Annotated in this window: 209 protein-coding genes and 2 tRNA genes (2 of these 211 only partly in view); 116 read left to right on the top strand and 95 right to left on the bottom strand. The window is 64.9% G+C overall.

What is annotated here, in order from left to right; translation table 11 throughout:
* Positions 1-110: the 3' portion of a heme ABC exporter ATP-binding protein CcmA gene (ccmA, locus tag M4J40_RS03210; protein WP_405030707.1), read on the top strand. The gene continues 532 nt to the left of window position 1, outside the view; 110 of the gene's 642 nt are visible here — the last part of the coding sequence; the start codon falls outside the window, past its left edge; it ends in the stop codon at positions 108-110.
* Positions 110-778 carry a heme exporter protein CcmB gene (gene ccmB, locus M4J40_RS03205; RefSeq protein WP_251752049.1) on the top strand — a complete coding sequence of 223 codons (669 nt, stop codon included), beginning with the start codon at positions 110-112 and terminating at the stop codon, positions 776-778. The genes ccmA and ccmB overlap by 1 nt, the downstream gene beginning before the upstream one ends.
* Positions 779-790: 12 nt before the next feature.
* Here ccmB and M4J40_RS03200 read toward each other — a convergent pair whose 3' ends face one another.
* Both M4J40_RS03200 and M4J40_RS03195 read right to left on the bottom strand, forming a co-directional pair.
* On the bottom strand, positions 791-2809 hold the full coding sequence (locus M4J40_RS03200; protein ID WP_251752048.1) for a methyl-accepting chemotaxis protein: 2019 nt from the start codon (positions 2807-2809) through the stop codon (positions 791-793).
* 218 nt (positions 2810-3027) lie between these two features.
* Positions 3028-3987: a 2-hydroxyacid dehydrogenase gene (locus M4J40_RS03195; RefSeq protein ID WP_251752047.1), complete on the bottom strand. Its 960-nt coding sequence runs from the start codon at positions 3985-3987 to the stop codon at positions 3028-3030.
* Between the two features lie 144 nt (positions 3988-4131).
* Here M4J40_RS03195 and M4J40_RS03190 point away from each other — a divergent pair, with 144 nt between their 5' ends.
* The 3 genes from M4J40_RS03190 to M4J40_RS03180 all read left to right on the top strand — a co-directional run bounded on the left by M4J40_RS03190 (position 4132) and on the right by M4J40_RS03180 (position 8912).
* Positions 4132-5043, top strand: coding sequence for an SMP-30/gluconolactonase/LRE family protein (locus tag M4J40_RS03190; protein WP_251752046.1), 912 nt, complete (start codon positions 4132-4134; stop codon positions 5041-5043).
* A gap of 180 nt (positions 5044-5223) precedes the next feature.
* A complete protein-coding gene (locus tag M4J40_RS03185; RefSeq protein WP_251752045.1) occupies positions 5224-6249 on the top strand; it encodes a substrate-binding domain-containing protein in 1026 nt (341 codons plus the stop codon).
* Between the two features lie 179 nt (positions 6250-6428).
* Positions 6429-8912, top strand: a complete 2484-nt coding sequence (locus M4J40_RS03180) for a glycoside hydrolase family 2 protein (RefSeq protein ID WP_251752044.1) — start codon at positions 6429-6431, stop codon at positions 8910-8912.
* A 103-nt stretch (positions 8913-9015) separates the two neighbouring features.
* On the opposite strand, the gene M4J40_RS03175 is transcribed toward M4J40_RS03180, so the two are convergent.
* From M4J40_RS03175 to M4J40_RS03160, 4 genes are all read right to left on the bottom strand, one after another.
* Positions 9016-9894, bottom strand: a complete 879-nt coding sequence (locus M4J40_RS03175; RefSeq protein ID WP_251752043.1) for a 3-hydroxybutyryl-CoA dehydrogenase — start codon at positions 9892-9894, stop codon at positions 9016-9018.
* 72 nt (positions 9895-9966) lie between these two features.
* The gene (locus tag M4J40_RS03170) at positions 9967-10905 is read right to left on the bottom strand and encodes an electron transfer flavoprotein subunit alpha/FixB family protein (RefSeq protein WP_251752042.1); all 939 of its coding nucleotides are present in this window, start codon (positions 10903-10905) and stop codon (positions 9967-9969) included.
* A 15-nt stretch (positions 10906-10920) separates the two neighbouring features.
* Complete coding sequence (locus M4J40_RS03165) at positions 10921-11670, bottom strand: electron transfer flavoprotein subunit beta/FixA family protein (RefSeq protein ID WP_251752040.1); 750 nt, start codon at positions 11668-11670, stop codon at positions 10921-10923.
* Between the two features lie 252 nt (positions 11671-11922).
* On the bottom strand, positions 11923-14340 hold the full coding sequence (locus M4J40_RS03160) for a TIGR02302 family protein (protein WP_251752038.1): 2418 nt from the start codon (positions 14338-14340) through the stop codon (positions 11923-11925).
* A 202-nt stretch (positions 14341-14542) separates the two neighbouring features.
* Here M4J40_RS03160 and M4J40_RS03155 point away from each other — a divergent pair, with 202 nt between their 5' ends.
* From M4J40_RS03155 to M4J40_RS03145, 3 genes are all read left to right on the top strand, one after another.
* Positions 14543-15652: a D-alanyl-D-alanine carboxypeptidase family protein gene (locus M4J40_RS03155; RefSeq protein WP_251752036.1), complete on the top strand. Its 1110-nt coding sequence runs from the start codon at positions 14543-14545 to the stop codon at positions 15650-15652.
* 24 nt (positions 15653-15676) lie between these two features.
* On the top strand, positions 15677-16876 hold the full coding sequence (locus M4J40_RS03150; RefSeq protein WP_251752035.1) for a GTP-binding protein: 1200 nt from the start codon (positions 15677-15679) through the stop codon (positions 16874-16876).
* A gap of 314 nt (positions 16877-17190) precedes the next feature.
* Positions 17191-17445 carry a hypothetical protein gene (locus M4J40_RS03145; protein WP_251752032.1) on the top strand — a complete coding sequence of 85 codons (255 nt, stop codon included), beginning with the start codon at positions 17191-17193 and terminating at the stop codon, positions 17443-17445.
* Here M4J40_RS03145 and tlpA read toward each other — a convergent pair.
* Positions 17442-18098 carry a thiol:disulfide interchange protein TlpA gene (tlpA, locus tag M4J40_RS03140; RefSeq protein ID WP_251752030.1) on the bottom strand — a complete coding sequence of 219 codons (657 nt, stop codon included), beginning with the start codon at positions 18096-18098 and terminating at the stop codon, positions 17442-17444. The genes M4J40_RS03145 and tlpA overlap by 4 nt on opposite strands.
* A gap of 30 nt (positions 18099-18128) precedes the next feature.
* Here tlpA and argH point away from each other — a divergent pair, with 30 nt between their 5' ends.
* The 7 genes from argH (at position 18129) to ureC (ending at position 24438) form a co-directional block, all read left to right on the top strand.
* Positions 18129-19508: an argininosuccinate lyase gene (gene argH / locus M4J40_RS03135; RefSeq protein WP_251752028.1), complete on the top strand. Its 1380-nt coding sequence runs from the start codon at positions 18129-18131 to the stop codon at positions 19506-19508.
* 43 nt (positions 19509-19551) lie between these two features.
* On the top strand, positions 19552-19746 hold the full coding sequence (locus M4J40_RS03130; RefSeq protein ID WP_251752027.1) for an LPS translocon maturation chaperone LptM: 195 nt from the start codon (positions 19552-19554) through the stop codon (positions 19744-19746).
* Positions 19747-19756: 10 nt separating this feature from the next.
* Complete coding sequence (lysA, locus tag M4J40_RS03125; protein ID WP_251752025.1) at positions 19757-21025, top strand: diaminopimelate decarboxylase; 1269 nt, start codon at positions 19757-19759, stop codon at positions 21023-21025.
* Positions 21026-21197: 172 nt separating this feature from the next.
* Complete coding sequence (locus M4J40_RS03120) at positions 21198-21992, top strand: urease accessory protein UreD (protein ID WP_251752024.1); 795 nt, start codon at positions 21198-21200, stop codon at positions 21990-21992.
* 15 nt (positions 21993-22007) lie between these two features.
* Positions 22008-22310, top strand: coding sequence for an urease subunit gamma (locus tag M4J40_RS03115; protein WP_251752023.1), 303 nt, complete (start codon positions 22008-22010; stop codon positions 22308-22310).
* A gap of 16 nt (positions 22311-22326) precedes the next feature.
* Positions 22327-22632 carry an urease subunit beta gene (locus M4J40_RS03110; RefSeq protein ID WP_251752022.1) on the top strand — a complete coding sequence of 102 codons (306 nt, stop codon included), beginning with the start codon at positions 22327-22329 and terminating at the stop codon, positions 22630-22632.
* A gap of 90 nt (positions 22633-22722) precedes the next feature.
* On the top strand, positions 22723-24438 hold the full coding sequence (gene ureC / locus M4J40_RS03105) for an urease subunit alpha (protein WP_251752021.1): 1716 nt from the start codon (positions 22723-22725) through the stop codon (positions 24436-24438).
* 5 nt (positions 24439-24443) lie between these two features.
* Here ureC and M4J40_RS03100 read toward each other — a convergent pair whose 3' ends face one another.
* Entirely contained in the window at positions 24444-24848 is a 405-nt protein-coding gene (locus tag M4J40_RS03100) for a VOC family protein (RefSeq protein WP_251752020.1), read from the bottom strand.
* A gap of 189 nt (positions 24849-25037) precedes the next feature.
* Here M4J40_RS03100 and M4J40_RS03095 point away from each other — a divergent pair, with 189 nt between their 5' ends.
* The 4 genes from M4J40_RS03095 (at position 25038) to M4J40_RS03080 (ending at position 28803) form a co-directional block, all read left to right on the top strand.
* Positions 25038-25670, top strand: a complete 633-nt coding sequence (locus M4J40_RS03095; RefSeq protein WP_251752019.1) for an urease accessory protein UreE — start codon at positions 25038-25040, stop codon at positions 25668-25670.
* Entirely contained in the window at positions 25663-26358 is a 696-nt protein-coding gene (locus M4J40_RS03090) for an urease accessory protein UreF (RefSeq protein ID WP_251752018.1), read from the top strand. The genes M4J40_RS03095 and M4J40_RS03090 overlap by 8 nt, the downstream gene beginning before the upstream one ends.
* On the top strand, positions 26355-26975 hold the full coding sequence (gene ureG / locus M4J40_RS03085) for an urease accessory protein UreG (protein ID WP_251752016.1): 621 nt from the start codon (positions 26355-26357) through the stop codon (positions 26973-26975). The genes M4J40_RS03090 and ureG overlap by 4 nt, the downstream gene beginning before the upstream one ends.
* Positions 26976-27114: 139 nt before the next feature.
* Positions 27115-28803 carry a methyl-accepting chemotaxis protein gene (locus tag M4J40_RS03080; RefSeq protein WP_251752014.1) on the top strand — a complete coding sequence of 563 codons (1689 nt, stop codon included), beginning with the start codon at positions 27115-27117 and terminating at the stop codon, positions 28801-28803.
* Between the two features lie 15 nt (positions 28804-28818).
* Here M4J40_RS03080 and M4J40_RS03075 read toward each other — a convergent pair whose 3' ends face one another.
* Positions 28819-29037, bottom strand: a complete 219-nt coding sequence (locus tag M4J40_RS03075; protein ID WP_251752012.1) for a SlyX family protein — start codon at positions 29035-29037, stop codon at positions 28819-28821.
* A gap of 13 nt (positions 29038-29050) precedes the next feature.
* Positions 29051-29467, bottom strand: coding sequence for a YbhB/YbcL family Raf kinase inhibitor-like protein (locus M4J40_RS03070; protein ID WP_251752011.1), 417 nt, complete (start codon positions 29465-29467; stop codon positions 29051-29053).
* Between the two features lie 218 nt (positions 29468-29685).
* Here M4J40_RS03070 and M4J40_RS03065 point away from each other — a divergent pair, with 218 nt between their 5' ends.
* The 3 genes from M4J40_RS03065 to M4J40_RS03055 all read left to right on the top strand — a co-directional run bounded on the left by M4J40_RS03065 (position 29686) and on the right by M4J40_RS03055 (position 32780).
* Complete coding sequence (locus tag M4J40_RS03065; protein ID WP_251752009.1) at positions 29686-30630, top strand: AEC family transporter; 945 nt, start codon at positions 29686-29688, stop codon at positions 30628-30630.
* 105 nt (positions 30631-30735) lie between these two features.
* Positions 30736-31842 (top strand): histidinol-phosphate transaminase, encoded by a 1107-nt coding sequence (gene hisC, locus M4J40_RS03060; protein ID WP_251752007.1) that lies wholly within the window; start codon positions 30736-30738, stop codon positions 31840-31842.
* Entirely contained in the window at positions 31839-32780 is a 942-nt protein-coding gene (locus M4J40_RS03055; protein WP_251752006.1) for a prephenate/arogenate dehydrogenase family protein, read from the top strand. The genes hisC and M4J40_RS03055 overlap by 4 nt, the downstream gene beginning before the upstream one ends.
* On the opposite strand, the gene M4J40_RS03050 is transcribed toward M4J40_RS03055, so the two are convergent.
* Positions 32772-33770, bottom strand: coding sequence for a DUF2125 domain-containing protein (locus M4J40_RS03050; protein ID WP_251752004.1), 999 nt, complete (start codon positions 33768-33770; stop codon positions 32772-32774). The genes M4J40_RS03055 and M4J40_RS03050 overlap by 9 nt on opposite strands.
* A gap of 237 nt (positions 33771-34007) precedes the next feature.
* On the opposite strand from M4J40_RS03050, the gene M4J40_RS03045 reads away from it, so the two are divergent.
* The gene (locus M4J40_RS03045; RefSeq protein WP_251752002.1) at positions 34008-34550 is read left to right on the top strand and encodes a gamma-glutamylcyclotransferase; all 543 of its coding nucleotides are present in this window, start codon (positions 34008-34010) and stop codon (positions 34548-34550) included.
* A gap of 17 nt (positions 34551-34567) precedes the next feature.
* Here M4J40_RS03045 and M4J40_RS03040 read toward each other — a convergent pair whose 3' ends face one another.
* From M4J40_RS03040 to ftsE, 4 genes are all read right to left on the bottom strand, one after another.
* Complete coding sequence (locus M4J40_RS03040) at positions 34568-35362, bottom strand: 1-acyl-sn-glycerol-3-phosphate acyltransferase (protein WP_251752000.1); 795 nt, start codon at positions 35360-35362, stop codon at positions 34568-34570.
* Positions 35363-35392: 30 nt separating this feature from the next.
* Complete coding sequence (locus M4J40_RS03035; protein ID WP_251751999.1) at positions 35393-36091, bottom strand: YdcF family protein; 699 nt, start codon at positions 36089-36091, stop codon at positions 35393-35395.
* Positions 36092-36152: 61 nt separating this feature from the next.
* Positions 36153-37118: an ABC transporter permease gene (locus M4J40_RS03030; protein ID WP_251751997.1), complete on the bottom strand. Its 966-nt coding sequence runs from the start codon at positions 37116-37118 to the stop codon at positions 36153-36155.
* Positions 37115-37774: a cell division ATP-binding protein FtsE gene (ftsE, locus tag M4J40_RS03025; protein ID WP_251751995.1), complete on the bottom strand. Its 660-nt coding sequence runs from the start codon at positions 37772-37774 to the stop codon at positions 37115-37117. The genes M4J40_RS03030 and ftsE overlap by 4 nt, the downstream gene beginning before the upstream one ends.
* Positions 37775-38201: 427 nt before the next feature.
* On the opposite strand from ftsE, the gene M4J40_RS03020 reads away from it, so the two are divergent.
* The 3 genes from M4J40_RS03020 to M4J40_RS03010 all read left to right on the top strand — a co-directional run bounded on the left by M4J40_RS03020 (position 38202) and on the right by M4J40_RS03010 (position 40330).
* Positions 38202-39209 carry an MJ0042-type zinc finger domain-containing protein gene (locus M4J40_RS03020; RefSeq protein WP_251751994.1) on the top strand — a complete coding sequence of 336 codons (1008 nt, stop codon included), beginning with the start codon at positions 38202-38204 and terminating at the stop codon, positions 39207-39209.
* 114 nt (positions 39210-39323) lie between these two features.
* On the top strand, positions 39324-39854 hold the full coding sequence (gene hpt, locus M4J40_RS03015) for a hypoxanthine phosphoribosyltransferase (RefSeq protein ID WP_251729136.1): 531 nt from the start codon (positions 39324-39326) through the stop codon (positions 39852-39854).
* A gap of 86 nt (positions 39855-39940) precedes the next feature.
* Positions 39941-40330: a response regulator gene (locus tag M4J40_RS03010; protein WP_251751992.1), complete on the top strand. Its 390-nt coding sequence runs from the start codon at positions 39941-39943 to the stop codon at positions 40328-40330.
* A 78-nt stretch (positions 40331-40408) separates the two neighbouring features.
* On the opposite strand, the gene M4J40_RS03005 is transcribed toward M4J40_RS03010, so the two are convergent.
* From M4J40_RS03005 to M4J40_RS02995, 3 genes are all read right to left on the bottom strand, one after another.
* On the bottom strand, positions 40409-40990 hold the full coding sequence (locus tag M4J40_RS03005; protein ID WP_251751991.1) for a cob(I)yrinic acid a,c-diamide adenosyltransferase: 582 nt from the start codon (positions 40988-40990) through the stop codon (positions 40409-40411).
* Positions 40991-41085: 95 nt separating this feature from the next.
* Complete coding sequence (locus M4J40_RS03000; protein ID WP_251751990.1) at positions 41086-41751, bottom strand: alpha/beta hydrolase; 666 nt, start codon at positions 41749-41751, stop codon at positions 41086-41088.
* A gap of 22 nt (positions 41752-41773) precedes the next feature.
* Positions 41774-42415: a DNA-3-methyladenine glycosylase gene (locus M4J40_RS02995; RefSeq protein ID WP_251751989.1), complete on the bottom strand. Its 642-nt coding sequence runs from the start codon at positions 42413-42415 to the stop codon at positions 41774-41776.
* 100 nt (positions 42416-42515) lie between these two features.
* Here M4J40_RS02995 and gluQRS point away from each other — a divergent pair, with 100 nt between their 5' ends.
* On the top strand, positions 42516-43394 hold the full coding sequence (gene gluQRS / locus M4J40_RS02990; RefSeq protein WP_251751988.1) for a tRNA glutamyl-Q(34) synthetase GluQRS: 879 nt from the start codon (positions 42516-42518) through the stop codon (positions 43392-43394).
* A gap of 90 nt (positions 43395-43484) precedes the next feature.
* Positions 43485-44597, top strand: coding sequence for a saccharopine dehydrogenase NADP-binding domain-containing protein (locus M4J40_RS02985; RefSeq protein ID WP_251751987.1), 1113 nt, complete (start codon positions 43485-43487; stop codon positions 44595-44597).
* 5 nt (positions 44598-44602) lie between these two features.
* Here M4J40_RS02985 and M4J40_RS02980 read toward each other — a convergent pair whose 3' ends face one another.
* Entirely contained in the window at positions 44603-45118 is a 516-nt protein-coding gene (locus M4J40_RS02980) for a hypothetical protein (RefSeq protein WP_251751986.1), read from the bottom strand.
* Between the two features lie 94 nt (positions 45119-45212).
* Here M4J40_RS02980 and M4J40_RS02975 point away from each other — a divergent pair, with 94 nt between their 5' ends.
* From M4J40_RS02975 to metW, 4 genes are all read left to right on the top strand, one after another.
* On the top strand, positions 45213-46049 hold the full coding sequence (locus M4J40_RS02975; protein WP_251751984.1) for an AraC family transcriptional regulator: 837 nt from the start codon (positions 45213-45215) through the stop codon (positions 46047-46049).
* A 60-nt stretch (positions 46050-46109) separates the two neighbouring features.
* On the top strand, positions 46110-46529 hold the full coding sequence (locus M4J40_RS02970; RefSeq protein WP_251751982.1) for a hypothetical protein: 420 nt from the start codon (positions 46110-46112) through the stop codon (positions 46527-46529).
* A gap of 124 nt (positions 46530-46653) precedes the next feature.
* Positions 46654-47865, top strand: coding sequence for a homoserine O-acetyltransferase (locus tag M4J40_RS02965; RefSeq protein ID WP_251752162.1), 1212 nt, complete (start codon positions 46654-46656; stop codon positions 47863-47865).
* On the top strand, positions 47862-48497 hold the full coding sequence (gene metW, locus M4J40_RS02960) for a methionine biosynthesis protein MetW (RefSeq protein ID WP_251751980.1): 636 nt from the start codon (positions 47862-47864) through the stop codon (positions 48495-48497). The genes M4J40_RS02965 and metW overlap by 4 nt, the downstream gene beginning before the upstream one ends.
* A gap of 7 nt (positions 48498-48504) precedes the next feature.
* Here metW and M4J40_RS02955 read toward each other — a convergent pair whose 3' ends face one another.
* On the bottom strand, positions 48505-49263 hold the full coding sequence (locus tag M4J40_RS02955) for a class I SAM-dependent methyltransferase (protein WP_251751979.1): 759 nt from the start codon (positions 49261-49263) through the stop codon (positions 48505-48507).
* Positions 49264-49370: 107 nt separating this feature from the next.
* Here M4J40_RS02955 and gloB point away from each other — a divergent pair, with 107 nt between their 5' ends.
* On the top strand, positions 49371-50141 hold the full coding sequence (gloB, locus tag M4J40_RS02950; protein WP_251751977.1) for a hydroxyacylglutathione hydrolase: 771 nt from the start codon (positions 49371-49373) through the stop codon (positions 50139-50141).
* Here gloB and M4J40_RS02945 read toward each other — a convergent pair.
* Positions 50134-51030 carry a DMT family transporter gene (locus M4J40_RS02945; RefSeq protein ID WP_251751975.1) on the bottom strand — a complete coding sequence of 299 codons (897 nt, stop codon included), beginning with the start codon at positions 51028-51030 and terminating at the stop codon, positions 50134-50136. The two genes, gloB and M4J40_RS02945, sit on opposite strands and share 8 nt — an antisense overlap.
* Before the next feature lie 147 nt (positions 51031-51177).
* Here M4J40_RS02945 and M4J40_RS02940 point away from each other — a divergent pair, with 147 nt between their 5' ends.
* Positions 51178-53316 carry a bifunctional diguanylate cyclase/phosphodiesterase gene (locus M4J40_RS02940; RefSeq protein ID WP_251751973.1) on the top strand — a complete coding sequence of 713 codons (2139 nt, stop codon included), beginning with the start codon at positions 51178-51180 and terminating at the stop codon, positions 53314-53316.
* A gap of 72 nt (positions 53317-53388) precedes the next feature.
* Here the strand turns inward: M4J40_RS02940 and M4J40_RS02935 are convergent, their stop codons facing one another.
* On the bottom strand, positions 53389-53946 hold the full coding sequence (locus M4J40_RS02935) for an HNH endonuclease (RefSeq protein WP_251751971.1): 558 nt from the start codon (positions 53944-53946) through the stop codon (positions 53389-53391).
* Positions 53947-54122: 176 nt separating this feature from the next.
* The gene (locus tag M4J40_RS02930; RefSeq protein ID WP_251751969.1) at positions 54123-54980 is read right to left on the bottom strand and encodes an SDR family NAD(P)-dependent oxidoreductase; all 858 of its coding nucleotides are present in this window, start codon (positions 54978-54980) and stop codon (positions 54123-54125) included.
* Between the two features lie 103 nt (positions 54981-55083).
* Here M4J40_RS02930 and M4J40_RS02925 point away from each other — a divergent pair, with 103 nt between their 5' ends.
* Positions 55084-55602, top strand: coding sequence for a Fur family transcriptional regulator (locus M4J40_RS02925; RefSeq protein WP_251751967.1), 519 nt, complete (start codon positions 55084-55086; stop codon positions 55600-55602).
* Between the two features lie 7 nt (positions 55603-55609).
* Positions 55610-56866, top strand: coding sequence for a flavodoxin-dependent (E)-4-hydroxy-3-methylbut-2-enyl-diphosphate synthase (gene ispG / locus M4J40_RS02920; RefSeq protein WP_251751965.1), 1257 nt, complete (start codon positions 55610-55612; stop codon positions 56864-56866).
* Positions 56867-56876: 10 nt separating this feature from the next.
* Here the strand turns inward: ispG and M4J40_RS02915 are convergent, their stop codons facing one another.
* Together M4J40_RS02915 and M4J40_RS02910 are read right to left on the bottom strand one after the other, a co-directional pair.
* A complete protein-coding gene (locus M4J40_RS02915; RefSeq protein WP_251751964.1) occupies positions 56877-57803 on the bottom strand; it encodes a polyprenyl synthetase family protein in 927 nt (308 codons plus the stop codon).
* Positions 57804-57879: 76 nt separating this feature from the next.
* Positions 57880-58383, bottom strand: a complete 504-nt coding sequence (locus M4J40_RS02910) for an Lrp/AsnC ligand binding domain-containing protein (protein ID WP_251751961.1) — start codon at positions 58381-58383, stop codon at positions 57880-57882.
* Positions 58384-58555: 172 nt separating this feature from the next.
* On the opposite strand from M4J40_RS02910, the gene putA reads away from it, so the two are divergent.
* The 3 genes from putA (at position 58556) to rpmF (ending at position 63158) form a co-directional block, all read left to right on the top strand.
* Positions 58556-61672: a bifunctional proline dehydrogenase/L-glutamate gamma-semialdehyde dehydrogenase PutA gene (gene putA, locus M4J40_RS02905; RefSeq protein WP_251751959.1), complete on the top strand. Its 3117-nt coding sequence runs from the start codon at positions 58556-58558 to the stop codon at positions 61670-61672.
* A gap of 390 nt (positions 61673-62062) precedes the next feature.
* Positions 62063-62806, top strand: a complete 744-nt coding sequence (mtgA, locus tag M4J40_RS02900) for a monofunctional biosynthetic peptidoglycan transglycosylase (RefSeq protein WP_251751958.1) — start codon at positions 62063-62065, stop codon at positions 62804-62806.
* 169 nt (positions 62807-62975) lie between these two features.
* Positions 62976-63158 (top strand): 50S ribosomal protein L32, encoded by a 183-nt coding sequence (gene rpmF, locus M4J40_RS02895; protein ID WP_251729113.1) that lies wholly within the window; start codon positions 62976-62978, stop codon positions 63156-63158.
* A gap of 94 nt (positions 63159-63252) precedes the next feature.
* Here rpmF and M4J40_RS02890 read toward each other — a convergent pair whose 3' ends face one another.
* The gene (locus tag M4J40_RS02890) at positions 63253-63642 is read right to left on the bottom strand and encodes a hypothetical protein (protein WP_251751956.1); all 390 of its coding nucleotides are present in this window, start codon (positions 63640-63642) and stop codon (positions 63253-63255) included.
* Between the two features lie 245 nt (positions 63643-63887).
* Between M4J40_RS02890 and M4J40_RS02885 the strand changes: the two genes are divergently transcribed.
* Complete coding sequence (locus M4J40_RS02885; protein ID WP_251751955.1) at positions 63888-65642, top strand: EAL domain-containing protein; 1755 nt, start codon at positions 63888-63890, stop codon at positions 65640-65642.
* 5 nt (positions 65643-65647) lie between these two features.
* Here M4J40_RS02885 and phaR read toward each other — a convergent pair whose 3' ends face one another.
* Positions 65648-66214 (bottom strand): polyhydroxyalkanoate synthesis repressor PhaR, encoded by a 567-nt coding sequence (phaR, locus tag M4J40_RS02880; RefSeq protein WP_251751954.1) that lies wholly within the window; start codon positions 66212-66214, stop codon positions 65648-65650.
* 244 nt (positions 66215-66458) lie between these two features.
* On the opposite strand from phaR, the gene M4J40_RS02875 reads away from it, so the two are divergent.
* Positions 66459-69371 carry an AsmA-like C-terminal region-containing protein gene (locus tag M4J40_RS02875; protein WP_251751953.1) on the top strand — a complete coding sequence of 971 codons (2913 nt, stop codon included), beginning with the start codon at positions 66459-66461 and terminating at the stop codon, positions 69369-69371.
* Positions 69372-69381: 10 nt separating this feature from the next.
* Here M4J40_RS02875 and glk read toward each other — a convergent pair whose 3' ends face one another.
* Both glk and M4J40_RS02865 read right to left on the bottom strand, forming a co-directional pair.
* A complete protein-coding gene (gene glk / locus M4J40_RS02870; protein WP_251751952.1) occupies positions 69382-70398 on the bottom strand; it encodes a glucokinase in 1017 nt (338 codons plus the stop codon).
* A gap of 12 nt (positions 70399-70410) precedes the next feature.
* The gene (locus tag M4J40_RS02865; RefSeq protein ID WP_251751951.1) at positions 70411-70836 is read right to left on the bottom strand and encodes a methylglyoxal synthase; all 426 of its coding nucleotides are present in this window, start codon (positions 70834-70836) and stop codon (positions 70411-70413) included.
* On the opposite strand from M4J40_RS02865, the gene M4J40_RS02860 reads away from it, so the two are divergent.
* From M4J40_RS02860 to upp, 11 genes are all read left to right on the top strand, one after another.
* A complete protein-coding gene (locus tag M4J40_RS02860; protein WP_251751950.1) occupies positions 70823-71170 on the top strand; it encodes a hypothetical protein in 348 nt (115 codons plus the stop codon). The two genes, M4J40_RS02865 and M4J40_RS02860, sit on opposite strands and share 14 nt — an antisense overlap.
* An 89-nt stretch (positions 71171-71259) precedes the next feature.
* The gene (locus tag M4J40_RS02855) at positions 71260-72255 is read left to right on the top strand and encodes a BMP family protein (protein ID WP_251751949.1); all 996 of its coding nucleotides are present in this window, start codon (positions 71260-71262) and stop codon (positions 72253-72255) included.
* 81 nt (positions 72256-72336) lie between these two features.
* Positions 72337-73860 carry an ABC transporter ATP-binding protein gene (locus tag M4J40_RS02850; protein ID WP_251751948.1) on the top strand — a complete coding sequence of 508 codons (1524 nt, stop codon included), beginning with the start codon at positions 72337-72339 and terminating at the stop codon, positions 73858-73860.
* A 7-nt stretch (positions 73861-73867) separates the two neighbouring features.
* A complete protein-coding gene (locus tag M4J40_RS02845; RefSeq protein WP_251751947.1) occupies positions 73868-74971 on the top strand; it encodes an ABC transporter permease in 1104 nt (367 codons plus the stop codon).
* 10 nt (positions 74972-74981) lie between these two features.
* Positions 74982-75950 (top strand): ABC transporter permease, encoded by a 969-nt coding sequence (locus tag M4J40_RS02840; protein WP_251751946.1) that lies wholly within the window; start codon positions 74982-74984, stop codon positions 75948-75950.
* A 1-nt stretch (position 75951) separates the two neighbouring features.
* The gene (locus tag M4J40_RS02835; protein WP_251751945.1) at positions 75952-76371 is read left to right on the top strand and encodes a cytidine deaminase; all 420 of its coding nucleotides are present in this window, start codon (positions 75952-75954) and stop codon (positions 76369-76371) included.
* A gap of 6 nt (positions 76372-76377) precedes the next feature.
* The gene (locus M4J40_RS02830; RefSeq protein WP_251751944.1) at positions 76378-77199 is read left to right on the top strand and encodes a purine-nucleoside phosphorylase; all 822 of its coding nucleotides are present in this window, start codon (positions 76378-76380) and stop codon (positions 77197-77199) included.
* Positions 77196-78512, top strand: coding sequence for a thymidine phosphorylase (deoA, locus tag M4J40_RS02825; protein WP_251751943.1), 1317 nt, complete (start codon positions 77196-77198; stop codon positions 78510-78512). The genes M4J40_RS02830 and deoA overlap by 4 nt, the downstream gene beginning before the upstream one ends.
* An 86-nt stretch (positions 78513-78598) precedes the next feature.
* Entirely contained in the window at positions 78599-79816 is a 1218-nt protein-coding gene (locus M4J40_RS02820) for a phosphopentomutase (RefSeq protein ID WP_251751942.1), read from the top strand.
* Positions 79817-79853: 37 nt separating this feature from the next.
* Positions 79854-80813 (top strand): adenosine deaminase, encoded by a 960-nt coding sequence (gene add, locus M4J40_RS02815; RefSeq protein ID WP_251752161.1) that lies wholly within the window; start codon positions 79854-79856, stop codon positions 80811-80813.
* 92 nt (positions 80814-80905) lie between these two features.
* Positions 80906-81532, top strand: a complete 627-nt coding sequence (gene upp, locus M4J40_RS02810) for a uracil phosphoribosyltransferase (protein WP_251751941.1) — start codon at positions 80906-80908, stop codon at positions 81530-81532.
* 65 nt (positions 81533-81597) lie between these two features.
* Here upp and M4J40_RS02805 read toward each other — a convergent pair whose 3' ends face one another.
* From M4J40_RS02805 to M4J40_RS02765, 9 genes are all read right to left on the bottom strand, one after another.
* Positions 81598-82569, bottom strand: a complete 972-nt coding sequence (locus M4J40_RS02805) for a type II secretion system F family protein (RefSeq protein WP_251751940.1) — start codon at positions 82567-82569, stop codon at positions 81598-81600.
* Positions 82570-82578: 9 nt separating this feature from the next.
* On the bottom strand, positions 82579-83577 hold the full coding sequence (locus M4J40_RS02800; RefSeq protein ID WP_251751938.1) for a type II secretion system F family protein: 999 nt from the start codon (positions 83575-83577) through the stop codon (positions 82579-82581).
* 28 nt (positions 83578-83605) lie between these two features.
* Entirely contained in the window at positions 83606-85078 is a 1473-nt protein-coding gene (locus M4J40_RS02795; RefSeq protein WP_251751936.1) for a CpaF family protein, read from the bottom strand.
* Between the two features lie 23 nt (positions 85079-85101).
* Complete coding sequence (locus M4J40_RS02790; RefSeq protein ID WP_251751934.1) at positions 85102-86373, bottom strand: CpaE family protein; 1272 nt, start codon at positions 86371-86373, stop codon at positions 85102-85104.
* Positions 86374-86386: 13 nt separating this feature from the next.
* Entirely contained in the window at positions 86387-87100 is a 714-nt protein-coding gene (locus M4J40_RS02785) for a CpaD family pilus assembly protein (RefSeq protein WP_251751932.1), read from the bottom strand.
* A gap of 22 nt (positions 87101-87122) precedes the next feature.
* On the bottom strand, positions 87123-88508 hold the full coding sequence (locus M4J40_RS02780; RefSeq protein WP_251751930.1) for a type II and III secretion system protein family protein: 1386 nt from the start codon (positions 88506-88508) through the stop codon (positions 87123-87125).
* Between the two features lie 41 nt (positions 88509-88549).
* Positions 88550-89344 carry a Flp pilus assembly protein CpaB gene (gene cpaB / locus M4J40_RS02775; RefSeq protein ID WP_251751928.1) on the bottom strand — a complete coding sequence of 265 codons (795 nt, stop codon included), beginning with the start codon at positions 89342-89344 and terminating at the stop codon, positions 88550-88552.
* A 147-nt stretch (positions 89345-89491) separates the two neighbouring features.
* On the bottom strand, positions 89492-90004 hold the full coding sequence (locus M4J40_RS02770) for a prepilin peptidase (protein ID WP_251751926.1): 513 nt from the start codon (positions 90002-90004) through the stop codon (positions 89492-89494).
* A 215-nt stretch (positions 90005-90219) separates the two neighbouring features.
* Positions 90220-90414 (bottom strand): Flp family type IVb pilin, encoded by a 195-nt coding sequence (locus M4J40_RS02765; RefSeq protein WP_251751924.1) that lies wholly within the window; start codon positions 90412-90414, stop codon positions 90220-90222.
* A 411-nt stretch (positions 90415-90825) separates the two neighbouring features.
* Between M4J40_RS02765 and M4J40_RS02760 the strand changes: the two genes are divergently transcribed.
* From M4J40_RS02760 to M4J40_RS02745, 4 genes are all read left to right on the top strand, one after another.
* Positions 90826-91356 (top strand): pilus assembly protein N-terminal domain-containing protein, encoded by a 531-nt coding sequence (locus tag M4J40_RS02760; protein WP_251751923.1) that lies wholly within the window; start codon positions 90826-90828, stop codon positions 91354-91356.
* 83 nt (positions 91357-91439) lie between these two features.
* Entirely contained in the window at positions 91440-92012 is a 573-nt protein-coding gene (locus M4J40_RS02755; RefSeq protein WP_251751921.1) for a TadE/TadG family type IV pilus assembly protein, read from the top strand.
* Positions 92006-92584, top strand: coding sequence for a TadE/TadG family type IV pilus assembly protein (locus M4J40_RS02750; RefSeq protein WP_251751919.1), 579 nt, complete (start codon positions 92006-92008; stop codon positions 92582-92584). The genes M4J40_RS02755 and M4J40_RS02750 overlap by 7 nt, the downstream gene beginning before the upstream one ends.
* 128 nt (positions 92585-92712) lie before the next feature.
* Entirely contained in the window at positions 92713-94341 is a 1629-nt protein-coding gene (locus M4J40_RS02745; RefSeq protein WP_251751917.1) for a hypothetical protein, read from the top strand.
* Between the two features lie 83 nt (positions 94342-94424).
* Here M4J40_RS02745 and M4J40_RS02740 read toward each other — a convergent pair whose 3' ends face one another.
* Both M4J40_RS02740 and M4J40_RS02735 read right to left on the bottom strand, forming a co-directional pair.
* Entirely contained in the window at positions 94425-94934 is a 510-nt protein-coding gene (locus tag M4J40_RS02740; RefSeq protein ID WP_251751916.1) for a TIGR02281 family clan AA aspartic protease, read from the bottom strand.
* Between the two features lie 80 nt (positions 94935-95014).
* Positions 95015-96181, bottom strand: coding sequence for an amidohydrolase (locus tag M4J40_RS02735; RefSeq protein ID WP_251751914.1), 1167 nt, complete (start codon positions 96179-96181; stop codon positions 95015-95017).
* Positions 96182-96367: 186 nt separating this feature from the next.
* On the opposite strand from M4J40_RS02735, the gene M4J40_RS02730 reads away from it, so the two are divergent.
* Positions 96368-96955 carry a CAP domain-containing protein gene (locus M4J40_RS02730; RefSeq protein ID WP_251751912.1) on the top strand — a complete coding sequence of 196 codons (588 nt, stop codon included), beginning with the start codon at positions 96368-96370 and terminating at the stop codon, positions 96953-96955.
* Between the two features lie 25 nt (positions 96956-96980).
* On the opposite strand, the gene M4J40_RS02725 is transcribed toward M4J40_RS02730, so the two are convergent.
* Positions 96981-97511, bottom strand: coding sequence for a response regulator (locus M4J40_RS02725; protein ID WP_251751911.1), 531 nt, complete (start codon positions 97509-97511; stop codon positions 96981-96983).
* Between the two features lie 154 nt (positions 97512-97665).
* Here M4J40_RS02725 and M4J40_RS02720 point away from each other — a divergent pair.
* The 7 genes from M4J40_RS02720 to M4J40_RS02690 all read left to right on the top strand — a co-directional run bounded on the left by M4J40_RS02720 (position 97666) and on the right by M4J40_RS02690 (position 104626).
* Positions 97666-97751: transfer RNA gene (locus M4J40_RS02720), tRNA-Leu, on the top strand.
* Between the two features lie 151 nt (positions 97752-97902).
* On the top strand, positions 97903-98670 hold the full coding sequence (locus M4J40_RS02715) for a GntR family transcriptional regulator (protein WP_251751910.1): 768 nt from the start codon (positions 97903-97905) through the stop codon (positions 98668-98670).
* A gap of 111 nt (positions 98671-98781) precedes the next feature.
* Positions 98782-100305, top strand: coding sequence for a putative N-acetylmannosamine-6-phosphate 2-epimerase (locus M4J40_RS02710; RefSeq protein ID WP_251751909.1), 1524 nt, complete (start codon positions 98782-98784; stop codon positions 100303-100305).
* An 18-nt stretch (positions 100306-100323) separates the two neighbouring features.
* Positions 100324-101643 carry an extracellular solute-binding protein gene (locus M4J40_RS02705; RefSeq protein ID WP_251751908.1) on the top strand — a complete coding sequence of 440 codons (1320 nt, stop codon included), beginning with the start codon at positions 100324-100326 and terminating at the stop codon, positions 101641-101643.
* Positions 101644-101812: 169 nt separating this feature from the next.
* On the top strand, positions 101813-102682 hold the full coding sequence (locus M4J40_RS02700; protein WP_251751907.1) for a carbohydrate ABC transporter permease: 870 nt from the start codon (positions 101813-101815) through the stop codon (positions 102680-102682).
* A complete protein-coding gene (locus M4J40_RS02695) occupies positions 102679-103512 on the top strand; it encodes a carbohydrate ABC transporter permease (protein ID WP_251751906.1) in 834 nt (277 codons plus the stop codon). Before M4J40_RS02700 ends, M4J40_RS02695 begins: the two co-directional genes overlap by 4 nt.
* A 40-nt stretch (positions 103513-103552) precedes the next feature.
* The gene (locus M4J40_RS02690) at positions 103553-104626 is read left to right on the top strand and encodes an ABC transporter ATP-binding protein (RefSeq protein WP_251751905.1); all 1074 of its coding nucleotides are present in this window, start codon (positions 103553-103555) and stop codon (positions 104624-104626) included.
* 13 nt (positions 104627-104639) lie between these two features.
* Here the strand turns inward: M4J40_RS02690 and M4J40_RS02685 are convergent, their stop codons facing one another.
* Positions 104640-105221, bottom strand: coding sequence for a cytochrome b (locus M4J40_RS02685; RefSeq protein WP_251751904.1), 582 nt, complete (start codon positions 105219-105221; stop codon positions 104640-104642).
* 264 nt (positions 105222-105485) lie between these two features.
* Between M4J40_RS02685 and M4J40_RS02680 the strand changes: the two genes are divergently transcribed.
* On the top strand, positions 105486-105758 hold the full coding sequence (locus tag M4J40_RS02680) for a DUF3329 domain-containing protein (protein WP_251751902.1): 273 nt from the start codon (positions 105486-105488) through the stop codon (positions 105756-105758).
* 71 nt (positions 105759-105829) lie between these two features.
* A complete protein-coding gene (msrB, locus tag M4J40_RS02675) occupies positions 105830-106234 on the top strand; it encodes a peptide-methionine (R)-S-oxide reductase MsrB (protein ID WP_251751901.1) in 405 nt (134 codons plus the stop codon).
* A 106-nt stretch (positions 106235-106340) separates the two neighbouring features.
* Here the strand turns inward: msrB and ppa are convergent, their stop codons facing one another.
* The 6 genes from ppa to M4J40_RS02645 form a co-directional block, all read right to left on the bottom strand.
* Positions 106341-106880, bottom strand: a complete 540-nt coding sequence (gene ppa, locus M4J40_RS02670) for an inorganic diphosphatase (RefSeq protein ID WP_251751900.1) — start codon at positions 106878-106880, stop codon at positions 106341-106343.
* 106 nt (positions 106881-106986) lie between these two features.
* A complete protein-coding gene (locus M4J40_RS02665; protein ID WP_251751899.1) occupies positions 106987-107508 on the bottom strand; it encodes a GNAT family N-acetyltransferase in 522 nt (173 codons plus the stop codon).
* Positions 107509-108182: 674 nt separating this feature from the next.
* Positions 108183-109721: a L,D-transpeptidase family protein gene (locus M4J40_RS02660; RefSeq protein WP_251751898.1), complete on the bottom strand. Its 1539-nt coding sequence runs from the start codon at positions 109719-109721 to the stop codon at positions 108183-108185.
* A 264-nt stretch (positions 109722-109985) separates the two neighbouring features.
* Positions 109986-110945, bottom strand: a complete 960-nt coding sequence (locus tag M4J40_RS02655; RefSeq protein WP_251751897.1) for an acetyl-CoA carboxylase carboxyltransferase subunit alpha — start codon at positions 110943-110945, stop codon at positions 109986-109988.
* 159 nt (positions 110946-111104) lie between these two features.
* Positions 111105-112040 carry a site-specific tyrosine recombinase XerD gene (locus tag M4J40_RS02650; RefSeq protein ID WP_251751896.1) on the bottom strand — a complete coding sequence of 312 codons (936 nt, stop codon included), beginning with the start codon at positions 112038-112040 and terminating at the stop codon, positions 111105-111107.
* The gene (locus M4J40_RS02645; RefSeq protein ID WP_251751895.1) at positions 112037-112279 is read right to left on the bottom strand and encodes a hypothetical protein; all 243 of its coding nucleotides are present in this window, start codon (positions 112277-112279) and stop codon (positions 112037-112039) included. The genes M4J40_RS02650 and M4J40_RS02645 overlap by 4 nt, the downstream gene beginning before the upstream one ends.
* A gap of 87 nt (positions 112280-112366) precedes the next feature.
* On the opposite strand from M4J40_RS02645, the gene M4J40_RS02640 reads away from it, so the two are divergent.
* Genes M4J40_RS02640 through M4J40_RS02630 form a run of 3 tightly spaced genes read left to right on the top strand, consistent with a single transcriptional unit; the run spans position 112367 to position 115468 of the window.
* Positions 112367-112999: a shikimate kinase gene (locus M4J40_RS02640; RefSeq protein ID WP_251751894.1), complete on the top strand. Its 633-nt coding sequence runs from the start codon at positions 112367-112369 to the stop codon at positions 112997-112999.
* A gap of 34 nt (positions 113000-113033) precedes the next feature.
* Complete coding sequence (gene aroB / locus M4J40_RS02635; RefSeq protein ID WP_405030711.1) at positions 113034-114173, top strand: 3-dehydroquinate synthase; 1140 nt, start codon at positions 113034-113036, stop codon at positions 114171-114173.
* Positions 114173-115468 (top strand): HlyC/CorC family transporter, encoded by a 1296-nt coding sequence (locus M4J40_RS02630; protein WP_251751890.1) that lies wholly within the window; start codon positions 114173-114175, stop codon positions 115466-115468. The genes aroB and M4J40_RS02630 overlap by 1 nt, the downstream gene beginning before the upstream one ends.
* Positions 115469-115484: 16 nt before the next feature.
* Here the strand turns inward: M4J40_RS02630 and M4J40_RS02625 are convergent, their stop codons facing one another.
* Positions 115485-115775: a BolA family protein gene (locus M4J40_RS02625; protein WP_311134058.1), complete on the bottom strand. Its 291-nt coding sequence runs from the start codon at positions 115773-115775 to the stop codon at positions 115485-115487.
* 111 nt (positions 115776-115886) lie between these two features.
* On the opposite strand from M4J40_RS02625, the gene M4J40_RS02620 reads away from it, so the two are divergent.
* The 6 genes from M4J40_RS02620 (at position 115887) to M4J40_RS02595 (ending at position 121862) form a co-directional block, all read left to right on the top strand.
* On the top strand, positions 115887-116510 hold the full coding sequence (locus M4J40_RS02620; RefSeq protein WP_251751888.1) for a J domain-containing protein: 624 nt from the start codon (positions 115887-115889) through the stop codon (positions 116508-116510).
* 66 nt (positions 116511-116576) lie between these two features.
* Positions 116577-117560 (top strand): cobaltochelatase subunit CobS, encoded by a 984-nt coding sequence (cobS, locus tag M4J40_RS02615; RefSeq protein WP_251751886.1) that lies wholly within the window; start codon positions 116577-116579, stop codon positions 117558-117560.
* Between the two features lie 7 nt (positions 117561-117567).
* Positions 117568-117927 (top strand): GFA family protein, encoded by a 360-nt coding sequence (locus M4J40_RS02610; RefSeq protein WP_251751884.1) that lies wholly within the window; start codon positions 117568-117570, stop codon positions 117925-117927.
* 10 nt (positions 117928-117937) lie between these two features.
* Positions 117938-119854, top strand: a complete 1917-nt coding sequence (gene cobT, locus M4J40_RS02605; RefSeq protein ID WP_251752159.1) for a cobaltochelatase subunit CobT — start codon at positions 117938-117940, stop codon at positions 119852-119854.
* Positions 119855-119880: 26 nt separating this feature from the next.
* Positions 119881-120870, top strand: coding sequence for an esterase-like activity of phytase family protein (locus tag M4J40_RS02600; RefSeq protein WP_251751883.1), 990 nt, complete (start codon positions 119881-119883; stop codon positions 120868-120870).
* Complete coding sequence (locus M4J40_RS02595) at positions 120867-121862, top strand: small ribosomal subunit Rsm22 family protein (protein ID WP_251751881.1); 996 nt, start codon at positions 120867-120869, stop codon at positions 121860-121862. The genes M4J40_RS02600 and M4J40_RS02595 overlap by 4 nt, the downstream gene beginning before the upstream one ends.
* A gap of 5 nt (positions 121863-121867) precedes the next feature.
* Here M4J40_RS02595 and M4J40_RS02590 read toward each other — a convergent pair whose 3' ends face one another.
* Together M4J40_RS02590 and rpmB are read right to left on the bottom strand one after the other, a co-directional pair.
* On the bottom strand, positions 121868-122413 hold the full coding sequence (locus M4J40_RS02590) for a queuosine precursor transporter (RefSeq protein WP_251751880.1): 546 nt from the start codon (positions 122411-122413) through the stop codon (positions 121868-121870).
* Positions 122414-122582: 169 nt separating this feature from the next.
* A complete protein-coding gene (gene rpmB, locus M4J40_RS02585) occupies positions 122583-122879 on the bottom strand; it encodes a 50S ribosomal protein L28 (RefSeq protein ID WP_251751878.1) in 297 nt (98 codons plus the stop codon).
* Positions 122880-123311: 432 nt separating this feature from the next.
* On the opposite strand from rpmB, the gene M4J40_RS02580 reads away from it, so the two are divergent.
* The 6 genes from M4J40_RS02580 (at position 123312) to M4J40_RS02555 (ending at position 130712) form a co-directional block, all read left to right on the top strand.
* Entirely contained in the window at positions 123312-124157 is an 846-nt protein-coding gene (locus M4J40_RS02580; RefSeq protein ID WP_251751875.1) for a DUF3108 domain-containing protein, read from the top strand.
* Positions 124158-124766: 609 nt separating this feature from the next.
* The gene (locus M4J40_RS02575) at positions 124767-127913 is read left to right on the top strand and encodes a helicase-related protein (protein ID WP_251751874.1); all 3147 of its coding nucleotides are present in this window, start codon (positions 124767-124769) and stop codon (positions 127911-127913) included.
* A gap of 14 nt (positions 127914-127927) precedes the next feature.
* Entirely contained in the window at positions 127928-128317 is a 390-nt protein-coding gene (locus tag M4J40_RS02570; RefSeq protein WP_251751872.1) for an RNA-binding S4 domain-containing protein, read from the top strand.
* A 73-nt stretch (positions 128318-128390) separates the two neighbouring features.
* The gene (gene fdxA, locus M4J40_RS02565; protein WP_251751870.1) at positions 128391-128729 is read left to right on the top strand and encodes a ferredoxin FdxA; all 339 of its coding nucleotides are present in this window, start codon (positions 128391-128393) and stop codon (positions 128727-128729) included.
* 394 nt (positions 128730-129123) lie between these two features.
* Positions 129124-129714, top strand: a complete 591-nt coding sequence (locus tag M4J40_RS02560; protein ID WP_251751868.1) for a CarD family transcriptional regulator — start codon at positions 129124-129126, stop codon at positions 129712-129714.
* Between the two features lie 113 nt (positions 129715-129827).
* Entirely contained in the window at positions 129828-130712 is an 885-nt protein-coding gene (locus M4J40_RS02555) for a hypothetical protein (RefSeq protein ID WP_251751865.1), read from the top strand.
* A gap of 36 nt (positions 130713-130748) precedes the next feature.
* Here M4J40_RS02555 and M4J40_RS02550 read toward each other — a convergent pair whose 3' ends face one another.
* The 3 genes from M4J40_RS02550 to M4J40_RS02540 all read right to left on the bottom strand — a co-directional run bounded on the left by M4J40_RS02550 (position 130749) and on the right by M4J40_RS02540 (position 133896).
* Positions 130749-131450: a pirin family protein gene (locus M4J40_RS02550; RefSeq protein WP_251751863.1), complete on the bottom strand. Its 702-nt coding sequence runs from the start codon at positions 131448-131450 to the stop codon at positions 130749-130751.
* Between the two features lie 130 nt (positions 131451-131580).
* Entirely contained in the window at positions 131581-133074 is a 1494-nt protein-coding gene (locus M4J40_RS02545) for a M48 family metalloprotease (protein ID WP_251751862.1), read from the bottom strand.
* 6 nt (positions 133075-133080) lie between these two features.
* Positions 133081-133896 (bottom strand): thermonuclease family protein, encoded by an 816-nt coding sequence (locus tag M4J40_RS02540; protein ID WP_251751860.1) that lies wholly within the window; start codon positions 133894-133896, stop codon positions 133081-133083.
* A 173-nt stretch (positions 133897-134069) separates the two neighbouring features.
* On the opposite strand from M4J40_RS02540, the gene M4J40_RS02535 reads away from it, so the two are divergent.
* Positions 134070-134146: transfer RNA gene (locus M4J40_RS02535), tRNA-Arg, on the top strand.
* Between the two features lie 8 nt (positions 134147-134154).
* On the opposite strand, the gene M4J40_RS02530 is transcribed toward M4J40_RS02535, so the two are convergent.
* From M4J40_RS02530 to deoC, 8 genes are all read right to left on the bottom strand, one after another.
* Complete coding sequence (locus M4J40_RS02530) at positions 134155-134406, bottom strand: GlsB/YeaQ/YmgE family stress response membrane protein (RefSeq protein WP_251751858.1); 252 nt, start codon at positions 134404-134406, stop codon at positions 134155-134157.
* A 244-nt stretch (positions 134407-134650) separates the two neighbouring features.
* The gene (rbsK, locus tag M4J40_RS02525) at positions 134651-135565 is read right to left on the bottom strand and encodes a ribokinase (protein ID WP_251751856.1); all 915 of its coding nucleotides are present in this window, start codon (positions 135563-135565) and stop codon (positions 134651-134653) included.
* Positions 135566-135628: 63 nt separating this feature from the next.
* Positions 135629-136705 (bottom strand): aldose 1-epimerase family protein, encoded by a 1077-nt coding sequence (locus M4J40_RS02520; RefSeq protein ID WP_251751854.1) that lies wholly within the window; start codon positions 136703-136705, stop codon positions 135629-135631.
* On the bottom strand, positions 136702-137700 hold the full coding sequence (locus tag M4J40_RS02515) for an ABC transporter permease (RefSeq protein ID WP_251751852.1): 999 nt from the start codon (positions 137698-137700) through the stop codon (positions 136702-136704). Before M4J40_RS02515 ends, M4J40_RS02520 begins: the two co-directional genes overlap by 4 nt.
* A gap of 11 nt (positions 137701-137711) precedes the next feature.
* The gene (locus M4J40_RS02510) at positions 137712-138683 is read right to left on the bottom strand and encodes an ABC transporter permease (protein WP_251751851.1); all 972 of its coding nucleotides are present in this window, start codon (positions 138681-138683) and stop codon (positions 137712-137714) included.
* Positions 138683-140176, bottom strand: coding sequence for a sugar ABC transporter ATP-binding protein (locus M4J40_RS02505; RefSeq protein WP_251751850.1), 1494 nt, complete (start codon positions 140174-140176; stop codon positions 138683-138685). The genes M4J40_RS02510 and M4J40_RS02505 overlap by 1 nt, the downstream gene beginning before the upstream one ends.
* Before the next feature lie 151 nt (positions 140177-140327).
* Positions 140328-141374: an autoinducer 2 ABC transporter substrate-binding protein gene (locus tag M4J40_RS02500; RefSeq protein ID WP_251751849.1), complete on the bottom strand. Its 1047-nt coding sequence runs from the start codon at positions 141372-141374 to the stop codon at positions 140328-140330.
* A gap of 40 nt (positions 141375-141414) precedes the next feature.
* Positions 141415-142068 carry a deoxyribose-phosphate aldolase gene (gene deoC / locus M4J40_RS02495; protein ID WP_251751848.1) on the bottom strand — a complete coding sequence of 218 codons (654 nt, stop codon included), beginning with the start codon at positions 142066-142068 and terminating at the stop codon, positions 141415-141417.
* A gap of 176 nt (positions 142069-142244) precedes the next feature.
* On the opposite strand from deoC, the gene M4J40_RS02490 reads away from it, so the two are divergent.
* On the top strand, positions 142245-142937 hold the full coding sequence (locus M4J40_RS02490; protein WP_251751847.1) for a DeoR family transcriptional regulator: 693 nt from the start codon (positions 142245-142247) through the stop codon (positions 142935-142937).
* 40 nt (positions 142938-142977) lie between these two features.
* Here the strand turns inward: M4J40_RS02490 and M4J40_RS02485 are convergent, their stop codons facing one another.
* The 6 genes from M4J40_RS02485 to M4J40_RS02460 form a co-directional block, all read right to left on the bottom strand.
* A complete protein-coding gene (locus M4J40_RS02485; RefSeq protein ID WP_251751846.1) occupies positions 142978-143373 on the bottom strand; it encodes a F0F1 ATP synthase subunit epsilon in 396 nt (131 codons plus the stop codon).
* A gap of 155 nt (positions 143374-143528) precedes the next feature.
* The gene (gene atpD / locus M4J40_RS02480; protein WP_251751845.1) at positions 143529-144968 is read right to left on the bottom strand and encodes a F0F1 ATP synthase subunit beta; all 1440 of its coding nucleotides are present in this window, start codon (positions 144966-144968) and stop codon (positions 143529-143531) included.
* Positions 144969-144994: 26 nt separating this feature from the next.
* A complete protein-coding gene (locus M4J40_RS02475) occupies positions 144995-145867 on the bottom strand; it encodes a F0F1 ATP synthase subunit gamma (RefSeq protein ID WP_251751844.1) in 873 nt (290 codons plus the stop codon).
* Positions 145868-145946: 79 nt separating this feature from the next.
* On the bottom strand, positions 145947-147476 hold the full coding sequence (atpA, locus tag M4J40_RS02470; RefSeq protein WP_251751842.1) for a F0F1 ATP synthase subunit alpha: 1530 nt from the start codon (positions 147474-147476) through the stop codon (positions 145947-145949).
* A complete protein-coding gene (locus M4J40_RS02465) occupies positions 147476-148051 on the bottom strand; it encodes a F0F1 ATP synthase subunit delta (RefSeq protein ID WP_311134057.1) in 576 nt (191 codons plus the stop codon). Before M4J40_RS02465 ends, atpA begins: the two co-directional genes overlap by 1 nt.
* Before the next feature lie 275 nt (positions 148052-148326).
* Positions 148327-150561, bottom strand: coding sequence for a primosomal protein N' (locus tag M4J40_RS02460; RefSeq protein ID WP_251751838.1), 2235 nt, complete (start codon positions 150559-150561; stop codon positions 148327-148329).
* A gap of 95 nt (positions 150562-150656) precedes the next feature.
* Between M4J40_RS02460 and pdxY the strand changes: the two genes are divergently transcribed.
* The 4 genes from pdxY (at position 150657) to leuC (ending at position 155460) form a co-directional block, all read left to right on the top strand.
* Entirely contained in the window at positions 150657-151556 is a 900-nt protein-coding gene (gene pdxY / locus M4J40_RS02455; protein WP_251751836.1) for a pyridoxal kinase, read from the top strand.
* 92 nt (positions 151557-151648) lie between these two features.
* Complete coding sequence (locus M4J40_RS02450) at positions 151649-152335, top strand: carbonic anhydrase (RefSeq protein WP_251751835.1); 687 nt, start codon at positions 151649-151651, stop codon at positions 152333-152335.
* A gap of 87 nt (positions 152336-152422) precedes the next feature.
* Positions 152423-153535 carry a 3-isopropylmalate dehydrogenase gene (leuB, locus tag M4J40_RS02445; RefSeq protein WP_251751833.1) on the top strand — a complete coding sequence of 371 codons (1113 nt, stop codon included), beginning with the start codon at positions 152423-152425 and terminating at the stop codon, positions 153533-153535.
* A 512-nt stretch (positions 153536-154047) separates the two neighbouring features.
* Entirely contained in the window at positions 154048-155460 is a 1413-nt protein-coding gene (gene leuC / locus M4J40_RS02440) for a 3-isopropylmalate dehydratase large subunit (protein WP_251751831.1), read from the top strand.
* A 58-nt stretch (positions 155461-155518) separates the two neighbouring features.
* On the opposite strand, the gene M4J40_RS02435 is transcribed toward leuC, so the two are convergent.
* Positions 155519-156547: a DUF2332 domain-containing protein gene (locus M4J40_RS02435; protein WP_251751830.1), complete on the bottom strand. Its 1029-nt coding sequence runs from the start codon at positions 156545-156547 to the stop codon at positions 155519-155521.
* Positions 156548-156766: 219 nt separating this feature from the next.
* On the opposite strand from M4J40_RS02435, the gene M4J40_RS02430 reads away from it, so the two are divergent.
* The 4 genes from M4J40_RS02430 (at position 156767) to M4J40_RS02415 (ending at position 164174) form a co-directional block, all read left to right on the top strand.
* Positions 156767-157249 carry a GNAT family N-acetyltransferase gene (locus tag M4J40_RS02430; RefSeq protein WP_251728940.1) on the top strand — a complete coding sequence of 161 codons (483 nt, stop codon included), beginning with the start codon at positions 156767-156769 and terminating at the stop codon, positions 157247-157249.
* Positions 157250-157355: 106 nt separating this feature from the next.
* Positions 157356-160670 carry a DUF2126 domain-containing protein gene (locus M4J40_RS02425; RefSeq protein WP_251751828.1) on the top strand — a complete coding sequence of 1105 codons (3315 nt, stop codon included), beginning with the start codon at positions 157356-157358 and terminating at the stop codon, positions 160668-160670.
* Positions 160671-160758: 88 nt separating this feature from the next.
* Positions 160759-163263, top strand: coding sequence for a circularly permuted type 2 ATP-grasp protein (locus M4J40_RS02420; protein ID WP_251751826.1), 2505 nt, complete (start codon positions 160759-160761; stop codon positions 163261-163263).
* Positions 163260-164174 carry a transglutaminase family protein gene (locus M4J40_RS02415; protein ID WP_251751824.1) on the top strand — a complete coding sequence of 305 codons (915 nt, stop codon included), beginning with the start codon at positions 163260-163262 and terminating at the stop codon, positions 164172-164174. The genes M4J40_RS02420 and M4J40_RS02415 overlap by 4 nt, the downstream gene beginning before the upstream one ends.
* A gap of 3 nt (positions 164175-164177) precedes the next feature.
* On the opposite strand, the gene hutG is transcribed toward M4J40_RS02415, so the two are convergent.
* The 3 genes from hutG to hutI are packed head-to-tail and all read right to left on the bottom strand — an operon-like array spanning position 164178 to position 167745.
* Positions 164178-164990 (bottom strand): N-formylglutamate deformylase, encoded by an 813-nt coding sequence (gene hutG, locus M4J40_RS02410; protein ID WP_251751823.1) that lies wholly within the window; start codon positions 164988-164990, stop codon positions 164178-164180.
* 5 nt (positions 164991-164995) lie between these two features.
* Positions 164996-166546: a histidine ammonia-lyase gene (gene hutH / locus M4J40_RS02405; RefSeq protein ID WP_251751821.1), complete on the bottom strand. Its 1551-nt coding sequence runs from the start codon at positions 166544-166546 to the stop codon at positions 164996-164998.
* Positions 166543-167745, bottom strand: a complete 1203-nt coding sequence (hutI, locus tag M4J40_RS02400) for an imidazolonepropionase (protein ID WP_251751819.1) — start codon at positions 167743-167745, stop codon at positions 166543-166545. Before hutI ends, hutH begins: the two co-directional genes overlap by 4 nt.
* 243 nt (positions 167746-167988) lie before the next feature.
* On the opposite strand from hutI, the gene M4J40_RS02395 reads away from it, so the two are divergent.
* The 7 genes from M4J40_RS02395 to M4J40_RS02365 all read left to right on the top strand — a co-directional run bounded on the left by M4J40_RS02395 (position 167989) and on the right by M4J40_RS02365 (position 175651).
* Entirely contained in the window at positions 167989-168762 is a 774-nt protein-coding gene (locus M4J40_RS02395; protein ID WP_251751817.1) for an SDR family NAD(P)-dependent oxidoreductase, read from the top strand.
* A 114-nt stretch (positions 168763-168876) separates the two neighbouring features.
* Complete coding sequence (locus M4J40_RS02390) at positions 168877-169995, top strand: ABC transporter ATP-binding protein (RefSeq protein WP_251751815.1); 1119 nt, start codon at positions 168877-168879, stop codon at positions 169993-169995.
* Positions 169996-170035: 40 nt separating this feature from the next.
* On the top strand, positions 170036-171148 hold the full coding sequence (locus M4J40_RS02385; protein ID WP_251751814.1) for a PotD/PotF family extracellular solute-binding protein: 1113 nt from the start codon (positions 170036-170038) through the stop codon (positions 171146-171148).
* 73 nt (positions 171149-171221) lie between these two features.
* Positions 171222-172163 (top strand): ABC transporter permease, encoded by a 942-nt coding sequence (locus tag M4J40_RS02380; RefSeq protein ID WP_251751813.1) that lies wholly within the window; start codon positions 171222-171224, stop codon positions 172161-172163.
* Positions 172160-172960, top strand: coding sequence for an ABC transporter permease (locus tag M4J40_RS02375; RefSeq protein ID WP_251751812.1), 801 nt, complete (start codon positions 172160-172162; stop codon positions 172958-172960). The genes M4J40_RS02380 and M4J40_RS02375 overlap by 4 nt, the downstream gene beginning before the upstream one ends.
* A gap of 37 nt (positions 172961-172997) precedes the next feature.
* Positions 172998-174320 (top strand): histidinol dehydrogenase, encoded by a 1323-nt coding sequence (gene hisD / locus M4J40_RS02370; RefSeq protein WP_251751811.1) that lies wholly within the window; start codon positions 172998-173000, stop codon positions 174318-174320.
* Between the two features lie 38 nt (positions 174321-174358).
* Positions 174359-175651, top strand: coding sequence for a hypothetical protein (locus M4J40_RS02365; protein ID WP_251751810.1), 1293 nt, complete (start codon positions 174359-174361; stop codon positions 175649-175651).
* Positions 175652-175774: 123 nt separating this feature from the next.
* Here the strand turns inward: M4J40_RS02365 and M4J40_RS02360 are convergent, their stop codons facing one another.
* The 7 genes from M4J40_RS02360 to M4J40_RS02330 form a co-directional block, all read right to left on the bottom strand.
* Complete coding sequence (locus M4J40_RS02360) at positions 175775-175972, bottom strand: 4Fe-4S dicluster domain-containing protein (protein ID WP_251728903.1); 198 nt, start codon at positions 175970-175972, stop codon at positions 175775-175777.
* Positions 175973-176132: 160 nt separating this feature from the next.
* Positions 176133-177233 (bottom strand): nickel-dependent hydrogenase large subunit, encoded by a 1101-nt coding sequence (locus M4J40_RS02355; RefSeq protein ID WP_251751809.1) that lies wholly within the window; start codon positions 177231-177233, stop codon positions 176133-176135.
* Positions 177230-177859 carry an NADH-quinone oxidoreductase subunit C gene (locus tag M4J40_RS02350; protein WP_251751808.1) on the bottom strand — a complete coding sequence of 210 codons (630 nt, stop codon included), beginning with the start codon at positions 177857-177859 and terminating at the stop codon, positions 177230-177232. Before M4J40_RS02350 ends, M4J40_RS02355 begins: the two co-directional genes overlap by 4 nt.
* The gene (locus M4J40_RS02345; RefSeq protein WP_251751806.1) at positions 177856-178359 is read right to left on the bottom strand and encodes a 4Fe-4S binding protein; all 504 of its coding nucleotides are present in this window, start codon (positions 178357-178359) and stop codon (positions 177856-177858) included. The genes M4J40_RS02350 and M4J40_RS02345 overlap by 4 nt, the downstream gene beginning before the upstream one ends.
* Positions 178360-178373: 14 nt before the next feature.
* A complete protein-coding gene (locus M4J40_RS02340; protein WP_251751804.1) occupies positions 178374-178811 on the bottom strand; it encodes an NADH-quinone oxidoreductase subunit B family protein in 438 nt (145 codons plus the stop codon).
* Positions 178812-178821: 10 nt separating this feature from the next.
* Positions 178822-179781 (bottom strand): respiratory chain complex I subunit 1 family protein, encoded by a 960-nt coding sequence (locus M4J40_RS02335; protein ID WP_251751803.1) that lies wholly within the window; start codon positions 179779-179781, stop codon positions 178822-178824.
* Positions 179782-179801: 20 nt separating this feature from the next.
* Positions 179802-183596, bottom strand: a complete 3795-nt coding sequence (locus tag M4J40_RS02330) for a proton-conducting transporter membrane subunit (protein WP_251751801.1) — start codon at positions 183594-183596, stop codon at positions 179802-179804.
* A 444-nt stretch (positions 183597-184040) separates the two neighbouring features.
* On the opposite strand from M4J40_RS02330, the gene hypA reads away from it, so the two are divergent.
* Positions 184041-184388, top strand: a complete 348-nt coding sequence (hypA, locus tag M4J40_RS02325) for a hydrogenase maturation nickel metallochaperone HypA (protein ID WP_251751800.1) — start codon at positions 184041-184043, stop codon at positions 184386-184388.
* Between the two features lie 3 nt (positions 184389-184391).
* Here hypA and hypB read toward each other — a convergent pair whose 3' ends face one another.
* The 6 genes from hypB to M4J40_RS02295 form a co-directional block, all read right to left on the bottom strand.
* A complete protein-coding gene (gene hypB, locus M4J40_RS02320) occupies positions 184392-185105 on the bottom strand; it encodes a hydrogenase nickel incorporation protein HypB (protein WP_251751798.1) in 714 nt (237 codons plus the stop codon).
* Positions 185106-185229: 124 nt separating this feature from the next.
* Positions 185230-185886: a Crp/Fnr family transcriptional regulator gene (locus tag M4J40_RS02315; RefSeq protein WP_251751796.1), complete on the bottom strand. Its 657-nt coding sequence runs from the start codon at positions 185884-185886 to the stop codon at positions 185230-185232.
* A gap of 203 nt (positions 185887-186089) precedes the next feature.
* Positions 186090-187181 carry an NnrS family protein gene (locus tag M4J40_RS02310; protein ID WP_251751794.1) on the bottom strand — a complete coding sequence of 364 codons (1092 nt, stop codon included), beginning with the start codon at positions 187179-187181 and terminating at the stop codon, positions 186090-186092.
* Entirely contained in the window at positions 187178-188104 is a 927-nt protein-coding gene (locus M4J40_RS02305) for a U32 family peptidase (RefSeq protein ID WP_251751793.1), read from the bottom strand. Before M4J40_RS02305 ends, M4J40_RS02310 begins: the two co-directional genes overlap by 4 nt.
* Positions 188104-189093 (bottom strand): peptidase U32 family protein, encoded by a 990-nt coding sequence (locus M4J40_RS02300; protein ID WP_251751791.1) that lies wholly within the window; start codon positions 189091-189093, stop codon positions 188104-188106. Before M4J40_RS02300 ends, M4J40_RS02305 begins: the two co-directional genes overlap by 1 nt.
* Entirely contained in the window at positions 189090-189629 is a 540-nt protein-coding gene (locus M4J40_RS02295; RefSeq protein ID WP_251751789.1) for an SCP2 domain-containing protein, read from the bottom strand. The genes M4J40_RS02300 and M4J40_RS02295 overlap by 4 nt, the downstream gene beginning before the upstream one ends.
* Before the next feature lie 186 nt (positions 189630-189815).
* Here M4J40_RS02295 and M4J40_RS02290 point away from each other — a divergent pair, with 186 nt between their 5' ends.
* The 5 genes from M4J40_RS02290 (at position 189816) to fabF (ending at position 195763) form a co-directional block, all read left to right on the top strand.
* On the top strand, positions 189816-191306 hold the full coding sequence (locus M4J40_RS02290) for a UbiD family decarboxylase (protein ID WP_251751787.1): 1491 nt from the start codon (positions 189816-189818) through the stop codon (positions 191304-191306).
* Positions 191303-191866, top strand: a complete 564-nt coding sequence (locus tag M4J40_RS02285; RefSeq protein ID WP_251751786.1) for a UbiX family flavin prenyltransferase — start codon at positions 191303-191305, stop codon at positions 191864-191866. Before M4J40_RS02290 ends, M4J40_RS02285 begins: the two co-directional genes overlap by 4 nt.
* A gap of 313 nt (positions 191867-192179) precedes the next feature.
* On the top strand, positions 192180-193901 hold the full coding sequence (gene leuA, locus M4J40_RS02280) for a 2-isopropylmalate synthase (RefSeq protein WP_251751784.1): 1722 nt from the start codon (positions 192180-192182) through the stop codon (positions 193899-193901).
* A gap of 106 nt (positions 193902-194007) precedes the next feature.
* Entirely contained in the window at positions 194008-194427 is a 420-nt protein-coding gene (locus tag M4J40_RS02275) for a MarR family winged helix-turn-helix transcriptional regulator (RefSeq protein ID WP_251751782.1), read from the top strand.
* Between the two features lie 70 nt (positions 194428-194497).
* On the top strand, positions 194498-195763 hold the full coding sequence (gene fabF / locus M4J40_RS02270; protein ID WP_251751780.1) for a beta-ketoacyl-ACP synthase II: 1266 nt from the start codon (positions 194498-194500) through the stop codon (positions 195761-195763).
* A gap of 69 nt (positions 195764-195832) precedes the next feature.
* Here the strand turns inward: fabF and M4J40_RS02265 are convergent, their stop codons facing one another.
* Positions 195833-197683 (bottom strand): [FeFe] hydrogenase, group A, encoded by a 1851-nt coding sequence (locus M4J40_RS02265; RefSeq protein ID WP_251751778.1) that lies wholly within the window; start codon positions 197681-197683, stop codon positions 195833-195835.
* A gap of 4 nt (positions 197684-197687) precedes the next feature.
* Positions 197688-199688 carry an FAD-dependent oxidoreductase gene (locus M4J40_RS02260; protein ID WP_251751777.1) on the bottom strand — a complete coding sequence of 667 codons (2001 nt, stop codon included), beginning with the start codon at positions 199686-199688 and terminating at the stop codon, positions 197688-197690.
* A 378-nt stretch (positions 199689-200066) separates the two neighbouring features.
* Here M4J40_RS02260 and M4J40_RS02255 point away from each other — a divergent pair, with 378 nt between their 5' ends.
* The 3 genes from M4J40_RS02255 to M4J40_RS02245 are packed head-to-tail and all read left to right on the top strand — an operon-like array spanning position 200067 to position 202630.
* On the top strand, positions 200067-201086 hold the full coding sequence (locus M4J40_RS02255) for an ABC transporter substrate-binding protein (protein ID WP_251751775.1): 1020 nt from the start codon (positions 200067-200069) through the stop codon (positions 201084-201086).
* Between the two features lie 3 nt (positions 201087-201089).
* Positions 201090-201884: an ABC transporter permease gene (locus M4J40_RS02250; RefSeq protein WP_251751773.1), complete on the top strand. Its 795-nt coding sequence runs from the start codon at positions 201090-201092 to the stop codon at positions 201882-201884.
* On the top strand, positions 201881-202630 hold the full coding sequence (locus M4J40_RS02245; protein ID WP_251751772.1) for an ABC transporter ATP-binding protein: 750 nt from the start codon (positions 201881-201883) through the stop codon (positions 202628-202630). Before M4J40_RS02250 ends, M4J40_RS02245 begins: the two co-directional genes overlap by 4 nt.
* A gap of 2 nt (positions 202631-202632) precedes the next feature.
* Here M4J40_RS02245 and M4J40_RS02240 read toward each other — a convergent pair whose 3' ends face one another.
* The 5 genes from M4J40_RS02240 to M4J40_RS02220 all read right to left on the bottom strand — a co-directional run bounded on the left by M4J40_RS02240 (position 202633) and on the right by M4J40_RS02220 (position 210909).
* Complete coding sequence (locus tag M4J40_RS02240) at positions 202633-205704, bottom strand: efflux RND transporter permease subunit (RefSeq protein ID WP_311134055.1); 3072 nt, start codon at positions 205702-205704, stop codon at positions 202633-202635.
* Positions 205701-206816 carry an efflux RND transporter periplasmic adaptor subunit gene (locus M4J40_RS02235; RefSeq protein WP_251751770.1) on the bottom strand — a complete coding sequence of 372 codons (1116 nt, stop codon included), beginning with the start codon at positions 206814-206816 and terminating at the stop codon, positions 205701-205703. Before M4J40_RS02235 ends, M4J40_RS02240 begins: the two co-directional genes overlap by 4 nt.
* Complete coding sequence (locus M4J40_RS02230) at positions 206813-207892, bottom strand: efflux RND transporter periplasmic adaptor subunit (protein ID WP_251751768.1); 1080 nt, start codon at positions 207890-207892, stop codon at positions 206813-206815. Before M4J40_RS02230 ends, M4J40_RS02235 begins: the two co-directional genes overlap by 4 nt.
* 172 nt (positions 207893-208064) lie before the next feature.
* On the bottom strand, positions 208065-210221 hold the full coding sequence (locus M4J40_RS02225; protein WP_251751767.1) for a Wzz/FepE/Etk N-terminal domain-containing protein: 2157 nt from the start codon (positions 210219-210221) through the stop codon (positions 208065-208067).
* A gap of 286 nt (positions 210222-210507) precedes the next feature.
* Positions 210508-210909: a hypothetical protein gene (locus M4J40_RS02220; RefSeq protein ID WP_251751765.1), complete on the bottom strand. Its 402-nt coding sequence runs from the start codon at positions 210907-210909 to the stop codon at positions 210508-210510.
* Between the two features lie 434 nt (positions 210910-211343).
* Between M4J40_RS02220 and M4J40_RS02215 the strand changes: the two genes are divergently transcribed.
* Positions 211344-211949 (top strand): transglutaminase-like cysteine peptidase, encoded by a 606-nt coding sequence (locus M4J40_RS02215; RefSeq protein ID WP_251751763.1) that lies wholly within the window; start codon positions 211344-211346, stop codon positions 211947-211949.
* Between the two features lie 84 nt (positions 211950-212033).
* On the opposite strand, the gene M4J40_RS02210 is transcribed toward M4J40_RS02215, so the two are convergent.
* A complete protein-coding gene (locus M4J40_RS02210; protein ID WP_405030710.1) occupies positions 212034-212711 on the bottom strand; it encodes a sugar transferase in 678 nt (225 codons plus the stop codon).
* A 552-nt stretch (positions 212712-213263) separates the two neighbouring features.
* Positions 213264-213776 carry a bifunctional adenosylcobinamide kinase/adenosylcobinamide-phosphate guanylyltransferase gene (gene cobU, locus M4J40_RS02205; protein ID WP_251751759.1) on the bottom strand — a complete coding sequence of 171 codons (513 nt, stop codon included), beginning with the start codon at positions 213774-213776 and terminating at the stop codon, positions 213264-213266.
* Positions 213777-213994: 218 nt separating this feature from the next.
* Here cobU and M4J40_RS02200 point away from each other — a divergent pair, with 218 nt between their 5' ends.
* From M4J40_RS02200 to M4J40_RS02165, 8 genes are all read left to right on the top strand, one after another.
* Entirely contained in the window at positions 213995-215512 is a 1518-nt protein-coding gene (locus M4J40_RS02200) for an amino acid permease (RefSeq protein ID WP_251751758.1), read from the top strand.
* A 153-nt stretch (positions 215513-215665) separates the two neighbouring features.
* Positions 215666-217069, top strand: a complete 1404-nt coding sequence (locus tag M4J40_RS02195; RefSeq protein ID WP_251751757.1) for an aldehyde dehydrogenase family protein — start codon at positions 215666-215668, stop codon at positions 217067-217069.
* Between the two features lie 124 nt (positions 217070-217193).
* Entirely contained in the window at positions 217194-218045 is an 852-nt protein-coding gene (pyrF, locus tag M4J40_RS02190) for an orotidine-5'-phosphate decarboxylase (protein ID WP_251751756.1), read from the top strand.
* A 17-nt stretch (positions 218046-218062) separates the two neighbouring features.
* Positions 218063-219871, top strand: coding sequence for an ABC-F family ATP-binding cassette domain-containing protein (locus M4J40_RS02185; RefSeq protein ID WP_251751755.1), 1809 nt, complete (start codon positions 218063-218065; stop codon positions 219869-219871).
* 72 nt (positions 219872-219943) lie between these two features.
* Positions 219944-222304, top strand: coding sequence for a mechanosensitive ion channel domain-containing protein (locus M4J40_RS02180; RefSeq protein ID WP_251751754.1), 2361 nt, complete (start codon positions 219944-219946; stop codon positions 222302-222304).
* A gap of 144 nt (positions 222305-222448) precedes the next feature.
* Positions 222449-223453, top strand: coding sequence for a hypothetical protein (locus M4J40_RS02175; RefSeq protein WP_251751753.1), 1005 nt, complete (start codon positions 222449-222451; stop codon positions 223451-223453).
* Positions 223454-223574: 121 nt separating this feature from the next.
* A complete protein-coding gene (locus M4J40_RS02170) occupies positions 223575-224795 on the top strand; it encodes an MFS transporter (protein WP_251751751.1) in 1221 nt (406 codons plus the stop codon).
* A gap of 53 nt (positions 224796-224848) precedes the next feature.
* On the top strand, positions 224849-225571 hold the full coding sequence (locus M4J40_RS02165) for an ROK family protein (protein ID WP_251751749.1): 723 nt from the start codon (positions 224849-224851) through the stop codon (positions 225569-225571).
* A 38-nt stretch (positions 225572-225609) separates the two neighbouring features.
* Here M4J40_RS02165 and M4J40_RS02160 read toward each other — a convergent pair whose 3' ends face one another.
* Positions 225610-226354: the 3' portion of a Gfo/Idh/MocA family protein gene (locus tag M4J40_RS02160; protein WP_251751748.1), read on the bottom strand. The gene runs 263 nt beyond the window's last position; the window shows 745 of its 1008 coding nt (coding positions 264-1008); its start codon lies off the right edge, out of view; the stop codon is at positions 225610-225612.

The raw sequence follows: 226354 nt of genomic DNA, 5'->3' as shown, positions 1-226354 counted from the left end.
TTATGGCTGGCCATCTGGAACGCGGTGGCGCCATCGTTGCGGCCACCCATCTCTCCATCGGCCTTGCCGGCGCTCGTGCGCTTCGCCTCGTTGCCGAGGAGATCGCCTGATGTCGCCGCTCGTTGCGCTTTATGTTCGCGAACTGCGCCTGTCCGTGCGTATCGGGGGCGGCGCCCTGATGGGCGTATTGTTCTATCTGATCGTGGTAACGATCTTCCCCTTCGCCATCGGGCCGGATCTCAATCTCCTGTCTCGCCTGGGTCCGGCCATCCTGTGGATCGGGGCGCTGCTCGCAACGTTGCTCGGTCTCGACCGGCTGTTTGAAGCCGACCGCGACGATGGTGCGCTCGACCTGATGGTCGCTTCGGGGCAATCGCTGGAACTTCTTGTGATCGTCAAGGTGGCGGCCCACTGGACGGCAACCGGCTTGCCGCTTGTCATTGCGGCGCCCTTCCTGTCGCTGCTCCTGGCCATGCCCGTCGACGTGACGCTGGCCTCACTGGCGACGCTTCTCGTCGGTACGCCGGCGCTGACGCTCCTCGGGGCGATCGGTGCAGGTCTGACGGTATCGCTCAGGCGTGGCGGCTTGCTGCTGCCGATCCTGGTGCTGCCGTTCACCGTGCCGGTGCTGATCTTCGGCGTAGCCGCGGCGACAGCCGTCGCCTTCGATCCCGCCGCCTTCCGAACGCCCTTCCTTCTCATCGTCGCCCTGACGTTGACGGCGGCGGCGATATCGCCGATCGCCACCGCCGCCGCGCTTAGAAACGGGCTTGATTGAGCCTGGCGGCGATCACGCCGCCCGGATGGTGGCGAGGAAGCGCCGGAGTTCGCCCTGCAGACGCTCGGCCTGAGCCGAGAGCGCGCCGGAGGCCTGCAGCACTTCCTGGGCGGCGGCCGAGGAATCGCCGGCGGCTTCGCCCACCTTGACGATGTTGCTCGCCACCGTGCTGGTGCCCTCGGCGGCCTTCTGCACCGAGTCGGCGATTTCCTGCGTGGCCATGCCCTGGTCGCGCACCGATCCGGCCACCGTGTTGGAGACCTTCGAGATATGACCGATGGTCTCGGTGATGCGCATGATGGCGTCGCTGGAATCGGCGGTCGACGCCTGGATCGCGGCGACCTGGGCGCCAATCTCGCTGGTTGCCTTGGCGGTCTGGTCGGCGAGCTGCTTGACCTCGGCGGCGACCACGGCAAAGCCCTTGCCGGCTTCGCCGGCGCGTGCCGCCTCGATGGTGGCGTTCAGCGCCAGAAGGTTGGTCTGGCCGGCGATGGTGTTGATGAGGTCGACGACGGCGCCGATCTTGCGCGCGGCTTCCGACAGTTCGCGCACCTTGCCGGCGGTCTCCGACGCGTCCTGCACGGCCTTCGAAGCGACTTCGGTGGACTCGTTCACCTGCCGACCGATCTCGGCGATCGACGACGCCAGCTCCTCGGCGGCGGCGGCTACGGTTCCAACGCCGGCCGAGGCCGCTTCGGAGGCGGCGGCCACGGTCGACGCCTTCTGCGTCACGTCGGTTGACGATTGGGACAGGGTCTGAGCCGAGCCGTTAAGCTGCCCGGCCGCGGCGGCCAGCGAGGACGCGATGCCGCCGACGGTCTGTTCGAACATGTCGGCGAGCTGGTGGACTTCGGCGCGCCTTACCTCGGCCTGCGCCGCCTCGTCGGCCTCGCGGGCGGCGCGTGCTTCGGCTGCCTGGGCGAGACTCGTCTTGAACACTTCCAGTGCGTCCGCCATGGCGCCGACTTCATCCTTGCGGCCGCGACCCGGGACCTCCGTCTGGAGGTCGCCGTCCGACACCTTCTCCATGGCGCGCGAGATGGCGACCACAGGCCGGGAGATCGAGCGGCCGATGACGAAGGCCAGCACCACGGCGCCGACCACGGAGACGCCGGCGACGACCAGCAGCATCCGTCGGATCGTGTCGATGAGGCCGGTCGTGGCGACGCCGATCGACGTCGACTCGACCGAGGCGGCGGCGCGAACGGCTGCAACCTTGTCGGCGATGGCGGTCGAGGCGTTGAGCAGGTCCTTTGATGTCAGATTGCGAAGATCGCCGGAAATCTGATTGGCCTGGCGATAGGCCTCCTGAAAGGTGGTCGCGGACTTCAGAACCTTGCCGAGCTGGGCGGCTTCCTGTCCGGCCCCGACGGCCTTGATCACCAGGTTGAGGCGCTGGACGAGACCGTTGAAGCCGGCGTCGGCGGCCTTGAGATCGTCGGCCGTGCCGTTGTTCAGCAGCTTGTAAACCGCGAGACGGCCGGCGTTGTATTGCTCCGTGGCCTTGGTGGCGATGGGAATGATGTCCGTCTTGCCGAGCCTGTCGACCTTGGAAGAGAAGAACAGCATGTCGTTCTTCAGCTTTTCGCCGAGTGGTTCAACGCTTTCACGGACAATCTTCTGCTGGCTGGCCTTGAGCTCGATGAGCTTGGTCAGCACCGCGTTGTACCCGTCGAACAGCGTGGCGATGGCGGTCATGTTGTCCTTGCGGACGCCGTCGTCGATCTTTCCAACGGCATTGGCAATGGAAGCTCGCGCCGTCTCCGCGGCGGTCTTTGTGTTTGACAGGGCCGTCTCGCTGCCGCGCGTCAGGTAGGCGTCGACCTGCGCCGTGAGATTGAGGAAGGCATAGTCGATGTCGCGCGTCAGCTCCACTTCATCGACACGGTCGCGGTGCTGGCCGAAGGAACGCTCGAACGAACTGAGCGAGAAGAGCGACAGGCCGGCGCAGGTGATGAGAAGTGCGATGACCAGCGCGAAGGCTACGAATACCTTGGAGCCGATGGACAGATTGTTGAATAGGCGCGCCATCGCTTTTTCCCCCAGCGTGCACGGACAATTCCGTTCGACCCGCGCCGGCCGGGATGCATGAAAGCATCCCCGGCCCGCACGCAGACGTGTTTGTCTGACAATGATAAAGGAGCGCCCTTAAAGTTTTCCAAACAATAGAGTAGTCGGATCGGTTGTCTTTACTTGTTAAAAGTGACAGCTGTTATATGCTGCAATGTCCGGATTGCTATCGACTGGGCCTATCGCCTGCGATCGATAACTGGTGTCGGCAGCGCCTCTCCAGCGAAGTGTGCGGCGAGGTTGGCGCGCACCAGCGCTCCCATCGCCTGACGCGTCGCCTGTGTGGCGCTGCCCTGATGGGGCGACAGCAGGACGTTATCCAGGCGGGAAAAGCGCGGGTCGATCGCGGGCTCGTTCAGGAAAACGTCGAGTCCGGCGCCGGCAATCGTTCCATTCTCCAGAGCGGCGATCAGAGCGGCCTCGTCGACGGTCGTGCCGCGCGAGATATTGATGAGAAGGCCGTCACGCCCCAGGGCGGCGATCGTGGAGCCATCCACGAGGCCCACGGTATCTCCGCCGCCGGCTACCGCTACCACCAGGATGTCGGACCAGGCAGCCAGAGTGGCCGGCGTGGGGAAAGCCCGCCAAGCGGACAGAGGTTTTGGCGAGCGATTCCAGTATCCGATTTCGGTGTCGAAGCCGGCGAAGCGGCGGCCGATTGCCTCGCCGATGCGGCCAAGCCCGACGATGCCGACCTTGCGCCCGGAAACGGTGCCGGTCAGCGGCATGGATTCGTTGATCCAGGTTCCCGAACGGACGAAGGCGTCGCCGTCGACAATGCGCCGTGCAAGCGCCAGGGTCAGGGCGAGCGCCATGTCGGCGACGTCGGCGGTGAGTACGTCGGGTGTGTTGGTCACCGCGACGTTGTGTTGACTGGCGGCGGCGAGGTCGACCTTGTCGTATCCGACGCCATAGACGGCGATCAGCTGCAGCGCCGGCAGCGCCTCGATCAGCGCCGCATCGGCACCACGCCCGCCGGACGTCACCACCGCCATGATCTCGGCGACAGGGCCAACGCCAGCCAGCCCGTTGGCTGGCAGGTCGATGAGGTCGTAGGCCTCGCGCATTGGCGCGATGTCCCACTCGGGCATCGGCGACACCATCAGGACCTTGGGGCGCGGCGACGAAACGGTGGGCATGAACTCACTCCGGGTTTTGGGGAAACGACAGCCGCCTCGGTGCGACGGGGCATTCTTGACGCTATTCATTCGTATGATGATAGTGCCTTCCCGCAAGGCGGGAAACGACCGAACTTGCAAGACGCCGATGCGCGGGAGGACAGCATGAGCGACTACGATACGTTCGATGGCCGTTTCGGGTCGCTGGTGATCGGCAGTGCCGCTGTCGAGCGCCTGTGGACAGGCGGGCGCTGGACGGAGGGGCCCGTCTATGTGCCGGCTGCCAAGGCCGTGGTCTGGTCGGACATTCCAGAAGATCGAATCATGCGCTACGACGAGACCAATGGCGCCGTCTCGGTGTTCGAGTATCCGTGCGGCTATCACAACGGCCATACGCTCGATGCCTGCGGACGCATCGTTGCCTGCGAGCATGGCGGTCGTCGCGTCTCCCGTCTCGGCTTCGACGGCCGTTGGGAGACCGTGGTCGATCGCTTCGACGGCAAGCGTCTCAACTCTCCCAACGACGTGGTGGTAAAGTCCGACGGCAGCATCTGGTTCTCCGACCCGAGCTACGGCATCGACAGCGATTATGAAGGGCACGCGGCGAAAAGCGAGATTGGCGCCTGCAACGTCTATCGTCATGATCCCCGGAGCGGAGAAACGACGGCGGTCGTGACAAGTCTCGATCGTCCCAACGGTCTTGCCTTCTCGCCGGACGAGCGCACTCTCTTCGTCTCAAACACGTCCTCGTCCAATCCCCCGGCCATTCACGCCTTTCGCGTTGCAGAGAGTGGATGCTCGGTCGACGCTGAGCGGATGCTTGTCACTTCGGATGCCGGAGTCTTTGATGGTTTCCGTCTCGATCAAGCCGGCAACCTGTGGACTTCCTGTGGAGATGGGGTTCGCGCCTACGCCGCCGACGGCACTTTGCTCGGCCGCATCAACATTCCCGAGACGGTCTCCAATCTGTGCTTTGGCGGTCGCAAGCGCAATCGGCTCTATATCACCGCCACCTCTTCCCTTTACGCGGTCTATGTGAACGCCCGGCCGGCCGTCGGCCTCCATAGTTTGCGCTAGCAACTTGCCTTTCGGCTGATGGGGAGCCGTGAGTATTAACACGTAAACAATGGTGTTCGCAGCGGTCTCTCGACCTTGGCTGGACGGTTGATTAGAGTTCATAACCAAGAAAACTATCGACAGGCCGGCAAGAATCGATATTGATCTGAGGTAATTGGCAGTTTCCGGAGTTGATCCAACGTGGGCGATGATCGTGCTCGGCTCAATCTGAAAAGTCTGGCCCGCCACCTTGATCTGTCGATTACAACCGTCAGTCGAGCGCTGCGCAACGGGCCTGAGGTTCGCAAGGAGACCATCGAGCGCGTTCAGAAGGCGGCCGCGGAGCTTGGCTATGTCCGCGACGTTGGCGGTCTGACGCTGAGGACCGGTCTCTCCTACTCCATTTGCGTTTTGATGTCGGCCGTGCCGCCGGACGATATCGCCGATACCGGTTCGGTCGGTCTACTTCAGGGCGTGCATGAAGTGGCCCAGGCAGCCGGTTACGCGGTGACCGCGGTGCCACTGGCCCCCGGCACGGACCCGATCGAGGCGTTGAAGACCATCATCGACGGTCGTCGTGCCGACGGGTTGATCTTCGACCATACCCTGCCGATGGATCCGCGGGTGCGCTTCCTGCTGGAGCGCGATTTTCCCTTCGTCAGCTTCGGCCGCACCGAGCTGTTCACGCCGCATGCTTGGTTCGACATCGATGACGAGGATGCCACCTATCGGGCAGTGCGGCATCTTCTGGCGAGCGGCTACCGCCGTATCTGCCTTATCAATCCGCCGACCGAGTTCATGTTCTCGCAGTATCGTCAGCGTGGGTATCGCAAGGCGCTGTCCGAGGCCGGCATGGAGATCGATCCGCGTCTCATGCTCGATCTCGATCTCACCGCCCGGAAGACGCGCGCCTCGGTGAAGGACCTGATGGTGCAGGAGAGCCCGCCCGATGCCTTCATCTGCGTCAACGACATAACCTCGCTCGGCATGATGACAGGCCTTCGCGACATCGGTCTCGATCCTGCCGATTTCGGCTTCTGCGCGTCGACCACCACCCGATTGATCGAGTATGTCGAGCCGACGCCGGTGAGCTTCTATTTCCCGCTGCAGGAGGCCGGCCGCCGGCTGACGCGGTTGATGTTGCGCCGCCTTGAGGGTGAAACCGACATCACGCAGCTCCAGGAACTGGCCGTCGCCGAGATGCATGTGCCGACGCGGCGGCGGTAGCCGCAGCGCCAGCGAAGGGCTCTGGCCGGCCCAATAGCGGGCCATCGGCGCAATCGTTTCGGTTGCCCGTCAGGGTACGGCGGGCTATGTTGCAGCGGTTCCCCCGCATTCACCGCTCTGCGGGGGACGGGACCTGCGTCCCGGAGGAGCAGCGGCTTCCGACATTTCTTGAGTTTTTCATGGCTGATCTCGTCAATCGCGCTTCCGCGAAGGACCTCGCGGGAAACTGGACGCTTCAAGCGGCAGATGAATCGATTTCCGTGCCGTTTGCGCTGCCAGGCGACGCGCTCTCGGCATTGATCGCCGCCGACATCCTGCCCGATCCCTATGTCGGCGAAAACGAACTCTTGGTGCGCTGGCCGGCCGAACGCGACTGGATCGCTCGCCGCACCTTCTCCATGGATGCCGAGGCGCTCGGTCATCCCTGGGCACTTTACGTGGACGCTCTCGATACCGTTGCCGAAGTGCGGATCAACGGCCAGATGGTGCTCGCTACCGCGAACATGTTCCGTCCGCATCGGGCCGAGGTGGGCACTGCGCTTCGCAGCGGCGAGAACGAGATCGAGATTGTCTTCCGTTCCAACGTTGCCGCTGCGATGGAGGCGGCCGCAAAACAGCCGTTCGAGCAGCCCTACAGCGCCCAGATGCAGGCCAGTCCGCACATCAACCTTCTGAGAAAGGTGCAATGTCACGCGGGCTGGGACTGGAACATCGCCATGATGCCTTTCGGCCTCTACGGCGACATCCGTCTGGAGCGTGCCGACCTGCCAACCATAACCTATGTCCAGCATCGCCAGCGCCACAACCAGGAAACCGGCGCCGTCGATGTCGATATCGAGGTTCGTATCCAGGCAAAAGCAGCCTGCGAAGAGCTGCTCACCATCGAGCTCGGGGACGAGAAGGCTAGCCTTCAGGTCACCTGTTCGCCCGGCACCAGCGTGGCCGAAGCGACGCTGCATATCGAGAACCCTCGTCTTTGGTGGCCGGTCGGCTCGGGCGAGCAGGCGCTCTACGATCTGGCCGTCACTTTGGGCGGCTCCACGCTTCGGCAGCGGATCGGCCTCCGCCGCATCGAGGTGGTCACCAAACGCGACGAGATCGGCGTACCGTTGACCGTCCGCATCAACGGGCTCGATCTGTTCTGCCGTGGCGCCAACTGGATTCCCGGCGACGCCCTGCCTTCTCGCATCACGCCGGAAGCGGTGCGCCCTCTCCTTGAGGACGCGGTTGCAGTTGGCATGAACATGCTGCGCATCTGGGGCGGCGGCCAGTATGAGCCGGAGTGGTTCTACGACCTCTGCGACGAGCTTGGCATCCTGATCTGGCAGGACATGATGTTTGCCTGCGCGCTCTATCCGGCCGACAATGCCTTCCTCGCCGAAGTCGATCGGGAGATCGAGCATCAGGTCCGGCGGCTGTCGCATCATGCGTCGATCGCCCTCTACTGCGGCGACAACGAGGTGATCGGCGCCCTCACCTGGTTCGAGGTGGCGCGCGCCAATCGCGATCGCTATCTCGTCGCCTACGACCGGCTCAACCGGACGATCGAGTTGGCGGTCGGACGCGCCGATCCGGATCGGCTGTTCTGGCCGTCGTCACCGTCAAAGGGGCCGATGGACTTCGGCGACGCCTGGAAGGCTGAAGGATCCGGCGACCAGCACATGTGGGACGTCTGGCACGCCGGTAAGTCGTTCGCGGCCTATCGTGGGGTGCGCCCGCGTTTCGCTTCGGAGTTCGGCTTCCAGTCCTTCGTGTCGCTGTCGACGCTTCGCCGCTACATCGATGAAGAAGACCTCGACATCGCTTCGCCGGCCATGGAGCTGCACCAGAAGAATGCCGGCGGCAACGCCCGCATCGTCGAGACCATCTCGCGCTATTTCCGCTTCCCGAAGAACTTCGAGAACGTCGTCTATCTGAGCCAGGTCCAGCAGGGTTTGGCGATGAAGACGGGCATCGATTTCTGGCGGTCGATCAAGCCGGAGTGCATGGGCGCGCTTTACTGGCAGCTCAACGACACCTATCCGGTGGCGTCCTGGTCTTCGATCGAATATGGCGGCCGCTGGAAGCTTCTGCACTCGATGGCCAAGCGCTTCTTCGCGCCCATCAACGTGGTGGCCATTCCGTCAGCCGACACGGCCACGGTGGACCTGTTCGCCGTCAACGATACGCCGTCCGAGGTGGTGGTGGCCGGCAATGCGTTCTGGCTTGGCGTCGATGGCGCTCGTCGGCCGGCTGGCGAGTTCATGAAGACGGTGCCGACCGATCGAGCGATCCTGCTCTTGTCGGTTCCCGCCGACGGCAGCCCTGACGAAGTGCTGGGCTTCACTTGGCGAGATCCGGCAGGTGAGCATTTCGACCATCACGCGGTTTCGCCCTACAAGGCGCTGCGCCTTCGCGATCCCGGACTCGTGGTCGAGGCGACAAAGCGTGGCGTCGGAGAGTGGGGCTTCAAGATCACCGCCAAGGCGCCGGCCTTCTATGTCTCGCTGGAGACGGATCCCTACGGCGTGTTTTCCGAGAATGCCGTTCTCGTGACGCCGGACGCACCGGTCGAGATCGTCTGGACATCTCGCTCGGGCGATGTCGATCCTGTCGAAAGCCTCGTGGTCCGCGATCTTCGCTCCAGCTATCGGCCAAGCGAGATCGTCGTCCGCAGGGCGTGACCGAGGATTAGTCTCGGGTCAGAAAAAGCCCGCTCGCCTTGCGTCCCGATTTGAACGGGAACAGGGCGAGCGGGCTTTGCATTTGAACCTGTCGATGTGCGCCTCAGCGCGTCGGCATGGGGGTCGGCCCACGGTAGTCGTAGAAACCGCGCTGCGTTTTGCGGCCGAGCCAGCCGGCCTCGACATATTTCACCAGAAGCGGGCAGGGGCGGTACTTGCTGTCGGCAAGGCCGTCGTGCAGCACCTGCATGATCGAGAGGCAGGTGTCGAGGCCGATGAAATCGGCGAGCTGGAGTGGACCCATGGGGTGATTGGCGCCGAGGCGCATGGCCGTATCGATGGAGTCCACCGTGCCGACGCCCTCGTAGAGCGTGTAGATCGCCTCGTTGATCATCGGCAACAGGATGCGGTTGACCATGAAGGCCGGGAAGTCCTCCGACACGGCGACCGTCTTGCCGAGCTTGGAAACGAAATTGCGAGCTGCCTCGAAGGTTTCGTCCTCGGTGGCGATGCCGCGCACCAGCTCGACGAGCTGCATCACCGGCACGGGGTTCATGAAGTGGATGCCGATGAAACGCTCCGGCCGGTCGGTCGACGCGGCGAGGCGGGTGATGGACACCGACGAGGTATTGGTGCCGATCATCGCTTCGGGCTTCAGCTCGGGACAGAGCTGCGAGAGCGCCTTGCGCTTGATGGTCTCGTTTTCCGTCACCGCCTCGATGACGAGGTCGGTATCGGAAAAGCCGTCGAGATCGTTGTAGAGCTTGATGCGGGAAAGCGCCTCGCGGCGCTGCTCCTCGGTGATCTTCTTGGAGGCGACCTGACGGCTGAGGTTGGCGGATACGACGTTGAGGCAAGCCTCGACTCGATCGCGCGCAATGTCGTAGAGCCCAACGTCGAGACCCGCGAGAGCGCAGACATGCGCGATGCCGGAGCCCATCTGACCCGCGCCCATGACGCCGACCGACCTGATTTCTACCATTGAAGTCCTCGAGCCTTCCGGGACGCGACTTGACCGCAGCGCGCCCTGTAACACGTTTCAGATCATTCTAGCTCAACCGAGGGCTTTCGTCAGCTCCGGCACGAGTTCGAACAAGTCGCCGATCAAGCCGTAGTCGGCGACCTGGAAGATCGGCGCCTCGGCGTCCTTGTTGATGGCGACGATCACCTTGGCGTCCTTCATGCCGGCAAGGTGCTGGATGGCGCCGGATATCCCGATGGCGAGGTAAAGCTCGGGCGACACCGCCTTGCCGGTCTGGCCAACCTGCCAGTCGTTGGGGGCGTAACCCGCGTCCACCGCCGCGCGGCTGGCGCCGACTGCCGCGCCGAGCTTGTCGGCCAGCGGCAACAGCACGGCTTGGAACTGTTCCTCCGAACCGAGCGCTCGGCCGCCGGACACGACGACCCGAGCAGAGGTCAGCTCCGGTCGCTCCGTCGACGAAAAGACGTCGCCGACAAAGGCGGATAGGCCTGAATCGGCGGGCGCGGCAACAGGCTCGACCGGCGCAGGTGTGCGATCCTCGGCCGGGGTTGCCCGGAAGGAGGCAGTGCGGACGGTGATGAGCTTGATCGGGTCGGCGGAGCGCACGGTCAGAAGGGCGTTGCCGGCATAGGTCGGCCGCTCGAAAGTGTTGGGCGCCAGCACAGCCGTGACGTCGGAGATCTGCATCACGTCGAGCAGGGCGGCGGCGCGGGGCAGGGCGTTCTTGAAGGTGGAGGTCGACGGCGCCAACACGGCCGAATAGGCGGGAGCCAGCGCCACGACGAGGGCGGCCAGCGGTTCCGCAAGGCCATGTTCGAGCTGAGCCGCCTCGGCGGTCAGAACGCGGCTGACGCCCTTGAGCTTGGCAGCCTCGCTGGCAGCCCCGGCGACGCCGTTGCCGGCCACCAGAACATGAATGTCATCGCCGATGGCCAGCGCCGCGGTGAGTGCCTTGAGGGTAGCGTCCTTGAGGGACACGCCATCGTGGGCGGCGAGGAGAAGAGTGGTCATGTTCGCAGGCCTTTCTCAGAGCACACCGGCTTCAGTCTTCAGGCAGTCGACCAGCTCGGCGACCGAGGCGAGGCGGCGACCGGCGGGCCGGACCGGTGGCTCGGCGGTTTTCAAGACCGTGAGGCGCGGCGTGAGATCGACGCCGTATTGCGCGGCCGGCCTCAAGTCGATCGGCTTCTTCTTGGCCTTCATGATATTCGGCAACGAGGCATAGCGTGGTTCGTTGAGGCGAAGGTCCGCGGTGACCACGGCGGGCAGCGCGAGGCGCACGGTCTGCAGGCCGCCGTCGACTTCGCGAGTGACTTCGATGCCGTCGTTACTCGGGACGAGCTTGGAGGCGAAGGTGCCTTGCGGCCAGCCGAGCAAGGCCGCCAGCATCTGGCCGGTCTGGTTGCTGTCGTCGTCGATGGCCTGCTTGCCGAGGATGACGAGGCCCGGAGCTTCTTCGGCAACGATCTCCTGCAGAAGTTTGGCGACGGCAAGCGGCTCGACCGTGCCGTCAGCTTCAAGAACGATGCCTCGGTCGGCGCCCATGGCAAGCGCGGTACGGACCGTATCCTGCGCCTCCTTCGGACCTATGGAGACGGCAACGATTTCGCTGGCAATGCCGGCTTCGCGAAGACGCAGAGCTTCCTCGACGGCGATCTCGTCGAAGGGATTCATCGACATCTTGACGTTGGCGAGATCGACGCCGGAGCCGTCGGCCTTGACGCGGATGTTGACGTTGTAGTCGACCACCCGTTTCACGGGCACGAGAATCTTCATCGGGACCATCTCTCCGGACCAATGGAACGAACGCCGAAACAGCCTGCAATCGGCGGATTCCGGGGCGCGAGGCGTGACCGTAGCGACCGTCCGCGCTGTCGTCAACGGCGGGGCAGACACCCGTTTCGGGTTGGCCCCAATCGCCGTCGGCCGCGTGGCAAGATTGGCTTTCGCCTTGCACGGACGCTGCTCGACGTCGGAAGCCTCTGGACGCGGTTTCAGGTGAATTTGGCGCGACCGATCGTGCGCCGATTAGAACGGCGCGATCAGCCGTCGGAGATAGTCGAGCTCGAGGGGCGGCCGGTCGGGATCGGCGTAGCGGCGGCGAAGCTCCTCCAGCAGGCGGCGAGCCCGTTGCACCTCGATTTCGCCCGGAACCTTGGTGCCGTCGCCGAAATCGGGACCACGTCGGCCAGTCGGCCGACCAAGCGGATCGGTGCCGCCGTCACGAACGCCGGCGGTGCCTTGTTCCTGGCCGCGCATCATCTCGCGCGCACCGCGCCGAAGGGCATCGAGAGCTGCCCCCTGGTTGCCGACCGCCGAGTCGGCGTCGCCGGAGCCGAGGTCGCGCCCGGCATCCCGCATGGCGCGGCCGGCTCCTTCGAGCCCATCCATGCCGCTCTGGGTGTCCTTGGACAGGCGGGACATCAACTCCCCCAGGCGGCGCGACAGAGCTGACTGCTCGCGTCCCAGGTCTTCCAGGGCCCGCTGGTCGCCGCTGTCGTCGCCGAACTCCTCTCCGGTGTAGCCGTCGGGTGTCAGCTTGTGCGTACGGTTCTGCAGCTCCTGCTGCCGGCGGATGATGTCGGCCAGTTCGTCGAGCGTCGGATCGCTGGAGCCGCCGGCCTTGGGAGTGGCGAACTGCAGCCCCGAGAGGATGTCGTCGAGCTGCGACAGGAGCTGGGCGGCGGCGTCTCGTTCTCCAAGCTCTCCGAGCTCCCGCATGCGGTCGATGAGCTTCTTGAGGTCTTCACTGGTGACCCGTTCTCCACCTTTCTGGCCGAGATCGCCAAGGCGCGAAGGGTTTGCGGCGGCCGCCTGGGCCATCGCCTTGATATACTCGTCGAGAGCGGCTTTGAGCTCCTCGGTGAGACGGGCGATCTCCTCGGGCGAGGCGCCGTTCTCCAGGGCGCTTTTCAGCGCCTCGCGGGCGGCGGCGAGGCGCTCCGCCGCGGGGGAGGAGTCGCCCGCCTCGATGGCGAGCGCCATCTGCCAGAGGTAGTCGAGGACCGGCTTGAGCTCGGCGTCGTCGCGCGCATGCAGGATGCGGTTGCGGGCAACACGAAGCCCGATGATCTCGCCGGGACGGTCGATGAAAGCGGCGCCGAGGTCGCCCATCGTCTCGAACGTGCTCGCCACCGTCTTCGCCTGCCGGGCGTCGGCTGCCAGCAAGCGTCTCTGCTCGACGATGGCCGCGGCCAGCGGATTTCGGAACGGGCGAGACGGCAGGTCTATGACGAGAGGGGGAGTCTCCGAGACCTGGCCTGCGTCATCACGCGCTTCGAGAACGAGATGGACACGGCTGCCTGCCAGCGGATGGCCGGTCAGGTCGGAAGTCGCAACGGCTCGGTCTTCGCCACGGCGAGGCAGGCCGAGCGTCACGTCGGGTAATGCCGCCAGTGGCCGAGCTCCCTCGTCCGCATCGACGGAGAGAATGGCGCGGGCGGCTGCGACCCGGTAGTCGTCGGTTACCGAGTAGGCGAGGCGAAGGGCGCCACGAGACGTGGCGGCTGGCTGCTCGATGAGGCGAATGGTCGGTGGCGCATCGGACCGGACGGCAATCGGCAGATCAAGGGCCGGAAGGCCGTCGCCGGCCAGCGACAAGGTGCCGGAGCTGGCGAGGCGATACTCGTAGGCGGTTTGTCCCTGCGCCGGGAAGCGTCCTTCGAGCGGCATCGGCGGCTGTCCCTTTCGGGCGAAGGTGACAGTCGGCGCGCCGACTCCGGCCAGTCGTGCGACGAGTGTCGTTCCTGCCGGCAGGGTCACGGAGGAGTTCTCAGGCGGAACGACGGCTCCGTTGGCGGTCGTCACCAAGGCTCGTGGCGACTGGCCGGTATAGGTTGGCGGGTTCGCCCAGACGTTGACACGGATGTCGGACGGCGCGGCGATCGGCAGCCGGAAGACGTTTGCCACCGATCCCAAATGATCCGGCGTGGCGAAAAAGCCAACAATCACCAGCAGGAAGACGGCTGACCTTATCGCGTATGGATCGGCGCGATCGAGGCGTGGGGACGGCCGATCTGCTCTCAGCCCCTCGAGGCTTGCTGCGAGACGGCGGCGGTGGGCCTGCCACAGGGCATCGGACAGCCTGTCGCCCGTGGTCGAGGGGTGGTCTAGGAAAGCGCTGAGCGGTCGATGCGGAACGCCGCGCTCGAGCCTGTCGGCCGCCTGCCGCCGGTCGGGCCACGGCGTTCGCAGGAGAGGGACCAGGCTTGCCAGAAAGGCCGCAACGAACAGGCCCGCAGCTGAGAGGCGAAGAGCGGTCGGAAGTCTCTCGAAGGCGCCAAGCCATGCGAGCGCCAGAAAGGCGCCGAGCAGCGAGAGCGTCAATGCAAGGCGTGGCCAAAGGCGCTCCCAGGCGAGTGACAGTCCGGCCAACCCGATGGCACGCGCGGTGGCGGGCGGAAGATCGCCTTCGCGGTCGTTGGGCCGGTGCGGTCCTTCTGTCATCGAGCCTTTCCCCGGCGGCATTGTCGTCCGTGTGGTTGAAGGCACTCTAGAAGGGAAATGGGTCGAAGATAAGAGTGTTGCCGCATTCTGGCCGCCTTCGGAGGCCATCCGGGGAGGGCCGGTCATCTCGCGCCTTTGCGGAGAACGCGACCTTCGGCTAAACTCATCCGTCCGTTGACGACTGTTTTCCGGGAAGAAAGCCTTGCCGACGATTTTCGACCCGTGTGGCCGCGCCCGCCGCATTTTTCGCCTCGCCACCGCGTTGCCGTTGTGTCTGAACCTGGTTGGCGGCGCGGTTGCCGCCCCCTATCTCGCCGTCGACCTCGCTTCTGGCGCGGTGCTGGCCGAGAATCAGAGCTTCGACCCGTGGTATCCCGCTTCCATAACCAAGCTGATGACCGTCTATGTCACGCTATCGGCCATCAAGGCCGGCGAGATTCGGGGCGATTCGGGTGTGGTGATGACGCCGGCTTCGACGCGCGAACAGCCGTCCAAGATGGGGTTCAAGCCGGGTACGGTGTTGACCGTCGACACCGCACTCCGGATCATCATGGTGAAGTCGGCCAATGACGTTTCCTATGCGCTGGCCGAACGGGTTGGCGGCAGCCTGCAAGGCTTCGTCGCCCGCATGAATGCCGCGGCGCGGTCGGTCGGCATGATCAACACGCGCTTTTCCAATGCCAACGGTCTGCCGGATCCCAACCAGTGGACCACTGCCCGCGATTATGCGCTGCTTGCCCGCGTTCTGCTCAAGGAGTTCTCGGGCTATCGCGAGCTGTACCGGACGACGGCGCTTTCGCTCGGCGGCAAGATCATCAAGAATCACAACAATCTGCTCGAGCGGTATCCCGGCGCTGACGGCATGAAGACCGGTTTCATCTGCTCGGCGGGGTTCAATGTGGTGGCGACGGCGACCCGCAATGGCCGACAGATCCTCGCCATCGTGCTTGGCGGCAAGACGGCGCGGGAGCGCGACGAACTGGCGGCGAGTCTGCTCGAGGCCTCGTTCCGGACACCGGCGACCGCCGCGTCGGTGACGCTTGATCGGCTTGCGCCACGCGGGCCTGTGGCGACGACGGTTGCCGATATTCGCGAGCTCGCCTGTCCCAAGCGAAAGAAGGGCTCGAAGGCGTCGGTCGGAGAGGATCTCGGCGATGGCGATGACCAGCCGGCGAGCTATCTCGTGCCTCGTTTCAAGGTGATGGATCCGATTCCCATCAGCCTCGGTGGCGCCAGCGATATGCCCGATCCTGTGGAACCGGCGGTCGCGACGGTCGATGTGCCCTTGCCGCTGCCCAAACCCGCTCGTTGACGCTTCAGAAAAGGAAATCACGCCGTGTCGGAAGCCGACAGTCAGCGCGGGCCAAAGCCCGTCATTCCCGTTACCGTCGTCACCGGCTTTCTCGGCGCTGGAAAGACTTCCCTTCTCAACCGGCTGGTTCGTGATCCGGCGCTGGCCGGTACCGGTTTCATCATCAACGAGTTCGGCGAAATCGGCATCGATCATCTCCTCGTCGAGGCGGCCGATGACGGTATCGTCGAACTGTCGTCGGGCTGCCTTTGCTGCACCGTGCGCGGCGAGCTGGTGACGACGCTCGAAAACTTCCTGCGCGGCGTCGACAACGGCCGCATCGAGACGCTGAGCCGTATCGTCATCGAGACGACCGGCCTTGCCGATCCGGTTCCTGTGCTCGCCACGTTGACCGCCCATCCTTACCTGTCGCTGCGTTACGCCATCGACGGCGTCATCACCGTGGTGGATGCGGTCAATGGCAGCCGAACGCTCGACGAGCACGAGGAGGCGGTGAAGCAGGTCGCCGTTGCCGACCGGTTGGTCATCGCCAAGGCGGATCTTCCCGAGGGTGCGGCGCGCCTTCCTGCCTTGAAACAGCGACTTGCGGCGCTCAACCCTGGTGCGCCGCTCGTGGACGCCACCACAGCCGCGCCGGCCGATGTACTCGGTTGTGGCCTTTACGATCCGACCACCAAGACGGCCGACGTTCGGCGCTGGCTCAACGCCGAGGCCTTTGACGGTGCCGGCGATCATCACCACCATCATGATCACGCGTGTTCCGGCGAGGACTGCGATCACCCGAGCCATCACCATCATCATGACGGGCATCACCATCACGAGGAGGGCAGCCGGCACGACGGCGTCTCAGCCTTTTCGCTGGTGTCTGACGATGCGCTTCCGGCCGGTGCGCTCGAGATGTTCCTCGAACTCCTGCGCGCCGCTCATGGCCCCAAGCTGTTGCGGCTCAAGGGCGTGGTGCGGCTTGCCGAGGATCCCGAGCGTCCACTGGTGGTCCATGCCGTTCAGGAGCTTTTCCACCAGCCGGTGCGCCTTCCGTCGTGGCCGGATGCCGATCGGCGCACGCGGCTCGTTTTCATCACCCGTGATCTTGCCGAGGAAGAGGTCAAGCGTCTGTTCGACGCCTTCGCCGGGATTCTCGCTCCCGATACGCCAGACCGCAAGGCGATGACGGATAACCCTCTGGCGCTGTCGGGCTTCACGCCGCCGTCGCGGCGCGCTTAGGTCGCGAGTTATTCGTGATTTTCCTTACCAAAGGTCGCGCCCCTGAAAACCGAGGGTTTCGCATTTCAAGCCGAGGCGCGCGTCGTTAACAATTTATCCACAATTTTCAAAAAGACGGTTTCCTGTTAAAATTAACCATGACGTTGGTGTAAATGCCTTTTTCCGTTATGTTTTTCGATGAGAATTAATAACGTCGGACTTGCAGTGAAACGATGTTAATGCTCCGTTAACCATATTGGTTCGATCCTCGGAACCGGAGTGGTCGGGTGCCCTAGGCCGCGCTACGAACTCCCGATCAAGACGGGATTGAAAACGTGCTGACAACCCTCGCTAAGCCGGAATCGTTCCTGTTTTCCTGGATGGATGGAGACCATGCCGTGGTCGTCCGCATCGTGGAAGCTTCGCATCAGCGAGCGGTGGCTCGCTTCCGGGCAATGAGCACAACCGAACGCCGCAAAGCCATCGTCAGCCGTGTCGAAGGACATGACGTCGACCACCTCGAGCGCTTCGCCGAGTGGTTCGAACGCTTTCTGCCGCGCCTCGGCCTTGCTGGCCGCAGCCACGCCTAAGGCGTATTGGACTGGCCTGCGTTCGTCTCCGCAACAGCATCGACCAGCGCCAGCGCAGCCGGTGAATCCCACTTGGCGGGACCGGCCAACGAGGCCAGCGCACACCCGTTTCGATCCACCACGAATGTGGTCGGCAGGCCCAGCACCAATCCTCTCGCCTTCAGGTCGTTGAAGGCCCGCATCTCCGGGTCGCGCAGATCGACGAGCGACGTGGCTCCGATGTCGTTCAAGAATCTCGTCGGCTTGTCCGGGCCGCCCACATCGACATTGAGCGCTAGCACCGAGAAGTCGGGGCCGCCTCTCTTCTCCTGCAGCGCCTGGAGATGTGGCATCTCCGTGCGGCAGGGCACGCACCAGGTCGCCCACATGTTGAGAACGAGCGTCTTGCCGGCGAAGTCGGTCAGGCGGCGCTCATCGTCATCTGGCGAGCGCAGGACGAGATTGGACAGGTCGGCCGGCGTATCGGCCGGTAGCAGGGCGGCAAGATCGCCAGTGGCAAGCGGCTTCAGCGCCGCCGCCTCGGGCGACGCAACCGCACAACGGCCGCCACTCTCGACAGCGCCCCTCTCCGTCACGTATACCGCAGCAAGGCCGGCGGCCACCGCGACGATCGCAATCACGGCGAAGACGGGGCGGGAAGGCTTGAGCGGCATCGACCGATCCTCGTTCCTGGAGTGTACCCAATGAGCAACCGCATGTGGGGCGGCCGGTTTTCGGCTGGACCGTCCGCGATCATGGAGGAGATCAACGCCTCCATCGACTTCGACCGGAAGCTCTACGCCCAGGACATCGCCGGCTCCAAGGCGCACGCCGAAATGCTCGCCGCCCGCAGCATCATTTCCAAGGACGACGCCGGCAAGATCGCCGAAGGTCTCGACGCGATCAAGGCGGAAATCGACGGCGGCACCTTCACCTTCTCGCGAGCCCTCGAGGACATCCACATGAACGTGGAATCGCGCCTCAAGGAGATGATCGGCGCGGCTGCTGGGCGTCTTCACACGGCTCGTTCGCGCAACGATCAGGTGGCGACTGATTTCCGCCTGTGGGTTCGCGACAGTCTCGATCATGTCGATGGCCAGCTCGCCGACCTTATGAAGGCGCTGGTCAAGCGGGCCGGCGAGCACGCCGACACCGTGATGCCAGGCTTTACGCATCTCCAGTCGGCTCAGCCGGTGACCTTCGGCCACCACCTGATGGCCTATGTCGAAATGCTGTCGCGCGATCGCGGCCGCATCCAGGATGCCCGGCGGCGCCTCAACGAGTGTCCGCTCGGCGCGGCCGCGCTGGCCGGAACCTCGTTCCCGATCGATCGCCACATGACGGCGGCGAGCCTCGGCTTCGATCGTCCGACCGCCAACTCGCTCGACAGCGTTTCCGACCGGGACTTCGCTCTTGAGGCCATGTCGGCGGCGTCGATCATCGCCGTCCACCTGTCGCGCCTCGCCGAGGAGATCGTCATCTGGTCGTCGGCTCAGTTCGGTTTCGTGCGCCTGTCGGACGCGTTTTCAACCGGCTCGTCGATCATGCCGCAGAAGCGCAATCCGGACGCTGCCGAACTGGTGCGCGCCAAGGCCGGGCGGATCATCGGCGACATGAACGCGCTGCTCATCATCATGAAGGGGCTGCCGCTCGCCTACCAGAAGGACATGCAGGAGGACAAAGAGCAGGCGTTCGACTGCTTCGAGAACCTGTCTCTCGTGCTCGCGGCCATGACCGGGATGGTCGATGACCTCGTGCCGAACGTCGCCCGCATGGCCGCCGCCGCCGGTTCCGGTTTTTCGACGGCGACCGATCTTGCCGACTGGCTGGTGCGCGTTCTCGGCCTACCGTTCCGCGATGCGCATCATGTGACCGGTCGCCTGGTGGCGGTCGCTGCCGAGCGCGGCATCGAACTGGCGGAGATCCCGCTCGCCGACATGAAAACGGTGCATGACGGCATCACGGAAGCGGTCTACGATGTGCTGACTGTCGAGAACTCCGTCCGTAGCCGCACGTCGCACGGCGGCACGGCGCCCGACAATGTGCGGGCGGAAGTGGAGCGCTGGACGGCACTCCTCGGCTGAGGGTGGCTTGAAACTGCGTCGGGGCAAACGGATCGAGGACAAGATGGTGCTGCGTCTCGGGATTGTATCGCTGATGATTGGGCTCGCGCTTGCAGGCTGTGGTCGAAAAGGGGCGTTGGACGCACCGAAAGCCACGGCCGAAGCGACGGTTTCCTCGACCAGCGATCCGGGGGCGGTTCAGCCCGTCGCGAAACCGACCCCGACCGACAAGCCTTTCGTACTCGACGGTCTCATCTGAGGGGGTCCGGTTGCATCATTTCAACTATCGCGGCGGCGTGCTCCATGCCGAGGACGTCGCAGTGCCCGCCATTGCCGCGGCGGTGGGGACGCCCGTCTATATCTATTCTTCGGCCACGATCACCCGCCACTTCCGGGTGTTCAAGGAGGCGCTCGGCGACGAGCGGGCGCTTGTCTGCTACGCGCTGAAGGCCAACTCCAACCAGGCGGTGATCGGCACTTTGGCTCGTCTCGGAGCCGGGGCCGACGTGGTCTCGGAGGGCGAGTTGCGCCGGGCGCGCGCTGCCGGCATCCCGGCCGACAAGATCGTCTTTTCCGGTGTTGCCAAGACGGTGCGCGAAATCGAGTACGCCCTTTCCGAGGGCATCAAGTGCTTCAACGTCGAGAGCGAGCCGGAGCTTGAGCGTCTTTCGGCCGTGGCGAGCCGTCTCGGTCGAACCGCGCCGGTGTCGCTTCGCATCAACCCGGATGTCGACGCTCGCACCCACGCCAAGATCTCGACCGGCAAGGCAGAAGACAAGTTCGGCATTCCCTGGAAGGAAGCCGTGGAGGTCTACGCCCGCGCCGCCGCGCTACCGGGCCTCGAAGTCGCCGGCATCGACATGCACATCGGCTCGCAGATCACCGATCTCGAGCCCTTCGACGCCGCCTTCGCCCGGCTGGGTGACCTGGTGGCCGCTCTGCGCGGCGCCGGTCATTCCATCCACCATGTCGACCTCGGCGGCGGTCTCGGCATTCCCTACAAGGCTGACAACACGCCTCCGCCGCATCCGGCGGCCTATGTCGAGGTGGTGCGCCGTCACACCAAGGCGCTCGATTGCGAGGTTTTGATCGAGCCGGGCCGCTTCATCGTCGGCAATGCCGGCATCCTCGTCACCGAGGTGCAGTATGTGAAGCGCGGCAAGGCCAAGACCTTCGTCATCGTCGATGCCGCCATGAACGACCTTGTGCGGCCGACCCTCTACGACGCCTATCACGAGATCAAGCCGGTTGACGAGCGGCCTGCCGGCGCCGAGCAGGAGAAGGTCGACGTGGTCGGGCCGGTTTGCGAGAGCGGCGACTATCTGGCGCGTGACCGCAACCTGCCGGTGGCGCGTCCCGGCGAACTCTTTTCCGTATTCTCGGCCGGCGCCTATGGTGCTGTCCAGTCGGGGACCTACAACTCCCGTCTTCTGGTGCCGGAGGTGTTGGTGGATGGCGATCGCTGGGCGGTCGTGCGCCCGCGTCCGTCCTATGACGACCTTATCGGTCTGGATCATCTGCCGGATTGGCTGATTTAGAGTCTCGTCTGCCCAAGTTTTAGGCTCGCCCGCTGGCGGGCCTTTTGCCACATTGCGGGCAATTGCCGCGCCTGTCGGCAAAGCTTGGGGAAAGAGTTTGCCAGATCTGTCGATCGTCGCGTCGCCTCGCGCAGAAATGCCCCGGCTCGAACGAGCCGAGGGGACGGCGCGCGTGGCCTTTTCGCTGCGACGGATCGGAGAGGGCGAGGAGACACGCCTCGCCGACCTCTTCCAGGATGGCTCGGCCAAGGTGCGGTTGCCGAAAGTCTATGACGGCTCGGGACCGACGGCGGTTTTTCTGAACAGCGCTGGCGGCGTGACTGGCGGCGATCGCCTTTCCTTTGAGGCCCGCTTCGGCAAAGGGACGACGGCGACCATCACCACCCAGGCCGCCGAGCGCATCTACCGCCGCTCGGATGGCGTCGGTCACATCGACAACCGGCTGATCGTCGAGGCCGGCGCCAATGCGCGATGGCTGCCGCAGGAGACCATCGTCTTCGATGGCGCAGGCCTTCGGCGCCGACTCGACGTGGATCTCGTGGGCGATGCCAGGCTTGTCGCGGTGGAAAGCGTCGTGCTCGGCCGCACCGCGATGGGCGAGGAGGTTACGACCGTCGAACTCGCCGATCATTGGCGTGTCAGGCGCGATGGTCGGCTCGTCTATGCCGACGCCTTGCGCCTTTCGGGCGATAGCCGCTCGATCCTGGGGGGTGGTGCAACAGGTGGCGGCGCCCGTGCCTTTGCCAGCATCCTGGTTGCGGCACCGGATGCGTCGTCCTGGCTCGATCGCTCGCGGGAGCTTGTCTCGTCGCTCGTTGGCGACGGCATTGAAGCGGGCGCTTCGGCTTTCGACGAACTCTTGTCCATACGTTGTCTTGCCCTTGACGGTCGCCGTCTGCGGGCCATTGTCGAACCCCTGATCGAAACCCTCACCGGCTGGCCGCTGCCGCGCGCCTGGTCGATTTGAGACGAGGAAAACCCGATGAATCTGACGCCGCGCGAAAAGGACAAGCTGCTCGTCAGCCTCGCCGCCATGGTGGCGCGCAATCGCCTCGAGCGGGGCGTCAAGCTGAACTATCCCGAGGCGGTGGCGCTGATCACCGACTATGTCGTGGAGGGCGCCCGCGACGGCCGCACGGTGGCCGAGCTGATGGCAGGCGGCGCCACGGTGCTCAGCCGCGAGCAGGTGATGGATGGCATCGCCGAGATGATCCACGACGTGCAGGTGGAAGCGACCTTCCCGGACGGCACCAAGCTCGTCACCGTCCACGAACCAATCCGCTGAGCGAGGGAGCAGAGAAATGATCCCAGGTGAAGTCATCCCCGCGACCGGCGATATCGAACTCAACGCCGGCAGGTCGATTCTGGTGCTGGAGGTTGCCAACTCTGGCGACAGGCCGGTGCAGGTCGGCAGCCACTACCATTTTGCCGAAACCAACCCGGCTCTGGTCTTCGACCGCGACAAGGCGCGCGGCTACAGGCTCGACATTCCCGCCGGCACGGCCGTGCGCTTCGAGCCGGGCCAGAGCCGCTCGGTGACGCTGGTGCCCTATGCCGGAAAGGGCGAGGTCTACGGTTTCCGTCAGGCGGTGATGGGGAAGCTCTGAGCGTTTGGCGCTCCCCGGTCCATTCTTCGTTCGACCGCCAGGCGGCCGGACACCAAAGTTTCAAGCTGCTCTCTTCGGGAGACTGACAAGATGCCCTACCGCATGTCCCGCGCCGCTTATGCCGACATGTTCGGTCCTACCGTCGGCGACAAAGTGCGCCTCGCCGATACCGAGCTGTTCGTCAAGGTGGAGAAGGATTTCACCATCTATGGCGAAGAGGTGAAGTTCGGGGGCGGCAAGGTGATCCGCGATGGCATGGGCCAGAGCCAGGCGAGCCGGGCCGAAGGGGCGGTCGACACCGTCATCACAAATGCGCTGATCATCGATCACTCGGGCATCTACAAGGCCGACGTCGGCATCACCGACGGTCGTATTTCCGGCATCGGCAAGGCCGGCAATCCGGATGTGCAGCCCGGCGTCACCATCATCGTCGGTCCGGGGACCGAAGCGATTGCTGGCGAAGGCAAGATCCTGACGGCCGGTGCGCTCGACACCCACATCCACTTCATCTGCCCGCAGCAGGTGGACGAGGCGCTCTATGCCGGCATCACCACCATGCTGGGCGGCGGCACAGGGCCGGCAACCGGCACGGCGGCCACCACCTGCACGCCCGGCCCCTGGCACATCGCGCGGATGATCGAGGCGGCCGAGGGGCTGCCGATGAACCTCGCCTTCTCCGGCAAGGGCAATGCGTCGCTGCCGGCAGCGCTGGTCGAACAGGTCAAGGCCGGCGCGTGCGGCCTGAAGCTGCATGAGGATTGGGGCACCACGCCGGCCACCATCGACAACTGCCTTTCTGTTGCCGACGATTACGACGTGCAGGTGATGATCCACACCGACACGCTCAACGAAAGCGGCTTCGTCGAGGACACAATTGCCGCCTTCAAGGGGCGCACCATCCACGCCTACCACACCGAGGGCGCCGGCGGTGGCCACGCTCCCGACATCATCAAGGTGGCCGGCCTTTCCAACGTGCTGCCGTCGTCGACCAATCCGACGCGACCCTATACGCGCAACACGCTCGACGAGCACCTGGACATGCTGATGGTCTGCCATCATCTCGATGGCTCGATTCCCGAGGATGTCGCCTTTGCCGAAAGCCGCATCCGCAAGGAGACCATCGCGGCGGAAGACATCCTGCACGACATGGGCGCCTTCTCGATCATCTCCTCCGACAGCCAGGCCATGGGCCGCATCGGCGAGGTGGTCATCCGCACCTTCCAGACGGCGCACAAGATGAAGGTGCAGCGCGGGGCGTTGCCCGAGGACGTCGGCACTGACGCCGACAACTTCCGCGTCAAGCGCTACATCGCCAAGGTGACCATCAACCCGGCCATCGCCCAGGGCCTCTCCAAGTATGTCGGTTCGGTGGAGGTGGGCAAGCTCGCCGATCTCGTGTTGTGGACGCCTGCCTTTTTTGGCGTGAAGCCGGATCTGGTACTGAAGATGGGCACCATCGCGGCGGCCGCCATGGGAGACCCCAACGCCTCCATCCCGACGCCGCAGCCGGTGCACTACCGGCCGATGTTCGGCGCCTTCGGCAAGGCGATGACCCGCTCGTCGGTCACCTTCGTCTCGCGCTATGCCTACGAGAACGGCATCAAGGAGCGGCTCGGTCTCGATCGCGTGGTGCTGCCGGTCGAGAATACGCGCGGCGGCATTTCCAAAGCCTCGCTGATCCACAACTCGGCGACGCCGAAGATCGAGGTCGATCCCGAAACCTATGAAGTGCGGGCCGACGGCGAGCTTCTCACATGCGAACCAGCCGACGTCTTGCCGATGGCGCAGCGATACTTTCTGTTCTGACGGGTCTAGTCGATGTCTTCGCAGAAGCGGAGGAGGTAGCCATCGGGATCGACGACGACGAATTGCCGCTGGCCTTCGTCGTGGTCGCCGACGCGGTACCACTTCTCTTCCAGGTCCAGAATGAAGCTGCAGCTGGCCTCGCGAAGGCGGTCGTGAAGGGCCCTAAGGCCGGTTATCTCGATCTGAAAGTTGATGCCGCGTCCGTAGGGATGCTCCAGGGGCGCCGGGTGCCAGCGGCGTCCTGGTCCGAAGGTTTCTTCCATCATCAGCTCGGCGCCATCGCGTTCAAGGTAGGCGAAGCGGTCTTCCGGGCGCTCGTAACGGATGCGAAAGCCGGCGAGATCGACGTAGAATGCCAGAGCGCGCTCGAGGTTATCGACATTGAGTTCCGGAACGAGTTTCGCCGTCATGTCCCTGCTTCTTCCACGGTTAGTTCGATGCCTTGATCGGCGTGCCCTGGAGGCCAACCGATTGGAGTTGAGATGCCGCACGCTGAGGAAGCACAAACCTGCGCCTGACGGCGCCCGCCCTTGTCTCGGCTGCGCTTTTGGCTAAGCTCGGCGCAACATCTCTTCCTCAGTCCGTAAGGACCTATCATCATGATCACCGCGACACGAATCCTTCCCGCCGGAACCTGGACCGGCACGCCGGCCGACACGCTCGCGCTCGAGCGCGACGATCGTCATCGCCGCCGCCTCGTCATGCGCTGCGTCGGCAAGACGGTGTTTCTCCTCGACCTCAAGGAGGCCGCCGTGATGAAGGATGGCGATGCCCTTGAGCTTGAAGATGGTCGTCTGATCCTGGTGCAGGCCGTTCCCGAGCGCCTTCTGGAGATCCGGGCCGCCAGCCCGGCCGAACTGGTCCGCGTTGCCTGGCATCTCGGCAACCGGCACCTGCCGGCCCAGTTTCTCGGCGATCGGCTGCGGATCCGCTACGATCATGTCATCGAGGACATGCTGAAGGGGCTGGGCGCCACTGTGGAGCCGGTACTGGCGGCGTTCGATCCCGAAGGCGGCGCCTACGGCCACGGCGACGTTCACGGGCACGATCATCACGATCACGGGGCGCATGAACACACCCACGAGCATGGACCGGAGCGCCATCATCACGACCACGGCGAGGCCTGTGCGCATCATCATCACGAGCATGCTCACGCCCATGACGACCACTGCGGCTGTGGCCACGATCACGCGCATGATCATGCCCATGGACACAGCCACAAGCATGAGTGAGCCCTCTGCCGGGGCGACTCTGTCCCGCTTGATGACGTGGTTGTCGCCGGCCTTTCCGGTCGGTTCCTTCACCTACAGCCACGGCTTGGAATGGGCGGTGGAAGACGGCACCGTCACCACGGCGGCAGCACTTACGGCGTGGCTGTCAGATATCCTGCGCCATGGCGCCGGCCGGAGCGACGCGATCCTGATGGCTTCAGCCTTCCGCTTTGCCTCCGAAGGCGGAGCGGAGGAGCTCGCCGAAGTGGCCGAACTCGCCTACGCTCTCCAGCCATCCAAGGAGCGTCGGCTTGAAAGCGGCGCGCAAGGGCGCGCCTTTGCAACTGCCATCGCAGACACCTGGGGCGCTCCATCGCTTATCGGGCTTGTCAGCCGCATGGCACCCAATCCTGTCGCCTATCCGGTGGCGGTGGCGGTGACCGCCGCCGACCATCGCCTGCCGCTCGCCGACACCGTCGAAGCCTATCTCACCGCCTTTGCCGCCAATCTCGTTTCGGCGGCTGTGCGCGCGGTCCCGCTCGGTCAGACCGAGGGGCAGCGGACGATCCGCGATCTCGCCCCTGTCGTCTCCGCCGTCGCGGCCGATGCGATGACGGCGTCGCTCGACGATATCGGGAGCGCCAGCTTGCGCGCCGACGTTGCCTCCATGGCCCACGAAACACAGTACACGAGGTTGTTCCGCTCATGACCAAGACTGCCAACGGTCCCCTGCGCGTCGGTGTCGGCGGTCCCGTCGGGTCCGGAAAGACCGCCCTGATGGATGCGCTCTGCAAGGCCCTGCGTGACCGTTACCAGATCGCCGCCATCACCAACGACATCTACACCCGCGAGGACGCGGAGTTCCTCACCCGCTCGGGAGCACTGCCACCCGATCGCATCGCCGGCGTCGAGACCGGAGGCTGCCCCCACACGGCGATCCGCGAAGATGCGTCGATCAACCTTGCCGCCATCGCCGACATGAACCAGAAATTCCCCGATCTCGATCTCATCCTGATCGAGTCCGGTGGTGACAATCTGGCGGCCACCTTCTCGCCGGAGCTCGCCGATCTCACCATCTACGTCATTGACGTTTCGGCCGGCGACAAGATTCCCCGCAAGGGTGGGCCGGGCATCACCCGTTCCGACCTCCTTGTGATCAACAAGATCGACCTTGCGCCACATGTCGGCGCCTCGCTCGAGGTGATGGATCGCGACGCCAAGCTGATGCGCAAGGGGCGTCCTTTTGTGTTCACGGACGTTCGTCGCAACCATAACGTGATGGACGTCGTGCGTTTCATCGAAGAGGAGGGTGGCCTCGTCGGCTAACTTTACTCGTAAAGCCGAGTTTACTTATTTCTGACAATAATTCTGCATGCTGAACGTGTTCTGTAAGCCAAAGTTAACGGCCGGAGCCTAAACGGAAAATATCCAGATCCGCGTGGTTATACCGCTGAGGCCCGCACACATGTTCAGCATTCACTCCGTATCCGCCAAGATCGCCGCCATCGTACTGTTGGCGATCGCCGGACTCGCAACGATCGGCTACCTCGGTTATACCGATCTTCGCTCGGAACTGCTGGGCCAGAAGAAGCTCGCGCTTCAGGATCAGGTCCAGACCGCCCAGTCGATGATCGAAGGGTTCAGAGACCGCGCAGCCAAGGGCGAGATGAGCCTGGCCGAGGCTCAGGAGGCCGCCAAGGCCGTGCTGCGGCCGGTGCGCTTCGGCCCGGACAAGAACTATTTCTTCATCTACGAAGAAGATGGCAAGAACGTCCTCCTGCCGGGCAAGCCGGAACTCGAGGGCAAGAGCCTTATCGACATGAAGGACGTCAACGGCAAGCCGCTTATCCGCGACATGCTGGCGATCGCCAAGGCCGGTGGCGGCAACTACGAGTATCTCTGGGTCAAGCCCGGTGACAAGGACCCGTCGTTGAAACTCGCCTATGCGACGACCATCGATGGCTGGAACTGGATGCTCGGTACCGGCTTCCACGTTGCCGATATCGAAGCGTCGCTCGCAGCGAGTACCCGCCGGATCGGTCTCATCACGCTCGTTTCGTTGCTCTTGCTCGGCGCCCTGTCCTTCGTCGTGGCGCGTGGCATCTCCGGGCCTCTATCCCGCCTTACCCGTTCGATGGATCGGCTTCAGGGGGGCGATCTCGATGCCGAAATTTCCGGCGCGACCCGCAAGGATGAGATCGGACTGATCGGCCGGGCCGTGGCTCGCTTCCGCGATTTGCAGCGCGAGCGGATTGCCGCGGAGGCAGAGGCCGAAGCTGCGCGGGCCGCTGCGATGGAACGATCGCGCCGCGATGCGTTGACCGGGCTCGCGGACGGCTTCGACCGCTCGTTCCGCGAGACGTCGGCCGGTATCGAAAGCACTGCGACCGGTTTCGAACGAGTCGCCTCGGATCTGCTGGCCGTGTCGGATCACACCCGCCGACAGGCAGAGGCCTCGGCCGAGGCCGGCAGGCAGGCGAAGGACAACGTGCAGGCGGTGTCGAGCGCCGCCGAGGAACTGTCGGCGTCGATCGCCGAGATCGTCACTCAGGTCGACAAGGCCGCCGAGATATCGAGCGGCGCCGTGCGCGAGACGGCTCGGGCCACCGAGGTCATTCGTGGTCTCGACGAGGCGTCGAGCGAGATCGGCAAGGTGGTGGCGCTGATCCAGGAGATCGCCGACCAGACCAACCTTCTGGCTCTCAATGCAACCATCGAAGCCGCACGGGCCGGCGAGGCGGGCAAGGGCTTTGCCGTCGTGGCATCCGAGGTCAAGCAGCTCGCCGCGCAGACGTCCAAGGCGACCGACGAGATCTCCCGGCGCATCGGCGTCATCCAGTCGGCAACGGGCGAAGCGGTGTCGGCCACCAGCACCGTCGAGCAATCGATCGAGCGGGTCAACGAAGTGGCGTCTTCGATCGCTGCGACGCTGGACCAGCAAAATGCCGCCGTTTCCGAAATCACCCGCGCGATTTCCTCGACGCTTACCGCCGTCGGCGGTCTCGCCTCGGACATGATGCGTCTGATGGAGAATGCCGAGGCGTCCGATTCAAAGTCGCAGGAAGTGGCGGCTCAGGCTCGTCGGATGCTCGGCGACACCAAGGCGCTGCAGGCCGAGGTCGATCGCCTGATGCATGAGATGCGGGCCGCCTGACGCGGCGACAACCGCTCAATAGTGTGGCGGCGGTGGTTCGCGGCCGGCCGTCGCCCGCGCCGCGAGTTCCATCTCCTTGACTTCGTCGAGGAGGCTCGCCACGAGGCGTTTCATCGTGTCGATTTCCCTCCACTGGTCGGTGACGGCCGTGTTGAGGTCATCGATCACCTGATCCTGGTAGGCGATCTTCTCCTCCAACGCATCAATGCGTGCGTCGGGATTATCCGCGATCATGGTCTTGCCTCGGTCAATCGGGGAACGAACGGGTGGCCGACGCCTCGCCGAGCGTTCGGCCGAACGTGGTGCCGCGGTCGCGCGCCTTCGCCGTCCACATGTAACGGTGCGATCCCATCGGTGGACAGGGCCCGAGGTAGCGGAATGCGCCGGCCGGCACAAGGTCTTCGCCAGCATAGGGCACCGTGCCGCCGCCATGGCGGAACCCCGGTGCATTGAGGTCGAGCATCTCGAAGGCGATGACGCGCGTGCCTGGCGGGACGTTGGAGAGTGTGAACTCCGGGCTGTCCACCACGGCCGGGCGGCCACTGTCGCAGGCGGGCGTTGCCCCCCAGCGGAACGACAGCTCGAAGGCGGCGGCGGGCAGGGTGAAGCCCGTGATCGCAGCGGCGGCAACAAGGCATTTCAGCATGGCGGTCTTCTCGAACATGACGCGGAGTGTGTCACCGCCGCTTCCGGGAGGCAAGCGAGGTCGGGCGGCCTTCGATCGGCGGCCCAAAGCTCAGCGCCGGTCGAACCAATCCGCACTGTTTCGCCCTTGCGGATGGGGCGCAAGGAAGGATAGGCAGAAAGTCTAACTCTCCGCCGATCTCCGACGCGCCGCAACGGCCGCCGGCCCTCACTCGGCTCCAGCGCCGGTTGCCGCCCGTGATCGCCATTGCCCTTGACGTTTTGCCCATCTTTCTGCTGATTTTGATCGGCTATCTCCTCGTTCGCTTCGGCGTGATGCGGGCGGATGTGGGCGATGGCCTGTCGGATTTCGTCTTCACCATCGCCATGCCGACGCTCTTGTTCAAGACGGTGGCGACAGCGCATGTCGAGGGCAGTTCGCCCTGGACGATCTGGGTGGCCTATTTCTCCGGCGTTGCCGTCACCTGGGCTGCCGGACACTACGCGGTGACGCGGCTGTTCGGTCGCGATGCCCGTATCGGCGTGCTGGCCGGCGTCAGCTCGGCCTTTGCCAACAACCTCTTCATCGGCCTGCCGCTCGTCCAGCGCATCGTCGGCGACGATGGCGTCGTGGCCTTGTCCATCCTGCTCTGCGCCCACCTGCCGGTGATGATGATCGCCGGTACCGTGTTGATGGAGCAGGCCGAGCGGCAAACCGGTGGCCGGCCGCCTCAGTCGGTCGGCGCCGTCCTGAGGCAAGTCGGCCGAAACCTGGTGCGCAATCCGCTGGTGGTCGGTCTCGCGCTCGGTTCTTTGTGGCAACTGTCGGGCTTGCCGCTGACGGGCGTGGTTGGCGTGGTGGTCAACGACATCGGCGATATCGCCGGCTCGGCGGCGCTGATTTCGCTCGGCATGGCATTGATGAAGTACGGCATCTCCGATGGGGTCCGCCCGGCGTTGGTCACGTCTCTCTTCAAGCTGTTCCTGTTGCCGGCGTCGGTCTATGCGGCCAGCCGTCTTCTCGGCCTCGATGCGACGTGGACGGCGGCTCTGGTCCTGACATCGTCCGTGCCGACCGGCATCAATGCCTGGCTGATCGCCAACCGCTTCGGCGTCGGCCATGGCCTCGCATCGTCCTCGATCACCATCACGACGGCAGTCGGCGTGGTGACGACAACCTTCTGGGCCTGGCTGCTGGGTTGAGGGGGGTAAATCACGGGGCTGGCCGCTTTGGCCTGGCCAGCTTTTTCTTTGCGCGGTCGCCATGCCTGCCGTATGACGGGCCCGGTATTTTTGAGGCGTTCTTCCATGTCCGACACTTCTCTCGTGCCCGTTCCGCGCAGCGGCATCCTTGACATCGACCTCTATGTTCCCGGTGGGTCGAAGGCGGCGCCGGGCAAGAAGCTCCACAAGCTTTCCTCCAACGAGACGCCGCTCGGGCCGAGCCCGAAGGCGGTGGAAGCCTATCAGCGGATAGCGAGCAAGCTCGAACTCTATCCCGACGGGTCGTCGACCGAACTCCGGCAGGCGATTGCCGAAACCCACGGTCTCAACGTCGATCGCGTCATTTGCGGCAACGGCTCGGACGAGCTCCTCCATCTTCTCGCCGAGTGCTATCTGTCGCCCGGCGACGAGGCGATCTATTCCGAGCACGGCTTCCTGGTCTATCGCATCTCCATCCTCGCGGCGGGCGCGACGCCGGTGGTGGCGAAGGAGACGGCCTACACCACGGACGTCGACGCCATTCTCGCCGCCGTGACGCCGCGGACGCGCATGGTTTTTCTCGCCAATCCCAACAATCCCACGGGGACCTACATTCCCATGGCGGAGGTGCGGCGGCTGCATGAGGGCTTGCCGGGCAACGTCCTCCTGGTGCTCGACGCTGCCTATGCCGAGTATGTCCGCCGCAACGATTACGAGAGCGGCGTCGAGCTGGTTGCTTCGGCCGGCAATGTGGTGATGACGCGCACCTTCTCGAAGATCCATGGACTTGCCGCGCTTCGCATCGGCTGGCTCTACGGCCCGAAGGCCGTCGTCGACGTTCTGGAGCGGGTGCGCGGGCCGTTCAATCTCAACGCCCCGGCAATCGCCGCCGGTGCCGCGGGCATGCGTGACCGGGCTTTCGTGGAGGCCGCGGTCGAGCACAATGTCCGCTGGAGCGCCTGGCTGACGGTCGAACTCGGCAAGCTGGGGCTGACGGTCACGCCGTCGGTCGCCAACTTCCTGCTCGTCCATTTCCCAGAGACGGGCAAGACGGCCGAGGCCGCCGACAAGGCGTTGCTCGCCGAGGGTGTCGTGGTGCGCAAGGTGGGCGGCTACGGACTGCCCAATGCGCTTCGCATGACGGTCGGGTCGGAGGAAGCCTGCCGCCGGCTCGTCGAGGTTCTGACGACTTTCATGAAGGGGCCCGCATGACCGACGCCGTGTTTCACCGTCTCGCCATCATCGGCATCGGCCTGATCGGTTCGTCGATTGCGCGGGCGGCTCGCCTCAACGGCCTCGTGGACGAGATCGTCATTTCCGACCAGTCACCCGTCATCCTGAAGCGGGCCGAGGAACTGTCGCTCGGCGACGGCTATCGAGCCAATGCCGGTGACGCTGTGGCAGATGCCGATCTGGTCATCGCCTGCGTGCCCGTGGGCGCGGCGGAAGCGGTGGCCAAGGCGATCGCCCCTCATCTCAAGCCCGGCGCCATCGTCTCCGACGTCGGTTCGGTGAAGGGATCGGTCGTCCGGCAGATGAAGCCCCACCTGCCGGACGGCGTCCACTTCATTCCTGCCCATCCGGTTGCCGGTACCGAGTATTCGGGGCCTGACGCCGGTTTTCCCGAGCTCTTCGTCAATCGTTGGTCGATCGTATGCCCGGATGAGGACACCGATCCCAAGGCGCTGGATCGGCTTGTTGCTTTCTGGGCCGGCATGGGCGCCAACGTAGAGTGCATGAGCGCGGAGCGGCACGATCTGGTGCTGGCCATCACCAGTCACCTGCCGCATCTCATCGCCTACAACATCGTCGGAACCGCCGCCGATCTCGAAAAGGTCACCGAGTCGGAAGTGATGAAGTTCTCGGCCGGTGGTTTTCGCGACTTCACGCGTATCGCGGCCTCCGATCCCACCATGTGGCGCGACGTGTTCCTGCACAACAAGGACGCGGTGCTGGAAGTGCTCGGGCGCTTTCAGGAGGATCTGTTCGCCTTGCAACGGCAAATTCGCTGGGGTGAGGGAGATCGCCTCTATGACCTGTTCAGCCGCACGCGCTCAATCCGGCGCGGCATTCTGACGCTGGGCCAGGACGCGCCGGAGGCCGACTTCGGTCGTTCGCACAAGGCGCAACCGAAGCCGCCGTCAGAATAACGGGGCGATCCGGCCGATTTGCCGGCCATTGGCCGAAACTATGCCGTCTTCGACCTTGAGTCCGATGGACCGGCCGCCGTCGTCTGCGGTCGTGCCCATGAAGACGAAGGCCATGACGAGGCCGGCGAGTTCCGGTGTCAGGCTGCCGCCGGCGGCCGTGGCCGAGGCCGCCAAGGTGTTCAGATTGCGGCCCGTTATCTTCCCCTCTGCGTCGACAAGGCCCGTCTCGGACACGGATCCCTCGCCGTCGAGGGTGAGGGTGGCGCCGCCGAGTTCGGCGGCGAGGCGATGGAGCTGCAGCTTGCCGCCAGCCGCCTTCCAGCCGGCCAGTGCCACCGGACCGGCCATCGCCATGTCGGCCTGGGCGAGCGTGGCCGCCAGCGTCAGGCGAACGGGCAGGGGCGTCAGCGCGGTGTTGCCGACCGTCACGCCGAGACCATCAATGGTGGCGGCGATGTCCGCGTTCTCGGGACTCTTGTCGGCGCGCGCCAGCATCACGTCGCCGCGCCCGATCGTGAGCTTGCCCTCGGTTCCCCCGGCCAGCGGGCCCGTCGCGGAGAAGTCTTCCGTTCGGAGGACAAGCCGATTGGCGCGTCCATTGGAAAAGCCGACGGTCGCGGCAAACTCGCTCGCGGACAAGTCGAGCCGCCGGCCGTCGGGGGCGACATAGGAGGTCGGCGCTTCGAAATGGAAGTCGAGCTGACGAGGATTGAAGACATAACCCTCGCCACGCGCCCCGGCGGTTTCGATCCTGCCTCCGTCGGGTAGTGCGACGGCCAGGCCGTCGTTGCAGGTAAGAACCAGCCGGAACGGCCATCCGCCGATCCTCTCGCCGGCACAGCTGACCATGATCCCGTTTCTTGCCGCGAGGTCGGCGACGGACTTGTGAACGGTTTCCCCGAGCCACCAACGAGCACCGAACCAGACGCCCGTCCACAAGATGGCGACCACGACGATCGTCCAGAGGGCCACCCGTACCGTTCGCTTCATGGCGCTTCCCCGCAAGGCACCGGCGCCCGTTCGGACGCACCGTTCGTCTTCCATCCACGCGCGCATTCGGTCGGCGCTGGGTTTGGCCTGCCGCGATGGCTCGCTTGCCGGCGGCTCGGACCAAGTGTTGGTCGCACAGCACTAGAGTAATATGGCGAAAGATGGAATCGTCCTGGCTGACGTTGCATTCGCCGGCCGGAATGCTACGCATTTCGTCAGGTCAAACGGAGAGCAGGGATGGACGCGAGCATCTGGGTGTTCGGCTACGGCTCGTTGATGTGGAATCCCGGCTTTCCGCATATGAGAGCGGTGCAGGCGCGGATGCATGGCGTCCGTCGCGCGCTCTGCATCCGTTCGACCCATTATCGCGGAACGCCTGAAAACCCCGGTCTGGTGTTCGGGCTCGACCGTGGCGGGTCCTGTCACGGCGTCGCCTTCGAGGTGGCCGAGGCGAATCGGGAGGCGGTGATCGCCTATCTCCGGGCGCGCGAGCAGATCTCCATGGTCTATCATGAAGTCGTCCGGCCAGCCCGCCTCCTGAGCGGAGAGACGGTTGGCGCTCTGGTCTACGTCGCCAATCAGGCGCACGAACAATATGCCGGTGGCCTAGCGTTCGAGCATATGCTCGATATCATCCGTCGAAGCTCCGGCGAGATGGGGCCGAATATCGACTACGTGACCGCCACGCTGAAGCGGCTGCAGGATATGGGTATCCGCGACCGGTCCCTCGAACGGGTGGTCGCCGCGCTCAAGGGGGCGGGCTCGTCCTTGTCGGATTGATCCTGGCGGATCGGCGTTCAGGCGTCAGCTCGGACGGAGCTCTCCGGCGCCGTGAGTTCGGCCACCCGCGCCCGCGCCGTTGCCGGCAGATCGTCGCCTCGCGCCGCCGCTTCGACCAGCAGTCGGTCGCAGGCAGCCTCGATGTCGCTTTCCAGCTTCTGGAACATCTCGCGCGGCTTGAGGCCGGGCGGAATGGGGTCGAGGAACTCGACCACGATGGTGCCGCGTCGATGCACGCGCGCCTTGCGTGGCCAAACGGTGCCGGCATTGTGGGCGACCGGCACGACCGGCACATCGAGCGATTTGTAGATCTGGGCGATGCCCTGCTTGTAGTCCGGCTTGGCGCCGGCCTCCGCTCGGGTTCCTTCCGGGAAGATGATCACCTGTCGGCCGGCGGTGACGGCGGCGCGTGTGCCTTCGATCACCTTCCTGAGTGCGGCCGTTGGGCTGCCGCGATCGATGGCGATGTTGCCGGCGAGCTTCAGCCACCAGCCGAATACCGGAATCCAGGTCAGCTCGCGCTTCAGGATGAAGGCGGGGTCGGCGAGCAATGGCACGAGAGCCAGTGTCTCGAAGGTCGACTGATGCTTGGACGCCAGGATGAAGCCGCCCGCCGGGATACGGTCGAGATGACGATACTCGTGGCGCGTGCCTGTGATCAGGCTGTGCAGACGGATCAGCGTCCACGTCCATGACTTGACGACGATCATCACCCCCCGATGGCCTCCGAGGGCGAAGGGCGCACCGAGAATGGCCATGATGGCGGTCACCGAGAAGAAGGCGAAGCTGTAGAGATAGGACCGGATCAGCATGAATCGTCTTCCAGGTCTTCTGGCGAATGCCTAGCCGAGAGCGCCGCCCATGACGTCGGCGAGGCCATCGATGCCGCCGAGCGACAGCCGGAGGCGCGTTGCCGTATACTTCAGGTATTCCTGCAGGAGAAGCACGATTACGCCGCGATCCTCCGACCAGTTGCCGAGCGTCAGGCCGGGGCGGGTGACTGGATAGGGGATGAGGCGGATGTCCGGCATGGCATGCGAGAGTTCCAGCATGGAACGCGGCATGTGGTAGGCCGAGGTGACGACGATCAGCGACAGGAAGCCATTGCGGTGCGCCCACTTGGCCGTTTCGAGCGCATTGCCGATGGTGTTGGCGGCACGCCTGTCGAGATCGACGCAGCAGGCCATCATGTCCGGTTCCGCTTCTACCATGCGACCGAGCCGCGAGGCCGAGGTGTCGGGGTGAACGCCGGAGATCAGAAGACGCCGCGCCTTGCCGGCCGTCATCAGTTCGACGGCGCCGGTGATGCGCTCGGCGCCACCGGTCAGCACGACGATTCCGTCGGCGGCGAGCGGTGATGGCGTCTGGTAGTTGACGATGGTGTCGACGAAGCGGAAGAAGCCGCCGAAGAAGAAGCCGCTGCCGATGAGCAGCGCGGCAACGATGATGACACCGATCGATCGCCGGGCGCGAGTGCGCTCACCGACGGCTTCCTCGGGCCGGTCTGCCGTCTCTCTCGTGGGAGCGGACGATTCCATCATGGGCTCATTTTAGGAAATCGGCCGATGAATGACAAATCCGGGTCACCTCCCGTTCGATCGCTCAATCGAGCGCCGATAGCGATCGCCGCACGGCCAGACGCGACGTGAGCGCCGTCAGAAGCGCCACGGCCACGACGAGAGACAGCACCAGGACGTAAGCGGTGCCGGGCAGCTCGAAGCGGCCGAACATAGCCTCGATCTGGTCGGCTCCCGGCCGCCCGGCCGAGCCGCCGATCGCCCATGCGGCAATTGCCATGGCCAGAAGCGCCAGAGCGCCGCCGATGGCGCCGCCCTCGATGCCGAACAGCAGGAAACGCTTCTGGAACTGTCCGGCGATGAAACGGTCCTCGGCCCCGCAGAAATGCAGAACCTCGATGACGTCGCGGTTTCCCGCCATGGCGGCGCGCGTTGCGAACACGACCGACAGGATAAGCGCGACGAGCATCAAACTCATCAGGCCGACACCGGCGAACACCATCGAGGATGCCATGGCCGAGAGACGGTCGACCCAGAGCGCGTGGTCGTCGACGCTTCCCCCCCGGATGTCGCGGTTCACCGCGTCGGCGAGCGCCTTGGTATCGAAGGCCCCCGCATCGTCGATCGAGACGACAACGAGGCGGGGCACGGGCAGGGCCGAAAGGTCCGTACCCGGCCCGAGCCAGGGTTCCAGCAGGCGCTGTGTCTCGGCATCGCTGATGGCTCGGGCGCCGCCAACGCCGGGAAACTCCTGTGCGAGCGCCACGGCCTTCTCCACTTCGGCGTCGATGGCGACACCGTCGAGCGGCCTGATCTCGATGGTGACCTCGCGGCCAATGTCGGACGCCCAGGCGTCGGCGGCCCGGTCGATCACCGAGACGACGGCGATGGTGAAGCCGGCCAGGAAGGTCATGATGGCGATGACCAGCACCAGCGTTCGTCCGGCGATGGCCTGCGGCGGCACGATCGGCGATGCGAGGACCGTATCGCCGCCTGGCTTCGCCTTGGGCGCCGTGGCAGCCCTCTTGGGTCGGGGGATCGGCGTCTTCATTCGTAGATCTCGAGGTGACCGTGCTCGATGACCATGCGCCGAACGTCGAGCTGGTCCATCAGGCCGATGTCGTGGGTGGCGATGAGCACGGCGGTGCCAAGGCGGTTGAGTTCCAGGAAGAGACGCAGCAGGCGACGGGCGAGCGGCGGATCGACGTTGCCGGTCGGTTCGTCGGCGAGAAGAAATTCCGGCTTGGTGATCAGGGCGCGGGCGATGGCGGCGCGCTGCTTCTCGCCGCCTGAAAGCACTGGCGGGTAGACGTGCTTCCGATCGCCGAGGCCGACCCAGTCCAAGAGGTCGACGACATCGGCGCGATAGCTCGCCTCGTCCTTGCCGAGCACCCGGTAGGGCAGCGCCACGTTCTCGTAGGTGGTGAGGTGGTCGAGCAAGCGGAAGTCCTGGAAGACGACGCCGATGCGGCGGCGCAATGCCGGCATGTCCGCGCGCTTCAGAAGGGCGGTGTCCTTGCCGAAAATGGAAATGAGGCCACGCGTCGGTTTGAGGTTGAGAAACAACAAGCGGATCAGTGTCGTCTTTCCCGCCCCGGAAGGGCCGGTCAGGAACTGGAAGGAGTGCGGAGCGATCGAGAACGTCAGATCGCTCAGCACCTCCCGTCCCGTTCCGTAGCGGAGGCCGACATTTTCGAACCTGATCATAACTCTTTCCGCCTCAGTCGCCGGCAGGCCTCCGGCCCACAGGCTTTCGCTCCGCTTTTGTCTTTCGGGGCTTCGCCACGAAATCCCCTCTCCGCGCGGCGCCGCTTGGCGCCGGAAGCCGCTTGCGGCTTCATGTTTTTTCCGCCTCAGTCGCCGGCGGACCTCCGACCCACAGGCTTTTGCTCCGCTTCTCATCCTTCGAGTCGTTGTCGCAAAAGGCCGTCAACGCACGCCGCCTTTGCCACGGGAAGCCGGTTGTGGTGTCTTGTCGGTGTCGCTGACCTCATAATTGATGTTGCAGCCCTTGTCCTTAACGTTTCATTAAGCATGTTGCCGTCATCCCTTGGATAAGCCGCCGTGGCGGCGCGGGAGGCGCGTCGCCCGCTTTCCGTGTGGATTCCGGCTGGCGGCCGATCGGGGGCCGAAGATGAGAATTGTCTGCCCCGCCTGCGAGACGGGGTACCAGATTGCCGACGGCACGCTCGGCGTTACCGGTCGAAAGGTGCGTTGCGCCCGTTGCGGTACCGTGTGGCACGCCACGCCCAACGATTATCCGGACGCCCCGATCGATACCGTGCCCACCCCGCGCCCGGCCAATGACGGTCCCGAGCCGAGCGAGGACGAGTGGCGGGATGCCATCGCCGGAACGGGGCCTGACAGCGCTTTTGACGCAGAAACGCAGCCTGAAGCGGCAAGTGAAGACAACGACCAGTCGGCCATCGACGACCTGTTTGCGTCGGGACCTGAAAGTGACGATGTGTCCGAGGAGACGCCCCCGGAGGAAGAGACAGGCGGCAACGACCAGTCGGCGGTCGATGACCTGTTCTCATCCGGCGGCGAAGAACCGGAGACGCCTGACAGCGAAGAGCCGCCATCGGAGGTTGCCGAGGCTTCGCCGACCATCGAGGCGCCACCGGCAGGTTTCGAGGAACCTCGTCGGAAGCCGCGTGGCAAGGCGAAACGGCGCGGCGCTTCGACCATGGTGATGCTCGATCGGCACTTGTCGACACCGGTCGCTTCGGTATTGCTGATCGGCTTCCTGGTGATGTTCTGCGTGGTCGGGGTGCTCGGTCGCCAACGGATTGTGGCGACCCTTCCGGATTTGGCGGGGATCTACGAGTTGCTCGGCCTCAAGGTCAACCTGCGCGGGCTCGATTTTCAGAACGTCACGGCCCGCCAGGAAATGGATGGGTCGACGCCCGTGTTGCTGGTGGAAGGCGACATCATCAACCTCGACAGCGAATCCAAGGGCTTGCCGGCGGTCCGGGTCACGCTCAAATCGTCGACCGGGCGCGATGTCTATGCCTGGAACTATGCCCTGCCGCAACTCAGCATCGATCAGATGGGCAAGGTGCACTTCAAGACCCGTCTTCTGGCGCCTCCTGAAGCATCGGTAACCGTGGAAGTGCGGTTTACAGACCAGCGTCAGCCGTAATATAGCTCCGCCCGAAAGCGGCCGGGGCTCTGCGACGGTTCCGGATGCGCGCCCTTTGCCGGTTTGCGCCGGATCTGAGCTCTTTGGCCGTCGCGACCTCATGAGGATACCGGGATGACGGGCAAGACCATCGACGTGCTGTTTTCGGAAGAGACGATCGCCGCGCGCGTCGACGCCATCGCCAAGGAGATCGCCGCGGCCCAGCCTGAAGATCTCATGGTGATCGCCATCCTCAAGGGCAGCTTCATGTTCGCCGCCGATCTTCTGCGCGCCTTGCACCGCGAAGGCCTCGCGCCGCAGGTCGAGTTCATGATGCTGTCGAGCTACGGCACCGGCACCACGTCATCCGGCATCGTCAAGATCATTCGCGACATCGATACGGACGTCGCCGGTCGCTCGGTGCTGATCATCGACGATATTCTCGAGTCGGGCCGGACGTTGGCATTCGCCCGACGTCTAACCGAGGATCGGGGCGCGAAGGAAGTCAAGGTCGCGGTCCTGCTCGACAAGCCCGGCAAGCGCAAGGCGGAGATCGAGGCCGACATCGTCGGTTTCTCGTGTGCCGACGTGTTCGTGGTCGGCTATGGCATGGATGCAGCTCACGCCTACCGAGAGTTGCCCTTTGTTGGCGTCGTCACCGAATAAGTGCAGGCATCTGGTGTAGATAGCCTAGTTGTGTAACAATCATATCGAATTGTCTTGATTCCAACGGGAGTGCCCTGGGGGCGACCATGGCGCGCATTCTGCTGACTGAAGACGACGAGTCGGTCCGGACCTTCGTCAAGAGGGCGCTGGAACTCGACGGTCATGAAGTCACCGAGGCTGAGGATGGCGGCATCGCGCTGGAGATCCTCACCGCGCAGCGAGGCGATTTCGAGCTGCTCCTGTCCGACATCATGATGCCGGTCATGGACGGCATCGCCTTGGCGCTGGCCGTTGCCCGGGATTACCCCGACCTCTCGATCCTGCTGATGACCGGTTTCGCCGACCAGCGGGAGCGGGCCTTCGGCCTCGACAGCCTGGTCAGCGACGTCGTGTCCAAGCCGTTCACGCTGAGCGAGATCCGCACTGCCGTGGCGCGGGCTCTGGTCGGGCGCTCCGCTGCCGAGAAGATCGCCTGAGGTTTCTCTCGCTCCCGCCGGTTCCACTGCCAAGGCAGCCTTGACGACGGGCACGTCCGCATATCGGAACAGGCGCGCTCAATCCCGGTTCTGGCCGGGCACCCACAGCACGTCACGACCACCGAGATCGTTGGCCCACCGGCTGGCCACGAACAGGAAGTCGGACAGGCGGTTGAGATAGCGAACCGCTTCCGGGTTGACCGGCTCGCCGTCCGTTCGGGCCAGTGTCACCGCCACTCGCTCGGCCCTTCGACAGACCGTGCGCGCCACGTGCAGATGGGCGGCGGCGGCGCTGCCGCCCGGTAGAACGAAGGTGGTCAGCGGCGCGAGGCTGCGATTCAGGTAGTCGATCTCCTTTTCCAGCCGCTCGACCTGAACGGGAAGGATACGCAACGGTTCGAAGGCCGGCGGCGTCTCTGTTTCCGGTGTCGCAAGATCGGCGCCGAGATCGAACAGATCATTCTGGATGGCGCCCAGCATCAAGTCGAGGTCGGGGTACTCGTCGACATGCAGGCGAGCAACTCCGATGGCTGCGTTTGTCTCGTCGACACTGCCGATCGCCTCGAAGCGCGGGTCGTTCTTCAGCCGGCGTTCACCGGTGGACAGACCGCTCGAACCGTCGTCGCCGGTGCGGGTGTAGATGCGATTGAGCCGAACCATGCTGCCTCCTGGCAAAACCATCCTCCGCATGTTCGCGTAGTTAGGGAGGAGGCTCAATCCGTCAATGGGTGGCGACCGTCGTGATGCACAGATCGTCAGCGGCCGTCGGGAAGATCGATGCCGAGCGCTTCTGCGATGGTCCTGAGACCGAGAACGAGACCCATGCGATCGATGCCGTGGCCGAGGCCGGGCGAAAGATGCAGCGATACGGGAAGTCCGGCGGCGGTCAGCGCGGCGGCGGCGGTGCGGCTGCTTTCGACGGGCAGGACCTGATCGGCCGTGCCGTGGACGAGCAGCACCTTCGGTTTCGCCGAAATCTCGTCGAGATGATCTGCGCCGGCAAGATAGCCCGAGTAGCCGACGATCAGTGCCGGCTCCAGTTTGCGCCTCAGACCGACGTGCAGCGCCATCATGGTGCCCTGGCTGAAACCGACCAGCACGAGTCGGTCCGGCGAAACGCCCCAGCGCTCGAGTTCGGCGCCCAGGAAACGGTCGAGAGCCGGGCCGGCCGCGAGAACGCCGGTCCAGCGTTCCGCGTCGTCGCGCATGGTGAGCGGGAACCACTGGCGTCCGCCCGGCACCATCGGACAGGCTTCCGGCGCATGAGGCGAGACAAATGCGACGCCGGGCAGGAAGGGCGCCCAGCTCTCGGCGATATCGTAGAGATCCTCGCCGTTGGCGCCGTAGCCGTGCAGCAGGACGACAAGGGCGTCGGCCTTGCCATCAGCGGGGTCGAGGCGCGGACCGTCGATTTCGGCCATGGAAGTATCCTCCGGGATCAGGTTAGACCGGGAGGACGTTCCTGCCCTGTCGCATTGCCTTGTAATAGGCCCAAAGCAGCTTTGCCGCAACGCCGCGCCAGGGCGACCAAAGCTCTGATATCGCCCGTAATTCCTTCTCGCTGGGGCGCCCGTCCAACGCCAGCGCCTCGGCGGCCGCCACCTGAAGCGCCAGATCTCCAGCGGGCAGCACGTCGGCGTTGCGTGCGCAGAACAGCAGGAATATCTCGGCCGTCCAGCGGCCAATGCCATGGATGGCCGTCAGTTTCTCGGTTGCCACTTCGGGTGGTTCGTCGGCAAGTCCTTCGAGATCCAGGCCGTCGGCCGCCGCTTCGGCGAGAGCGTGCAGCGTCTTGACTTTGCCCCGCGACAGTCCGGCGGCGCGCAGCGCCTCCTCGTCCTGGCGGAGGTAGGCTTCGGCCGTCGCCGCGCCGAGCAGCGTCTCGAACCTGCTCCAGATGGCATCGGCGCTGGAGACCGACAATTGCTGTGCCACGACAATGCGGGCGATGCCTTCGAAGCCGGGCGGTCGATAGCGGATGTCGACCGGGCCGGCCGTGACCCTCACCGGCGCAAGGCGCGGATCGACGCGTTCGAGATAGTCGAGGCCCTCGATCATGTCGGCTTCCGTCAGGATGAGACGCATCCGGTTTCTCCTTCGACACGAGACTTCAGCATTCAAGACGTATACTGTTCGGCCCGTCAAAAGCCGGCAGCAGCGCCGGCCGTCCGCCGACAGCTGAGAGATGACCGCCTCCGTTTTCCGCTTCGCGCCTTCGCCCAACGGACCGCTGCATTTGGGCCACGCCCTGTCGGCACTTCTCAATGCCGATATGGCCGCCCAGAGTGGCGGCCGCATGCTGGTCCGCATCGAGGACGTCGATATCACCCGTGCCCGGCCGGAGCATGAGCGCGCCATTCTGGACGATCTCGACTGGTTGGGCATCGTCTACGAACGGCCCGTTCGTCGCCAGTCGGAGCACGCGGACGATTATGCGGCCGCCCTCGACCGGTTGAAGGGGTTGGGGCTCGTCTATCGCTCGTTTCTCAGTCGCGCGGAGATAGCCGAGGCGATCCGTTCGGAGGAGGTGCGCAGCGGTGAGCCGTGGCCTCGCGACCCTGACTGTGCTCCGCTCTATCCCAGCATCGACCGCGACCGGCTGGTCCAGGACGTGGCCGCGTGCGTCGCGGCCGGCCAGCCGCATGCCTGGCGGCTCGACATGGCCAAGGCGATTCATCTTGCCGGTTATCTCTCCTGGCAGGAGTTTGGCGACAGTCTCGATGGTCCGGGCATGATGGTGCCCGCCGATCCCGCAGCCTGGGGCGATGTTATGCTTGCGGGCAAGTTCACGCCCGCTGCCTACCACCTCGCCGTCGTGGTGGACGATGCGCTGCAGGGGGTGACCGATGTGGTGCGCGGCCACGATCTCTATTTCGCCACGGCGGTTCACCGCCTGTTGCAGACGCTTCTCGGGTTCCCTGAGCCGCGCTATCACCATCATCGACTGATCGTCGACGCCGATGGTCGCAAGCTGTCGAAGTCGAAGAAGTCGGAGGGCTTGTCCGCCTTGCGGGCCGCAGGCGCGACCGTGGCCGATATCCGGCGTATGGTTGGGCTGGATTGAAGGCCGGTCTAAGTAGTCATCCGTCTCGATGGTTCGGCGTGACGCGCTCACACTTTCCGCGAGCGACGACAACCGTCGGTGGGGGATTTCATGGCAAGGGCGACCATCGCCATTCTGGGCGGCGCGGGCAACACGGGGCGGCGTCTGGCGCGTCTGCTCGCGCGGACGGGTGACTACGATCTTCGTCTGATGGGACGCACCAAGGCGTCGGTGGACGACGCTGCCGCCCGTATCGCCGCCGAGACGGGGGCGACGCTGGTTGGTGTCCGTGCCGACAGTTCCGACCGCGCCGGCCTTCTGACGGCCTTGTCGGGCGCCGATCTGGTGGTGTCCGCGACCTCCTCGGCCGGCAACGCGCCGGTCGTCGCCAGTGCGGCGCTGACGCTCGGCATCGACTATTTCGACACTCACCTGTCGTCGTCGAGCAAGTGGCAGGCACTCAGGGCGATCGAGCCGGACATCCTCCGGCATGGGCTGCAGTTCGTCAGTGACGGCGGCTTTCACCCAGGATTGCCGGCCGCGATGATCCGGCGTCTCGCATCCACCGTCGATCTCACCCACGCTCCAGTCTATGCGAGCTTCAATGTCGACTGGTCGCGCTTGAGCTTCGGTGCTGGCGCTGCCGAGGATTTCGTGTGCGAACTGCGGGAGATGGACCCCAGCGCCTTCGTCGAGGGACGTTGGGTCCGGTCCTGGCGCAACGCCCGCGACTTCGACTTTGGCTCTCCGGTTGGGCGGCAGGGAACGATCGCCATGGGGATCGAGGAACTGCGCAACCTGCCCGATCGATTTCCTCACCTGAAGGAGACGGGCTTCTACATCGGGGGCTTCGGACCTATCATCGACTATGCGGTCTTGCCGGCGGCCATGCTGGCGGCCCTGCTGCCACCCCTGCGCCCGCTGGCCGCTGCGGGTTTCTTCGCGGCCCTGAAGCGCTGGACGCGCCGCGAGGAATGGACGGTGCTGGTGTGCGACGGTCGGGGCGTTCGCGAGGGAACGCCGACCACGGTTCGTCTCCGGGTCAGCCATGACGATCCTTATGAACTGACGGCCATCGCGGCGGCGGCATGCGTGAGGGAGATGGTCGGGGCAGAACGCCGTCCCGGCCTTCTGCCCCAAGGCCTTTATGTCGACCCCGAGATTTTCTTCCGTCATCTCGAGGCGATGGGGGCAGGCGTCAATGAGAACGCCAGGCCGGCCTGACCGGATCAACGGTGTCTTGTTGCGACGAAATCCTGCGCGAGCCGCCAGTCATCGTTTTCCTTGCGGTTCTCCCAAGTGAAGCGATCGTCGGTGATGTCATGGAAGCTCCAACGCATCGGATCTCCCGTGAGCGTCTCCAGGAGGATGCCGTCGCCGGAGCGGCGGCCGATGAAAGGAATGACTACTCCGCTTCTTGGCCCGATCCAGGTCGAACGCCACGCGGCAATGCCCGGATCGTAAAAGCGGATCGAGGTGCCATACTCATATGGGTCTGTGCCCGCGGCCCGTTCGGACGGACCGGGAACGATCCAAACGTCCTGAATGCCGCGCCCATCCAGCACACGGGCGAAATGCCATTCGCCGGTTTCGCGGCGACTGATGGCGCCTGCATGGTCGTACCAGGTGACAACCAGATCCCAGCTTCCGATAAGTGGATCGAACAGGCGTTGCTCCTCCGGGATGTCGGAAGAGGTGGCTTCGGAGATAAGGCTATCGGCAAAGGGGTGATTGAGCGATGGCATGAGCTGTTCCTTGATCGCAAAGAAATCTGGGGCGCGACTTCTCTAGGCTCCCATACCGTCGCCATGCTTGGGGAAAGTTGATATCGTGGCGATCATGCTGATCGAAAAAGATAAACCGGCTCCCGGAGAGCGTCTGGCAGCGGCTGGCGACGGCTGGCGCGCGGTGGAGGTCACTTGCGACGCGGGGCCGGCGGATCGCCCGTTCGAGGAGGCGCACGAAGATCTGTCGGTGTCGGCGGTGCTTGATGGCGTCTTCGCCTATCGCTCCGGCTTGGGGCGGGCGCTGATGACGCCCGGCTCGCTGCTGCTCGGCAATCCCGGAGGCGCCTATCGCTGCTCGCACGAGGTTTGCCGAGGGGACCGTTGCCTGGCCTTTCAGTTCTCAGCCGAACTCGTGGAGGAAACGGTGGCCGATTTTGGCGGGCTTCGCCGACCCGTCTTCTCTCGGCCGCGCCTGCCGCCGGTCGCGGAAAGAGCCGGAAGGCTTCACGCGGCTCGCCGGCTGGCCGGTGGCAAGCTGCCGGGGCTGGCCAGCGAGGCGTTAGCCCTCGATCTGCTTGGGGCTGCCTTTTCCAGCGAGGAGGGCGTGGAGCCGGCGGTGACATCGCGCGACGAGCGACGCATCGCCGCCGTACTCGACTACATGCATGCGCACCATGACGAGCGGCTTGGTCTTGGCGATCTGGCGAAGCTGGTCGGCCTTGGCCGCCATCAGTTCCTGAGGGTGTTTCGGCGCGTCGTCGGTCAGTCGCCACATGCCTACCTCATAGGGTATCGTCTGGCTCGGGCGGCGGTGGCACTCGATGCCGGCAGTGGCAGGGTGATCGACATAGCGCTGGACAACGGCTTTTCGGATCTGTCCGAGTTTACCCGTCGCTTCCGCGATGCTTTCGGGCGTCCTCCTGCTGCCTACCGAAACAAGGCTGGCTGAAGGGCGGTCTTGCATCCTCGGCATGCTTCGCGAATACTTGGGGTGATACGAGAACCGCCCATGCGCCCGTTTCAGATTTCCCTTGTTCTGGCTTTCCTCGCTGCTCCGGCCTTCGCCGCCGACGGCGTACCCGAGTATGCCGATCTTCTCGCCAACTGTGCCACCGCGAACAATGCCGCCTGTCCCGGCCAGCAGACTGCGCTCGCGCCGCAATGGCCGAAGGCGCTCGCCGGTGACATTCCTTCGCTGAGGAACTTCGCCTTCTGTATCGGCGATGGTTGCTATGGCGCCTTCAAGGTGGACCCGGTGCGGGCCTGCGCCCTTCGTATCGTCGTCGCTGCGATCGGCGAGCGGCCGGTTCCCGCCGACGACCGCGACAACTTCGAGAAGGCCTGCAACATGCTCGGCGAGGGAGACCAGCAGAGCGCCAAGGTACAGGCCCGGGATCTGGTTCGCGCCATTCGCCGGGGCTTGCGGTAGGCGAGGCTTCCGTTTGCCCGGATGCCGATTTTCTTGACATTTGATCTTCCCGTTCCGATAGCTAACCACCTTCGTGACGGCGGGCATAGCGTGTGCCGCGCGAAAGCCGGATAGTGACGTGACGATGCTGGACGCTCCCCTGACCGAGACCGATGCGCAGGCAAGCCTGCGCCGCAGCGAGGCCGATAATCCTTCGAGCCTCGTCATGCGTTTCGGCACGGATGCGCCGCTGACGCTCGATGCCGGCCCGGCGATCGCGCCTTGGCAGATCGCCTACCAGACTTATGGCGAGCTCAACGCCGACCGCTCCAATGCCATCCTGATCTGCCACGCGCTGACCGGCGACCAGCATGTCGCCAGCACCAACCCGGTGACCGGCAAGCCGGGCTGGTGGACGCTGATGGTCGGTCCAGGTCGGCCGATCGATACGAACCGCTTCTTCGTCATCTGCTCCAACGTGCTCGGCGGTTGTCTCGGCACCACCGGGCCAGCCAGTACCAACCCCGACACAGGCCGTCCCTATGGCCTCGATCTGCCGGTGGTGACCATTGCCGACATGGTCCGGGCGCAGGCCATGCTGGTCACCGGGCTCGGCATCGATCAGTTGTTCGCCGTGGTGGGCGGTTCCATGGGCGGCATGCAGGCGCTGCAATGGGCGGCGAGCTATCCGGAACGGGTGTTCTCGGTGGTGGCGATCGCCACCAGCTACCGCCATTCCTCGCAGAATATCGCCTTCCACGAGGTGGGGCGGCAGGCGGTGATGGCCGATCCCGACTGGTGCGGTGGCCGCTATCTCGAGGAGGGTCGCAACCCCAAGAAGGGCCTCGCCGTCGCGCGCATGGCCGCTCACATCACCTATATGTCCGACCGGTCGCTGCATCAGAAGTTCGGCCGCAACCTGCAGGATCGCGACGCGTTGGCCTTTGGCTTCGATGCCGACTTCCAGATCGAAAGCTACCTTCGCCATCAAGGCATGACGTTCGTCGACCGCTTTGACGCCAACTCTTATCTCTACGTCACCCGTGCCACCGACTATTTCGATCTTGGCGCCGATCATGGCGGCGTTCTGGCCAACGTCTTCAAGGGAACGAAGACTCGCTTCTGCGTGCTGTCGTTCACGTCCGACTGGCTGTATCCGACCTCGGAAAGCCGCGCCGTGGTGCATGCGCTCAATGCGGCGGGCGCTCCCGTCAGCTTCGTGGAGATCGAAAGCGATCGGGGGCACGACAGCTTCCTTCTCGACATTCCCGAACAGTTCCGCATCGTGCGCGGCTTCCTGACAGGCGCGGCGCGGGCGCGGGGCATAGCCGGGCCGGCGGCGGAGGAAGCACAATGACCGATCTCGCCGATCTCGCCTCGGACGTTCGCGTCGACCTTCGCCTGATCGCCGGGCTGATCGAACCGGGCTCGCGCGTGCTCGACATCGGCTGCGGCGACGGTGCGCTGCTGGAACTGCTGGAGCGGACGCGAGGCGTCGACGCGCGCGGCATCGAGATCAGCCAAGAAGGCGTCAACGCCGCCGTTTCGCGCGGCCTTTCCGTGATCCAGGGTGACGCCGACAGCGACCTTGTGCAGTATCCCGACCAGTCCTTCGACTATGTGGTGCTCAGCCACACCATCCAGGCGACGCGCAATGCTCGACGGGTCCTTGATGAGATGCTCCGCATCGGTCGGCGGGTCGTGGTGTCGCTGCCGAACTTTGGTCATCTCGACGTGCGCTTCCGCCTGATGTTCCTCGGGCGCATGCCGGTCAGCAAGCGTCTGCCCTACTCCTGGTACGACACGCCCAACATCCACTTCTGCACCATTCGCGACTTCGTCGAGCTGGCCAGGGATGTGGGGGCCAAGGTCGACCAGGCGATCGTTCTCGACGGTACCGGCAAGCGTCTGCCGTTCAGCCTGCCATGGATCGTCTGGAACCTTCTCGGGGCGCAGGCGGTGTTCCTGCTGTCGCGCGAAGACCGCTAGCGAGTCGTCAGCCGGACGGACCGGTGCGGTGCGGGCTCGGCAAACCGGCGGGCGAGGGCAGCAATACGGGCCGGATGGCCGGCGAGCGGACGCGGCGGATTACCGGCACGCCCTGATGCAGGTGCTTGGCCGCCTCCACCAGGATGACACCGGCGAAGGCCGGCCACAGGCGCGCGCCGATCGCCTCCCAGCGGGCGCTGGCGTGCATGAAGTGGCGACGGGGCACCGGCATCACATAAAGCGCTTCGTCCCAAGCGGTGGGCGAAAAGGACGTTTCGCGCAATAGCTTGGTGATCTGGCCGCGCGAAAAGGGGCGGCCATACCCGAAGGGCGAGGTATCGACGCGGGCCCACAGGCCGCGCCGGTTGGGCACCACCGCCAGCACCCGGCCGCCGGGCGACAATACCCGCCAGGCTTCCTTGAGCAGTTCGGCCGGGTCGTTGGCCATTTCGAGCGCATGGACGATCAGCAGCCGATCGATTGACGCATCGGGGAGTGGCAGCATGTCATCACAGACCAGGGCCGAGGCGGAGGGGCCGCCGGCCGGCCAGTTGACCGCGCCCTGCGCGGCCGGCATCAGCGCCAGCGTGCGGTCGGCCTCCTCGCGAAAGGGCGCGAGATAGGGGGTCGCAAATCCGAGCCCGGCCAATCGGTCGCCGGAGACGCTCGGCCAGATTTTCCGGAAATGATCGGTGAGGATCGGCCGGATGACGTGGCCGAGATCGCTCGAATAGAAGTCCCTGAGGTCGACAACGTCCAGAAACATGCGTGGCTCCGGGGCGCCCTTGCCCTTTCCGCCATATTGATCGACTGTGGCCCTATCGCAATGGCAACCGCCGTCTTTTTTCGCGACGGTGGTAAGGGAGGCTCCCGATGGTTCCGAAGATCGACGTCATCGCCTGTCTCAGCGACAACTACGCCTATCTTCTCCGCGACGAGGAAAGCGGTGCCGCAGTGGTGATCGATGCCCCGGAGGCGGCGCCGATCCTCAAGGCCGTCGAAGCGTCGGGCGGCCGGCTCGACGCTCTTCTCCTAACCCACCATCATCACGACCATATCGAAGGCGTCGCTGCGATCGTCGAACGCACCGGCGCGCAGCTCGTTGGCGCGGTTGCCGATGTCCATCGCCTGCCGCCGCTCGACCGGGCGATGGCAGACGGCGAGATCTTCTCCATCGGTCCGCTCGATTTCCGGGTGATCGCCACCCCCGGACATACGCTCGGTCATATCGCCTACCATGCGCCCGAAGCGCGGGCGCTGTTTTCCGGCGATACGCTGTTTTCTCTCGGTTGCGGTCGCCTGTTCGAGGGCAGCGCGGCCGACATGTGGGACTCTCTTCTTCGTCTCGCGGCGCTGCCGACGGAAACGGCCATCTATCCTGGTCACGAGTACACGGCGTCGAACGGTCGTTTCGCGCTGGCGGTCGATCCCGACAACACGGCGCTTGTCGAACGGCTCGCTGACGTGGAAGCGCTTCGCGCCGCAGGCCGTCCGACGGTGCCCGTGACGCTCGGTCGGGAGCTTCTTACCAATCCATTCCTGAGAGCTGGCGATCCCCGGCTGGCAGAAAGACTGGGATTGTCCGGGCGGCCTGCCGTTGACGTGTTCGCCGAGTTGCGCAAGCGGAAGGATTCTTTCAGGTGACGGCTCGCTTGGCGACCCACTGCCGGAAGGGCAGCGAGTCCCAGGCCGCGACGATGGCGCCGAGAGTGACGAGAACGCAGGCAATCGCGGTCGTCAAACCCAGCATTCCGTAGCCGGTGAGCGTGAGAAGCAGGGTCGACAGCACCGGCGTCGCGTAGGCGGCGGTGCCGATGAGCTGGATGTTTCCATGCTTGACGCCATGGTCCCAGACGAAAAAGGCAAGGCCGACCGGGAAGGCGCCGAGCAGCGCCACCATCGACCACTCCATGGCTGACGACGGCAGGATCGTTTCCTCGAAAGCGGCGTGGCAGAGAAGGCTCAGGACGGCGGCGGCAAGGCAGAAGCCGGCGACGGCTTCCGAAGGGACGCTGGCGAAGCGGCGCGAGATGACCGAATAACTGGCCCAGACAACGGCGGCGAGGAACGCGGCGAGGTATCCGAAGGCGTATCCGCCGTCGAGTGCCAGGGAGTGGCCGGCCGTCACCAGAAGCGCCGCGCCGAGAAAGCCCAGGACCACGCCGGCGAAGTGATGGGGGCGGAGCCGCTCGCCAGGCAGAAGGCCCGAGAAGAGTACGATCAGGAGTGGCCAGAGATAGTTGATGAGACCCGCCTCGACCAGCGGCGCCGTACGCAGGGCCGTAAAGTAGAGGGCGTGGTAGCCGAAGAGCCCGAGGGTTCCCACGATCCAAACCCTGAGGGGTTGTTTCAAAACGACGGTGTGCCCCCTGGCAATCAGCCAAATGATGGCGATCGAGCCGGAAAGCCCCAAACAGAAGGCGTTCAGGAGGAAGGGCGGCACGGCTCCCGAACCGCCCGTAAAGACGCCGAGCGTCGACCACATGAGGATTGCGGTGAGGCCTACCATGGTCGCGCGGGTGCGGTTCGGCATTATTTCCCCGGCTTTCCCGGCATTTCCGCATCGCCTTCCGAAGGCGATCGAGCGGATCTGTGTTTTCCCTGAGGATGCCGGATCAGTTTGCGAGCCTTTAACGGTATCGCGCTAATCTTCGCAAGATAGAACCGACGGATCGTTGCCTTGTTTTTCGCCAATCGTCGCTGGATGGAGTTTGTCTTTGGCGTGGTCGTACCGACCGCGTTGACGGCGCTTGCCGCTGCCGCGGTGGTTTATCTCGCCATGGCGCGCATGGCGGCGGAGGTGAACGACATCGACCGGCGTGGCGTTGCGCGCGTGGTCGATGTTCTCAAGGACGATGCGCAGACCCGGATGGGCCTTGCCGCCACCGAGTTCGCCGTCTGGAACGCCGGTGCCCTGTCTGAAGGGAATCCCGGCCTTCTGAGCGACGACGCCGTTCTCCCCGTCATGGATGGTCGTGTTTTCGATACGTTGTCGATTGTCGATGCCGAGGGCATACCGGTACGCACCTATCATGCGGGACGAATGGTCGGGCCGGACGGGATCGGGATCAGCCGGGCCGATGTCGCCGCTCTGGTTGCCATCGCGAGCCAGAACGTGGGTCGGCCGACGTCCGGCTTCATCCAGTCGCGTCTTGGCCCGCTCGTGGTCGGGCTGCATGAAATCGAGGCTCGCGCCGGGGCTTCGTCGTCGGCCGCTTCTCCACACTACCTTCTCGTCGGTCGCTCAATGACCGAGGCCCAGTTCGTGGCCATGGCCGACGCGCTCGGCGTTCGACATCTGATTTTCGGCCCGGCGATTGTCGGGGAGGATGTCGTGCCCCTGGTCTCGGCGTCGGGGGTTGTCCTCGGATCAATCGGCTGGGAACCGCGCGTTTCCGGTACCGAGGCAATGGAACGCGCCCGCCTGCCGGTGCTTGCGGTGCTTTTCCTGTTGTTCGTGGTGATGGGCGTGCTGGTCGTAACCATCTGGAAGATGATGAGCGGCCTTCGCCAGGACGAAACGACGGCTCGTCACGCGGCGAGCCACGACCCTCTGTCCGGCTTGCCGAACCGCGCCTCCTTCAATCAGCGGCTCGCCGCCGCCTACGCGGGGCCGAGCCATCCGATCGCCGTCTTGTTCGCTGACCTGGACGGTTTCAAGGAGGTGAACGACACCTATGGCCACGACGTCGGTGACCGGCTGATCCGGGCGACAGCGGCGGGTTTCCGTACTCTGGTTGGCGACAACGGGGTACTGGCGCGGCTCGGCGGCGACGAGTTTGCCGTGGTTGTCGAAGGGGGGCAGGCAATCGAACGGGCGCGCGCCCTCGGCGACAGCTTTGTCGAATTTCTCGATGAGGCGTTCGATTTCGAGGGGCGCATGGTGAAGGTCGGCTGCTCGGTCGGCGTCGCCGCGGATATCGAAGGCGAGCTCACCCCTGGCGAGTTGGTGCGGCGGGCCGACGTTGCCATGTATGTCGCCAAGGCTGGTGGCAAGAACCGTGTCGACCTCTACAGCGCCGACATGGATGCCGATCGTCAGGCACGGGCGGCTCTGGCGGCCGAACTGCGCGAGGCGGTGGCGAACGATGGCCTCCAGGTGCATTATCAGCCGGTCGTCTCGGCGAAGACCGGCGGCATCTCCGCCGTCGAGGCGCTGGTTCGCTGGATCCGTCCTGCCGGCCCGGTCAGCCCGGTGGTGTTCCTTGCCGTCGCCGAGGAAGCGGGGATGAGCGACCTGATCGGCACTTATGTGTTGCGCCGAGTCGCCCGCGATGCCCGTGCCTTCGGCGACCTCAAGATGGTCGTCAACGTGTTTGCCGCTCAGTTCCGTGACCCCGGCTTCCCAGATGCTCTCGGAACCATTCTGAAGGCGGCGGGAATGTCTCCGGAACGGCTCGAGCTCGACATTACCGAAAGCTTCCTCGCCTCCGAGCCGGAGAGGGCGCGCCGGAGCGTCGAGGCCTTGCATGCGCTCGGCGTGTCAGTGGCGCTCGACGATTTCGGTACCGGCTTCTCGTCGGTGGCCTATCTGCGCCGGTTTGCCTTCGACAAGGTGAAGATCGATCGGTCCGTGGTGATCGACGTCATCCGCGATCCGGCGTCGCAGAGCCTCGTCCAGGCGGCGGTTGCCCTGGCGGAAACGCTGGGTGCCGAGGTGACGGCCGAAGGCATCGAGATGGCAGAGGAGGCCGAAGCTCTGAAGCAGGCCGGCTGCCACGAGTTGCAAGGATACTATTTTGGCGCGCCGACGGTCCGGTCGGAAATTCTGCGCCGAATCTCCCGGGAACGACAGGCCGTCGGGCAGTTGAGGGCCTAGAGCACCCGCCGATCAGGTAGAATCAACCTGATCGAAAAGCGGCTGCTCCAGCGAATGCTCTGGCCGCTTGTTTCAGGGGTCGAGTTCGACATCCCAGTAGAGAAAGTCCAGCCAGCTCTCATGAAGGTGGTTGGGCGGAAACAGTCGGCCGTTGTTGTGAAGGTCGTGCACGGTGGGGGCGAACGGCTTGCCGGAGAGCGTCATGCCCACTTCCGATACCGTCTTGTCGGCCTTCTTGAGGTTGCAGGGCGAGCAGGCGGCGACGACGTTTTCCCACGTGGTCTGGCCGCCCTTGGAGCGCGGGATCAGGTGGTCGAAGGTCAGGTCCTCGCGGCTGCCGCAGTACTGGCACTCGAAGCGGTCGCGCAGAAAGACGTTGAATCGAGTGAAAGCCGGCTGGCGCGACGGCTTGACAAATGTTTTCAGCGAAACGACCGATGGCAGGTGGAACTCGAAGCTCGGGCTGCGCACCAGCACGTCGTATTCGGAAACGATATTGACCCGGTCGAGGAAGACCGCCTTGATCGCATCCTGCCAGGACCAGAGCGACAAGGGGAAATAACTCAGCGGGCGGTAGTCCGCGTTCAACACCAGCGCCGGGTGTGCGTCCGGCGAGACGGCGATCGTCACCTCACGCTCTCCTTCACCGAGGCAGGCATCCAATCCCACCCCACGCAAGGGATACTCTACGCCGATGATGTCGCTGATGTGAAGCTGAAAGCCAAGGTTTTCCGCCCGTTTCGCAGGCAATGCCTCGCGCAGGTTTCGTCCGACCTATCGGCTTGCCAAATCTTTGCCTTCATTGATCAATTACCCGCCTTGGCGGCGCGGTGCAGTAAGCCGACGAACCAGGAAGCAGGAAGGAGATGTTTGGCGATGGCGGCGCCCTTGGTGAGCCAGGTCACCCGGTAGTAGGGGCGCGGCCGCTCTGATTCGCAGGCGTGGACGAGGCAATCCACCACGGCCTCGGGCGGTTTGCGGAAGAAGGATGCCTCGGGCGGGCGCTGCATGTCGGCGAGGCGCTGCCGGTAGCCTTCGGCATTGGCGGATCCCTCGACGTCGACGTTGTCGTGGAACTTTTTCATGGCCGTCGAGGAGAAGTTGGTGGCGATCGGTCCCGGCTGGATGGTTGCAACGTGGATGCCGGCATCGATCAGTTCCAGCCGCCAACTGTCGGCAAGCCCCTCGATGGCGTGCTTGGAAGCGTTGTAGGCGCCACGATAAGGCATCGACAGGAAACCGAGGATCGACGAGCACATGACGATGCGCCCGGCACCGGCCTGGCGCATGGCCGGGATGAGGCGGCGGGTGAGGTCGTGCCAGCCGAGCACGTTGACCTCGAAGACATGTCGCAGCACCTCGGTCGAGAGATCTTCGAGAGCGCCGGGCTGGCCATAGGCGCCATTGTTGTAGAGGGCGCCAAGCCGGCCGCCGGTCGCTTCGAGCACCGCGTCGGCGGTGGCGGCGATCGAGGCGGGATCGGCATAATCCATGAGAAGCGGCGTGACGCCGGCAATGTGGGCGAGCCTCTGCCGGTCCTCGTCGCGGCGCACCGTCGCAAACACCCGCCAGCCGCGCCCGGCCAGGATGGTCGCGGCGGCAAGGCCGATGCCCGAGGAGGCGCCGGTGATGAGGATGCTGCGGTCGACGGCTGGAAAGCGCATGGCTGGCCTCTGGCTGGCAAAGACGATCCGGTCAGAACGACAATCAGTCTTTCTCCGGAGGACGTGGCCGACTATATACTGTCCCTGACGCTTGGAGAGAACCTTGCTCGACGATTCCGACCACGACCATCAAGCCTGCCGCAGCCGCGCCGTCGCGCGCGCCGAGGAACGCTGCCGCGATGAGGGGTTGCGTCTCACCGAACAGCGTCGACAGGTGCTGGAGGCGATGCTGGAAAGCCACGCGCCGGTATCGGCCTACGAGATCATGGATCGCATCGCCGAGACGGCGCGGCGGCCGAGCCCGATTTCGGTTTATCGCGCCCTCGATTTCCTGGTGGCCCATCGGTTTGCCCATCGGATCGAGAGCCGCAATGCCTTCCTCGCCTGCATCGAGGAGCATGGGCATGCCACGTCCGCCCCTGAGGCGCCGCTGGTTTTCCTGCTCTGCGAGGGCTGCGGATCGGCGACCGAGGCGGAACCGGCCGAACTCGGCGGCTTGCTCTCCCGCATCGCGGCGGCCGAAGGCTTCGCGCCATCGGCGTCGGTCCTGGAAATTCGCGGCCTCTGTGCCGCCTGCCAGTCGGGCGAACGCCATCACGACCACTCGCACAGCCACAGTTGAGGATTGCATGCCCAGTTCGTTCGGTCCGGCGCCGCGCCGCCGCTCGGTTCCCGTCGTCGTCGGCAAGGTGACCATCGGTGGCGATGCGCCGGTGGTCGTGCAGTCCATGACCAACACCGACACCGCTGACGTCGACGCCACGGTGGCGCAGGTGATGGCGCTCGCGCGGGCCGGCTCCGAACTCGTGCGCATCACCGTCGACCGCGACGAGAGCGCCGCCGCCGTGCCGCGCATCCGCGAGCGGCTCGATCGCGTCGGTGTCGACGTCCCGCTGATCGGTGATTTCCACTTCATCGGTCATCGGCTCCTCGCCGATTTTCCGGCTTGTGCCGAGGCGCTTGCCAAATACCGCATCAACCCCGGCAACGTCGGTGTCCGCGCCAAGCGCGACCGGCACTTCAGCGACATCGTCGAGATCGCCGCCCGCAACGGCAAGGCGGTGCGGATCGGCGTCAACTGGGGCTCGCTCGACCAGGAGTTGGCGACGCGCCTGATGGACGAGAACAAGGCGAAGGGCTCGCCTATGACCGCGCAGGAAGTGATGCGCGAGGCCATGGTGCAATCGGCCCTGCTGTCGGCCGCCCGCGCCGAGGAGATCGGCCTGCCCCGTGATCGGATCGTTCTGTCGGCCAAGGTCAGCCAGGTACAGGACCTCATCGCCGTTTATGGAGAACTGGCCTCGCGCGGCGACTATGCGCTGCATCTCGGCCTCACCGAGGCCGGCATGGGCACCAAGGGCGTCGTGGCCTCGTCGGCCTCGATGGGCTACCTGCTGCAGCATGGCATCGGCGATACCATCCGCGTATCTCTGACGCCGGAACCCGGTGGCGATCGCACGCGCGAAGTGGTGGTCGCCCAGGAACTCCTTCAGGTCATGGGATTCCGTAGCTTCGTTCCGATCGTCGCCGCCTGTCCCGGATGCGGCCGCACCACGTCCACGGTGTTCCAGGAACTTGCCAAGACCATTCAAGACCAGATCCGCGACGCCATGCCGGAGTGGCGCCAGCGCTACCCCGGCGTCGAGGCGCTGCAGGTGGCGGTGATGGGCTGCATCGTCAATGGGCCGGGCGAATCCAAGCACGCCGACATCGGTATTTCCCTTCCGGGCACCGGTGAGAACCCGGCGGCGCCGGTGTTCATCGACGGGCAGAAAGCGGCAACGCTACGTGGCCCATCCATCGCCCGCGATTTTCAGTCTCTGGTGCTCGACTATATCGAGCAGCGGTTCGGCGACGGCGCCAATCGCAAGCCGGCGGCAGAGTAAGGCGCCAGGTCTAGCGCCGCCTCTCGGCGACGAAGCGAGCGGCGGCGGCCAGCGTTTCGGACCGCGCGCCCCATGGGGTGAGCAGGTCCGTCGCCTCGGCGACGAGACGCTCGAGCTCGGCGCGAACCGCATCGATGCCGAGACGGGCCACCAGCGTGCCCTTGCCGTGGGCGGCGTCCTTGGCGACGGCCTTGCCCATCTCGCTTTGTGTGGCGGTGACGTCGAGAAGATCGTCGGCGAGCTGGAAGGCGAGGCCGAGTATCTCGCCGAAGCGCGCGAAGCGGCGCACTTCGTCTTCCGTGGCACCGCCGAGCCGAGCCCCCATCACCGTCGCGGCGCGGATCAGCGCGCCGGTCTTCATGGCCTGCAGCTTGCGAATGTCGGCTTCGTCGGGGGTGGCCCCCTCCCCGAAGCGCCCTTCGGCTGCCAGATCCAGCATCTGGCCGCCGACCATCCCGCCGAGACCGCCGGCGCGGGCGAGATCGAGCACAAGGGCCGCGCGCACTGCCGGATTGGCATGGCAGGCGCTGTCGGCCAGCAGGTCGAAGGCCAGCGTCAGGAGAGCGTCGCCGGCGAGAATCGCCGTTGCTTCGTCATAGGCGACATGCACGGTTGGGCGGCCACGCCGCAGCGTATCGTCGTCCATGGCCGGCAGGTCGTCATGGACCAGGGAATAGCAGTGCAGGCACTCGACGGCCGCTGCCGCCGGCATCAGGGCCTCCACGGTCAGGTCGGGATTGAGAAGGCGGGCGATCTCGCTGAGCAGGAAGGGCCTGAGGCGTTTGCCGCCGGCAAGCACGGCGTGTCGCATGGCCGCAAGGAGACGGGCTGGCCGGGCGAGCTCGCCGGGCCAGGGAGCCGGTTCGAGACGTACCGCGAGACCGGCCTCCAGCTTGGAAGCGAAGTCGGAAAGGGCAGTTTCGAAGGCGACGGTCATCGGTGCTCCGATCGGTCAAGAGGCGGTCGCTGTGGTAGCGCCGGCCTCTCTCTCCGGTCAAGGCAGTGAAAACGTATCATATCGGCAGGACGGTGGTGTTCTTCACCTCTTCCATCACCGGGTAGGTGTGCGTTTCCCGCACGCCCGGTAGCGTCATCAGTACCTCGGACAGGAACTCGCGGTAGGCCTCCATGTCGCGGACACGGGCCTTGACAAGGTAATCGAAGCCGCCGGCGATCAGATGGCACTCGAGCACCTCCGGCGCTTTCTTGACGGCGGCGGCGAAGGTGGTGAACACCTCGGGATTCATGCGGTCGAGCTTGATCTCGACGAAGACCAGCAGGCCACGTTGAAGATGGAGGGGGTCGAGGCGTGCTGTATAGCCGAGAATGAATCCGTCGCGTGACAGTCGTTTGACGCGTTCGGCGGTGGCCGTCGCAGACATGCCTATCTTTTCGGCCAGTTCCAGGTTGGTGATCCGGCCGTCTTCCTGAAGCGCTGCGAGAATTCGGCGGTCGATACGGTCGAGCCCGGGAATATCCTGGCTACGATGAGAACGGTCAGCCCCTGCTGTCGCCATTGCAAGCCCCTAAGCCCGATCGATCCGCAAGTTTCACGGTAACAAACGGTTCATTCCGCGAATAGTCCGGATTCTATACCTCAATAAGGAGAGTGTCACCGAAAGCCTGCTGCTATCCTGCGGAATATAAACAAAAGCCGCCGTTTCAAGGTGGCAACCTTCCGGAGATCAGATGTCTGCAGTTCTTTCCGAGCCCCACCGGGCTCCGTGTTTCTCGTCGCCCTATGCGGAAGACGAAGCGGAGGTGGTCCGGCGTCTCCTGGCAGCGCGACCCGAGAGTCCCGAGGCGCGGGCGCGTGTTGATGCGCATGCCAGCCATCTCATCACCGCCATTCGCGATGGCAAGTCGGCGATCGGCGGTGTCGAGGACTTTCTGAAGGCCTACTCGCTGACGACGCGCGAGGGCCTCGCCATCATGGTAATGGCCGAAGCGCTGCTGCGTGTGCCCGATGGCGCCACCGCCGACAAGCTGATCGAGGACAAGCTGGCCTCGGCCGCCTTTGGCTTCCACGGCAAGGGCGAGGATCCCTGGCTGGTGGCCGCCTCCGGTTGGGCTCTCGGCGTCACGACGCGGGTGCTGCAGCCCGGCGAGACGCCGGAGAACGTCATCACCGGTCTCGTCAAGCGGCTGGGCATGCCGCCGGTGCGCGCTGCCACGCGGCAGGCGATGAAGATCATGGGGCATCAGTTCGTGCTGGGCACCTCGATCGAGGCGGCCCTGTCACGTGCTCGTGGTCTGGCCGGCAAAGGCTATCGCCATTCCTATGACATGCTGGGCGAGGGCGCCCGCACGGCAGCGGACGCGACCCGCTACTTTGCCGACTATAGCAAGGCGATCGAGGCGATCGGCCGCTCTGCCGGTTCCGAGGCGCTGCCGGCCCGGCCGGGCATTTCGGTGAAGCTGTCGGCGCTGCATCCGCGCTACGAGGCGCTGAACGCCGAGCGCGTGATGGCCGAACTGGTGCCGAAGCTTCTGGAGCTGTCGCGGGCGGCGAAGGCTCACGATCTCAACCTGACGGTCGATGCAGAGGAGGCGGATCGGCTGAAGCTGTCGCTCGACGTCATCGCCGCCGTTGCCGCCGATCCGTCTCTGGCCGGCTGGGACGGCTTCGGGCTTGCCGTGCAGGCCTACCAGAAGCGGGCGCCGGCGGTGATCGACTACATGATCGACCTCGCCGGGAGCCTGAACCGCCGGTTCATGGTGCGTCTCGTCAAGGGGGCCTATTGGGACACCGAGATGAAGCGGGGGCAGGAGCGGGGTCTTGACGACTATCCGCTCTTCACCCGCAAGGCTTCGACGGACCTTTCCTATCTCGTTTGCGCCGACAAGCTGCTGCGCGCCCGCCCGGGACTCTATCCGCAGTTCGCGACGCACAATGCCCTGACGGTGGCCGAGGTGTCGGAGATCGCCGGTGCCGATCGTCATTTCGAGTTCCAGCGCCTGCACGGCATGGGCGACACGCTCTACCGCGAAGTAACCGAGAAGGGCGGCCAGCCCTGCCGCATCTACGCGCCCGTCGGCGGCCACAAGGACCTTCTCGCCTATCTCGTTCGCCGACTCCTGGAGAACGGCGCCAACTCATCCTTCGTCGCTGCCGTCGGCGACACCAAAGTGGAGATCTCGACCTTGCTGAAGCGTCCCGCCGACGTGCTGGATGGCGGCGATCGCGCCCGTCACGCCCGCATTCCGCTGCCTGCCGATCTGTTCGGTGCCCGCCGCAACTCGCGCGGGGTGGAACTGGCCGACGAACAGGCGCTCGAGCCGTTGCTGGCGGCCATCGCGGCGGCAGGGAGCGACTTCGGCACCGCCGCCTCGATCATAGATGGCGCCGATGTTGCCGGTTCGCCGCGCGCCCTCCTGTCGCCGGTGGATGGCAAGACGGAGATTGGCAAAGCTCTCGATGCCGATGCCCAGATCGCCGCGAAGGCAGTTGCTTCGACTTCCGCCGGCTTCCGGCAGTGGTCCGAAACGCCTGTCGAGATCCGCGCCTCGGCGCTCGAACGGGTGGCCGATCTTCTCGAGGATCGGCTTCCCGCCTTCCTTGCCGTGCTCGGCCTCGAAGCCGGCAAGACGCTGGCCGATGGCATCGCCGAGGTGCGCGAGGCGGTCGATTTCTGCCGTTATTACGCGGCCGAGGCCCGACGACTGTTTGCCTCGCCCATTGCCATGCCCGGGCCGACCGGCGAGGAGAACCGACTGGCCTACCGTGGCCGGGGCGTGTTTGCGGCCATCGCGCCGTGGAACTTCCCGCTTGCCATCTTCATGGGGCAGACGGTCGCAGCGCTCGCCGCCGGTAATGCCGTGGTGGCGAAGCCCGCCGAGCAGACCCCGCTCACCGGAGCCATGGCAGTGCGGTTGCTGCACGAGGCGGGGGTGCCGGTTTCGGCGCTAGCCCTTCTGGTCGGCGACGGAACGGCCGGAGCCGCGCTGACCGCCGACCCGCGCATCGCCGGTGTCGCCTTCACCGGTTCGACCGATACCGCCTTCGCCATCAACAGGGCGCTGGCAGCCAAACGCGGGCCGATCGTACCGTTGATCGCCGAGACCGGTGGGCTCAATGCCATGATCGTCGACGCCACCGCGCTGGGTGAGCAAGTGACCGACGACGTCATCACCTCGGCCTTCCGCTCCGCTGGCCAGCGCTGCTCGGCGCTGCGGTTGCTTTTCGTCCAGGATGATGTCGCCGACCACATGATCGACCTCGTCAAGGGCGCTGCGGCCGAACTCAAGGTCGGCGATCCGCGACGGCCGGATACCGACGTTGGGCCGATCATCGATCGCGAGCAGGTGGAGAAGCTCGCCGTTCATGTGGCGGCATGGCAGGGCAAGGGCAGCGTGCTGTTGTCGGGTGACGTGCCGGACGGAGCGCTGGCCGGGGGAACCTACTTCGCGCCGACGATCATCGAACTGCCCGAAGCGGCGGCTCTGGATCGCGAGGTGTTCGGTCCGGTGTTGCATGTCGTCCGCTACAAGGCGAAGGACCTCGACAAGATCATCGAGGATATCGCGGCGAGCGGCTACGGCCTGACCTTGGGCATTCACTCGCGCATCGAGGCGACGGTGAAGCGCATCGTCGAGCGACTTCCGGTCGGCAACGTCTACGTCAACCGGAACATGATCGGCGCGGTGGTCGGCTCCCAGCCGTTCGGTGGCTCTGGTCTGTCGGGAACCGGCCCCAAGGCGGGGGGTCCCAACTACCTCACCCGGTTTGCCCTGGAACAGGTGGTGTCGATCAACACGGCGGCGGCTGGTGGCAATGCGACGCTGGTTGCCATGGGCGACGACTAATCACGGATAAAGCAGGGGGCGGGGGCCGGGGAGAGATCCCCGGCCTTTTCCATGTCCGCCGACCGAGCGGGATTTCGCAAAAAAAACAGGCCGGGGTTACCGGCCTGAGTTCTGGGAGGAAAGCTGGAGTGCCACGGTGGATCAGGAGGAAGATCCAGACGGAAGACCGACAAAGCAGCGCTCACAAGTCGAAGGTCTCATGTTGCCTTAAATCGCGCCATGTCAAATTTCGGGCATGTCTGTATAAAATGCGGGCATGTGCCGCTTTGGGTAGCTGTCTTGTGCGCCGTTTGCCGGGCATGGCCTGTCGGGCGGGCGGGAAACGGCGTTCCCTCGTTTGCCGGCCCGGCGCGGTTGGGTTATGAGGAAGCGGACAGGCGCGGGTGGGGCATGAGCGATCTCAGCGAGGCTGTGGCCGAGGGTGAGGCGGTAGCGGACGACGAGGGGGCGGCGGCTGTGAGGCGATCTGGTTGGCGGATCTGGCTCAAACGGCTGTCGGTCGCGGCGGCGGTGCTCGTCATCATGCCCTTTGTCATGACGCCACTCTACATTTTCGTTCGGCCGGTATCGACGCTGATGATCGGCGACCTCCTCACCTTTCAGGGCTACAGTCGCCAGTGGGTCGATCTCGACGACATCGCGCCGAGCATGAGGCAGGCCGTGGTGATGAGCGAGGACGGCCAGTTCTGCTTTCACGACGGTGTGGATTGGGAGCAGCTTCGTTCGGTGCTGAGCCGCAGTGGCGGTCCCAATCGCGGGGCGAGCACCATCACGATGCAGACGGTAAAGAACGTCTTCCTGTGGCCGTCGCGTTCCTATATTCGCAAGGGCCTCGAAATCCCGCTCGCCCTTTATGCCGATCTCATCTGGTCGAAGCGCCGGACCCTGGAGATCTACCTCAATATCGCCGAGCTCGGCCCCAATGTTTACGGTGTCGAGGCCGCGGCGCAATATTACTTCAAGAAGCCGGCGTCCAAGCTGAGCCGGCGAGAGGCGGCGCTGATCGCCGCAGCGCTTCCCAATCCGACCGTCCGCAACCCTCTGAAGCCCAGTCGGGCGCAGAAGACCCTGGCGCGGATCATCGAGCGCCGCGTCAGCCAGTCTGGCGCTTACGTCGACTGCCTGAAGTCGTGATCGCCGCCCATCGGGATTGCGACGGAGAGACGCACTTTTTTCCGGGCAGGCACTGGCAAAGTGGCGCGTCAGTCTGTATAAGGCCGCATCTTTAGGAACGAGCGCCCGCGCGCCCGAATGGTGGACCATTGCGGTTCTCTCTTCCGAGCGGGCGATGGAGTAGAAGACAATGGCAGTTCCCAAGCGAAAGACCTCGCCGTCCAGGCGTGGCATGCGTCGGTCCGCCGATGCCCTGAAGCAGCCGACCTACGTCGAGGACAAGACCTCGGGTGAGCTGCGTCGCCCCCATCACGTCGACCTCAAGACCGGCATGTACCGCGGTCGCCAGATCCTGGCCCCCAAGGAAGCCTGATGAGATAGACCTGCTCGGCCGTCGATGGCGGCCGGGGTCGACTTGAAAAGAGCCGGTGCATTGCGCCGGCCTTTTTGTTTTTGGGGATATCGGATCAGTACTCGGCGACGCCGAAGAAGCCTGGCTCGAGGTCGGTGACGCGGCGGTAGCCGTCGCGATAGAGCGCGTCGGCGCGGGCGACGACTTGCGAAGCGTCGCGGCGGACGCGGCGTTCGCCGGTGCTGGCATCGCCAAGGCCCAGGGCGGCGAGTTGGGCGACGAAGGGGGACGATGCGGCGTTGCTCGCCGACGTCGCGGTGGAGCGGTGACCGCCTTCGCTTCTGGTTTCGGCGTGAAGGTCGATGAGGGCGAGGTGCCGCTGGTTGTTGCTGTCGGCAGAGGCGCGCTCCGCCGCTTCGACGTAACGACCGGAAGCGCGGCGGGGCGCCCTTTCGAGGCTTTGACCGCCGGCGATTCCGCCGATGGAGCCTACCGATCCGATCATGGTCGCGGGCCTTTCAGAAGTTGTGCCGTTGCGGCACACGTCAACTCGACTCGAGGTATGCCGAGCAAACGGCGCGCCAGACCTTCAGAATGGTTAAGAAAGAATTAATACGCAAGATCGGTTTCGGAAAAAGAACCGATGGCGTCTTCATTTCCCGCGTGGATCGCTGACGGGCGAAACAAAAACGCGGTTCACGTGGCGGGAGTGTTGCGGTAGGTGTTCCAAAACGGCGAGGACGGCGGCAGATGGATGACGATCTCGTTTCATCGGACGGACAAAGGCCGGCCAGCGGCGGCGGCATCGGCGCGGCGATGGCGGCGGCTGGCATGGCCGCCTACGATCACGACTACGCCGAGGATCGCTTGCGCTGGTCGTCGAATGCCGGCGAGGTGCTGGATCTGCCTGCCTACGAGGTGCCGCTCTCGGGCCGTTCGCTCCACCGTCTGATCGGGCCGCAGGCGGAGACATTGCGGCTAGCGGCGACACCGCCTCCCGTGCTGCCGGAAGATCGCGTCGGCCCCGACTATCGGCTCGTCTACGATCTGATGCCGCGCGGCGGGAAGCCGCTGGGCATCCGCATAGAGGAGAGCGGCAGTTGGTATGGCCCGGCTGGGCAACCGGCCGTCGGAGCGCATGGCGTCGTCCGCGTCCTGCCGAGGGATACCGAAACGGCCGCGCCGGTTCGTCTCTACGGCCCGGACCGCCGGCTCGATCGCGACGAACTGCTGCAAAGCCTCGATGATCGGCTGAAGCTGCTGGAGACGGAAGGCGGTTCGGCGGTGTTCCTGATCATTGCCGTGCTCGATATTGGCCGTATCAACGCCAACTTCGGCTACGAGGCCGGCGATCGGGTGATCGATGTCGCTGGTGGACGCATCCTGCGCCGTATGCGACAGGGCGACGTGTTCGGTTCGTTTTCGGGCCACAAGTTCGGCGCTATCCTCAACGATTGCGACGAGCACGCGCTGATCATCGCCGCCGAACGCTTCCGCGATGCCGTCCGTGACGAGGCGATCGATTGCGACGGCGCCGCCGTTCGCGCCGACGTCGCCATTGGTGCGGTGATGCTGCCGCACCACGCCCTGTCCGGCGCCATGGCCGCCAACCGGGCGGAAGAGGCGCTCGGCGACGCCCGGCGCGATGTCGACCGCCATCTCACTCTTTATGAGCCCTCGGCTGCCCGCGACGCGCTGCGTCGTCGCAACGTCGAAGTCGCCGAGACCATCCAGCGGGGGCTTGCCGAGGACCGTTTCGTACTGGCCTACCAGCCGATCGCCTCGGCCGCAGACCGGACAATCATTTCCTACGAGGCGCTCAGTCGACTGGTCCTGCCATCGGAAGAGATCGTCTCCGGCGGCCCCTATGTGGAGGCGGCGGAAAAGCTCGGCTTCATCCGTCGGCTCGACATGCGGGCGCTGACGCTGGTGATGGCCGACCTCCAGGCCTCGCCAGAGCTGAGGCTCTCCGTCAACGTGTCGCCGGAAACGCTGGCGGACCCGGCCTGGCTCAGCATGCTGGTGGCCGGTGCCCGACGCGATGGCGACGCGCTCAGGCGTCTGACCATCGAGATAACGGAGACGGCGGCCTTGTCGCGCATGGACGACCTTCGGCACATGGTCGCCACGGTACGCGATATCGGCTGCCGCATCGCCATCGACGACTTCGGCTCGGGACATACCTCGCTTCGGATGCTGCGCGACATCAAGCCGGACTGGTTGAAGATCGACGGTGCCTTCATTCGCGATATCGGACACGACGCCGACGCCGTCGTGTTCGTCAGGGCGCTGACCACGCTGGCCGGGCACTTCGGCATCCGCACCGTCGCCGAGTTCGTGCAGGACGAAGCTTCGGCGACCCTGCTCGCCGAGCTGGGCATTACGGCCTTCCAGGGTCGGTTGATCGGGGAGCCGCGCCTGCGGGCCGGCCCGGGCACCACGGTGCTGGATGGTCTCGATGACGACGGCTGGCTTCGCGGTCCTGTTGTCGTCGCGCCGGCCTGACCGGTCTATTCGGTTTCCGGCGCCAGCCGGTCGAGCCGCCGGCGCATGGCTTCCAGCTCGTCGCGCAGTGCGTCGATGTCGGAGGCTCGGCTTTCGGCTGGGGGCGCCGGTTCATCGGGGCCTTCGCCGGGAAGGGCGGCGCGAACGGCTCTCTCGAAGGACTCGGCGTTGAGGCGGACCTGCTCGCCCAGCTTTTCGCTGAGGGCGGGGGCGCCCAGCGCCTCGCCGGCGATGCCGCGCATCTTGCCCTGTTCGCGGGCGAACTGGCCGATGGAATACTCGAGGAAGGCCGGCACCATGGCCTGCAACTCGTCGCCATAGAAGCGGATGAGCTGACGCAGGAAGTTGACGGGCAGAAGATGAGGCCCGCGCGTCTCCTCCTCGAGAATGATCTGGGTCAGCACCTCGTGGGTAATGTCCTGATCGCTTCGAGCGTCGATCACCACGAAGTCGACATTGGCGCGGACCATGGCGGCGAGGTCCTGCAAGGTGACGTAGCTGGACGTGCCCGTATCGTAGAGACGGCGGTTGGCGTATTTCCGGATGACGGTACCCTGCCTCGTCCTGGACATCGGAAGCCCCTTGCCGCGTCGCCGCGCTCCATCGCGGCTTAGCCAGCATATGGGCAATGACGCGGTGCAGCCAAGTCTTTTGCTCCGCACTTATTCGATTTTGCAGTGCGGCAGAACGCTTCACCCAACGGATAGCCGGAGAAAGGTGCCAAAGGCCGAAAGGACTGGTATTGTATAAACTTGTACCGGCTTCCGGAGCGGGAACGCGGTGCATGCCCAACGGGCATCGAGGGATCGGGGAGGCATGGTTCGCGTCATCTCGGCCTTGTCGGGACTGGTGCTGGTCGTCTTGGCGTTGCGCCTGGCGATGGCCCCTCTTTTCCCGCTCGACAAGTTCGTGGAGCCGACGATCGCCGCGTTTGAGGCGGACACCGGCACGGCTGTCAGGATCGGTCGGGCCGACTTGCAGCTTTTGCCGACGCCGCGCGTCGTGGCCTCCGACGTCGGGATCGAGTTGCCGGACGGGCTGGGCACCGTGCATGCCGACCGCCTTCTGCTCGCTCTCAGTCCGCTGCCCTTTCTGTCCGGTTCGGCTGAACTTCGCGAGGTGACGGTCGAGCGCCCGGTCCTTCGGCTTTCACTCGGTGAAGGCGATCGCGATCCGGTCAAGGCGATCGGGGCCTTGGCCGGCCTGGCCGATCGGGCATCCGCCCGGCATTTCCAGGCTTTGGACGGGCGGCTCGCGTTGTCGATGGGGGGCGTGGAAGCCAATCTTGATGGGGTGGTGGCGTCGGCGAGCCGTGCGGGAGACGCCGATCGCCTTTCCTTCAAGGCAACGCTGAATGGGACGCCACTGTCATTGACGGTGGAGGCGGGATCGGCGGGCGCAACGCGGGCCGAGCTTGTCGCCCCGGCGCTGAGCCTTGGTCTCGACGGGGGGCTGGCTGGAGGCGCCTTCGCTGGCCGTCTCGACCTGTCGGTGCCGGACGCCGCCGCGCTGGGTGGTCCCTCCGGAACGGTTGAGCTCGAGGGGGCCGTCACACTGTCATCCGATCGGGTCGAGATGGTCGACGCCACCGCCAACCTCTTTGGCAGCACAGGTCGGTTGTCCGCAGCGTGCGATCTTGGCGAACCGCGTGCCTCCGTCGATGTCCATGCCGATTTTGGGCGGCTGCCGGCGGGATCCCTAGTGGTACTGGCCACGCTTGCAACCCGCATGGGTTTCGACCCGATCGGCGGAGTGGCGCCCTTTGATGCCGGTCTCGATTTGAAGCTGGAAGAAGTGGCTCTTTCCGGTGGCGACCTTCGCAAGCTTCGCATCACCGCGGTGGATCGCGAGCGGCGTTTCGGTGCGCGTATCGACGGGGCGGCGGGCGATGGCATGGTGTCCGGGCGGCTCGATCTGGTGCCCGCGGACGAAGGCCGACGGCTTGCAGCGTCCCTGGTCGCCAAGAATGTCTCGGTCGCCGACGTCGCGGCGTTGGTGGGCGTTGCCGCGCCGCTCACTGGCCGCCTTGCAGCCGATCTCCGCATGTCGGCCCACGGGCGCTCTGCTGAAGAGCTGGCGACTACGCTTGCCATCGACGGCGCCGCTCAGCTTCGCAATGGGTATCTCCGGCCAGTGCCGTTTGTCGGCGAACTCGCATCGCCGGCCTTGAGCGGGGTTGCCGCCGATCTGTCGGTCACCGGCCTCGACAAGCCGGCGCGGCTGACCGGGCAAGGGAAGGTGTCGTCGGGTGTCGTCACCTTCGAGGCCGAGGCGATGCCGCGCCGATTGATCGAGGGGGGCGCTGCGCCGATCCTGGCCAAGCTCGACGGGCCGGTCTTGTCCGCCGTTTTCGACGGTACGGTTGATCCCTTGGCCGTTGCTGCGAATGGCAGTCTTGCACTGACGAGCCGCCGGCTTCAGACGCTTTTCGGAGGTGGCGACTTGCCGCCAAACGCCTCTCTGGATGGGCGCCTCGAAGCAGGCGTCGGTCACATGACGATGGCTGACGCGCGCCTGATGCTTGGGGATAGTGTCCTTGCCGGTGTGCTTGATCTGGTGACCTCAGGCGATCACGGCCGACTTAGCGGACGCCTCAGCGGCGACACCATCGACGTGGCCCTATTGGCCGGAGCCGTTGCCAATACCCTATCCAAAGCCGACCGACCGTTCGGGATCGACGCGGACTTGCGCATAGAGGCGGGGGGAATCTCGGCTGGTCCGCTGGTGGCGGCTGCCGGTCCGGTCGATCTCCGTCTTGATGGCAAGGGCGCCGAAATCGGACTCCCTCGGCTGTCGCTCGGCGGCGGCAGTGGCGAGGCGACGGTGACGGTCAGGGCGGCAGGCGGACGCCCGGTCTACGCCGCCAAAGGGAGCTTGGAGGGCGCGCGCCTGGCGAGTCTCGCGCCGCTCGTCGGCACGGCTGTCGACGGTGAGTTCGGCCTGGAGGCCGATGTCGTTGCCGAGGGGCGGACGCTGGCGGACCTCTTCAAATCGGTCATCGGCGCTGCCGACTTTTCGATTTCGCGCGGCGTTCTCGATGGCGTCGATCCCGTGGCGTTGCTCGGGCGGCTGGCTCGAGCGGTGCAGCTTGGCTATGGCTCGGATGAGGGGAGGGTCGGCTTCGATACTCTCTCTGGCCAGCTGAAATTGGCCAAAGGCGTGGCGAGGAGCGACGATCTCACGTTCGCCGCCGGGGATCTCCAGCTGTCGGGTTCCGGCAGCCTCCGCCTCGCCAGTGGCGCCATGGATCTGCGACTCAAGCCGAAACTGAGCGGATATCCCGATTTCGAGGTGCCGGTTGCCGTCGTCGGTCAGCTCGTCGCGCCCCGCCTTTATCCCGACCTGCCGGGTCTTCTGGCCGATCCAGCCTGGGGTTATGCTCGCCTGGCAACCATGGGAGGCGGCTTCGCCCGTCTGATCGAGGGCGATGCTCCCAAGCTCGAAGCCGTCAAGCCGGATGCGATGACGTCGATGATCGACCAGCTTGCCGAACCGGCCGCGCCGGTGAAAGCGCCTCCTCCGCAGGCCGCGACGCCGACAATCGTTCCGCCGCTTCCCTTGGACCGGCCGGTCGATGTCCAGCCCAAGTCACAGGGAGAGGGGGATGTCCGGCGTCCGCCCCTTCGTGCCGGCGGGCCGCTCGACCTCGGCGCGCTCGGGAGAGCGGGGAGTGTCGCTGCGCCGGCCTCCTCCTGCCGACCGGGGCGTGACGGCCGTTGTATCCCCTGACGAGGATGGCTCAGCCGCGCCAGTGCCGGCCGTCAAGGCGAAGGCCGAAGGTATCCGGGCGCCGGGCGAAATCGACGAGGCCGGCGAGAGCCGGGCGGTCGTGGACGATGATCGCCGTGGGCAGCGAGGCCATCAGTCCCTGATGCGGGTACTTGTCCTCGAAGGCGGCGCGGAAGCCGCCCTGCTGCAACACCTTGACGATGCGCGGCGCGATGCCGCCGGCCAGATAGACGCCGCCATGGGAGAGGAAGGTCAGGGCAAGGTTGCCGGCGATGCGGCCGAGGTGCTCGGCGAACAGCGCAACCGTTTCGACGGCCATCGGGTCGCCTGCCTCGGCGGCGGCGGTCACGGCGGCTGGCGTGTCGCAGGCCGGGAAGGCCTTGCTGGCGGCGGCGACCGCGCGATAAAGGCGCAGGAGACCGGAGCCGCAGATGATGGTTTCGCCGGTGACCCGGCCGCCGGCTCGCTCGATATGCGGCCAGATATCGTAGTCGCGGGCGGTCACCGGGGCGAGGTCGATGTGGCCGCCTTCGCCGGGCACCGGCACCCAGAGGCCGGCTGCGTCGACGAGGCCTGCTGCGCCGAGGCCGGTGCCGGGGCCGATCACCACCTTGGTACCGCGCTCTGGCGGCAGGGTGCCGCCGACGGCGACCAGATCCTTCGCCTTCAGACCGGGCAGGCAGAGGCCAAGCGCCTCGAAATCGTTGAACAGGATCACGTGATCGAGCTTGAAGCGCTCGACGAGGCGTTTCGGCGTGACCACCCAGGGACAGTTGGTCAGCTGCGTGCTCTCTTCGCCGATCGGCCCGGCCAACGCGAAGACCAGCGACTTCGGCACCGGCGCGCCGGCATCGATCACCGCGCCCTGGATGGCGTCTTCGATGGTCGGGAAGAGTCGCGTCTCGACGGTGTCGAAGTGGCGGATCTCACCCTCGGCATCGACAAGGAGGGCGAAGCGGGCGTTGGTGCCGCCGATGTCGGCGAACAGGACCGGAAAGGTGACGACGTTGGAAACGTTCTGGGACATCGTGATCTTCGCTCAGTCGGAGGAAACGGGGGAGAGGGGAGCAAAACCGTCGGCGCGGATCAGCAACTCCGCCGTCGCGCGGTTGAGGGCCATCGGAATATCGTAGACGACCGACAGGCGGGTGAGCGCCTTGACGTCGACGTCGTGCGGCATGGGTGACAGCGGATCGATGAAGAAGATGAGGCCGCTGAGGCGTCCCTCGGCGATCATGGCGCCAATCTGCTGGTCCCCGCCGAGCGGGCCGCTCTTGAGGCGGGTGACGTCGAGGGCGGGGCAGGCTTCCCGGATCCTGCCGCCAGTTGTGCCGGTGGCGAACAGGCGGAAGTCGGACAGCCGCCGCTCGTGAGTGCGGGCGAAGGTGACCATCTCGTCCTTTTTGGCGTCGTGGGCGACGAGCGCAATGGCCGGGGCGATGGAAGTTGCGATGGGCGCGGTCATCGTATCCTTCGGTGCAGTAGGGATTTCGCTGGGCACGCTCTTAGCGCCTTTCCCCCTGAAACGGTATCGGTTTTGCGCTTCGCCCGAGGGAAAATTCGGCTTCTGGGGGATCGTTATCCATCTTTTCTACGGACAAACACGCAATGTCGAAGCGGCGAGCGACGGGGCGGCTTGGCATGAGACGATGTCGGTAGACGGATCGGCGGCCGGTTTTGGCCAGCGTTGGCGCGTTATCTGGCAGCGTATGCCTCCACCGAAAGCGTTGTGCATCAATATTGTCCATTTGGTCAAAAACGCAAGAAAGACGATGCAAATGCGTAGAAAGCATGCTTAGGTAATCGCCACTCGGGGGAGGGGCATATTGGGGTTCCCTTCGCCGACCAGCCCGAACGGGGGCTCCTTCCAAAAGGGGTGAGGAACACGATGATCAACAAACTGATCGGCGCTACCTTTGTCGCAGCCATGCTGACGAGCACGGCCATGGCCGCGGACGTCAAGCCGGCGCTCGTCTATGGCACCGGTGGCAAGTTCGACAAGTCCTTCAACGAGGCGGCCTACGGCGGCGCGGAGAAGTTCAAGGCCGAGACCGGTATCGAATATCGCGACTTCGAGCCGACCGGCGACACCCAGGGTGAGCAGGCGATCCGCAACTTTGCCTCCAAGGGCTTCAACCCGGTGGTGGCTGTCTCGTTTGCCTGGACCTCGGCCATCGAGAAGGTCGCGACCGAGTTCCCCGACACCAAGTTCGTCATCGTCGACGCCGTCGTGGACAAGCCGAACGTTCGTTCGGTGGTCTACAAGGAAGAAGAGGGCTCCTACCTTGTCGGCACCGTTGCCGGCCTGTTCTCGAAGACCGGCAAGGTCGGCTTCGTCGGCGGCATGGACATTCCGCTGATCCGCAAGTTCGAGTGCGGTTACGAGCAGGGCGCCCGTGCGGCCAAGGCCGGCAATGACGTGCTCCAGAACTACGTCGGCACCACCGGCGCTGCCTGGAGCGATCCCGTGCGCGGCGGCGAGCTCGCCAAGGGCCAGATCGACCAGGGCGTGGACGTCATCTACGCGGCAGCCGGCGCTTCGGGCATCGGCGTGTTGCAGACCGCTGCCGACCAGGGCAAGTATTCCATCGGCGTCGACAGCAACCAGAACTACCTGCATCCGGGTTCGGTGCTGACCTCGATGGTCAAGCGTGTCGACCTCGCCGTTTACAACGCCTTCACTGACGCCAAGACCGACAAGTTCACGGCTGGCGTGCAGGCGCTGGGCATCAAGGAAGACGGCGTGGCCTGGGCCTATGACGACAACAACAAGCCTCTGATCACGCCGGAAATCCTGGCGGCGGTCGAGAAGGCCAAGACCGACATCGTCTCCGGCGCGGTCAAGGTGCACGACTACATGTCGGACAACTCCTGCCCGAAGTGATCTCACCGTCATGAGGGCGCAAGGCATGGCCGGTTCTTCGGGCGTGCCTTGCGCCTTTTTCGTATCCGGAGCCGTCAAGCCGTGAGCCCAACACCGACCGCAGCGCCCGCCATCGAACTGATCGGCATCGACAAGAAATTTGGCGCCGTCCACGCCAACAAGAACATCAACCTCACCGTTGCCAAGGGCTCGATCCACGGCATCATCGGCGAAAATGGCGCCGGCAAGTCGACACTGATGTCGATCCTCTACGGCTTCTACCATGCCGACGCCGGGTCAATCCGCATCAATGGCGAGACGACCGTGATCGATGACAGCCAGGCGGCCATTACCGCCGGCATCGGCATGGTCCACCAGCATTTCATGCTGGTCGAGAATTTCTCCGTGCTCGAGAACGTCATCCTCGGCGTCGAAGGTGGCGCGCTGCTCGGTGGCGGCGTTTCCGAGGCGCGGTCGGCGCTGAAGCGTCTTGAAGCCGACTACGGGCTCGAGGTCGATCCCGACGCGATCATCGAAGAGCTGCCGGTCGGTTTGCAGCAGCGTGTCGAGATCCTGAAGGCACTCTATCGCGGCGCCGAGATCCTGATCCTCGACGAGCCTACGGGCGTGCTGACGCCGGCCGAGGCGGACCACCTGTTCAAGATCCTCGGTGTGCTGCGCGATCAGGGCAAGACCATCGTTCTCATCACCCACAAGCTCCGCGAGATCATGGCCATTACCGACACCGTCTCGGTCATGCGACGCGGCGAGATGGTGGCGACCCGTCGCACCACCGAGACGACGGTCGAAGAGCTTGCCGAACTTATGGTCGGTCGCCGCGTCCTGCTGCACGTCGAGAAAGGGCCGGCGGCGCCGAGCGACATCGTGCTGTCGGTTCGCAACCTCACCGTGAAGGACGGTCGCGGCGTAACCATGGTCGACAACGTCTCCTTCGACGTCCGCGCCGGCGAGGTGGTCGGCATCGCGGGTGTTGCCGGCAACGGCCAGTCGGAGCTTCTCGAGGCGATCACCGGAATCCGCAAGCCAACCTCCGGCGAGATCCTGTTCCACGGCAAGCCGGTCACCGGTTTCGATTCCGCCCGCCTTAGGGCGCTCGGTCTCGGTCATATTCCCGAGGACCGTCATCACATGGGCCTCGTGCTGGGGTTCGAGGAAAGCGAGAACTCGGTTCTCGGCTATCATCGCGATGCCCGCTACGGCCGGGGTCCGCTGCTCGATCTCGACGCCTGTCGGGAGGATGCCAAGACCAAGATCGAGAAGTATGACATCCGCCCACCCAACTGCCGGCTCAAGACCGCCAATTTTTCCGGCGGCAACCAGCAGAAGATCGTCGTCGCCCGAGAAATCGAACGCGATCCGGCGCTTCTTGTGGTGGGACAGCCGACGCGTGGCGTCGACATCGGCGCCATCGAGTTCATCCATCGCCGGCTGATCGCCATGCGCGACGCCGGCAAGGCGGTGCTCCTGGTTTCGGTGGAACTCGACGAGATTCGCTCGCTTTCAGACCGCATCCTCGTGATGTTCGCCGGCCATGTGGTTGGCGAAAAGACGCCGGATACCGGTGAACAGACACTCGGCCTGATGATGGCCGGCATTGCCGCGTGAGGCCGAGATGAGCACCGCGTCCGTACCGCTTCCCAACTGGATCACCTACGGCCTGATGCCGTTCCTCAACCTCGTTGTCGCCTTCCTGATCTCAGGCGTCGTCGTCTGGTTCATCGGCGAAAGCCCGCTCGATGCCGTGACGCTGCTGTTGCAGGGCGCCCTCGGCAATGGCGAGGGCATAGGCTTCACGCTCTACTACGCCACCAACTTCATTTTCACCGGCCTGTCGGTGGCCGTCGCCTATCATGCCGGCCTGTTCAACATCGGCTCGGAAGGCCAGGCCTATGTCGGCGGCCTGGGCGCGGCGCTCGCCTCGCTGGCTCTCGATCACTATGTGCCCTGGTACGTGACAATGCCGTTCGCCGTGGTCGGCGCCGCGATCTTCGGCGCCGCCTGGGCGTTGATCCCGGCATGGCTGCAGGCCAAGCGCGGCAGCCATATCGTCATCACTACCATCATGTTCAACTTCATCGGCGCGGCGATGATGGTCTACGTGCTCGTCCACGTGCTGATCGTGCCGGGCAAGATGGCGCCGGAAACGCGCGTTTTCCTCGAAGGTGGCCAGCTGCCCAAGCTCGACTGGCTGATCGCGCTGTTCGGCGGCAAGATCGGGGCGGCGCCGTTCAACGTGTCGTTCCTCATCGCGCTGGTCATGTGCTTCGTGGTCTGGGTACTGATCTGGCGGACCAAGCTCGGCTATGAGATCCGCACCCTTGGCGCCAGCCCGACGGCCGCCATCTACGCCGGCATTCCCTATGTGAAGACGGTGATCATCACCATGCTGATCTCCGGCGGCCTCGCCGGCATGATGGCGCTCAACCCGGTGCTCGGCGCCTCGGCCCGCCTGCAGGTGGAGTTCGTCGGTGGCGCCGGCTTCGTTGGCATCGCAGTGTCGCTGATGGGGCGCAGCCATCCGATCGGCATCGTGCTCGCCGCCATCCTGTTCGGCGTGCTCTATCAGGGCGGCGATGCCCTGTCGTTCGACATGCCGAAGATCACCCGCGACATGATCGTCGTTATCCAGGGTCTGGTGATCCTGTTCGCCGGCGCCCTCGAATACCTGTTCCGACCGGCCATCGTCCGGGTCTGGCAGCGGTTCGGCAAGGCTTGAGGAGGGATCAATGGAAAACCTCGACCTCATCTCGATCCTCGGCTCGACCATTCGTCTGTCGATCCCGCTGATCTTCACCGCGCTGGCGGGTTTGTTCACCGAACGGGCCGGCGTGTTCGACATCGGCCTCGAAGGCAAGATGCTCTTTTCGGCCTTCGCGGCGGCCGTTGCCGCCTTCATGACCGGCTCGCCCTGGCTCGGTCTTCTCGCCGGCATCACCGTGTCGGTGTTGATCTCATTGGTTCACGGCTTCGCCTCGATCACCAATCGCGGCAACCAGATCGTGTCGGGCGTCGCCATCAACTTCCTGGCGTCGGGCCTTACCGCGGTTCTCGGGCAGGCCTGGTTCAGTCAGGGGGGGCGAACGCCGCCGCTGGCCGCCTCGGCCCGCTTTACCGAGATCGTCTTTCCCTATGCCGATCAGCTGCGGGATACGGGCTTTCTGGGCCGCTTCTATGCCAACGTCATTTCCGGCCACAACATCCTGACCTACCTCGCCTTCATCGCGGTGCCGGCTTCCTGGTGGGTGCTCTATCGCACTCGCTTCGGCCTGCGTCTGCGTGCCGTGGGCGAGAACCCGGGCGCCGTCGACACCGCTGGCATTTCGGTGACCTTCCTGCGCTATCGCGCCACCGTGTGTGCCGGCATTCTCTGCGGTTTCGCAGGCACTTATCTCGCCATCGCCCAGTCGGCAGGGTTCGTGAAGGACATGTCGGCGGGCAAGGGCTACATCGCATTGGCCGCGTTGATCTTCGCCAAGTGGCGGCCGGTGCCGGTGATGCTGGCCTGTCTGCTGTTCGGCTTCCTCGACGCATTCGCCAACTTCATGCAGGGCAAGAGTGTGCCGGGTATCGGTGAGGTTCCGGTTCAGATCTTCCAGGCACTGCCCTATGTGCTGACCTGTGTTCTGCTCGCTGGTTTCATCGGCGTGGCCCGGCCGCCGAAGGCCGGTGGCGTGCCTTACGTCAAGGAGCGGTGAGATGGCCGATTTCGACAGGCTGTTCGCAGCGGCCAGCGCCGCCCGGGCCAAGGCGCACGCGCCCTATTCCAACTATGCCGTCGGTGCGGCGCTGCTCGCCGACGATGGCAACATCTACGCCGGTTGCAACGTCGAGAACGCGTCCTTCCCGGAAGGGTGGTGCGCCGAGACGACAGCCATCGGCCATCTGGTGATGGGCGGCGCCAAGCGCATCGTCCGCGCCGTGGTCGTGGCAAACCGCATTGACGGAGAGCGCGTGCCGGGCGGACGCTTCTGCACGCCTTGCGGGGGGTGTCGCCAGCGTCTCATGGAGTTCGCGGCTTCACCGTCCACAGAGGTTTGGGCTGCCGATCCCGAGGGCGCCAGCCAGCGTTTCACGATGGCCGAGTTGTTGCCGGCCGGATTCGTTCTTGAGGAGTGAACGAACATGTCCGAGATTTCCAACGGTGCCCGCGCGGCGGCGATGATCGCCTCCAAGACGGATCTGAAGCCGGTCGTCGGCATGGTGCTTGGCTCCGGCCTCGGCTCGTTCGCCGATAGCGTCGAGGACGCGGTCCGCTTCTCCTTCGCGGACCTGCCCGGCTTCCCGGTGTCCACCGTCTCCAGTCACAAGGGCGAGCTGGTCATCGGCCGCATTGCCGGCCAACCGGTGGCGGTCCTGTCCGGTCGCGCTCATTACTATGAGCACGGCGAAGCGGCCGTCATGAAGACGCCGATCGAGGTGCTGAAGCTGATCGGCTGCAAGGCGGTCATCCTGACCAATGCTGCTGGTGGCCTGCATCTTGAGGTCGGGCCGGGCGAGCTGATGCTGATCACCGATCACATCAACTTCACCGGGTCCAATCCGCTGGTCGGCGAGCTGGGCGACGAGCGCTTCGTCGGCATGTCGCAGGCCTATGACCTGCGGCTTCAGAAGCTGTTCCGCGAGGCCGCCGCCGCCGAGGGCATCACGCTGCATTCGGGCGTCTATGTCTGGTTCACCGGCCCGTCCTTCGAGACCCCGGCCGAAATCCGCGCCGCCAAGATCCTGGGCGGCGACGCTGTCGGCATGTCGACGGTGCCGGAGGTGATCCTCGCCCGTTACATGGGTCTCGAAGTGGCCGCCGTTTCCACCGTGACCAACCCCGCAGCCGGGCTCACCGACCAGGAGCTCAGCCACGAAGAGGTCAAGGAGGCGGCGCCGAAGGGAGCCGACAAGCTTCGCCGCATGCTGCCGCGCGTCATCGCAGCCTATGGAGCCTCCTCATGAGCTTCCTGCCGCAGGAAATCATTCGTCGCAAGCGCGACGGCGCCGTGCTCAGCCGGGAAGAAATCGCCTTCATGGTCGAAGGGCTGACGGCCGGCTCGGTCACCGAGGGGCAGGTGGCGGCCTTCGCCATGGCTACGTTCTTTCGGGGCATGACCATTGATGAGCGGGTGGCGCTGACGCTTGCCATGCGCGATTCCGGCACCGTGCTTGATTGGTCGGACTTGCCTGGTCCGGCGCTCGACAAGCACTCGACCGGCGGTATCGGCGACACCGTGTCGCTGATGCTCGCACCGGCCATCGCTGCCTGCGGCGGTTATGTGCCGATGATCTCCGGTCGGGGCCTGGGCCACACCGGCGGCACCCTCGACAAGCTCGACGCGGTACCGGGCTACAAGACGCAGCCGGACAACGAGCTGTTTCGCAAGGTGGTGCGCGAGGTCGGCTGCGCTGTCATCGGCCAGACCTCGGATCTCGCGCCTGCCGACAAGCGGGTGTACGCCATCCGCGACGTCACCGGCACGGTTGAGAGCATCGACCTCATCACGGCATCCATCCTGTCCAAGAAGCTCGCGGCCGGCCTTCATGGGCTGGTGCTCGACGTCAAGACAGGCACCGGCGCCTTCATGGCGACGCTCGAGGACTCGCGTGCCCTGGCCGAGAGCCTTGTGCACGTGGCAAACGGCGCCGGCCTTCCGACCGTCGGCCTGATTACCGACATGAACGAGCCGCTCGGAACCGCCGCCGGCAACGCGCTGGAAGTTCAGCTCGCTGTCGATTTTCTCACAGGCAAGCGCATCGATCCGCGCATGTGGGAGGTGACGGTCGCACTGTCGGCCGAAATGCTGGTGATCGGTGGCCTCAGGCCCGACCTCGCTGAAGCGCGGGTGGCGGTCGAGGAGGCTTTCACCTCGGGGCGGGCCGCGGAGATTTTCGGCAGCATGGTCAGTGCGCTGGGCGGGCCGATCGATTTCGTCACCAAGGCCGACAGCTATCTCGTCAAGGCGCCGGTGGTGAGGCCGGTATACCCACCGCAGGCGGGGACCGTTTCCGCCATCGATGCGAGGGCGATCGGCGTGGCGGTTGTCGGGCTCGGCGGCGGCCGAACGCGCCCGCAGGACGCCATCGACCCCTCCGTCGGCTTTTCGGCCCTGGCCGGCCTTGGCCAGGATGTCGGGCAAGACCATCCAATCGGCTTCGTCCACGCGGCAAGCGACGCTGCCGCCGATGCGGCCTCGGCTGCCCTTGTCGCCGCCTACCGTCTGGGTGACCGGCCGGAGCCCGGCTCGCCGGTGATCGAACGGGTCGATGGCTAAGCCTTCCCAAGGGGCGGTCGCGGTCGGCGCTGCCCCAGGGACAGACGGACAAGGGTGAGGCGCCATTCGGGTGCCGGGGAGAAATCATGAAACGGGCCATCATCATCGTGCTCGACAGCTTCGGCATCGGCGGCGCGCCGGATGCCGCCCGCTTTGGTGACGAGGGGGCCGACACGCTCGGCCATATCGCCGCCGAATGCGCGGCCGGCCGGGGTGATCAGGCCGGCTTGCGGTCGGGCCCGCTGTCGCTGCCCAATCTTGAGCGGCTCGGTCTGGGGCTTGCCGCCGAGCTTGCCACCGGGCAGAAGCCGGCCGGCTTTGTTCGAAGCTCGGCCGAGGGGCGCTATGCCGCGCCGGCCGAACTGTCGAGCGGCAAGGACACGCCATCAGGTCATTGGGAAGTTGCCGGCGTGCCCGTGCCTTTCGAGTGGGGCTATTTCCCGCCGGATCCGCCAAGCTTTCCGGCCGACCTCATCGATGCCTATGTACGCGAGACCGGTGTGCCGGGCATTCTTGGCAACTGCCACGCATCCGGCACCGCGATCATCGACCGCCTTGGCGAGGAACACATCCGCACCGGCAAGCCGATCGTCTACACCTCGGCCGACTCGGTGCTGCAGATCGCTGCCCATGAGACGCATTTCGGCCTTGCCAAGCTGCTGGCCGATTGCGAGATCGCCCGCAAGCTGGTCGACCGTTATCGCGTCGGACGCGTCATTGCCCGTCCCTTCGTCGGCGAGACCAGGGAGACCTTCAAGCGCACCGCCAACCGGCGCGACTATGCCGTGCCGCCGCCGGAGCCGACGTTGCTCACCCGTGTCGAAGCGGCGGGCGGCAAGGTCTACGGCATCGGCAAGATCGGCGACATCTTCGCCCATCAGAACATCACCATTACCCGCAAGGGCAAATCCAACGACGGCAACCTCGATCTCGGCATCGCTGCGCTGGGCGAAGCTGGCGCCGGCGATCTCGTCTTCGTCAATCTCGTCGACTTCGACACCGAGTACGGACACCGTCGCGACGTAGCCGGTTATGCCGCCTGCCTTGAAGCTTTCGACCGGCGCCTGCCGGAGGTGGAAGCGGCGATGGGCGAGGGCGACATGCTGCTGATCACGGCCGACCACGGTTGCGATCCGACCTGGCACGGCAGCGACCACACGCGCGAGCGCGTGCCGGCACTGTTCGCCGGACGGGGGGTGCCGCCTGGTTCGGCCGGCCGGCCGGATACTTTCGCCGACATGGCCGAAACCGTTGCTGCGTGGCTTGGGCTTGCGCCCGGCCTGCATGGCCGTTCACTGCTCTGAAAGACGATCCATGACCGAGTCGACTGCCGTGCCTTCGGTGCCGAAGGCCGAACTTCACGTTCATCTCGAGGCCGGTGCCGCGCCCGAGCTGGTTCGTCGCAATGCCGCTCGTTATGGAGTGGACGTGTCGCGCCTGTTCGACGACGAGGGGCGCTATCTCTGGACCGACTTTTCGGCGTTCCTCGTTGCCTATGACCTCGCTGCCTCGGTGTTCCGTACGCCGGAAGACTTTGCCGAGATCGCCGAGGTCTACCAGCGGCAGGCTGCGGCGGCCGGGTCGATCTACACCGAGTTCTTCGTTTCGCCGGACTTTGGCGAGCGCTCCGGCCTCAGCTATCGGTCCTATCTCGACGGCATCGTCGAGGGTTTGCGCCGGGCCGAAGCGGCGACGGGCATCGTCGGCCGGGTGATTCCTCTTGTCGAGCGTCACTACGGTCCCGAACGGGGTGTCGAGGCGGCGCGCATGGCAGTGAACAACCTCGTGCCGGAGGTCGTTGGCTTCGGCATGGCCGGCGAGGAGCGCCTTCACGCTCCGCACGAGTTCGCCGCCGCCTTCGAGATCGCGTCCGAGGCTGGCTTGCCGCTCACCTGTCATGCTGGAGAGTGGTGCTCATGGGAGGGTGTCGCGGCAACGCTCGACGCCATTCCCGTGAAGCGAATCGGCCATGGCGTACGCGCCATCGAAAACGCCGATCTCGTCCGCCGGATTGTCGAACAGGGCATTCACCTCGAGGTTTGCCCTGTGTCCAACATTGCGCTTGGCGTCTATGCAAGCTATGGCGATCACCCGCTGCCGGCCCTTCGGGCGGCCGGGGTGCGTCATTCGCTCAATACCGACGATCCGCCTTTCTTCTGGACGTCGGTTGGCCACGAGTATGGGGTGGCCCGCGACACGTTCGGGCTGACCGAGGCGGAGCTTGCCGGGGTTACCCGTACTGCCGTCGAGGACGCCTTCTGCGACGCGGCGACCAAAGCGCGGCTTCTCGCTCTGCTGTAAGCGGGAATCTGGTGGAGATCGGGGAAAATGCCGGTTTCGGAGGCGGCTCCGAGTCTCTATGGTCGCCAAAACCCAAAGTCCGCGAGGAACCCATGAGCGTCAAGGTCATCGATCATCCGCTGGTGCAGCACAAGCTCACCATCATGCGTAAGCATGAAACCTCGACAGCGAGCTTTCGGCGGTTGTTGCGCGAGATCTCGACGTTGCTCTGCTACGAGGTGACGCGCGATCTCGCGTTGACCGAGGTAGAAATCGAGACGCCTCTCCAGACGATGACGGCGCCGACCCTTGAGGGCAAGAAGCTGGTGTTCGCCTCCGTGTTGCGCGCCGGCAATGGCTTGCTCGAAGGCATGCTCGATCTTGTGCCGGCGGCACGCGTGTCGCATATCGGCATCTATCGCGACCACGAGACGCTGCAGCCGGTCGAGTATTACTTCAAGGCTCCGGCCGATCTGTCCGATCGCCTCACCATCGTTGTCGACCCGATGCTGGCCACCGGCAACTCGTCGATTGCCGCCGTCGACAAGCTGAAGGAGCGTGGCGCCCGCGACATCCGCTTCGTCTGCCTTCTCGCAGCTCCCGAGGGAATCAAGAACTTCACGGACGCGCATCCGGATGTGCCGGTGTTCACGGCGGCGATCGACAGCCACCTCAACGAGAAGGGCTACATCGTGCCCGGTCTCGGTGATGCCGGCGACCGCATGTACGGCACGAAGTAAGTGCGACAATAACGTGATGCAGAGAAAAGCCCCGGATCGGGGCTTTTCGTTTGTGCGGTCTCTGCTTACAGCGAACTGATCTTGATGATGGCCGGCGCCATGATGACGGCGAACAGGACCGGCAGGAAAAAGAGGATCATCGGTACGGTCAGTTTGGGTGGAAGCGCGGCTGCCTTTTTCTCCGCTTCGTTCATCCGCATGTCGCGGTTTTCCTGGCTGAGCACGCGCAGGGTCTGACCGAGCGGGGTACCGTAGCGTTCGGACTGGATCAGTGCGAGGCAGACGGCCTTGACGCCGTCGAGGCCGGTGCGGTTCGCCAGATTCTCATAGGCCTGACGGCGGTCGGGCAGGAAGGACAACTCGGCGGTGGTCAGGCTGAGCTCCTCGGCCAGTGCCAGCGACTGACTGCCGATCTCCTCCGAGACGCGGCGGAAGGCGTGCTCGATCGACATGCCGCTCTCGACGCAGATCAGCAGCAGATCGAGAGAGTCCGGGAAGGCCCGCTTGATCGATTGCTGGCGCTTCTGCAGGGCGTTGGAGACGATGATGACCGGCAGATAGAAGCCTGCGTAGGCGATGACCAGGCAAATGCCGAGCTTGAAGGGCAGGGGGCGATCGATCTCCAGGACGATGAAGACGTAGAAAATCGCTAGCGCCAGAAAGCCGAAAGGCAGCACGAAGCGCGCGAAGAGGAAGGTGGTGGTGGCCGCCTCGCTACGGAAGCCCGCCTGCTTCAGCTTTTCCTCGCCCTTGTCGTCGAGCAGCGCCTTTCTGAGCGACAGCCGCTCGACGAGGCTGCGCATGTAGGCCTTGGACTCCTTGCCACGCAGTGAGCCGCGCCCTTCCTCGGCAAGACGGGCACGCTCGCGCTGGCGAATCCTTTCGCGCTCGTCGGCCACCGCACGCATGCGCGCCGGCAGTCGGTCGCTCGACAGGAGCGGCATGGCCAGGCTGAGAATGGTGGCGAAAATGGCGAGCGATATCAGGATGGCCATCAAGGCCACCGGATCGCGCAGAGTGTCGACGATCGCGCCCATGACGGCCTCTCAGAAGTCGAAGGCGATCATGCGCTTCATGACGAAGACACCGATCAGCATCCAGAGGAGGGAAATGCCGAGGACGATCTGCCCGATCGGCGTGAGAAACAGAACCAGGATGTAGTCCGGGCTGGTCAGATAGACGAGGACGGTGACGATGATCGGCAGAGACCCGATGATGCCGGCCGAGGACTTTGCCTCCATGCTCATGGCCTGGATCTTGGCGCGCATCTTCTTGCGCTCTCGCAACACCTTGGCGAGATTGCCAAGGGCCTCGGAGAGGTTGCCGCCGGCCTTCGACTGGATGGACAGCACGATGCCGAAGAAGTTGGTCTCCGGCAGGGGAACGCGCTCGTACATGCGGGTAACCGCCTCGTCGATCGGCATGCCGAGCTGCATTGCCTCGACCACGGTGCGAAACTCGCTCTTGACCGGTTCCTTGGCCTCGCTGGCGATCATCCTGAGGCAGTCATTGAGCGGCAGGCCGGCTTTGACGCCACGAACGATCACTTCGACGGCGTTGGCGAGCTCGTCGATGAAGGCGGCATGGCGGCGCTTGCGGATGAAGTTGACGAGAAAGCGCGGCAGGCCAACGGCACCGACGAAACCGGCGCCAAGTACCAGGAAGATCGGCAGGCCGACGAGCAGGCAAACCACAAAAATAACAAGGCCGGTCAGGACGCTGTAGATGTAGAAGCGAAGGATGGTCAGGCTGAGTCCGGCCTGAGCCAACCGGAGCTGCATCGGCGGGTTGGTGGACTTGGACGCCTTATGCTTCTGCTTGGCCTCGAGATCCTTCAGCGTTTCCTGGACATTGCGACGGCGGGCGCTCGGGGTGGCGGATGTCTTGGCCCGATCGATATCGACGGGGGGTGCCGCCACCTGTGTCCTGCGGCGTTCGGCCGATGCCTGCCGCTCGATGCGGCCGTAGAGAAAGCCGTAGAGCAGGGCGGCGATCGAGAAGCCGACGAGGCCCATCATCGCGAGGATGCGGATGTCGATCTCCATGCTCTCTCTCCCTGTTGCCGCCTGTTGATCAGCTGTAGGCGCCGGATGGCGGCGGCGCCTCGGACGCGTCGAGCGCGGCGGCGAGCCGACGCTCCTCGCCGTAGTAGCGTGCGCGATCCCAGAACTTCGGGCGGCCAATGCCGGTGGATCGGTGCTGGCCGATCAACCGGCCGTCGCTCTCCTCGCCGATGATGTCGTAGACGAACAGGTCTTGAGTGATCACGACGTCGCCCTCGAGGCCGACCACTTCGGTGATGTGGGTGATGCGACGCGAGCCGTCCCTAAGGCGCGCAGCCTGGACGATGACGTCGATCGACGAGACGATCATTTCGCGCACCGTCTTGGACGGCAGGGTGTAGCCCCCCATGGAAATCATCGATTCGATACGGGAGATGGCCTCGCGCGGCGTGTTGGCGTGCAGCGTGCCCATCGAGCCGTCGTGGCCGGTGTTCATCGCCTGCAACAGATCGAAGGCCTCGGGGCCACGCACTTCGCCGACGATGATCCGCTCGGGTCGCATGCGCAGGCAGTTCTTCACGAGATCGCGCATGGTGACCTGGCCCTCGCCCTCAAGGTTGGGCGGGCGCGTTTCGAGACGGACGACGTGCGGCTGCTGCAGTTGCAGTTCGGCGGCGTCCTCGCAGGTGATCACGCGTTCGGTCGGTTCGATGTAGGCGGTGAGGCAGTTGAGCAACGTCGTCTTGCCCGAGCCGGTACCGCCGGAAATCAGCACGTTGCAGCGGCAATGGCCGATGATTTCAAGAATGGTGGCGCCTTCCGGCGTGATCGAGCCGAACTTGACCAGCTGCGGAAGGGTCAGCTTGTCCTTCTTGAACTTTCGGATGGTCAGGGTCGGACCGTCGATGGCGAGCGGCGGTGCAATGACGTTGACGCGGCTGCCGTCGGGAAGGCGGGCATCGCAGATCGGCGATGCTTCGTCGACGCGGCGGCCGATCTGGCTGACGATGCGCTGGCAGATGTTCATCAGCTGCACGTTGTCGCGGAACCGCACCCCGGTCTTGACCATCTTGCCGGCCACTTCGATGAAGGTGGCGTTGGCCCCGTTGACCATGATGTCGGCGATGTCGTCGCGGGCCAGCAATGGCTCGAGCGGACCGTAACCGAGCACGTCGTTGCAGATGTCGTCGAGCAGTTCCTCCTGCTCGGAGATCGACATCACCACCGCCTTCAACGAGATGATGTCGCCGACGATGTCGCGGATTTCTTCGCGCGCCGTCTCGACGTCGAGCTTGGCGAGCTGGCTCAGGTCGATGGTCTCGATCAGCGCCGAGAAGATCGAAGACTTGGTGTCGTAGTAGTTGTCGGACTTGCGCCGTTCCTGCACCTCAGGCGCCGGGGGAGGCGCGGATCGGGCAGTGGGGGCAGGCGCTGGCTTGGCCGCCGGCGCGGCGACGGGCGCCGGCTCGACGGCCCGCGTCGTCGGGGCCGTCGCCGGTTTCTCCTGCGCCAAACCGAAAGAACCACGCTTGCCAAAGGACATTGAACCTCTCCGCGTCCTGACCGTCAGTGCGCCTTGAGGCGCGGCAGACGGGCCAGCAGGGGACTGAGTGCAGACTTGCGGCCGCTGCGCACGGTGGAGCGGCCGGTCAGCCGCGCCGCGAGCGTTTCGAAGATCTGCGCGATCGGCGACCGTGCGCTGATCTCGGCGATCATCTGGCCGTTGTTGGTCGCCGTGCCGAACAGCGCGGCGTCGAATGGGATGATGGCGGCCGGATCGAGCTGCAGCGCCTTCTGGAAATCGGCGGGCTTGATCTCGGGACGCTTCGGCAGTCCCACCTGGTTGATGACGAGACGGGGCGCCTCATCGTTGGGCCGGGCGATCTTCAGCTGATCGATCAGATTCTTGGCGTTCCTGAGGGAGGCGAGGTCCGGCATGGCCGTGATCACGACTTCGTCGGCGGCCCCGAGAAGTCGGCGGATCCAGGCTGTCCAGACGTGCGGCAGGTCGAGGATGACGGCCGGAGCGCTGACGCGAGCGGCATCGACGATGGGTTCGAAGGCCATTTCGTCGTGGTCGAAGGAACGATCGAGTGTCGCCGGCGCAGCGAGCAGGCTGAGATTGTCGGCGCATTTGGCCAGCAGCCGGTCGAGGAAGACGTCATCGACCCGGTCGCCAGCGGTAAGCGCATCGGCCAGAGTTTGCGCCGGTTCCTGGTTGAAGTCGAGGCTGGCGGTGCCGAAAGGCAGATCGAGATCGGCCAGGACGACGCCCCCGTCGAAGCTCCGGGACAAGGCGAAGGCGACGTTGTGAGCCACGGTGGAGGAGCCCGAGCCGCCGCGCGCGCCGATGAAGGCGATGGTCCGCCCCACCGGCTTCACATCCGGGGCCAGGTAGATCTCGCCGATCTCGCGGATGACGTCATAAAGGTCGAAAGGGGCGACCATGTACTCGGATACGCCGCGACGCATCAGGTCGCGATAGAGGGCGACGTCGTTATGGTGGCCGATCAGCACGACCTTGGTCCCGGCATCGCAGACGGTGGCCAGTTGGTCCACTTGTTCGAGCACACGCTCCCGGCGCTCGCGCGTCTCCACGAACAACAGGTTGGGTGTCGGCGCCGCGGCATAGAAATCGAGAGCGGCGGCGACGCCGCCCTGATGCACCTTGACATGCGCCTTGGCCATGCGGCGATCGGCGGCTGCCTGCTCCAGGACGTCGGCGATCTCCGGCGTCTCGCAGAACGCCTGAATGGCGATGCGCGGCACCGGCTTCAGTCCGTCGGACTCGGCGGAGCGGCCGGAGGGGGGAGGAGCGAGCGGGTCGTCGGTGGTCATGGCCGTCGGATTCCTAGAAGGTCGAAGTCGGATAGGTAGCCGACGGGCTCGATCCCTTGGCTGCCTTCTGCAACATTTCCCAGCGCTGCCAGCCGCGCACCGGGGTCTCGGCTCGTGGCATCAGGAGGTCGTTCGGATTCTCCACCATGGCCGCGAGGTTGGCCTGGGTGGCGCAGCCGAATTCGGCGCCGTCGTCGCCCTTCTTCTGATTGTCGGGCATGATGTCGGTCGTCCAGCGGCCGCAGGGCGGGCTGACGGCCTTGATGCGGGTGAAGCCGAGCCGGATCGGCGCAGGAACGCGGGGATCGGCGACGGCGTAGGTCTGCGACCTCATGTAGGCCGGCGCGACGCCCGACTGCTTGAGCGTCGTGCGGATCTGGCGGGCGAGATAATCGGCGGCGGCCTGGTTGATCGAACCTGCCGGCGTCATCACGACGACCGGTCCGGTCGCGTTTCGCGCGGCGTCGGCGCCGAAGTCGGCCACGACCGCCCGAAGCTCGGGTGACAGGCCACCGGTACCGGTGCCGACCGGAATGTCCAGCGTCTGCGGCGCCTCTGTGACGGCGATCGGATAGGCGGAGCGATAACCGTCGACCGGCAAGCCGTCCGTCAGGGCCTGGCCTTTCTGGTTGCAGGCGGCCAAGGCGAGCATCAGGACGATCGCAGCCGGCCTCGCGGACCGGCGTAGCAGCCTTTCGTGGCGGATAAGGGACTTCATCGCCTGCATGGCACTCCTCCGATGCGCCGGCTCATTCATAGGAGAAGCCGTAGCGGCCCTGGTAGGAACCGGAAGCGGCGCCGTTGACGCGGTAGATGCGGTTGATCTGGTTCAGAAAATAGCTCTGGGCATCGGCCTGGAAGTTGAGGTTCTGGTCGGGCCGGGTGATCGCGGAAGGGGCGGTCGGCTTCACGAGATAGGGCGTCACGAAGACTACCAGTTCGGTCTGCTGGCGCTGATAGGCATCGCTCTTGAACAGCGCGCCGAGAATCGGCAGATCGGACAACCCCGGCGTGCCGTTGACGGTCTTGGAGATGTTGTCTCGCAACAGGCCGCCGATGGCGATGGCGCCACCCGACGGGACTTCGACCGTGGTCTCTGCGCCGCGCTTCTTGAGCGCGGGCACGGTGGAGCTGAGCGAGGTGTCGATGTCGCTCACCTCGGTATTGATGTTGAGGCTGATGCGCCCGGAGCTCAACACCACCGGCGTGAACTTCAGGATGACGCCATATTCCTTGAAGTTGACCGTGTTGCCATTGTCGCTGACGATCGTGTACGGGATCTCTCCGCCCACCACGACCTTGGCCGGCTGGCCGGAGATGGCTGTGACGTTCGGCTCGGCCAGTGTCCGCACCACGCCCTGCGTCTTCAGGGCGTTGATCATCATGGAAAAATGGTCCGTTCCGATGTTCACTGCCGAACTGGCGGTACCATTGGTAATGCCGAACAACTTGGTGGAGTTGGACGACAGTCCCGCCAGGTTGTAGGCGAGGTTGTTGGGGGAACTGGCGGCGGCAACGGCGCCTACCGTGCCGGCCATGTCGATACCGAGCTTGCGGACGGTATTCTTCTCCACCTCGGCGATGACCACGCGAAGATTGACCTGGTCGGAACCGGACACGTTGATCGAGTTGACGATCTTGTCGGTCGAGCCGACGAACTTGGCGGCGATGTTGGCCGCCGTCGCCGCCGCTTCCGGAGAGGTGACGGTGCCCGACAACACAAGTGAGTCGCCGAGCGACTGAGCCTTGATGTTCGAGCCGGGAATCACCTCTGCGAGCGTGCTTTCGAGGCCGACAGTGTCGCGACCGATGACCAGCTCGAAATGGGCGATCTGGCGGTTGCCGTCGCCAAACAGGAAGACATTGGCTTCGCCAACACTCATGCCGATCAGATAGATCTTCCGGTTGTTGCGGACGACCGCGTCGGCGACGGCGGGGTTGGAAACCAGGACGTCACGGATATCCTCGGGCAGGTCGATCACCATCGACTTGTTGAGACCGAGATTGACGACCCGCCCCTCGATTTCGGTCACCGAGCGAATGGCGGCGGGGTCGGCGGCGCGGGCCGGCGTATCCGCGAGACCGGCGACGAGAAGGCCCGCGAGAGGAAGAATCAGCGCTAGGCAGCGGTTCATGACCGGGTTTCCTGGAGTTGCAATCGGTCGTGGCTTCTGGATCATGGCGCTTGCTGGGCCGTGACGCGTGAGACGACGCCGAATTTCACGACGGCGATGCCCGTCGGCTTGCGTTGGCGCGAGGCGGGCTGGTTGGCATCGACGAGTGGACGCAGCGCCAGCGAGATCGAGCCGATCTGCTGAGCCTGGGTGACGAGTTCGGTCTGGTCGGGCGTGAGTTCAAGCGTCGCCGTGTTCTGCGCGACGATCGACGGCTGCTTGTCGTCGCCGGTCTGTTGCACCGACTGGTCGATCGCCAGCACCCTCACGTCGGTGAGGATGGTCTCGGCCACGGCCTCGTTTGCGTCCTTCTGGCGCACAAGCAGGATGTCGACGCGATCTTCCGGCAGGATGAAGCCACCGGCTGTCGATGCCGCGTTGACGCGAACCGCCACCGCTCGCATGCCCTCGGGCAGCACGGCGGACAGGAAGCCGCGATCCGACCGCACCAGCTTGGCCTTGCGGATGGGTTCTCCGGCGAGAATGGGGGTGCGCGCCAGCATGCCCTTGAGGTCGCTGACGGCGTCAGGTTCGCTCGCTCGCTGGATGTAGCCGTCGTTCAATCCATCCTTGGGCCAGGGCTTCCATACGAGACTGTCTGCTTCGACCCCCTTGCCGATTCCGATATCCTTGGCGGCAACGAGAACGTCCTCGAGATCGATCGGGGGGGCGACGGGCTGGGCTGCGACTTGCTGTGGCGCGACGGTGTCGCGGCTGCCGATCCGGGTCGCGATGAGGCCGGCGCCAGCGGCAGCGGCACCAGCGACGAGCAGAATGATCAATTGGATCGGGCGCATGATGTTGCCTCGTGACGCAGGACGACGAACGTTCCATTCGACGTCCGAGTACACGGGGTAACGCTGAATTTATGGTTAATAAGGTGTTTGAAATCGTCTCGGTTTGTTTCGGCGTTCAGGAATCGTCAGGAACTGGCTTTCTCGGCCTCACATGGAGGCGAAGACGGTGAACCAAAGGGTATCGGGGAAAACCATCAGTGCGGCAGCGGCGATCGCCACGCCGTAGGGAATGCCGGCCCCCTTCTCGTGCAGGCGCTGAGCCGGAGTCCAGCCAAGCATGAAACCGGGAAGCGGTAGGGATCGAAAGCTCAATATGGCGAGCGACAGCGCACCGCCGAACAAAGCGGTCAGGATCAGGAAAGGTAGAGCCTGTTCAATGCCCAGCCAGAGTGCGATGGCCGAGGCGAGCTTGGCGTCGCCTCCACCGAGATAGCCGAAGGCAAACAGGGCGAAGGTCCCGACGAGGAGACCGATGCCGACAACAACATGGAGGCCGATCGTCGGAAGTGGCAGACCGATCAGAAGCGCCAACGCAACAAAGACGATGGCGAGCGCTGCGGGAAAGCGATTTGGGATCTGCATGGTCAAGAGATCGTAGCAGGCGGCGACCGTGACCACGATGGGAAAGACGGCACTGAGGAGGGCGGCGACGATGTTCAAGGCGGTTGGTCTCCAGGGTGCCTTCCGGAAGGGTGCGGCGAGCGAGACTAGCCAAACAGGGTAAATGGCACCTGAACGGTAGCAACCTTCCTGGAATCGAAAGGGGAGGCCGTTCTGGCCTCCCCTTTGGGATCCCGGTACCCAAGGTGCGCGGTGAAAGCGTCGCCTCGGGCAGTCTAGCCGACGACCGTCCGGGTCGTCATGCCTCGAGCGACTTACTCGGCGGGAGTGGTGGTCGTGTTTGCCTCGTTGATCTTGGTAGAGATCTTGTTGAACGAGGTGCTGATGTTGGTGCCGAGCGTGGTGGCGGCGGTGATGATGGCGACGGCGATCAGCGAAGCGATCAGGCCGTATTCAATGGCAGTAGCGCCGGACTCGTCCTTGAGAAAACGCGAAACGAGAGCCTTCATTTGAGGTACTCCTAAGCTCACAAATCTGACAGCACAGGTTCGATGGTCTTATTTCGCCTGACCCGTCTGAACCGCGGTCAATCTAGACCGTGAGCTGTTTCCAGCGAGTTAAAGTGATCGTAGAAACTCGCCCCTATTGGCAGAAGTCGTCTGATGGTTAAAGTTAACTGAACTGCTGGGCAAGAAACTCTTCCTTTACCTTGTGCTGGAGGCTCACAAATACAGAGAAGGCCCAGAAAAGGTTGCTTTTCGCCACGCCGTGGGGGCTCGCGAAAAGCTCATTCTGAAACAGCCCGTTGTACCCCGCCGATCTGCTTCGGCCGCACAATGTGGGGAAGTGCGATAACGTTGGCGCTTTGTTTACCAACTTTCGGGATGATCGCGGTGAACAGATGGTTACCGGAGCGTCCCATGTCCTCAAGGCTCGTGCGTTCGGCTCTTCTCGCGGCCGCAGCGGTTGCAACGGTCAGTGCGCCCGTCGCCAGTCGCGCCGCCGACATGGTGAAGGTCGAACTCGACCAGGCCCGCATCTATCGCCTTGCCGCCCCGGCGAGCACGATCGTGATCGGCAATCCGGCGATCGCCGACGCGACGTTGCAGGATGCGCAGACGCTGATCGTCACGGGGCGCGCCTACGGCCAGACCAACCTCATCGTCCTGGACGAAGAGGGCGAGACCATCACCGACGTCCAGCTCGCCGTGCTCGCCGCGACGGAAAACCTGGTCACCGTCTACAAAGGGGCCAAGCGGCAATCCCTGACTTGCCTGCCGGACTGTCAGCCCGCCGTTGTTCCTGGTGACGATTCGAAGCATTTCGGCGGCATTCTGGGGCAGGTCGCCCAGCACAATGGCTCGGGCAGTGGCGCTCCGGCCACCACGGCGACGGGCGCCAGCGGGAGTTCCTCGGACGCTTCCGTTCCCGCCGCTCCGAACAGCCAATAGTTCACGATCGGTTAAACTGCTTGGTAAGGTGTTCGGGGGCACACTCCGCTCCTGCGAGCCTATTCGCAGCGGGAGAAGCCTCATTGCTTAGGATCTGGCCCCTCCATCGTACTCGCTTCACCGGTGCGGCCGGCGATGACGCGTCTCCGCGTGCGCGGCTCTTGTCCGATCGGCGCGGCGCGGTGGCCGTGGAGTTCGCCATCGTCTCGATTCCGTTCTTCCTGCTGCTGTTCGCCATTCTCGAAATGGCGCTGATGTTCTTCGTTGGGCAGATTCTCGACACGGCCACGGTGTCGGCCTCCCGCCTGATCCGAACGGGCGAGGCAAAGGCACTGCCGCTTTCCCAGGAGATGTTCAAGACCAAGGTCTGTGACGGCATGGTCAATCTCGTCGACTGCCAGACGCGTCTTTACGTCGATGTGCAGTCCTATTCGAGCTTCGCGTCCTACGCGCCAACCAGTCCGCTCGATGAGGACGGCAACATCACCACGACGAAGTATACCAACGGCAACAAGAACGAGATCATCGTGGTCCGCAGCTTTTACGCTTGGCCGGTCCTTTTCAACATGCTTGCGCGCACCAGTACGAGGCTGGCGAACGGCGACCAGTTGCTTGGCGCCGTTGTCGCCTTTCAGACGGAGCCCTTCCCATGGTAGCGCGGTTCGGGCGGCTTGGGCTGCGGCTTGTTCGGCGCTTCGCGGTGGAGCGGCGGGGTGTATCGGCGGTGGAGTTCGCTTTGATCCTGCCGCTGATGCTGATCATCTACGCCGGTTGTGGCGAGGTGACGACGGCGTTGATCGTCGATCGCAAGGTCAGCCGCGCCGCCAGCACCATATCCGATCTCGTCGCGCAGCAGACTTCCGTCAGCTCGGCGATGATGAACAGCATTTTCGATGCGACAACGGCCATTCTCGAGCCATACGACGCCTCTGAGGCAAAGGTCGTGCTGGTCGTCGTCGACATTACCGCGTCGGGGCAGAAGGTCGCCTGGTCGCAGGCGCGACACGACACCGCCGCGGCGGTCAATGTGGCGCCGCCCGCCGACCTCGCGGTTCCCAGTACCATTGCCACGGTCGGCGATGAGGTCGTTGTCGGGCAGGTTACCTATGCCTTCACCTCGCCCTTCGCCAACGTCATGAAGAGCATCACTGGCAATTCCGTCTACAATCTCAGGCATGTGTTCTACTTGAAGCCGCGCCAGGGAAACACGATCGCCTTCACGGGTTAGCCCCGAGCATCTTGTCGGGGCAGTCCTGTCCGGCATTGGCCGACGTTTGGCGGTTAACGAGCCGGCAACACGGGACTGGTAAGATCGAGACAGTGCGGTCCGGCGCTTTCCTCGAGAGAACTCATCCTGTGGCATCTGCGGCCTTCCACATATCCACGATCTTCAGGCCGTCGATACTTGCGTTCGGCGCGGTGTTTGCCGCCCTTCTCTCGATCACCAGCGTTGTGCGCGAGCACGATGATGAGCGCTACCTCGAACGACGCTATGCCGATGTTGGCAAGATCCTGTCGGCGGCCATCGATCCTCGTTTCCAAAGCAAGGCCGACGAGATCACCCGGGTCGCCGAGCGGTTGGTGGTGATTGGCGCTATCCGAGGCGGTGGGTTGTACGATGGCTCCGGGCACGAGCAGCAGGCGTTTGGCGAGCATATCGAGACGAGTTTCAATGCGGTCATGCGCACCGGGCGCACAGTGTTCCGCCCGGCAGGCAGCGCCAAGGCAGACTTCTATTATCCGCCCGAGTCTTCGCAGACGCCCTTTCATATCTTTCTGAGGGTCGACGTCGGGGAGATCACCAGCCTCGAAACCGTTCGAGACGAACGGGCGGTTACGATTGCGGTCGGAGGGGGCATGGCGGCGGCCGGCATCACCGAGCTGGTCATGATGATGATGGTGTGGTGGCCGCTGCGTCGGGTCCGTGCGGGCGTTGAGGCCATGCTGCATGACCCCGCCTCTGCCGATCGCGGCCAGCCGCTTCGGTCGTGGGGGGGCGAGGTCGGCAAGCTGACCTTTGCCTTCGAGTGTCTGCGTTCGATGCTCGCGGATGTTTGGCGGACGCGCGTCATGGTGGCCGACACCATCATCGAGTCTTCCCCCTTCGCCGTCTTGCAGGTCAATACCGATGGTCACCCCTTCTTCGGCAACCCGTCCTGCGCCCGCCTGTTCGGTCGTGACGTTCTGCGGACCAACGAGGTGTCTCCTCTGATGTTCCGCGACGTAACGAGCGGGGCGCGTCTCAGCCTGAAGGCCTACGTCGAGACCTACAAGAGCGGTATCCGGGCGGTGGAGTTCCCCACGCCGAACGGGCCGAAGCAGGCGCTGATGGCTTCGCTGGTGCTCGGCTCGGAAACGCGTGCCCCGGTCAACGTCCTCGTTGGCGTCGACATCAGCGCGATCTACGGCGCACGCGTCGCCGCGGAGGCCGCGCTCAAGTCCGGCGAGGAAGAGGTTATCCGGTCCACCGTGCGGGTCTTCGAATACAAGCAGATGCTGGAAGCCTGCCTAGCGTTGATGGGTGGAGGCAAAAAGGGGCGCGAGCACGTGCAGGCCGCAGACTTCGTGCGCGAATGGCTCGATGCTGCCAAGGAAGCCGGGGCCGTGCAGCACTTCGAGGTGGAAGGCGAAGATCCGGAGCTGGCGGGTGGCAAGGACAATCTGCGGTCCGTGGTGCGGTTTGCCGCCTTTGCCGCCTATTCGGAGCTTGGCACCTTGCCGGTCGACATGAAGGTCGACCTGAGGGGTATCGACTTCGAGACCGCAGGCCTACAGGTGCAAGTGCGCGCTGCCGCCGGTGCCAAGGGGGGCTGTGCCGCTGACAGCAATCTGGCATTCGCCGCCCTCAAGGCCGCCGTCGCACGCGTCGACGGTCAGCTCTCGGAGGTGGAGAAGGATGAGAGTGGTACCCTGATCCTGAGGGTCATTCTGCGCGGTGCGGCCGAGCGTATGCAGACGGCGATGAAGGCGAAGCCCGCCGAGTAGACATCCACCGCTTTCCCGCTCGATCGGCAGGAGCCCTGTCGCCCGGCGCCCTGAGTTCTGACCGGGGCATGCTGGCGAGCCTCTTACTGGCTGAGGACAAGCCGTCCGTTTTCGATGGAGAAGGACTTGAGGCGGCTGAGGAAACTCATTCCCAGCAAGTTGGTGGCGAGCTGTTCGTCGGACAGGACGAAGGCCTCGACATCGGTCACCCTGATGTCGCCGACCTCGACCTCGCGCAGGCGGACGCGCGCGGCCTCGGCCACGCCTCCGGCGGTTGAGACCTTTGCCGTGTAGTCGCCGGGCAGGACGATCAGTCCGGCGGTCCGGGCGTCGGAGGCGCGCAGCGCCACCAGCGTCGCGCCGGTGTCGGCCAGCATGGAGAGCGGCCGGCCGTTGACGCGGCCGGTGAAGACAAAGTGGCCACGGCCGTCGGCAGCGATTTCGACCCTGCCAAAGGGGAGGGCCGATTTCGGCTTGACCGTCGGCGCGGGTGTGTCTTTGGCTTCGGGCAGAGCGGCGAATCGCTGAAGCTCCGGGGCGAAGAAGCCGATCACCACCGTTGCAGCCAGTACCAACCACAAGAGACGGAGCATTGTGTCCTCCGGGCAGCCCGCATCGGCTGCTCGGGCAGCCTAGAAGGCGACTGTTCCCAAAGCCTTAAACCCTGGAGAAGTCACGTCGCAGCGGCGAGGCTCGCCTTGGCCAAGGCCGCCCAGACGGCGGCGCCTGGGGCAATGGCGTCGTCAGCGAAATCGTAGGCGGGGTGGTGAAGACCGGCCGAGGGACCATTGCCCATGAAGAAGTAGGCGCCGGGTACGCGCTCCAGATAGTAGGAGAAATCCTCGGCGGCCATCAACGGCGCTGCGGTCCGGTTGATCGCCTTGCTGCCGAACAGGCCTTCGACGACATCGCCAACTCGTGCCGCTGGCTCGAGGTGGTTCACGGTGACTGGATAGCCGCGCTCGTAGGCAACCTGCGCTTCGGCCCCGAACGTCGAAGCCACGGCCATTGCGATACGGCCGACCGACGTTTCAAGGTCGGCGCGAACCTTCTCGTCAAGCGCTCGAACCGTACCCGACAGGCGAGCGGCCTGCGGAATGACGTTGTCGGTGTTGCCGGCATGAAAGGTGGTCACCGAGACGACGCCCGATGCAAGTGGATCAGTGTTGCGCGCGACGATCGACTGAAGGGCGGTGACCATCTGGGCGCCCACCAGAATGGGGTCGATCGTTTCGTGTGGGCGGGCGGCGTGTCCGCCTCGGCCGAGGATGTCGATGTAGAAGCGGTCGGTAGAGGCCATGATGGCGCCGGGGCGTACGGCAAAGCGCCCGACCGGCAGCCCCGGCAGATTGTGGATTCCGTAGATCTCGTCCACCGGGAACCTTTGGAACAGCCCATCCTCGATCATTGCCCGGGCTCCGGCGCCGCCTTCTTCGGCCGGCTGGAACACGAAAACGACGGTGCCGGAAAAATCGCGGTCGTCCGCAAGATGGCGGGCGGCGGCGAGGAGCGTCGCCGTGTGGCCATCGTGGCCGCAGGCGTGCATGGCTCCGGGTGTTTCGGATGCCCAGGGCGCGCCGGTGATCTCGTCGATGGGCAAGGCGTCCATATCTGCGCGCAGGGCCACGGCGCGTGTGCCCGGCCGCCCCCGGAGCACGCCGACGACACCGCTGCCCCCGACGCCTCTCGCCACTTCGTCGAACCCGAAAGCGTCGAGCTTTGTGGCAACGAAGGCGGAGGTTTCGTCAAGGGCGTATAGCAGTTCGGGACGACGATGCAGATCGCGGCGCCAGAGCACGGCTTCCCCGGCGACGGCGGCGATCTCTTCAAGGGCGGACAAGGCTGACCTCTCTACGGACAATTGCGGAGAAGATTCAGCCTAGCATGCCGGCGGCGGCGAAGGCGAGGGACAATCGCCGCGGCTCGACAATCGTGGACTTCGCCGAAATTTAACCACCCATTCGTGTTCTTGGTGGCAGATCCACCCGCCGATCGGTTTGCCGATCGAGCCATCATGGAGATTCCCGTGTCCGGACGCGCCTTCGCCCTCCTGCCGCTTTGCGCGGCCCTGTTTCTCGCTGCCTGCCAGAGTGCGCCGCCGCCGTCGGCCAAGCCGGTCTTTTACCAGGATCTCGCCTCGCCGACCGCTCGGGTCGACGAGAACAAGGCGCTGTCCATGCTCAACCAGTATCGCGCGCAATCGGGCATCGCCCCCCTGACGCTTGATCCACGCCTCAACCGCATCGCCGAGGATTATGCGCGCAAGATGGCGGCGGCCGACAAGATGGGGCACGACGTCGACGGTCATTCCCTGCTCGGGACCCGCCTCAAGGGCTATGGCTATCCCTTCTCCAACGCCGGAGAGAATGTCGCGGCTGGCTATCACACGTTGGCGGAGGCGTTCTCGGGGTGGCGGCAATCGCCGCCGCATGATCGTGGCATGAAGGATCCTGAGATGACCCTGATGGGCATTGCCACGGCCTACAACCCCAACTCCAAGTACAAGGTCTTCTGGTGCCTGATCCTTGCCCACCCGCCAGTCGTCACCGCCGGGGGCACTCTGATGGGCGCCACGAGCGGCTTTGCGCCGTCGGCCGGCTTGACGATCAGGTGATGAGAAAAGGCGGCGCCGAGGGGGCTCAGGCCTCGGCGGCGCCGCTTCCCTTGCCCGAGAAGGCCGTGGCGAGTGCCGCGTAGAGTTCGCGCGGCGTGAAGGGCTTGCGCAGCGTCGCGGTGGCGCGAAGTTCGGTCGGTATGCGCACCGAGGCGCTGATCATGACGACCGGCGGCAGTTCGCCCGAGAAGCGCGCCTCAAGGGCGTCGAGAACGTCGGCGGCTGTCTCCGAGCGCAACGTCCAGTCGACGATCACGACATCCGGCCGGCAGGTGCTGACGACGGCTTGCGCCTCGGCGCTGCCGCCGGCTTCGTACACATCGACCTCGAAGGACTCGAGGATGCTCGCGATCAGCATGCGCGCTATCGGACTGTCGTCGACGACGAGAGCCACCGGACGGATTTCGTCCGCCGTCGGATCGTCGCTTTCGCCGACGATCGACTGGGTCACGACACGCCGTCCCATGAGGTGCCCGACGATACGGCGGCCGCCCAGGATCGCCTGGGCGCCGCCGGGAGCGGCGGACGGAGAGGCTGGAGGCTGACGCATGGGCATGATCGGATTCCTGGCAAGTGACATGACAACTGTAAGCGCCGGACCTTTCCGCCTTGTTAAGCACGGCGCTTAGCCTGCAAAGCTCTCTTGGAGGCGAACTTTTTCCTGTCGCCCGTTGACGGCTGGTTGCCGACCGCTATATTCCGCCTCCGTTGCCCCAGTGGCGAAATGGTAGACGCGGCAGACTCAAAATCTGTTGTTCGCGAGAACGTGCTGGTTCGAGTCCGGCCTGGGGCACCATTTTCCATCCTTTGCGCGTTTCCGGATCGTGCCGGGAGCCCGTGGCGATTGTTGGGCGGCAACGTGCCGCCACCATGACCTCTCGCCGTGTTTCTCTTTCGGACCCGACCTGATACATCGGACGCACAACTCACGATCGTTCCGCAGGCCAATGTCCGACTTCGTGCTCAGCCAAACGTCCCTCATCCAGTTTCTTCGCGGTGCTCTCGATCGGCATTCGAGCGGTGTCATCTATCGTGACCTCGCGGCGGCGCTTCGGCAGGCGATCACCGAAGGCGTACTCGAGACCGGCGACGTTCTTCCCGGGGAGCGGGACTTCGCGGAGGCGATCGACGTCTCCCGCACGTCGGTGCGAAAGGCCATCGAGGCGCTGGTCGGCGACGGCGTGCTGATTCGCCGCCACGGCGCGCGCACTGCCGTGGCGGAACGGGTCGAAAAGCCGCTGTCGGCGCTCACTTCCTTTTCCGAGGACATGCGCTCGCGCGGCATTGAACCGGGGATGATGTGGATCAGCCGGGAAGTCGGCCCGGCGTCGCCGGCCGAGATCATGGCGCTGCACCTGTCGGTCGGCGCGCGCGTATGCCGCTTGAAGCGTCTGCGTACCGGCGATGGCATGCCGATGGCCATCGAACACGCCGTGGTGCCGGCCGACGTGCTGGACGATCCGGAAGTGGTTACCGGCTCGCTTTACGACGTGCTCGCCGAGCGGAACCGCCGACCCGTCAGGGCCTTGCAGCGGCTTCGGGCCGCCGTTGCCGGTATCGAGGACGGGCGCCTGCTTCACCTGGAGATCGGCGCGCCGTTGCTGGTTGCGGAACGTCGCTGCTTCACCGCCGACGGTACGCCCGTGGAGTTCACGCGCACCTACTATTGCGGCGAGCGCTATGACTTTTTGGTTGAGCTGCGCGCTCAAGATTGAATGTGATCACTATGATACCAGTTGAGCAAATTATAGGCCTTTAGTCCAAACTGGTTGCTGACTGGTTCTTCCGCTGCTACCACTAAGCCAGTGAACAGCAGCGAGGAAACCGTGTCCGACTGCCTCCAGCGCTTTGCCTCATCGCTCGTCGTTTCCTGTCAGCCGGTGCCGGAAGGGCCGCTCGATCATCCCGATCAGGTGGTCGGTTTTGCGCTGGCGGCTCTGGCCTCGGGTGGTCGCGGGCTTCGTATCGAGGGCATCGCCAACCTGCGGGCGGTGCGGGCGGCAACCGATGCGCCGATCATCGGCCTCATCAAGCGCGACCTCGATAGCTCGCCGGTGCGCATCACGCCTTTCCTTGAAGACGTCATTGCGCTGGCGGATGCCGGTGCCGATATCATCGCCTTCGATGCGACCGATCGCGTCCGGCCGGTGCCCGTCGCCGACCTTTGCGAGGCGGTCCATTCCCGCGGCAAGCTTGCGATGGCCGACATCTCGACCATCGAAGAGGCGAGGGCGGCGGTGGCGCTCGGTGTCGATGTGGTTGGCACCACCATGTCCGGCTATACCGGCGGCCCGGAACCGTCTGAACCCGATTTTCCGTTGCTCGCCGCCGCCGTTCGTCTCGGGCGGCCCGTGATCGCCGAGGGACGTATCCGCGTGCCGGAGCAGGCGGCGGAGGCGATCCGGCTCGGCGCCCACGGCGTCGTCGTCGGTTCGGCCATCACCCGTCCCGAGCACATCACGCGCTGGTTTGCCGATGCCATCGGCATGGCCCGCGCGGCTGCCACCCAACCGGCTTTGGCTTTCGATCTCGGTGGCACCAAGACGCTGGTGGCGCTGGTCGACGGCGATCGCGTCATCGAGGCGCGTGAGCGAAGCACCGACAGGCAGGTCGATCCGGATGACTGGTGCAACGCCATCGCCGAGCTGGCGGCCCCCTGGCAGGGTCGATATGGCGCGGTGGGCGGCGCGGTGACCGGTGTTGTGCATGGTGGCCGCTGGTCGGCGCTCAATCCCGGTACGCTGCCGGTTTCGGCGAACTATCCGTTGGCGGATGCTCTGGCGAGCCGTCTCGACAAGCCGGTGGTGCTCCACAACGATGCGCAGGCGGCCGCCTGGGGCGAGTATCGCTTCGGTGCCGGCGCCGGCCGTGATCTTGTGTTCGTCACCGTCTCCACGGGGATCGGTGGCGGCGCCGTCATCGGCGGGCGCTTGCTCGTCGGTCGCGGTGGTGTCGCCGGCTCGGTCGGCTTCACTCATGAGACGACCGGGGTTCCGCTCGAAACGCTTGCGAGCGGCAGCTTTCTGGCCGATGCAGCCGCGGCGCTCGGCCATTCGGTCGACGCGCCGGCCGTCTTTGCTGCGGCGGCGCGTGGCGAGGCCTGGGCGTCCGCCGTCGTCGACCGCTCCATCGACGTGGTCGCTCGGCTTCTCGAAAACCTGCAACTGCTGTTCGATCCGGCCGTCATGGTCGTTGGCGGCGGCGTTGGCCTGGCCGACGGCTACCGCGCGCGCCTCGAAGCGCGGCTGGCGCATTTGCCGCCACATCTGAAGCCCGAGATCCGCGCCGCGGCTCTCGGAAAATCCGCTGGCGTGATCGGCGCCGCCGATCTCGCCCGTCGCACATTATAGAATCCAAGGGGACACAAAATGACGCGACTGAAAACCCTGCTGACCAGTGCCGCCCTGTTCGCGGCGTTGGGTGTGACCGGAGCCATGGCCGAGGTAACCGTTCTCGGCTGGCCGGGAGGACCTGAGGAGGCCGGCCTTCGCAAGGCGGCGGACGCCTATAACGCCACCGCTGCCGACGCCGATAAGGTGAAGCTGATCTTCTTCAATCGTGACGGCTTCTTCGACAAGCTGGCCGCCGATCTCGCCGCCGGCTCGACCGACTTCGACGTCAACCTTCTCGCCACATACGCGCTCGGTCGCTATGCGCCGTTCATGGATCCGATCACGCTGCCGGACGCTTCCAAGGCGACCTTCCCCGAGAAGGTGCTGGCGACCATGCAGTATGACGGCAAGCAGTACGGCATACCGACCGACCTGTCGTTGCACTTCATGTACTATCGCACCGACCTCATCGAGAAGCTGCTGTCCGACGCCGACTGGAAGGCGAAGTATGGCGAGATCTCCGAGAAGTATCTCGGCAAGAAGCTCGAGCCCAAGGACCCGGATGCGTGGACCTGGGAAGACTGGATGGCGACGGCGCTGTTCTTCACCAAGTCGATCAACTCTGATAGCCCCACCCGCTACGGCACGGTTCTCCAGATGAAGAACCTGCTCTTCAACATGATGGTTTGGCACTCGGTGGCGCGCGCCCAGGGTGGCGACTGGATGAATGACAAGGGCGAGATCGTCGTCGACAGCCCGGCCTATCGTACGGCGCTCGAAATCTACAAGAAGCTTTACGACGCGGGTACCTCGCCCAAGGACTCCACCACGTACGAGTTCGCCGAATCCAATGCCGCCTTCGGAGCCGGCCAGGTGGCCACGATGGTGCAGTGGAATGCCGCTTTCGGCGATCTCGACAACAAGGAAAAGACGCCTGCGGTCGCCGGCAAGATCGGCACCGTTGCCCCGCCAACCGGTCCGGCAGGGCGATTCACCCATATTCACGGCCTCGGTCTCGGCATCAACAAGGCGTCCAAGAACAAGGAAGGCGCCGTCAGGTTCCTGAACTGGCTTGGCACGCCCGATGCCATGGAGATCTATGCCAAGGCTGGCGGTTCTCCGGCGCTCAGCGACGCGGTGGTGGCCAAGGTCAGCGCCGAACGACCCGACCTCGTCAAGCTCGGCCAGTTCGCCGGCGCCTACGGCTTCGTCATGCATGGCGGCACGGCGGCCAAGGCGTTGCAGGTCTACGAGTTGCAGGCCAAGGAGTTCACCGCCTACTGGGCCGGCGACAAGTCGCTCGACGAAGCGCTCGCTGCGACCAAGGCGGGCATGGCCGACCTCCTGAAGCCCTGATCGCATCTGGACGGTGGCGGCCTGACCGCCACTGTTCCAACCCCGGCGGATTGCGGTAAACTCGATAACTGAGCCAGCAGCGCCGCACCGCCGTTCCGCACGCCGGTCTCCCCCCGACCGGCGTGCGGTACCTTTCCGCCGTCGCCGATCTTTCGAGGACGAGACCCGTATGCCACGGACTTCCCGTTTCGAGGGGCGCCTTCTGATCGCCCCGCTCACGGTCTTTCTCATCGCCCTTCTCGGGTTCCCGCTCGTTCTCGACATCATCTATTCGATCTCCCGCGTCGGCTTCGAGAACATTCGCGCGCCGGAACCGATCGGCTTTTCCAACTACGCCAAGGCCATCGCCGATCCGGAGTTCTGGGCCGCGGCCTGGTTCTCCCTGCGCTTCGGGTTGATCGTTTCCGTCATCCAGGTGGTGGCTGGCCTCGGGCTTGCGGTGTTTCTGGCGCCGTTGTTTGCAAAACGGCCCTGGCTGATCGCCTTGCTGATGCTGCCGATGATGGTGGCGCCGGCGTTGGTCGGCCTGATGTACCGGTTGATCCTGCACGAGTTCGTCGGTGCGGTGCCCTACTATCTTCTCGAATGGTATGGCGACTTCCCGGCCTTCCTGGGTCGAGACTGGGCCTTCACGACGCTGGTGGTCGTGGAGACTCTGCAATGGACGCCCTTCGCGCTCTTGATCCTGCACTCGTCCTACGCGGCGATCTCGCCGGATGTCCGAGAGGCGGCGGCTCTGGACGGGGCTCGCGGGCGGCGACTGTTCTTCAACATCGACCTTCCCTTGATGATGCCGGCCATCGGGATCACCTTCTTCATCCGCTTCATCGACAGCTTTCGCGTGTTCGACAACCTCTACACCCTGGTCGGGCCAGGTGCTGGCGGTTCGACGACCTCGATGAGCATCTACATCTATCAGGCCTTCTTCAAGGTCGGTGACATCGGTCTCGCCGTCGCCGCCTCGATGCTGCTGCTCGTGGCATCCTTCGTGGTGCTCTGGTTGATCAACGGCCTCACCGCCAGAAAGGCGCCGCTATGAGGAAGCCCCTCGTCAACGCCCTGCGATGGCTGGTGTTCATCGCCGCCGTGGTGATCCTGAACTTCCCCGTGATCGCGACGCTGGTCACCTCGCTGAAGAGCGAGGCGGAGATCATGACCAATGCTTCGCTGATAATCGAGGCGCCGACGCTCGACAACTACGCGGCCGTCTTCGCCATGGCCGACCGTTTCGATATCCTGCATTTCCTGACGAACAGCCTTGTCGCCTCGCTGATCGGTTCGGCGTTGGCGATTGCTCTGGCCTTCCCCGCCGCCTACGCCATGGCGCGGTTCGGCGTGGGGCGCAGCTGGCTGTTGCCGCTCGCCGTCAATCTCCGTGCCGTGCCGCTGATCATCTTCGCCATCCCCATCTACCTGATGTACCAGCAAGTGGGGTTGCTCGACACCCGCTTCGGCCTGGCGCTGATCCTCTGCTTGGTCAATGTGCCGCTCGTTCTGGTGCTGTTCGCCTCGTCGATCGCCGATCTGCCGCTGGAGATCGAGGAGGCCGGCCGCGTCGACGGAGCCGGCACGTTGCGGCTCCTCGTCTATGTCGTGGCGCCGATGTCACTCAATGTCGTCGCCGCCTCTTCGGTCCTGGCCTTCATCTATTCGTGGAACGAGTTCCTGTTCGGCCTGATGCTGACAACCAACAGCGCAACGCCGGTGTCGGTCGGCGCCTCGTTCTTCTTCGCCGCCTCCGGTGGCGGCGTACGTTGGGGCGTGGCGGCGGCCGTCATGATCCTGGCGACGCTGCCGCCGCTCATCCTCGGTCTTCTGATGTATCGCCAGATCGGCCGGTCGATGACCGCCGGCGCCGTCAAGGGCTGATTCCAACGCTTTACCGCCTCGAGATATCCGGGAAACGACCATGGCCGAGATCGAGTTCAAGTCCGTTGCCAAGTCCTTCGGCAAGGTTGGTGTGATCGCCGGCCTCGACCTCAAGGTCGATGATGGCGAGTTCATCGTCTTCGTCGGGCCGTCCGGCTGCGGCAAGTCTACCGCGCTCCGGATGATTGCCGGTCTCGAGGAAACCACGTCGGGCGATATTCGGATCGGCGGTCGCTCGGTAACCGGGCTTGCGCCGTCGGACCGAAACGTCGCCATGGTGTTCCAGAGCTACGCGCTTTATCCGCACATGACGGTCGCCGGCAACATCGGCTTTCCATTGAAGATGGCGGGGCGGTCCGCCGCAGAGATCGCCCAGCGGGTGAAGGAAGCGGCCGACATTCTCGACCTTGGTCCCTATCTTGGCCGCCGGCCGGCCCAGCTCTCCGGCGGACAGCGCCAGCGCGTCGCCCTGGGGCGGGCGATCGTCCGGCACCCCGAGGTGTTTCTGTTCGACGAGCCCCTGTCGAACCTCGACGCCGATCTTCGGGTATCGATGCGTGGCGAGATCATGCAGCTTCGCGAGCGTATCCGCGCGACCATGATCTACGTGACACACGACCAGACCGAAGCGATGACCATGGGGGACCGGATTGCCGTCTTCGCGCCACTCAAGGATGGCCACACCCACAACCTGATGCAGGTCGGGACGCCGGAAGAGCTTTACGAGCGGCCGGCCAACCTGTTCGTCGCCCGCTTCCTTGGATCACCGAAGATGAACCTGATCGAGGTCGCCGAAGGGCAGACTCCCGCCTTCGGTGCCCTCGATCTTGGAGCGCGCCCGGCCGATCACGGTGGAGCACTTCTTCTCGGCGTCCGGCCGGAGGACATTCGCATTGCCGATGCCAGTGAGCCTGGGCTCGCCGGTCGCATTCGCCTGGTCGAGGCCCTCGGCGCCGAGTATTATGTGCATGTCGAAACGGCGGCCGGGGAGCTTATCGCTCGCGTCATGGACAAGCGGCTTCGCCCCACGTCCGGCGACGCCGTCGCCCTGCAGCCGGCGCCCGGCGCGTTCCACCTCTTCGACAAGACGACGGGCCATCGCATCGCCCCGTGAGCGGCAATGACGGCTACTCCGCTCCACCGATCGGGGCTGGGCGCCCGCGCACCATGCGCGTCAGGGTATCCTGGCGCCAGAGGTAGGTATGGGCGAGAGCCATGGCGATATGGCCGAGCGTCAGGGCGAGCAACGCCCAGCCGAGAAGGCCATGTACGGCATTGGCCGGAGCCATCAGCTCGGGAATCCGCTCGCCGCCACCGGCAAACACCTCGATGCCGAAAGCCGAAAAGCCGCGACCGCTGCCATAGGCCCTGAGAACGGCCACCGTCGGCACGGCCAACATCAAGAGATAAAGGGCGAGGTGTCCCAGGCGAGCGGCAACGCCAAGAAACCCGGCGGCATGGCGTGGTCGGTTGCCAAGGTTGACGAGCGCCCAGACGCCGCGCAGGACGACGGCGATCAGTAGCAGGAAGCCGACCGACATGTGCCAGGACCAGAAAAAGCGGGCCGCCGGCATTTCGCGGTCGACGGCGTGAAGTATGACTGAAAGAAACTGCCAGGCGAACAGCGCTGCCATCAGCCAGTGCAGGGCGCGGCTGATCGCGCCGTAGCCTTCAGGGTGGTCGAAGAGCGTCGATTGATCCTTCGTCAAGGCGGGTCTCCCGTCATCCGGTGGAATGGACTGGTTGATTAGGTGATTATGCGTAGATGATCGGTTTTTGCCAGTGCGAATGCGAGAAGAAGTCGATCAGGATGCCGTGTCGGGGCTCAAAACCCCGTGAGTGGAACAGCCGACGTGGGGGAGGGATCGGGCGAGGCCCCGAGGTTGCCTCGCTCCGCGCCATCCACTAAGTTCCGGGCGTTCCGGGGATTGGGCGCCTTGACGAAGGCTGACCGGCCGGTGGCGGGAGGACGGATGAAGCGCGTTTCCGATCTAAATCACCCTTTCTATCGTCCTCTTTGGCGGCGTGTTCTGCTGGTGGCGGTAACCGGAGCCTGGGCTTGCTACGAGAATTTCGTGGTCAAGGACCCGATGTGGATGGTGTTGACCGCCGGTGTCTTCGTTTATGCCGCCTGGGTTTTCCTGATCAAATGGGTGGATCCGGAGGACAAGCCGGCGGAAACCGTCGCGAGCGATGGTGAGCCGAGCGTGGGGGCGGAAAGCGACGAGAACGTCGACCGCAACTGACTTGCGATCTATGTTAAGGGTTCCCACGTAGAAGGCGGCATTGTCGCCGAGACCGTTTACGGGAGCCCGCCATGACCGTCGAGACCTTCCCCATCACGCGCACCGACGAGGAGTGGCAGCGCCTGCTCACCCCGGAGCAGTATCGCGTCATGCGCGGTCATGGCACCGAGGCGCCTGGCAGTTGCGCGTTGCTTCACGAGAAGCGGCGGGGCGTGTTCCATTGTGCCGGCTGCGACACGCCTCTGTTCGCCTCGAATGACAAGTTCGAGAGCGGCACCGGCTGGCCGAGCTTCAACGAGCCGGAGCCTGGCTCTGTCGAAACGTCCGTCGATCGCAGTCATTTCATGGTGCGGACCGAGGTGCATTGCGCCCATTGCGGGTCGCACCTCGGTCATGTCTTCGACGATGGTCCGCCGCCGTCCGGTCTGCGCTACTGCATCAACGGCGTAGCGCTGGTCTTCCATCCGAGCGAGTAACGGGCCGAGCGAGTAACGGGCCGAGCGAGTAACGGGAGCGGAAACGCCGGCGGGTCAGGCCGAAACCCGCTTGAGCCGGACGAGTCCAGATCAAGCGGGAGGGGCGTCAGGCGTCGCCCTTGGCCTTGGCGCTGGCTATGGCTGCCATGATCAGTTCGGCAGCCTCGTCCACGCCGCCCCAGCCGATCACCTTCACCCACTTGCCCGGCTCCAGATCCTTGTAGTGCTCGAAGAAATGCTCGATCTGGTGAACCGTGATCTCGGGCAGGTCGTCGACCGTCTTGATCTTGGAATAGCGGGTCGTCAGCTTGTTTGAGGGGACGGCGATGATCTTCTCATCGTGGCCGCTCTCGTCCTGCATCTTGAGCACGCCGATCGGACGGCAGTTCATGATGGCGCCGGGAACGATGGCGCGGGTGTTGACCACCATGACGTCGATGGGATCGCCATCGTCGGACAGGGTGTGCGGCACGAAGCCGTAGTTGCCCGGGTAATGCATCGCCGTGTAGAGGAAGCGGTCGACGTACATGGCACCGGCTGCCTTGTCCATCTCGTACTTGATCGGCTCACCTCCGAGCGGCACCTCGATGATGACGTTGATGTCCTCGGGCGGGTTGTTGCCGATGGGAACGGCGTCGATGCGCATGATTAATCCTTGAAAAGAAACAAAGTCGAGAGCACGTGTTTATCCGTAATGGTGGGGCGAAAGCAAGGCGAAGAGAACGCGTAGGAGGCGGGAAACTGCCCGATTTTCAGCCTCGCCCGACCGGTGGCCAGGCATAGACGACGACCGGCACGAGACGACCGGCGATCTTCTCGCTCGAACCGACCACTTCCTGACCGCCGAGCCTTTCATAGAAGCCGACGCCAACGGCGTTGGCCGCGAGGACGCGGACGACCAGACCGTCGAGATGCATGTCGGCAAGGGCCGCTCTCGCTTCTTCGAACAGCCTTCTCCCCAGGCCGATGCCGTGCATGTCGGGATGAAGATAAAGCTCGTAGACCTCGCCCTGGAAAGGAAGCGCACGCATGCGGCTTGGCCCAAGGGTCGCGTAGCCGACAACGCGGCCTTCCACCTTCACCACCAACATGGCGACGTTGCGCGAGATGGCTTTGGCCCACCAGTGAGGCCCCCGCCGTTCGATCATCCGCTCGAGCTCGACACCGTCGAGAAGTCCTCGATAGGCGTAGCGCCAAGCGGCATCGTGGACGGCCGCGATGTCTGCGGCATCCTCTATGGCGGCGCGCTGGACGTCGATCGAAAGGGTGCTCATGAAGGCAGCTTAACTCGGTCCCATTGGGAGCGGAAGACCAAAACGGCAGCTCCCGAAGCGCCGCCGTTCACCGCGCCTGGCGATACTCGCCATGTAACTGACGAGATGTTTCGTCCCAGCATGTGATGATGAAGCTTTGTCGCTCTCACATTCTGGGCGCCATGGGCCAAGTTTTCGCCGACCGGTTTTGGCGCGGATGGAGTTGCTGTTGGCAGCGGTGTCGCATCATCCACGACTTCCTCATTCAGAAGCCTGGAATCATGACATCCAAAAGTGGCCTAGCAGACGTTTCGTTTGCCGCCCAGAACACCGAACGCCGCTGTCCGAGGCGCCGCAACATGTGCAGAAGGCTGCGGGAAGCTGGCGGCAAGCTCATCAATCGCGACGCTGTGCTGGGTCAACAAAGAACAAGACGCACTTCCCATCGTGTCGCCCGACTAGGCTTATGGGGTGTGTCGTCTCTCCGTCATCCGTAGATATTTCTACAAAAATACCGTCATCTTCAAAGGTGTCTAGCTCTCTCTTTAGTTGAGCTATCGTTTTTCCTCGGAGCTCCCAGCAGATGCTCTCCATGCCGATGCCTTTAGATGGTCTTCCACAATTGCATTGCCGCCTGGAACCTCGCCGTTTCCATTCTTTCTTGGTGTCAGTTGAAGGCGGGCCATTTCTTCGCGCTAGAACCAGTTTCCGATGCGATCGAGAATGTTCTTGTCCTGCTCGCTTGGCGTCGCTGCTACGGCCGGGCAAGGCGGCGTGCCGGCCGGCACTACTGCGCCGGGCATCGCACAGACCGGCTGCGCGGCCGGCTGTGGAGTGATCGCAGCCGGCTGGTCGACGTTTGCGGGGCGCGGGGGCACCGGCACGACAGGCGCCGTTGGCGCGCTCGGCTTGGATGGGGCGACGACGGGAGACGTTGGCGCCGGAAGCGGGCCGGGGTCGGCGGTGGCTACCGGCGTGGTGGGCGCGGCGGGCACCGTCTCGCTCTTGTCGCTGCCGGTCATGAACGAGAACAGGCGGGAGATGGCGCCGGCACGCTCCTGCTCGACGGGGTCCGCCATCGCTACGGCGTGAATCCGTGGTCCGCGCGGATCGGCTATCGGAACCGGCGCGCCGGTCGGCGGAACGATCACCGGTCCCACCGTGATCCCGGCCTCCGGGTTGGGTTCGGCGCCGAACAGGCGGGCGATTGCGCTCGGATTGCGCTCGGCCTCGATGCGAGCCGCCTCGGCGTCGGCCCGCGCCTTTTCAGCATCGGCCTTTCGCTTCTCGGCGGCGAGCGCCACCTGGATGCGCTTGTCCTCCTCGGCCTTGCGCTCTTCCTCCAGTTTGGCGAACAGCACCTCTGCCTCGGCGTAATCGGCCTTGGCTCTCGTCTGGAGCGAGGCGACGAGTTCCTTGGGTTGTCCCAGATCGGCGGGGCAGGCGGCGACGGTGTCGAGCGGCTGGGCGGGATTGGCGTTGAACACGTACTTGCGGCCGCAGACGTCCACCTTCGGCTCTTTGTGGGTCATCTCGAAGGTGTCGTAGCCCTCCTTGAGCATCTTCCAGAAGGGCATGTTGGGGTCGTTCCAGTGCTTGGCCATGTTCTTGCCGTTCAGACGGAACGGGAAAGCCTGCAGCTGGAACGTCCTCTGGCCGCCGCGAAAAGCCTCGCGGGCCAGGGCATAGATTTCCTGGATCTGCGGGTCGGTCATGGCGTAGCAGCCGCGAGACGAGCAGGAACCATGTACCATCAGCGCCGAACCGGTGCGATTGTTGGCCCGGTCGTAGGCGTTGGGGAAGCCGGTGTTGAAGGCCAGATACCAGTCCGACTTGGGATTCATCAGGCCGGGAGAAATGTTGTAGAAGCCCTCCGGCGCTTGCCGGTCGCCCTCCCTGACCTTCGGCCCGAGATTGCCGGACCAACGGCAGATATCATAGCTCTTGAGCAGCTCGTAGCGGCCGCTCGCATTCATTTTCCAGACCTCGAACTTGCTCTCTTCCTTGAAGATGCGCATCAGCACAGGGGAAGACAGCTTCATGTTGAGCTTTTTCATGAGCTCAATCGTCTTCGCCGATACCGGCCGCTGGTCCTTGGGGCCATAGCCATAGCCGATTTCATCGGCCTGACAGGCGGCAAGGAGAACGACAAGACCAAGAGCGCCGGCAAGCCGAGCAAGGCGACCGGTTATCGAGATGCCAGGAGAGGGCTGGTTCGGGCGGAACGACGTCATGCTCTCCGTTTCACTCATGGATACCGCGGCACCGAACGGGTGCTGGCGGGGAGTGTCCGGCCATCCCCCGGGGCGCCGAACAGCATATCATGAAGCGATCCTCGATGGTCATGGTTACCGAATGGTTACCGTCGCATCAAGGTCGAGATGGCGCGCCGAATGAGCTGCGCATCCGTTTGCCGGGGGGTACCGGCTCTCACGTTTCCAATGGAAACGTGAGAAATTCATGGCAAAGCGCCGGAAAAATCAAGGGCGAGCCCGATTTCAGATCTTGAGGTCGCGGCCGATCGCCAGGAACTTGCGGCGACGGTCGGCTCGAATCTCGTCTCGGCTCTTTCCGTCGAAGGTGGCGAAAGCAGCCTCGATGACGCTGCCGACCGCTTCGACCACGCGGTCGGGCTCCCGATGAGCGCCACCGATCGGCTCGTCGATGATGCCGTCGATGATGCCGAAACGTGCGAGATCCTGGGCGGTGATGCGCATGTTCATCGCCGCGTCCTGCGCTTTGGCCGAGTCCTTCCAGAGAATGGAAGCGGCGCCTTCAGGCGAGATCACGGAATAGATGGAATGCTCAAGCATGAACACGCGGTTGGCCGTGGCAATGGCAATGGCGCCGCCGGAACCGCCTTCGCCGATCACGACCGAGACGATCGGCACGCCGATCCGAAGGCAAACCTGTGTCGAGCGGGCGATGGCCTCGGCCTGGCCGCGCTCCTCGGCGCCGATGCCGGGATAGGCGCCAGCGGTGTCAACCAGCGAGATCAAGGGGAGATTGAAGCGGTCGGCCAGTTCCATGATCCGGATGGCCTTGCGATAGCCTTCCGGCCGCGCCATGCCGAAGTTGTGGCGGATGCGCGTCTGCGTGTCGTGGCCCTTCTCCTGGCCGATCACGGCGACGGGGCGGCCCCGGAAGCTGCCAAGGCCGGCCAGGATCGCGGCGTCCTCTCCAAAGTTCCTGTCGCCGGCCAGCGGCGTCCAGTCGGTAATCAGCTGTTCGATGTAGCGGACGGCATGCGGCCGGTCGGGATGACGGGCGACCAGCGCTTTCTGCCAGGGCGTGAGGCGCGCATAGATGTCGGCCAGCGCCTGGGCGGCGCTCGTCTCGAGTTTGGCGATGTCGTCGTCGATGGAAAGGGCAGATCCGCCGTCGGCCAGGGCTTTCAGCTCCTGAACCTTGCCCTCAAGGTCGGCGATGGGTTTCTCAAAGTCGAGATAGCTTCTCATCCGGCTCTCTTCATGGTGCCCCGGCCGCCGTCTTGATCCCCAGGGACAACCAAAGGTGCGGCGACCGCGAACACTTGGCTTCCGATCGTCGCCTTGTCAACGCCAATCGCCGCAAATGCAGGCAATTCTGTGACCATCTCCGTGCCAATACCAAGGGCATTATCGCTCTGACAGTGGATGATGATCGGCAACGAGTGCGGCAAGGCGGTGCTCCAGAACATGGGTGTAGATCTCGGTCGTGCCGATGTCGGCGTGGCCGAGCAGTTCCTGGACGATGCGGAGATCGGCGCCGTTTTGCAGCAGGTGACTGGCAAAGGCGTGGCGCAAGACATGCGGCGACACCTTCTCCGGCGCGATACCCAGCCGGGCGGCGGCGTCCTTCAGTTCGCGTGCGAAACTCTGGCGCGTCACATGGCCGGTCTCTGAGTTGGCCGGGAACAGGAACGGGCTGCCAACGTGACGCCCACTCGCCTTCAGAAGGCTGCGATAGGAAAGGACGGCGGCACGCGCCGTGTCACCGATCGGCACCAACCGATCCTTGGCGCCCTTGCCGCGCACGGTGATGGCCGAGGTGGTTTCGCGAATGGCGCCGGCCGGAAGCGAAACGAGCTCGGAGACGCGCAGTCCGGACGCATAAAGCGTTTCCAGCATGGCCCAGAAGCGGCTTCGGCGCAGCGCTTCGGCGTTGTCCTCGACAGGCTCGGCGGCCGTGGCCGCGGTCGCGTCCATCAGTCGCCCGACCTCGTCGATGGAGAGCACCTTGGGCAGCGGGCGACGCGTACGCGGACGGTCCACCCGAGTCGTGGGGTCGTCGGCGCGTCGCCCTTCGGCGTAGAGAAACTTGTGCAACTGACGAACGGCGGACAGGCGGCGGGCCTGGGTGGAGGCCGCGTAGCCTTCGGTGGCGAGCCCGGCAACGAAATCCTCGACATCCTCCGTCGCCGCGTCGAGAAGGCCGCGTCCTCGACCGGAGAGAAAGCCGACATAGAGGTCGAGGTCGGCTCGGTAGGCGGCGAGCGTATTGTCCGAGGCTGCGTTCTCTATGCTTGTCGCCTCGAGATAGGTCTCGACCAGTGTGGCGTTGCTGATGCTCATGGCGCGTCGGAAGGCGGATTTGTCGGGGCGTCACCAACCGAACCGGTGATGGCCGGATCCGGTGTCGGAGCGGCCGGGGGCGGCGACAGCGGCCGCGCATCCGACAGCACGGAAGGATCGATCGGGACGGTAAAGGTCCGTGGTTCCGGCGCGACCAGATAGGCCAGAGCCAGCACCGCTGTCGTGGCGATGGCGGCCAGAAGGAGGAGGTAGCCGAGAAAGCGTGTGATGGTCGGCATGATTCCGCTCGGGGGTGCGGTCCGGCAAGATCGCTCGGCAGCGCTAACAGCTTGACAGATGCGCCGCCCCAACCCATGAGACTTCTCATGACCGACGTCAAGACCAGCCGCAGCCGCGATCCCGACGCCGCCCATCGGCGCGCCAGCGTCAATGCGCGTATTGTCGAACTGCTCGGCGGTCGCTCGGTGGTGCTGGTGGGCATGATGGGAGCCGGCAAGACGTCGGTGGGCAAGCGCCTGGCCGGTCGCCTTGGCCTTACCTTCATCGACGCCGACACTGCGATCGAGGAGGCCGCCAAGAAGACGGTATCCGAGATCTTCGCCGAGCACGGCGAGGACTATTTCCGCCAGGGCGAACGGCGCGTGATCGCACGCCTGCTGCGCGAGCCGCGCAAGATCATTGCCACAGGCGGTGGCGCCTTCATGAACCCGGAGACCCGGGCGGCAATCCGGAGTGCCGGCATATCGATCTGGCTGAGGGCCGACTGGGAACTGCTCTTTGAGCGGGTCCGTCGCCGGCCGACGCGGCCGCTTCTGCAGACGGCAGATCCCGAGGGGACGCTGAGGGCGCTCGTGGATGCGCGCTATCCGGTCTATGCGGAGGCGGACCTTACCGTCCAGTCGGTCGACGTGCCGCACGAAGCGATGGTTGACGCCGTGGTCTCCGCGCTGGAAACCTGGCTCGTCGAAGACGCGAAACGAGAACGGAAGGCGCCGTGACGGCGCCGGGGGCCGGAAGCGGCGGGGGATGACAATGACGGTTGAAGGGGAAACGGATGGCATCGTCAAGGTGCCCGTGTCGCTCGGAGAGCGGTCCTACGACATCCTGATCGGCGAGGGACTTGTCGCCGATGCCGGGAAGTGGTTTCGCGCCGTCCTGCCGAAGGCGCGCGCCTGCATCATCACCGATTCCAACGTGTCGGGCCGTCATCTCGTCGCTTTCGAGAAGTCGCTGAGACGGGCCGGCGTCACCGCGAGCGCCGTCGTCATTCCAGCCGGCGAGGCCTCCAAGTGCTTCGACGTGTTCGAGCAGGTGGTCGACCAGGTGGTTGGCGGACGCTATGAGCGCGGCGACGCGGTGGTGGCGCTGGGTGGCGGTGTGGTCGGCGATCTCGCCGGTTTCGTGGCAGGCGTCGTCCGGCGTGGCATGCGCTTCGTACAGGTGCCCACAACGCTTCTCTCGCAAGTGGACTCGTCGGTTGGCGGCAAGACCGGCATCAACAGCCGGCATGGCAAGAATCTCGTGGGCGTGTTCCACCAGCCCGATCTCGTCCTGGCGGACACCAACGTGCTCGACACGTTGCCCGAGCGCGAGTTCCGCGCCGGTTATGCCGAGGTGGTGAAATACGGCCTGATCGACAACGCCGCCTTCTTCGCCTCTCTCGAGAAGAACTGGCGCGACGTGTTCGCCGGTGGCGCGGCGCGGACCGAGGCGATCGCCGTTTCCTGTCGCTCCAAGGCGGCCATCGTCGCTCGCGACGAACGCGAGACGGGCGACCGCGCCTTGCTCAATCTCGGTCACACCTTCGGTCACGCCATCGAGACGGCGGCTGGCTACAGCGGCGCCGTGGTTCACGGCGAGGCCGTGGCGCTGGGTATGGTGCTCGCCCATGATTTCTCGGTTCGGCTCAACCAGATGTCGGCGGACGATGCCGGGCGAATCCACGCCCATCTCGCCGAGGTCGGGTTGCCGACCAAGCTGTCCGACATTCCCGGTGGGCCGCCGTCGGTCTCCACCTTCATGGAGCTTATCGGGCAGGACAAGAAGGTGCAGAACGGCTCCCTCACCTTTATTCTGAGCCGTGGCATCGGCGACGCGTTCATTGCCAAGGACGTGCCGGCCGAGGCGGTGCGCACCTTCCTGGCTGACAGGCTTGGCGAGGGGCAGGCCTGATGGACGGACGGGGCGGGGCGCTGGTAGATCTCGTGTTTGCCGGCGTGCCAGTCGCCCTGTTCGTGGTCATCACCGTGATCCTGTCGGCGGCCGGATCGGCTCTGCTCGCCTCCAACCGCACCAAGCTGCATCACATGGAGCGGCTCGGTGACCGCCGCATCAAGCGCCTCGTCGAACTGACCGCCGAGCGGGCGCGGGCGGTGTCGGCCATCCGTCTGGCGCGCCAAGTGTCGACCGTGGCGCTGACCGTCTTCGCGACGCGGGCGGTTCTGGCCTTCGAGGCCGATCCCGTGCGTCTTTCCGTCTGGGCGGTCGGCGGCATTGTCCTTGCCATTCTGCTCGATGCCGTGCCGCGCGTCGTAGTCTCGCTCAGGCCGGAGCGCTCGGCTCTCCTCCTCCTACCGGCCATCGAAGCGTCGGCGCGTATGCTGGAACCCCTCATCGCCGGCATCGAGAAGGCGGTGATAACCCCCGTGCGGTTCGTCAGAAAGGCGCCGCGCGAGGCAGCCTGGACGGCGCATGAGGAAATCCGCGAGGCGGTCGACCTCCTGCATCGGGAGGGCGAGGTGGTCAAGGACGACCGCGACATGGTTGGCGGCGTGCTCGACCTCAGCGAGTTGCCGCTGTCGGATATCATGGTGCATCGCACGAAGATGCGCACCTTCGATATCGACATGCCGGTCGGCGATCTCATGAAGGCGCTGATTTCCAGCCCGTTCACGCGCCATCCGTTGTGGCGCGACGAGCCGGACAACATCGTCGGCGTGCTGCACTCCAAGGAGCTCATGCGCGCCATCGACCGGGTTGATGGCGACAGTGCCAGGGTCTGCGTCGAGACGCTGATGACGCCGCCCTGGTTCGTGCCGGATACGACGCTGGCCGCCGACCAGCTCAGGGCCTTTCTCAAGCGCAAGGTCCACCTGGCTCTGGTGGTCGACGAGTATGGCGACGTGCAGGGGCTCGTCACTCTGGAGGATATCCTTGAGGAGATCGTCGGCGAGATCGCCGACGAGCAGGACGTGGTGGTGCAGGGTGTCCGCCCCTATCCCGATGGCTCGGCCTCGGTGGACGGGGCGGTGCCGATCCGCGACCTGAACCGGATGATGGACTGGCGCCTGCCGGACGACGAGGCGACGACCATTGCCGGTCTCGTCATTCACGAGGCGAGAATGATCCCCGACCCCGGCCAGTCTTTCACCTTCCACGGTTTTCGCTTTCGCGTGTTGCGACGACAGAGAAATCGCATCACGGCGCTCAAGGTCAGCCCGGTCGAGGAGGCGTTCCGCGCCGAGTGATGTGTCCGGCGCGAGATTACTCCCCTGGCGCGCGAGCGCTGACGGAAAGAGCATGTAGTCCCGAGTCGAACTCCGCCTTCAGGGCGTCCATGACGAGACGCTGACGGGCGAGGCGGGTCTTGCCCTCAAAGGCGGCGGATACCACTTCTACGGCGAAATGGGTCTCGCCGCCCTCGCGCCAGCCGCCGTGTCCGCGGTGGCGCTCGCTGTCATCGATCACGTTCAGGCGTGACGGTGCCAGCTCGGCGAGGAGCGCCGCCTCGATGCGGCTCTTGCGGTCGGAAGCGGGCGGGGTCATCGAAGCCATCAGGCATCCTCGTCGGTTGGCGGGGGCAAAGCAATCAAGTATCTGGCGACCACCCGAGGCGATTGTCAACGCCTTGCCGGCTCGGCTTCCAGTGACCATAATCGGTGGATCATGGATTCCTATTCCAAGCTCTTCGACAAACTCCGGATCAAGCCGGACAAGGAAAGCGTCGCCCGCGACCAGTTCCCTCCTTGCGAGTGGGACGGCTGCGAGAGCGCGGGCGCCTATCGCGCGCCGAAGGGGCGCGGTCGCGAGGGGCAGTATCACCACTTCTGCCTGGAGCACGTGCAGCTCTACAACAAGTCCTACAACTATTTTTCCGGCATGGGCGACGACGACGTCATCGCCTTCCAGAAGGATGCGCTGACCGGTCATCGTCCGACCTGGACGGTCTCGGTCAATCGCTGGGGACAGACCGACCCCAACGCCGGCCATCGCAGCCGGCCGGCCGAGCCGACCTACAACGATCCCTTCGGCGTCTTCCATGGTTCGCGGGCCGGCGGCACGCGGACGGAGCCCGAGGAGCCGCGGCGACGCGTGTCGCCCATGACGCAGCGCGCTTTCGAAACGTTGCATCTCGAGGTCGGCGTCTCCAAGGAGGAGATCAAGGCGCAGTACAAGGTCATGGTCAAACGCCACCATCCCGACGCCAACGGCGGCGATCGGTCTTCAGAGGAACGGTTGCGAGAGATCATCCAAGCCTATAATTACTTGAAGACCGCCGGTTTCTGTTGACCGGCCATTTTTTCCCGATTTGACGGAGCGACTTTCTCCCTCCGCTTGGTCGCTCCAGGAGGTCTCATGGTTCAGCAGACGTATGACGCGCCGTTGCCCGATGTTCGGGTTTCGGTCCGCGAGGTGTTCGGTATCGACACCGATATCGAAGTGCCCGCCTATTCCAAAGCAACCGAGCACGTTCCCGATCTTGATCCGGATTACCTGTTCGACCGAGCCACCACGCTCGCGATCCTGGCCGGCTTCGCCCACAATCGCCGTGTGATGGTGTCGGGCTATCATGGTACCGGCAAGTCGACGCATATCGAGCAGGTGGCCGCCAGGCTCAACTGGCCGCTGGTGCGCGTCAATCTCGACAGCCATATCAGCCGTATCGATCTTGTCGGCAAGGACGCCATCGTTCTGCGTGACGGCAAGCAGATCACCGAGTTCCGCGACGGCATTCTTCCCTGGGCGTTGCAGAACAACGTCGCGCTGGTCTTCGACGAGTACGACGCCGGCCGCCCGGACGTGATGTTCGTCATTCAGCGCGTGCTCGAAGTGGCGGGCAAGCTGACCCTGCTCGACCAGAACCGCGTTATCCGGCCGCATCCGGCCTTCCGCCTGTTCGCAACGGCCAACACGATCGGCCTTGGCGATACGTCGGGCCTTTATCACGGCACGCAGCAGATCAACCAGGGCCAGATGGACCGCTGGTCGATCGTGACCACGCTCAACTACCTGCCGCACGACCACGAGGTTGGCATCATCGCCGCCAAGGCCAAGTCGTTCTCCGGTTCGGAAGGTCGCGATACGCTGTCCAAGATGGTCCGCGTCGCCGACATGACGCGCTCGGCCTTCATCAACGGCGACATTTCGACGGTGATGAGCCCGCGAACGGTGCTGACCTGGGCCGAGAATGCCTCGATCTTCGGTGACGTCGGCTTTGCCTTCCGTCTCACGTTCCTCAACAAGTGCGACGAGACCGAGCGGGTGCAGGTGGCCGAGTTCTACCAGCGCTGTTTCGGCAAGGAACTGCCGGAGAGCGCGGCAAACATGGTGCTCACCTGAGGGAGCGATGGCCAGCAAGCGGAGCTACAGCGGCAGCTGCCAGTGCGGCAACATAAGGTTCTCGGCCGAGCTCGTGCTTGCCGAGCTGGTCGCATGCAACTGCTCCCGCTGCCGCCGCGTTGGTCATCTCCTCGCCTATCTGCCGGAAAGCGATTTCCAGGTGACGGTCGGTGAGGCCGGTGTATCCGAATACCGCTTCCATACGGGACGGATCGCCCATCGCTTCTGCCCGATTTGCGGCATCCAGCCTTACGCCGCCGGTACCGCGCCGGACGGTACGCCTTCCATCGCCGTCAATGCCCGCTGCCTCGACGGGGTCGACCTCGACACCCTGCCGATCAAGCGCTGCGACGGAGCTTCCTACTAGGGAACGGAGCATCGTGTCCTCCTCCAACCAGCCCAAAGGCAAGGAAATCGTCATCGAGCCGCTCAAGAAAGCGGTGACGACGGCGATGCGGGCGATCTCTGGCGATGGCGAGCTGGAAGTGGTGTTTGCCGCCGACCGGCCGTCGCTCAACGGCCACAAGGCGCGCGTTCCCGACCCGCCGCGCCGGCCGACCGCCTTCGACGTCGCCGTTACCCGTGGCGCCGGCGATGCGCTGGCCTTGCGCCTTGCCTGCCACAACGAGGCGGTGCATCGCACCTTCGTGCCGGAAGGACCGCGCGCCAAGGCAGTGTTCGAGGCGATGGAGCAGGCGCGCTGCGAGGCGCTTGGCGCTCGCGTCATGCCCGGCGTTGCCGGCAACCTCGCCGCCATGCTGGAGGAGCGTTACTTGCGCGCCAACCTTCAGCACATCGAAAGCCGTGATGACGCGCCGCTGTCCGAGGCGGTGGCGCTGATGGTGCGCGAGAAGCTGACGGGCGCGCCGCCGCCCAAGAGCGCCCAGGCGTTGATGGATGCCTGGCGGGATTTCATCGAGGAACGGGCCGGTGACGATCTGGCCGACCTCGCCGATGCCATCTCCAGCCAGCAGGCCTTCGCTCGCGTGACGCGCAACCTGCTCGTCAACCTTGAAATGGGGGACGAGCTCGGCAGCGACCCCGAGCAGAACGAGAATCAGGACGGAGAGCAGCAGGAGGCCGAGGACAGTCAGGCCTCGGCCGAACCCGCCGACGATGCCGACGCCGACCAGACGGCGGCGCGTGAGCGCGAAGTGGCCGGCGAGGACCAGGAGAGCTCGGAAGGCGACGCCGAATCGGAGATGTCCGACGATCCTGGCGACTTCGACGAAGAGGACGATTCAAGCGATCCCGGCGAGGCCAAGCGGCCGGAGTTGCCGTTCACCAACCAGCCGCCCGTCAGCGATTACAAGGTGTTCACGGGCAAGTTCGACGAAGTGACCCGGCCTGAGGACGTCTGCGATGGCGCCGAGCTCGATCGGCTGCGCGGGCTTCTCGACAAGCAGCTCGTCAATTTCGCCGGTGTTGTCGCAAGGCTGGCCAACCGGCTGCAGCGTCGCCTGATGGCCCAGCAGAATCGTTCCTGGGACTTCGATATCGAGGAAGGCGTCCTCGATACGGCGCGCATCACACGCGTCGTCACCGATCCCCTGGCGCCGTTGGCCTTCAAGATGGAGCGCGACACCGATTTCCGCGATACGGTGGTGACGCTGCTGATCGACAACTCGGGCTCGATGCGCGGCCGGCCGATCACGGTCGCGGCGGCTTGCGCCGACATTCTCGCCCGGACGCTGGAGCGGTGCGGCGTCAAGGTCGAGATCCTCGGCTTCACCACCAAGGCCTGGAAGGGCGGGCAGGCGCGCGAAGCCTGGCTCGCCGCCGGCAAGCCGGCCGGTCCGGGGCGGCTCAACGATTTGCGTCACATTGTCTACAAGCCGGCCGATGCCCCATGGCGCAGGGCGCGGCGCAATCTCGGCCTGATGATGCGCGAGGGGCTCCTCAAGGAGAACATCGATGGCGAGGCGCTCGATTGGGCGCATCAGCGCTTGCTCGCCCGTTCGGAGAATCGTCGTATCCTGATGATGATCTCAGACGGTGCGCCGGTCGATGACTCGACGCTGTCGGTCAATCCCGGCAACTATCTCGAACGCCACCTGCGCTACGTCATCGAGGAGATCGAGGAGCGTTCGCCGGTTGAACTGATCGCCATCGGCATCGGTCATGACGTGACGCGCTTCTACAAGCGTGCCGTGACCATCGTCGACGTCGAGGAGCTGGCGGGCGCCATGACCGACCAGTTGGCGGCGTTGTTCGAGGAGCAGCCGACGCAGAAGGCGATCCGGGCCGGCAACAAGCCGAGGCCCAGGCGCATCTCGACGCTGGGGCTTTCATGAGGAACGGGCGGGGACTCTTCCCCGCCATGCTTGGTCTGTTCCTGTTGGCGGCCGACGCATCGGGCGCCGATATTGCGACGCATGTTATCGCGCGGCCGATTGCCGGGTTCTCGGTATCCTATCCTTCCCAGGTTCGCTTCGGAGGTCTCGACTATGTCGGCGGTTTTGAAGTTCGCGCCGACCGGCGGGAAGTCGGGGGGCTGTCCGGTCTGGTGATCGGCGACGGCGGTCGGCGCTTTCTCGCGCTCAGCGACGATGGGCTCATGGTTCGGGCGACGATCGAGCGTGACCCTCATGGTCGGCCGATCGGTCTGTCGTCGGCCTCGATCCGAAGGTTGCGGACCACCAAGGGGACACTGTCTCGCGCCAAGTCCGCCTCCGATACCGAGTCGCTCGACGTCTATCCCGGCGATGGTGGCCGACCGTTTGGTGTCGTTTCCTTCGAGGGGCGGCCGACGGTGATGACGGGGCCTATGGATGCCGACGGTTTCGTCGGGCCGATGACGGCCGTCGCTCTGCCGAAAGACACTCGGCTGCTCCAGGCCAACCGTGGTTTTGAATCGGTCGCTGCGTTGCCGGCCAGCAGCGGTCTTGGCGGGCGTTTCGTCGTTCTCGCGGAGGCTGCCGAGCGGGGCGCCAAGACCGCCGATCCACCGGGTTGGGTCATCGGCGGCAAGGCGCCTTATGCCTTTCGGATCCGTCGGGTCGACGGTTACGACCTGACCGACGCCAAGGTCGGCCCGGATGGTCGCCTCTATGTCCTCGAACGTAGCTTTTCCTTCCTCTCGGGCATACGCTGCCGCATCCGCGTCTTCTCCCTCTCCGACATTCGGCCGGGCGTTGTCATTGATGGTGAGACGCTTCTGGAGGCGAGCATGTCGGAGCAGATCGACAACATGGAGGGGCTGGCGATCTGGAAGACCGGCGGCGAGACAAGGATATCCCTTATCTCCGACGACAATCGCGCTTTCTTGCAGCGGACGCTCTATCTAGAGTTCCGCCTTCGATCGCCATGAGCGATCGGCGCCTTCCACCGGCCCTCGCAGCGGCCGTGGCCGAGCGCGTCCGGCCCGAGCGGCTTGGAGAGGCGGCCGCGCGGCTATCGGCCGGCTATCGCGCCAACCTCCCGTCTCGACAGGCCGTCCCAGACGCCGCCGGTGTCGCCGCCTACGCGGCAAGCCGCATGCCTGCCACCTACGCGGCGGTTACGGCTGCGTTCGACCGTCTCGCGGCGGCGCGACCAGTTTTTGAGCCGAGGACGGTCCTCGACCTTGGCGCTGGACCGGGGACCGCGAGCTGGGCCGCCGTGGCTCTGTGGCCGACGATCTCCTCGCTGACCATGGTTGAGGCCAGTGCCGACTTTCGCGCGCTTGCGGGCGATCTGGCCCTTGGTGGACCTCCGGCGCTCAGGCAAGCCGATATTCGCCGAGGCGACATGGTCCAGCTTGCCGGTCTTCCGGAGGGGAACTTCGATCTTGCCGTCGTTGCCTATGCCTTGACGGAGCTCGAGCTTGCGGCGGCCGAACGGCTCGTGGTCGATCTGATCGCTCGGGTTGGGCGAATCGTGATCGTCGAGCCGGGCACGCCGCGCGATCACGACCGGCTGATGGTGGTGCGGGGGGCAGCTCTTGCCGCCGGCACTCGCATCCTTGCGCCCTGTCCGCATGCCGGCCCCTGTCCACTGCCTCCGGGGGACTGGTGTCACACGTCGGTGAGGGTCGAGCGAAGCCGTGCTCATATGCGCCTCAAGGGCGGTACGGTGCCTTTCGAGGACGAGCGCTACGCTTATCTTGTCCTGGAATCGCCCTCGTTGGCCGGAACCGAAGACGAGAACGGCGGCCGCATTCTGCGACCGCCGCGTCTTTCCAAGCACGAGATCGTCTTCAGTGTCTGTCGCGCCGACGGTACGGTGGGCGAGGTCGGCATCGCCAGCCGGAACCGGGCCGCCTACAAGGCGGCCGGCAAGCTCGGCTGGGGCGATTTTCTTTCCAATGATGACCTGAACTGAAAGGATCAGCTGCGGATCGGCTGGTAGGGCTTCACCCAGTTCATCAGGCTGGCGTAGGGCAGAAGCGAGGCCATGGCCACCAGCATCTTCACCGAGAAATCGCCGAGCGCCCACGTGGTCCAGGGCAAGCCGGAGCCGGCGAAGGCGATGGAGAAGAAGATGGCCGTGTCAACCGCCGAACCGATCGACGAGGACACCAGCGGAGCGCGCCACCAGGAGCCGGCGCGCAGCCGGTTGAAGAGGGTGACGTCGAGAAGCTGGGCGCAGAGGAAGGCGGAGCCGGAGGCAAGCGCGATGCGCGGCTCGGACAGCCAGATCGACAGGACAACAGCGATGGCGAAGCCGACATAGACGACGCGGCGGGTTTTCTGCGGTCCGAACCAGCGGTTGGTGAGGTCCGTCACCAGGAAGGCGAAGGGATAGGTAAAGGCACCCCAGGTGAGGAGGTCGCCGAGCCCAAGGGGCGTGAAGGGGTACTGGACGAGAATATTGGATGCGACGACGGTAGCGACCATCGCCAGCACCGAGGGGGTGAGGCGTCTATCGAACATTCCAGAAGTTCTCCGGCAGAACAGACCAGGCTTTTGGAGCTATGAAACGAGACCCGACCGCGAGGTCGTGATTTCGCGCGACATGTACCACTTATGGCACACATAAATAAAGCCGCGAGGCCGTTTCCGGCATCGCGGCTGAACTTCATGACCTTTCGCCCCGAAAGGCTCAGGCGGCAGCGGCCTCGGCGGCCTTCTTGGCGATCTGCTTCTTGATCAGCCGGGCGCGCGGCGACAGCTCGTCGTCACCGGCCTTGGCGAGATAGGCATCAAGGCCGCCGCGATGCTCGACCGAACGCAGGGCGTTGGCGGAGATGCGCAGGCGCACCGACTGGCCGAGCGTGTCCGACAGGAGCGTCACAGCCAGGAGGTTCGGCAGGAAGCGCCGCTTGGTCTTGTTATTGGCGTGGCTGACGTTATTACCCGTCAGAACGGCCTTGCCGGTAAGTTCGCAGCGCCGGGCCATCGGGATACCCTCTTTTTCTGTTGGCGCGGGATCGAGGCCTTTTTGGCCGCTCCTCGCGATGAAATAAGCCAAGGCGCCGCTTGCATCTTGCCGACGGCGCCGTTTCAAGTCGCGTTCCTATAGTCGGTCGGCATTGGCTCCGTCAACCCCGGAAGCGAGGGGAAGCCGGCAAAAAAAGCTGTTGGCTGCCGGCAGGGGACGGGCGGATGTCTGCCGATTTTCCCAAGGGAGGGATAACGAGGCTTTCGTCGCGTTAACCATCCGGTTACCATGACAGTCGATCATTCGGCTGAGAGTGATCGGCCGAAGGGTCTCCGGTCTCTCGCCGGCTGGTGCGTCGCCCGCCGTGTAGTTCTTCCAGACGTCGTTCCGGTCGCTCGGCGGCGACCGAGGGGTGAGGACGGGGTGCCGTCCGCAAACGGAGGTTCCGTGGTGGTTCGTGTCGAAACTCTGCCGCGTCGTTTGAAAGGCGTCATGGCCACGACGGCCTTTGTCGCAGCGCTGTCCGTCGTGCTGCCTTCGGGCGCGGCCGTCGCGCGCGAGGGGGAAGTGCAGGCGCTCTACTCAGCCTCCTTCATGGGGATAGGCATCGCAAAGGGCTCCTTGTCGATCAAGGTGGATCGCGGCGCCTATGCTGCCAAGCTGCATATCTCGACCGCCGGGCTCGCTCGCATCGTCAGCTCCGAGGAGAGCTTCGTCGATGCCAAGGGCTATGTCGGTCGCTCCCTGGTGCCGTCCACCTATGAGCTGATGAGCCGTGGCGATACGGTCACGCAGGTGTCCATGTCGCTTGGCGGCGGCAATGTCCGCAGCCTCAGGGCCATTCCCGAGCTCATCGAGCGAGAGGACAGGGTGCCCGTGACATCGGCGGCCAAGCGCCGCGTGGTCGATCCGTTGTCGGCAGCCATCCTGCCGGTCGTTCGCGACGACAAGGATGTCTGCGACCGTACGCTGCCGGTGTTCGATGGCTGGACGCGCTACGACATCAAGCTGAGCTACACCAGCACCGATGCGGTGGATATCCCGGGCTACAAGGGAGATGCCGTCCATTGTTCGGCGCGTTGGGTGCCGGTGGCCGGTCATCGCGAGGGAACCAAGTCCACCGAATATATGCGTGATAACCGCGACCTCGACGTCTGGTTCGTGCCGATGGCTGAGGGACGGGTGATGGTGCCGAGCAAGATTTCGGTGAAGACCATGCGCGGTATGCTTCTGGTCGTTGCAACCCAATTCGGCGAGAATGCCAAGCTCGGCAAGGTGGAGCAGGCCTCCAACTGAACCGCAATCGTCCAGCACGATGGAAATAAGGGCGCCCTCCGGGGCGCTTTTTTATTGTCGGCGTCGTGATGGCGGGTATCGATAGTCTCAATTCGACACAGATACGTTAACGCTTCGGTGACCGGCGCACGCGATAAGGTCGGCGATGGCTGGACATCTAGTGGCTTTGGTCGAGGCGAGTGGAATATCTGGTTGGAGCAAAACAAGAACATTGGCCTGTCAGCGATTCGCTCCGTGTTCGTTCTCGCTCTGTTGAAATGGTTAATGTCTCTGGTGCTCTACTTCTGCTTGTCAGTATTATTTGTTAACCATGATTTCGCTTTCGAGTCTTTGTGCTCGCTTGGTCTTGACATCGATTCCGGCCGTGAGTCGAACGATTCATCGGCAAGAGTCTCTGGATTCAACATAGCGCGGCGAAGACTCTGGCTTCCTCCATATCTTGTAGGGAACGAATGCAGAATCTCTTTGAAATAGCGATTCGCCCCGCATCTGTTCTTGTTTGATTCCGTTTCTCGTTCGGTGCCATGCTTCCGCCGGTTTTCTCTGGCCTCTCGGGCGGACTTTCGTATAGGGAAAGCTACGGCCTCATCGCGTATCGAGCGGGACCCCATGAATATCGTCCGAGCGGCCCCCTTGCTATCGCCTGCCCGTGCCCGGGCTGTGACGGCGGTGTTGGGGCCGACCAACACCGGCAAGACCCACCTCGCCATCGAGAAGATGCTGAGCCATGGCTCAGGCGCCATCGGCTTGCCGCTGCGTCTTCTGGCGCGCGAGGTCTATGGCCGGATCGTCGCTCGCGTGGGCGCGGGCGCGGTGGCTTTGGTCACGGGCGAGGAGAAGATCGTTCCGCGCGACGCCCGCTACTGGGTGGCGACGGTGGAGGCGATGCCGCGCGATCTCGACGTCGCCTTCGTGGCTATCGACGAGGTACAGCTTGCCGGCGACATCGAGCGCGGGCACGTTTTCACCGACCGGCTGCTCAATGTGCGCGGGCGGCAGGAAACGATGCTGCTGGGCTCGGCGACGGCGCGACCTTTGATCGAGCGCCTCCTGCCGGGCGTTGCCGTCACGTCGCGGCCACGTCTCAGCCATCTCGCCTATACCGGCGCGAAGAAGATCACCCGACTGCCGCCGCGATCGGCGATCGTCGCCTTCTCGTCCGAAGAGGTCTATGCCGTCGCCGAGCTGATCCGCCGCCAGAGGGGTGGCGCCGCGGTGGTGATGGGCGCGCTGTCTCCCCGCACCCGCAACGCCCAGGTGGCTTTGTTTCAGAACGGAGAGGTCGATTTCCTGGTGGCAACGGACGCCATCGGCATGGGCCTGAACCTCGACGTCGATCACGTCGCCTTCGCTCAGGCGCGAAAGTTCGACGGCCACCAGTATCGCGGTCTGACGGCGGCCGAGCTTGGCCAGATCGCCGGCCGGGCCGGTCGCTACCTCAACGACGGCACCTTCGGCGTCACCGGTCGGGTGATGCCATTCGACGAGGATGTCGTCACGGCCATCGAGGGGCATGATTTCGAGCCGGTGCGCGTCTTCCAGTGGCGGAACGGCGACCTCGACTTCTCATCCGTCGACGCGCTCCGAGCCTCGCTCGAGACGCTGCCGGGTGCCGAGGGGCTGACGCGGGCCTTGCCGTCCGACGATCAGCGGGTGCTCGACTTTGCTCTGAGAGCCGAAGACGTCGCGGTGGCGGCGCGCGGTCGCGAACGGGTGGCGCTTCTCTGGGATGTTTGCCAGGTTCCCGACTTCCGCAAGATATCGCCGGCCCAGCACGGTGATCTCATCGTCGCACTCTATCGATTCCTCATTGCAAAAGGCGTGATTCCAGACGATTGGTTTGCACGGCAGGTCGGGTTGTCTGACAGGACGGATGGCGATATCGATACGCTGTCGCGGCGCTTGGCGGATATCAGGACATGGACGTTTGTCGCCAACCGACCGGACTGGCTGTTTGCGCCCGGCCATTGGCGGGAGAAGACGCGCGCCATCGAGGACAGGCTGTCGGATGCGTTGCATGACCGGTTGACCCAGCGTTTCGTGGATCGCCGGACATCGGTATTGTTGAAGAGATTGAGAGAGAACACCATGCTCGAAGCTGAAATCACCGGTACCGGCGGCGTGCTCGTCGAAGGGCAGGCGGTCGGGGAGCTGCACGGCTTCCGCTTCGTGCCCGACGCGGGAGTGGGCGGCGACGGCTCCGAGGCAAAGGCGCTGAAGGCGGCGGCCCAGCAGGCGCTCTCCGGCGAGTTCGACAAGCGCGCCGAGAAGATCTCCAAGGCCCCCAACGAAGAAATCGTGCTGTCCACCGATGGCAGCCTGCGCTGGCTCGGCGAGCCCGTGGGGCGTCTCGTGGCCGGCGACGACACGTTGGCGCCGCGCGTGATGCTGCTTGCCGACGAGCAACTCGCCGGTGGCGCCCGCGAGAAGGCGCAGGACAGGCTCGATCTTTGGGTCGGGGCCCACATCCAGACGCTTCTGAAGCCGCTGTTCGACCTGCGGACCGCCGCCGATCTTGAGGGTATCGCGCGTGGCGTTGCCTTCCGCATGGTCGAGGCGCTCGGTACCGTCGAGCGGCATGACATCGCCGACGACGTCAAGGCGCTCGATCAGACCCAGCGCGCTGTCATGCGCAAGTATGGCGTCCGGTTCGGCGCCTATCACATCTATGTGCCGGCGCTGTTGAAGCCGGCGCCTGCGGCTCTGGTGGCCCAGCTCTGGGCCTTGAAGCATGGCGCCCTCGACATGCCGGGCCTTGCCGAGCTGCCGCAGCTCTCCGCCTCGGGACGCACCTCGATCAAGGTCGATCCGGCTTTCGACAAGACGCTCTACCGTCTCGTCGGCTTTCGTGTCGCTGGCGAGCGTGCCGTCCGCCTCGATATCCTCGAGCGTCTGGCCGATATCATCCGGCCGCTGATCGCCTTCAAGTCGGTCGATGGCGCCACTCCGCCCGAGGGGGCGCTGCCGCAGGGTGGTGGCTTCACGGTGACGGTGGCGATGACGTCGCTGCTTGGTTGCTCGGGTGAGGACTTCGCCTCGATCCTGCGCGGTCTCGGCTATCGCTCCGAGAAGCGGACGATCAAGGTGCCGGTCAAGCCCCAGAAGACCGAAGCGCCGGCAGAGGACGCGTCCGTCGAGGCGGCTCCGGTCGATGCGGCGACGGCCGAAACCGGCGCGACCGAGGCTGTTGTTGAGGCGGCTCCCGCTGAGGCTGTTCCCGTCGAGGTCGCGTCGGTCGAGGCGCCTGCCGTAGAAGTCGAAACGCCGGCAGCCGATGCCGAGGCGCCGGCCGAAGGCGTGGCCGCCGAAACCGTGGCGTCGCCCGAAGAGGCGACCGAGGCACCGGCCGAAGTCCTGGAAGACCGTGAGGTCGACGTGTGGCGTCCCGGTCGTGGCGATCGGCCTCGGCATGGCGATCACAGGAGCGACCAGAGGCATGACCATCGGGGCGAGCGCCGTGGCGGGCCGAACCGGGGCGCGTCTTCTCGGTCTGGCGAGCCGGGCGAGGCTGCGGCGTCCGAAGGGCGTGGTCAGCGGTCGCAGGACGATCGCCGGCAGGGTCGTCCGCAGGGCGACCGACGCGACGGGCGTGAAGAGCGCCGCTTCGGCGATCGCCGGGATGGTCGTCCCAACGACCGGAACGCCGAGCGCTCGGCCGATCGGCCGCCGCGCAAGGAGAAGGTTGCCGATCCCAACTCGCCATTCGCTGCGCTGGCCGCTCTCAAGGCTTCGCTCGAGCAGCAGAAAAAGAAGTAGGAGAACGGTGGGGCGTGTCCGAGGAACCAGTCTCCGGCCGGCAGCGGATAGACAAATGGCTGGTCTACGCGCGGGTGGTCAAGACGCGAACGCTCGGCCAGGCGCTCGCCGCTTCCGGACACGTGCGCCTGAACGGTCGGAAGGTTGATGATCCCGCTCAGCCGGTCAAAGCCGGCGATGTCCTGACCATCGGGCTGCACAACAAGGTCAGGGTGCTGAAGGTGCTCGACTTTGCCGCGCGGCGCGGCTCCTTTTCGGTGGCATCCGGGCTTTACGAGGATTTGACGCCGCCGCCGGTCGCCGAGGTCGCCGCGCCGACCGTTGACGCGGGCGAAGGGCGGCCGACCAAGCGCGATCGCCGTCGTTTCGAGAGGCTTGTCGATCCAGACCAGAGTGACCGATGATCGGCCTTGAACGGCCAGTGGAACTTCGTTACGTCAGCAGGCGCCTCGCCTGTGGATATCAGGGTATTCGCTCATGACCTATGTCGTTACCGACAACTGCATCGCCTGCAAGTACACCGACTGTGTGGAAGTTTGTCCGGTCGATTGCTTCTATGAAGGCGAGAACATGCTCGTCATCCATCCCGATGAGTGCATCGATTGCGGTGTTTGCGAACCCGAGTGTCCGGCAGAGGCGATCAAGCCGGATACCGAGCCGGGTCTCGACAACTGGCTGAAGGTCAATGCCGAGTATTCGGCCGTCTGGCCCAATCTTTCCGCCCGTCGCGATCCCCTGCCGGATGCCAAGCAGTATGATGGCGTAGAAAACAAGCTGGCCACCATGTTTTCATCGAAGCCGGGCAAGGGCAGCTGAGAAAGCCGCACCATCCAGCCTGCGGAATAGGCAATGCAGCCATGTGACGCCGCATTTTTGCGGCGTACGGCGTCATATTGCTTTGTTTTTTGTGGTTTTTGTGTTATTGCTTACGTCGACAGTCGACGAATTCTTCCGGTCGCTAGCGGGACCCTGCATGGGGTCTTTTTTATGACCTTCATGAAGGCGTGAGCCTTTGTGCCGGTCTCGACATGTGTGCAGTTTGTACGCTGTGGCCGGAAGCGAAACCCCAGATCGACTGAAAACAACGCGAAAGCGTGCCGGCGGAGCGAACGTAGAGGTTCGCAGTTCATATCGACCCTTGCTCACTTGCTGCCTCCCGGCAGGAGAGGGTGATTTTGTCGCCGCCGACACTGAGGAGTGGATGGACTGAATGGCCACTGCGAAGAAACCCGCTGTCCGTAATGGGTTCAAGACCAACGAGCACATCGTCTATCCGGCCCATGGGGTCGGCCAAATCGTCGCCGTCGAGGAGCAAGAAATCGCCGGCATGAAGCTGGAGCTCTATGTCATCGTCTTCGAGAAGGACAAGATGACGCTGCGCGTCCCCATGGCGAAGGCCGAACAGGTCGGCATGCGCAAGCTTGCCGAGGACGACATCGTCGACAAGGCGCTTGAGATCATCAAGGGCCGCGCTCGCGTCAAGCGCACCATGTGGAGCCGCCGCGCTCAGGAGTACGAAGCCAAGATCAACTCTGGCGATCTGGTTGCCATTTCCGAGGTGGTGCGCGACCTGCACCGTGCCTCCAGCCAGCCCGAGCAGTCCTATTCGGAGCGCCAGCTCTATGAGGCGGCTCTCGATCGCATGGCGCGGGAAATCTCGGCGGTGTCCCGTATTACCGAAACCGAGGCCATTCGTCGTATCGAAGACAGCCTCAACAAGAGCCCCAAGCGGATCGCCGCCCGTGGCGATGCTGCCGAAGAAGTGGTCGACGAAGGCGAGGACGAGGCGGAAGCCGCCTGACAAGCGTCGCCGGCGCTTTTTGTCCGTTTCTTTTTCAAGGCCCGGCGGGGAAACCTGCCGGGCCTTTTGCGTGTGGCGCGGGGGAGCGCTGAGCGACGATCATGGGGGAGAGTATGGCGAAGCCAACTTGCGCGTGGCTGACCGTTGCTTTTCTGGCGGCCCTGTCTCCGACGGCAGTTCTGTCTGCCGGAAGCAATGGGACGGTGTTTCGGTCGGTGGCGGTTGGGGACTGCACGGCGACGGGACCGGAGAAGGTTTGCCTTACCGCGCCTCTTGTCCCCGGGGTGGCGACAACGACGCTCGACGTCCTGCGGGACATCTATCCCGGTCTTCGCACAGATGGCTTCGGTCATCGGTTCGCCGGTGCGGAAGCCGTCGAAGCGGCGAGCGATCCTGACGCTGGTGAGCCGACGGATCGGGCAGTAGACATTTCAACCAGAGACCTCGCCGATATCGCGGTGATCGAAGCGGGCGGGAAGGCCTATGCGGCGGCCGTGAGCGGTGGCGTCGTGACGATGGCCGAGGTCAAGCCGGCCTACAGGCCGCTTGGTCGTCTCCTGGTGGCCACCGACCCAGGCGGGCCGACGACTGGCTACCGGCTGCTGCTCGCCGCTCCGAATAGCCCTGTGGCGGTAACGCTCAGCAGCCATTTCAACTCCCAGGAGGGGTTCGACGCGTTCCATCTGGTGGGTGCGGTCGGTGGCGCGCTCGTCGATCTCTACGACGGACCGTATCTCTACTCGGAGGCCGAGGCGACGGAGCGGTGCGAGCTTCTCGACCATCGCGAGATCGTGGCCGTCTTCGAGACGCGAAAACGCAAGCGTCATGGCCTTGCCGACATCGGCATCGTGGTCGATTACGCGGCTACCTGCATCAACGGCGAGGACAGCCGGACCGTCGGGAAGAAGTCCTTCCCGATCCGTCTGGCCTATGATGGTGCCTGCTATGATGGAGACACGTCCAGGCTCGACGATTTCAACGCCAAGTTCGCGGAGTGAGCGCCGCCACCAGGACGGCGGCGGCGCTTCCTCCTTTTAGCGGGCCATGTCGAACAGCAGGATCTCGGCGTCGTCTTCGGCGGTGATCGACAGGTTGGGCGATCTCTCGATGGCAGCGCCGTCACCTTCGTCCAGATGCTGACCATTGACGGTGACGCTGCCACGCGCCACCTGCAGCCAACCCAGACGGCCGGTCGCAAACGCGTGGTCGACTTCGGTGCCTGCCTTGAGCCGTCCGGCAAAGAGGTCGACATCGCGATGGAGCGTCAGCGCGCCGTCACGGCCATCTCGGGAGGCAACCAGGCGCAGGCGGTCGCCGAGCTCGGCATCGCCGAAGCTCTTCTGCTCGTAGGACGGGGCAAAGCCGCTCGTCTCCGGCAGGATCCAGATCTGCAGGAAATGCACGGGATCGGTGGCCGAGGCGTTGAACTCGCTGTGGCGGATGCCGGTGCCGGCGCTCATGCGCTGAACGTCGCCGGGCCGGATCGCGGAGCCGGTTCCCAGGCTGTCACGGTGCTGCAGGGCCCCCTCCAGCACGTAGGAGACAATCTCCATGTCGGCGTGCGGGTGTGGCGGGAAGCCGCCGCCTCCGGCGACGCGGTCGTCGTTGATGACCCGGAGGGGGCCGAAGCCCATGGCGGCAGGGTCGAAATAGTGGCCGAAGGAGAAGCTGTGGTGGCTGTCGAGCCAGCCAGCGTCGGTGCGGCCGCGGTCGGCGGCCTTGCGAATGGTGATCATCGCGGGTCTCCCTGATCGGGGCGAAGACTGATCGCCCGCTTGGTGACCCCAAAATGGGACGCGCCAGTCGGTTTGTCAGGATAGCGTATTGCCGCCGGACTGTTCTCGAAAGGTGAACAGTCTCGGGCGCTCAGCGGTCGACGATGATCTTGACGCGCGTACCGGGGCGGGGTTGCTCTTTGGCGGACAGGCCATTGAGTGCCCTGAACAGGATGACGCCACGGTCCATCGGAACCATGCGCCGTGCCAGCGTCTCGGCGGTCTCGCCCGCGCCCACGGTGACGACCCGGATGCGCAACGGGGCGAGCGACGCCTTCTCAGCCTCCGACAGTGAGCGGAAGGACGCGACGGTGGCGGCAAAGGTGCTGTCGAGCACGGCTGCGTCGCCACGCGTCGCGAACAGGAAGCGGAAGGCCTGGTCGTGGAAGCGAATGACGGCAATCCGGTAGGTGAAGCCGCGCGCCGCGGCTGAGGCAACGGCTGCCGGCAAGCCCGCGATCGACACCGTTTTCACCGACTGGCGGTTAAGGCCGTTGACCCAACCGGAGTTGAGATACGCAACGAGATCGCTTCCGGCGGCGACGTCGGCCCCGTCGAAGCGCATGGCAACGCCGTCAGCGTTGGTGGCCAGCACCGCCTTGGACGTGTTGTCGATCTGGAAGCCGTCCGGGACCTCGAAGGCGAAGCCCAGCTTGGCATGCAGGAACTGGCGGCCGCGAACGTAGCCTTCGTTCGGATCGTCGCCATACATGATGCCGTCGATACGCGAGAGGTAGCCGTCACGATCGACTTCGCCATTGGTGACGCCGGTCGCCTTTGCGACTTCCTGCGCCTGGGCGAGGCGTTCGGGCGTCGAAGGATGAGAGGACAGGAAGTCGATTGCGCCGGTGTCGTCTTCGGGCAGGCCGTTCTTCCAGGCGGCGAGGCGCGACATCGAGGTCAGGAAGCGCGGCGAGCCGAACGGATCGAAACCGGCCTTGGCGAGCGTCGCAATACCCACACGATCGGCCTCGAGTTCCTGGATCTGCGAAAAGCGAGCCAGAGACACCTGCGTCGAGGCGAGGGCCACGCGCTGTACGGCCGGATCCTGAACCACATCCTGAACGGCCTGGCTGGCCACGGCGGCGGCCTCGGCCTTCTGGGCGCGCAGGTAGGCGTGCCGCGCGGTGACGTGGGCCATCTCGTGAGAAATCACGGCGGCGACTTCCGCCGTGTCGCTGGCGAGCGCCAGCAGACCGCGCGTCACGTAGACATAACCACCGGGGAGGGCGAAGGCGTTGACGGCCGGGGAGTTCAGGATGGTGACGCGGTAGCTACGCCAGGGTTCCGGACTGGCGGCCACCAATCGCCCGACGACGCTGGCAATCGCCAGCTCGGCTTCCCGGTCCTCGTAGGTTCCGCCGAAGGCGGCGACGATCTTGGGATGTTCCCGCTCGGCAATCGCCACGTCGTTGGGGTCGAGCTTGCCTTGCGGAACGGCCGAAGCTGCCAGCTGTTCGGCGGAAATGCCGCTATCGTCGCTGGAGAGCCCAAGGCACCCGGCGAGCGACAGGGCGAGCGCAAGAGCGGCGGCTCTCGACGCGAACCAGCAGAGACTGCCCGTCCTTCCCATCCGTCCGACCATCACCTTCTAGTCCGCCCCCTTGTCCGCCACTTCGCTCGACAGCTGCAAGGCCGCCGGCGTATCGAGCTCCAGATCGAGGCCATTGCGCCAGCGAGCCCAACCGCGCACCTCAACCATCCGTCCGGAGAGACTCTCCGGCGGTCGTCCGGCTTCAACCAGCGCCGACGCCAAGGCTTCTCGAAGGCGCACCGTGGCATCCGTTCGGAAGTTGTCGCCGAAATTGATATAGGTTGTTCGACCCGATTGGCCAACCGAGGCAACCCTGCCACGGCCGAGCACGAAATCGGGCAGGCCAGTTGCCGCCGCATTCAGGTTTGTCCATATCCGGCTTTGCCTCCAAACGCCACGCTTTTCCGCTCGCGCCTTGGCCTCGACGGCAAGAAAGCGTGCCGCGCAGGGCTCAAAGGACACATCGGCAACGCCGGCTCCAGCGGCGAGCAATCGCTCGGCGACGCCGTCCCCGTTCTCTAGGTGGAGGATGCCACGCAGGCGTCCGTGGCGGTCCGGCTCTTCGCTTGAAGCAACAAAGACGGTGGGCATGCCGCGAAGGTCGGCGAGAATTGCGGTTTGGGCGAAACGCGCGAAAGCGCCCGCTCTGGCCGGAAGAACGATGCCGTCCAGAACGATCGTGAGTGTTGGCGCGGCCGCCTGCAGCGGGGCCAGCGTCACGACGGGGCGGATGGTTGCCACCCGGGGTGGGAGAGCGGCTTCGATGCGATGGGTCGGAGTGAAAGATCCGTCAGCGCATGTTTCCTCGGCCCCGGCTGGCGAAGCCTCCAGCAAGGACACGAGAAGGCAGAGCGCGACAGTTGGTCGGAACATGAACAGGTCTCTGAGGCGCCCGACTTTAGCGAATGCCGCGCCACGCGCCTATCCCAACGGGTGACAAGGCTGCTCTCCCATCATGGCATGCGCGTTTCGAAAAGGGCTGTCAAAGCCGCCCTCGATTTGCTAGATGAGCCGGAGCGACTGGGCGTTTGCTCCGGCCGCGCCGCGTCCCGGTAGCTCAGCAGGATAGAGCAACGGTTTCCTAAACCGTAGGTCAGGGGTTCGAATCCCTTCCGGGACGCCACTTTCCAGCTATTTCTGAACCGCTCTCACGCCGCCGATCAGGATGCAGGCGCCGATCACGCCGGCGATCAGGTAGCCGATCCAACCACCGAACGAAATGCCGAGGATTCCGAACAGGAAGCTCGCGACGGCGGCGCCGATGATGCCGAGCACGATGTTCAGGAACAGTCCCGTGTTGGTTTTCATCAGTCCGGACGCGATCCAGCCCGCGAGGCCGCCGATGATGATGGCTGCGATCCAGCCGATGCTTGCGTCGTTCATTTTGTTACCCCGAGCAATCCGTTCAAAGGCAATGGCCTCGCCGCCGGCAGGTCGCGTCTTTGCAGGGCAACCGCCCGCAGGCTGGCTTTGACATAACGAATGATTGGGAAAGCAGTTCCCTTTGAGGGAAAAGATACGCGTGCGCGGGCAACTGGCGGGGCTGCCAAATGGAGACCTGGGAGAAAAATGCCGACGGTCTCTGTCGAAGACCGCCGGCAAAACTCTGCTGACGGGTTTGCCCCGCTCAGGGGAAGCGGGCGCGGAAATCGGTCAGCGAGGCGTAGGAGCGTTGGGTGCCGCGCCGGGTGATCGAGTCGGCGGCGTACTTTCCGGCTTCGGTCAGCGCTTCGAAGGCTGGCAGTCCCTCGGTGTAGAAGTGGGCAAAGGAACCAATGAAGGCGTCTCCGGCGCCAGTGGTATCCACGGGCTCTACCTTGACCGGATCGATGCGTCGCGTGCCGCCAGCGTCAACCAGAAGGGCGCCTCGGCCGCCCATGGTGACCACCACCGTGCCGATGCCGCGCTCGATCAGCGACCGCGCGGCCGCTTCCGCTTCCTGCTCATTGCCGACCGGCAGACCGGTCAGCGTTGCCAGCTCGGTTTCGTTGGGGGTCAGGAATGCGAGGTCTGCCAAGCGCGCCACGTCGAGGTCGGCGGCGGCGGGAGCGGGGTTCAGCAGGGTGGGGACGCCCAGTTCCTTGGCCTTGCGAACCGTGTGATAGACGGTTTCGACCGGGACCTCCATCTGCATCAGGATCAGCTTGCACCCCTTGAGGACAGGGATCGCGGCATCGACGTCGGCTGGCGTCAGATCGCCGTTGGCGCCCTTGACGATCAGGATCGAGTTCTCGCCCGACGGCTCGACGAAGATCGGCGCCACACCTGACGACCGGCCCGGCGTCCGCAACACGTGGGTGGTGTCGATGCCGTTGCGCTGGAAGTTGGCGATCGTTGCATCGGCAAAGGCATCGTCGCCGACGCGCGTCACCATCGCGACGCTCGACCCCAGTCTCGCCGCTGCGATCGCCTGGTTGGCGCCCTTGCCACCGTGGCCCATCTCGAAGGTCGGTGCTTCGATGGTCTCGCCGCGCAGCGGCATGCGGTTCACGTAGGTGATCAGGTCCATCATGTTGGAGCCGACAACGGCGATCTTCGACATCTTTTCCTCCGGTTGTCCGCTGCCCATGCACAGGGCGCGGCCGACTGCTGTTTCGGGCGGCGCTCAGCCGGCCATGCGCTCGACTTCCCGACGGCATTCCCCGGCATCGAGATGGCCGAGCTCGACGGTAAAGCGGGCGGTTTCGCCGGCCGCGAGGCTGCGGACGTTGCCCTTCTGCTTTTCCGCCGTGTAGCCTTCCGGCTCGCAGGTCGACGGCAGCGCGAAGGCGGCCACCTGCTGGTCGTGACCGGCCAGGATCCAGCGCACCGTCTTGGGGAAGTCGGTGGTGTTGTAGCGGGCGAAGAAGGCATCGCCCTCGGGCCGCCGCATCATCAGGCGAGTGTCGCCGGCGGCGTCGGTGGCGAGGCCGCGCAGATAGAACACCTGCTCGGGGTCGTAGCCGTCGGCCTTGCGGATGATGCGGCTGCCGGCGGGGTCGGCGGCCAGCGCGGCGACGCGGGCCAGATAGTCGGGGTTGGGCCTCACATGCGCCGGCACGGCGGTGCGCGTCACCGTGCGGTCGGGCGTGAAGGGCGCCTGTTGCAGGATCTCGGCGCCCTCGCTGAAGGCGTAGTTGACGTGGCACATGTACATGAGATCCATCGGGTCGCCGGCGGAGAGGTTGGTGACCTGCATCGCCATGTCGAAGCGGGCCGAACCAGCGAGCAACGTCACCGAGGGGCGGGCCTCGTAATGCGAGCCGAAGCCCATGGCGTAATCATAGGCGCCGACGACGCGAAGATAATCGCCGCGTTCGTCGCTTCCCGCTTCGATGCCGGCCCAGTCCATCGCGGCGCAGGGCATTTCGCCATGCGAGGGATGGTTGTCCGTGGGGCCGGGCACACCGTTGCGCAGCAGGCCCGAGTGGAAGGCAAAGCAGCCGTAGGTCTCGCCGATGGTCGGTACGCGGCGCGGCGCCTTGAAGATGCTCTTCATGGTGAGGTCGACGCCGTCGAAGGCGGCCTGCCAGATCATTTGTCCGAGATAGGGCAGCACGATCAACGAGCCGCGGGCATTTTCGAGGCGGATCGCCTCGATCCCGGTGGAGTAGCGGAACAAGCTGGCCTTGAGCGAGCCATGCTCGACGGCTGGGCGCTCAACCTCGTCGAAGGCGGCGCGCGAGAGGTGGAAGACTGTCATTTTCCGCGATTCCTCAGAACGTTGATCACCATGACGAGCAGCAGGAAGCCGCCCCAGATGAAATCGATGAGGTGGTTGGAGAAACGCATCATCTGGAAGCCGGAGGCGAGCAGCATCAGCGCGATAACGGCGATGGAAACGCCGAGTACCGTGCCCTTGCCGCCTGACGGATTGGTTCCGCCCAGCACTGAGATGAGCACCGCCTGGAGGAGATAGGAGGTGCCGTAGTCGGACTTGGCGGCGTTGGTGCGGCCGGAGAGCACGATGCCGGCCAGAGCTGCCAGCGTGCCGCTCAGCATGTAGGAGTAGAGCACCATGCGTTCGGTCCTGAGGCCGGCGAACACGGCAGCGCGCGGGTTGGTACCGATCAGGAACAGGTTGAGGCCGAAGGGTGTTTTCGTCAGCATGGCAGCGATCACCACGACCACCACCAGGAACAGGACCAGCGGCACGGCGATGCCGAGGATCTTGCCGTTGCCGATGAAGCCCCACCATGCCGGGAAGCCCACGATGGCCGGGCCACCGGTCAGCACCATGCAGAGGCCGGTGAAGATCTGTCCGGTGCCGAGCGTGGCGAGGATGGGCGTGATCCTTACCTTGGCGATCAGCAGGCCGTTGAGGGTGCCGGCGAGCAACCCTACCCCAAGCGCAAGGACGACGCCGGCGACGACGCGCATCAGTTCGGCCGCCGCGCCGGCCTCGGGGGCGGCGGGGTAGAGGCGGGTGAAGAACACGCCAGCCAGGATGCCGGCGAGATTGGCGATACCGATCACGGAGAGGTCGATGCCGCCGGTCAGCATGGCCAGCATCATGGCGATCGACACGATGCCCAGCTCGGGAAAGATGAAGCTGATGGACTCGAAGTTGTAGTAGCGAAGGAACTTGTTCGGTTCCAGCGCCGACATCAGCACGAAGATCACCGCGGTGATGATCAGGAGCTGGACGATGTTGTTGTCGCGGTTGACGAAGCGACGGAGGTCGGTGAGCTTGTTCATGGATCTGGCTTTCACACGAGCGCCTTGCGGTCACGCCAGGCGGTGAGGGCCGTGGCGATGACGATGACGCAACCGACGACGACGCCTTGCCAGGTGTTGTCGATGCGCATGATGATCAGGCTGTTCTTGATCAGCGTCAGCATGAAGACGCCGAGAATGGTGCCGAACACCGAGCCACGTCCACCGAAGATCGAGGCACCACCCAGCACCACGGCGGCAATGACGTCGAGCTCGTAGCCGACGAAGTCGCGCGGGTTGGCGAGCCAGATCATCGAGGCGTGAAGGAGTCCGGCAAAGCCGGCCAGGGCGCCGGCAAGGCCGTAGACCAGGTAGACCGTGCGGCGGGTGTTGAAGCCGACGCGCTTGGCGGACTCGGCATCGTCGCCGTAGGCGAAAATGGCGCGGCCAGCCATGGTTCGCGTCAGGAACAGCCACATCAGCACGGCGATGCCGAGGTAGATGAAGATCATCAAGGACAGCTTGCTGCCGCCGATCTCGGCGGTGCTGCTGCCGAAGGCGATCAACGAGGGCGGCATGCGGTCGATGTTGATGATCGACGTTCCGACAAGACCGAGCAGCAGGCCGCGCACGACCGAGGCGGAGCCGAGTGTGACGATCAGAGGGATCATCCGGAAGGTGTGAATGAAGAAGGCGTTGGCGAGGCCGCAGAGCAGGCCGATCACCGTCGCGCCGATGAACGGCAGCACCACGCCCTGATAGCCCATCGCGTTCATGGCGATGACCGTCAGGTACATGGCGGCGACGGCGAAGGCGGGGAAGGAGACGTCGATGCCGCCGGAGATCATCACGGTCAGCACGCTGAGCGCCATGATGCCGATGACGACGTTCGCCCTCAGGAGGTTGAACAGGTTGTCGGCCTGCCAGAAGGCCGGATTGATCACGCCGATCACGATCATCACGACGATGAGGATGGCGAGCACCGCCGCTTCGGACCGGCGCAGAAGTTTGGAAACAGAGGTCATCAGCGCAGACCCTTCAGGCGGCCATGGATGTCGTCTTCTTCGACGCTTTGAGCGTCAAGTTGGTCGACGATCTCGCCCCGATGCATCAGCAGGATGCGATTGCAGTTCTGAATGAGTTCGGGCACGTCGTCGGAGATCATCAGCACGGCGAGACCGGTACTGGCGGCCAACTCGCGGATACGCCGGTGGATCTCGGCCTTGGAGCCGACATCGACGCCCACGGTGGGACCGTTGAGAATCAGGACCTTGGGATTGGTCAGCAACCAGCGGCCGATGACGACACGCTGTTGGTTGCCGCCCGAAAGCTGGCCGGCGTGCTTCTCGATGTCCGGCGTGGCGATGCGCATGTCGGACACCGTCTGCTCGGCCAGGGCGTTGAGACGTTCATGATCGAGGAACGGTCCGCGCGTCGCCCTGCCGATGGCGCTGGCGATGACGTTGCGGGCGATCGGCTGCCGCATGAACAGGCCTTCTGAAAGACGGTCCTCGGGCACATAGGCGATACCGGCGGCGACCGCGTCCTGCACGCTTTCCAGATCGAGCGGCGCGCCGTCGAGGCGGATGTCGCCGCTGTGCGGCTCCATGCCGAACAGCGCCATGGCGAGCTCGGTTCGACCGGATCCGAGAAGGCCACTAAGGCCGACGATCTCGCCCCGGTGAAGGTCGAGATCGACGCCGCGCACGGTGTCGCCGACGGTAAGGCCTCGCACAGAAAGGCGGGGCTCCTTGCTGGCGTCGCCGGTCCAGACGTGCCGTTCGTGGCCAATGTCGTGGCCGGTCATGGCGCGGGTGATGCGTGCTTCATTGAACTCGCCGGTCGGGCCTTCCTCGACCTTGAGGCCGTTGCGGAAGACCGTGATGCGTTCGGAAATCTCCAGCATCTCGCGCATCTTGTGGCTGACGAACAGCACGGCGATGCCCTTGGCCTGGATCTCGCGGACGATGGAGAACAGGCGTTCGACCTCGCGGCCGGTCAGCGCGGTGGTCGGCTCGTCCATGATCAAGAGGCGCGTGTCGCTCATCAGCGCGCGGGCGATGGCGACGATCTGACGATCGGCGGTCGATAGTGTTCCAACCGTCGCTTCAAGATCGATCGACACGTCGAGCCGGGCGAGCGCCTCAGCGCCGAGCTGTCGGCGACGTTTGGGGTCGACGAAGGCCTTGCCCTCGCTGAGCAGGCGGTTCAGGGCGAGGTTCTCGGCCACGGTCAGGCTGGGGAACAGCGAGAAGTCCTGGTAGATCACCTGAATGCCGGCGGCGATGGCGGCGCGCGGACCAAAGTCGGCAACCGGTTTGCCGTCGATGAGGAGGTCGCCTTCGTCGAAGTCGTAAACGCCGGAGACGATCTTGATGAGGGTGGACTTGCCGGAGCCGTTTTCGCCGGCAAGGCAGACGATTTCGGCGGGGAAGATCTGGAAATCGACGCCGTCGAGCGCCTTCATGCCAGGAAAGCGCTTTGTGACGGCGCGGAGTTCGATCAGGGGGTCGGCCATGGTGTGCGCTTCAATTTCCGAACGGGAACGACCTTGGGGATGAATGGCATGACGAGCGGTCGCGACGGCCGGTCGGGTGGCCTCGTCGATCAGCGATCGTCACGCAAGGTATGGGGAGCGGCGAACTTGCCGTCGCTCCCCACATCGTCCGTCAGAAGTTGTAGTCGGCCATGTTGTCCTTGGTGACGCCGACCCAGCCCTGGCCATAGAGCAGGTTGGGGGAAGCGCCCTCAGGCGTCGTCAGGCTCTCGTAGCCCTTGAGGCCGAGGTTGAGACCAGCCTTGATCTCATCCTTCTTCTCGCTCAGCGCCAGGACGGCGAGCGTGTTCATGGCATAGGCGGCAACGGCCGGATCCCAGAACTGGATGTACTGGATGTCGCCATCCTGCAGGTACTTGCCCGCCACCGACGGAAGGCCGGTGCCAGCGAAGAACACCTTGTCCTTGAGGCCGCGTTCGGCGATCAGACGACCGGCGCCGGCCGAGGTCGGCATCGGGCCGCCGACGATGCCGGTGACGTCCGGATAGGTCGTCAGGGCTTCCGAAAGGCGGTTGTAGTCGGTGTTGGCGTCGTCATAGGTCTCAAGGCGCTCGGTGGCGAGCGACATGTCGGGGAAGTGTTCCTTCTGGTAGGCGATGGCGCCGTCGATCCACTCGTTCTGCGACTGCGAGGTCAGGCTGCCAACAGTGGCTAGATACTTGCCCTTGCCACCCATGGACTTGCCGAGCACTTCCATCAGCTTGGCGCCGTAGGCCTTGTTGTCGAAGGCTTCGAGCACGTAGTCGGCGTTCTTGAGGTTGGAGGCCTCGTGGGCGATGACCACAATGCCGCGATCGCGGGCCTTCTGCAGAACGGGCTCGACGGCCTCAACCGAGAACGGAACGACGCAGATGGCGTCGACGCCCTGCGCGATCAGGTTCTCGATCAGCTGCACCTGAGCAGCCGCGTCAGCCTGGCTCGGGCCGACCTGCCAGACGTCGTGTCCGGTGTCGTCGCCGAACTGCTTGACGCCATCGCGCATGCGATCGAACCAGGCGATGCCGTCGACCTTGACCACCGTGGCGATCGAGAAGGTCTTGCCGGCGGCGTCGGCCGTGATGTCCTTGCGGACCTGGCTTACGTCGACGACGCCGTCGGCGAATGCCGGCAGGGCCAGCATGGAGAGGCCGGCGGCCAGCGAGATCAGTGTCTTCTTCATTATGTCGTCTCCTCCCAAGAGATCGATTGACAGAGGCCCGTCAGTATCCGGCGGGACCTCCCTTACCGGCGCCGCCGACAATGGCGATACTGGCGCTGGCACCTATGCGCGTGGCCCCGGCTTCCACCATGGCCCACGCAGTCTCGGCGGTGCGAACACCGCCGGAAGCCTTCACTCCCATTTCCGGACCGACCACCCGACGCATCAGCGCGATATCCTCCACAGTCGCGCCACCCGTCGAGAAGCCGGTGGATGTCTTCACGAAGTCGGCCCCGAGTTCCTTGGAAATCCGGCAGGCCGTCTCCTTCTGGGCGTCGTTCAAGAGGCAGGTCTCGATGATGACCTTCAGCACCTTGCCGACGGTCGCCTGCCTGACGGCGACGATGTCGGCGCGGAAGCGATCGAGATCCCCCTCGAGCAGGGCGCCGACATCGATCACCATGTCGATCTCGTCGGCACCGTCGGCGATGGCTCGCGCGGCTTCATCGGCCTTGGCGGCAGCCCCGGAGGCGCCGAGCGGAAAGCCAACCACCACGCAGGTCTTGACGGTGCTGCCCTTCAGCCGATCGGCCACGAAGGCGGCATGGACGGCGTTGATGCAAACCGAAGCGAACCCATGGGCGACTGCCTCCTCGCAAAGTCGCGCCACCTCGGCTCTGGTCGCCTCGGGCTTCAGAATCGTGTGGTCGATCATGCTGGCCAAAGTCTGCGAGTTTCTAACCGAATTGTGTTTTGATTCTTCCACTTTCAGGCCTCCATCCGGCCGACATGTTATGATTCTAACAAGATTTGTTTGGAAGGTTTCATAGTGGCCTTGACGAGTCAAGGGGAAAGGTGGATTGAAAGGCTTGTCAGCGATGGGGACATCCAGTGAAGAAGGCCGAACGTCTAGAACGCCTCGATGACAGGTTGAAAGATGCCGGCGTGCTGCATCTCAGCGATGCGGCCAACCATCTCGGTGTGTCGGAAATGACGGTGCGGCGAGATCTCGCGTCGGCACCGCATCTGTTCAGCTACCTGGGCGGCTACATCCTGCCGGCTGGCGGCGAGCGCTCCACCTATCGTCTTGACGCAGAGGCCGATACCGACTCGGAGGCGAAGGAGCTGGCGTGCCAGAAGGCGTCGCGGCTCGTGGAGCCGGACGATACGATCTTCATCGATTGCGGGACCACGACGCCCCGGATGACCGAATATCTGCCGGTATCGGGCAAGCTGACGGTCATCACCTACGCCATGAACGTGGCCGAACGCGTCATGAAGCGGCCGAATACCAATCTGATTCTGCTTGGTGGGTTATTCCATGCCTCGTCGCAGACCTTCTCGGGCGACGAGGCCTTACGTTCGGTGGAACGCCTCGGGATCAGCAAGGCCTTCCTGTCGGCCGGCGGCTTGCATTCGCAGCACGGCGCCACCTGTTCCAACTTTCACGAGGTGCCGATCAAGCAAGCCGTGCTGGCGCGAGCCGGCTTGAGCTATCTGGTGATCGACTCGAACAAGCTTGAGAAGATCAAGCCGGCGTTCTTTGCGACCACCGATCAGTTCGACGAAGTCATCACCGAATGATGGTGGATCGCAGTGGGGAACGCCGGGGTCCTTCGCCTGATCAGGCGAGCGCCGCGATGGCGGTTTTCAGCTCATCAAGCGCCTTGACGGCACGATCCTTGGCTTCTTCGTTCTTCGCTTCTGCGAGGACGGCCTCTGCCGCGGACGTTTCGGAGGCGGCGACGGCCGGGTCGAACTCGGCCTCCGGCACAGCCTTCTCGGCCAGAACGCTGAGGCCGGACGCGTTGACGTCGGCGAAGCCGCCGCGCACGTAAATGCGGCTGGAGACGCCGCCGGCCTTGACGGTGACGATGCCGGTCTTCAGCGTGGTGAGGAAAGGCGCGTGGCCGGCGAGCACGCCGAAGTCGCCCTCGCTGCCGGGCAGATCCACCTGATCGGCATCGACCGACAGAATCAGACGCTCGGGGCTGACGAGTTCGAACTTGAAGGTTGCCATCCGGCGCTCCCCACGGTGTTTTCGGCTAGTTCCGACGAAAAGACGCTGTCTATCGCAAGGACTGCCACGGCGGCCCGTCCGGGCCGGTCAATGTCTCAGCTTGGCGCATCGGCGCCGGAAGGTGGGCGGCGTGGCCGCCCGACCTCGATTGAGGGTCAGGCCGCCTGGGCGGCGAGGCGCTGAGCCTTCTCGACGGCGTCGTCGATGGTGCCGACCATGTAGAAAGCCGCTTCCGGCAGATGGTCGTAGAGACCTTCGCAGAGCCCCTTGAAGCCCTTGATGGTGTCTTCGAGGGCGACGAGCTTGCCGGGCGAGCCGGTGAACACTTCGGCCACGTGGAAGGGCTGGCTCAGGAAGCGCTCGATCTTGCGGGCGCGAGCCACCGTCAGCTTGTCCTCTTCGGAGAGCTCGTCCATGCCGAGGATCGCGATGATGTCCTGCAGGCCCTTGTACTTCTGAAGGATCTGCTGCACCTGGCGGGCGACGGCATAATGCTCCTCACCGACGATCTGCGGATCGAGCATGCGCGAGGTCGAGTCCAGCGGATCGACGGCCGGATAGATGCCCTTTTCGGAGATGGCGCGGTTGAGAACCGTCGTGGCGTCCAAGTGGGCGAAGGAGGTGGCCGGCGCCGGGTCGGTCAGGTCGTCGGCCGGCACGTAGATGGCCTGCACCGAGGTGATCGAACCCTTGTTGGTGGTGGTGATGCGCTCCTGCATGGCGCCCATGTCGGTGGCGAGCGTCGGCTGGTAGCCCACCGCCGAGGGAATGCGGCCGAGCAGGGCCGACACTTCCGAACCGGCCTGCGTGAAGCGGAAGATGTTGTCCACGAAGAACAGCACGTCCTGGCCCTTGTCGCGGAAATGCTCGGCGACGGTGAGACCGGCCAGCGCGACGCGGGCGCGGGCCCCCGGCGGCTCGTTCATCTGGCCGTAGACGAGGGCGCACTTGGAGCCTTCGGTCGAACCGCCATGCTCACGCGGGTCCTTGTTCACGCCGGACTCGATCATCTCGTGATAGAGGTCGTTGCCCTCGCGAGTGCGCTCGCCAACGCCGGCGAACACCGAGTAACCGCCGTGGGCCTTGGCGACGTTGTTGATCAGTTCCTGGATCAGCACGGTCTTGCCGACGCCGGCGCCGCCGAACAGGCCGATCTTGCCGCCGCGGGCGTAAGGAGCAAGCAGGTCGACGACCTTAATGCCGGTTACCAGGATCTCGGCTTCCGTCGACTGATCGGTGTAGTCGGGCGCTTCCTGATGGATGGCGCGCTTGCTCTCGCCGACGATGGGGCCGACTTCGTCAGCCGGCTCGCCGATGACGTTCATGATGCGGCCGAGGCAGGCTTCGCCCACCGGCACGGAGATCGGCGCGCCGGTGTCGACCACTTCCTGGCCGCGCACGAGACCCTCGGTGGTATCCATGGCTATGGTGCGGACGGTGTTCTCGCCGAGATGCTGGGCAACCTCGAGCACGAGGCGGTGCTCGCCGTTCTTCGTCTCGAGCGCGTTCAGGATCGCCGGCAGATGTTCGTCGAACTTGACGTCGACGACGGCGCCGATGACCTGGGTGATCCGTCCGATATGCGTTTCAGCCATCGATGTGGTCCTTGATCGAGTTACGGTCAGAGCGCCTCGGCGCCCGAAATGATTTCAACGAGTTCTGTGGTGATCTTGGCCTGGCGCGTGCGGTTGTAGGTGATCGACAGGCGGTCGATCATCTCGCCGGCGTTGCGCGTCGCGTTATCCATAGCGCTCATCTTGGCGCCCATCTCGCCGGCCGCGTTCTCCAGGAGAGCGGAGAACAGCGTGACCGAGACGTAGCGCGGCAGCATGGTTTCAAGGATCTCGGCTTCGTCGGGCTCGAACTCGTAGTCGGTCTCCAAGGCGGCGGCCGGAGCGTCCACCTTGACAGGAAGCAACTGCTTGGCCGTGGGGATCTGCTGGATGACCGACTTGAATTCCGAATAGAACAACGTGCAGACGTCGAACTCGCCCGCCTCAAAGAGATCGACGATGCGCTTGCCGAGATCGACGGCGATATCGAAGCCGACGGTTTTCACGCCGCGGAGCTCGATACGGTCGATCATGCGGTTTCCATGCTCGCGCTTCAGCGCGTCGGCGCCCTTCTTGCCAACGGTGAGGATCTTCACCGTCTTGCCGGCGGCGAGCAGGCTGGCGGCGTGTTCGCGGGCCAGACGGACGATCGACGAGTTGAATCCACCACACAGACCACGCTCGGCCGTGCAAACGACGAGAAGGTGAACCTCGTCGCGCTTGGTGCCGGCGAGAAGAAGCGGCGCGTCGTCGCGGCCCGCCATGGCGCTGGCGAGGTTGGCAACCACCGCGCCAAGACGGTGGGCGTAGGGACGGGCGGCGACCGCCGCCTCCTGCGCGCGACGAAGCTTCGCCGCGGCGACCATCTGCATCGCCTTGGTGATCTTCTGCGTCGCCTTCACCGAAGCGATGCGGTTCTTGAGTTCTTTCAAGCTGGCCATATCGGCTCCTGCCCGGGGGGCATCGGGGCGCGGGAGAGGAGGGCGGCTTTCGCCCCCCTCGGTTCATCCGGCGTTGGCGTCAGGCAAACGTCCTGGCGAAGTTGGAAATCGCGTCGTGGAGCTTGCCGCGCAGTTCGTCGGAGAGCTGCTTCTCGGCCCAGATGCGCTCCAGGATGTCGGAATGCTTCTCACGCAGATAGCGGAGCAGCCCTTCCTCGAACGGGCGAACCTTGCTGAGCGGCAGCGGATCGAGGAAGCCGGACACGCCGGCGAAGATCACGGCCACTTCTTCCTGCGTCTTCAGCGGCGAGAACTGCGGCTGCTTCAGAAGCTCGGTCAGGCGGGCGCCACGGTTGAGCAGGCGCTGGGTCGAAGCGTCGAGGTCGGAGCCGAACTGAGCGAAGGCGGCCATCTCGCGATACTGGGCAAGCTCGCCCTTGATGGTACCGGCAACCTGCTTCATCGCCTTGATCTGGGCGGACGAGCCGACGCGCGACACCGAGAGGCCGACGTTCACGGCCGGGCGGATGCCCTGGTAGAACAGCGAGGTCTCAAGGAAGATCTGGCCGTCGGTGATCGAGATGACGTTGGTCGGGATGTAGGCCGACACGTCGTTGGCCTGGGTCTCGATGACCGGAAGGGCGGTAAGCGAACCGGCGCCATTCTCGTCGTTGAGCTTGGCGGCGCGCTCGAGCAGGCGGGAGTGCAGGTAGAACACGTCGCCGGGGAAGGCTTCGCGCCCCGGCGGGCGGCGCAGCAGCAGCGACATCTGGCGATATGCGACGGCCTGCTTGGTGAGGTCGTCGTAGGCGATCAGCGCGTGCATGCCGTTGTCGCGGAAATACTCGCCCATGGCGCAACCGGCGAACGGGGCGATGTACTGCATCGGCGCCGGGTCGGAGGCGGTGGCGGCAACGACGATCGAGTACTTGAGCGCGCCGGCGTCCTCGAGCTTCTTGACGAACTGGGCGACGGTGGAGCGCTTCTGGCCGATGGCGACGTAGACGCAGTAGAGCTTGTGCTTCTCGTCGTCACCCTCGTGCAAGGACTTCTGGTTGAGGAAGGTGTCGAGGATGATCGCGGTCTTGCCGGTCTGGCGGTCGCCGATCACCAGCTCGCGCTGGCCACGGCCGATCGGGATCATCGCGTCGATGGCCTTGAGGCCGGTCGACATCGGCTCATGCACCGACTTGCGGGGGATGATGCCGGGCGCCTTGACGTCGACGCGGGCGCGCGTCTCGTATTCAATCGGGCCCTTGCCGTCGATCGGATTGCCGAGGGCATCGACGACGCGACCGAGCAGACCGCGGCCAACCGGCACGTCCACGATGGCGCCGGTCCGCTTGACGGTGTCGCCTTCCTTGATGTCGCGGTCGGAGCCGAAGATGACGACGCCGACGTTGTCGCTCTCGAGGTTGAGCGCCATGCCGCGAATGCCGCCCGGGAACTCGACCATCTCGCCCGCCTGGACGTTGTCGAGACCGTAGACGCGGGCGATGCCGTCACCCACGGAAAGAACCTGGCCGACCTCGGATACCTCGGCGTTGCGGCCGAAGTTCTTGATCTGCTCCTTGAGGATTGCGGAAATTTCCGCGGCGCGGATATCCATCAGCCGACCTCTTTCAATGCAATCTTGAGTGCGTCGAGTTTCGTTTTGAGCGACGTGTCGATCATGCGCGAACCGAGCTTGACGACGAGACCGCCGATCAGCGACGGGTCGACCTCGAGTTCAACATGAACCGACTTGCCGGATATGTCGGCCAGCGCGCGCTTGATGTCGGCGAGCTGGCTGTCGGAAAGGGGGATCGCCGAGGCGATGCCGGCCGTCACTTCGCCGCGTCGGTCAGCGAGCAGCTGACGGAAGCCACGGAACATGTCGGCCATCGCCGAAAGGCGATTGTTGGAGGCGACGAGCTTGATGAAGTTGCTCAGGGTCTGCCCAAGGTCGGCAGCCTCGACCACGGCGCCGATGGCCCGGACCTGATCCTCATTGCTGAAGACCAGCGACTTCATAAGTCGGCGAAGGTCGGCGCTTTCTCGGCGGAGGGTCTCGAAACGGGCGATGTCCGCCTCGACGATGTCGAGTTCGCCGGTCTCGCTCGCCAGTTCGAACAGGGCCGTTGCATAACGCTCGGCGACCCCGAAGACCATCGTTTCCGCTTCGCTCACGTAAGAACCCCTCATCGGTGCGAACCATCAAAGGTTCACCCGGTTGAACGCTTTGAAGAAACTCGCAGAATAGAATACGACGGCGGCACGGCGCACGGCCCCGCAGCGAACTTGGCTCCGTCTATCACAGGACTTTCCCTCACGCAACGCGTTCACTGGATTCAGGAATTCCGTGTTTTGCGCGGATATCCTTAGGTAAATGGCCGCTTGGGACATCCCCTTAAAAAAACATCATCCTAAAGTCGAATAGTTTATCGTTTTAGGTGGAGTTGAGCGCCGTTTTGCGGGCGTCAGAGGAAGTTCTGCGGATCGACGTCGACATAAGCCTCAACGCCGCGCGTCGGGCGATCGGCGGCGGAAATCCAGGCGCGCATGTAGGCTGAAAGGTCGGTATCGCGGCCGGAATGGGCAATCAGGCGGAAGCGGTGGCGACCGCGCACCACGGCCAGCGCCGCCTCGGCGGGGCCCAACACCTCGACGGCGGGGTCGTGGGGCGCCATGCGGGCGAGATGGCGGGCGTGATCCTCGGCAAGTTCGCGGCTGGGCCCCGACACGAGGATTGCCGCGAGCCGACCGAAGGGCGGCATGGTCGAACGCTCGCGCTCTGCAAGCTCGGTTCGGTAGAAGCGTTCGGCGTCGCCCGAGACGAGCGCCTCGATCACCGGGTTTTCCGGCGCGTAGGTTTGGAGCAGGCCGAGGCCCTTGCCGATGACGCGGCCGGCGCGTCCGGTAACCTGGGCCAACAGCTGGAAGGTGCGCTCGGCGGCGCGCGGATCGCCCTGGGACAGGCCAAGGTCGGCATCGACCACGCCGACTAGCGTCAGTTTGGGGAACGTATGCCCCTTGGCCACCATCTGCGTGCCGACGACGATGTCGCACTCGCCTTTGGCCACGGCCTCGAACTCTGCCTTGAGACGCTGGATGCCCCCGCCGATGTCGGACGACAGGACCACGGTGCGCTTGTCGGGCAGCAGCGTTTGCATTTCCTCGGCAATGCGCTCGACGCCGGGACCGCAGGCGACGAGACTGTCGAGCGTGCCGCAGGAGGGGCAGGCCTCGGGGCGGGGCACCGTGTGGCCGCAATGATGGCAGACGAGCCGCCCCCTGAAGCGGTGTTCCACCAGCCAGGCCGAACACTGCGGGCACTGGAAGCGGTGGCCGCAGGACCGGCAGAGCGTGAGCGGCGCGTAGCCGCGCCGATTGAGAAACAGCATGGCCTGCTCGCCGCGCTCGGTCACTTCGCGGATGGCGGCGACGAGACCGGGGGCGAGAAAACGGCCGCGTGGCGGGCCGGCCTTGCGCATGTCGATGGCATAAAGGCTGGGCAGGTCGCGACCCGTGGCTCGCGCCGGCAGCACCAGGTGGCGATAGCGACCGCGCTCGGCATTGACGCGGCTTTCGAGGGAGGGCGTCGCCGAGGCGAGGATGACGGGTATCTTTTCCAGTCGCCCGCGGACCACCGCCATGTCGCGGGCATGGTAGCTCGCCCATTCTTCCTGCTTGTAGGCGCCGTCGTGTTCCTCGTCGACGACGATCAGGCCGAGGTCCGAAAAGGGCAGGAACAGGGCCGAACGAGCCCCGACGACAACGCGCGCCTCGCCGAGAGCCACCGCTCGCCAGGTGCGGGCACGCATCTTCGGGGTGACGTCCGAGTGCCATTCCGCCGGCAGGGCGCCGAAACGCTCGGAGAAGCGCTCAAGGAAGGCGCGGGTCAGCGCGATTTCCGGCACCAGGATCAGCGCCTGCCGTCCGGCCCTCAACGCGTCGGCGACCGCTTCAAGGTAGACCTCGGTCTTGCCGGAGCCGGTGACGCCGTCGATCAGCGTCACGCCGTTGTCCTGGGCCTCGCGCAACCGGGCGACGGCGGCGGTCTGGTCGGGGGTGAGAGCGATGGGGTTGAAGTCGGGATCGGGCGCGCGAAACGGACGGCCGGGCGGCAGTTCCACCTCGGTCAGCGCCCCGGCGGTCACCAGTCCCTCGACGACGGACGGGGAGACGCCGGCCGCCGCCGCGAGGCCGGCTCGCGTCCAGGCCTGCCCCTCGTTTTCGTCGAGCAGCGCCAAAACTCGTCGCCGGGCGTCGGTGAGGCGCTCTGGCGTCGCGCTTGTCGATATGAGTCCACGCAACGGGGGCTCGGGCTCCAGCGCGTCCGGCGCGCGCAGCACCATTCGCAACACCATGCCGCGCGGCGTCAGCGTGTAGCGGGCGACCCAGTCGACGAAGGTGAGCATCTCCTGCGTCAGGGGCGGCGCATCGAAGGCGATCTCGATGGGGCGCAGGCGGTTCGAGGAGGCCTGGAGCTCGGCCGGCTCGGCCGTGACGACGCCAACCACCTTGCGCGGACCAAGCGGCACCTGAACGATCGAGCCGGGCACGACCACCATTCCGTGCGGTACGCGGTAGGAATAGGACAGGTCGAGACCGACGGGCGTCAGAACCTGCACCACATCTCCGCTGGCAGCGGGACGGGGGGCAGCCTCTCCGAACAGGTCGTGTATCGAGTTGGCAGGTTTTTCGGTCGGCATCGGCTGATTCGAGGTGTGCGGCGATTGATCATAGGCTAAACGGAGGGCCGTCGCCTCGCCAAGCCGTCGCCGCTGCAAGGGAAAAGCCGCCGACCATGAGCCGCCCCGCCGTCATCGTTCTCTCCTCCTTCGTCGCCCGTGGATCCGTGGGCGCGCGCGCCGCGTTTGCGCTCGAGCGGCTCGGTCACCGCGTCTGGACGCTGCCGACGGTCATACTGCCTTGGCACCCCGGCCACGGTCGGGCCCATCGCATGACGCTGCCGGAGACCGATTTCGCGGCGCTTTGCGCCGATCTTGCGCGGGCGCCCTGGCTCTCCGAGGTCGGTGGCATCATCACCGGATATCTCGGTTCGGCCGGGCAGGCGGAAGCCGCCGCCGGGCTGGTCGCCGCCGTCAGAGCTGCCAATCCGGAAGCGTTGCATCTTGCCGACCCCGTGATCGGCGACATGACCACCGGTGGCGCGGGCGGCCTCTACGTGCCCGAACCCGTCGCCATCGCTCAGCGTGACCGCCTGATCGCCATCGCCGATATCGCAACGCCCAACCGCTTCGAACTTGGCTGGCTGACCGGCCGACCGGTCGAGACGCTGACCGAGATTTCGGCGGCGGCGCGGGCTCTCGGGCCGAAACGCGTCGTCGTCACGTCGGCGCCGGCCCTGATAACCGGCAAGATCGCGGCGGCGCTCGTCACCGCGAGCGAGGCCATCGTCGCCGAGAACCAGATGGTGGAAGGAGCCCCCAACGGGACCGGCGACCTGTTCGCCGCGCTTTTCCTGTCACGGCTCATCGGCGGCGCCTCCGACGAGGCGGCTCTCGCGGCCGCGTCGGCCTCCACCTTCGAAGTCATTGTTCGGTCGGTAAAGGCGGGTGGGCGCGAGCTGGACCTCGTGGATCAGCAGGAGGCGCTGGTTCGACCTATGGCCATGGTGGACATTCGCCGGCTCGCCACGCCGCGTCGGCCCGTTGCGCGTCCTTCGGGAATCGAGACTTTGTGAAGCGCGCCAAGATTGACGCTTATAAGTATACTTCCTTATAACGCATCCGCGGAGATTTTCGTCTCTCCGTCCCTCCAGCCGGATTTTCGCCGATGACCGAACCGAAAGCCCCTCTCCGCCCGAAGCTTCCCGCCTCCTTCCCGGGGCGTCTGACGACCGGTTACGAGGCTTTCCGAGAGGGGCGATATCCAAGCGAGAACGAGCGCTACAAGCGGCTTGCCGCCGAGGGGCAGAAGCCTCGGATCATGATCATCGGCTGCTCGGACAGTCGCGTGTCGCCGGAAGTGATCTTCGACGCTGGCCCGGGCGAGATCTTCGTCGTCCGCAACGTCGCCAACATCGTGCCGCCCTACACGCCGGACGGCGAAACGCACGGCACCTCGGCCGCGCTCGAGTTCGCGGTGATGGCGCTCGCCGTCAGTCATATCGTGGTCATGGGGCATGGCCGCTGCGGCGGCATCGCCGCGGCGCTCGACAATCGCGATCCGCTGACGCCGACCGACTTTATCGGCAAGTGGGTTTCGGTACTGGACGAGACGGCCGAACGGGTGCGGTGCGATCATGCGATCGGACCAGGCTTGCGTTACACCGCGCTCGAACACGAGGCGATCAAGTCATCGCTCAGGAACCTCCTTGACTATCCCTTCGTCAAGAACCGGGTCGAGTCCGGCGACCTGGCCCTGCACGGCGCCTGGTTCGACGTTGCCGAGGGGGAGCTTCACGTGCTCGACCGCGACAGCGGAGATTTCGCCGTCCTCTCCGGTACGCTTGCCCCTTGAACCTTGACGGCAAGGCGATTACGGCTAGCGGCCGACATTCGGCCGGACGAGGCCGGCTGCCTTCTTTCAAGCTTCGAGGATGCGACGATGGCAAAGAATTCGCTGTTCCTGCTGCCCGGCGACGGCATCGGCCCGGAAATCATGGCCGAGGTGGAAACGATCATCGCGTTTCTGAACCGCAAGGGCCTGACCGACTTCTCGCTCGATCGCGGCCTTGTCGGCGGTTCGGCCTATGACGCCCATGGCGCCGCCATCTCCGAGGCCGACATGGCCAAGGCGCTTGCCGCCGACGCGGTGCTGTTCGGCGCCGTCGGTGGCCCCAAGTGGGACAGCGTTCCCTACAACTGCCGCCCGGAAGCTGGCCTGCTGCGTCTTCGCAAGGACCTCGGCCTGTTCGCCAATCTTCGCCCGGCGATCTGCTATCCGGCGCTCGCCGATGCCTCGTCGCTGAAGCGCGACGTGGTCGAAGGCCTCGACATCCTGATCGTCCGCGAGCTGACTGGCGGCGTCTATTTCGGTGAGCCGAAGGAGATCGTCACGCTGGAGAACGGCGAGAAGCGCGCCGTCGACACGCAGGTCTACACCACCCACGAAATCGAGCGGATTGCCCGCGTCGCCTTCGACCTTGCCAAGGCGCGCAACGGCCGCGTCTCCTCGGCCGAAAAGCGCAACGTGATGAAGTCCGGCGTGTTGTGGAACCAGGTGGTGACGAAGATCGGCAAGGAAGAGTATGCCGACGTCAAGCTCGACCATATCCTCGCCGACAACTGCGCCATGCAGCTCGTGCGCTATCCCAAGCAGTTCGATGTCATCCTGACCGACAACCTGTTCGGCGACGTTCTCTCCGATATCGGCGCCATGCTGACCGGCTCGCTCGGCATGCTGCCGTCGGCCTCGCTCGGCGCCCCGGATCCTGCGACCGGCAAGCGCAAGGCGCTCTACGAGCCCGTCCACGGCTCGGCGCCCGATATCGCCGGGACCGGCGCGGCCAACCCGATCGCCATGATCGCCTCCTTCGGCATGGCGCTGCGCTACTCCTTCGGCCTGATCGACCTTGCCGGCAAGCTGGACGAGGCGATCGCCCGCGTGCTCGGCAAGGGGCTCCGGACCAAGGACATCGCTCAGAAGGGCGAAGCCACCGTCGATACCCGCGCCATGGGCGCGGCCATCCTGGCCGAGTTCGAGGCGCTGATCGGCTGACGTATTCGACTTTCGGCTATCGGTGCGGCGCTCACGGGGTTGTTAACTCGGTCGCTCTTGTTTTCAGGGCAAGCCGCACCAAATCATGATCATGACGGCATCGCCCATCAGGCACTGCCCCCCGTCTCGCCAGCGGCGGTGACCGTCGCCGGGTTCCCCTCCCGGCCCGCGCTGATCCCTAGCGCCGCGCCCAGCCTTCCCCCGAGGCTGGGCGCTTCTCGTTTCCGGGGGCTTGACCCTGGTGTTTTCATATCGCTGATTGTCGGCGAGGCCGTTTTTCAGTATAGAGCGCTTCATGAACGCAAAGCCGCAGATCACGCGTGTGCCGACGTCGGTCGATTATTTCCCGGCCCACGATCACGCGCGTCTGCCATGGCGGTTTCTGGCCCGGCAGACCGGGGACAGTCGACTCCGGGCCTGACGAAGCGACCGGACCACCGGTCTTTCCATTGCTTTTCTGACATGTCAGGGGCGTGGTTCGCACGCCTCACGGAATCGAAAGTCCGATCATCATGACCGCCAAACTCCGCACTCTCTACGACAAGATCTTCGACGACCACGTGGTCGAGACGCAGGCCGACGGTACGTCGCTGCTCTACATCGATCGCCATCTCGTTCACGAAGTGACCAGCCCGCAGGCTTTCGAGGGATTGAGAACGGCTGGCCGCAAGGTTCACCAGCCGGGCAAGACGCTTGCCGTCGTCGATCACAACGTGCCGACCACCGATCGCAGCAAGGGCATTGAAGACCCCGAAAGCCGCGAGCAGGTCGGGCAGCTTGCCATCAACGCCGCCGAGTTCGGCGTCGAGTACTACAATGAGCTCGATCGCCGGCAGGGCGTCGTCCATGTGGTCGGTCCCGAGCAGGGTTTCACGCTGCCCGGCATGACCATCGTTTGTGGTGACAGCCACACCTCGACGCACGGCGCTTTCGGCGCGCTCGCCCACGGTATCGGCACCTCCGAGGTCGAGCATGTGCTCGCCACGCAGACGCTGATCCAGAAGAAGGCGAAGAACATGCTGGTGCGCGTCGACGGCAAGGCGCCGGCCGGCGTCACTGCCAAGGACATCGTGCTGGCCATCATCGGCGAGATCGGTACGGCCGGCGGCACCGGCCACGTCATCGAGTATGCCGGCGAGGCGATCCGCGCCCTTTCCATGGAAGGCCGGATGACCGTCTGCAACATGTCGATCGAGGGCGGTGCTCGCGCTGGCCTGATCGCGCCGGACGAGACGACCTATGCCTATATCGCCGGTCGCCCGAAGGCGCCGACGGGCGAGGCGCTGGAGCGCGCCATGGCCTACTGGAAGACGCTCTATACCGATGAGGGCGCCCATTTCGACAAGGTGGTGACGCTCGACGCGGCCAGCCTGCCGCCGATCGTCACCTGGGGAACCAGCCCCGAGGACGTCGTGTCGATCACCGGCGCGGTGCCCAACCCGGACGATATCGCCGATGAGACGAAGCGCACCTCCAAGTGGCGCGCGCTCGACTACATGGGGCTGAAGCCGGGCCAGAAGATGACCGAGATCGCCCTCGACAAGGTGTTCGTCGGCTCTTGCACCAACGGCCGCATCGAAGATCTCCGGGCCGCGGCCGCCGTGGCCAAGGGGCGCAAGGTGGCTTCCTCGATCAAGCTCGCGATGATCGTGCCGGGCTCCGGCCTCGTCAAGGAACAGGCGGAAGCGGAAGGCCTCGACAAGATCTTCATCGAGGCTGGCTTCGAGTGGCGCGAGCCGGGTTGTTCGATGTGCCTTGCCATGAACCCCGACAAGCTGGCGCCCGGCGAACGCTGCGCCTCCACCTCGAACCGCAACTTCGAGGGGCGTCAGGGCTACATGGGTCGCACCCATCTGGTGTCGCCGGCCATGGCGGCGGCGGCGGCGATCGCCGGCCACTTCGTGGATATCCGCGACTTCAAGTGACGCCGCACCAAGGCGGAAGGAAGACTCAAGGGCCGGGGCCGATAGCTCCGGCCTTTTTTCATTGCTCACCCAGCCAGCGCAGCCAGCGACCATGGAAGTCGCCGCGCGCCAGGACATGGTGCTCGCCGGAGGGGAACAGCGTGACCAGAAGCCCGGCACCGGGCTTCTGACCGTCCGCCTCCAGCCGCAGCCAGGCAAGCGGTGCCGTCTCGGCGGCTCGCAACATGGCGGTCTGGATGCCGAGGCGAGCCGGGTCGGAAAGATACTGCCAGAAGATCGAGTGGACGACGACGCGAAGCGTTCCGTCCTCGGGCGGCTCGGCCAGCTCGCGGGCGAGAAACTCCGCGGCGTCGGCCGCCTCTACGCGCTCGGGCCGCGATGCGGCGTGGTCGAGGGCAGCGTTGAGCCGGGCCTTGCGCTCCGTCTGGTCGGCCCAGACGTAGGAGAGAAGCCGAGTCCGGTGTTCCGCGTCGGCTGGATCGAGGGGAGAGAGGTCGCAGGCCCTGCGGCGCACCACCTCGACCGTTCCGTCGAGCAGCGGTGGGGCGTCGCAGTCGGGGGCGAGTTCGAGGGGCGCCTTCGTCCGGCCCCAGCGGCTGTCGCCGTAGCGATAGGCGTAGGCGTCCCAGTGGAGATTGAGGCCTGCGCTGGCGCCGATCTCAAGGATGTCGAGCTTTGGACCGAAACGGCGGGCGAGCCAGAGAAAGCCGGGCAGAAGCATGGCCGAGCGGCCGACCTCGTTGGTCTGCGGCGGGCTCATGAGGATGTCGTGAAGGTCGTGGTCGTGCTGGCCGATGGCGGCGCTCACGGCGGCGACGAGCGTTTCGTCCGACACCTCGACCGGCGGATAGACGGCGGCGAGCCCGGTGTCGCGTTGGGTTAACACCAACCGGTGCAGGCCGCCGAACAGGCGCAGGGGCACGGCGTCCTCACCGGCATGGCCGTTCCAGGCAAGGATGCGTCGGCCGGTCAGCGTCGTTCGGTCGAGAAAGCGTGGCGCGAGGTCGGCGAGGCGGGCGGTAAATGGCGATCCCATGGTGCGGCAGGCCTCGGCCTGGCGACGGAAATGCTCGAAAATGTCGCTCATTGCGGCTTGCCCCCCGGCTTTCCAGAATCCGCAGCGACGATAGCGGCGACGGGCGACGATGACCAGCCCGGAGGCCGTCATGCCGACATGAGGGGGACGAAGCCGCTTCCGACCCAAAAAATGCGACTCGCTTCGTCTCAGCCTTGCTCCCGCCGTCCGCATGGGGCAAGTAATGCTGGTGTCACGCGTAAGTGTCGCTTTTCCGGGGGACTTTTGACCATGTCGCTGACGATTGCCGCTGTCACCCAGGCGGACGCCCACAAGCTGGCGCCGATTATTGCCGCCTATGCCCAGGCAATGAAGCGCGGCGCGCCGCGCCGTCCGGACGAGTATTACGCCGAGCTTCTCGCCGTCGATCCGGCGACGGAAGTGCTGGGCGCCTTCGTCGATGAAGAGCTGGTTGGCTTTGCCGTGTTCTTCGACCTGCCGGACACCATGTCGGGCCATCGGGTCGGTCATCTCGAGGATATCTACGTCCTGCCCGAGTTCCGCAACCGCGGCATCGGTCGCAAGTTCGTCGAGGTGCTGAAAGTCGAGGGCCAGAGCCGCGGCTGGGATCGCTTGCGCTGGGTCGTTCCGCCGCCCGTCGACGCCGCTGCCACCGGCCTGCCGACCGACAGCGCGCTCTATGAAGAGATCGCCACGCCGTCTGTTTCCAAGCTCTACGACATCGTCATCGATCCTCTGTCGCGCAAGTCCTGACGGTTTGCCTATAAAGCAAGCAGGCGTCGCCTAAGCTCAGGGCTTTCCCGGATGGCTGTTTCGCCCTTAAATGCGGTCGCGCTCAATGCGACCGCAGGGAGAGATGATGGCCGTCCTGACCAAGCTGACGCACGTCACCCGCTATGTCTATGACAAGCCGGTCCTTCTTTCTCCTCAGCTGGTGCGGTTGAGACCTGCGCCGCACAGCCGGACCGCCGTGCCTGCCTATGCTCTGAAGGTCACGCCGGAGACTCACTTCGTCAACTGGCAGCAGGACCCGCACGGCAACTGGCTAGCCCGGTTCGTCTTTCCCGAGCCGACATCCGAGTTCTCGGTGAGCGTCGACCTGCTCGCCGAGATGGCGGTCTACAATCCGTTCGATTTCTTCATCGAGAATTATGCCGAGACCTGGCCGTTTACCTACGCGCCGGATCTCGCCAAGGACCTTGCGCCGTTTCTCGAATGCGAGGAGGAGGGGGAGCTCTTCGAGGCCTATCTCGCGGCGATCCCGCGCGAACGCAAGCAGACCACCGATTTCGTCGTTGCGGTGAACCAGGCGCTCCAGCAGCATATCGGCTACGAGATCCGTCTTGAACCAGGGGTGCAAAGTCCGGAGGAGACGCTGACGCGCCGGGCGGGGTCGTGCCGCGACAGCGGCTGGCTCCTGGTGCAGCTTCTTCGTCGGCTCGGCCTCGCCGCCCGTTTCGTCTCGGGCTACCTCATCCAGCTCAGGCCCGACGTCAAGGCACTCGACGGTCCGTCGGGCACCGATGTCGATTTCACCGACCTACATGCCTGGGCTGAGGTCTATATTCCCGGCGCCGGCTGGATCGGCCTCGATCCCACCTCGGGTCTTTTGACCGGCGAGAGCCATATTCCGCTCGCTGCGACGCCGCACTATCGCTCGGCGGCGCCCATCGTCGGTTCCTTCAGTGCGCCGCCCGACACGAAAACCGAGTTCTTCTTCGAGATGAAGATCGCCCGCGTCGACGAGCGGCCGCGTGTCACCTGGCCCTTCTCCGACGATGCGTGGGAGCGTCTGGACCGGTTGGGCGAGACGGTGGATGCCGATCTCGCAGCCGGCGACGTCCGTCTCACCATGGGGGGCGAGCCGACGTTCGTCTCGATCGACGACTACCAGTCGGAGGAATGGAACACCGCCGCCGTCGGTCCCACCAAGCGGGGCCGGGCCGACGAGTTGATCCGTCGCCTTGCCGCTCGCTTCGCGCCGGGCGGCTTCCTGCACTATGGACAAGGCAAGTGGTACCCAGGCGAGAGCCTGCCGCGCTGGACGTTCTCGCTCTACTGGCGCAAGGACGGCAAGCCGATCTGGCGCAATCTCGACCTCGTCGCGCCGGAGACCGAGCTCGCGCCGGCCAATGCGGAGGGCGCTTGCGCATTGGCGCGCGGCGTGGCCCGTCGGCTTGGCGTGTCCGGTCGCTGCGCCGTGCCGGCCTATGAGGATCCGGCCCACTGGATACTGAAAGAATCCGGGTTGCCGGACAATGTCACCGCCGAGGACAGCAAACTCGACGATCCGGAGGAGCGCGCCCGCATCGCGCGGGTCTTCGAACGTGGCCTCGGCACGCCCGGCGCCTACGTGCTGCCGGTGCAGCGCTGGCAAGGGGCCGCCGGCAGGGGCTGGCTGTCGGAGGTCTGGAACTTCCGGCGAGGCAAGCTCTATCTTCTTCCCGGCGACTCTCCCGCCGGCTTTCGTCTGCCGCTCGCCTCGCTTCCATGGGTGCCGCCGGCCGCCTATCCCTTCCATGTCGATCGCGACCTGATGGGGGAACTCCCGGATCTGCCGGATCCCGATCAGCTCGCCACGGCCTACGAACACTCGCGCGAGCAGGCCGCCGACGATCCGCGCGTCGACCAGTGGATGACCGGCGATGGCGGAGCCGTCCGTACGGCCATGAGCGTCGAGCCGCGAGATGGCCGGCTCTGTGTGTTCATGCCGCCGGTGGCGGGCGCCGACGATTATCTCGAGCTGCTGGCCGCCGTCGAATCCACGGCGGAGGACCTCGGGTTGCCCGTTCATGTCGAGGGCTACCCGCCGCCGCCTGATCCGCGCCTCAACGTCATTCGGGTTGCGCCCGATCCCGGCGTCATCGAGGTCAACGTCCATCCCGCCGCCGGCTGGAGAGACTGCGTTGCCATCACCTCGGCCGTCTACGAGGAGGCGCGACTCTCTCGCCTCGGCACAGACAAGTTCATGATCGATGGCCGCCACACCGGCACCGGCGGCGGCAACCACGTGGTGGTCGGCGGCGCGTCACCTTCCGATAGCCCGTTTCTTCGCCGGCCCGACCTTCTGAAGAGCCTTGTTCTCTACTGGCAGCGGCATCCCTCGCTCAGCTACCTGTTCTCGGGCCTGTTCATCGGGCCGACCAGCCAGGCGCCACGCATCGACGAAGCCAGGCACGATAACCTCTACGAGCTCGAGATCGCGCTTGCCCAGGTGCCTGCGCCGGGCGAAGGGGCGGCGCCTTTGCCTTGGCTGGTCGATCGCCTGTTCCGCAATCTTCTCACAGACGTCACCGGCAACACTCATCGCTCGGAAATCTGCATCGACAAGCTGTTCTCGCCGGATGGCCCGACCGGTCGGCTGGGTCTCGTCGAGTTCCGCTCCTTCGAGATGCCGCCGGATTCGCGCATGTCGCTCGCCCAGCAACTACTGCTCCGGGCGCTGATCGCCTGGTTCTGGAACGAGCCGCAGCAGGGCAACTTCTCGCGCCACGGCACGGCGCTCTTCGATCGCTTCATGCTGGAGCATTTCGTTTGGCAGGACTTCCTGGAGGTGATCGCCGACCTCAACCGGGCCGGCTATCCCATGGAATCGGTCTGGTACGATGCCCAGCGCGAGTTTCGCTTCCCCTATTTCGGCACCGTCAAGCGGCAGGGTGTTTCGCTGGAGCTCAGGGGCGCGCTCGAGCCGTGGCACGTCACCGGCGAGCAGGGAGCCGCCGGTGGCACGGTGCGCTTCGTCGACAGCTCGGTGGAGAGGTTGCAGGCGCGCGTTTCCGGCTTCGATCCAGCCCGGCATGTCCTTGCTTGCAATGGCCGGCGCGTGCCGGTCGCAGCGACCGGTCGTGTCGGGGACTACGTCGGCGGTGTTCGCTTCAAGGCCTGGCAGCCGGCCAGCGGCATCCATCCGGTGCTGCCGGTTAACGCGCCGCTGACTTTCGAAATCGTCGATCGCTGGTCGAAGCGGTCACTGGGCGGCGCTACCTATTTCGTCGCCCATCCCGGTGGTCGGAACTATGAAACTTTCCCCGTCAACGCCTACGAGGCCGAGGCGCGGCGGCTCGCCCGCTTCCAGGACTTCGGCCACTCGCAAGGGACGGTGAACCTGCCGGCCGAGGAAGCGCCGGGCGAGTTCCCCACGACACTCGACCTCCGGCGGCCGGCCGGCATATGAATCGAGACCGACGGGTGGCCATCTTGGCGATGCCGCGTCGGTCTGCTTAACTCGCGGCACCACACCTGTCGCCCACGCCGGAAACCCGATGAGCCAGCTTCAGCCCGATCCGCCCACTGCCGGACAGAAAGCCGGATCTGGTTTGCTGACGCGGGGCTACAAGCCGCTTGCCGGCGCCTATGACGAGATGATGGCGCCCGATGGTACGCTACGCGGGCCCTGGCCTTCCTTTCTGCAGCGCCTCGCCGATCTCGGCGAGGATGGTGTGCGCGAGGCCTTTGCCGGTGCCGAGCAGCAGCTCAAGAACTCCGGCGTGTTCTTTCGCGTCTATGACGACCCGGCCGGGGCCGAGCGTCCCTGGCCCCTGACGCCGCTGCCGCTTCTGATTTCCCAGTCGGAATGGGCGGTGCTGTCGGCCGGCGCGATTCAGCGTGCCCGTCTCACGGAGGCGCTGCTCGCCGACGTCTATGGTCCGGGGCGGCTCGCCCGCGACGGCGTGATTCCGGCCGCGGCCATTGCCGGCAGCCCTGATTTCCTGAGACCGATGGTCGGCGTCGTGCCGAAAGGGGGGCGCTTCCTGCGCTTTTTCGCCGTTGATCTCGGTCGAGGTCCCGACGGGCGCTGGTGGGTGCTCAGCGATCGTGCGCAAGCGCCGTCCGGATCCGGCTACGCGCTGGAGAACCGCCTGGCGGTGACGCGGGCGCTGCCGGAAGTGGCGCGCGGGCTCAATGTCGAACGGCTCGCGCCGTTTTTCCAGGCTTTTCGCGACGATCTCGCCGCCCTCAACGCCAATGCCGAAGCGAGGGTCGGCCTGCTCACGCCGGGGCGGCTCAATGAGACCTACTTCGAGCATGCCTATCTCGCCCGCTACCTCGGTTTCCTGCTGGTGGAAGGCGGCGATCTGACGGTTCGCGGCGATGCGGTCTATGTGCGCACCGTTTCGGGGCTCAAGCGCATCGACGCGCTGTGGCGACGGCTCGACGGCGATTTCGCAGATCCCCTCGAGCTCCGTACGGCTTCGGCGCTCGGCGTGCCGGGGTTGGTGCAGGCGGTCCGGTCCGGATGTGTCGACGTCACCAATGCGCTCGGCTCCGGCGTTGCAGAATCGCGAGCCTTGATGGGGTTCATGCCGGCGCTCTGCCGGCATCTGCTCGGCGAAGAGCTGACGCTGCCGAACCTCGCCACATGGTGGTGCGGGCAGGAGGCCGAGCGGCGGGCGGTACTCGATCGCTTCGACCGCATGGCCATCGCCTCGGCCTTTTCCGGTCCTCTGCCGGGGCTGCCCTTCTGGAGCAAGCTCGGCGCGGCCATGAGCAAGGCCGAACGGCAGGCGGTGCGGGATCTGATCGAGACACGCGGCCTCGACGTGGTCGGCCAGGAAAACGTCGGCCTTTCCACCATGCCGGTCTGGGACGGCAACCGCCTGGTGCCCAAGCCTTTCGTGTTGCGCCTGTTCGTGGCCGCCGTCGGCGATCGGGACTGGGTGGTGATGCCCGGCGGATTCTGCCGCATCTCGGGGTCGAGCGACGCGCGCCTCGTGTCCATGCAACAAGGAGCCGAGACGGCCGATGTCTGGGTTCTGTCCGATGCGCCGGTCAGAGAGGTTTCGCTGCTGCCTCAACCGGATCGCATATCCATTCGCCGATCCACGGGGACGCTGCCGTCACGTTCTGCCGACAATCTCTATTGGCTCGCCCGCTATCTGGAACGGTCGGAAGGTACCCTGCGTCTTCTGCGCGCGCTGATCAACCGGCTGGTGGAGGCCGGTGGCGATGCCGACCAGCCGATCATCCGGGCGCTGACTGACCATTTGCGGTTCATCGGCGCCATCGATCTCGAACGCAAGGGGACGCCGATCCAGCTTGTCGCCGCAGCTCTTGGCGACCCCGCGTCCCCCTCCGGCCTGCCGGCGTTGACCGGCGCGGCGCGGGGCGCCGGCTCGGCCATTCGCGACCGCCTGGCGCCGGACGCCTTTCGGGCGGTGACGGAAATAGCCGTCCTGTTCGAGGGCATGGGCCGGCGACGCCTCAACCCGGTGCAGATGCTCGACGAGGTCAATCACGGCCTGCGGCGCATTGCCGCCTTCGCAGGCCTCGCCTCCGAGAACATGAACCGCGCCATGGGCTGGCGTTTCCTCGATCTCGGCCGCCGGATAGAACGAGCGCTTACCACGGCGGGTTTGGTCCGCCGCTTCGCCCTCGAGACGCCGTCGACCGAGGCGCTCGATCTTGCCCTTGAGGCGGGGGACAGCCAGATCACCTATCGTTGGCGCTACGTGATGCGGCCGGCGCCCTTGCCGGTGATCGACCTTCTGATGCTGGACGACGCCAACCCGCGTTCCGTCGCGTTCCAGACGGCGCGCATCGTCGAGCACCTGGAAGCATTGCCGGCCACCCGCGTCGACGGGCGCCCGGTCGAACTTCTGCGCCTTGCCCGCAAGCTCGACGCGCGGCTTGCCAATACGGCGGCCGAGAAGATCGAGACGCGCGACCTCGACAAGGTCACCAACCGGCTGTTGCGACTGTCCGGCCTCGTGACCGATCGCTTCTTCACCCAGCGCCCCAGCGAGGCGCGGCCGGAGGAGCTCGAATGATCTATGAATTGCGCCAGCAGACGCGCTACGCCTATGCGGCGGCGGTTCCCTATTCGAGCCACGTCGCACGGCTGTTGCCGGTGGATCGCAAGGGGCAGACGGTGCGCAAGGCGGCGCTTTCCATCGCCCCTGTACCGTCGGAGCGGCAGGAGACCTTGGATTTCTTCGGCAACCGCATCTGCCATTTCGCTCTCGATCGTCCGCATGACGAGCTGGTTGTTCGGCTCGACGCCGAGGTGGAAGTGCTGCCGGCCGAACCCTATCTCGCCGCGCTGACGCCATCGGCCGAAGAGATCCGGGCGCTCGCGGTGGCCAGCCGCGACCTTGGCCCGGATTCGCCCGTGCATGGTCTGTTCGTCTCGCCGTCGGTGCCGCTCGACGCCGCCATCACCCGCTATGCCGCCCAGTCGTTCCCGGCTCGGCGACCGATGCTGGAGGGGGCGATCGAGCTCATGAAGCGGGTCAAGGGCGATTTCGCCTATGTGCTTGGCGCCACCGACGCCGACACCAGTCCATCGGACGCTTTCGCCGCGAGAAAGGGCGTCTGCCAGGACTTCGCCCATGTCATGATCGCCGGCCTCAGGGGTATCGCGCTGCCGGTGCGTTATGTGTCCGGTTACCTCCGCACCGAGCCGCCGCCTGGTCGGGAACGCCTGGAAGGCGCCGACGCCACCCACGCCTGGGTCGAGGTGTGGTGTGGCGGCGAGGCTGGCTGGGTGGGGCTCGACCCGACCAACGGCATCATGGCTGGCGAGGATCATCTCGTTCTCGCCATTGGACGCGACTATTCCGACGTGTCGCCGCTTGACGGTGTCATCGTCGCCTCGGGCGCCCATAGCTTGACGGTCGCCGTCGATGTCATTCCGCTGCCCGGTCCATCCGCCAAGCGCTCGCTCCGGGTTGTCGAATGAGCCTCAGCCCCTTGCGAAGGCCAGACAGGCGACCAATACGGCTCGCAGCGTCAGCCGCGTCGGCCCTGCGAATACCGGGTCGAAGGCGATCGGCCAGTTGGCCTCGCTGACCGGGCCCAGGCTTTCGCGCATATAGCCGCGACAGGCGAGCTCCATCTGCAACGCGTGGACGCCGTGCTCCGGCTGGCCATAATGGCGGGTGATGTAGCCGCCCTTGAAGCGGCCGTCGACAATATGGCTGCGACCGGAGGACGCGATCACGCTGGAGGCCCGTTCTACCAGGTCGGGATCGGCGGCGGCACCGCTGTTTGTGCCCAGGTTGAAGACTGGTAATTTGCCGGCAAATAAACGATAAATGGCGGAACGGATAGAGTGGCAGTCATAGAGAACCACCCGCTCACTCGATTCACGTAGCCGGCTAAGTTCACTGGACAGCGCCTTGTGGTAGGGCCGGAAGTAGAGATCGGTGCGCGCCTCGATCTCCTCGGCTGCGGGCTCTTCTCCGGGGCGATAGAGCGGCTCGCCGTCGAAGGTCTCGATGGGGCAGAGTCCGGTGGTGGCCTGCCCCGGATAGAGCGAGACGCCGCTTGGATCGCGATTGAGGTCGATCACGGTGCGCGACCAGTGAGCGCGAACGATGGTGGCGTCGAGCTCGCCGGCGAACTCATAGAGCTGGTCGATCCACCAATCGGCGTCCTTTCTGGCCAGCCACGGGGACACGAGGCGCGCCTCGATCTCCTCTGGGATCGCCGTGCCGACATGCGGCATGGAAAGAACGAGTGGCGCGTTCCCGCGCCGGATGACCGGGCCCATCATACCGCTCATTCCTGCACCAACGCCGGCAGGAGCTCGCTTTCGAGAGCCGCGAGGAGCCGACCCGATGTGACGAGCCGGCTGGCCGCGTCGATATCGGGCGCAAAATGCCGGTCGTCGGAAAGCGGTGCGACGTCCGCTCGCAGAAGATCGATCGCCGCGGCAAGCGGCTTCGAGGTGCCGAGCGGTGCGTGGAAGCCGATGCCTTGGGCGGCGGCAAGATACTCGATGCCGATGACGTGGGCGGCGTTTCTCGCCATGGTCCGGAGACGGCGTGCGCCATGCGCCGCCATGGAGACGTGGTCTTCCTGGTTGGCCGAGGTCGGAATGGAATCGACCGACGCCGGATGGGCCATCTGCTTGTTTTCGGACACGAGGGCCGCTGCCGTCACCTGCGGGATCATGAAGCCGGAGTTGAGGCCGGGTTTGGGCGTCAGGAAGGCCGGAAGTCCGCTGAGCGCTGGGTCGACAAGCATGGCGATGCGGCGCTCGGCGATCGAGCCGATCTCGCAGATGGCGAGGGCGATGATGTCGGCGGCAAAGGCGACGGGTTCGGCGTGGAAGTTGCCGCCCGAGATGACCTCGCCGGTGTCGGTGAACACCAGGGGGTTGTCGGAGACGCCATTGGCCTCGTCGCTCAGCGTTGCCGCCGCCTGTCGGAGGAGATCGAGGCAGGCGCCCATCACCTGCGGCTGACAGCGCAGGCAATAGGGATCCTGAACGCGGCCGTGGTCGTCGAGATGCGAGGCGCGGATGACCGAGCCCGACAGCAGAGCGCGCAAGCTGGCGGCGACGTCGATCTGGCCCTTGTGGCGGCGCAGAAGATGGATGCGCGGATCGAAGGGGCCATCCGATCCCTTGGCGGCGTCGACGGAGAGAGCGCCGGTGATGAGCGCCGCCTGGAAGACGCGCTCGGTCTCGAACAGGCCGGCCAGCGCCATCGCTGTCGACACCTGCGTACCGTTGAGAAGCGCCAGCCCTTCCTTGGGGCCGAGGACGAGGGGCTTGAGGCCGTTGGCTTCCAGCGCGGCGGCGGCATCGACCGGCCGCCCGTCGACGAACACCTGGCCGACGCCCATCAAGGCCGCGGTCATGTGGGCGAGCGGGGCGAGGTCGCCGGAAGCGCCGACCGAACCCTGACCCGGAATGACGGGGATCAGGCCGCGCTCAAGGCAGGCGGCCAGCTGTTCGAGCGTTTCCCAGCGGACGCCGGATGCGCCCTGAGCAAGGCTCGCCAGCTTCAGCGCCATGATCAGCCGAGCGACCGGCACCGGCAGCGGTTCGCCGACGCCAGCGGCATGCGACAGCACGATGTTGCGCTGGAGCGTTTCGAGGTCGGCGGTGTCGATGCGAACCGAGGCGAGCTTGCCGAAGCCGGTGTTGACGCCATAGACCGGGTCGCCCTTGCCGATGATCGCCTCGATGGCGGCGGCGGCCTTGTCGACCGGGGCGCGAAGGGATGCGTCGATGGTGGCGCTGTCACCGAAGTAGATGGCGCGCCAGACCGAAAGCGGAACTTCGCCGGGGACGAGGCGGTGGAGGTTCGGAGTGTCTTTCATTCACCTCTCCAGTAGCGGGCGGCGAGCGGGTTGAAGCCAATGCGATAGACGAGTTCGGCCGGCCGTTCGGCGTTCCAGACGGCAAGGTCGCACCATTTGCCGGCCTCTATCGAGCCGGTGTCCCTGGCAAGGCCGAGGGCGGCGGCGGCGTGGATGGTCATGCCGGCGAGGCACTCGGCCACCGTCAGGCGGAACAGGGTCGCCGCCATGTTCATGACGAGCAGCGGCGAGGTCATCGGCGAGGTGCCGGGGTTGCAGTCGGTCGCGATGGCGATCTTCGTGCCATGCCTGCGGAAATGGTCGACCGGGGGCAGCTTGGTCTCACGGATGAAGTAGAAGGCGCCGGGCAAAAGCACGGCGACGGTGCCGGCGGCGGCCATGGAGGCGGCGCCTGCCTCGTCGGTATGCTCGAGGTGATCGGCTGACAGTGCGCCGTGGCGGGCGGCAAGCGCCGCGCCGCCAAGGTTGGACAACTGGTCGGCGTGGAGCCGGACCTTGAGGCCCAGGCGACCGGCCGCGGCGAAGAGGTCGTCTACCTCCTCAGGCGAAAAGGCGATGGCCTCGCAGAAGGCATCGACGCAATCGGCAAGGCCCTCGGCAGCGATGGCCGGCAGCATTTCATCTCGGACGAGGGTTAGATAAGCGGCGCGGTCGTCCTTGAACTCGGTCGGCAGTGCATGTGCGCCGAGGAAGCTTGTGCTGACCGTCACCTTGCGCTCGGCGGCAAGGCGGCGGGCGGCGCGGAGTTGGGCTCGCTCGCTGTCAAGGGTAAGTCCGTAGCCCGATTTCACCTCGACCGTGGTGACACCCTCGGCGATCAGGTGATCGAGCCGGGGCAGGGCGGTTTCCACCAACCCGTCTTCGCCGGAGGACCGAGTGGCAGTGACGGTCGAGACGATGCCCCCCCCGGCGCGCGCTATTTCCTCGTAGCTGGCGCCTGCCAGTCGCAGTTCGAACTCGTGGGCGCGGTTGCCGCCGTGGACGAGGTGCGTATGGCAGTCGATGAGACCGGGCGTGACCAGTCTGCCCTCAAGGTCGATCACTTCGGCGCTTTCAGGAGTCGCTGGTGCGTCGGCCTCGGGGCCGGCGTAGGCTATGCGGCCGTCGACGGAAACGATCGTCGCCTGCTCCACCGGCGTTATGTCGAGGGGGGCGGCCATCGTAACGAGGCGGGCGTTGCGGAACAGGCGGGTGGGCATCGCGATACCTGACGTGACTGTTGGGTTCATATGTATAGACAACCTTGGTCGCGATGCAAGTTATTCGCAGACCGTCACCTTTGCGGGCGATGTTCAGCTTGCGCAAGACAGCTGCGCGAAATCCGAATATGCCATCGAAATTCGGCATTACGTCTATGGACATCATAGCTTGGAAATGGTGCATTGCCGGCCGCTGGCTGCTCGGGGGAGGGCTGGCGTGTTCTGTCCTGCCGGAGTTTTCCCATGTCGCCGCTCGCTCTCTTCAATCTAGAAGATCGCAAGGCGCTGGTAACCGGGGCAAGCCGCGGCATTGGTCAGGCTCTTGCCGTCGCGCTGGCCGGGGCTGGTGCCGACGTCGCCATTACCGCCCGCAACGCGCATTCGCTCGACGAGACCTCTGCTGCCATCGGGGCGCTTGGACGGCGAGTCGTCGCGCTCGCTCATGATGTGCGCGACGTGGTCGGCAGCCGGACTGTCGTGGAGCGAGCCGCCGAAGATTTGGGTGGCCTCGACATTCTGGTCAACAATGCCGGCTACGAGGAAGTGACGCCGTCGCTGGATATCGAGGAGGAGGTTTGGGATCGCGTGGTCGATACCAACCTCAAGGGCGCCTTCTTCGTGGCGCAGGCGGCGGCGCGATGGATGCAGGCCGACGGGCGGGGTGGAGCGATCGTCAATCTTGCCTCCCTAACCAGCTATGTCGGCGTGCCGACCGCCGTGCCCTATGGCTCGTCGAAGGCCGGCGTTCTCGGCATGACGCAGGCGCTGGCCGCCGAATGGGCCGGCCTTGGAATTCGCGTCAACGCGGTAGCGCCCGGCTACTTCCGGACGGCGATGACCGACGTTTTCTACCGTGACGATGCCTGGCAGACGTCGATGCTGGCCAAGATCCCACTCGGCCGCTTCGGGGCGTTGGGAGACCTTGCCGGGGCGGTGATTTTTCTAGCATCCGATGCATCTGCCTATATTACCGGCCAGTGCATTCCAGTGGATGGCGGCTATCTTGCCTCAATTTGAGGCGTGTATAAAAGTTACACTCCAGATGCGTGACGGCCTGTCTAGAGATGTATATGGTACTGCGGCGCTCCCTGTGGGAATGGAGGCCGAAACGTGAGGGCAGAGAGTAAGGGGATGACGCACACAGCGGCGACAGCAGTCGAAGCACCGTTTGCGGTGTCGGTCCGTGACGTCAACATGGTGTTCGACGGCGTTCATGCGGTGCGCGACGCCTCGTTCGACTTGGAGAAGGGGCGCTTTCTCACCATTCTCGGCCCGTCCGGCTCGGGCAAGACGACGCTGCTCCGGATGATTGCCGGCTTCGGTCAGCCGACATCGGGCGAAGTGTTCATCAACGGTCTTGCCGTCGGCAGCGTGCCGCCGCACAAGCGGTCGATCGGCATGGTGTTCCAGAAGCTCGCTCTGTTTCCGCACCTGACGGCGGCCGAGAATGTCGCCTTTCCCCTGAGGATGCGCCGGTTCGACGCGCGCACCATTCCCGACCGCGTTCATCGCTATCTCGATCTCGTCAAGCTCGGGAAGCTCGGCGACCGTCGCATCCACGAGCTTTCCGGCGGTCAGCAGCAGCGCGTCGCCATCGCCCGCGCCCTCGTCTTCGAGCCGGACCTGTTGTTGCTCGACGAGCCGCTCGCCGCCCTCGATCGCAAGCTTCGCGAAGAGATGCAGCTCGAGTTTCGCCGCATCCAGCGTGAGCTCGACGTCACCACCATAAACGTGACGCACGACCAGCGCGAGGCCCTGGTGGTTTCCGACGAGATCATCGTCATGGACCATGGCCGCATCCAGCAGAAGGCCCGGCCGGAGGCCACCTATCGGCAGCCGAAGAATGCCTTCGTCGCCAACTTCATCGGCGTCACCAACTTCGTCGACGGTGTCGTGGCGAACGTCGACGGCGAGCGGATCGTGTTCGGGCATGCCGGTTTTGCCGGCCGCTCCGGCAACGGTTTTCGTCCGGCGACCGGCGTTTCGGCGCGCGGCGCGCTTCGAGCCGAGCAGATCCGGATCGGCGGTGGCCGCGAGGCGCTCGGGGACGTCGACACAGTGTTTGGCGGCATCGTCACCGATGCGATCTTCGAGGGCGAGCGAGTGGTCTACGAGGTGGCCGTGGCCGATCTCGGCGGTACGACGCTGCGTGTCTTCGATCATGACCCCGTGACCCACAGCCAGCACGACGTGGGATCGTCGGTCGCGCTAGGGTGGAACGTGAAGGATGTGCTGGTCTTCGGGGATTGAGCAGACCGGCACCAAAAAGCAAAGCCAGAGGAGAACGACAATGACTGGACCGTCCAAGCCCTTCCTCAATCTCGGCCGTCGCCGTTTCCTGCAGGGCGTCGGCCTTGCCGGTGCCGCCGGCCTCGTCGGCATGCCGTTCGGCCGCGCCTTCGCCGCCGAGCCGGAGAAGCCCAAGGAGATCATCGTCCGCGCCTGGGGCGGTTCCTGGGTCGACAGCCTCAAGAAGGGCGTCTCCGATCCGTTCACAGAGGCCACAGGCATCGCCGTCCGCCACGACCTCACCGAAGACAACGAGATTCAGCCCAAGGTCTGGGCCGCCGTGGCGCAGAAGCGCGTGCCGCCGATCCACATCAACTGGGACACCACCACCAACGCCACCAAGTCGGCCTTGCGTGGCGTGACGGAAGATCTCTCCGATCTTTCCAACCTTGCCAACGTGACGGAGCTTGCCAAGCCGGTCGGCCTCGACGGCTATCCGATCGTCAACACCTACGGCTACGTCTACGTGCTGGCCTATCGCCCGAGCGCCTTCCCCGATGGCGCACCGAAGTCTTGGAAGGATCTGCTCGATCCGAAGCTCAAGGGGCGGATTGCGCTCTACAACGACGGCATCGGCTTCCACTTCCCGGCTCAGGTGGCCGGCGGCGGCAAGCTCGAGGACATCCCGGACAACATGCAGGCGGCCTGGGACTTCATCGCCAAGATCAAGGAGCAGGAGCCGCTGCTCGGCGAGGACCCGGACTTCACCGCCTGGTTCCAGAAGGGCGAGATCGACGCGGCCTGCACGATCTCGACCAACGCCCGCGAAGCCAAGGCGAATGGCGTCGATATCGCCTGGACCGTTCCGGAAGAGGGCGCCAAGTACGACACCGATGGCCTGTGGATCCCCAAGGGGCTGCCCGAGAACGAGCTCTACTGGGCCAAGCAGTACATCAACTTCGCCATCACCAAGGATGCGCAGCAGGTCTGGCTCGACGGTCTCGGGCTGCCGGGCGTGGTGCCGGGCGTCAATCCGCCGGCCGATCTGGTCGGCGATTCGTCCTATCCGACCACCGAAGCCGACTTCAAGAAGCTGATCCGCATCTCCTCCAAGGTGCAGGTCGAGCACGAGAGCGAGTGGTTCGGCAAGTTCAAGGAAATCATGCAGGGCTGATCTCGGCTCCGCTCCCGCAAGGCCTGCCGCTTTCGGAGCGGCGGGCCACTTTTCAGGAAGACCAGACCGACCAATGCGTCCGAGCCGTACCTCCTATCCCCTGTCCTGGCGCCTGATGGACGCCGTCGAGGCGATCGCCGCCGCCGTCTGGCCGCGCAGTTTCTCGGCCGCCGTACCCTGGCTGATGCTGATGCCGGCCGTCGTGCTGGTGGGGCTTCTGGTTCTCGGCCTCTGGGACATGGCCGATGGCTCGTTTCGGAAGCTGGATACCGCGACCTTCCTGCCATCCGACGACTATTCGCTGGCGAACTACGATCGCGCCTTTACCGAAAAGCTGTTCTTCACGGTGGCAAGTCGCAGCCTGATCGGGTCGCTGATCGTCACGGTGATCACGCTCGTCTTCGCCTTTCCCTATTCCTACGTCATGGTGCGGACGCGCTCGACGTTCCTCCGCAAGTTCCTGCTGATCGCCCTGTTCCTGCCCTTCTTCATCGGGCAGGTGGTGCGTGCCTACGGCTGGCTGATCATCCTGGGCTCGCAGGGCATGGTCAACGAGGCGCTGGGCTTTGTCGGCGTGGCGCCGATCCGTCTCCTCTACAATTATCCGGCGGTGCTGTTCGGCTTGGTGCAGTACATGCTGCCGTTCGCCGTGCTGATGCTGGCGCCGGCGCTCACCGCCATTCCGGAGGAGATGGAGTCGGCGGCCGGTTCGCTCGGCGCCAACTGGGTGAGGACCTTCATCCACGTCGTGCTGCCGCTCGCCAAACCCGGCTTCATCGGCGCCGGCCTTGTGGTGATGACGCTGTCGCTCACCGATTTCGCCATTCCCGCCATTCTCGGCGGCGGTTCGCAGGATTTCATCGCCAACGCCATCTACGATCAGTTCTTCCGAACCTCCGATCAGGGCATGGGCGCGACGCTGGCGCTGCTGTTGGTCGCCGTCGGCTCGATCATGGTCGGCGTGGTGTTCGCATTGTTCGGAGCCGGGACGCTGGCCATGGGGAGGTCGAAATGAAGGGCGACCGGTCAAAGGCCGTGACCCTCTGGGGCTTCGTCATCGTCGCGCTCGTCATGCTGTCGGCGCCAACGCTCGTCGTTCTGGGCGCTTCGTTTACCGCCGGCAACATGATCACCTTTCCGCCGGAAGGGCTGTCGCTCAAGTGGTACGCGGCGATCGCCAGCGCCACCGATCTGCGCGACGCCTTCTTTCGTTCGGTGATCGTCGCCACCATTTGCACGGCGATCTCCATACCCACGGGAACGCTGGCCGGCATTGCCTTGGCGAAGTATCGCGTGCGGTTCGCTGCCGGTGTTCAGATCTACCTGCTGTTGCCGTTCACGGTGCCGCTGATCGGTTCGGGTATCGGCCTGATGCTGATCTTCGGCAAATGGGGGCTGCTGGGCCAACTGTGGCCGGTGGGTATCGCCTGCGCTGTGATCAATCTGCCGTTCATGATCTGGGCCGTGACGGCCAGCGCCGCCAGCCTCGATCCCGACCTTGAGCTGGCGGCCGCCAATTGCGGCGCTCCGCCGCTTTCGACATTTCTCGCGGTGACGGTGCCGGCGGTGACGCCCGGCATCATCACCGGCGCGCTCTTGATGTTCATCCTGGCGCTCAACGAGTTCCTGGTCTCGCTGCTGCTCGTCGACGCGCGCATCGTCACGCTGCCGGTTCAGATCTACAACTCGATCCGCTCGATCATCACGCCCGACCTTGCCGCCATATCCGTGGTGTTCATCGCCGTCGCCGCCATCGCCATCGCGCTGCTCGACTGGCTGGTCGGGCTGGACATTTTCCTGAAATCCAAATGAAGGCGCGAAAAGCGCCCGCTGTTCGAGGACCGCACCCATGACCGACGTCTCCTTCCACGACTACGCCAAGCTCGACGCCGCCGGCCGCGCCGCCCTGCTCAAGCGCTCGGAAACCGACCTCACCTTCTTCCTCGAAAAGGTCGCCCCGATCATCGAGGCGGTGAAGACGGAAGGCGACGCGGCGCTCCATCGTTTTGCGCGCGAGCTCGACAAGTCCGAGGTCAAGCCCGGCGCGCTGAAGGCGACCGAGGCCGAGTTCGATGCCGCCTTCAAGGCCGTCGAGCCGGAAGTCGTTGAGGCGATCCGCTACGGCATCGAGAACATTCGCCGCTTTCACGAAGAGCAGAAGCCGGAGGCCATGTGGCTGAAGGAGATCCGCCCTGGTGCCTTCGCCGGCGACCGGGTGACGCCCATCAAGTCAGTGGCGCTCTACATTCCCCGCGGCAAGGGCGCCTTCCCGTCGGTGACGATGATGACGGCCGTGCCGGCGGTGGTGGCCGGCGTGCCGGAGCTCGCCATCGTCACACCGCCGACGCCTGACGGTTCGGTGGACGCGGCCACGCTCGTCGCGGCCCGTCTTGCCGGTGTCGAGACGGTCTACAAGGTCGGTGGCGCACAGGCCGTCGCGGCAGTGGCCTTCGGCACGGAGACGGTGAAGCCGGCGCTGAAGATCGTCGGTCCCGGCAGCCCGTGGGTTGTCGCCGCCAAGCGCCTGTTGTCGGGTGTCATCGACGCCGGCCTGCCCGCCGGGCCGTCGGAAGCGATCATTTTCGCCGACGATACGGTGCACGGCGGTCTCGCCGCGCTCGACGTGCTGATCGAGGCTGAACACGGTCCGGACAGCTCGGCCTATATCGTCACCCATTCGCGCCGCGTCGCCGAGGAGGCGCTGGCCGCGCTGCCGGACCATTGGGCGCGCATGACGCCGCAGCGCGTTGAGTTCTCCAAGAAGGTGCTCGGCGGGGCTTTCGGCGGCATCATCCTGACTTCGTCGGTCGAGGAGAGCCACGCCTTCGTCAACGCCTATGCGCCGGAGCATCTGGAGATCCTCTCTACCGACCCCTACGCCCATCTCGGCAAGATCACCGAAGCGGCGGAGATCCTGATGGGTCCCTACACGCCGGTGTCGATCGCCAACTTCGGCCTCGGCCCGAACGCCGTGCTGCCGACCAGCCGCTGGGCGCGCACCTGGGGACCGCTGTCGGTGTTCGATTTCGTCAAGCGCGCGTCGATCGGCTACGTCACGGCCGGAGCCTATCCGGAACTCGCCCATACGGCCCGGGTGCTGGCGCGTTACGAGGGCTTCTCGTCGCACGAACAGGCGGTGTCGTCGGTGCGTGACGCCTATCTCAAGGGCTGAGTGATGAAGGCCGTTCACGCTCAAAAGCCGAGGGTGGCATGACGGCATCGAGCCGCACCGCCGACATCCGCCGCCTCGCGGTCAATGACGAGAGCGCCGCCAAGACGGCGCTCGCGGCGCTGTTTGCCGATCTGTTCGATCTTGTGGCCGAAGGCGTCGCCATCAATCGCGACCAGTACAGCCTGAACTCGCTGAATGGCTTCTTTTCGGCGGGTGGTGCCGATTACTTCTTCAAGTTCCATCAGGAGGATGGCGAGGAGGCGATGACCGGCGAGTATTACCGCGCCGACATTCTGGCCCGTGCGAGTCTGCCGGTGGACATGCCGGTGTTCGTCTCGAACTTGCCGGGCGAGCAGGTGCTGGTCTACCGCCGCCGCTCCGATCCCCGCTTTTCCGATGTGCTGAGAGCGCTCGACATCGCCGCGCTCGACGGCCATCGCGATATTGTCGGCGAGGCGGATGCCGTCGCGGCCGAGCGCGACCTCGACGCCTCGATCGCCCGGGTCTATCTCGACAGCCTGCATCCGGTGACGTCCGAAGAGGCTGCGGCCGAGCCGATCCATCGTCTCTTTCACGATCGTCTCGTCGATATGCCCGGCCGACGCTTTCCAGGCGGCCGGTTCGCCGGCTTCTATCTTGGCCAGATGGTTCGCCTGCCGGGCGCCGAGCTCGGCTGGGAGGATTTCGCGGCGCGACGGCTGATCGTCAACGGGCAGCCCTATCGTCGCTCCGTTGGCGAGCTCTTCGCGGCAGCGGGCGCGCGACTGCGGCCGGATCTGCTGGCGGATGCCGGCGGCGTGGTGGCTCACGGCGACGCACACAACGCAAATGTCTGGTACGGCGAGGGGCCTAAGCTCAGCTTCTACGATCCGGCTTTTGCAGGCGAGAGCGTCCCGTCGCTGATCGCCGAGGCGAAGGCCACCTTTCACAATGTGTTCGCCCATCCGCTCTGGCTCTATGACCCGGCGGAGGCGACCCGACGCTTCTCGGCCGAGGTGCGCCTTGGCGATGGCACGATGGCCATCGACACCGATTGGGCGCTGACACCCGTGCGGCGGGCACTTCTCGCCGCCAAGGCCGAGCTGGTGTGGCAGCCGCTCCTCGCCACTCTCAAGGCGCGCGATCTGCTGCCGGCCGACTGGCGGGACGTGATCCGCTTCGCGTTGTTCCTCTGCCCGACGCTGGTGATGAACCTGAGGGCCGGGGCGACGACGCACACGACGACCTCATCGGCCATCGCCTTCGCCGTTGCCGTTATGGTCGGTAGCGCGCCGGAGGGCGGCGAGGACGAGATGACGGGGTTCCTCGACCTCGTGGATCCCGACCGATAACAACTCCGACAGGGCCGCAAACCGAACGCGGCGGTCCAAAAGAAAGGGAGCGGCGCCCATGGGCATCCGCTCCCTCTCGATTCGTGGGAAGGCGCCGGTGGCGGCGCCTTCAGAAGGGCAGCCTCAGGCGGCGGCCGGAACGCACGAGCCCGACGGGCAGACTTCGGCGCACTGCTGCGTGTCGAAGTGGCCTTCGCACTCGGTGCACTTCTTGGCGTTGATCGAATAGACCTTGCCCTTATGGCTGATCGCCTTGTTGGGGCATTCGTCTTCGCAAGCGCCGCAGGAGGTGCAGGTGTCCGTCTCGATCATAAAGGCCATGGGTGTCACTCCTCTTGGTTGTTCACGGGAACGCGGTTGTCCGTTTTTGTGCGTTCCCGATCTCGGATCGCCGGAGCAAGCGGATCGCGCCCTTGCTCTCGGCTGAGTTTTCGCGCTTTTGCGTGATCCGGAAAGTCGGCAACTTTCCGGATGAGCGTCCTCAGCGTTCCGTGCAGGAAAGGCAGGGATCGATGCTGTTGACGATCATGGCGATGTCCGCGACCTTGGCGTCCTGCAGCATGAAGCGCAGGCTATCCCAGTTCATGAACGTGGGCACGCGCCACTTGACGCGCTCGGGCTGCGGCGTGTCGTTGGTGCGGAGATAGTAGATCACCTCGCCGCGCGGCGCCTCGCTGCGGGTCACGGCCTGTCCGGGCGGAATGTCGGGACGGTCGTTGATGTTGACCGGGCCGCCGGGCAGATCGCGCAGGCAGACGCGCAGGAGGTCGATCGAGGTCAGGATCTCCTCTAGACGGACCATGGCGCGAGACCAGACGTCGCCGTCGGTCAGCGAGTGCACGATGAGCGGCAGCCGGTCATAGGCAGCGTAGGGCGCTTCACGGCGCACGTCGTAGTCGACGCCGGAGGCGCGGGCCACCGGACCGACGACGCCGCAGGTGATGGCGTCGGCATGGGTGAGTACGCCCACGCCCTTGGTGCGACGCAGGATGGAGCCGTTGGTTTTGAAGGTCTTGATGATGTCCTTCGTCTCGGCTTCGATCTTGTCGAGAGCGCCCTTGATGTAGGCGATCGACTTGTCGTCGAGGTCGTAGCGGACGCCACCGATGCACATGGCGCCGATGTCCTGGCGGTTGCCGAAGATCGACTCCAGCATGTCCTGGCCGATCTCGCGCACCTGCATCATGTGCATGAAGTAGGTTTCGTAGCCCACGAGGTGGACCAGAAGCGCCACGTTGAACAGATGCGAGGTGACGCGCTTCATCTCGTCGGCGACGGTGCGCAGATAGATGCCGCGCTCGGGCACTTCGATGCCGGCGATCTTTTCGGCCGCCATGGCGAAGGTCTGCGGATGACTGTTGGAGCAGAGCGAGCAGATGCGCTCGGTCAGCACCACGTTCTGGTACATCGTCCGCTTGGTGGTCAGATACTCGATGCCGCGGTGGGCGTGACCGGCGTTGATGTCGATGTGGCTGACGGTCTCGCCCTGCACATCGATCTTGAAGTACATCGGCTCCTCGAGGGCCACGTGCAGCGGGCCGACGGGGATGCTGAAGGTCTCGGGTACGTTGTGCGTGCTCATGCTGCACCCTTCTTTCCGGCGGCAGTGAGGCGTTCCCACAGGCCCTTGGTGCTGGCGGCATTGACCAGCGTCGAGAACGGGATCAGTCGCTCGAGAACGGCGTCGTCGATCGAAGCGTCGAGGAACAGGCGGCGCGGATCCGGATGATCGGTCACCTTGACGGCATAGAGTTCCATCATTTCGCGCTCGTGCCAATCGGCATTGCGGAACAGCGGCGTCAGCGAAGCGATGCTGCCGCCCTGCGGCACGTAGGCGATGATGGTGAGTGCGTCGCCGGCGATGTCGAAGTGATAGTCGATCTCGTAGGAGGTGCCGTCGAGCGGCGTGCCGCCGAACGTCTTGGGCGTCTCCTTGGGAGCGGCCTCGGCCTTCGCCTCGTCGTCCTCGTTCTCCTCGTCCTCGTCTTCCTCCTCCTCTTCGGGGGCGGAGGGCTGGGTGCAGGTGATCATCGACAGGCGCGCGCCCAGCTCCTTGAGCAGGTTGGCGACGGGCGACAGATCGGCAGCGCTGGCGAGACCCAACCAGGCAACGGTAACGCCGTACTGGTCGGTGTCGGCCGAGAACTCGATGCCGGCCGGCGCCGCGGCGGTGAGGCGGGCTTCCAGGTCTTGCGGTAGGCGGCTCATGCTGGGACCTTCCGGTTCTTGAGATACTTGGCGCGGCACTTCGGACAGCGCGCGCGCAGCTCAGTATATTCCTCGGCGCTGAGCGGCGGCTTGGCATTCTTCACCATCGGCGCCGTGTTGAGCGCCGTGGCGCCACAGTCGGCGCATTTCTGGTTGGGGATCAAACCATGCTCGACCATGTCGAACTTGTCGACGTTGGCGTGGGAGAGGTCCCAGTCGTTGGTCTGATGGATGGCGTCCGTCGGGCAATAGAACTCGCAGTTGCCGCAGAACACGCAGGTGTTGTGCCAGCAGTCGAAGGTCATGCCGTCGGGCGTCTTGGCGAAGCGGATGGCGTTGGCCGGGCAGACACGCTCGCAGATGCGGCAGCCTTCGCAGCTCTCAGCCTTGAACTCGATGCGGCCGCGCAGGCGGTCGGGCGTGAAGGCCGGCCCCAGGGGGAAGGCCTCCGTCTGAGGGCCCTGCTTCAGGTTGCGGGCGAAAATCGTCAGGAAGTTCATCTCGTGGCCTTTCCTCAGAGACGCTCGCGCCAGATATCGATGGCCCTGGCGACGCCGGCGATGATCGCCTGCGGCCGGGGCGGGCAGCCGGGCACATTGACGTCGATCGGAATGTACTGGTCGATCGGCGCCAAAACGGCGTAGCTCTCGCGGAAGATGCCGCCGGAGATCGGGCAGACGCCGACCGCCACCGTCACCTTCGGATCGGGGATCTCTTCATACATGCGCAGCACCGCATCCTTGACGCGGACGGTGAGCGGACCGGAGATCAGCACGATGTCGGCGTGCTTGGGGCTGCCGCAGTACTGGCAGCCGAGACGCTCGATGTCGTAGCGGGGGATCAGCGCGGTGGTCGCCATCTCCACGTCGCAGCCGTTACAGGAGCCGGCGTTGATCCGGTAGATCCAGGGCGAGCGCGTGGCGATCTTCTTGAAATCGGGTATCAGGCCCATCTAGCCCTCCTCAGACCACGACGACGACCGCAAGGCTCGCAACGGCGAGCAGCAGGGGCCACTTCAGGAAAAACACAAAGGCCTGGTCGATGCGCATGCGGCCCATGGACAGGCGAACCGCCGTGATGCCGACCAGCATCAGCACCGCCATCTTGACCAGCCACACCAGGAAGCCGGCGGCGATGTTGGCGGGAGCCGCCGGGAAGAACAGGGCGATGCCCAGCCCCAGCACGACCACCTTCTTCAGCGCCGACATGATCTTGAACAGCGCCAGCACCGGGCCGGAGTACTCAAGCAGCGGGCCTTCCAGCACTTCGGTCTCGGCCTCCGGGATGTCGAAGGGAACGATGCCGAGGTTGGCAGGGTAGAAGAAGCAGAAGGCGGCGACCGCCGGCCACATCACCGGGTCGAACAGGAACGAGCCGTGGGCCTGCTGATAGGCGACGATGTCGTTCAGCGAGAAGGTGGCCCAGCCGCCCATGCCCACGCCGGTGCGGATGGCGACGGCAGCGGCGATCAGCACCAGCGGCCCCTCGTAGGCGATCATCAGGGCCATCTCGCGGGAGAAGCCGATGGCGCCGTAGGGCGAACCGGAAGCCGAGCCGGCGATCATCAGCACGATGCCGGGGATCATCAGCAGGTAGAGCAGAACCAGCAGGTTGCCGATGGCGGCGTCCGGCGCGTAGACCGAGGTGATCGGCACCAGGGCGGCGGCGATCAGCATGGAGACGACGCCGACGAGCGGGGTGTAGAGGAACACCGTCTCATTGGCGGCCGCCGGCACCATGGTGCGCTTGAAGCCGAGCTTGATGATGTCGAAGAACGGCTGCAGGAGCGGCGGTCCGACACGGCTCTGCAGGCGGGCGGCGACACGACGGTCGACACCCTTCATGGCAAGGCCGAAAGCAAGGGCGAAGACTCCACCTGGGAAGAGGAGCACCGCCAGCAAGATAGCGATCTGGTTGGACATCTTGAGTCTCTCCTCTCCCGTCAGTGCTGTTCTTTGGCCTTGGCGGGCTTGGCCGCCAGGAGGCCGCGGATGGCAGCGGTCGGGGACTCGAACAGGTTGACGGCGCCGACACGGCCACCGGCTTCCGGCAGGAAGTCATTGGGCGTGGCGCCGGCGAAGTGCAGGCCGCTCTTCTGGACGCCGCGGTGTGCGAGACGCATCCAGGGGATGAAGGCGGCGGCGACGATCAGGACCAGCAGGCTGAGAGCGAAGGGGCTCCAGCCGCCGGCGCCGGGCAGCGGGCCGAAGATCGAGGCGTCGATCGGGGTGAGGCCGAGCTCGGCCTGCATCTTGGCGATCGGCACCAGGGCAAGGCCCGGGAAGAAGCCGAGCAGGACGCTGGCGCCCACCAGGATGCCCATGGGCACCAGCATGGACATCGGCGCTTCCTCGGCCTCGAGGGCCTTCGCCGTCGGCGCGCCCATGAAGGCGGCGTGGGCGAACTTCAGCACGGCGGCGAGCGTGAAGAGCGAGGACACCATGGCGCCTGTGGCAAGCGCCCAGTGGCCGCTCTCGAAGGCAGCGGAGAAGATCATCCACTTCGAGGAGAAGCCGTTGAGCGGCGGCACACCGGCCAGCGACAGGCCAGCGAACAGGAAGAAGCCGAAGGTGATCGGCATTTTCCGGCCGAGACCGCCGAGTTCGTCGAGCTGGCTGGCATGGCTCTTCACCATGACGGCGCCGGCCACGAGGAACAGCGTGTCCTTGAGGAACATGTGGTTGACGAAGTGGAACAGGCCGCCGGCGACGCCGAGCGAGGTGCCGAGGCAGAGCGCCATCAGCACGTAGCCGAGCTGGCTGACGGTGGAGTAGATCAGCAACAGCTTGATGCCGTTCTGAACCACGGCCATGGCGCCGGCGTAGACGACGGTGATGCCGGCGATGATGGCGATGATGTCCAGCAGGGCCGGAACGCCGCCGATCTCGCCGCCGAGGCGCAGGAATACCGCGCTGCCGCCGAACAGGCTGAACAGCTTGAGCACGCCCCATGGACCGGACTTCAGCAGAACCGCCGAGATGTAGCCGGAGACCGGCGTCGGGGCGGCGGCTGGGTGCATCTGCACGTCGATACGGACGGGCAGCATGGCAGCCTTCATGACGAGGCCGATGAACACCGGGATGATGCCGATGGCCAACGTGGCGAGCGGCATGTCGAGCGCCTTCTGGCCGATCTCGACGAGATCGAAGGTGCCGGCATGGGCCGCGAGCGCTGCGACGCCGAGGAACATGAAGGAGGCGCCGACGGTGTTGAAGAAGAAGTACTTGAAGCCCTCCTTCCGCGCGACGTCGGATTCCTCATGGATGATGGCTGCCCAGAGCGCCCAGCTCGACATCAACTCCCAGAAACCGAAGAAGGTGAAGATGTCCTTGGCCGCCGTCATGCCCAGGAGACCGGCGATCATGATGCCGAAGGCGGCAAAGAAACGCGGCTGGGCGTGGTTGTGGGCGAGATAGGCGGTGGCGTGCAGCATGTTGAGTGCGCCGACGCCGGCAATCAGCACCGCGAACCAGAAGGACAGCGTGTCGTAGGCCGGGGCAGTGAAGATGACCGCCAGGAAGGCCGCGACCAGCACCGCCACGGCAAGCCATCCGGCCTGCTGGACCGACTTGCGGCCGACCAGCCACACCGCCACGGCGCCGAGGAAGGCGATGGTGGCAGGCAGCGTCCAGGTCATGACGAGGCTCGGCAGAACCGCCGCGGCAAGACCGCTGCGGGCAGCCACCTCGGCACCCACGGCGCCGACGAGATCGAGCTGGAAGGACGGGACGAAGCCACCGAAGATGATCGCGGCGGCGAGAACGCCGACGGCGACCAGCATGGAGAGCGGGGCTTCCTTGATGCCGGCTTCGCCCGTCCAGGGACGGAAGAACAGCATGCCGACGACGCGGAGGTAGTAGACGACGGCGATGATACCGCCAACCAGGAGACCGGCGGCCACCTCGTAGTGGCCGGCGTCCGCCGCCGCGTAGACCATCAGGAACTTCGAGACGAAGCCCGAGAAGGGCGGCAGGCCCATGATCGACACGGTGGCAAGCGCGTAGCAACCGGCCGTGAAGGGCATGACGCGGCCGATGCCGGCGAGATCGGCGATGTTGCGCCGGCCGGTCTGCATGATGAAGGCGCCGGCAGCGAAGAACAGCAGGGTCTTCATCACCGCGTGGTTTGTGACGTGCAAGAGGCTGGCGTCGGTGGCAAGCGCGGTGCCGATGCCGAGCACGGCGACGATCTCGCCCACCTGAGCGAGCGTCGAGAAGGCCAGCATCCGCTTGATCTCGGTCTCGAACAGGGCGCGGATCTCGCCGTAGAGGAGCGTGATCAGGCCAAGGCCGATCAGCACGACCTTAAGACTGAGGCCCCAGCCGGTGAAGGTCGAGAGCGCCGGCACGCCGATAACGATGAACAGCACCTTGACGATACCGAACACGCCGGCCTTGGTCAGGATACCGGACAGCGGACCGGAGATGGACGACGGCGCGGCCGGATGGGCGATGGGCAGCCAGCTATGGACCGGCCAAATGCCCGCCTTCACCGCGAAACCGGCGAAGAAGCAGAGGGCGATGACGAGGCCGGCGAGCGGCGAGATCGTGCCAACCTTTTCGGCCAGAGCAGCGAACTCGAACGAGCCGATCTCGGCATGCGTCAACAGGATGCCGAAGTGCATGAGATAGGCGCCAGAGGCGCACATCATGAAATAGATGAGGCCGGCGCGCAGCGACTTCTGGTTCTGCTCGTGAATGACCAGGAAGTAGGACGTCCAGGTCATCAGCTCCCAGTAGACGTAGAAGTTGCCCATCTCGTGCGCGGTGGTGAGGCCGAGCAGCGAGCCGATCATCAGGAAGGCGAAGAAATAGTAGCGATTGGTCCACTCGGAGCGGGCCATGTAGCCAACGGAGTAGACGATCATCACGGCGGAGATGCCGGCGAACACCAGCGCGAAGACGCGGGAAGCCGGATCAAGGCTCGTGTCGAACACCACGAGGGCCAGCGTGGCAACGGCGAGGATCACGGCGCCGATGTCGCGGGCTCGGATCGAGACGTGGCCAAGGCCGTAGACGGCGAAGGCGCCGATGTAGGGCACGAGAACGAGCAGCGACCAGGGCGACTCGAACTCGGGAACGCCACCGACGGCGCCGGCCAGCACTTCAGCGGCATGCTGGAAGGGCAGCGGGAACACCGAGATCAGCGCGGTGACGGCGGCGAGCGCCCAGGCGATCGGCAATGCGAGGCTGGGAGCGCTGGCAAGCTCGACGCGGCGCGCCGGATGCTCGAAGCAAACGCGCTGGATCACCACCAGATAGTAGTAGGCGGCGACGATCGACGCGGCGGTGCCGACAAGCGCGATGGCCCAGTGGCCCTGCTCGATGGCGGCGTAGAGCACCAGGAACTTGGAGAAGGATCCCTTGAAGGGCGACAGGCCCATCACGGAGAACATGCCGAAGCCGAACAACGTGGCGGCGACCGGCATGCGATGGCCGGACCCCGCGAGGTCTTCCAGGCGCGACGAGCCGGTCCGGCGGATGATGTACCAGCCGGCGGCGATCACGAGGCCACGCATGATGACCTGGTAGCCAAAGTGCATGTAGGCGCCGGTCAGGCCGGCTTCACCGCCGAGGCCGATGCCGATCAGGATGTAGCCGATCTCGGCGACGGTCGACCAGACGACGACACGTACCAGGCTCGGCAGGCTCATAAGGGCGGCGACTTCGCCGAAGAACAAGAAGACCGCGCCCATCCAGGCCAGCGCCATCGGGTCGATCTGAGTGAGGGAGAGCATGAGTGGAGATCCTTCCGCAGGCATGCATCTTGGCTGTCATGGATGACGTTAATCACAGCATCCACTAGGGTATGTCGGCTAGCCGACATATACGCATTCCCACGACGGCGATGCTTTACGTGCGAAAGTAAAAATGAGTTATTTACTCATAATATATGGCGCGCGGAAGGGGCAAAAAAAACAACACCTTGTTCCGCTCGTGTCGTTTTCAGCGCCGTCTTGTGGCGGCTTTCCTAAAGGATTTAGATCGCATTTTGACGCCATTTTCTAAGTAGTATGTCCGATACAGCTTTGTGCATCCCCGCCATGCAGAATCCTCAGGATTCCCTTTAATTGCGAGTGAGTTGCAAGATGGAGGCGAAAAATCCGTCATTTCACGGACAAGTATTTCCATCGCGGCGGCGATTGGGATAGAGGAACGGCTTAGACTAGAAAGGAATGTCGATGCACGAAACGGCGGTGGTCGAGGGGCTGATGCGTATCCTGACCGAGCATGCCAAGCAGAACGGCGTCGACCGCGTCGTCGCGGTGCGGCTGAAGATCGGCCGTCTGCGCGGCATAGACAGCCGGCAGATCCGGCTGGCTTTCGAGATCTTTGCCGACGGCACGCTGGCCGAAGGCGCGCGCCTCGACATCGACGAGGTCGGCGTCACCGCGAAGTGCCGGACCTGTGGCACCACCTTCGAGGTGGAGAGATATCAGTTCGTCTGCTCGGGCTGCGGCGGCTCGGACGCCGAAGTACTGACCGGGCGCGAACTCTACATCGAGAGCTTCGAGGCGGCGAAAAGCTGACCGTCAGGCGCTTTCCATCGCCTTGCGCCGTTCGGCGAGACGGTCGGCGATCCACTGGGTCCAGGCGTCGAGGCCCGTTCCTTTCTTGGCCGACACTTCGAGAACCGGGCCGGGGCCGTGGACGCGGCCGACGGCGGCGCGGGCGCGGTCCGTCGAGAACTCCTCGATGGCCGGCAGCAGGTCGGTCTTGGTGAGGAGCACGAGATCCGCCTTGCGGAAGATCACCGGATACTTGTCGGGCTTGTCGTCGCCCTCGGTCACCGACAGCAGCACCACGTCGTGATGCTGGCCGACGTCGAAGTCGGCGGGGCAGACGAGGTTGCCGACATTCTCGACGAACAGCACGTCGATCTCGTCGAGATCAAGAACATGCAGCGCGTCATGGATCATGACGGCGTCGAGATGGCAGGTGACGCCGGTGGTGATCTGCACCGCCGGCACGCCATGGCGGCGGATGCGGTCGGCGTCGTTCTCGGTTTCAAGGTCGCCTTCGACGACGGCCACGCGAATGCCCTTCGGCAAGGCGGCGATCGTCGCTTCGAGAAGCTGCGTCTTGCCCGAGCCGGGGGACGACATCAGGTTGATCGACAGGACGCCGTGGGCGTCGAGATGCTCGCGGATGTGGGCGGCGATCCGATCGTTCTCCGACAGGAGGTTCTCGATCACTGGAATGGTGGTGGTGGCGGCCTTGCTGCCGCAGCCGCAGTCGCTGCACATGGGGGAGACTCCTGAAATGGGACGTTAGAGCGGCGGGCGCTCGGACATATCCGAGCTGCCACTCTAACCTTTATTCAAGCATCGGATTTTTCCGAAAAGCGGCTCCACTTTTCGGTCCGATGCTCTAGCGGACGTCGGCGAGCTCGCGGCGCAGACGGCCGAGATCGGAGATCACCATCGAGCCGCCGCCGAAGCGGTAGAGGATGCCCGAGCGCACCAGCTCGGCGATGACGGTTGAGACCGACTGCCGGGTGGCGCCGATCTGCATGGCAAAATCCTCGGCGTTGGGCAGGTGGTCGATGACGATGCCTTCCTCGGCGGGGCGGCCGATCCGGTCGGCGGTGTCGCAGAGCACGCGGATGAGGCGATGCTTGACGCCATGGAAGGCGATGTCCTCGATCATGCGGATCGACTTCTGCGCCAGACGGTCGAGGGCCGGCAACACGGCGAGCGCCAGTTCCGGCTCGGCAAGGGCGAGTTGACGGAAGGCGGTTGGCGTGGCGATCACGATGTCGGAGGCGGTGCGCACTTCCAGCATGGCGCCGCCATGCAGGTAAATGGCATCGCCCGCTTCAAGCACATAGAGCGTCAGCTCCTTGCCTTCGAAGGAGGTGAAGCAGCGGAGCCGGCCGGAGCGAACGATCAGAAGATCGCCGTCGGCGGCTTCGTCGCCACCATAGACGATCTGCCCGGCGCGCAATGAGCGCTGGCCGAACAGACGACCATGGCCATCCTTCAGGAGGCGTTCGACGAGGGCGCTCAGTGGATTGTCGGTCTGCATCGATTTTCCAGTGGCCGGTTCGAAAGTGTTCGCGATGGACCGGTCTTGTATAAGGGAAATTACGCCCTTCATGTTAAGGAGAATAGTCCGAAGAAGGTCAACTTTTCAAGTTGACCTATATCCTTCAAGACGTTGGTTTTTTACGGTCTGGGTTGCCGTATTTGCATGGTCGGTGATTCAGCGCCTTTGGGCGCTCGACTTGCTTATACCTTGGTCGTAGCTGGCGGCCAGATGGCGCCGCGCAGCGTAAACAGAACGTACCCCAGGAAGGCAACCGCCCAGCTCCAGCGGGCCACGGGGATGAGCGTGTCGTAGAGCGAAAAGTCGATGGCGGCGCCGACTCGGGCAATTGCCGCGCTGGCGATCGCCACATAGATGATGTCGGCAAGCAGCGAGGGCATTAGCGATCGCTTGTCTTTCTTGCGAACGATGGAGGTGGCTATGCCGATGGCGAGCGTCACGAGACCGCCGACCGCGAAGGCGTGGATGACGGCGAAGGGCGAGACGTCGGCGATGTCGAGATCCTTCAGCGCCAAGAGCAGAAAGGCGAGCCGCTTCCAGACGAGGCCGACCGCAAGGATGACGCATCCGGCGTAGGGCTTGATGCGCCAGGGCTGGATGTGAACGAGCCACGCCACGCCGAACACGAAGGCGGCGAGGGCAGGCCAGCCGGCGTTCCAGCCGAGCCCCCAGAGTGCTAGCGCCAGGATGGTGAAGACACGCTGCGGCAGGGCGATGAAGGTCGGAACGGGCTTGAGTTTCGGGTAGCCGGCCCGCTCGCGCGCCACCGCCAGCACGGCGATGCCGATGCGGTTCGACACCTCGATGCAAATCAGCACGATGACGGCAAGACCGGCCATGGTTGCCTCGGGCCATCCATACAGGAACGCCGGGATGCCGATCAGGCCATGCAGGGCGGCAAGGCCGAGGATTGGTAGCGTCTCGGCCGTCTTGCCGGGTGGCGTGACAGATAGCAGGAGCACGACGCCTGACAGCGTGACCAATGCCCGCAGGAAACCGGCCTGGTCCAGGTCGATACAGCCCCAGGCGAAAGCCGCCGCGTGGGCGATGAGAACGGCCCAGAGCATCGGGGCCGGCGTGATCGGGCGGCCGATCCAGCGCGGCAGCGCCACGGTCAGGAAGCCGAACAGCTGGATGCTGAAGAAGCCGAAGATCAGCTCGTTGGGATGGGTAGCAATATCGCCGATCCCAGGGGCTACATCCGGACCGATTGCCCTGAGCGCCGTCAGCGCCGCCAGAACGAAGGCGACGCGAAACGGATCGGGCTTGTTCATACCATCTCCACGCGAGCACTCCCGGGCTGGCCGCGCGTGAAGCCGTCGACGAGTTCGCCGGGAAGGTTCAGGGCCTTCAGTGCGGCAAGCGTCTCACCTCGGCTGGCCTGGCCGTCGAGCAGCGCCCTGTAAAGACGACTGACCGCGACCATGTCGACGGTGTGAGGAGACAGCCGCAGGCGACGGACGCCAAGCTTGGCCAGTTCGTCCGGTGTCGGGCAGAAGGCCTCGACGCCGTTCGAAAGCGTCTGAATGCCGTTGATGGCGAGAAACTGCTGGCCGTCCAGCGTGTCGACGGGCAGGCCGTCCGGGTCGCGATCGCAGACGAACTGGCAGCCATCCTTGTGCAGTCCATGCAGGCGGGCGTGGTAGCAGCGACCGGAAAGGGCCAGCGGCAGCCGGCCGAAGGCGAAGAGCTCGAACTCCACCTCGGGCAGCTCTGCGGCGATGACGGCGACCGAGGCGATCGGCAGTTCGACCGGCAGGCAGATGCCTGTGGCGCCGCGTCCGGCCAGGAAGCGAGCGGCGCCCTCGTTGTAGACGTTGATGAACGGGCCGACGAGGAAGGGTTTGCCGGCCACGGAGGGCAGGGCGGTGAGATCGTTGATCTCGGCGAGTTCGCCGACCTTGCAGAAGTCGATGACGGAAGCGCGCTCGCGCGGATTATAGGGCAGGGCGAGCGTCGACAGCACGACCTCCTTGCCCGCCGCCTGAAGGCGCTCGATCAGTTCCGGCCAAAGGCCTTCGGTGAAGGGCTGGCGCTTGCCGCAGATCACCTCGCCCAGATGGACGCGATCGACATCCGCCTCGTCGGCGATGCGGGCATAGAAATCGCGAAGCCGGTCGGGGGACCAGTTGAAGAGAACGGGGCCGAGGGTCAGGCCGGTCTTGGTCATCGCAGTCGACTTTTCGGTTTCGGACATTAGCGCCACGCCTTCTTGTAGGCGCCGGAGGTCTGGCGGCCTCCTTCGACGAGGCCGGCGAGCAGGCGCCCGACCTCGACTTCGGTGCTGCCAGCGTCGATCGCGTCCACGGCGGCGCGGAAGGTGCGCACCACCTCGGTGACATAGCCCTTGCCGCGCTGGCGCCCCTCGATCTTGAGCGCCGTGATGCCAGCCTTGGCGAAGGCGGCGATCAGGCTCGCCGCGTTGAGGCTGACGGGGTCCTCGAAGAGATAGGACGTTTTGCCGCCGGCCATGAAGCGGCCCTTGCACAGCGTCGGATAGCCAGCCTGCTCACCGGCGCCGAACCGGTCGATGGTGAAGCCGTTGAGGCGGGTCGCCGTTCCGTTCTTGTCTTCCGAATAGGCGACATGCTCGGGCGGCGAACAGACGCCGGTGAGGTTGGGCGATTTGCCGGTGGCATAAGAGGACAGCGAGCAGCGACCCTCGGTCATCGGGCAGAGGCCGCCGAAGACGAAGGCTTCGGTCTCGACGTCGATCGCCGCGTTGAGCTTGGCGATCTCCTCGACGGAGAGGACGCGGGGCATGACGACGCGCTTGACGCCGAAGGTGTCGGCGTAGAAAGCGATGGCCTCGGGCGTCGCCGCCGCCGCCTGGACGGAGAGGTGAAGGCGCAGGTTCGGATGATGCGTCGCCGCGTGGTCGAGCACGGCGAGGTCGGCGAGAATCACCGCATCGGCGCCGGCTTTTTCGGCGTTGGCGAGCGCCGCCTTCCAGGCGTCCATGGCGCCGGCCTTGGCGAAGGTGTTGATCGCCACCAGCACCTTGGCGCCATGCGCATGGGCGAAGCGGACGCCCTCGATCATCTCGTCGGGCGAGAAATTCAGGCCGGGGAAGTTGCGGGCGTTGGTCTCGTCGCGAAAGCCGCAATAGACCGAATGGGCGCCGGCCTCGACGGCGGCGCGCAAGGCCGACGGGGTGCCGGCGGGACAGACCAGTTCCAGACTCATGACGGTTCTCCGGAGATTGGCGAACCGGTGAAGCGACGGGCAAGTCCGAGGCCGCCGATCACCGAGCGGTCGACCAGCTTGCCAAGGCCACCGGTCGCGCCGACGAAGTCGGCTGGCGTCAGCTCGGCGTCCTCGATGGCGTTGCGGAGCGCGACGAGGGCGTCGGTGCGTCCGGAGACCGAAATCGCCCGGTTGAAGAACATGGCGTCGCCGTCGAGGGTGCCGTCGAGCAAGCCGAGCAGCACGAGGAGGGGAGCCCGCACCGTCACGTCGGCTGGCTGGCTGGTCCGGCCCCTCATGCATTTCACTTCGGCCCGCACACCATCCGGCACCATCAGGAAGCTGAAGTCGAGGTCGGACGGCTCGATCAGGAACGAGCATTTTCCGTACTCGCCCAGACGGTCGAAGACGGCCGGCTTGCGGTGCGCGAATCGGCGGACGGCCAGCGTCAAAGCCGGCCCAAGCGGCAGGAAACCGGCCGGCGCCGCCAGGATGCGTAGAAGTCTGGGCAGCTCGCCCCGGAAATGTTCGGCCATCGCAATATCCATCTTGAAGGCGATGAGCTTAGGACAGTCCGTCGCGCATGGTCTTGTCATAACTCAAAGACGCACTGCTTTTTCGCATGGCAGCCTGCCCAATCGACGAAAGGGTGTTATGTGTCGGCGCGGGCTGGTTTTGCCGCACCGGCCGGAAGCTCCCGCCTCATGTGCAAGAGAGTCGAAATGTTCAGCCGCAGCCTGCCGCGCTTCCCCGATCTCACGAGTTTCCTCGCTTATCTGGAGGAGCGGGGCGACGTTCGAAGCATTGCGGCACCGGTCGACATGAATCTCGAGGTGACCGAAATCCACCAGCGGGTTATCGCCGCGGGCGGGCCGGTGCTGCGCTTTTCGTCGCCCACAGTTGACGGCAAACCATCGGCGATGCCGGTCGTCGCCAATCTGTTCGGAACCCGCGCGCGCGTTGCCGCCGGCCTCGGAACCGACGAGGAGGGGCTTGGCCGGCTTGGCCGCATGATGGCCTTCCTGCGTTCGCCGAAGCCGCCGCGTTCGCTGGGCGAAACGGCCAGCCTGTGGCCGGTGGCGCGGGCGGCCCTCAACGCCCGGCCGAAGATCGTCGGCGATCGCGGTCGCTGGCGCGACCTTCCCGTCGATCTCTCGGCGCTCCCCATCCAGACCTGCTGGCCGGGCGACGCCGGTCCGCTGATCACCTGGCCGCTGGTGGTGACCCGTTCGCCTGGCGCGGACGATCTCAACAGCTACAATCTCGGTGCCTACCGCATGCAGGTGCTCGACAAGTCGAGCGCCATCATGCGCTGGTTGCCGATGCGCGGTGGCGCTCAGCATCACCGGCAGTGGCTGAAAGCCGGCGAGACCATGCCGGTGGCGGTGGTGATCGGCGCCGACCCGGCGACCATTCTCGCCGCCGTTATGCCGGCGCCCGAAGGGGTGACGGAGTTGTCGTTGGCCGGCCTGATTGCCGGTTCGCGCCTTTCCATGACGGCTTGCCGGACCATTCCGTTGCATGTGCCGGCGTCGGCGGAAATCGTCCTTGAAGGTACGATCACTGCCGGCGACACCGCAATGGAAGGGCCGTTTGGCGATCACACGGGCTACTACAATCCGCCGGAGCGGCATGTCGTGTTCCGGCTCACCGCGATGCGGGCACGCGAGGGCGCGCCCTATCTCACCACCTTCACCGCACGGGCGCCGGACGAGCCGGCGGTGATGGGCGACGCGCTGGCAGACGTGTTCAAGCCGCTGCTGATCGAGGCGATCCCCGAGATCCGAGATCTTTGGCTGCCTCCGGAGACATGTTCCTACCGCGTTGCGGTCATCTCCATCGACAAGCGCTTTGCCGGCCAGGCGCGGCGGGTGATGATGGGCTTCTGGTCGCTGCTGCCGCAGTTCACCATGACCAAGATGGTGATTGTCGTCGATGACGACATCGACGTGCGCTCGTGGTCCGACGTGATGTGGGCGGTGGCGACACGCGCCGATCCCGCCCGCGATACCCTGGTGCTCAACCGTACGCCGATGGATCACCTCGATTTCGCCTCGCCGCTCGAAGGGCTCGGTGGCAAGATCGGCATCGACGCGACCAACAAGATCGGTTCGGAGACCAGCCGTGAATGGGGGCGGGTGATGACGATGGACGAGGCGGTGAAGATGGCGGTCGATTCCCGCTGGACAGAGCTGTTCGGAGCGACGCCATGAAGATCGTCGTAGGCATCAGCGGCGCTTCGGGCGCGGTGCTCGGACGCGAGGTGCTGCGCCAGCTTGGCGAAGCCGGTGTCGAGGCGCATCTGGTCATTACGCCGGGCGGGGAACGTACCATCGCCCATGAGCTTGGACCGGCTGGTCTCCAGGAGATGCGGGGGCTCGCAACCGTCGTGCACGACATCGGCAATCTCGGCGCTTCGATCGCTTCGGGCTCGTTCGGCGCCGACGCCATGGCCGTCGTTCCCTGCTCGATGCGGACACTCTCGGCGCTTGCCCATGGCTTCGGCGACAACCTGCTGACGCGGGCCGGCGACGTGATGCTGAAGGAGCGGCGGCGCTTGGTGGTCCTGCCGCGCGAAGCGCCGCTGACCGAGGCGCATCTCAACGCGATGCTGATGCTGACCCGCATGGGCGCCATGGTGGCGCCGCCGGTGCCGCCCTTCTACAGCAAGCCGGAGACCATCGACGACATGGTCCGCGAAATGGCGGCGCGCGTGCTTACCTGGCTCGGCGTCGACCCCGGTGAGGCATTGACGCGCTGGCGGGGTATGTGAGGCCTTGTCAGGTCGCAGTTCTACGGGTATAGCCGTTCTCATGACCACGACGCCTGACATCTCGCGCCATATCTCCGCCGAGGGCACCGCCCCCGGGGATCGCGCACGGATGCTCGGCTCGCTTCTTCGTCTCGGCCTTATCTGCGGTTGCCGGGTCCAGTGAGGGAGCGCCCGGCGGCCGATAGCCCGCCGCTGGCCATGAGCTCTCTCGTACTCAACCCAACGTGTGATTATTTGCGCCTGATGCCGCGTTCTGACGTCGATGAGCGACGCGGCCGGGTCAAGGCGCCAGCCAGAGCCGAGTGAAGCCATCATGACCGATAGAGTTCAGAACGGGATGAGCCGCGACCGGGTGGGCATGCCCATCGCTTCCACCAAGTACCGCCCCTTCACCCCCATCAATCTCAGTGATCGCACCTGGCCGGGCAAGGTGATCGACAAGGCGCCGATCTGGTGCTCGGTCGACCTCCGCGACGGCAATCAGGCGCTGGTCGATCCCATGGGGCACGACCGCAAGGCCCATATGTTCCGCCTGCTCTTGGAGATGGGTTTCAAGGAAATCGAGATCGGCTTTCCCTCAGCGTCGCAGACCGATTTCGACTTCGCCCGCTGGTGCGTCGAGGAGGGCGGCGCGGGTGATGACGTGTCGCTGCAGGTGCTGGTGCAGTGCCGGCCGGAGCTGATCGTCCGTACCTTCGAGGCCTTGCAGGGCGCCAAGCAGCCGATCGTCCATTTCTACAATTCCACCAGCCATTTGCAGCGTCGTGTGGTGTTCGGCAAGGACGTGGCCGGCATCAAGCAGATCGCCGTCGACGGCGCCAAGCTGATCGCCGACATGGCGGCCAAGGCCGGCGGCGGCTTCCGCTTCGAGTATTCCCCGGAGAGCTTCACCGGCACCGAACTGGACGTGGCGCTGGAAATCTCCAACGCGGTGATCGAGGTCATCGATCCGACGCCGGAGAACAAGCTGATCCTCAATCTGCCGTCCACGGTGGAGATGGCGACTCCCAACATCTACGCCGACCAGATCGAGTGGATGAGCCGCAACATCGACCGACGCGATTCCGTGCTGATCTCGCTGCATCCGCACAACGATCGCGGCACCGGCGTCGCCGCCGCCGAGCTGGCGCTGATGGCCGGCGCCGATCGCGTCGAGGGCACGCTGTTCGGCAATGGCGAGCGTACCGGCAACGTCGACGTCGTCACCATGGCGCTCAACATGTTCACGCAAGGGGTCGATCCCGGCCTCGACTGTTCGAACATCGAGCGCATTCGCGACGTGTTCGAGTATTCCAACCAGATGAAGGTGCCCGAGCGGCATCCTTACGTCGGCGAACTCGTCTACACCGCCTTCTCCGGCTCGCATCAGGACGCCATCAACAAGGGCCTCAAGGCCATGAAGGCGTCGAACACCGGCGTCTGGGAAGTGCCCTACCTGCCGATCGATCCGCAGGACGTCGGCCGGTCCTACGAGGCGATCATCCGCATCAACTCGCAGTCGGGCAAGGGCGGCATTGCCTATCTCATGCAGAACGACCACGGCATCAACCTGCCGCGCACGCTGCAGGTGGAGTTCCGCGAGGACATCCAGGCGATTACCGACCGCGAGGGGCGTGAGCTCAGTTCGCAGCGCATCTACGAGCGCTTCATGCAGCTCTATGTCGACCAGCCGGATGGGCGGCTCAAGTTCGTCGACCACCACACCTTCCCCGATCCGGAAGTGAAGGGGCGGCGTATCTGCGTCGCCGAGATCGTCGATGGTGGCGTTCAGCGCACCATCGAAGGGCATGGCAACGGCCCGATCGATGGTTTCGTGCATGCGCTGTCGGTCCACATCGGCATCCCCGTATCGGTGGCCGATTACTCCGAACACTCGCTTCAGCAGGGGTCCGACGCCTCGGCCATCGCCTATGTCGAGTTGAAGCATCCCGGCGGCAAGCTGCATGGCGTCGGCATCAACACCAACATCGTCACCGCGTCACTTTCGGCAGTGGTGTCGGCGGTCAACAGGGTGCTGGCGCTCAACGCCGGCTGACCTGAGCTTCCGTGACGAGAAGAGCCCTCGATCCTGCGGTCGGGGGCTTTTTTGCACCTGCCGGTGCTGCTTGACTTTGGCCGCGCGGCACGTGCAAGCATGGCCCATGTCTCTGCCCGACGATCTTGCGAATTGCCTTGTGCTCAACACCGTTGCGGCGGCGCGCGCGCTGGTTCGGCGCTACGACGCCAAGCTGAAACCGTTCGGGGTCACGGTGCAGCAGTTCTCGCTTCTGGCCGCTATCCGATACAATCCCGGCGCCACGGTGGGGGTGTTATCGTCACGCATCCATCTCGATCGCACCAGCCTGATCCGCAATCTCGACCGGCTCGAAGCCAAGGGACTGGTGCGGCGGACGGACAGCGGCGGCGGCAACGCGCGGGTGAGCGAACTCACCGATGACGGCGGAGCCTTGCTCGATCGCCTGATCGTCGAGTGGCAGGCGGCCCAGGCCGGCTTGATGCGCGACAGCTCGCCGGAAGAGGCTGAGACCTATCTCAAGATCAGCCAACGGTTCTCTCGTTGATGATGACGCGAAGGATTGCTTGCGACTTATATTGTGTATATGCACAGTGCTGATACACAAGGAGGCAGGCATGCAAGAGCCGATCGTCGTGACGGGCATGGGAGCGGTGTCGCCGCTGGGCACGGGTGTTGAGACCATCTGGAAACGCCTGATCTCCGGCGACAGCGGCATCAGGCGAAACGACCGCTTCGATACCGAGGGGTGGAAATGCCGCATTGCCGGTCTCGTGCCCGGTCGCGGCGAGCCCGACGGCTTCGACCCCGAGGCGGTCATGGACGCGCGCGAGGTCCGGCGCACCGACCTCTTCATCCAGTACGCCATGGCAGCCGCGTCAGAAGCGCTCGATCAGGCGGGTTGGCATCCGGAAGACGAAGCCGAGCGGATGCGGACGGCGACGGTGATCGCCACGGGTGTTGGCGGCGTGCCGGCGATCACCGCCGCGAGCGAAACAGTGCGAACCGATGGCGTCCGCCGGCTATCGCCGTTCGTCGTCCCTTCCTTCCTGCCGAATCTTGCCGCCGGTCAGGTGTCGATCCGCTTTGGCTTTCGCGGCCCCTCCGGCGCGCCGGTCACTGCCTGCGCCGCGTCGGCCCAGGCGATCGGCGATGCCATGCGCATGATCCGGAACGGCGAGGCGGATATCGCGCTATGTGGTGGCAGCGAGGGCTGTGTCGATCCGGTGGCCATCGGAGGCTTCACGGCAGCCAAGGCGTTGTCGTTCAACTTCAATGACGCGCCGACCAAGGCATCACGGCCGTTCGACGCCGATCATGACGGCTTCGTTCTGTCGGAGGGCGCGGCGGCCCTGGTGATCGAGACACTGTCGCATGCCGAGGCACGCGGAGCGACACCGCTTGCTATCGTCTCGGGCTACGGCACGACCACAGACGCCCACCACGTGACAGCCGGTTGGTCGGACGGTCGGGAGGCCGCGCGCGCCATGCGGCTCGCGTTGGGCATGGCCAACCTCGAGCCTGGCGCCATAGGTTATGTCAATGCCCACGCCACATCGACGCCGGTTGGCGATGCGGCGGAGCTTGCCGCGCTTGCAACCGTCTTCGGGCCCGGTGGCGGTGGCGTTTCCGTCGGTTCCACCAAGTCTGCCACTGGCCATATGCTGGGTGCTGCCGGCGCCATCGAGGCCATCTTCTCGGTGCTGGCGCTTCGTCACCAGATGCTGCCGCCGAGCCTCAACATCGAGCGGCCCATGGCCGAGGCCGAAGGCTTCGACCTCATCGGTGGTACGGCTCGCCCCGCCGCCGTCGATCACGTGCTGTCCAACGCCTTCGGCTTTGGCGGCGTCAACGCGGCGCTGGTGTTCTCGCGGATTGCATGAGGGTGACAAAAGAAAACGGGCGGCAGGTTGCCCCGCCGCCCGGTCTCTTTTCTCTCAGAACGCCCGATCTCAGTAGATCATGGTGCTCATCTTGATCTCGCCCCAGATCTCCTTGACCGTCAGTTCCATCTCGGCCTTACGGTCGTTGTAGAACGTGTGGAGGAGGTGATGCGCCTTCTCGGAGTTCGGGGAACCCAGGAAGTCGCGGTAGAGGGCCTTGACCTGCTCGTTGTTGTGCGACTGACGCACCTTGGCGTTGCGGTCGATGCCGAACATCGTTTCGCGCCGCTTGAGAGCGTAGGGCAGATACTGCTTCTTGGAGCGGAGCGTGCCGCCGCCATCGACGCAGCCGCCGGGGCAGGCCATGATCTCGATGAAGTCGAAGTCGGCTTCGCCAGCCTTGATCGCTTCCATCAGGGCGCGGGTTTCGCCGAGGCCATGGGCCATGGCGATCTTGACCTCGCCGATGTTGCCGCCGAGGTCGACGGTGGCCGAGCGCACGCCCTCGAAGCCGCGCAGCTGGGTCAGCTCGATCTTGTCGAGCTCCTTGCCGTTGACGACCTTGTAGACGGTGCGAAGCGCCGCTTCCATGACGCCGCCGGTGGTGCCGAAGATGGCGCCGGCGCCGGTGTACTCGCTCATGTAGGGGTTGTCGAAGGTCGACGATTCCATCTTGGAAAGGTCGAGCCCCTCGCGCTTCAACAGGCGAGCGAACTCGCGCGTCGTCAGCACGACGTCGACGTCAGGAACTCCGTCCTCGCCAAGCTGCGGTCGGACGATCTCGTCCTTCTTGGCCGTGCAAGGCATGATGGAGATGACGCGGATCTGCTTCGGGTCGAGCCCCATCTTCCCCGGCAAGTAGCTCTTGGCGATGGCGCCGACCACCGCCTGCGGGGAGCGGGTGGAAGACAGCATCGGCAGGAGTTCGGGGTAGTGGATCTCGGCAAAGTTGATCCAGGCCGGGCAGCAGGAGGTGATGGTCGGCTTCTTCTTCTCGCCCAGGCGATGCAGAAGCTCGGTGCCTTCCTCCATGATCACCACATCGGCGCCGAAGTTGGTGTCGAGCACGACGTCGATGCCGAGCTTGCGCGCGGCGGCGATGATCTGCCCCTCGACGTTGGTGCCCGGCGCCATGCCGAACTCTTCGCCGAAGCCGACGCGGATGGCCGGTGCGAACTGGAGAACGGTGGTGATCTCGGGATTATAGATGTAGTCGAGGACGCGATCGGTCTCGTCCTTCTCGGCAAGGGCGCCGGTCGGGCAGACGAGCACGCACTGGCCGCAGGTGACGCAGGTCGAGTCCTTCTGGTTCTTGCCGTGACGCAGGCCGACCGCCGTGTCGAGGCCGGTGCCGGTCACGACTAGCGCGTCGACTTCCTGGTAGTTGCGGCAGACCGCGACGCACCGCTGGCAGCGAATGCACTTGGTCATGTCGCGGACCATGGCGGGCGACGAGCGGTCGATCTCGCGCGAGGCCACGCGGATCGGGTCGAAGAAGCGGTTTTCCTTGAGGCCGACGAACTGCGCCACATCCTGCAGCTCGCACGAGCCGTGGCGGATGCAGGTCGCGCAGTCCTGAAGGTGGTCAGCCATCAGGAGCTCGACCTGCAGCTTCTGCATGTCGCGCACCTTCTTGGTGCGAGTCTCGACGGCAAGTCCTTCCTTAACCGGCGTGTTGCAGGCCGTCACCATGTGGGTGTTGGCCTGGCCCGGCATCTGGATCTCGACCAGGCACACGCGGCAGGTGCCGGGCGTGTGGTCGATGTCCGCCAGCTCGCACAGCGTCGGGATGTAGAAGTCGTGCCGGCGGGCAGCCGCCAGGATCGTCTCGTTCGGGTAGGCCGTTACCGCCTTGCCGTTGATCTTGAAGTTGATCGTGGCCTCGGCGCCGACGGGGATGAGGGTTTCGACGTTGCACATGGTCTCACGCCGCTCCTTCGGGGATGGAGTGTTCGGTGATCACGGAATAGATGCGGTAGCAGCGCATGCAGCGCATGGACTCCTTGTAGGCGTCCTCCGAGCTGATGATCTGCTCGACTTCCCCGAACATGGTCTTGCGCACTTCCGGAGACAGTTCCGGATGGTGGACGCGGTACTCGTTCTTGACCGGCACCTCGATGCAGTCGTTGGAGAACAGCTTGTTGTTCTCCAGGATCTTGCGCATGCGGGAGCGCGGGAAGAAGCGGGTCGAACCCCGGCGCAGGTAGTCGTCGATGTTGCGGGCGGCCTTGAGGCCGTCGGCCATGGCGGCGATCAGCGTCGACGGGCCGAGGTAGCAGTCGCCACCGGCGAACACGCCCGGCCGCGAGGTGGCGAGCGTCTCCTTGTTGGCGACGACCCAGTTCCACTTGCTCATCTCGACGCCGTCCTCGGGCTTGACCGAACCGGTGTCGACCTGCTGGCCAATGGCGGCGATCACCACCGAGCAGGGCATGACGTACTCGCTGCCCGGGATCGGCCGCACGTTGCGGCGACCCTTGGCGTCCATTTCCGTCTGTTCCATCTTGGTCAGCTTGACGCCCGTGACCTTGCCGTTCTCGGAGATGATGGCAAGCGGGTTGGTCAGTACGTGGAACTCGATGCCCTCGGCATGGGCCGCCACGACTTCCTCGTGGTCGGCCGGCATGTCGGCCTCGGTGCGACGATAGACGAGATGGACCTTCTTGGCGCCCATGCGGATGGCCGAGCGGACGCAGTCCATGGCGACGTTGCCGCCGCCGACCACCACGACTTCGCCGTCGATGTCGTGCGTCTTGATGCCGGCCACGTGGTCGTGGACCTTGAGCAGGAAGCCGATGCCGGACTCGTAACCGTCGAGGCTGGTGTCTTCGTTCTCGCAGCCCATCTTGGTGCCTTCCTGGCAGCCGAGGGCGAGGAACACCGACTTGTAGCCACGCTTCATCAGGTCATCGACCGAGAAGTCGGTGCCGAGGCGCTGGTTGAAGAAGAAGCGACCGCCGAGCTTGGTGATGGCGTTCATCTCGTTGAGAAGAACGTCCTTCGGCAGACGGTAGGACGGGATGCCGATGGCGGCCATGCCGCCCATCTCGCCCTGGGCCTCGAAGACGTCGACGTGATAGCCGCGCATCAGGAGGTGATAGGCGCAGGACACACCGGCCGGGCCGGCGCCGACGACGGCGACGCGCTGATCTTCCGGCAGGACGTTGGCGATCATCTCCTTGGAGAACACCAGCGGATGCGCGCCGGTCTGGTACTCGGCGACGTAGCGCTTCAGGATCTTGATGCCGACCGCCTCGTCGACCATCTTGCGGCGGCAGGCCGCCTCGCAGAAGCGGACGCAGACGCGGCTGCAGGTGGCCGCCATCGGATACTTCTGCAGGATGACGCCGAGCGAGTGCTCGGGCTTACCATCGCGAATGTAGTCGATGTAGCGGGGAACATTGACCTTGGACGGACAGGCCTCGATGCAGGGCGCCGTCATGTAGCTCATGGCGTGCTGGCGGCGGGCCGGCTCCTTCTTGGCGAGTTCGGCCTCGAACTCGTCGCGGAAGGCGGCGATGGCCTTGCCGAGCGCGGTGCCGCAGGACTGACCGAGGCCGCAGAGCGAGGTGGCGCGCATCTGCTCGGCCATGGCGGCGATTTCGTCAAGGCCGAGATCGGCATCGAGGCCGCGGCGCATGGCGCCGAGGGCGTCGCGCACCAGAACCGTGCCCATGCGGCAGGGAGTGCACTTGCCGCAGGACTCGTCAGCCGCCTTGCTGAGGTACTGCCAGAAGGTATCGAGCAGGTTGACGCTCTCGTCGAAGACGAAGAAGCCGCGATCGGCCACGAAGGCGCGGATCGGGTTGCCTTCGTCGAAAACCTCGAAGTCCTTCAGATCGGGAGGCGTCGCGCCCTCCACGGCCTTTCCCTGGCGATAATCGTGGACGACGCCGTCCCACACGCCATAAACAACCTGTGCCATGTTGCCACCCCCATTTGGTTGGGCGTTCCCCCGGCAAGTCTGTCACAGGCGAGCGACCTTCGGGGAAATGTGTCCGTATCATGCGTTCCATAGGCATCTGCCATGCAAACAGCAATGAGGAAAGTCAAACGGGGCGGCCTACGTAGTTGCTTTTTCTCTTTTTCGATTTAGATGCTTCCCGTTCTCAGCTTTCATGTTACGCATTATTGCGTATTAGGGTGAAGTCCTATCCGTAAATCATCTGAATATCTTGGTTTCCAGTTCGTTGTTCCTCAACTTCCGGGCGTTCGGCTGGCGATTTCCCGGGCGGTCGAATTGGTCTAGTGTAGTGAGAACTCCTCTCAGCATGCGGCCAAGCCGCCAGTTTCGGGTTCCGCCATGACAGATTCCTCCATGCCTGTCGGCATGAACCGTCGCCGCTTCATCGAGTGCGCGGCTATCGCAGCCGGTCTTGTCGGGCTGCCTGCCCTAGCAGGAGCCGAGGCTGTCGCCCCCGGCCAGGTGACCGTCTGGGGTATGCCTGCGTCGCCTTCGGTGGTGTTGGCGCGCGCCGTTGCCTCGGGGGCGTTGAAGCTGCTGGTGGAGGATGCGCGTTTCGAGGTCTGGCGCACGGCCGACCAGATGCGGGCCGGCGTGGTTTCGGGCGACATGGCGCTGTTCGCGGCGCCAACCTATGCCGCCGCCAATCTCTTCAATCGCGGCGCCGGGGTCCGGCTCGTCAACGTCCTGACCTGGGGATTGCTCTACGTCTTTGCCGGCCAGGACGTGCGCCTCGACAGCATCGAGGATCTCCGCGGCAAGACACTGCTGGTCGGCGCCAAGAACGACGCGCCCGATCTTCTAACCCGCTTCGTGCTCAAATCGGCCGGCCTCGATCCGGATCGTGATATCGCCCTTTCCTATGTCGGCACGTCGGCCGAGGCAGTGCCTCTGCTCCTGGCCGGCAAGGCCGACGCCGCCGTTCTGCCGGAGCCGGCGGCCAGCGCCGCCGAGATCAGGGCAAAGCAAGCGGGCGTTTCCGTTGCCCGTGCTCTCGATGTGACCGAACTTTATGCAGCCCACAGCGGGCGCCCGGCCGGTATCCCGCAGGCCGGCCTTGCGGTGACCGAGCGTTTCCTCGACGCCCACCCCGATGTCGTCGCGGCGCTGCATGCCGCGTCGGTCGCGGCAGCGGGTTGGGTCGTCGATAATCCGAAGGCGGCGGCGGCGCTGATTGCCGATTCCTTGAAGCTGCCCGCCCCCATCGTCGAGGCCTCGTTGCCGCGCTTTCGGCTTAAGGTCGCGTCGGCGCTCGAAGCCAAGACCGACCTTGAAGCCTATTTCAGTGCTCTCATGACGTTGTCGCCCGACATTGTCGCCGGCCATCTGCCGGACGCTGCCTTCTATTGGGGATCATAGAAGATGGCGAACAACTTCTGGCGCGGGCACGTCGGCGGTGGCGAACGCCTCTGGGCAGCGCTGGGACTCGCTGCCGTCGTGGCGCTGTGGGAGATCGGTCATCGCGCCTATGGCAATTTCGTGTTGCCGTCGCCTCTGTCGACGCTAACCGCCCTCGGGCATGTTGCCGCCAGTGGAGATCTGTGGCCGGCCGTCGTCACGACCGCGCGGGACGCTCTTTCGGGCTTTCTTGTCGCGACGCTGGTCGGCTCGCTCCTGGGTGGGATCGCCGGTCGTTCGATGCCGGTGAGAGCCATGCTTCAACCGATCGCCACCATGCTGATCGGCGTGCCGGCCATCGCCTGGGTGGTGTTGTCGCTTCTTTGGTTCGGCGGATCGGGATTGGCCGCCACCTTTTCGGTGGCCGTCGCCGTGGGACCGGTGGTGTTCGCCGCGGCGACGCAAGGCGCCCGCACGGTTGACGGCGGGCTTCGCACCATGGCTCGTGCCTTTCGCGTGCCGTTAGGGGCGATGATCGCCGACGTCTATCTGCCGCATGTGCTTTCCTATCTGTTGCCGGCTCTCGGCACGGCGCTCGCCATGAGCTGGAAGGTGGCGGTGATGGCTGAGCTGTTGTCGGGCGCCGGTGGCATCGGGGACGGCCTGGCGGCGGCTCGCGCCGAAGTCGATACCGCCAAGACCATGGCCTGGGTGATCGTGGTGGTGGCCCTGCTGCTCGTCGTCGATCGCCTCGTCATCGAGCCGGTCCGCCGGTATTTCGAGACGTGGCGGCGTGGGCTGCCGGGAGAGGTGGCATGAGCCAGGAGGACGCTCTCTCGGCAAGTGGCGTCGGGCACGGCTTTGCCGGCGTGAGGGTGCTCGACGACATCGAGATTCGGGTGCCGAGGGGGAGTGTCCTTGCCATTCTCGGTCCGTCTGGGGGCGGCAAGACGACGCTGCTTCATATCCTGGGCGGTCTTCTGGCCCCCGACGCCGGTCGTGTCGAGCGCCCGTTCGAGCGTCCTGCCTTCGTCTTCCAGGACCCGCTCCTGTTGCCCTGGCGGACGGCGCGCGGCAACGTTGCCTTCGGCCTTGCCGGAACGCGTCTGGTCCGCGCCGACCGGCTCTCTCGGGCACGATCGATGTTGGTCAAGGTGGGCCTCGGCCACGGCGATGCCGGGCTCTATCCGCATCAGCTGTCCGGCGGCATGAAGAAACGGGTGTCGCTGGCGCGCGCCCTCGCCGTCGAGCCCGACCTGCTGCTGCTCGACGAAGCCTTTTCGGCGCTCGACGTCGGCCTGTCGCGCGAGATGCAGCAACTCGTCCGCCTGGATGCCCAGGAGCGCGGCGTGACGATCGTGCTGGTGACGCACGACCTGTCAGAGGCGGTCCGGCTGGCCGACGAGGCCATTGTTCTGTCGGGCCGGCCAGGCCGGATCGTCGCCCGCCTCTCCATCGAGCGTCCGGCGCGTCTCAGGGACGATGCCTTCGTAGAGGCGGAAATTCGCCGCATAGCAGCGATCGAGGCGATCCGCGATGCCTTCCGTCCGACGCTTTCGATCTGAAGTCAGGTCGCTGGAGTTTCCGCCGGTTCCTCAACCTTCTCCTCCCGGATGCGGAACCAGGTGACATAGAGAGCCGGCAGAAAGATCAGCGTCAACGCCGTGCCGACGATGATGCCGCCCATCATGGCGAAGGCCATCGGTTGCCAGAACACCTCGTTGGCGATCGGAATGAGGCCGAGGCTGGCGGCCAGCGCCGTCAGTACGATGGGCCGGAAGCGATGGCCGGTCGCTTCGATCACGGCGTTCCATGCCGGCATGCCTTCGGCCCGCAACCGCTCGATCTGGTCGACCAGGATCACGGAGTTCCGGATGAGGATGCCGATCAGCGCCAGCACGCCGAGGATGGCGACGAAGCCGAGTGGAGCACCCGTCGGCAGAAGCGCTGCCACAACGCCGATCAGCGCCAGCGGAGCAACCGCCACCACCAGCACCAGGCGACTGAAGCTCTGGAGCTGGATCATCAGCACCGTGAGCATGATGAAGGCCATCAACGGTACGACGTCGACGATCGGCGCCATCGCTTTCTGCGACTCTTCGGCCGAGCCGGCGGTTACCACCTTGTAGCCGGCTGGCAGAGTGGCGGCGAAGGCGTCGATATCAGGCCGTAGCTGATCGACGATGGTGTCTGCCTGGGTTGCGTCGGCTCGCGCCGCCTTGACGGTGACGGTTGGCAGGCGGTTGCGACTCCAGACCACCGGCTGCTCAAGCTCATAATGCAGGTTGGCGACGGCGGCGAGCGGCACGCTCGATCCAGTCTGCGTGGCGAGCTGGAGGTTCTTGAGGGTCTCGATGGAGTTGCGCTCTTCGGGGACGGCGCGTCCGATGACGTCGATCTGGTAGATGTCGTCGCGGATCTTGGTGACGGTCGCGCCGCCGATGATGCTGTAGAGCGCGTTGGAGATATCCTGCGAGGAAACGCCGAGCAGGCGCGCCTTGTCCTGCATGACGTCGACCTTGACGACCCGTCCGGGCTCGCCCCAGTCGGCCGCGACATTGCTGACGTGAGGATTGGTCGCGACAATCGCGGCGAGCCGGCCGGCTGCCTCCCGCACGCTCCCGATGTCCGGGCCCGAAAGGCGGTAGGCGACGGGTCGCCCGACCGGCGGCCCGATTTCCAGGAGACGGACGAAGCTGTCGACGCCGGGGAACGTGCGGTGGAGATAGTTGGAAAACTCCGACTTGAGGCGATTGCGCGTCTCCTCGTCGCGCGTGACGACGACGATCTGGCCAAAGTAGGGGGCGGCGGGTTCCTGGTCGAAGGTCAGCAGGAAGCGCACTGCGCCGCGACCGATATAGGACGACCAGTGATCGACGCCGTCCTTGCCGGCCAGCATGTCCTGCTCGAAGCGGGAGATCACCCGCCCCGTCTCTTCGATGGCGGCGTTCTGAGGCAACGTGAAATCGACGATCAGCTCGGAGCGGTCGCTGTCGGGGAAGAACTGCTGCTGGACGTGGGTGAGGCCATAGAGCGAGGCCCCGAAGGCAAGGAGGGTCAGGCCGATGACGATGAGGCGGTTGCGGAGACCGAGAACGAGCAGGCGCTCGAACCCTCTTGTAAAGCGGGTTTTCTCAGGTTTCTGGTGCTTCAGCTTCGCCGGCAGCACCGTGACGCCGATCAGCGGCGTGAACACGACGGCCACGATCCAGGAAACGAGAAGCGACACGGCGATGACGACGAACATGGTGAAGGTAAATTCGCCGGCCATCGACGAGTTGAGGCCGACGGGAATGAAGCCGGCCACCGTGACCAGCGTGCCGGTCAGCATCGGAAAGGCGGTGGAGGTGTAGACGGCGGTGGCCGCCTTCCTGAGAGAATCGCCCTTTTCGAGTCGCGCGACCATCATCTCGACGGCGATCATCGCGTCATCGACCAAAAGGCCGAGGGCGATGATCAGTGCGCCGAGCGACACGCGTTGCAGCGAGATGGCCGACGCTTCCATCACCATGAAGGTAATGGCGAGCACCAGGGGGATGGACAAGGCCACCACCACGCCGGCTCGGAGGCCGAGACTGACGAAACTGACCAAAAGAACGATGGCGACCGCCTCGAACAGCGCCTGTGTGAAGCCGGACACGGCCTTCTCAACAAGCTTGGGCTGGTCGGCAACCTGGTGCACGGTGATGCCGATCGGCAGTTCCGCCTCGATCTTCGTCATCTCGGCCCGAAGCGCATCGCCAAACTTCAGAAGGTTGGCGCCTGCCCGCATGCCTATGGCGATGCCTATGGCCGGCTCGCCGTTGTAGCGGAACAGTTCCGCCGGCGGGTCAGCATAGCCTCGCGTGATCTTTGCCACGTCGGACAAGCGGAAGAACCGGCCGTTGACGCGGAGGTTGACCGCCTCGATGCTCTTTTCGGACCGGAACTCGCCCGATACCCGCACGGATACGCGCTCGGAGCCGGTTTCGATGGTGCCGGAGGGATTGACGGCGTTCTGTTCGGCGAGGGTCTGCAGCACCGCCTTCTCGTCGACACCATAGGCGGCGAGTTGGCGCGGCGAGAACTCGAGGTAGATCACCTCGTCCTCGGCGCCGACGATGTCGACCTTGCCGACGTTCTCGACGGACAGGATGCGGGTTCGAATGGCCTCTGCATAATCGCGCAACTGGCGCGGCGTGAAGCCGTCGGCGGTGAGAGCGTAGATGTTACCGTAGACGTCGCCGAAGTCGTCGTTGAAGAAGGGGCCGACCACGCCGTCCGGCAGCTCGGCGCGAATGTCGGAGACGAGATTGCGCACCCGCACCCAGGTGCCGTCGACGTCGGCCGCCTTGGTGTCATTGCGCAGATTGACGAAGACCGTGGTGACGCCGGGGCGTGTCAGGTTGCGCGTGAAATCGAGGTTCGGCAGCTCCTGCAGCTTCTTCTCGATGCGATCGGTGACCTGTTGGGTCATCTCGGTGACCGAGGCGCCGGGCCAATAAGCCTGCACGACCATGGTCTTGATGGTGAAGGAGGGATCCTCCTCCCGGCCGAGATTGATGTAGGAGAACACGCCGAACAGCGTGAAGACGATCATGAAGTACCAGACGAGGGACTTGTGATCGAGCGACCAGTCCGAGAGATTGAACCTCTTCACAGTGCGTCTCCCTCGGTGCCCCCTGCGCCGTTCGCCGGCACGATGACCTTCTGACCGTCCTGGAGGCTATGAACGCCCGCGATCGCAACCCGTTCGCCGGCCGAAAGCCCTGAGACGATGCGGAGGTGTCCTTGGTCGGCTGGTGCGGTGGTCACTTGTCTCTGGGCGACGGTGCCTTCGCGCCGCGCATCGCGGCTTGCTTCGTCGACCGAGACGACCCAGACAAAGGCCTCGCCGTCATGAGTAAACACGGCCGTCTCAGGGAGGGTGATGGTCTGGCTAGCCCGCTGGTCGGCCCGAACCTCGACGGTGGAGCCGAGGCGGAACAGGCTGGGGGGCTCCGACAGGGCGATCTTGAGACGGCGGGTGCGGGTAAGGGGGTCGGCGTCCGGTGCGATTTCCCTGAGCTGACCGACGATTGCCTGGTCGGGGGCGATCTGTGGCGCGACAACGAAAGGGGCGGCTGGGGAGAGGGTGCCCACCAGCCAGTCGGGCACGTCGATGACGGCGTCGCGGGGGTCGGGCTTGGCGATGGTGACGATGCTTTCGCCGGCCGCCACCGTTTGGCCGGGCTCGGCGCCTGTCGCGGTGACGACGCCGGCAAAACCAGCTCTGAGCTCGGCATAGCCCAGGGCGTCTCGTGCCTTGGCGAGATTTGCCTCCGCTTGGCGAACGGCGGCGTCCGCGGCGTCAAAGGCCGCTCGGGCATCTTCCAGGCTGGCTTCCGCCACGGTTCCGCTGTCTCGAAGTGCCTCGACGCGGGCAACGGTCATGGCCGCATTTTCGCGTTCTGCCCGTCGGTTGCCGAGCGCGGCCTCGGCTGATCGGACGGAGAGATCGAGCGTGGTGGCGTCGATGGTGGCGATGACCTCGCCGGAACGGACCGTGTCGCCGACGTCGACGGTCCTCGTCAGCAGCCGGCCGAGCACCTGGAAGCCCAGATCGACCTTGTCGCGCGCTTCGACCGTTCCGACGAAGGACTGCTGACCGGCGGTAGCGACCGCCACTCTGGCCGATAGAATGGGCCGCACGGGCGGTGGAGGCGCCGTCTCCTCCTGACAAGCGGAAAGTGCCAAACAAGCGAAAACGGCGAGGAACCAGCCGCGGGTCATGGCGCTTTCTCCCCGACGATCTCCACTTTGGCGCCGGGCCGAAGCAGCTTGCCGCCTTCGATGACGACTCGGTCTCCATCGGCGATGCCGGTTTCGACCACTATGCCCTTGGTCGTGTAGGCCGAGATGCCGATCGGGCGCAGCTCGGCGCTCGCGCCGTCGCTGGCGACGACCCAAACCGCCGCGGCCCCGTCTTTCTCAGCCAAGGCGCTGGCCGGGAGAAGCACCGCCAGGATCTTTCGCCCTTCGATGCGGCCGGTAACCGGAGCACCGAGACTCATGGCTGCCGGCGGTGTACCGATGCCGACCTTGACGCGCACGGTGCCCGTTCGCGTCTCGACGGTCGGCGAAATCTCCCGCACCTTGCCCGACACCGTGACGGAGGGGTCCTTGACGAGACCGACCGTGATGTCCGGCAGTTCGTTGATCGACAGGAACAGCTGCTCGTAGACATCGAAGACGGCATCGCGCGGGCCGTCGTCGGCGATAACGAAAATCGGTCGAGCGGCGGCGGCAATCTCGCCGGCGTCGGCGGTCCGGGCAGTGACGGCGCCGTCGGTGTCGGCACGAAGTTCTGTGTAGGCGAGATTGGCGCGGGCAATATCGAGAGCCGCCTGCGCGGACTCGACCGTGCCAGCGGTCGTTCGCACTGCCTTCATGGCGGCATCGAATGCCGACTGCGTGGTAAACCCCTTGTCGAGCAGGGACTTCTGGCGGTCGAAGGCCGAGGCGGCCTGACGGGCTCCCGCTTCGGCAGCGGCCAGCGCCGCCTCGGCGTTGGCGACGTCGGCTTGCTGCTGGCTGGGGTCCAGGCGTGCGAGGAGGTCACCAGCCTTCACGTGATCGCCAACGCCGACAAAGCGTTCGGCAATCCGCCCGGAGACGCGGAACGAGAGCTGAGATGACGCGCGTGCGCGGATCTCGCCGGTCAGAATCAACGTTTCGGCATACGGTTCCAGCTTGGCGGTGGTTACGCGAATGGCGACTGGGCGACCTTCGGCGTTCGACGACTCGTCGGCCAGTAGGGGCGAGGAGACGATGGAACACGCGACGAGCAAGGGCAGAAAAAGCTTCACCGGCAGCTCCGTCAAGCGTGAGGATGATCAGCTCTAGTCTGGGTTGTTCCGGAGGTCAATGAAGGAGAGGTGTCCGTGGCGTTCGGAAAAATGGCCTGCCAAACATGGAAAGCGAACGCCCGGGGGCGTCCGCTTCATGTGTCTTGGACACGAAACACGGTGCTGACCGGGGTCAGCTTTCCGGCGCGTAATAATAGTAGCTGTTGTACTTGTTGCGATAGGAGCCAACGCCGAGCTCGGCCTTGGACAGCACGGCTGCGATCGGCAGGTCCTCGCCGGCTGTGGTCCTGAGGTCGTTGATCGCCGAGCGGACGTCGCGTTGGGAGGTCGAAGCCCAGTGAACGACCAGCGTGACGATGTCGGCGCGGGTCGCAAGGTATTGGGCATCGACAACCGGCAGGATCGGCGGTGTGTCCAGTACGATGATCTCGAACCTCTCCTTGGCGAGCTCCATCAGAAGGTTGAACTGGGCCGTTTCGATAAGGCTGTCGGTCGACGTCCGGTGGCTGTTCTTTCCCACGATCATATCGAGGCCCGGAACCTTGTCCTTGGTGACGAACTGGCGGATCGACTGGGAGTCGAGCGATAGCGTCAGATAATCGGCAAGGCCGTTTTCAGGCGTCAACTCCAGGGACGGGGCAACGGATGGCCGCCGCAGATCACAGTCGACGAGCAGGACGCGCTTGCCTGACATTGCAAAGGCGCGGGCAATGGCAATGGCCGTGGTGGTCTTGCCTTCACCCGGTATGGCCGAGCCGACCATGATGATAAGCCCACCCTCGCGGGCCTTGTCCTGCAGTTTGCGCCTCAGCATGTTCTCAAGACCGAGCCTGATCCGCCGGATCGACTCGCTGTAGGCGGTCAGTGGATGGTCGAGAAGCTCGCTTGCCACCTGCGATCTCTCGGTGATCGAGCGTCCGGCCCGCGACAGCAGCGGAATGGAGGAGATGACCGGCACGCCGAGCACCGCCTCGAACTGCTGGTCGGACGTGAACCCACCGATAAAGTTCTCGTTGAGGAAGGCCAATCCCAGGCCCAGACCCAGGCCGGCAACGAGCGCCAGGGTCAGGATCAACTTGGTCTTCGGCGCGCTGGGCTCATCGGGGGGGAGAGCCGAGGACACGATGCGGCTGTCGGCGAGCTGAAGGTCGGCCTGCGTTTCCACGCCGCGCAGGCGTTGCAACAGATCCTGATAAAGCGTCTTGGCGACCGACGACTCCTGCTGGAGCTCGTAGATCTTGACCATGACGTCGTTGGAGAGGTTGCTGGACAAGACGGTGTCGCGGATCGAGGACCGCAACCGGTCTTGCTCCTGCTGTGTTGTCTTTACGCGATCGGAGAGTGTGCCGAGTTCGACATTCACTTGGTCGGCCAAACGCTTATCGAGCTTGTCGAGGCTGGCGCGCAGGTTGCTCTCCCGCGTCGAGCCTGCCGCGACATTGCCGATGTCGGCAAGAACCTTATCGCGCTCGGCCTTGATCTGGCTGACCGTGTCCGATCGCAGTTGGGCGGCGATACCATCCCAATCCTTGTTGGCGGCGAGGGTAGCGACGCTTGCCCGCAGTGACTGCGCCGATATGCTCTCGGCCTTGAGAGACTCAAGGCTGGAGCGCATGGCGGAGATATCGGCGCGGGTGCTTTCGTTCGAGACCTTCTCTATGTTCTCGTTGACGAAAGCGTCGATGCGGTTCTCGGTCTGGTTGATGGTCGTAGAGGCCTGGGCGAGACGGCGGTTGAGCGCGTCGCGTACGCTGAGGGCGTTGGAGATCTTGGCGTCGACCTGGGCGTCAATATAGGTCGATGACAGCGTGTTGGCGATCAGCGCCGCCTTGGCCGGGTCTGCCGAGGTGGCCGAGACGCTGATGACGTAGGTCAGGCCACGCCGGGCGATGGTGATATTCTCGGAGAAGCGGGTCAGGACCGCTCGCAGCTGGGCATCGGTATCGGCCAGCAGGTTCTCCATCGTCTTGAGCTTGAAGAAGACCATCAAGCGATCGGCGGTACTCAGCTTGACGCCGAACTCCGGGTCCTTGATAAGGTCCAGACGAGAAATCGCCTCGATCTGGGTCGACGGCGATTTCAGAATCTCGACTTCGCTTTCAACCCGCGCATTGTCCGTGGGCAGAAGCGACATCTGGCTTTCCGGGTCGAGGGCGTTCTTCGCCCGCGGATCGACCAGGATCAGCGTCGACGCGGTATAAGTCGGTGTCTGCAGGAAAACATAGACGGCTGCCAAGCCGACAATAATCAGAACAGTTGAAAGAATGAGCCAAATCTGGCGTCGAACGAGACCAATTGCGTTGCGAACATCGAACTCGGATGAATCCATTTGGAGAAAACTTCCTTGAATCTACTCACGCGCGATCACTATGACCGAAATCGCGCCGCCGACCAAGCTATGCCGAGCGAAATGCGGCGCTGTCGCGCGAGAGGTACGCGAAATCTAGTCCCACACGAACAAGGCTCGCCCCTGCATGATGGGGACCTCTTGCCAGCGTAAACTCAGCGCTAGCCCAAACCCAACAGGCCGATACAAAAAAACCGTGGCTCTGTATTTCGAGAACCACGGTTTTCGAGATGGCATGCATGCCCTGTTCTCGCAGCGGCAAACTCAATCAGCCGCCGGGGCTCGCAGCGCCGTCATCGGGAGTCACAGAGCCCGTGACCTGAGACGCACCGAGTGAGTCGAGCGTGTTGTTGAGGCTGACCAGCTGGGGGCTCGCCACGACGTCGGCGCGGCTACCGGCGGTCGTCGTCACATACTCGGTCACCTGAGCCACCACAGCGGGGGGAAGGTTGGCGGGCAGGGCCCTCAAAAGGGTCTGAAGTGCCTGAATGCACTGGGAAGAGCTTCCGGAGGAGCAGGAACTTTGAGCCGCGGTCACCAGAGCGGTGTTGACGCCGGTACCCTGAAGCTCGCTGATAAGGCCGGTCGCCGTAGTCGCGGCGAAGCCGCTTGCAACCGACGACAATGCCATCGCGACGCCGAGCGAGGCGGAAAGGAAAAGTCTGCTCATATCGATTATCTCCTAAAAGCGTTGCATTAAATTGGAGCGCCTGGCTCCACCTGCCGCCACATTTTCAGATAGTTTACATTAAGTACTTGATCCCGTGCAAGGGGAGTCTTCTGTCTCTTGCGTGTTTTTCCTGATCCTGTTCCCTTGCTTTGTTCCAGGTCCGATCATGTGCCGGCAGTCCGGGAATTCCGCGATTTTTCTTTCGCTCGCTCAGTGTCCGAGCACTTGAGCGTCTTGCCGCCCTTCGAGCTTCTGGCTCGTTCGGACTTGGTGATGTGGTTAATGACGGTGGCGTCAATTTACTTAAAATTTGAATTGTATTTGCTCTAAATTCTCTGCTTGATGTGATGAAGTTGTTGTCCATGCTGGCTAACAGAATTTCAAAAGAAATATGGTCAACTTGCCCCACTTAAGACTTGGCGGGGTTTGTTGACATGAACAAGTTGATCCGAACACTGGTGCTGTCCGCTGTCGTGGCAACCCTGCCTCAGGTGGCGTCGGCCGGCTTCTTGAACGTTCCCAAGCAAAGCCTGGATTTGCCCGTCGCCGGAAAGGTCAACGCCAAGGGGCCGACTCTTGGTCCGTCCGGCTTCTATGTGATGTGCGCCACCATTCCTTCCGCTTGCAAGGTTCAGAAAGCGCGGAATGTCGGGGCATCATCAGGCAATGTGCGGCTGACCGTAGATACGCTCAAGCTCATCGACCGCGTCAATCGCCAAATCAACGGTGCGATGCGGCCAAAAGCAGAGTCCGGGACAGCCGATGTGTGGAAAATCGGCGGATCGTCTGGCGACTGCGAGGACTATGCACTCACAAAGCGTGCTGCTCTGCTGCGCAAGGGGTTCCCGAGTTCGTCTCTGTTGATGACGACTGTCGTGACAAGGCGGGGCGAGTCGCACGCGGTGCTGATGGTGCGAACCGACCGCGGCGATTTCGTGTTGGATAACCTCAACTCCCTGGTCAAGCCTTGGAGCGCCACCGGTTATCGGTTCATAGCGATGCAGTCGCCGACCAACCCGCGCATGTGGGTGCGCCTGTAAAAGCGTGCCGACCCGACTGTCACGTTCCGATTTCTACGCCTCGCTGTCGAAAACTGGCGGGGCGTAGTTCTGTCGATGAAGTGGCTAGAATCCCTTGCCGCGCAGGATCTCGTTGATCAGCGTGCGGAGGATGATGCGGATGTCGAGCCAGATCGAAAAGTTGCGAATGTACTCAATATCGCGCAGGACGCGCATCACCGACGGCTCCACCTCGATGGTTGGTCCGCGGAGGCCGCTGGCCTGCGCGAGTCCGGTGATGCCAGGGCGCATGGCATGGCGGCGCTCATAGCCGATCACGAGCTCCTCATAGCGGACGCCGGCGGCCAGCATGCCAGGAACGTGCGGCCGAGGGCCGACCAGTGACATGTCGCCCAACAGGACGTTGATCAACTGAGGCAGCTCATCAATGTTGGTCCTGCGAATAATACGCCCGATCGGTGTTACGCGGGGGTCGTCGGCAACCGTCTGGGCTACGCCTGAAAGATCGCAACGATCGGTGTACATCGACCGGAACTTTAGGATCTCGAAAGGCTTGTTGCCAAGCCCGGTCCTTTCCTGGCGGAAGAACACCGGCCCCGAGCTGGTAAGTTTGATGATCGCGGCGACGGCGATCAGAAGCGGAGACAGCAGCAGCAGTCCGAACGTGGCTCCTACGATGTCGACCAGCCGCTTGGCTACGAGATGAGCGGGCCGCCAGTTGACTTGAGTGTCACCTTCTTCTTGATCGAGGTTGGCTCCGCCAAAGGAAGCCACCGCCATCATCCGACCGGTCGAAAAAGCCGAAGTCGTTGCGACGCGTGTATTGCTGGAAGTCGAAAAGCGGGCTGAAGATCCGCCCTCGGCCGGCGTCAGTTCGCGCAATCCCGACGAACTCTCGGCACCGCCCTTGGAAAAATCCTGGGTAAGGTCCGTTAGGCGCATTACATCCCCCAAACCAAAAAATGAACTTCGAAAAAATTCGGAAACCGTCCGGCTCAAACCGCCGCAACGATCACTCCGAGGTAACAAAACATTTACCACGCTAGTGGATTTCCCCTAAGCTCGCAAGCCGAGTTGCCTGCGTGAGAAGTGGGAAGCCCATGCAACCGGCGCAAAGCTCAGGCTCCGCGCAGGCTACCGAAAAGCCGTTCGCAAGCCGCATGCCATATGGAAATCGTCCCCGATGTGCCAAAATCATGCATCTTGGCCATGACTCCCTAGGCCTTTGCATCCTCGTCATAGTTAATATTGATTAAACTTACATCACACTCGCCAGCGAGCAAATCGACTCGTTGGTCTGATGGCATTTGGTGATCGACCGACCAGCCGTTCGCGTCACTTGAGCCTGAGAGGCAGGCCGGCTGCGACGAACCAGGCTTCGTCGGCAATGGCGGCGATTGCTTGATTGAGCCGGCCCGCTTCGTCGCGAAAGCGACGGGCGAGCGCGTTCTCGGGGACGATGGACAGCCCAACCTCGTTCGATACCAGGACGACGGGTCCGGAGACAGCCTGGAGTGCGGCGGCAAGGCCGTCGCTCTCGGCCTGAAGATCGGCGTCGGCGAGCAATCGATTGGTCAGCCAGAGCGTCAGGCAGTCGACGAGGATTGCCCGGTCATTCCGCGCTTCCAAGGACAGGGCCTCGGATAGCTGGTGTGGAGCCTCGATGGTCCGCCAGTCAGAGCCTCGCCGCTCTCGGTGAAGGGCTATCCGCTTTTCCATCTCGTCATCGCGGCACTCGGCGGTGGCGACATAGATGTTCTCTTTCGCCGCGAAAGCGCGCGTGCGCTGTTCGGCGAAGCGGCTCTTGCCGGATCGGGCGCCGCCCAGGACGAAGATGATCGGTGCCATGGGCTGCTCCTTCGGTTCTCCCTGGCATTCGGCTAGCCGCCAAGCGGCTCTTGCGCAAGCGGAGACCGACCGGCTATTGGCCAAAAGTAGCATGATCCTTGCAAAGAGACCCTCGGCTTCCGCGCTTGCCGTTCGCAGGGACCCGCTTCGGTGGGGAACGGGCGCCGGCCTTGAGGTCGTGCCGCGCGTGGGGCCACTAAAAAGAAAAGGGGAACTCAATGTCCACGTCAGAAGGAAGCGTCAGCTACAAGAAGGCTGACGCGAGCTATTTCGAACAGCGACACCTGTCGCGCTATGCTGGCATCTGGTCGCTCTGGGCGCTAGGCGTCGGCGCGGTGATTTCCGGCCATTTTTCGGGCTGGAACTTCGGATTTTCCACCGGCGGCTGGGGCGGCATGCTGGCCGCCGGCGCCATCATCGCCGTCATGTATCTCGGCCTGACCTTCTCGATCGCCGAGATGAGTCCGGCCCTGCCGCACACCGGCGCCGCCTATTCCTTCGCCCGCACGGCCATGGGGCCATGGGGCGGGTTCATCACCGGCCTTTGCGAGAACGTCGAGTATGTCATCACGCCGGCTGTGATCGTCACCTTCATCACTGCCTACGTGAACTCCATCCTTGGCCTCGACGCTGCCTATTCGCCGTTCGTCTGGATCGTTTTCTATGCGATCTTCCTGGGGCTGAACGTGTTCGGGCTCGAACTGTCGTTCAAGGTGACGCTGGTGGTGACGGTGCTGTCGCTGGCCGTCCTGGTGTTCTTCTGGGTGAGCGCCATCCCCAACATGGACTTCTCGCGCTGGGCGCTCAACATCGGCGTCGGCCCGGATGGCGCGGCCATTGAACTGCCCGAGGGCGGCGGCGAGTGGTTCCCATTCGGCTTCTCCGGCGTTCTCGCCACGCTGCCCTTCGCCGTCTGGCTGTTTCTGGCCATCGAGCAACTGCCGCTGGCCGCCGAAGAATCGGTCGATCCCAAGCGCGACATGCCCAAGGGCATCATCCTCGGCATCTCGACGCTCATTCTCTCGGCCTTCATGATCGTGCTGCTCAACCCTGCGGTTGCCGGCGTCGGCGCGTTCCACCTCGGCTCCTCGCTCGAGCCGCTGCTCGACGGCTTCCGTGCGGTCTATGGCGACGGCGGGGTCGTGCTGCTCGGCATCGTGGCGCTGACCGGCCTGATCGCCTCCTTCCACACCATCCTCTATGCGCAGGGCCGGCAGGTCTACTCGCTGTCGCGCGCCGGCTATTTCCCGACCGCCCTGTCGCTCACGCACGGCAAGTACAAGACGCCGCACGTCGCCATGGTCACCGGCTCCATCGCCGGCCTTCTGGTGATGATGGTGATCTGGTTCGCGCTCGGCGCCGCCGAGGGTGGCGCTGCCATCGGCTCGGTGCTGCTCAACATGGCGGTGTTCGGCGCCATGTTCTCCTACATCATGCAGGCGATCTCCTTCATCATGCTCAGGATCAACCAGCCGGACATCGAGCGTCCCTACAAGAGCCCGCTCGGCATTCCCGGCGCCGTGCTGACGATCATCATCGCCGTGGTCACCCTCTACTATCAGGTGCAGGACCCCAACTTCTCCAAGGGCGTGCTATGGGTGGCCGTGTGGTTTGCGGTGGCGATCGCCTATTTCGCGATCATTGGCCGCCACAAGCTGATCCTGTCGCCGGAAGAGGAGTTCGCCATCGCTCATGCCGGCGGCGCCATCGCCGAGGAACCGGCTCCGGCGGAGTGAGCTTTCAAGACGCAATCAAGACGACGGGGCGCCCTCATCGGCGCCCCGTTGCGTATTGAGGCTGTCCCTTGATTGCCGGGCGCGGGCATGCAGAGATAGGCGATCCTGGGGCCATTCCCTCTTCGCCGGCCCGGAACCAATGGAGCGCTTCTCATGTCCGACGTCATGACGCTCGTCTCGCCCGTGGACGGTTCGGTTTATGCCGAGCGGCCGATCGCCACGGAAACCGAGATGAACCGCGTGTTCAGGCTTGCTCGCGATGCCCAGAGGGGATGGGCAAGGCTGCCGCTCGAGGCGCGCATCGAATACTGCCTGAAGGCGCTCGACGCCATGCTGGCCATGCGGCCGCGCATCGCCGAGGAGCTGACTTGGCAGATGGGGCGTCCGATCCGTTTCACGCCTTACGAGCTCAACGGCGTCGAGCAGCGCACACGCCATATGGCGAAGATCGCCGCCGAAAGCCTCGCGCCGCTCGACAGCGGCCTTGAGTTCGCCGACCATGGCGCCCATCGCTATATCAGCCGCGAGCCGCTCGGCGTGGTCTTCGTGGTGGCTCCCTGGAACTATCCCTATCTCACCACCGTCAACTCGGTGATGCCGGCGCTGATGGCAGGCAACACGGTGGTGCTGAAGCACTCCGACCAGACGCTTCTGGTGGCCGAGCGCTTTCAGGATGCCTTCGACGCGGCGGGGCTGCCGGAGGGCGTGTTCCAGCACATCGTGCTCAGTCACGACCAGACGGCCGCGGCGATTGCCGGACGCAAGGCCGACATGGTGGCCTTCACCGGCTCGGTCGCCGGTGGTGTGGCGATGGAACGGGCCGCGGTGGGAACGTTCATCGCCCTCAACCTGGAGCTCGGCGGCAAGGACCCCGCCTATGTACGGCCCGATGCCAAGCTCGACTTTGCCATCGAGAATGTCGCCGATGGCGCCTTCTTCAACTCGGGGCAGTGTTGCTGCGGGATCGAGCGCGTTTATGTGCACGAGAAGGTCTACGACGATTTCGTCGCCGGTCTCGTCGATCTCACGAAGACGTACGTGCTCGGCAATCCCACCGATCCAGCCGTGACGCTGGGTCCGATGGCGCGTGCACGCGGCGCGGCAACGGTGCGCGAGCAGATCGCGGCGGCGTTGCGAGGCGGAGCGGTCGCGCATGTCGACCCCAAGTCCTTTCCGGCCGATGCCGAGGGAACGCCCTACATCGCGCCGCAGGTGCTGACGTCCGTCAACCATCAGATGGCCTTCATGAACGAAGAGACCTTCGGTCCGGCTGTCGGCATCATGAAGGTTCGGGACGACGCAGAGGCGCTCGGGCTGATGAACGACTCGAAATATGGGCTCACCTGCTCGTTGTGGACCGAGGATCTCGATGCCGCCGAGGCAATGGGCCGCGAACTCGAAACCGGCACCGTCTTCGTCAATCGCTGCGATTATCTCGATCCGGCGCTGACCTGGACCGGCGTCAAGGACACCGGACGCGGCGCGGCGCTGTCGCCACTCGGCTTCCAGGGCCTGACACGGCCGAAGAGTTGGTACGTGCGCCGCGCGCCCGTCTAGTCGCCGCCAGGGGCGGCGGTCGCATCGTCATTGTCTGCTTGCAGCGCTTTCACGGAAAACCGGTTCCCACTTTTCCGTGCGATGCGCTATATCGCCTGCCGAAAGCCCAATCCGGAGAGCCGACATGCCCGTCATTTCCTTCGCCGATCGTTTCGAGGCGGTCGCCGACCGTCGTTCGCCGCTCACCGTCGGCATCGACCCGGCGCCGGAAACGCTGAAGGCGTGGGACTTGCCCTATAGCGCCGAGGGCGTGCGCGTCTTCGGCCTGGAGATGGTCGAGGCGGTGGGCGACCTAGTCGGTGTGTTCAAGCCGCAGATCGCCTTCTTCGAGCGCTTCGGCTGGCAGGGCCTCAAGTCGGCCGCCGAGGTGATCGGCCACGCCCGCTCGGCCGATGCGCTGGTGATCGCCGACATCAAGCGGATGGACATCGGCCACACCATCGAGGCCTATGCCGGCGCCTGGATCGGCGAGGACGCCGGCACGCCGGTCGACGCCATCACGCTCGGCGCCTACATGGGGTCGGGTGCGCTTAGCCCGGTGGTCAAGCGCGCCGTCGAGCACGGAGCGGGTCTCTTCGTCGTGGTGCGCTCGTCGAATCCGGATGGCCTCCAGCTTCAGACGGCCCGCCAGGATGACGGTCGCACGGTGGCCGATGCGCTGGCCGACGATCTCACCGCCTTCAATCGGGATGCGCTTGGCAAGACGGGCAATGGTCCCTGCGGCGCAGTGGTCGGGGCGACGCTCGACGATGCCGACGAGGTGCTGGAGCGTCTGCCGACCTCGCTGATCCTCGCTCCGGGTATCGGCGCGCAGGGTGCCACCATGGCCGACCTCCGGTTGCGCTTCGGGCGAGCGGCGGCCAAGCGTACGTTGCCCAACGTGTCGCGGCAGGTGGCGGCCGCCGGTCCATCGAAGAAGGCGCTGCGCGAGATCGTCGAGCGCCTCGCCGAAGAAGCTTTCACGCTGCGCGGCTGACGGGAACGACATCAAACATGGCTTCTCCTCCGGTTCTGTTTCTCAAGAACATTCGCCTGACCTTCGGCGCAACGCCGCTTCTTACCGGCGCCGACCTGACGGTGGGCGAGGGCGATCGCATCACGCTGGTGGGGCGAAACGGCTCGGGCAAGTCGACCTTGCTCAAGATCGCTGCCGGCCTCGTCGAGGCGGATGACGGCGAGCGTTTTTTCCAGCCGGGAAAGACGGTGCGCTATCTCAAGCAGGAGCCCGACCTCTCCGCGTTCAAGACGACGCTCGAATATGTGGAATCGGGTCTGGCGCCGGGCGATGACCACTATCGGGCGCTCTACCTTCTCAACGAGCTCGGCATGACCGGCAACGAATCGACGGCATCCCTCTCGGGTGGGGAAACGCGCCGGGCGGCGCTTGCCCATGTTCTGGCGCCTGAGCCCGATATCCTGCTGCTCGACGAGCCGACCAACCATCTCGACCTGCCGGCCATCGAATGGCTGGAAAGCGAGCTGAAGGGCATGAGGTCGGCCATGGTGTTGATCTCGCATGACCGGCGGTTCCTCGAAAACCTGTCGCGGACCACCGTCTGGCTCGATCGCGGCGTGACGCGCACGCTGGATCGTGGCTTCTCCCATTTCGAGGCCTGGCGCGACCAGGTGCTGGAGGAGGAGGAGCGCGAGCTCGTCAAGCTCGACCGCAAGATCGAGGCGGAAGAACACTGGATGCGCTATGGCGTTACCGCTCGCCGCAAGCGCAACGTCCGCCGCGTCGACCTTCTGGCCGATCTTCGCAAGGCAAAGCGCGAGCATCGCGGCCCGCAGGGCTCGGTCAAGATGGCCGCCGCCGAGGCTGAGGCGTCGTCGAAGCTGGTCATTGAGGCGAAGGCCGTTTCCAAGTCCTTCGGCGACCGGCCGATCGTCAAGGACTTCTCTATCCGCGTGGCGCGCGGCGACCGGATCGGCATCGTCGGTCCGAACGGCGCCGGCAAGACGACGCTGCTGAGGCTTCTCACCGGAGACCTTGAGCCGGACAGCGGAACCGTCAAGCTCGGCCTCTCGCTCGACATGCAAACGCTGGAGCAGAAGCGCGACAGCCTCGATCCCGAGACAACGCTCGCCGACGCCCTCACGGAGGGCAAGGGCGACTGGGTGGTGATCGGCGAAGAGAAGCGCCACGTCATCGGCTACATGAAGGACTTCCTGTTCTCTCCCGAACAGGCACGGACGCCGCTCTCGGCGCTGTCGGGCGGAGAGCGCGGCCGGGTGATGCTGGCGCGCGCCCTGGCCAAGCCATCCAACATGCTGGTGCTGGACGAGCCGACCAACGACCTCGATCTCGAAACGCTCGACCTTCTCGAAGAGCTGCTCGCCGACTACGGCGGCACGATCATCGTCATCAGCCATGACCGTGATTTTCTCGACCGTGTCGTCGCCTCGGTGGTGATGAGCGAGGGCGATGGACGCTGGCTCGAATATGCCGGCGGCTACACCGATATGCTCGCCCAGCGCGGCAAGGGCGTCGAGGCGCGGAAGGCCGAAAAGGCGGCGGCCGCGCCGAAGAAGGAAGCCGCGCCCGCATCCGCGCCCAAGGTTCGCTCGAAGCTCAGTTTCAAGGACAAGCATGCCCTTGAGACGTTGCCGGGTCGGATCGATGCGTTGACGGAGGAGGCGAAGCGCCTTCATGCCGTGCTCGACGATTCCGGTCTTTATGCGCGCGATCCCAAGCAGTTCGCAGCGGCGACCGAAAAGCTGACGGCTACCGAGACCGCGCTGGCGGCTGCCGAGGAAGAGTGGCTTCGGCTCGAGATGCTGCGGGAGGAACTCGAGGGCTGACGGCTCGTTGCCCCAAGAGGTCAGGTTGCGCGCTGCCCTCTTTTGGGCAAGACAGGACGTCAGTTTGGTCGAATGATCCAGCGAATCATGCCTATTTTCCGCTTTCTCGCCCTGATCCTGGTACTCGCGCTTCCCCTCGGAGCGTCGGCGCAAACCCTTCCGGGTCTTTCGCCGGCGGCCCAACCGGCCGAGACCGCCTCGACGTCTCCGTCCGTGACGTCCCCGGCGTCGGCGAAGGCGCTGGTCGACATTCTCAAGGACGATGCCGCGCGCGCCGCCCTGATTGGCGAACTTGAGAAGCTGGCCCAGCCGGAAGCGGGCGATGCCGTCACCCCTCCGGCCGATGCGTCGACAACGGAACCCGCCGACACTCCAGTCGTGCCGCTCGCCCGAGAGATCGGGTCGGTGACGCAGGATCTGTCACGACAGGTGGTCGACGTGGTGCTGAAGATCGGCCACGGCCTCGGCAATCTGACGCGGCTTTTCGATGGCAGCGCCGCGGTCAACTGGGAGAGCGTGCAAGAGCAAGGTCTCGCGCTCGCCATCCTCGTCGTCTTTGCCTTCGCCACGTTGACGGTTGCCCGCTTCCTGGCCCGCTTCCCGCTCGGCGCCGTCGAAAGGGCGGCCACGGGCAAGCCCTTGCCGCGCCGGGTGCTCTGGATCGGCCTTGCTCTTTTCATCGATTGGGCGGTGATCGGCATCGCGTGGTTCGGCACGTCGGCTTATGCCATCGCCGCGTCCGGTGGCGGGCGCATAGATCTGATGCAGAGCCTTTTTATCGATGCCTTCGTGGTGATCGAGTTCCTGAAAAGCTGTCTTGCCTCGGTTCTCCAGTACCGCCGGCCGGCCCTCAAGCTGTTCAATCTGGAGCCGACGACCGCGCGCTTCTGGTATTTGTGGCTCAGCCGGCTGATCAGCTTCCTTGGTTATGGCGTTCTGGTGGCCCATCCGCTGGTCAACAAGGCGATCGGCTTTTCGGTGGGCATCGGCTTCCGTCTCGCCGTGGTGCTGATCACGCTCATTGGCGCCACGGTTCTGGTGTCGGTGAAGCGGGAGGAAGTGCGGAACGGCCTGTTCCCCCTGCTCGAGCCGGTGAAGAGCTCGGTGTTGCGCACGATCCTCGCGCTTCTCATCCACGGCTGGCACGTCATCGTCATCATCTATCTTGCCGTGGCTTTTGTCCTCTGGGTCAGCCGGCCGTTCGACGCCGTGGACTACATGGCGTGGGCCACGGTCGAGACGGTTTTCGCCATCGTCGTCGGCGGTCTCGTCGACAGCCTGCTCTCCCATGCCATTTCCGATGGCATTCGCCTGCCGGCGGACGTCAAGAAGACCCTGCCCCTGCTTGAAGCGCGGCTCAACATGATGGTGCCGCTGTTCTTCCGGGCGGTGCGCGTGCTGCTCGTGGCGATCGTGATGGCGGTGCTGCTGCAGAGCTGGGGCGTCATCGATCTTCTTGCCTGGTTCCAGTCCGACGGTGGGACCGAGGTCGTCGGGCGCGTCCTGTCGGCAGCCATCATCCTGCTCGCCGCTGGCGGCATATGGCTGGCCGCTTCCAGCTGGGTGGAGTATCGCCTCAACCCATCGCTCGGTCGGATCACCAACGCGCGGACGCGCACGCTGCTGTCGTTGTTCCGCAATGCGTTCTCGATCGTCCTCGTCATCATCGCGGCCATGCTCACTCTGTCCCAGCTCGGGGTCGATATCGCCCCTCTGGTGGCCGGCGCCGGCGTTGTCGGTCTTGCCGTCGGCTTCGGCTCGCAGAAGCTGGTGCAGGACATCATCACCGGTGCCTTCATCCAGTTCGAGAACGCCATGAACGAGGGAGACGTGGTCACCGTGGCCGGCATCACCGGCGCCGTGGATCGGCTGACCATCCGTTCGGTGGGCATTCGCGATCTGGATGGCGTCTATCACATCATCCCCTTCTCCTCGGTGACCAGCGTCTCGAACGCCATGCGTGGATTCTCGTTCCACGTGGCGGTGATGGACGTCGCCTACAAGGAGGATATCGAGGCGGTGAAGGTTGCCATGCAGGAGGCGTTCGACCGGTTGATGGAGAGCCCGCGCGGCGCCGTCGTTCTCGATCCCCTGGAGATGCACGGCATTGTCGCCTTCGGGCCGAGCAGTATCTCGGTCCGGGCGCGCATCAAGACGTTGCCGGGAGAACAATGGGCCACCGGGCGGCTCTACAATGAGATCCTCAAACAGGTCTTCGACGAACGCGGCATCGAGATTCCCTTCCCGCAAACCAAGGTCTGGTTCGCCGAGGATGGTGGAGAGGCAGGCGTTGCATCGCCCGGAACGCCGGCAGTCGCGCATGCGCCTCAGTCGGAGGTCGGCCGGGCGGACCGGCCTGCCAAGCCCAGTTCGCCGGCCAAAACCCTCGATGTTCCGCGCAACGAGGATGACGATTCGGACGTCGATCGGTGACGGCAGCGCCGGGCAGACCTGCGCAGCGTCATCTCTGCCCGTCGGAAAAAGCGGTTGCGTTTGATGACCGGCGTTCTAAATGAGAGGCCATAGGCTCGGGCCGCGCGCACCCGGATCCGCCTTGCCTGATGGAGACGACAGGACTTGAGCGATCCAACCGAAGTCCATACCAGCGCGGAAGCGTCACCGGGGCGGTTTGCGCTGGCCGTGAGGTGGATTGGTCCGGTCATCGCCGTGGTGCTGATTGCCGGCGCGGTCTGGGTGCTTTGGGACATGGCGACGAAGATGTCGTTCGCCGACATCCACAACGCCGCGCTGGCGCTGCCCGCACATCGTTTCGTGCTGGCCTTCGTCTTCACCTTCTGCGGCCTTGTCGCGCTCGCCACTTACGATCTTCTGGCTCTCCACGCGCTCAACTACACGAGTTCGGTCAGTCTGGCGCGGGCTGTGTTTGGCGGTCTCATCGCCAACGTCTTCGCCAACACGCTCGGTTTCCCGCTGCTCTCGGGAGGTGGCGCCCGTTACCGCATCTACTCCATGGTCGGCGTCAGCTTCTCGGTGGTGGCGAGGCTGATCGTCATGAGCTGGCTGACCATGTGGTCCGGCATCCTGTTCGTGCTCGGTCTGGCGCTGACTCTGGAGCCGACCACGCAGTATCCCGTCTTCCCCCACCACTACATCGATCGGCTGGTCGGTCTCGTCATTCTGGTCGCTCTCTCGAGCTTTATCATCTGGTTGGCGCGGAAGCGGCGGGCCATCCGGGTCAGCGGCATGGTCGTGCGCATGCCCAAGGCCAAGCCGGCGTTCCTGATGGTGCTGGCCGGGGCGTTCGACCTGCTCGCGGCTTGCGGGACGCTCTACGTTCTGCTGCCGCCCGATGCGGTGCCGGACGCCGCTCGTTATCTCGTCACCTATTCCATCGCCTTCCTGGCCGGCATGGCCGCCAATACGCCCGGCGGCGTCGGCGTGTTCGAGGCGACGGTGGTAACCGGGCTCGGCATCGCCCACCGGCCGGATGTCGCCGCCGCCTTGATCCTGTTCCGTCTCATCTATTTCGTGGTGCCACTGCTCTTTGCCTTGGTGCTGCTCGCCTTCCTGGAGGGGCGGCATCGACTGGCGGTGCGCCGGGCGCGGCGTGAGGAAGTTTGAAGGCGGCTGATGTTGCCCGCGTAGGGGAACCGCAAGGCGGTCTGGAGGGCTTGTTCGGCGCTCCGTTCTGGATCAAAAGTCACCGTCCGCCACTCCCGAGCCTCGGTGCCCGAGTGACCCCATGAGCCATCAGCCTTCGCCGAATGCCTTCGCCCACCGGCCATATCTTCTCTACTGGCTGGCCCGCCTGTTCGCGACCTTCGCCATTCAGATCGTCGTGGTCGCCGTTGGCTGGAAGGTTTACGACCTCACTCACGATCCGATGGCGCTCGGCTATGTGGGGCTCATGCAGTTCCTGCCGGCCTTCCTGCTGGTGCTCATCACCGGCACGGTGGCCGACCGGGTGTCGCGTCGGTTGATCATCATTGCCTGTTTCGGCATCGAGGCCGCCGCCGCCATCTGGCTGTTCCTCCTGTCCTGGACGGCGTCGCCGAGCGTCATGCCGATCTACGTCATCCTCCTGGTGATGGGTATCGCCCGTGCCTTCATGGGGCCGGCCATGCAGTCGGTGGTGCCAAACCTCGTGCCGCGCGAAGCGCTCGCCAACGCCATCGGCTGGGTGTCGTCGTCCTGGCAGGTGGCCGCGATCGGCGGGCCGGTGGCCGGCGGTCTGCTCTACGGCATTTCCGAGCTTGCCGCCTTTGGCACGGCGGTGGCGCTGCTCGCCGCTGCTGTGGGATTGATGTTGGCAATGCCGCCGATCATCGTGAAGCAGGGAGAGAAGGAGCCGGCCTGGCAGGCAGTTTCGGCGGGCTTTCGCTATGTGTTTTCCAACCGGCTTGTGCTCGGCGCCATCTCACTCGATCTTTTCGCGGTGCTGCTTGGCGGAGCCGTGGCGCTGATGCCGGTCTATGCCTCCGACATTCTGGTGCTCGGTCCGGCCGGCCTCGGCATGATGCGGGCGGCGCCCGGCATTGGCGCCATCCTGGTGGCGGCGTTCCTGGCGCGCTTCCCGATCAAGGCCATGGCTGGCGTGAAGATGTTCCTCGGCGTTGCGCTGTTCGGATTGGCGACCGTAGTGTTCGGCGTGTCGGTGACGCCGTGGCTGTCGATCCTCTGTCTCGGCCTGATGGGGGCCGGCGACATGATCTCGGTCTATGTGCGCGAGACGCTGATCCAGCTCGCCACGCCCGACGAACTGCGCGGTCGCGTCTCGGCGGTCAACATGGTGTTCGTCGGCGCCTCCAACGAACTCGGCGAGTTCCGCGCCGGCAGCATGGCGGCGTTGATCGGCACCGTGCCGGCGGTGGTGTTCGGCGGCGTCGGCACGCTTGCCGTGGCGGGCTTGTGGTCGGTGATCTTTCCCGACCTTCGCCGGGCCGAGAAGCTCGACGGCAGCTGAATGTCGCCGATGCTTCGGCAAGCTGGTTTGAGTGCGGTTCAGGGAGGACGCGGATGTATATCGGGATCGACTGGGGCGGAACGAAGATGGAGGTGATCGGGCTCGATGCCCTGGGCGTCGAACTCTGCCGACATCGCATTCCGACGCCGCGCGAGGACTACGATGCCTCGATCCGGGCGGTGGCCGAGCTGGTCGATCACGTCGAGACGGCGACCGGCGAGCGTGGCAGCGTCGGCATCGGCCTGCCCGGCAGCCCCAACCCGCTGACCGGCCTCATCCGCAACTCCAATGCCTTCTGGCTGAACGGCAAGCCGCTCGGTCGTGACCTCGAGGCCGCTCTCGGCCGTCCGGTCCGGCTCGCCAACGACGGCAACTGCCTCGCCGTCTCCGAGGCGATCGATGGCGCTGGCGCCGGCCTCGACGTCGTCGTCGGCATCATCCTCGGCACGGGGCACGGTGGCGGCATCGCCATCAAGGGCAGGAGCCACAATGGCTTCCAGGGGCTGGCCGGCGAGATCGGTCACTACTCGCTGCCCTGGCCGAAGGAAGGCGAGTATCCGGGACCGAAATGCTGGTGCGGCCGTCACGGCTGCCTCGAGATGTATTGCTCGGGCACAGGCTTCGAGCTTCCCAGGCAGCTTTCGGCCCGCACCAACCTCTGGGAGGGCGAGGCGAGCCGGCTGGTCTTCTCCGACAGCGTGGCGACGCCGATCCGCAAGGCCAGACACGGCGACAGCTCGGGCGTCAGGGGCGCCGCCTTCCTCTGGAAGGAATAGAAGGGGAGGAGGCGGTTGCGATCCGCCCCCTTGCACGCTTACAGGCTGACCCAGCGGCCGGTCTTGCCGGACTCGACGATCGCGTCGAGGATCTTCATCATCTTCACCGCGTCGCGATAGTCGTAGGGCAGCGGTTCGACGCCACGGATCGCCTTGGCGAAGGCTTCGCCCTGAAGACCATACTGGTCACAGGCGGGCAGGGTGATCTCTTCGATCTTGGCGTCACCCAAGGCTGTGCCGCGATCGAGACGAATCACCGTTTCCTGCATTGGCGGGGCGTTGAAGGGGATCACCACCTCAATGCGGCCGGTTGAGCCGACGACATTGACGCGCTGGTGCGGCACGGTCTGCGTGCCGACGGTGAACGTCAGGTGGCGCCCCTCGCCGAAATCGAGAATCGCCGAGGTCAGAACGTCGGTGCCAAACGTCTTGTCCAGCTCGATCAGGCCGATCACCCGTTTCGGTTCGGCGTCGAACACGAAGCGGGCGGTGACAATCGGATAGACGCCGATGTCCCAGAGGCCGCCGCCGCCATTTTCCGGCTTGTTGCGAATGTTGGCGGGGTCGTCGAGGAAATAGGAGAAGAAGGACTGCGCGGCCGCGACCCGGCCGATGGCGCCCGTGCGAACGAGCTCGCGGGTCTTCAGCCATTGCGGATGGAAGCGAACCATGAAGGCTTCGAGATAGACGATGCCCGGCGGCAGGGCGGCAAGGCGCTCGGCGTCCGCGGCATTCATTGCCGCCGGCTTCTCGCTGAGCACGTGCTTGCCGGCGCGCGCGGCG

Origin of the sequence: Pleomorphomonas sp. JP5 (assembly GCF_023721815.1) — a bacterium.
In the GTDB taxonomy this organism is placed as follows: Bacteria; Pseudomonadota; Alphaproteobacteria; order Rhizobiales; family Pleomorphomonadaceae; genus Pleomorphomonas.
This window is presented reverse-complemented; position numbering and strand designations above follow the sequence as displayed.

Excerpts from the sequence above, each read along its gene's own strand:
- ccmB (WP_251752049.1), top strand. The coding sequence starts at position 110 with ATGTCGCCGCTCGTTGCGCTTTATGTTCGCGAACTGCGCCTGTCCGTG.
- M4J40_RS03200 (WP_251752048.1), bottom strand. The coding sequence starts at position 2,809 with ATGGCGCGCCTATTCAACAATCTGTCCATCGGCTCCAAGGTATTCGTA.
- M4J40_RS03195 (WP_251752047.1), bottom strand. The coding sequence starts at position 3,987 with ATGCCCACCGTTTCGTCGCCGCGCCCCAAGGTCCTGATGGTGTCGCCG.
- M4J40_RS03190 (WP_251752046.1), top strand. The coding sequence starts at position 4,132 with ATGAGCGACTACGATACGTTCGATGGCCGTTTCGGGTCGCTGGTGATC.
- M4J40_RS03180 (WP_251752044.1), top strand. The coding sequence starts at position 6,429 with ATGGCTGATCTCGTCAATCGCGCTTCCGCGAAGGACCTCGCGGGAAAC.
- M4J40_RS03175 (WP_251752043.1), bottom strand. The coding sequence starts at position 9,894 with ATGGTAGAAATCAGGTCGGTCGGCGTCATGGGCGCGGGTCAGATGGGC.
- M4J40_RS03170 (WP_251752042.1), bottom strand. The coding sequence starts at position 10,905 with ATGACCACTCTTCTCCTCGCCGCCCACGATGGCGTGTCCCTCAAGGAC.
- M4J40_RS03165 (WP_251752040.1), bottom strand. The coding sequence starts at position 11,670 with ATGAAGATTCTCGTGCCCGTGAAACGGGTGGTCGACTACAACGTCAAC.
- M4J40_RS03160 (WP_251752038.1), bottom strand. The coding sequence starts at position 14,340 with ATGACAGAAGGACCGCACCGGCCCAACGACCGCGAAGGCGATCTTCCG.
- tlpA (WP_251752030.1), bottom strand. The coding sequence starts at position 18,098 with ATGCCGCTCAAGCCTTCCCGCCCCGTCTTCGCCGTGATTGCGATCGTC.
- argH (WP_251752028.1), top strand. The coding sequence starts at position 18,129 with ATGAGCAACCGCATGTGGGGCGGCCGGTTTTCGGCTGGACCGTCCGCG.
- M4J40_RS03130 (WP_251752027.1), top strand. The coding sequence starts at position 19,552 with ATGGTGCTGCGTCTCGGGATTGTATCGCTGATGATTGGGCTCGCGCTT.
- M4J40_RS03115 (WP_251752023.1), top strand. The coding sequence starts at position 22,008 with ATGAATCTGACGCCGCGCGAAAAGGACAAGCTGCTCGTCAGCCTCGCC.
- M4J40_RS03110 (WP_251752022.1), top strand. The coding sequence starts at position 22,327 with ATGATCCCAGGTGAAGTCATCCCCGCGACCGGCGATATCGAACTCAAC.
- ureC (WP_251752021.1), top strand. The coding sequence starts at position 22,723 with ATGCCCTACCGCATGTCCCGCGCCGCTTATGCCGACATGTTCGGTCCT.
- M4J40_RS03100 (WP_251752020.1), bottom strand. The coding sequence starts at position 24,848 with ATGACGGCGAAACTCGTTCCGGAACTCAATGTCGATAACCTCGAGCGC.
- M4J40_RS03095 (WP_251752019.1), top strand. The coding sequence starts at position 25,038 with ATGATCACCGCGACACGAATCCTTCCCGCCGGAACCTGGACCGGCACG.
- M4J40_RS03090 (WP_251752018.1), top strand. The coding sequence starts at position 25,663 with ATGAGTGAGCCCTCTGCCGGGGCGACTCTGTCCCGCTTGATGACGTGG.
- ureG (WP_251752016.1), top strand. The coding sequence starts at position 26,355 with ATGACCAAGACTGCCAACGGTCCCCTGCGCGTCGGTGTCGGCGGTCCC.
- M4J40_RS03080 (WP_251752014.1), top strand. The coding sequence starts at position 27,115 with ATGTTCAGCATTCACTCCGTATCCGCCAAGATCGCCGCCATCGTACTG.
- M4J40_RS03075 (WP_251752012.1), bottom strand. The coding sequence starts at position 29,037 with ATGATCGCGGATAATCCCGACGCACGCATTGATGCGTTGGAGGAGAAG.
- M4J40_RS03070 (WP_251752011.1), bottom strand. The coding sequence starts at position 29,467 with ATGTTCGAGAAGACCGCCATGCTGAAATGCCTTGTTGCCGCCGCTGCG.
- hisC (WP_251752007.1), top strand. The coding sequence starts at position 30,736 with ATGTCCGACACTTCTCTCGTGCCCGTTCCGCGCAGCGGCATCCTTGAC.
- M4J40_RS03055 (WP_251752006.1), top strand. The coding sequence starts at position 31,839 with ATGACCGACGCCGTGTTTCACCGTCTCGCCATCATCGGCATCGGCCTG.
- M4J40_RS03050 (WP_251752004.1), bottom strand. The coding sequence starts at position 33,770 with ATGAAGCGAACGGTACGGGTGGCCCTCTGGACGATCGTCGTGGTCGCC.
- M4J40_RS03045 (WP_251752002.1), top strand. The coding sequence starts at position 34,008 with ATGGACGCGAGCATCTGGGTGTTCGGCTACGGCTCGTTGATGTGGAAT.
- M4J40_RS03040 (WP_251752000.1), bottom strand. The coding sequence starts at position 35,362 with ATGCTGATCCGGTCCTATCTCTACAGCTTCGCCTTCTTCTCGGTGACC.
- M4J40_RS03035 (WP_251751999.1), bottom strand. The coding sequence starts at position 36,091 with ATGATGGAATCGTCCGCTCCCACGAGAGAGACGGCAGACCGGCCCGAG.
- M4J40_RS03030 (WP_251751997.1), bottom strand. The coding sequence starts at position 37,118 with ATGAAGACGCCGATCCCCCGACCCAAGAGGGCTGCCACGGCGCCCAAG.
- ftsE (WP_251751995.1), bottom strand. The coding sequence starts at position 37,774 with ATGATCAGGTTCGAAAATGTCGGCCTCCGCTACGGAACGGGACGGGAG.
- M4J40_RS03020 (WP_251751994.1), top strand. The coding sequence starts at position 38,202 with ATGAGAATTGTCTGCCCCGCCTGCGAGACGGGGTACCAGATTGCCGAC.
- hpt (WP_251729136.1), top strand. The coding sequence starts at position 39,324 with ATGACGGGCAAGACCATCGACGTGCTGTTTTCGGAAGAGACGATCGCC.
- M4J40_RS03010 (WP_251751992.1), top strand. The coding sequence starts at position 39,941 with ATGGCGCGCATTCTGCTGACTGAAGACGACGAGTCGGTCCGGACCTTC.
- M4J40_RS03005 (WP_251751991.1), bottom strand. The coding sequence starts at position 40,990 with ATGGTTCGGCTCAATCGCATCTACACCCGCACCGGCGACGACGGTTCG.
- M4J40_RS03000 (WP_251751990.1), bottom strand. The coding sequence starts at position 41,751 with ATGGCCGAAATCGACGGTCCGCGCCTCGACCCCGCTGATGGCAAGGCC.
- M4J40_RS02995 (WP_251751989.1), bottom strand. The coding sequence starts at position 42,415 with ATGCGTCTCATCCTGACGGAAGCCGACATGATCGAGGGCCTCGACTAT.
- gluQRS (WP_251751988.1), top strand. The coding sequence starts at position 42,516 with ATGACCGCCTCCGTTTTCCGCTTCGCGCCTTCGCCCAACGGACCGCTG.
- M4J40_RS02985 (WP_251751987.1), top strand. The coding sequence starts at position 43,485 with ATGGCAAGGGCGACCATCGCCATTCTGGGCGGCGCGGGCAACACGGGG.
- M4J40_RS02980 (WP_251751986.1), bottom strand. The coding sequence starts at position 45,118 with ATGCCATCGCTCAATCACCCCTTTGCCGATAGCCTTATCTCCGAAGCC.
- M4J40_RS02975 (WP_251751984.1), top strand. The coding sequence starts at position 45,213 with ATGCTGATCGAAAAAGATAAACCGGCTCCCGGAGAGCGTCTGGCAGCG.
- M4J40_RS02970 (WP_251751982.1), top strand. The coding sequence starts at position 46,110 with ATGCGCCCGTTTCAGATTTCCCTTGTTCTGGCTTTCCTCGCTGCTCCG.
- M4J40_RS02965 (WP_251752162.1), top strand. The coding sequence starts at position 46,654 with ATGCTGGACGCTCCCCTGACCGAGACCGATGCGCAGGCAAGCCTGCGC.
- metW (WP_251751980.1), top strand. The coding sequence starts at position 47,862 with ATGACCGATCTCGCCGATCTCGCCTCGGACGTTCGCGTCGACCTTCGC.
- M4J40_RS02955 (WP_251751979.1), bottom strand. The coding sequence starts at position 49,263 with ATGTTTCTGGACGTTGTCGACCTCAGGGACTTCTATTCGAGCGATCTC.
- gloB (WP_251751977.1), top strand. The coding sequence starts at position 49,371 with ATGGTTCCGAAGATCGACGTCATCGCCTGTCTCAGCGACAACTACGCC.
- M4J40_RS02945 (WP_251751975.1), bottom strand. The coding sequence starts at position 51,030 with ATGCCGAACCGCACCCGCGCGACCATGGTAGGCCTCACCGCAATCCTC.
- M4J40_RS02930 (WP_251751969.1), bottom strand. The coding sequence starts at position 54,980 with ATGCGCTTTCCAGCCGTCGACCGCAGCATCCTCATCACCGGCGCCTCC.
- ispG (WP_251751965.1), top strand. The coding sequence starts at position 55,610 with ATGCCCAGTTCGTTCGGTCCGGCGCCGCGCCGCCGCTCGGTTCCCGTC.
- M4J40_RS02915 (WP_251751964.1), bottom strand. The coding sequence starts at position 57,803 with ATGACCGTCGCCTTCGAAACTGCCCTTTCCGACTTCGCTTCCAAGCTG.
- M4J40_RS02910 (WP_251751961.1), bottom strand. The coding sequence starts at position 58,383 with ATGGCGACAGCAGGGGCTGACCGTTCTCATCGTAGCCAGGATATTCCC.
- putA (WP_251751959.1), top strand. The coding sequence starts at position 58,556 with ATGTCTGCAGTTCTTTCCGAGCCCCACCGGGCTCCGTGTTTCTCGTCG.
- mtgA (WP_251751958.1), top strand. The coding sequence starts at position 62,063 with ATGAGCGATCTCAGCGAGGCTGTGGCCGAGGGTGAGGCGGTAGCGGAC.
- rpmF (WP_251729113.1), top strand. The coding sequence starts at position 62,976 with ATGGCAGTTCCCAAGCGAAAGACCTCGCCGTCCAGGCGTGGCATGCGT.
- M4J40_RS02890 (WP_251751956.1), bottom strand. The coding sequence starts at position 63,642 with ATGATCGGATCGGTAGGCTCCATCGGCGGAATCGCCGGCGGTCAAAGC.
- M4J40_RS02885 (WP_251751955.1), top strand. The coding sequence starts at position 63,888 with ATGGATGACGATCTCGTTTCATCGGACGGACAAAGGCCGGCCAGCGGC.
- phaR (WP_251751954.1), bottom strand. The coding sequence starts at position 66,214 with ATGTCCAGGACGAGGCAGGGTACCGTCATCCGGAAATACGCCAACCGC.
- M4J40_RS02875 (WP_251751953.1), top strand. The coding sequence starts at position 66,459 with ATGGTTCGCGTCATCTCGGCCTTGTCGGGACTGGTGCTGGTCGTCTTG.
- glk (WP_251751952.1), bottom strand. The coding sequence starts at position 70,398 with ATGTCCCAGAACGTTTCCAACGTCGTCACCTTTCCGGTCCTGTTCGCC.
- M4J40_RS02860 (WP_251751950.1), top strand. The coding sequence starts at position 70,823 with ATGGGCGCGGTCATCGTATCCTTCGGTGCAGTAGGGATTTCGCTGGGC.
- M4J40_RS02865 (WP_251751951.1), bottom strand. The coding sequence starts at position 70,836 with ATGACCGCGCCCATCGCAACTTCCATCGCCCCGGCCATTGCGCTCGTC.
- M4J40_RS02855 (WP_251751949.1), top strand. The coding sequence starts at position 71,260 with ATGATCAACAAACTGATCGGCGCTACCTTTGTCGCAGCCATGCTGACG.
- M4J40_RS02845 (WP_251751947.1), top strand. The coding sequence starts at position 73,868 with ATGAGCACCGCGTCCGTACCGCTTCCCAACTGGATCACCTACGGCCTG.
- M4J40_RS02840 (WP_251751946.1), top strand. The coding sequence starts at position 74,982 with ATGGAAAACCTCGACCTCATCTCGATCCTCGGCTCGACCATTCGTCTG.
- M4J40_RS02835 (WP_251751945.1), top strand. The coding sequence starts at position 75,952 with ATGGCCGATTTCGACAGGCTGTTCGCAGCGGCCAGCGCCGCCCGGGCC.
- M4J40_RS02830 (WP_251751944.1), top strand. The coding sequence starts at position 76,378 with ATGTCCGAGATTTCCAACGGTGCCCGCGCGGCGGCGATGATCGCCTCC.
- deoA (WP_251751943.1), top strand. The coding sequence starts at position 77,196 with ATGAGCTTCCTGCCGCAGGAAATCATTCGTCGCAAGCGCGACGGCGCC.
- M4J40_RS02820 (WP_251751942.1), top strand. The coding sequence starts at position 78,599 with ATGAAACGGGCCATCATCATCGTGCTCGACAGCTTCGGCATCGGCGGC.
- upp (WP_251751941.1), top strand. The coding sequence starts at position 80,906 with ATGAGCGTCAAGGTCATCGATCATCCGCTGGTGCAGCACAAGCTCACC.
- M4J40_RS02805 (WP_251751940.1), bottom strand. The coding sequence starts at position 82,569 with ATGGGCGCGATCGTCGACACTCTGCGCGATCCGGTGGCCTTGATGGCC.
- M4J40_RS02800 (WP_251751938.1), bottom strand. The coding sequence starts at position 83,577 with ATGGAGATCGACATCCGCATCCTCGCGATGATGGGCCTCGTCGGCTTC.
- M4J40_RS02795 (WP_251751936.1), bottom strand. The coding sequence starts at position 85,078 with ATGTCCTTTGGCAAGCGTGGTTCTTTCGGTTTGGCGCAGGAGAAACCG.
- M4J40_RS02790 (WP_251751934.1), bottom strand. The coding sequence starts at position 86,373 with ATGACCACCGACGACCCGCTCGCTCCTCCCCCCTCCGGCCGCTCCGCC.
- M4J40_RS02785 (WP_251751932.1), bottom strand. The coding sequence starts at position 87,100 with ATGCAGGCGATGAAGTCCCTTATCCGCCACGAAAGGCTGCTACGCCGG.
- M4J40_RS02780 (WP_251751930.1), bottom strand. The coding sequence starts at position 88,508 with ATGAACCGCTGCCTAGCGCTGATTCTTCCTCTCGCGGGCCTTCTCGTC.
- cpaB (WP_251751928.1), bottom strand. The coding sequence starts at position 89,344 with ATGCGCCCGATCCAATTGATCATTCTGCTCGTCGCTGGTGCCGCTGCC.
- M4J40_RS02765 (WP_251751924.1), bottom strand. The coding sequence starts at position 90,414 with ATGAAGGCTCTCGTTTCGCGTTTTCTCAAGGACGAGTCCGGCGCTACT.
- M4J40_RS02760 (WP_251751923.1), top strand. The coding sequence starts at position 90,826 with ATGTCCTCAAGGCTCGTGCGTTCGGCTCTTCTCGCGGCCGCAGCGGTT.
- M4J40_RS02750 (WP_251751919.1), top strand. The coding sequence starts at position 92,006 with ATGGTAGCGCGGTTCGGGCGGCTTGGGCTGCGGCTTGTTCGGCGCTTC.
- M4J40_RS02740 (WP_251751916.1), bottom strand. The coding sequence starts at position 94,934 with ATGCTCCGTCTCTTGTGGTTGGTACTGGCTGCAACGGTGGTGATCGGC.
- M4J40_RS02725 (WP_251751911.1), bottom strand. The coding sequence starts at position 97,511 with ATGCCCATGCGTCAGCCTCCAGCCTCTCCGTCCGCCGCTCCCGGCGGC.
- M4J40_RS02715 (WP_251751910.1), top strand. The coding sequence starts at position 97,903 with ATGTCCGACTTCGTGCTCAGCCAAACGTCCCTCATCCAGTTTCTTCGC.
- M4J40_RS02705 (WP_251751908.1), top strand. The coding sequence starts at position 100,324 with ATGACGCGACTGAAAACCCTGCTGACCAGTGCCGCCCTGTTCGCGGCG.
- M4J40_RS02700 (WP_251751907.1), top strand. The coding sequence starts at position 101,813 with ATGCCACGGACTTCCCGTTTCGAGGGGCGCCTTCTGATCGCCCCGCTC.
- M4J40_RS02695 (WP_251751906.1), top strand. The coding sequence starts at position 102,679 with ATGAGGAAGCCCCTCGTCAACGCCCTGCGATGGCTGGTGTTCATCGCC.
- M4J40_RS02690 (WP_251751905.1), top strand. The coding sequence starts at position 103,553 with ATGGCCGAGATCGAGTTCAAGTCCGTTGCCAAGTCCTTCGGCAAGGTT.
- M4J40_RS02680 (WP_251751902.1), top strand. The coding sequence starts at position 105,486 with ATGAAGCGCGTTTCCGATCTAAATCACCCTTTCTATCGTCCTCTTTGG.
- msrB (WP_251751901.1), top strand. The coding sequence starts at position 105,830 with ATGACCGTCGAGACCTTCCCCATCACGCGCACCGACGAGGAGTGGCAG.
- ppa (WP_251751900.1), bottom strand. The coding sequence starts at position 106,880 with ATGCGCATCGACGCCGTTCCCATCGGCAACAACCCGCCCGAGGACATC.
- M4J40_RS02665 (WP_251751899.1), bottom strand. The coding sequence starts at position 107,508 with ATGAGCACCCTTTCGATCGACGTCCAGCGCGCCGCCATAGAGGATGCC.
- M4J40_RS02660 (WP_251751898.1), bottom strand. The coding sequence starts at position 109,721 with ATGACGTCGTTCCGCCCGAACCAGCCCTCTCCTGGCATCTCGATAACC.
- M4J40_RS02655 (WP_251751897.1), bottom strand. The coding sequence starts at position 110,945 with ATGAGAAGCTATCTCGACTTTGAGAAACCCATCGCCGACCTTGAGGGC.
- M4J40_RS02650 (WP_251751896.1), bottom strand. The coding sequence starts at position 112,040 with ATGAGCATCAGCAACGCCACACTGGTCGAGACCTATCTCGAGGCGACA.
- M4J40_RS02645 (WP_251751895.1), bottom strand. The coding sequence starts at position 112,279 with ATGCCGACCATCACACGCTTTCTCGGCTACCTCCTCCTTCTGGCCGCC.
- M4J40_RS02640 (WP_251751894.1), top strand. The coding sequence starts at position 112,367 with ATGACCGACGTCAAGACCAGCCGCAGCCGCGATCCCGACGCCGCCCAT.
- aroB (WP_405030711.1), top strand. The coding sequence starts at position 113,034 with ATGACGGTTGAAGGGGAAACGGATGGCATCGTCAAGGTGCCCGTGTCG.
- M4J40_RS02630 (WP_251751890.1), top strand. The coding sequence starts at position 114,173 with ATGGACGGACGGGGCGGGGCGCTGGTAGATCTCGTGTTTGCCGGCGTG.
- M4J40_RS02625 (WP_311134058.1), bottom strand. The coding sequence starts at position 115,775 with ATGGCTTCGATGACCCCGCCCGCTTCCGACCGCAAGAGCCGCATCGAG.
- M4J40_RS02620 (WP_251751888.1), top strand. The coding sequence starts at position 115,887 with ATGGATTCCTATTCCAAGCTCTTCGACAAACTCCGGATCAAGCCGGAC.
- cobS (WP_251751886.1), top strand. The coding sequence starts at position 116,577 with ATGGTTCAGCAGACGTATGACGCGCCGTTGCCCGATGTTCGGGTTTCG.
- M4J40_RS02610 (WP_251751884.1), top strand. The coding sequence starts at position 117,568 with ATGGCCAGCAAGCGGAGCTACAGCGGCAGCTGCCAGTGCGGCAACATA.
- M4J40_RS02600 (WP_251751883.1), top strand. The coding sequence starts at position 119,881 with ATGCTTGGTCTGTTCCTGTTGGCGGCCGACGCATCGGGCGCCGATATT.
- M4J40_RS02595 (WP_251751881.1), top strand. The coding sequence starts at position 120,867 with ATGAGCGATCGGCGCCTTCCACCGGCCCTCGCAGCGGCCGTGGCCGAG.
- M4J40_RS02590 (WP_251751880.1), bottom strand. The coding sequence starts at position 122,413 with ATGTTCGATAGACGCCTCACCCCCTCGGTGCTGGCGATGGTCGCTACC.
- rpmB (WP_251751878.1), bottom strand. The coding sequence starts at position 122,879 with ATGGCCCGGCGCTGCGAACTTACCGGCAAGGCCGTTCTGACGGGTAAT.
- M4J40_RS02575 (WP_251751874.1), top strand. The coding sequence starts at position 124,767 with ATGAATATCGTCCGAGCGGCCCCCTTGCTATCGCCTGCCCGTGCCCGG.
- fdxA (WP_251751870.1), top strand. The coding sequence starts at position 128,391 with ATGACCTATGTCGTTACCGACAACTGCATCGCCTGCAAGTACACCGAC.
- M4J40_RS02560 (WP_251751868.1), top strand. The coding sequence starts at position 129,124 with ATGGCCACTGCGAAGAAACCCGCTGTCCGTAATGGGTTCAAGACCAAC.
- M4J40_RS02555 (WP_251751865.1), top strand. The coding sequence starts at position 129,828 with ATGGCGAAGCCAACTTGCGCGTGGCTGACCGTTGCTTTTCTGGCGGCC.
- M4J40_RS02550 (WP_251751863.1), bottom strand. The coding sequence starts at position 131,450 with ATGATCACCATTCGCAAGGCCGCCGACCGCGGCCGCACCGACGCTGGC.
- M4J40_RS02545 (WP_251751862.1), bottom strand. The coding sequence starts at position 133,074 with ATGGTCGGACGGATGGGAAGGACGGGCAGTCTCTGCTGGTTCGCGTCG.
- M4J40_RS02540 (WP_251751860.1), bottom strand. The coding sequence starts at position 133,896 with ATGTTCCGACCAACTGTCGCGCTCTGCCTTCTCGTGTCCTTGCTGGAG.
- M4J40_RS02530 (WP_251751858.1), bottom strand. The coding sequence starts at position 134,406 with ATGAACGACGCAAGCATCGGCTGGATCGCAGCCATCATCATCGGCGGC.
- rbsK (WP_251751856.1), bottom strand. The coding sequence starts at position 135,565 with ATGTCGAAGATCGCCGTTGTCGGCTCCAACATGATGGACCTGATCACC.
- M4J40_RS02520 (WP_251751854.1), bottom strand. The coding sequence starts at position 136,705 with ATGACAGTCTTCCACCTCTCGCGCGCCGCCTTCGACGAGGTTGAGCGC.
- M4J40_RS02515 (WP_251751852.1), bottom strand. The coding sequence starts at position 137,700 with ATGAACAAGCTCACCGACCTCCGTCGCTTCGTCAACCGCGACAACAAC.
- M4J40_RS02510 (WP_251751851.1), bottom strand. The coding sequence starts at position 138,683 with ATGACCTCTGTTTCCAAACTTCTGCGCCGGTCCGAAGCGGCGGTGCTC.
- M4J40_RS02505 (WP_251751850.1), bottom strand. The coding sequence starts at position 140,176 with ATGGCCGACCCCCTGATCGAACTCCGCGCCGTCACAAAGCGCTTTCCT.
- M4J40_RS02500 (WP_251751849.1), bottom strand. The coding sequence starts at position 141,374 with ATGAAGAAGACACTGATCTCGCTGGCCGCCGGCCTCTCCATGCTGGCC.
- deoC (WP_251751848.1), bottom strand. The coding sequence starts at position 142,068 with ATGATCGACCACACGATTCTGAAGCCCGAGGCGACCAGAGCCGAGGTG.
- M4J40_RS02485 (WP_251751846.1), bottom strand. The coding sequence starts at position 143,373 with ATGGCAACCTTCAAGTTCGAACTCGTCAGCCCCGAGCGTCTGATTCTG.
- atpD (WP_251751845.1), bottom strand. The coding sequence starts at position 144,968 with ATGGCTGAAACGCATATCGGACGGATCACCCAGGTCATCGGCGCCGTC.
- M4J40_RS02475 (WP_251751844.1), bottom strand. The coding sequence starts at position 145,867 with ATGGCCAGCTTGAAAGAACTCAAGAACCGCATCGCTTCGGTGAAGGCG.
- atpA (WP_251751842.1), bottom strand. The coding sequence starts at position 147,476 with ATGGATATCCGCGCCGCGGAAATTTCCGCAATCCTCAAGGAGCAGATC.
- M4J40_RS02465 (WP_311134057.1), bottom strand. The coding sequence starts at position 148,051 with ATGAGGGGTTCTTACGTGAGCGAAGCGGAAACGATGGTCTTCGGGGTC.
- M4J40_RS02460 (WP_251751838.1), bottom strand. The coding sequence starts at position 150,561 with ATGCCGACCGAAAAACCTGCCAACTCGATACACGACCTGTTCGGAGAG.
- pdxY (WP_251751836.1), top strand. The coding sequence starts at position 150,657 with ATGAGCCGCCCCGCCGTCATCGTTCTCTCCTCCTTCGTCGCCCGTGGA.
- M4J40_RS02450 (WP_251751835.1), top strand. The coding sequence starts at position 151,649 with ATGACCGAACCGAAAGCCCCTCTCCGCCCGAAGCTTCCCGCCTCCTTC.
- leuB (WP_251751833.1), top strand. The coding sequence starts at position 152,423 with ATGGCAAAGAATTCGCTGTTCCTGCTGCCCGGCGACGGCATCGGCCCG.
- leuC (WP_251751831.1), top strand. The coding sequence starts at position 154,048 with ATGACCGCCAAACTCCGCACTCTCTACGACAAGATCTTCGACGACCAC.
- M4J40_RS02435 (WP_251751830.1), bottom strand. The coding sequence starts at position 156,547 with ATGAGCGACATTTTCGAGCATTTCCGTCGCCAGGCCGAGGCCTGCCGC.
- M4J40_RS02430 (WP_251728940.1), top strand. The coding sequence starts at position 156,767 with ATGTCGCTGACGATTGCCGCTGTCACCCAGGCGGACGCCCACAAGCTG.
- M4J40_RS02425 (WP_251751828.1), top strand. The coding sequence starts at position 157,356 with ATGGCCGTCCTGACCAAGCTGACGCACGTCACCCGCTATGTCTATGAC.
- M4J40_RS02420 (WP_251751826.1), top strand. The coding sequence starts at position 160,759 with ATGAGCCAGCTTCAGCCCGATCCGCCCACTGCCGGACAGAAAGCCGGA.
- M4J40_RS02415 (WP_251751824.1), top strand. The coding sequence starts at position 163,260 with ATGATCTATGAATTGCGCCAGCAGACGCGCTACGCCTATGCGGCGGCG.
- hutG (WP_251751823.1), bottom strand. The coding sequence starts at position 164,990 with ATGATGGGCCCGGTCATCCGGCGCGGGAACGCGCCACTCGTTCTTTCC.
- hutH (WP_251751821.1), bottom strand. The coding sequence starts at position 166,546 with ATGAAAGACACTCCGAACCTCCACCGCCTCGTCCCCGGCGAAGTTCCG.
- hutI (WP_251751819.1), bottom strand. The coding sequence starts at position 167,745 with ATGCCCACCCGCCTGTTCCGCAACGCCCGCCTCGTTACGATGGCCGCC.
- M4J40_RS02395 (WP_251751817.1), top strand. The coding sequence starts at position 167,989 with ATGTCGCCGCTCGCTCTCTTCAATCTAGAAGATCGCAAGGCGCTGGTA.
- M4J40_RS02390 (WP_251751815.1), top strand. The coding sequence starts at position 168,877 with ATGACGCACACAGCGGCGACAGCAGTCGAAGCACCGTTTGCGGTGTCG.
- M4J40_RS02385 (WP_251751814.1), top strand. The coding sequence starts at position 170,036 with ATGACTGGACCGTCCAAGCCCTTCCTCAATCTCGGCCGTCGCCGTTTC.
- M4J40_RS02380 (WP_251751813.1), top strand. The coding sequence starts at position 171,222 with ATGCGTCCGAGCCGTACCTCCTATCCCCTGTCCTGGCGCCTGATGGAC.
- M4J40_RS02375 (WP_251751812.1), top strand. The coding sequence starts at position 172,160 with ATGAAGGGCGACCGGTCAAAGGCCGTGACCCTCTGGGGCTTCGTCATC.
- hisD (WP_251751811.1), top strand. The coding sequence starts at position 172,998 with ATGACCGACGTCTCCTTCCACGACTACGCCAAGCTCGACGCCGCCGGC.
- M4J40_RS02365 (WP_251751810.1), top strand. The coding sequence starts at position 174,359 with ATGACGGCATCGAGCCGCACCGCCGACATCCGCCGCCTCGCGGTCAAT.
- M4J40_RS02360 (WP_251728903.1), bottom strand. The coding sequence starts at position 175,972 with ATGGCCTTTATGATCGAGACGGACACCTGCACCTCCTGCGGCGCTTGC.
- M4J40_RS02355 (WP_251751809.1), bottom strand. The coding sequence starts at position 177,233 with ATGAGCACGCACAACGTACCCGAGACCTTCAGCATCCCCGTCGGCCCG.
- M4J40_RS02350 (WP_251751808.1), bottom strand. The coding sequence starts at position 177,859 with ATGAGCCGCCTACCGCAAGACCTGGAAGCCCGCCTCACCGCCGCGGCG.
- M4J40_RS02345 (WP_251751806.1), bottom strand. The coding sequence starts at position 178,359 with ATGAACTTCCTGACGATTTTCGCCCGCAACCTGAAGCAGGGCCCTCAG.
- M4J40_RS02340 (WP_251751804.1), bottom strand. The coding sequence starts at position 178,811 with ATGGGCCTGATACCCGATTTCAAGAAGATCGCCACGCGCTCGCCCTGG.
- M4J40_RS02335 (WP_251751803.1), bottom strand. The coding sequence starts at position 179,781 with ATGTCCAACCAGATCGCTATCTTGCTGGCGGTGCTCCTCTTCCCAGGT.
- M4J40_RS02330 (WP_251751801.1), bottom strand. The coding sequence starts at position 183,596 with ATGCTCTCCCTCACTCAGATCGACCCGATGGCGCTGGCCTGGATGGGC.
- hypA (WP_251751800.1), top strand. The coding sequence starts at position 184,041 with ATGCACGAAACGGCGGTGGTCGAGGGGCTGATGCGTATCCTGACCGAG.
- hypB (WP_251751798.1), bottom strand. The coding sequence starts at position 185,105 with ATGTGCAGCGACTGCGGCTGCGGCAGCAAGGCCGCCACCACCACCATT.
- M4J40_RS02315 (WP_251751796.1), bottom strand. The coding sequence starts at position 185,886 with ATGCAGACCGACAATCCACTGAGCGCCCTCGTCGAACGCCTCCTGAAG.
- M4J40_RS02310 (WP_251751794.1), bottom strand. The coding sequence starts at position 187,181 with ATGAACAAGCCCGATCCGTTTCGCGTCGCCTTCGTTCTGGCGGCGCTG.
- M4J40_RS02305 (WP_251751793.1), bottom strand. The coding sequence starts at position 188,104 with ATGTCCGAAACCGAAAAGTCGACTGCGATGACCAAGACCGGCCTGACC.
- M4J40_RS02300 (WP_251751791.1), bottom strand. The coding sequence starts at position 189,093 with ATGAGTCTGGAACTGGTCTGTCCCGCCGGCACCCCGTCGGCCTTGCGC.
- M4J40_RS02295 (WP_251751789.1), bottom strand. The coding sequence starts at position 189,629 with ATGGCCGAACATTTCCGGGGCGAGCTGCCCAGACTTCTACGCATCCTG.
- M4J40_RS02290 (WP_251751787.1), top strand. The coding sequence starts at position 189,816 with ATGTTCAGCCGCAGCCTGCCGCGCTTCCCCGATCTCACGAGTTTCCTC.
- M4J40_RS02285 (WP_251751786.1), top strand. The coding sequence starts at position 191,303 with ATGAAGATCGTCGTAGGCATCAGCGGCGCTTCGGGCGCGGTGCTCGGA.
- leuA (WP_251751784.1), top strand. The coding sequence starts at position 192,180 with ATGACCGATAGAGTTCAGAACGGGATGAGCCGCGACCGGGTGGGCATG.
- M4J40_RS02275 (WP_251751782.1), top strand. The coding sequence starts at position 194,008 with ATGTCTCTGCCCGACGATCTTGCGAATTGCCTTGTGCTCAACACCGTT.
- fabF (WP_251751780.1), top strand. The coding sequence starts at position 194,498 with ATGCAAGAGCCGATCGTCGTGACGGGCATGGGAGCGGTGTCGCCGCTG.
- M4J40_RS02265 (WP_251751778.1), bottom strand. The coding sequence starts at position 197,683 with ATGTGCAACGTCGAAACCCTCATCCCCGTCGGCGCCGAGGCCACGATC.
- M4J40_RS02260 (WP_251751777.1), bottom strand. The coding sequence starts at position 199,688 with ATGGCACAGGTTGTTTATGGCGTGTGGGACGGCGTCGTCCACGATTAT.
- M4J40_RS02255 (WP_251751775.1), top strand. The coding sequence starts at position 200,067 with ATGACAGATTCCTCCATGCCTGTCGGCATGAACCGTCGCCGCTTCATC.
- M4J40_RS02250 (WP_251751773.1), top strand. The coding sequence starts at position 201,090 with ATGGCGAACAACTTCTGGCGCGGGCACGTCGGCGGTGGCGAACGCCTC.
- M4J40_RS02245 (WP_251751772.1), top strand. The coding sequence starts at position 201,881 with ATGAGCCAGGAGGACGCTCTCTCGGCAAGTGGCGTCGGGCACGGCTTT.
- M4J40_RS02235 (WP_251751770.1), bottom strand. The coding sequence starts at position 206,816 with ATGACCCGCGGCTGGTTCCTCGCCGTTTTCGCTTGTTTGGCACTTTCC.
- M4J40_RS02225 (WP_251751767.1), bottom strand. The coding sequence starts at position 210,221 with ATGGATTCATCCGAGTTCGATGTTCGCAACGCAATTGGTCTCGTTCGA.
- M4J40_RS02220 (WP_251751765.1), bottom strand. The coding sequence starts at position 210,909 with ATGAGCAGACTTTTCCTTTCCGCCTCGCTCGGCGTCGCGATGGCATTG.
- M4J40_RS02215 (WP_251751763.1), top strand. The coding sequence starts at position 211,344 with ATGAACAAGTTGATCCGAACACTGGTGCTGTCCGCTGTCGTGGCAACC.
- M4J40_RS02210 (WP_405030710.1), bottom strand. The coding sequence starts at position 212,711 with ATGATGGCGGTGGCTTCCTTTGGCGGAGCCAACCTCGATCAAGAAGAA.
- cobU (WP_251751759.1), bottom strand. The coding sequence starts at position 213,776 with ATGGCACCGATCATCTTCGTCCTGGGCGGCGCCCGATCCGGCAAGAGC.
- M4J40_RS02200 (WP_251751758.1), top strand. The coding sequence starts at position 213,995 with ATGTCCACGTCAGAAGGAAGCGTCAGCTACAAGAAGGCTGACGCGAGC.
- M4J40_RS02195 (WP_251751757.1), top strand. The coding sequence starts at position 215,666 with ATGTCCGACGTCATGACGCTCGTCTCGCCCGTGGACGGTTCGGTTTAT.
- pyrF (WP_251751756.1), top strand. The coding sequence starts at position 217,194 with ATGCCCGTCATTTCCTTCGCCGATCGTTTCGAGGCGGTCGCCGACCGT.
- M4J40_RS02185 (WP_251751755.1), top strand. The coding sequence starts at position 218,063 with ATGGCTTCTCCTCCGGTTCTGTTTCTCAAGAACATTCGCCTGACCTTC.
- M4J40_RS02180 (WP_251751754.1), top strand. The coding sequence starts at position 219,944 with ATGATCCAGCGAATCATGCCTATTTTCCGCTTTCTCGCCCTGATCCTG.
- M4J40_RS02170 (WP_251751751.1), top strand. The coding sequence starts at position 223,575 with ATGAGCCATCAGCCTTCGCCGAATGCCTTCGCCCACCGGCCATATCTT.
- M4J40_RS02165 (WP_251751749.1), top strand. The coding sequence starts at position 224,849 with ATGTATATCGGGATCGACTGGGGCGGAACGAAGATGGAGGTGATCGGG.